This is a genomic window from Pseudacidovorax sp. NFM-22, assembly GCF_021401245.1.
Taxonomy (GTDB): domain Bacteria; phylum Pseudomonadota; class Gammaproteobacteria; order Burkholderiales; family Burkholderiaceae_C; genus Xenophilus.
This window is the reverse complement of the sequence record NZ_JACBFY010000005.1, coordinates 55,699-282,041: the sequence shown is the minus strand read 5'-3', so window position 1 is coordinate 282,041 and position 226,343 is coordinate 55,699. Positions and strand designations below refer to the sequence as shown.

Here is a 226,343-nt window from a genome sequence, read left to right as displayed (position 1 = left end):
CATCCAGCAGCTGGACGAACCCAAGGCACTGTACGAACGGCCGCGCAACCGCTTCGTCGCCGGCTTCATCGGCGAGACCAACTTCATCCCCGTCGGCGTGGGGCCGCTGCGCGGCGAGGCGGCCACGGTGCAGCTGCCGGGCGGCGCGCACCCCTGCGAGGTGGACGCGCAGGCGCTGGTCGGCCTGGGCGCCGCGGGCGGGCAGGGCGTGGCGGCGCTGCGGCCGGAGCAGATCGCGCTGGTGAATCCCGAAGACCCGTCGGCCCTGCGGGCCCGCGTGGCCGGCGTGATCTACAGCGGCTCCACCGTGCTGTGCATCGCCAACCTGGACGACGGCACCGAGCTGCGCGCGCGCCTGTCCGACCCCAGCCGCGTCAGCGTGCAGGCCGGCGACCAGGTCGGCCTGCGCTGGGCGCCCGAGGCGCTGCGCGTGTATGGCGACGAGGTGGCGGCAGCATGAGCGCCGTCGCCCCTTCGGTGGCCGCGGCCGCCCTGGCACCACCGTCGCCGCTGCGCCGCCTGTGGCTGGGCGGCCGGCAGCTCAGTGGCGGCTGGACGGCGCTGCTGCTCGCGCCCTTCTTCGCGCTGCTGCTGGTGGTCTTCGTCTATCCGCTGCTGAGCCTGCTGTCGCTGAGCGTGCTGGAGCCGCACCCGACGCTGGACAACTATGCGCGCGTGTTCGACAACCCCGTCTATCTGCGTGTGATGGTGCGCACCGGCTGGATCAGCCTGCTCACCACCGCGCTGGCGCTGGTGCTGGGCTTTCCCATCGCCTACATGATGACGCGCGTGAAAGGCGCGGTCGCCCTGCTGCTGACGGCCTGCGTGCTGCTGCCGCTGTGGTCCAGCGTGCTGGTGCGCACGGCGGCCTGGATCGTGCTGCTGCGCCGCGACGGCATCGTCAACAACGCCCTGCAGTGGCTGGGCCTGACCGGGGCGCCCATGAAGCTGCTCTACACCGAGGGCGCCGTGGTGCTGGCTATGGCCCATGTACTGCTGCCCTTCCTGATCCTGCCGATCTACTCGGCGCTCAAGAACATTCCCGACGACTACATGCGGGCGGCGGCCATGCTGGGCGCCAACCGCCGGCGCGCCTTCTTCGAGGTGCTGCTGCCCATGAGCCGGGCCGGCATCTGGAGCGGCTGCCTGATGGTCTTCCTCTCGGCGCTGGGCTTCTTCGTCACGCCCGCGCTGGTGGGCAGCCCGCAGGAGCTGATGATCGCCACGCTGGTGTCGCAGCAGGTGCGCGAGATGCTCGACTGGCCCTTCGCTGCCGCGCTGATCGGTGTGCTGATGGTGGTCGTCGCCAGCCTGACGATGGTCTTCAACAAGGCCGTGAGCTTCAACCGTCTGATGGGAGGCGGCGCATGACCGACACCCCGAGCGTCCCGCCGGCCCGCCGCAACCGGGCGCCCTTCGACCTGGGCAGCCTCTCGCTGCGCGTCTACGTGTGGCTGGTGGTGCTGTTCATCATGCTGCCCACGCTGATCATCGTGCCGATGTCCTTCAGCCCGGCGGACTACCTCGAGTTCCCGCCGCGCGGCTTCACGCTGCACTGGTACGAGGAGTTCTTCGCCGATCCCCAGTGGCAGCGCGCCGCCCTGTTGAGCCTGCGCGTGGCGGCGCTCACCATGGTCTGCTCGGTGGTGATCGGCACCATGGTGGCGTATGCCATCGTGCGCGGTGCCGCGCGCCTGCGTTCGGCCACGCAGCTCATGGTGATCGGCCCGGTGATCGCGCCGCACATCGCGGTAGCGGTGGCCTGTTACCTGTTCTACCAGCGCCTGGGCGTGGTGGGCACGATGACCGGCTTCGTGGCCGCGCACACCGTGCTGGCGCTGCCCTTCGTGGTCTTCACCGTCTCGGCGGCGCTGTCGCGCGTGGACCCCGACCTGGAGTCGGCCGCGATGAGCTGCGGCGCGAGCCGGTTGCGCGCCTTCTTCCTGGTGACGCTGCCGCTGATCGTGCCGGGCCTGCTGAGCGGGGCGCTGTTCGCGTTCATCATCTCCTTCGACGAACCGGTGGTGTCCTTCTTCGTCTCCAGCGTGCGCCAGCGCACGCTGCCGCGCCGGATGTTCGAGGACATCGAGCAGAACCTCACGCCGGTCATTCCCGCCATCGCGACGCTGCTGACCCTGCTGTCGATCGCGGTGCTCGTCGCCGCCGCGCTGCTGCGCGTGCTGGAGGCCCGGCGGCGCAGCCGCTGAGCGCCAGTCCTCTCTTTCTTTCCCTGGTCTTCACTCGCAAGGAGTTCGTGATGATGAATTGGCTCGATCCACGCAAGGGCGCCCGCGCGCTCGTCCTCGGCGGCGTTGCCCTGCTCGGTGCCGCCGGCGCCTCGGCGCAGGCCCTCGAGAAGGAACTGGTGATCGCCACCACCGGCGGTCTGATCGAGAAGGCGCTGGTGCAGTCCTTCTACACGCCCTTCTCCAAGGCCAAGGGCGTGGACGTGATCCCTGCCGCCATCGAGGTGCCCGACCAGTGGGCCAAGGTGCAGGCCATGTCGCGCAGCGGCGGCATGGAGTTCGACATCGTCACCGCCACGCCGCCCGACCTGGTGCAGAAGAAGGACCTGCTGCAGCCCATCGACTGCAGCAAGCTGCCCAGCGTGACGGCCAACGGCGTCAAGGGCGCCTGCACGCCCTATGGCGTGATGCGCACCGTGGGCGGCATGCAGATCGGCTACAACACCGACGTCTTCAAGGACGGCAAGGGCCCCCGGACCTGGGCCGACTTCTGGGACACCGCCAAATTCCCCGGCCCGCGCGGCCTGCCCGACACCGGCGACCGCGAATGGTGGGTGCCCGTGGCCGCCCTGCTGGCCGATGGCGTGGCGCCCGACAAGCTTTTCCCGCTCGACCTGGACCGCGCCTACAAGAAGCTCGACAAGCTGCGCCCCAGCATCGCCGTGTGGTGGAAGAGCGGCGACCAGCTCCAGCAGACCATGCGCAGCAAGGAGGTGGTCATGACCATGGGCTATTCGGGCCGCCTGATCTCGCTGATCAACGCCAAGGTGCCGCTGGCCGTGTCGTGGGACGGCGCCATCCGCGACGTGGGCTACATGGCCATTCCCAAGGGGGCGCCGCACCCCAAGGCCGCCATGGCCTACCTGGACTTCTTCTACAGCCTGCCGCCCGAGCAGCACGTGAAGTTCGTCGATGCCGTCAGCTACGACACCGGCAACGCCAAGACCGCCAACCTGTTCCCGCCCGAGCGCCGCGCCATGCTGGCGACCTCGGCCGAGAACTTCGACAAGCTGATCGTGGCCGACTACGAATGGATCGGCAACAACCGCCAGATGCTGCGCGACCGCTGGATCGCCTGGCTGGGCCGCTGAGTCGCAAGGCCGGGCAGGCGGTGCGCAGCGGCCCCGATACTCGCTGCGCCGCCGCCCCGGCGGCTCCCTTCGCAGCCCCACAGAGATGAACATGTCCACCCCTGGTCTCAACGTCGTCGGCCGAACCAACCTCGCCAGCCAGATCTACGAAAGCCTGCGCGAGAAGCTCATGTCCGCGGTCTTCCAGCCCGGGCAGCGGCTCAAGATCCGCGAACTGGCCAAGGAGATCGGCACCAGCGAGACGCCCGTGCGCGAGGCCCTGATCCAGCTGGTGCGCGACCGCGCCCTGGAGATGAAGGAAGGCTATTTCATCCGCGTGCGGCAGCTGAGCCTGGCCGAGTACCTGGAGTTGCGCGACATCCGGCTGGCGCTGGAACCGCTGGCCGCCGAGCGGGCCATCCCGCTGCTCGACGATGCCGCGATCCGGCAGCTGACCGAGTCGCACCGCCTGCTGATGCGGGCGGAAAAGACGCGCGACTACCGCGCCGCGCTGCAGCACAACTTCGACTTCCACTTCGGCATCTACCGCCGCTCTGGCATGCCGCAGCTCACCGAGTTGCTCGACCGCATCTGGGTGCAGGTGGGCCCGATGCTGAACTTTCTGTACCCGCACGGCCATCCCAGCTACGACGCCGAGCACCAGCACATGAACGTCCTCAAGGGCCTGCAGGCCCGCAACGTGGCCCTGGTCACGCAGGCCATCCGCGACGACCTGGTCGAGGGCGGACGCAATTTCGTGAAGGTGCTCACCGAGATCGACCACAACCCCGAGCGCGCGGCCGAACTGCTGGCGCTTCGCAACCAGCCGGCGCCGCCCGGCAAGACACCGCCCTGACCATGATGGACCACACCAGCGACCCCCAGGCCGCGCGCTATGTGCTGGACCCGAGCCGCACCGAGCTCGCCAGCGAGTTCCGCCGCAACATCCGAGGCCCCCACAGCGAAGAGCTGCGCAAGCTGCTGCACCGCATGCGCTGGGGCGCCTTTCCGGGTCGCTACCTGCTGCTGACGGTCGAGCCCGGCCGCCGCTGGGCGCTGGCGCAGATGCCCGACGAGCGCGGGCAGAAGGTGAAGGTCTTCCACGACGTGGTCTTCGAGTCGCTGGACGAGGCCGAGTGGCATGTCTTCAAGCTGCGCTGGCAGGCACTCGCCGGCACTGCGCTTGACATCGACTGAGCGCCCCCCGCGCACCGCATTCCATCACCATGACCTTCCCCATCGAGACCAACGCCTTCGTCGGCTATCCCGACCAACTCAGCGTGCGCGCGGGCGAGCGCATCCGCTTCCACCTCAGCAGCGCGCAGCAGACGCAGGCCGACGTGAAGTTCGTGCGCGTGCGCTGCGCCGATGCCGACGCCACCGGCCCGGGCATCAAGTACCAGGAGATGGCGTCGCCGCTCGACGGCCTGCATGCGGTGGCGCACCGCGAGGTGCCCTGCGGTTCCTTCCTGCATGTGCCGGAGGACGCGCGCCTGGCGCCCGACGGGGCCTTCACCTTCGGCGCCTACATCTGGCCCACGCGCCTGACCGACACGCCCCAGACCGTGGTGGCCCGCTGGTGCGACGACACCAGCCGCGGCTATGCACTGCAGGTGAGCCGCGCCGGCGTCGGCCTTCGCGTGGGAAGCGATGCGGGCAGCATCGTGTTGGGCACGGGTGTCGCGCTGGAGCAGCGGCGCTGGTACTGGGTGCAGGCCAGCCTGGACCCGGCCACCGGCGAGCTGCAGGTGCTGCAGATTCGCCTGGCCGAAGGCGCCCTGCCCGAGCAACGCCACGAGGCGCGTCGCACGGCCCCGGCCCCCTGGCAGGTCGACGCGCAGTGCGCGTTGACGGTCGGCGCGCACCTGCGCACCCGCACGGGCACCCTGTGCGCGGGCCACTACGACGGCAAGATCGAAGGTCCCCGTCTCGTGCTGGGCCGCATGGAGGCCGACGCGCTGCGCCGCTGCGACGAGGCGCCCCGGCCCGGCCAGGCCGATGCGCAGCTGGTGGCGTGCTGGGACTTCTCGCAGGGCATCGAGACGCTGGACGTGCCGGACATCTCGGCCAACCGCCTGCACGGCCGTTTGCACCAGCTGCCCTGTCGCGCCATGACGGGCGTGCGCTGGACGGGCGACGTGCACGACTGGCGCGCCGCGCCGCAGCAGTACGGCGCCATCCACTTCCACAGCGACGACATCTACGACTGCGAATGGCCGGCCACGCTGGCGCTGGACGTGCCGCGCAGTTGGAAGTCCGGCTTCTACGCCCTGCGCCTGCGCCCGCCGGGGCAGGGCGGCGCGCGCGCCGCGGACGATGCCGAGACCTTCATCACCTTCTTCATCACGCCCGCGGCCGATGCGGCGCGGGCACCCCTGGCGGTGCTGGCGGCCAGCATGACCTACATGGCCTATGCCAACAGTGCGCTGCGGCTGCATGCCGTGCACTTCGAGGTGCTGACCGAGCGGCTGCTGATGCTGACGGGCGACGACGTCTACCTGCAGGAGCATCCGGAGGTGGGTCAGTCCACCTACGACCACCACATCGACGGCAGCGGCCGGGCCTACAGCTCCTGGCTGCGGCCGGTGCTGAACATGCGCCCCCGCTCCACGCCCGGCAACCTCGCCATCGACAGCCACTTCCTGGACTGGCTGGAAGAGAAGGGCATCGACTACGACGTCATCACCGACGTCGAACTGGACCGCCAGGGGCCCGGCGCGCTGGCCGGCTACCGCACGCTCGCCACGCTGTCGCATCCCGAGTACTACAGCGAGGCCATGATGAACGGCATCATGGCCTTCCAGAACGCGGGTGGCCGCCACCTGGCCCTGGGCGCCAACGGCTTTTACTGGCGTTGTGCCTTCCATCCGCAGGCGCCCGCCGCGGTGGAAGTGCGCCGCGGCATGGCCGGCACCCGCACCTGGGAATCGCAACCCGGCGAGGTGCACCTGGCCGGCACCGGCGAGCCCGGGGCGCTGTGGCGCCACAGCGGCTTCGCGCCGCAGAAGCTGATCGGCGTGGGCTTCGCGGCCATGGTCTACGACCATGCCGGCTACTACCTGCTGACGCCCGATGCGGCCAACCCGCGTGTGGCCTTCGCGGTCGAGGGCATCGCGCCCAGCGAGCGCATCGGCGACTACGGCGTGCGCATCGGCGGGGCCGTGGGCATCGAGATCGACCGCTTCGACGTCGGCCTGGGCTCGCCGCCGCATGCGGTGATGCTGGCGACCTCGCACGGCCTGGGGCCGGGCGCGCTGCCCACGCCCGAGGAGTACCGCACCACGGTGCACGGCCTGGACGGCGAGCAGAACGCGCTGGTGCGGGCGGACATGGTGTTCTTCGAGACGGCCAACGGCGGTGCGGTCTTCGCGACGGGGTCGATCTCGTACGTGCTCTCGCTCAGCCACAACGGCTACGACAACAACATCAGCCGCATCACGGGCAATGTGCTGCAGCGCTTCCTGGACCCGGCGCCCTTCGAGGTGCCGGCATGAGTGCCCGCCCGGCCCTTGCTCAGGACAGCAGCGACGCGGGTGCCGCCGCCGCTCGCGCAGTGACGGCGTCGGGTGCCGATCCGCGCTGGCAGGCGGCAGGCCGGCTGGCCCTGCCCACCCACGAGCTGCGCGAGGTGGCCCGCCTGCTGCGCCGCCAGGTGGTGCAACTGGTGCGCCGCCATGGCCAGGGCTATGTGCAGCAGGGCCTGGGCGCGGCCGAGCTGTTCGCGAGCCTCTACTTCCACGAGGCGGCCATCGATCCGGCCGAGCCGCGCTGGCCGCGGCGCGACCGCTGCATCCTTTCCACCGCCCACAACTCGGCGCTCTTCCATGCGGCGCTGGCGCTGCGCGGGATGATTCCCGAGGCCGACCTGGCGGGCTACGTGGTGGACGGCTCCGCGCTGGAGATCAATGTTTCCGAGCGCTTGGGGCCCGTGGTCGAAGGCACCTTCGGCTCGCTGGGGCAGGGCGTCTCGGCCGCGGCCGGCATGGCGCTGGCCTCGCGGCTGTCGGGCGTGGACTGGCGGGTCAACGTCATCCTCGGCGACGGCGAACTCGAAGAGGGCCAGGTGTGGGAGGCCGCGATGTTCGCGGGCTCCCAGAAGCTGGGCAACCTGTGCGTGATCCTCGACCTGAACTGGATGCAGGTGGAGGGCCACACCGACCAGGTGCTGCGGCTCGCGCCCATCGCCGACAAGTGGCGGGCCTTCGGCTGGCAGGCCATCGAGGTCGACGGCCATGACCTGGATGCGCTGGTCGCGGCCTTCGGTCTGGCCCGCGCCAACCGGGCGCAGCCCACCATCCTGATCGCCACCACCGTGCCGGGCAAGGGCGTGCGTGCGCTGGAGGGGGTGATCAGCCACAACGCGAAGCTGCCTGCCGATCTGGCCGATGCGGCCCTGGCCGAACTGGAGGCCCGCCATGGGTGATGCCAACCTTTCCCCGTCGGCGCAGGCGGATGCCGTCGTGGTCGACGACTTCACGCAGGGCGGCGCGCATGCCGTCGCGCCGGCCGCAAGCGCCACGGCCACCAGTCCGGCCGCCGTGCCACGCTACTACGGCGAGACGCTGCTGGCCCTGGCGCGCGAGCGCGGCCACATCGTGGCGCTGTCGGCCGACCTGAGCAGCTCCACCGAGACCGACCTGTTCCGCGATGCGCTGCCCGAGCGCTTCATCAATGCCGGCATCGCCGAGGCCAACATGGTCGGCGTGGCGGGCGGACTGGCGCGCTGCGGCCTGCAGGCCTGGGTCCACACCTTCTGCGTCTTCGCCACGCGGCGGCCCTACGACCAGGTGGCCATGCAGGTGGCTTACCCGAAGGCGGACGTGAAGATCGTGGGCTTCCTGCCCGGGCTCGCCACCATCCTGGGCGTGAGCCATCAGGCCATCGACGACATCGCGCTGATGCGGGCCCTGCCGAACATGACGGTGATCGAGCCGGCCGGACCGGCCCAGGTGCCCGCCGCCGTCCGTGCGGCGGCCGACCACAAGGGACCCGTCTACCTGCGCCTGCTGCGCGCCAGCCAGGCCCTGCCTGCGGGCACGCCCTGGATGCCGTTGCGCATCGGCGAGATCCAGCCGCTGGAGGCCGCAGAGGGCGAGGTGCTGCTGATCGCCAGCGGCCTGATGGTCGAGGTGGCGCTGGCCGCCGCCGCGCGCCTGCGGGCCGGGGGGGTGGGCGTGGCCGTGGCCAACGCCCACACGCTCAAGCCCTTCGACGAGGACTTCGTGCGTGCGCAGGCCCGGCAGCGCCGGCTGATCGTGACGCTGGAGAACCATTCGGTGATCGGCGGGCTGGGCTCGGCCGTCGCCGAGGCGATGGCGGAGGCTGGCGGCGGCGCGCGCCTGCTGCGCCTGGGCGTGCGCGACCAGTTCGCGCAGGGCGCCTCGATGCCCTGGCTGTTCGAGCGCCATGGCCTCACGCCGCCGGCGGTGGCCGAGGCGGTGCGCCGTGCGCTGGCCGCAGGAGACGCGCGTTGAGCGCCGCCCTGCGCATCACCGGCCGCACCGGCATCCTGTTCATCCTGGCCGATCCGGTCGCGCATGTGGTCGGCTCGGACCGGCTCAACGCGCGCTTTGCAGCAGAGGGGCTGGACATGGCGGTGTCGCCGCTGCATGTGCAGCCGAAGGACCTGGCGACCGTCATCGGCACGCTGCGCCTGCTGCAGAACGTGCAGGGCTTCGGCGTGACCATTCCGCACAAGATCGCGGTGATGCCGCTGCTGGATGCGGTCACGCCGCGTGCGCGCCTGATCGGCGCGGTCAACTTCGTCCGCCGCGATCCCGACGGCCGCCTCACGGGCGACAACCTCGACGGTCAGGGCTTCGTGGACGGCCTGGCGGCCAGCGGCATCGGCCTGGCCGGCCGCCGCGTGCTGCAGCTGGGCGCGGGCGGTGCAGGCCGTGCGGTGGCCTTCGCCGTCGCCGAGGCGGGCGCGAGCGCGCTCGTCATCCACAACCGCACGGCGGCGCGCGCGCAGGCGCTGGCCGAGGCGGTGGGCGCGGCCTGGCCGGGCTGTGCGGCCGCGTCGGGGCCGGACGATCCGCGTGGATTCGACGTGGTGATCAACACCACCTCGATGGGCATGCACGAGGGCGATCCGCTGCCCATGGACGTCGGTCGGCTCGCCGCTTCCACCGATGTGGCCGAGATCATCATGACGCCCGCGCTCACGCCGCTGCTGGTGGCGGCGCAGGCCCGCGGCTGCCGGATCTCGCTCGGCACCTCGATGCTCGATGCGCAGTACGGCCTGGTGAAGCAGCTGCTGGGCATTCCGAGCTGAACCGGATGGGGTGGCGGCTCGATCGATGGGGTAACGACGACCGCAACTACCCCGATGCCATGCCGCGAGCGAGCGGGGCGCCGCTCGCGCCGAGCGCCTGGGCGGCCGTCAGACCCGCCCGCTGACCGGGATCGCCGCGCCGTGGATCGCGCGCGCCGCATCGGAGGCCAGGAAGGCGATCACCTCTGCCAGGGCCTGGGGCGTCACCCACCGGCCGAAGTCGGCCTCGGGCATGGACCGCCGGTTGTCCGGCGTGTCGATGATCGAGGGCAGCACGCAGTTGACCCGGATGCCCTGGTCCTTCAGTTCCGCCGACATCGATTCGGTCAGGCGGATCAGCGCGCTCTTGGACGCACTGTAGGCACCCATCTGCGCACCGCCGCGGGCGGCCGCGCCGGCGCCCACCGTCACGATCTGGCCGCCGCCCTGCGCGAGCAGCAGCGGCACGGTGGCCGCGGCCACGTGCAGCAGCGAGCGGGCGTTGAGGTCCATCAGGAGGTCCCAGGTCGCGGCGCTGGTCTCGTGCACCGCCTCGCCCATGCGGAAGCCGCCGGCGATGTGGCAGACCGTGTGCAGGCCGCCCATCTGCGCGGTGGCTTCGCCGATGCGCTGCACGACCTGCGTGCGGTCGGCGAGGTCGACCGTCACATGGCGCAGGTCCTCGCCATCGGGCAGCACGCCGCGGTGACGGTCCAGCAGGATGAGCCGCGCGCCCTGGTCGAGGAAGGCCTGCGCGACGGCGCGGCCCAGCTGGCCGGACGCGCCGGTGATCAGCACGATCTTCCGGGCGGGGGAGGGGGTCGTCATGGACTGGGGTTCCTTCAGGCCGCGCCCGCGTTGCGGCGCGCCGCGTGGTAGTGGCCGCGGCCGCGCGTGAGCACCGTGTCGCCGGGCAGCACGTCGCCCGGTTCATGCTCGGGCGCACCGGCCAGGCGCTGGTAGAGCGGCGCGAAGTCGATGCGGGCCAGCTCCAGCAGCTCGTCAAGGTGGCCCAGCACGAAGTAGGTTTCCTGGAAGTCGTCGATGCGGTAGTGCGTCTGCATCACGCGCGCCAGCTCGAAGCGGACGCGGTTGGGCGAGTCGGACTCGACCGCGAAGCGCGTCTCGCTGAAGGATGACGCGATGCCCGCGCCATAGATGCGCAGGCCGTCGCTCTGCTGCACCAGGCCGAACTCCACCGTGTACCAGTACACCCGGGCCAGCTTCTCCAGCATGCCCAGGCGGTTGGCCTTGAGGCCGCCTTCGCCGTAGGCCTGGATGTAGTCGGCGATCACCGGGTTCATCAGCATCGGCACGTGGCCGAACACGTCATGGAAGACGTCGGGCTCTTCCAGGTAGTCCAACTCGTGCGGCTTGCGGATGAACTGGCCGGCCGGAAAGCGGCGGTTGGCCAAGTGCTCGAAGAACACGTCGTCGGGCACCAGGCCTGGCACGGCCACCACCTCCCAGCCGGTGCGCTGGCGCAGCACCTTGGACATCTGTTCGAAGTCGGGAATCTGCTCGGGGCCGATGGGCAGGTCCTGCATGCCGCGGATGAATTCGTCGCAGGCGCGGCCGGGCAGCAGCCGGCTCTGGCGTTCGAAGAGCGTGCGCCACACGCCGTGCTCTTCGGCGGTGTAGCGGCCCCAGTCCTGGTCGATGGTCCAGTCGGGTCGGGCCGGGGCGTGGCCCGTCCCCGCCGCCAGGCCATGCTTGGCCGGCGCGGTGTTGGAGGTCTGCAGCATGGAGGGCTCCTAGGTGGAGGAGGCGGGGGCGCGTGCGCCCAGGGCGGTGGCCAGCCGGTCCATCAGGCCGGCCATCTCGATGTCCTTGGTCGACAGGCCGTTGGCATCGTGCGTGGTCAGGGTGACCTGCACGCGGTTGTAGACGTTGAACCACTCGGGATGGTGGTTCATGCGTTCCGCATGCAGGGCCACCTGGGCCATGAAGCCGAAGGCGGCCACGAAATCGGCGAAGACGAATTCGCGCACGATCAGGCCGCCGCGATCCGGCGCATGGCGCCAGTGCGGCAGCGCCTGGAGCTGCGCGGTCAATGCCTCGCCGTCGAGCCGGGCGGGCGCTGCGCTCACGCGGCTTCCTTCTCGGCGGCCTTGTCGTCCACCTTCAGCACGCCGCGGTTGATCTGGTCGCGCTCCAGCGACTCGAACAGGGCCTTGAAGTTGCCCTCGCCGAAGCCTTCGCGATAGTCGCCCTTGCGCTCGATGAATTCGAAGAAGACCGGGCCCAGCGTGGGCTCCGAGAAGATCTGCAGCAGCAGGCGCGGCTGGCCGCCTTCGGTGGTGCCGTCCAGCAGGATGCCGCGGGCCTGCAGTTCGCCCACGGGTTGGCCGTGACCGGGCAGGCGCTTGTCCAGGTTCTGGTAGTAGATGTCGTTGGGCGCCGTCAGCAGCGGCACGCCGGCCATCTGCAGCCGGTCGATGGACTCGAGCAGGTTGTCCGTGAGCAGGGCGATGTGCTGGATGCCTTCGCCGTTGAACTGCATCAGGAATTCCTCGATCTGGCCGCCGCCCTGGCGCGACTCCTCGTTCAGCGGAATGCGCACCAGGCCGTCCGGTGCGGTCATGGCCTTGGAGGTCAGGCCGGTGTACTCGCCGCTGATGTCGAAGTAGCGGATCTCGCGGAAGTTGAAGAGCTTGCTGTAGAAGTCCGCCCAGTAGCTCATGCGGCCGCGGTAGACGTTGTGCGTCAGGTGGTCCACCACCTGGAAGCCGTGGCCTTGCGGATGGCGCTCGACGCCGGGCAGGAATTCGAAGTCGATGTCGTAGATGGACTTGCCGTCCTCGTAGCGGTCGATCAGGTACAGCGGCGCGCCGCCGATGCCCTTGATGGCCGGCAGGCGCAGCTCCATGGGACCGGTGGCGATCTCGACGGGCTGGGCGCCCAGCTCCAGGGCGCGCTTGTAGGCGTGGTGCGAGTCCTTCACGCGGAAGGCGAGGCCGCAGGCCGAGGGGCCGTGCTCGGCGGCGAAGTAGGCGGCCGGGCTGCGCGGCTCGCGGTTGACGATGAAGTTGATGCCGCCCTGGCGGTAGAGCAGCACGTCCTTGGAGCGGTGCTTGGCCACCAGCGTGAAGCCCATCTTCTCGAACAGCGGCTCCAGGACATTCGGCGTGGGCGAGGCGAATTCGACGAATTCGAAGCCGCACAGGCCCATGGGGTTGTCGAAGAGGTCGGACATCGTTGGCTCCAGAGTCGTAGGGATGGTCGTAAAGGCTCTACTGTAGGCAGAGGGCCGCGCACATATCCTGCAACTTCTGGATCGAATTCGACGGGGATCAACGATATCCTGCGGATGTTGAGGTAGGGATGCGTGTCTGGAGCGTGATTGGCCCTTGTTGTGCAGGGAAAACGCTCAGGCGGCCAGGCCGCCTGCACGCGCCCGCGCCCGTCAGCCGCCGCGCGGGCGCCGCCCCGTGTCCGCCGCGTCCAGCCACTGGCGGGCCCGGATCAGCACGGGCTGGTCGACCATCTTGCCGTCCACGCGCACGGCGCTGCCGCCGCTGGCGTCCATGGCCTCGACCACGCGCCGGGCCCAGGCCTGTTCGGCCGGTGTGGGCGCCCAGGCGGCATGCACCGGCCCGACCTGCTTCGGATGGATGCACAGCCGGCCCCCGAAGCCCAGGGCGCGCGAGCGGCGGCTGTCGGCGTCCAGCACGGTGGCGTCGTCCAGCGCCGTACAGACGCCGTCCACGGGCGGCGGCAGGCCTGCCAGCCGCGAAGCCAGCACCAGCATGCTGCGGAAGGGCAGCAGGCCTTCCTCGCTCTCGATGCCGAGGTCGGCCTGGAAGTCGATGCTGCCGAAGGCCAGCCGCGCCACGCCCGGCGTGCGGGCGATCTCCTGGGCCAGGGCGATGCCACGGGCCGTCTCCACCAGGGCGAGCAGCGGGCAGTCGGCCGCCGTGGCCGCGGCGAGCAGGGCGGGCGGAAGCGCCTCGGCCTTGGGCACCATCAGCCCCGCCAGGCCCGGCCGGCCGATGAGCTGCAGGTCGCCCTCGAAGGCCGCCGTGTCGCAGGCATTGATGCGGACCCACACCGGTCGCTCGGCCGACAGCCAGGCGGCCACCGCTGCCCGGGCGGCATCCTTGTCCTGCGGCGCGACGGCGTCCTCCAGGTCGAGGATGACGGCGTCGGCATTGCTGTCCCAGGCCTTGGCGAAGCGCTCGGGCCGGTCGCCCGGCACGAAGAGGTAGCTGCGCGGCGGGCGGTGCAGGGCGACCATCAGATGGTGCGCCCGCCGCCCACCGGCGACGGCACGGACGGCAGGCGAGCGTGCGCTGCGCCCGTTCGCGGGCAGCCAATGAATCTCTGTCTCATGTCGGGCCTCCTCTGGTGCATGGAACGTCGTGCAATGTAGGCAGCGCGGCCACGGCCGTGAATTGGAAAGCGATCAACGCCGCCTTGCACGAACGGCAAGACAAGCCGGTGGGGCGGCAGAATCGGCCGCCATGCTCCCGGACATCGATTCCCTGGCCCTCTTCGTGCGCGCGGCCGAGCTGCGCAACCTCACCCGCGCGGCCGAGGCCAGCCACATCACGGTGCCGGCGGCCAGCCGCCGGCTCACGCAGCTGGAGCACCAGTTCAATGCCACGCTCTTCGCACGCCATTCGCGCGGCCTGCAGCTCACGCCGGCCGGCGAGCACCTGCTGCGCCTGGCGCGCAACGTGATCGCCGACGTCCAGCACATGCGCGCCGAGATGGTCAACTACGCGGCCGGCAACTTCGCGGTGCTGCGGGTGCACGGCAACACCTCGGCCATGTCGCAGTTCCTGCCCGGCGACGTGGCGCGCTTCCAGGGCGACCATGCCGGGGCGCGCATCGTGCTGGAGGAATGCTGGAGCGACGAGGCCGCCCGCCGCGTGCGCGCCGGCGAGGCCGACGTGGGCGTGGTGGTGGAAGGCTGCGACGTGTCGGGCCTGTGGGTGCGGCCCTACCGCAGCGACCGGCTGGCCGCCGTCACCCGCGAAGCCGATGCGCCGGTGGGCGAGACGGTGGCCTTCGCCGACCTGCTGGACCGCGACCTGGTGGGCCTGGAGGGCAGCAGCACGCTCACGCGCCTCATCACCGCCCAGGCCTCGGCGCAGAGCCGGCCGATGGCGCTGCGGGTGCAGGTGCGCAGCTTCGAGGCCGTGTGCCGCGCGGTGCAGGCCGGCCTGGGCGTCGGCATCCTGCCCCTGGCGGCGGCCGGCAGCTTCGCGCATGCGCTGCAGCTCAAGGTGCTGCCGCTCGCCGACGACTGGGCCGTGCGCCGCATGCAGCTGTGCACGCGCGCCCAGCCGGCCGCGCAGACGCCGCTGGACACGCTGCTGGCGCACCTGGAGGCCTGCGCGGCGGCGCCCCAGGAGCAGGGCGGCTGAGGGGGCCCGTGGGCGCGTGGGCACCTCAGCGGTCAACTGCGCGGGCTCACCCCGTTCTCGCTCTGCAGGGCCGGCACCCGCTCGAACGCCGACACCTTGTTGGTGCCCATGCAGCCGGCCAGATACCGGCTCGTCCCGCCTTTGGGGAAGGGCCGCCTTGCCTGCCCCGCAAGGCTGGATTTGCACGAAAGCAATTCCGGCGCAGGGCGGCGCGCTTCCAGAATCCAGCCCATGACGACCCATGCCCAAGCCCCGGACCCGACTTCCTCCCGCGCCGCCGACCGCCGGCCCGCCGGCCCGCTGGAGGGCGTCCTCGTGGTGGCCCTGGAACAGGCCGTGGCCGCGCCCTACTGCAGCAGCCGCCTCGCCGATGCCGGCGCCCGGGTCATCAAGATCGAACGCAGCGAGGGCGACTTCGCCCGCGGCTACGACCGCACCGTGGGCGGCGAATCGTCGTACTGGGTGTGGATCAACCGGGGCAAGGAATCCATCGCGCTCGACGTCAAGAAGGCCGACGACCTCGCGCTGCTGGAGCGCCTGCTCGCCCGCGCCGACGTGTTCATCCAGAACCTGGCGCCCGGCGCCACGGAGCGCCTGGGCATCGGCTCGGCCACGCTGCGCGAACGGCATCCGCGCCTCATCACCTGCGACATCACCGGCTACGGCGACGAGGGCGCGCTGCGCGAGCTCAAGGCCTACGACCTGCTGGTGCAGGCCGAGAGCGGCCTGGTGTCGGTGAGCGGTGCGCCGGGCGAATGGGGCCGCATCGGCGTGTCGTTGTGCGACATCACGGCGGGCACGAATGCGCTGATCGGCATCCAGCAGGCGCTGATGCAGCGCGAGCGCACCGGCGAGGGCGCGGCGGTGAAGGTGTCCCTCTTCGGCTCGGCCGCCGAGCTGATGAGCGTGCCCTACCTGCAGACCCGCTACGGCGGCAGCGCGCCCCAGCGCGTGGGCCTCAGGCATCCGACCATCGCGCCCTATGGTGCCTTCCGCTGTGCCGACGGCCGCGACATCGTGCTGTCGATCCAGAACGAGCGCGAGTGGGCCGACTTCTGCCGCACCGTGCTGCAGCGGCCCGAGCTGCTGCAGGACCCGCGCTGCGCCGGCAACGCGGTGCGCGTGGCCAACCGGGCCTATGTGGACGGCGCGGTGGCCGAGGTGTTCGCCGCCCAGACCAGCGAGGAGATGCGCCGGCGCCTGAGGCAGGCCCAGACGGCCTACGGCAGCATCAATTCGGTGGACGACCTGATCGCCCACCCCCAGCTGAAGACGCGGCCCATGGCCGTCAACGGCATGACGGCCCAGGTGCCCGCATCGCCCTGGTCGGTGCCGTGGGAGTCCGCCGAGTTCGCGCCTGCACCCGCACTGGACGCGCAGGGCAGTGCGATCCGCCGCGAGTTCGGGGACGCCGCTGCGACTGTGGACGCCTCGCCCGTCTCAGCCGGCGCCCGGGGCGCCATCGTCTGAACGGCGCGAAGGGCGCAGCCCCGGCGCGTCCTTGCCGGCGTCGAGCAACGCCTCGTAGTTGCGACGGAGGATGAGGCCGGCGTAGTAGACGTGCTCGCGCATCAGCTGCTCGGCACGCGCGGCGTCGCCGCCGATCACTGCTTCGCGGATGGGTGGGCAGTATCCTGCGCCCGGCATCACGCTCGGCCCGGCGCTGACCTTCGGCTGGCTGGCCGGCCAGCACCTGGCCCACACCCCCACTGCGGAGTCCCACGCATGAAGATCCTGTTCTCGCCCTTCTCCCCCTATGTGCGCAAGTGCCTGGTCACCGCGCACGAGCTCGGCCTGGAGGGGCAGATCCAGCTGCTGCCCTCCAACGCCCATCCCGTCCAGCGCGACCCCGCGATCATCAGCCACAACCCACTGGGCAAGGTGCCCACCTTCTTCACCGACGACGGTCAGGTGCTCTACGACAGCCGGGTGATCTGCGAATACCTGGACGTGCAGGCCGGTGGCCGCCTCATTCCCGCCTCGGGCGCGGCGCGCTGGACCACGCTCACGTTGCAGTCGCTGGGCGACGGCATGCTCGACGCGGCGCTGCTCGCCCGCTACGAGGACGTGGCCCGGCCCGAGGCCATCCGCTGGCCCGAATGGCGGGCCGCGCAGCTGGACAAGGTCGAGACCTCGCTGGCCCACCTGGATGCACAACCGGCCCTGCTCGCCGGTCGTGTGGACCTGGGGGCGCTCACCGTGGGCTGTGCGCTGTGGTACCTGGACCTGCGCTTTCCCGACCTTGGCTGGCGCGAGCGCCATGGCCCCACGGCCGCGTGGTACGAAGGTTTCCGGCAGCGGGCCAGCATGCAGGCGACCTGGGCGCTGTGAGGCGCAACGGACCCGTCCCGGGTCAGACCGTCGGCAGGCCCCGCCCGCTACAGTGACCGGATGCGACGGCACTTTCGACATGTCAACGGCACCCAGCGACTTTCCTATGGCGCCCTCGCCGGCCTGGCCGTGGCCGGCCTGTGCAGCGCGGGCGGCATGGCCGCGCGGCCGGCGGGCCTGCTCGGCTGGTGCGCGGCGGTGGCCGCCTACCTGGGCTGGGCGGCCTGGCAGGCGCGCATCTTCGACGCGGCGCAGGTCAAGGCCCGGGCCCGCTCGCTCGATCCGCCGGGGCCCATCATCCTGGCCATCGTCTCGGCGGCCATCGTCAGCAGCGTGATCGCCATCGGCCTGCTGCTGCAGCAGGTCAAGCAGCTCGGTGGCGTGGAGCGGGGCGCGCACATCGTGCTGGGCATGGTCGCGCTGGCCGGCTCGTGGCTGATGATCCACACCGTCTACGCCTTCCACTACGCGCACCGCTACTACCGCGACGACGGCACGCCCGACGAGGGCGGGCTGGACTTTCCGGGCAAGGCCGAGCCCGACTACGGCGACTTCATGTACTACGCCTTCGTGGTCGGCATGACCTCGCAGGTCTCCGACGTGCAGGTCACCACGCGCGAGATGCGGCGGCTGACGCTGCTGCACAGCGTGCTCTCCTTCGGCTTCAACATGGTGGTGCTGGCGCTGTCGATCAATGTGGCGGCGGGGGTGATCCAGTAGGGCCTGCGCCTGGACAATGGCAACTTCGAGAGGGCAAGCATGAAGTTGTTGTTGGCAGAGGACGAGGCGGCGCTGGCCGACTGGATGATGCGCGCGCTGACGCAGAGCGGCAGTTCGGTGGACTGGGTGGCCGACGGTCGTCTGGTCTCGCGCTCGCTGCGCGCCGAGCGCTACGACGCGCTGATCCTCGATCTGGGCCTGCCCGGACTGGACGGCGAGGACGTGCTGGCCAATCTGCGCGAGGACGACGAGGCACTGCCGGTACTGGTGCTCACGGCGCGGGACACGCTCGCACAGCGGGTGTCCACGCTGCGGGGAGGCGCCGACGACTTCATGGCCAAGCCCTTCGAGATCGAGGAGCTGGAGGCGCGACTGCTGGCGCTCGTGCGCCGGGCCCGCAGCCGCGAGCCGGCGCGGCCGGGCTGCGGCTCGCTCAGCTTCGATCCGGTCGGCAAGCGGTTTCAGCTGGGTGCGCAGCCCCTGACGCTCACACCGCGCGAGCACGCCCTGCTGGGTGTGCTGATCCGCGCACCGGGTCAGCCGGTGGGCAAGGCCGAGCTGATGCAGCAGGTGTTCCCTGGCGACGCCGAGGTCAACCCCGAAGCCGTGGAAGTGGTCATCCACCGGCTGCGCAAGCGCCTGCTCGGCAGCGATGTCCAGGTGACGACGATGCGCGGCCTGGGCTATGTGCTGGAGGCGGTCGGCCATGCGCCTTGATGCGCTGCACCGCACCAGCCTGCGCCGCACGTTGACCGTGGTTCTGATGGCGGGGGTGCTGGCCGGCAGCGTGCTGCAGGTGCTCGCCACCTGGCGCACCGCCGATGCGGCCGTGAATGCGGCGTTCGACCGCTCGCTGTACGGTGCCATCCGTGCCATCGATGCGAGCATCTCCACCGAGAGCGGCGGCATCGGCGTGGAGCTGCCCTATGTGCTGCTCGAGTTCTTCGAACTGACGGCCAGCGGTCCGGTCCACTACCGGGTGGCTACCGAGGATGGGCTGGTGGAGATCGGCAGCCCCGACATCCCGATGCCGGACGAGCCCACGGCGCTGCGCACCCCGCACTTCCAGACCGTGGACTATGTCGACGGCCCGGCGCGCGTGGGCACCTACGTGCGGCCGCTCGACGAGCCGGCGAGCGGCAACATCGTCATCCAGGTGGCCGAATCGCTGGCCTCGCGCGCAGAGTTCAGCCGGCAGTTCATCCTCCAGGCCGTCATCCGCGACGTGCTGCTGGCCGTGCTGGCGGCGGCCATGGCGGCGATGACCGTGAGCTGGTCGCTGCGGCCGCTCAAGCAACTGCGCGAAGGTGTGCAGGCCCGGCAGGCCGATGACCTTTCGCCCATCGACACGGCCCGGGTGCCGGTGGATGTGCTGCCCCTGGTGCAGGCGACCAACGACCACCTGGGCCGCTACCGCACGCTGCTGGCCACGCAGCGGCGCTTCCTCGACGATGCCTCGCACCAGCTGCGCACCCCGCTGACCACCTTGCTGACCCAGGCTGGCTATGCGCTGCGCGAGCCGGACGACCGGCGCGTGCGTGAAACCATGGAGGCCATGCGTGTGCAGCTGCGGACCATGATCCGGCGCGTCAACCAGCTGCTTGTGCTGGCACGCGCGGACACCTCGCCGCTGCAGTCCGAGCGCACCGACCTGGCGGGGCTGGCGGGCGAATTGGTGCGCAGGCTATGGCCCGTCGCACGCCGCAAAGCGGTGGACCTGGGGCTGGAGCACGAGGGTGCCCCGGTGATGGCGCTGGCACATGCGGGCCTGGTGCAGGAAGCGCTGTCCAACCTGGTCGACAACGCCCTGCGCCACACGCCGGCCGGCGGCAGCGTCACCGTGGGCGTTCGGGCCGAGGCGGGCGGATGCTGCATCGACGTGACCGACGATGGCCCGGGCATCCCCGAGGATGAACTGCCGCTCGTGACCCAGCGCTTCTTTCGCGCGAGCAATGCGCAGGGCGAGGGCACCGGCCTGGGCCTGGCCATCGTGCAGTCCATTGCGACGCGGCTGCACGGCCGCCTGGAACTGGCCCGCGCACCGGCGGGCGGGCTGCGGGCCAGCCTGTGGCTGCCCGCCGCGCCGCCCCGTGGCGATCAGGCCGCAGGTGCCTGATCGGGCGACGCGGCACGTTGCCGTTCGCGCTGCCGACGCAGGCGCAGCAGCGGTGGCACCACCAGCATCAGGGCAGCGCAGATCCACAGGCCCAGCGAGATGGGGCTTTCCACCAGGATGGCTGTGTCGCCCTGCGTGATCGACAGGGCGCGGCGCAGGTTCTGCTCCATCAGCGGCCCGAGCACGAATCCCAGGATCAGCGGTGCCATGGGCACGCCCTGCTTGCGCAGCAGGTAGCCGGCCACGCCGAGCACCGCCATCAGCACCAGGTCGAAGGTGGTGGCATGCACCGCATAGACGCCCACGGTGCTCACCGTCAGGATGGCGGGCACCAGCAGCCAGTTGGGCACCGACAAGAGCTTGGTGAACAGCCCCACCATCGGGATGTTGATGACCAGCAGGATCACGTTGGCCAGGAACAGCGAGGCGATGAAGCCCCACACCAGGTCCGGCTGCATGCTGAACAGGGCCGGTCCGGGCGTGATGTTGTAGAGCGCCAGCGCGCCCATCATCACGGCGGTGGTGCCCGAGCCGGGCACGCCGAGCGTCAGCATGGGCACGAAGGAGCCCGTGGCCGCGGAGTTGTTGGCTGCCTCCGGTGCCGCCACGCCGCGGATGTCGCCGTGGCCGAAGGTGCCTTCCTTGTCGAGGAGGCGCTTTTCCATGCTGTAGGTCATGGCGCTGGCCACCGTGGCGCCCGCGCCGGGCAGGATGCCCACCACGAAGCCCACCACGCTCGAGCGCAGTGTGCTCACCCAGGTGTACTTGACCTCGAACCAGTTGAAGAGCTTGCGGCCGGTCTGGCGCACCATGCCGCCGGTGCTGTGGTGGGCCTCCAGCATGAGCAGGATCTCGCTGATCGAGAACACGCCGATCACCACCACCACGAACTGAACGCCGTCTGACAGGTGCACGTCGCCGCCGGTGAAGCGGTAGATGCCCGAGTTGGAGTCCAGCCCCACGCAGGACAGCGCCAACCCCAGGATCGCGGCGATACCGGCCTTGACCGGCGCATCGCCCAGCAGGCCGGTGATGCAGGCAAAGGCGAAGCACATCAGCGCGAAGTACTCGGCCGGGCCGAAAGAGATGGCCCACCGCGCCAGCAGCGGGGCCAGCATCACGATGCCGGCGGTGGCGATCAGCGAGCCCACGAAGGAGCTCCACGCCGAGATCGACAGCGCCACGCCGCCCAGCCCTTTGCGGGCCATCGGGTAGCCGTCGAGCGCCGTCATGATCGCGCCCGCATCGCCCGGGATGTTCAGCAGGATCGACGAGATGCGCCCGCCATACTCGCAGCCGATGTACACGGCGGCCAGCAGGATCAGCGATGTCTCCGGCGGCAGCTTCATGGCGAAGGCCAGGGGCATCAGGATGGCGACGCCGTTGATCGGCCCCAGCCCGGGCAGCAGGCCGACCACGGTACCGATGAAGGCGCCCAGTGCCGCCGTGATCAGGTTGACCGGCGTGAAGGCCACGCCGAAGCCGCTGAGCAGGAAGTGCAGCGTCTCCATCAGAGGGCTCCCAGCACCGGCGCCAGCCAGCCCATCGGCAGCACCACATCGAGCAGCCGGTCGAACATGTAGAAGGCGCCCACCCCCAGCACTGCGCCGGCGGCCAGGCACTTCAGCGGCTTGCCGCCGAAGGCCATGCCCACGGGCACTGCCACCAGCGTGGTCGCCAGCGCAAAGCCCATCACCTCGAAGCACAGGGCATAGGCAAAGACAGCGCCCAGGACCACCGCCACCTGCTTCAGCGGCAGGCCGCGGTAGTCGGTCGCGTCGGGCGAGGGCTTGACGGCCAGCCACAGGCCTGCCACGGCCAGCAGGCCGGCCAGCAGCATCGGAAAGGCACGCGGGCCCACGGGTTCATAGGAGATGTCGGCCACGTAATGGCGTGCTGCGAGGGCCATGACGGCCGCCGCCAGCACGCACGCCACGCCAAGGATTCGGTCGGTCATGCGTCGGTCGCTCGTGCGCTGTGCGCGGTGTTCAATTCGCGACCTTCAGGCCGAAGTCCTCGACCAGCTTGCGGTACTGCGCCACCTGCTGCTTGACGTAGCCGTCGAGCTCGCTGCCCACGATGGCCAGCGGGAACAGGCCGCGCTCGTCGCGCAGCTTCTCGTAGGCGGGCGTGGCCATCATCTTCGAGAAGGTCTGGGCCCAGGTGTCGTAATCGGCCTGGCTCACCTTGGGGCCCAGGTAGAAGCCGCGCACGATGGGCCACTGGATGTCCGCGCCGGCCTCCTTCGCCGTGGGCACCTTGGCGAACTCGCCGGGCAGGCGCTTGTCGGACATGACGGCCAGCACGCGCACCTTGGTGCCGGCCTTGGCCTGCTGCAGTGTCTCGGCCGCATCGCCGGTGAACACATGGATGTGGCCGCCTTGCAGGGCCGTCATGGCTTCGCCGCCGCCCTCGAAGGCCACGAAGCGCATCTGCCGCGGGTTGACGCCTGCGGCCCGCGCCAGCAGCGCAGCCTTCATCCAGTCCTGGCTGCCGATGGTGCCGCCGGCACCGAGCACAACCTTGGCGGGGTCGGCCTTCATCGCGGCCATCACGTCCTGCAAGGTCTTGTAGGGCGAGTTCTCGGCCACCACCACGGCCCCGTAGTCGGTGCCGATGGCAGCGAGCCACTTCACGTCGTTCTCGGAATAGCGGCCGAACTTGCCTTGCGCGAGGTTGAGCAGCGAGCCGCCCGAGAAGGCCACGATGGTGTTGGCCGCATCGGGGCGCTGCGCGATGACGGTGTTGTAGGCCACCGCGCCGATGCCGCCTGGCATGTAGGTCACGCGCATCGGATCGGCGATGTACTTGCCGTCGAGCAGGCCGCTTTGCACCAGCTTGCAGGTCAGATCGAACCCGCCGCCCGGCTTGGCCGGCGCGATGCATTCGGTCTTGTCGAGGGGGCCGGCGAGCGCGGCCGTGGCGGCGGCCATGAGGACGAGGGACAGGGAAAGAGGACGCACAGGCATGAAAGGTCTCCAAAGGGTCTCGAGTCCCCTGACCTTATCGGCGCACGCCTTTCGTCCGGCTTTCAGCGGGATGCCGTAGAAACCCTGGCCCGCAGCAGTGGCGGAAAGCGGCCCACGGCGGTGGCGCCGTGGGCGAAGGTCACACGGACCATCACGTCGTCCGAAGGGTGCAGACGCACGCCCGCGAAGAAGAGCACGTTGTCGCCCTGTGGCTTGCCCGCATGACTCTTCTCCGTGCCGTTTCGACGCACGAGCAGCGTCGGCGTGCTGCCTGCCGTACGCACGCGCTCACCGTGGTCCTCGACGTAGAAGTGCAGGCCGTCGCGGCGCTGCACCAGCTCGAAGGAGGTCTCGCCGTCGTTCATCACCCCGCCATGCTTGGGCGGCCAGTCGCCGTGGGCGAAGGCCACCCATGGCGACGCGACCAGCAGCAGCGCACCAGCGCACCGCACGAGGGCGCGGCGCGACCTCAGTCGTACTTGCATTCCAGGGCGCCCGCGCGCGGGTTGGGGAACTGCTGGCCGGGGCCGGGGCCGGTGGCCGGCAGGCCGTAGGCGGCCTTCATCTTGTCGTTGGCCACCACCTTCACGCCGTCGCGGCCATAGGTCCAGGCGTCGAAATAATTGGTCGGATAGATCTGCGGGACCTCCACCGTCTTCAGGAACTCCTTCAGCTTGGGCTGGTCGTCCTCGCTGTAGGCATAGTGCATGCCGTAGGTCAGGCTGAAGGACTGCCCGCCCGCCGCACGCGAATTGAGGTGGTGCGGCATGAAGGTCTTCACCTCGAACTCCGGGATCACCGTGCGGGCCTGGTAGACCATGCGCGACTCGGGTCCCCCCTGCCACACGTCGAAGCTCTTGAGGCCCGCGGACTTGAGGGCATCCTTGAGGTTCTGCAGCGGCGAGCCGTAGGTGGTGGTGACGTTCTGGCCGTTCTCCACCGTCGTGACCACGCGCGGTGCCGTGAGGTCGGGGCCGCCTGCGCCGCTGTCGGAGACGAACCAGCTCAGCGTCTCGCCCGTTTTGATCCTGGTGGTGAAGAGGAAGCCGAAGGTCTCGGCGCCGCCGGTGCCATTGCTGAACTCGTCGCAGTCCACGCTGTGCACCCAGCGCACGGCCCGGATCTGGGTGAAGGCGTCGAGATCGATCACTTCGCCACCCTTGAGGCCCACGCATTGGTCGGCCGGGATGCCGTTGCTGCCCACCAGCGTGGCGCAGGCGGCTGGCGGTGCGTACACGCGCTTGCCCGTCTGCTTGGCCCATTCAGGCAGTTGCACGGAATGGTCGGGATGCACATGACCGAGCAGCACGACATCGACCGAGTTGCCGGCCACGCCGTCGGTCAGTGCCGTCAGGGCCTTGGTGACGGCGGCGGCATTGGCCGTGCGCCCGGCGTTCACGACTTCGCCGTCGAGCATCACGCCCTTGTCGCCGATCTGGTAGTGCCAGTTGGTGATGCCGAACCAGGTCATCCGTACATCGGCAGGTGCCTTGGCCAGCGGATCGACGGCCGGCGGCGGTGGCGTCGGCGTGCTGGGCTGTTCGGAAGAGGGGGGTGGGGGTGCCACGAGGCCCACGCTGGTCTGCTTGCTTCCGCCGCCGCATGCGGCCAGCAGCACCACGGCTGCGCAAATGCCCGTCAGGGCAAAGGTTCTGTTCATCTTGTCTCCAGAGGTGCGGGCGCCACGGTGGCCCGCGCGCAGCGACCATAGAAGGTCGCGCCTTTCAATTGGCTTTCAGTTCGTCCTGGGACCTGTACCGATGGAAAGCGGCTCCAGAGTGGGAACAATCGTGTGCTGCGCTTGGCCATTCCGAACCCATGACCTTTCCTCGCGTTGCCTGCCCACCGCTCGCGCATCTCCTGCGTCGCGTGCGGCTCGCATGCGCCATGCTTGTCGTTGCTGGCGTGCAGGCAGCATGGGCAGACGACGCGCCCGTCGTTCAGCTGGGCGGAACCGTGGTGCATGCCGACGCGACCCGCAGCCTGGCGCTCATGGCTGTGGGACCGTCGGGCTGGCAGTTGTATCGGGCCCGTTCCGCCGTCACGCCGGCGTGGACGATCGAAGCCGTGCGCGTCGATGAGGTGGTGCTGCGCACCGTCGAGGGTCGGCGCATCGTGGTGACCTTGAGCGCGACCCAGGCGTCGGCTGCCGTGCCTGGCGCGACGGTGTCGATGACGGGTCGCACGCCGCCGCTTGCTGCGACGGCTGTCGATCCCCTGGTGCAGACGCCCAGGCCGGCGCGGCCGGTGGCCGACCGCCTGCCGACGTCGCCGCAGCGGGCTGCGGCCTTGCGATCGATGCCTTCGGCCGCAACGATCCAGGCGGCGCAGCGCGAATTCGAGCTGCCGCCGAACGACTGAGCGGCGTTCGCTCGGCCCGCAGCATTCGCTTCTGCCGAGGCACTGAAGGTGCGCGGGCGATGCATGCATCGTCCGCGGCGATGCGAACCATCGCCAGATTCCATTGGTGCCGCCCCTGTCCGCACTCCTATGCTGAGCGCCGCTCATCACGGCCTCACACGCACCCTCTCCGCCAGGCGACTTCGGCGGTCCGAGTGCATGCCCAGGCCGTGGGTCGGCAGTGATCGACACCGCCGCCCATCGAAGCACGACGGCATGCGCCCAAGACGCTGATCGCAGAAGGAGACAAGACTGACCAAGACATCCGCCGCTGCCAGCCCGAGAGGCTGAACCACGACCCCTGCCGGCCTCCGGCCCGACGATCCGCCGCCTACCGCCCAGCACCCATGCGGTCCTGGTGGCGCAGCCGTGCGCGGTCGCCATCTTCAACAACCGAGACGATGTTCGAATACTTCCCCGACAACTACGCCTGGAGCCTGGCGGTAATGATGGCCGAAACCTGCGGTGGCGCCATCGGCGATATCGACGAAGCATGCAGGCCGCTGCGGCCCTACGCCTCTGTCAAAGGCGACGCCTCGTCCCTCGCATGGACGCAGAGTTGGCTGAAGGTGGCCGACCGCGTGTCGGCGCAGGCCGAAGTCGACCGGCGCGCCGGTCGCGCCTTCAGTGCAGGACGCAAGCTGCAGCGCGCCTGCACCTACTACATGATGGCCGAGCGGCAGATGCGCCACGCGGACCCCCAGCGCATGCCGGTCTACCACCGCATGCTCGACACCTTTGCGGGCTGGCAGGCCACGCTGGAGCAGCCCGTGGAGCGCTGTGCCGTGCCCTACGAAGGCAGCACACTGCCGGCACTGTTCGTGCGGGCAGGCGAGGGGCGAGGGCCCTGCATGGTGATGTTCGATGGCTTCGACATCATGAAGGAGACGATCTGCCTGATGCAGATCCACGAGGAGTTCCGCCGCCGAGGCATCTCGATGCTGATCGTGGACCATCCCGGCGTGGGCGAGGCGTTGCGCCTGCAGGGCCTGCTGGGCATGCCCGAGACCGAGCGCCCGGCGCGCGCCAGCCTGGAGTACCTGCTGGGCCGCAGCGACGTGGACCCGGCGCGCATCGGCATCATTGCACCGTCCGCGGGTGGCTATCACGCCGTGCGTTCCGCCGCGCTGGAGCCGCGCTTTGCCTGCTGCGTCGCCTGGACGGGGGTGTGGGACTGGGGCTCGCTCTTCGAGAAGCGCCTCAAGGGCCAGCTCGCACAGGCGGTGCACTTCCATCTGGAGCACGCCGAGTGGGTGTACGGGGCCAAGGGCGTCGAGGACGTCGTCGCGAAGATGGCGCCCATGCATCTCGGCGGCATCGCCGAGCGCATCCGCTGCCCGCTGCTCATCACGCACGGTGGCAATGACCGGCAGACGCCGGTGACCGAGGCGCATCAGGTCTACGCGGCCGCCGTCCACAGCGCGCGGCGCGAACTGCGGGTCTTCACCGCCGAAGAAGGCGGCTGCGAGCACTGCCATGTCGACAACCAGGCGCCTGCCACCGACTACATGGCGGATTGGGTGGCCGAGGTGCTGGGCGGACACACCGCGCCAGTTCGGTGATCGCCACGAGGAGACAAGCATGCCCCCATCGATCCCCCGCCGCCGCGTGCTGACCGCAGCCGCAGCCGGCGCCGCCTCGTTCGCCTTCGGGGCCTCGGCCCAGAGTGGCTATCCCGACCGGCCCATCAAGCTGATCGTGCCGTTCGCGCCCGGCGGCGCCACGGACATCACCGCCCGGATGGTGGCCGACCGCCTGCGCATCGAGCTGGGCCAGCCCGTGGTCATGGACAACCGGCCCGGCGCCACCGGCACCATTGGCACTCAGGCGGCGATGCGCTCGCCGGCCGACGGCTACACGCTGATGTTCACCACCTCGACCAACCAGGTGATCGCGCCGCTCTTGCTGGAGAAGCCACCCTACGACGGTGCGCGCGACTTCGCGCCGATCACGCTGCTGATTCACTATCTGGGCGTGTTGATGGTGAGCACCTCGGTGCCGGGCAAGACCCTGGCCGACTTCATGGCCTACGCCAAGCAGCGGCCCGGAAAGCTGAACTACGCATCTTCCGGCGTGGGCAGCACCAACCACCTGCTGGGCGAGCTGTTCAAGAGCCGTACCGGGCTCGATCTGGTGCACGTGCCCTACAAGGGCTCGGCCGCCGCGGTGCAGGCCTTGGCCGCCGACGAGGTGCAGATGTACTTCGACACCGTGCCCAACGCCCAGATCTGGATGAAACAAGGCAAGGTGAAGGTGCTGGCTCTGAGCAGCGACGCCCGCTCGAACCTGATGCCCGGTGTGCCCACGCTGGTGGAACTGGGGGTGCTGGACGCCGGCGCAGACTACTGGATGGGGCTGATGGCACCGCTGGGCACGCCCGCGCCCATCATCGCGCGCGTGCGCGAAGCGGCGGCCAAGGGGATGGCCTCGGCCGAGATGCAGCAGTTCGCGGCCAACGGGGGCGGCGAGATCAGCACCGGCACCCCCGAGCAGTTTGCGAAGCTGCTGGCCAGCGAGCAGCGGCGCTGGGGCGAGGTGATCCGCCGCAACAACATTCGCGCCGAGTGATGGCGCTGCTGCTGCATGCGGGGCCCGTGCCCCTGCCGGAGTTGCGCGCCGCGGTGCAGGCGCACTGCGGCGACGAACTGCCCGTGCGCATCTGGCCCGATGTCGGAGATGCGGCGGAGATCGAGTTCGCGCTGGTCTCGCGCATCCCGCACGGGGCGCTGCAGGGGCTACCCCGGCTTCGCCTGGTGGGCTCGCTGCATGCCGGTGTGGACCACCTGCTGCGCGAGGGCGGCATTCCCGCTGCGGTGCCGCTGACGCGGCCCGTGCCCCAGGCCGGCGACGTGCTGATGAACGAGTATGTGCTGACCCAGGTGCTGCAGCTGCACCGCGAGCTGCCAGCCTATGCGCTGGACCAGCGCGAGGGGCGGTGGCGCAAGCGCGCCCCGCTGCCCGTGCGCGAGCGCCGCGTTGGCTTCCTCGGCTTCGGCGCGATGGCGGCGCCTGCGGCACGCCTGTTGCGGCAGGTCGGCTTCGATGTGGCCGCGTGGGCGCGGCGGGCCAGGGCGGAGGACGGCATCCACGTCTTCGAAGGCGCTGCGGGGCTGCAGGCGTTGCTGGCCCGCTCGCAGATCCTGGTCAACCTGCTGCCGCTGACGCCCGACACGGAGAACCTGATCGACGCGCGCTTGCTGGCGCAACTGCCCAGGGGCGCATCGCTGTTGAACGTTGGCCGCGGCGAGCATGTGGTGGACGCCGACCTGCTGGCCGCGCTGGATGGCGGTCACTTGGCCACGGCGGTGCTGGATGTCTTCAGGCAGGAGCCTTTGCCGCCCGACAGCCCCTTCTGGCAGCACCCGCGCGTCGTCGTCACCCCGCATGCCTGTCGTCGCGTGGACATCGACGACGTGGTCGCGCAGTTTGCCCAGGAGGTTGCGCGCGTGCAGGCCGGCCTGCCACCACTGCGGGCCGTGGACCGCGCCGCCGGCTACTGACCCGGGTCGGTGCCGCGCGGCAGCCTCTCAGCCGCCCGTGCGGCTCCATCGGCGCAGGCCCAGTTCCGGCGCCAGCTTCTGGTACTTGTCCAGCTCCGCTTCCACGAATCGCTCCAGGGCCGGACCGGTGAGCGCAAAGGGATAGAGCGCATTGCGGGCCAGCAGCTGCGCATAGCCTGGCGCCTTCATCGCCTCCTCGAACGCGGCGGTCCAGGCGCGCACCGCAGGCTCCGGCACATCGGCGCTGAGGTACACGCCGCGCACGGTCGGCCAGACGATGTCGATGCCCTGTTCGCGCGCCGTGGGCACCCCCTGCAGCACGCCGCCCAGGCGCTGGGCCGAAAAGACGGCCAGGAAGCGCAGTGAAGCGCCGGCAGCCACGGCCTGGGCGGCTTCGGCGGCGTCGCCGCAGAACACGTCCACATGTCGCCCCTGCAGCGCATTCAGTGCATCGCCGCCGCCCTCGAAGGCCACGAAGCGCATGGTCTTGTGGTCGCTGCCGCTGGCCCTGACCAGCAGGGCGGCCTTCACCCAGTCCTGGCTGCCGACCGTGCCCCCGGCGCCGAAGGCCACGCGGCCGGGCTTCGCGCGCAGCGCCTCCACCAGGTCATGCAGTCGGCGATAGGGCGCGTCGCCGTGCACGGCGATCACGCCGTAGTCGGCGCCGAGCAACGCAAGCCATCGCACGGCCGAGACCGGGTGCGGGCCGAAGCGGCCCTGCGCGATGTTCAGCAGCGAGCCGCCGGAAAAGGCGACCAGCGTGCCCGGGCCGCCGATGCGCCCCGTGGCGATCTGGTCGAAGGCGAGGGCACCGATGCCGCCGGGCAGGAAGCGCTGGCCCAGCGCGGGGCGCTGGGGCCGCACCGCCTGCAGGGCGTCGCGCGCCAACGCGCAGGTCAGCGCGAAGCCACCGCCGGCCTTCGCCGGGATGACGCACTCGGCGGGCAGGGCGCTCGGGTCTGGGGCTGCAGCGGACGGGGCGGCCGCAGTGGCGGCAAGCGCCGTACCCGACGCGCCTGTGGGCAGCGTCAGGGCTGCGGCGGCGCGAAGCAGCAGCTGGCGGCGATCAGGCGAGCGGACCGTGGTGCGATGGCTCATGCGTGTCTCCTGTCGTTCTCGTTGCGTCGGCGCGGCGATCGCGCGGCCACCAGATCCCGGCGTGCAGGCCGGATGATGGCGCACGGTCCAGCAGCCGCAGTTCGCCGCGATGGCGCTGGGCGATGGAGCGCGCGATGGCCAGGCCCAGGCCGAAGCCGCCCGGCCGCGCGCCGCTGCCGCGCTGGAATCGCTGGCCCAGGCGCGCACGGTCCTCGGCATCCAGGCCGGGGCCGTTGTCCTCGACGGCCAGCCACCAGCCCTGCGCATCGCTGCCGGACAGCAGTGTCACCGTGCCGCCGTCGGGTGTGTAGGCCACGGCATTGGCCACCAGGTTGGCGAAGGCCTCGCGCAGCAGATGGCGGTCGCCGACGGCGACCGGGGCGCCCTCTTCGGGCTGGATGCCCAGGTCGATGCGCTTGCGGCGGGCGGTCGGCAGCCATTGCAGTGCGACCTCGCGCAGCAGTTCGCCGCTGTCGAAGAAGGCCGCCTCCACCGGCACCGTGTCGCTGCGGCCGAGGGCCAGCAACTGCTGCGCGCTGCGCGTGGCACTGGCGATTTCGGCTTCGAGGGCGGCGAGCGCGTCCTGCACCATGCCGGGGTCCTGCTCACGGCGCGCATAGTCCACCTGCATCTGCAGCGTGGTGAGATGGGTGCGCAGCTGGTGCGAGGCATCGTCCAGGAACTGGCGCTGCAGCGACACCAGCTCCTGCGTGCGCGCCATCTGCTGGTTGACCGCCGCCACCAGGGGACGGATCTCGGCGGGCAGGTTCTCCTGCGAGATGCGGTTCAGGTCGTCGGGCGCGCGCTCCTCGACCTCCTGCGCCAGCCGCGAGAGCGGCCGCAGCGCTGCCAACAGCGCGAAGGTGGTGCCGCCCAGCATCAGGAGCAGCACCAGCAGGTCGCGCAAGGCGGCACTGCGCACGAAGCGGGCGCTGAAGACCTCGCGCGACCGGGTGCTTTCGCCCACCTGGATCATCACGCGGCGCGCCGTGCTGCCGGCGGGCATGCGCTCCAGTTCGCGCTCATAGGCCGCCAGTCGCACCGGCTCGCCGAAGTACATCGCGTCGTAGAACACCGGCACGCCCATGGGCGGCGGGGTGCTTGGCTGCGGGAAGTCGGCGCTGCCCAGCTCGACCAGCCCGTCCGAGGTGGCGACGCGAAAGAACACCTGCCCGCTCGCCGTGAGCTCGAAGAACTCGAACATGGTGTAGGGCATCTCCAGCGAGAGCCCGCCGGAGGCGGTGGAGATGTTGGCGTCGATGGACTTCAGAGCGCCCAGCAGGGAGCGGTCATAGGCCGAATTGGCGGATTCCAGCGCATCGTGCCGGGTCATCCACAGCTCCAGCGCCGTCACCGCCGCAAGCCCCGGCAGAAGGAGCAGTGCCAGCCGCTGCCACAGACTGCTTCGCTGCAGCCAGCGGGCGACGCGCGGGCGCAGCCCCGGGCGCGCGGCTGCCGGCGGCTCAGTCCGGCTCGAGCACATAGCCCAGCCCGCGCAGGGTGACGATGCGCGCACCGCTGCCTTCCAGGCGCCTGCGCAGCCGGTAGACCAGCACCTCGACGGCCTCGGGGTGCACATCGTCCTGGTCCGAGAACACGCGGTCGACGATCTGCTGCTTGGACAGCGGCTCGCCCGTGCGCTGCGCCAGCGCCCGCAGCACGGCGGACTCGCGCGGCGACAGTGCCAGCACCTCGCCATGCAGCGTGAACTGCCGCCGTGTGCCGTCGTACACCAGCGGGCCGCAGGCGAAGCGCGGATGCTCCACGCCGCGGGCGCGGCGCACCAGCGCATGCAGCCGCGCTTCCAGCTCGGCAAGGGCGAAGGGCTTGGCGAGGAAGTCGTCGGCGCCTGCGTTCAGCGCTGCCACCTTCTCGTCCACCGAATCGCGCGCGGTGAGGATGAGCGCCGGGATGCGCTGGTCGCGCTCGCGCAGGCGCTGCAGCACGCGGTGGCCGTCCAGGCCGGGCAGGCCCAGGTCGAGCACCAGTGCGTCGTGGTCGCGCTGCTGCAGGGCGCGGTCGGCCAGGCGACCGTCGTCCACCCATTCGACCTGGATGCCCGAATGCTCCAGCGCCCGGCACAGCCAGGTGCCGAGGTTGTGTTCGTCTTCCGCCAGGAGGATGCGCATGGGGGCCGATGCTAGCTGCGGCCCGTGGCCGCGTCGGCAGCCGGCGGCGCCGGTCAGTCGGGCTTGATGTTGGCCCGCGCGATGACCTTCTGCCAGCGGGCCTGCTCGGCCGCGATGAACTGCGCGAACTGCTCCGGCGTGCCACCGACCACCTCGGCCGCATCGGCGCTCATGCGCTCCAGTGCGGGGGGCGACTTGGCCGCCTTCATGGTCTCGGCGGAGAGTTTGGCCAGGTGGGCCGGCGTCATCGAGGCCGGGGCCATCATGCCGTACCACTGCGTCATCTCGAAGCCCGGGAAGCCCTGCTCGGCCACCGTGGGCACGTCGGGCAGTTGCGGCAAGCGCCGCGTGGAGCCGGTGGCGATGCAGCGCAGCTTGCCCGACTTGATGAAGGGAATCACGGCCGCCGCGCCGATGGCCGAGGCCTCCAGCCGGCCGGCCATCAGGTCGGTGAGCATGGGGCCGGTGCCCTTGTAGGGCACGTGCAGCATGAAGATATCGGCGCTCATCTTCAGGTATTCCATGGCCAGGTGGCCGGCGCTGCCATTGCCGGCCGACCCATAGCTCAGGCGGCCCGGGCGGGTCTTGGCATAGGCGACGAACTCCTTGAGGTTCTTGGCCGGCACGTCCGGGTGGATCACGTACAGGCTGGGCACCTTGGCCAGCAGGCTGACGGGCTTGAAGTCCTTGTTGGGGTCGTAGGGCAGCTTGGCGAAGATGTACGGGTTGACCGCCAGCGTGCCGATGTGGCCCAGGATGATGGTGTGCTGGTCGTCGGCGCGGGCCACGTCCTGCATGGCGATGTTGCCGGCGGCGCCCGGCTTGTTGTCGACGTAGACGCTCTGGCCCAGCGTCTTGCCCAGTTCGGCCGCGGTGGATCGTGCCACGATCTCGGACGAGCCTCCCGGCGCGAAGGGCACCACGAAGCGCACCTGGCGCGTGGGCCAGTTGTCCTGCGCAAAGGCCAGGTGGGGCAGGGCGCCGGCGGCGACGGAGGCGGCCGCGCCCTGCAGCAGGCGGCGGCGGGTGGGCAGGGCGGGATGGGCGAGCGGATCGTGGGTCATGGCGTGTGTCTCCGATGGGGAAAGGCGGGCTCGGCGCCCCTGGGCCCACCGACGGGCGCAGCGACGGGGGCCGGGGCAGTGTGAACGCCTGGGGCGCGATGGTGCGCAAGACAAGCTGTCAAAAGGCTTTCAGTCGGGTGCGGGCGCTGCGTCCTGGATGTCGACAGCCGGGGTGCCGGCGGCCGTCTCCCGGGTCGACGATGATCGATGCCGTTGCCGGCGTGTCGCCGCCGGCCGCCGCACGCATTTCTGTGTTTCGAAGGAGTCTTGCATGTCCCTCAACGACCCGGCCATCGTGGCCGCCTTCGCGCCGCGCGGTGTCCTGCGCGCTTCCATCAACCTGGGCAACCCCATCCTCGCCAACCGCCACCCGGACACGGGCGAAGTGGGCGGCGTTTCGGTGGATCTGGCGCGGGCCTTTGCGCAGAAGCTGGGCGTGGGCATCGAACTGGTGGTGTTCGACGCCGCCGGCAAGTCGGTGGCCGCCGTCAAGGCCGAAGAGGCCGACATCGGCTTCTTCGCCATCGATCCGCTGCGCGGCGAGGGCATCCATTTCACCGCGCCCTATGTGCTGATCGAGGGCGCGTACCTGGTGCGCGATGCGTCGCCCCTGCAGTCCAACGACGAGGTGGACCGCGCCGGCACCCGCGTGATGGTGGGCAAGGGCAGCGCCTACGACCTGCACCTGACGCGCGAACTCAAGGCCGCCACCATCGAACGCGCGCCCACCTCGCCGGCCGTGGTCGACAGCTTCATCGCCGAAGGCGCCGACGTCGCGGCCGGCGTCAAGCAGCAGCTGCAGGCCGATGCCGCGCGCATCGGCGGCCTGCGCCTGCTGCCGGGCCGCTTCATGGTGATCCAGCAGGCCATGGGCACCCCCGCCAGCCGCGGCGAAGCCGCGGCCGCCGCACTGGCCGCCTTCGTGGAAGAGGCCAAGGCCAGCGGCTTCGTGGCCGAGGCGCTGGGGCGGCACGGGATCGAGGGGGCCTCGGTCGCGCCCGCGGCCTGACGGCCTTCGCCTGGGGCCGAGGGCATGGCCCAGGTGGCTGCAGACGCCTACTGCGCCTGCAGCATGCCCGCCAGCACGCGGTGCTTGGACTGCTCGATGTGGGCCATCATCCGCACCAGGGCGCCGGCGCGGTCACCCGCTGCCAGCGCATGCAGGAAGTCCAGGTGTTCGCGCATGGCGGGCACCACCTGCATGGGCCGCAGCGAGTCGGCGTCGTAGCGGATCAGCCGCACGTGCAGGCTGTTGACGCGGTAGATCTCCGACAGGATCTCGTTGCCGATGGCGTCGACCATCGTGTCGTGCAGGCCCCAGTCGACGGCCTGCGCATCCTTCTCCAGCGTGGCATCGGGCTCGGGCTGCAGGGCCCGTTGCAGGATCGCCTCGTGCTGCTCGATCAGCCGTGTCACCGTGGCCGGGCTGGCCGTGGCCGCGAAGTGCTGCACCGCCTCGCGCTCGACCATGGCACGCACCTGCCAGGCGTTGCGGATGAGCTTGAGGTCCACCGGCGCGATCTGCAACCCGCGCTTGGGCACCGTCTTGATGAGCCCGGCCGCCTCCAGCCGCGGCACCAGTTCCCGCACGGCCGCCAGCGGCATCTTCAGCAACTCCATCAGCTCGCGCTGCGAGACGAACTGCCCCGGCCGGATGCGCGCATCGATGATCTGCTGACGGAAGCCGTGGTAGGCCAGGGTGCGCTGTGCCACCGGCTCTCCGGCCGGTGAAGAGAGCGGGGGCGTGGCCGCGGAGCGGGCGGGGCGGGAAGAGGGACGGGCCGGAGCGGTGCTGCGCATGGGGGCATGGTACGTGGACTGGCACGGTCTGCGCCTGGGTGATCGCAGTTCGGGTTATCACTGACGTTCATCTAACATGTCAGTGCGCTTATAGTTGCATCACAGCGCGGCAGACAGGCGGCGCAGCGCGGCCGGCCCATCGCCGGCATCGACCTCGAACCTCTTTCCCTTTCACGGAACCACCATGGCTCTCCAGCTCCAGGGCGTCATCCCGCCCCTCGTCACCCCCTTCACCGCCGACGGCGACATCGACGAGGCCGCCTACCGGCAGGTCATCCGCTTCAACCTGTCCAAGGGCGTGCACGGCGTCTGCCCGGGCGGCAGCAGCGGCGAGGGCCACACGCTCACCGCCGAGGAGTTCCAGCGCCTGCTGGAGATCACGGTGGAAGAGGTGAACGGCGCCGTGCCCATCGTGGCCGGCATCATCGCCAACAGCACCCGCGAGGCGATCCGCCGCGCCAAGTCCATCGCGCACCTGCCCATCGCCGCGCTGCAGGTCACGCCGGTGCACTACCTCTTCAAGCCCGACGAAGAGGCCACCTTCCGCCACTTCAAGGCCCTGACCGAGGCCGTCGACATCCCGGTCGTCATCTACAACGTCGTGCCGTGGAACTACCTGAGCCCGGCGCAGATGATCCGCCTGATGAAGGAGCTGCCGGGCGTGCAGGGCATCAAGCAGAGCCAGGGCGACCTCAAGCTCATGGCCGACCTCGTGCTGGGCGTGCCCGAAGGCTGCAAGGTCTTCTCGGCCGTCGACGCGCTGCTGTACTCGTCCTTCGCGCTGGGCGCGCACGGCACCATCGCCGCCACGCCGGCCGCGTTGCCGGGCGTGTGCGTGAATCTCTGGAACACCGTGCAGGCCGGCGACCACGTCAAGGCACTGGAAATGCACCGGTCCATGCTCGCCTTCTGGAATGCCGTGGTGGCCGACAACCTGCCGGCCAACCTCAAGACCGCCATCGCGCTGCAGGGCTGCCCGACCGGCCTGCCGCGTGCGCCCATGCCGCCCACCACGCCGGAGCAGGAGGCCCGCATCCGCAAGGCCCTGGACGACGTGCTGCGCTTCGACGCCTGAGACGCGGCCATCCTTCCTCGAACAATGGAGACAACGCGCATGAAGATCCAACGCCGTGGCCTGCTCAAGGCCGGAACCCTCGCCGCACTGGGCGGCCCGCTGCTCGTGCCGGCCTGGGCGCAGGGTGGCGCCTTTCCCAACAAGCCGGTGACCATCGTCGTGCCCTTTCCGGCCGGCGGCAACACCGACATCGTGGCCCGCACCGTGGCCGTCGCCCTTGGCAAGGTGCTGGGCCAGTCGGTGGTGGTCGACAACCGCGGCGGCGGGGGCGGCTCCATCGGGGCCAACGTGGTGGCCCGCGCACAGCGGGACGGCTACACGTTGCTGCTGTGCGGTGCCGGCGTGGTCGTGACCGTGCCCGAGATGGTCAAGACGGCCTACAGCCGCAAGGACTTCGCGCCCATCGGGCTGGTCAACAAGAGCTCGATGGTGCTGCTGGCGCGCAAGAACGACCCGCGCTTCAAGACCTTCCAGGAATTCGTCGCCTATGCCCGCTCGGGCGAGGGCAAGGTCAATGCCGCGCATTCCGGCCCGGGCACGCCCAACCACCTCGCGCAGCTGCAGCTGGAGGCACTGCTGAAGGCCAAGTTCACTCCGGTGAGCTACAAGGGTTCCGGCCCTGCGCTGGTCGACCTGATCGGTGGCCAGGTGGACGTGCACTTCGACCAGGTCACCAGCTCGCTGCAGCACATCCGCGCCGGCACGCTTGAGCCGCTGGCCGTGCTCGGCCCCACGGAAGACCCGGCACTGCCCGGCGTCAAGACCGTGGCCGAGCTGGGCTTCGGCCAGATCGACGGCACCACCTATGTCGGCGTGCTGGGCCCGAGCGGCATGCCGCCGGCCTTGCAGGAACAGCTCGCGAAGGCACTCGCGCAGGCTGTGCAGGACCCCCAGACCGTGCGCAGCGCGCGCGAGCTGGGCAGCGTGGCCATCTCCAGCACGCCGCAGGAGTTCGGCCGCATCCTGGATGCCGAGTACACGCTGGCCAGCGCCGCCGCCAAAGACGGTCGCCTCAAGGTCGACTGACCTTACTGCGCGTCTCTCGGGGCGGCCGCGGGGCCGCCTCGTCTCTTTCGACTGCCTCTCCTCCTGTCATCTGCCGTGAAGAAGATCCTCAACAACCCCCAGCACTACGTCGACGAGATGCTCGACGGCCTGTGCCTGGCCCATCCCCAGCTGCAGCGCCAGGGCGACGACGGTCGCGTGATCGTGCGCAGCCGCGGCGCAGTGCCGGGCAAGGTGGGCATCGTCACCGGCGGCGGCTCGGGCCATCTGCCGGTGTTCCTCGGCTACGTGGGCGAGGGCCTGCTCGACGCCTGCGCGGTGGGCAACGTGTTCGCCGGCCCCCGCATGGACGACTGCATGGCCGCCATGCGCGCGGCCGATGGGGGTGCCGGCGTGCTGCAGCTCTATGGCAACTACGGTGGCGACCGCATGAACTTCGACATGGCGGCCGAGATGCTCGAACTCGAAGGCATGCCGGTCGCCTCGGTGCGCGTGGCCGACGACGTGGCCAGCGCGCCGGCCGAACAGCGCGACAAGCGGCGCGGCGTGGCGGGCCTGGTGTTCGTCTACAAGGCGGCCGGTGCCAAGGCAGCGGCCGGCGCATCGCTGGCCGAGGTCGCCGCGCTGGCACGCAAGGCAGCGGATGCCGTGCGCTCCGTCGGCGTGGCCCTGACGCCCTGCGTGGTGCCCGAGTCGGGCAAGGCCTCCTTCGAGATCGCCGACTCGGAGGTCGAGTTCGGCATGGGCATCCATGGCGAGCCGGGCATCTGGCGCGGACCGCTCAAGAGCGCCGACGCACTGGTGGACGAGATGCTGGACCACGTGCTGCCCGAACTGCAACTGGCGCGTGGCGACCGCGTCGCGCTGCTGGTCAACAGCCTGGGCGCGACGCCGCTGGAAGAGCTCTACATCCTCTACCGCCGCGCACGGCGGGTGCTGGACGAGCACGGCATCGTCATCACCCATCCGCTGGTGGGCCGCTATGCCACCTCCATGGAAATGGCCGGTGCCTCGCTCAGCGTGATGAAGCTGGACGACGAACTGGCCGGGCTGCTGGCCGCACCGGCCGACTGCCCCTTCTGGAGCGTGCGCTGATGCTCGACGCCGACACCCTGGCTGCCGCGCTGCCGGCGTGGTGCGCCGGCGTGCACCGCGCGGCGCCCGAGCTGAACGAACTCGACGGCCGCCTGGGCGATGCAGACCTGGGCGCCACGCTGGACAAGTGCGCCACGCTGGTCGAGCAGGCGCTGCCCGACATGGCCGGCGCGCCGCTGGACGCCATGCTGCGGCGCTGCGCGCAGGCCTGCGCCAAGGCATCGGGCTCGAGCTTCGGCACGCTGCTCACCGTGGCACTGATGACCGCCGCCAAACGATGCGCGGGCGTCGCCGCCCTCGACCGGCCTGCGCTGGCCGCCCTCCTGGGCGAGATCGGCGAGACCCTGGCCGCCCGCGGCGGTGCGAACCTGGGCGACAAGACCGTGCTCGACAGCCTGCACGCCGTTCGCCAGGCATTGGCCGAAGCGCCCGAGGGGACGCCCCTGCGCCCCGTGGCGTGCGCTGCAGCCCGGGCCGCGCTCGACAGCTTCCGCGACCGACCCAACCGGATCGGCCGCGCACGCATGTTCGCCGACAAGACCATCGGCATGGACGACCCCGGCATGGTCGCACTGTTGCGCATGGCCGAGGCGCTGTAGCGCCGACTGCAGGTCGGGCGCCGAGGCCCTGGCTGCACGCGTGCGTGAGATTTCACCTAGGATGCGGCCCCTCCACCCCGGCCGATTTCGGGCCGCAATCCGCGCATGACCTCCACCGACATCCAGCTCCTTGCCACCGCCCTCGTCAGCGTCATCGCGCTCGTCCTGCTGATCGTGACCCGGCCGCGGCTGCATCCGCTGCTGGCGCTGCTCGTGGTCTCCATCGGCGCCGGCCTGGCCACCGGCATGCCGCTGGACAAGCTGATGCAGGCCATCGTCGGCGGTGCCGGCAAGACGCTCGGCGCGGTCGGTCTGGTCGTGGCGCTGGGCGCGATGCTGGGCAAGCTGCTGGCGGACGCGGGCGTGACCGAGACGCTGGCCAACGCCATCCTCGACCGGGCCTCGCGCCGCATGCTGCCCTGGGCGATGGCCGGCGTGGCCTTCGTCATCGGGATCCCGATGTTCTTCGAGGTGGGTCTGGTGGTGCTGCTGCCGCTGATCTTTGGCGTCGCGCGCAAGCTGGAGGCGCAGCGCGAGGGCAGCGGCTCCGCCTACGTCTACGTGGGCGTGCCCGTGATCGCGGCGCTGGCGGCCATGCACGGCATGGTGCCGCCGCATCCGGGGCCGCTGACGGCCATCGCCACGCTCAAGACCAACGTGGGCGCGACCATGATCTACGGCTTCATCGCCGCGCTGCCGGCCATCGTGCTGGCAGGCCCGGTGTATGGCGCCTTCATCGCGCCGCGCATGACGGTGCGGCCCGACGAATCGCTGGTGGCGCAGTACGCGCCGGCCGCCGACGCGACGCAGGATGCGTCCAGGCGCCATCTGCCCAGCCTGGGACTGGGCGTGCTCACGGCCCTGGCGCCGGCGCTGCTCATGCTTGGCCATGCGGTGGGCGAGATCCTGCTGCCCAAGGGTTCGGCGCTGCTGCACGCGCTGGCCTTCCTCGGCCATCCCGTCACGGCGATGCTGCTGGGCGTGGTGTTGGCCATGGTGGCCCTGCGTCCAGGGGCACCGGAGCAGATGCGTGAAGCCCTGGGCAGCAGCCTCAAGCCGATCGCCAGTGTGCTGCTCATCATCGCCGGCGGCGGCGCCTTCCAGCAGGTGCTGACCGATGCGCGCGTGGGCGACGCCATCGTGCACATGAGCCAGCAGCTGGCCCTGTCGCCGCTGCTGCTGGGCTGGCTGATCTCGATGCTGCTGTCGGTGTCCACGGGCTCGGCCACGGTCGGCATCGTGGGTGCGGCCGGGCTGCTGGCGCCGCTCGGCGCAGCCGACCCGACGCTGAACCTGCCGCTGCTGGCCCTGTCGATCGGGTGCGGCTCGCTGTTCTTCAACTATGCCAACCATGCAGGCTTCTGGCTGGTGAAGGAATCCTTCGGCATGAGCATGGGCGAGGCGACCAAGACCATCTCGGTGGTGCAGTCCATCGTGGCCGTGGTGGGCCTCGTGATGGTGCTGCTGCTCAACCTGCTGCCGCCGCTGGGCTGATCGGCTCCGCCCGGGTCGACAGCGGGCCGCTGCTTCAGCCCGCGTCGCCCAGCCGGTCCACCATCCGCACCAGTTCGGCCAGCGAGGCCGCCTGCATCTTGCGCATGGCCTGGCCGCGCCGCACCTTCACCGTCACCTCGCTCAGCTGCAGCTGCCAGGCGATCTGCTTGTTGAGCTGCCCCTGCACCACGAGGCGCACCACGGCCTGCTCGCCCGGCGTCAGCAGGGCCCAGCGCTCGCGCAGGTCGGCGCCCGCGGCCTCCTGCGCCAGGCGTTCGCGGTCGCGGGCGATGCCCTGGTGGATGGCGTCCAGCAGGTCCTGCTCGCGGAAGGGCTTGGGCAGGAACTCGATGGCGCCGCCCTTCATGGCCTCCACCGCCATGGCCATGTCGCCGTGGCCGGTGATGAAGACCACGGGCAGGCCGAGGCCGGTGGCCCGCATCTGCCGCTGGAAGTCCAGGCCGCTCTGGCCCGGCATGCGGACGTCGAGCACCAGGCACGCCGGGGCCGGTTCGCGGGGATGCGCCAGGAAGTCGCGCGTCGCGCCGAAGCCGATGGCGCGCAGCCCGACCGAGGCGAGCAGGTCTTCCAGCGCGGCGCGCACCGAATGGTCGTCGTCGACCACATACACGATGGGTTCCGCGTCGGCGGGCGAGGTCGGCGGGGTCAAGGCAGCTTCTCCTGCGGGGCGGCGGGCAGGCTGAACCGGAACACCGCCCCCAGGCCGGCGGCGGGCTCGGCCCAGATGCGGCCGCCGTTGGCTTCGACGATGGTGCGGCTGATGCTCAGGCCGATGCCGATGCCCTGGGGCTTGGTGGTCCAGAAGGCGTCGAACAGGTGGGCCTGCACCTCCGGCGCCAGACCGATGCCCGAGTCGCGGATGGTGAAGACCACGGTGTCGCCCTCGCGGGCGGTGTCGATGTGCACCTCGCGCCGCGCGCCGGGCGCGGCGGGCATGGCGTCGAGCGCATTGAGCAGCAGGTTGCCGATGACCTGCTGCACCTGCACCGGATCGGCCCAGGCCGGCGGCAGGCCGGTGGCCAATGCCTGGTGCAGGTCGATGCCCTCTTCCTGCAGCCGGTCGTGCGACAGCGCCACGATCTCGCGCACGCTGGCGTTGAGGTCGAAGCGGCTGGCCTGGGGCGGTTCGCCCCGCGTGAGGCTGCGCACCCGGGCGATGACGCTGCTGGCCCGCTCGGCATCGGCCTGCATGCGCTGCAGGGCCTGGCGCGCCTTGTCGAGTTGCGGCGGTGCCTGCGCCAGCCAGCGCTGGGCGGCATTGCCGCTGGTCACGATGGCCGCCAGCGGCTGGTTCAACTCGTGCGCAATGGAGGTGGTCAGGCCCGACAGGTTCTGCGCCCGGGCGATGCGTTCCAGCCGGGCCTGCGCGGCCTGCGCCGCGGCCCGGGCGCGTTGCATGCGCAGCACCAGCCAGGTCACCATGGCGATGGCCGACACGCTCAGGCCCATGTTGATCAGGCCGGCGTGGTAGTGGCCGCGCGGCGTGAGCATGAAGCTCAGCACCGTCATCGCGATGCATGCCGTGCCCAGGGCGCGCAGCGCCCGCGGCTGGAGCGCCCGCTCGGCCGACAGCACCACCACCGCATAGAGCACCGCCGCCGCCACCTCGTAGTTGGTGAGCGTGTCCGCCACGAAGATGGCTGCCATCGCCACGGCCACGAGGGCGACGCGGAGGACGGAGCGGGTTCGGGCCAGGAGGAGCATGGTGCGGCGCGCAGCGGGGACCGCCATGCACGCCGGGAGAGCGGCACGCGGCCAGGCGGGATTGTGCGCGACGTGGCCAGGGTGGCGGCCGTCGCGCACCCGCACGGGCGCGCTCCGTTGCGACGGTGCCATGCTGCACACGGCGGCCTCCGCGGCGCAGGGGCCCGCCGCTGAGGCCGTGCGACCGCCGTCGGTCAGCTGCGGTTAGCGCGCGCTGCCTGCAGCGCGAGCTGCTCGTCGATCAACGACACCCAGGGATGCCGCGTCTTGAAGTCGTCCATGAGGCGCCGGTAGTTCTCGGGCGCCGTGGTCTCCGTCTTGATCATCGAGGCGGCGTGCACGCGGTACTCGGCGAGTGTCTGGGGCTCCCAGAGGCCGCGCTGGCCCTGCTCGGCGAGCCGGCACCAGAAGTCGTAGTCCTCCCAGCCGTGACGCACATGGTCGTAGCCGCCGACGATAGCCCAGGCTTCCTTGGCCACCAGGGCCATGGCGTCCACGTAGTTGCCCGCCACGAAGCGTTGCGGTTCGTAGCGCGCGTCGCTGATGGTGCGGCGCGAGGCGCCGAAGTGCTGGATGGTGGGATAGACAAAGGCCACGGCGTTCGTCCGCATGACCCCGAGCAGCGTTTCACAGCAGGTCGGCAGCAGCCGGTTGTCGGCGTCCAGCGGCAGCACGTAGGGTGTCCGTGCAAGTCCGAAGCCCACGTTGCGGGTCATGGCCAAGCCGCTGTTGACCGCGTTCCTCGCCACCACTGCACGGTTGAAGCGGTGGGCGTTCTCGCGGACCCAGGCCAGGGCCGTGTCCAGGGAGGCGTCCGTCGAGCAGTCGTCCACCACGATCAGGTCCAGCACCGCCAGGCTCTGGGCCTGCACCGACTCCAGCGCCTCGACGATGAATTGCGTGTAGTTGTACAGCGGGATGATCACCGAGATCTCGGCCACCTCTGGCTCCGCGGCCCAATGCTCGAAGAGCACGGTGGACGGCACGAGCGTGGGGCTGCGCCACGGCGTCGCGCGGATGCGCGCGTCCAGCGCGAAGCCCCGCGCGGCCTGGACGTCGCCACGCAGTTGATCGAGCACGCAACCGAAGCGCGCCGCGCGCTGCAGGGGACCGAACTGCGCCAGGGCGCTGAGATGCGCGGCGGCGGCGAGCCCGTCGCGCAGCGCCGGCTCGTCGACCAGCCGGGACAGGCAGCGGTACCAGTCGTCGCCGTCGGAGGCCAGCAGGCCGGTGGCCTCGTGCGAGATGGCGCGGCGGAAGGGGCCGGTGGGCGAGGCGATCGTGGGCACATGCAGCAATGCCGCCTCGAAGAACTTGAGTTCGCTCTTGGCTTCGCAGAAGGGGTTGCCGTACTCCAGCGGTGCGATGTTGATGTCGAAGCGCGCCATCTCCTGCGGCAGGGTCTCCAGCGTCTGGAAGGGCCGCCACTCGATGCGGTCCTCCAGTCCTTCCAGCGCCGGGAATTCCTCCACTTCGACCAGGCGCACGCCCGCCAGCGTCTGGAACAGGACCAGCCGGCAACGCGCGTTCTCGCGCAGCACGCGCGCAATCGCCTCGATGGCCAGGCCGAGGTCGCGCTGGTGGGTGCGTGAGCCACCGGCGTAGCCGATGCGGATCAGGTCGTCGCTGCGCGTGCTGCGCCACGCCTGCGCGCTGCGAAGCGAAAGCTCCAGCGTGCCGTGGTCGAAGCCATTGGGCACGACGTGGGTGCTCTTGCCGGCCCAGCGCATGTGGTAGGCCAGCTCCTGGGTGCTGGCCAGGCAGATGTCGGCGGCAAGCATCGCCCGGCGGATGTTGGCGAAATGCGCCCGGACATGCTCGGGCACATGGCCGTCCGAGCGGATGCCATCGATGAACTTGATCTGGGCGAGGTCCGGCTCGACCATGAGGTCGTCGATGTCGAACACGACCATCTTGCCCTGCGCGCGCATGCGGGCGACCGCCTCCTGCAATGCGGGTGTCCAGGGCGTGCGCCACAGCATCATCACATCGTGCTGGGCGGTCAGCGACAGCTTGTCCTGCAGCTGGTCCAGGCGCACCCACTCCGAGGGCACGCCATTCATCCGCGCCGCCTCCATGTACCGGGCCACGCGGTAGATGTGCCCGGGGGTGTCGGGTTCGCCGGACACGTAGAAGATGGAGAAGCGCTGGGTCGGCAGGGCGGGAAGGGCGGGCTCGCCGTGCGAGAGGCCGTGCACGGCGGCGTGGCGCCCTTCCTCGATGCCGTGCTCCATGTAGTGCAGCAGCGGATTGAGGCCCGCCGCTGCCACATCGGTGTAGTGGGCCAAGTAGGTGGCGGACGAGAACATGGGGCCCGGGTCGCGGCCCTCGAGCGCACCGTATCTCAGGTAGTGGTCCGCGGGGTCCAGCCCCGCTTCCGCGACATCGGGATAGGTGAGCAGGTACCAGGCGCGGTCGAAGTAGGGGGAGCGACGGATGGTCTCGGTCTCCCAGGTCTCGCCGATGGCGATCTTCCGGTTGCGCAGGCGCTTCGCAATGCGGCGAAGCCGTCCGGGCTCCGCAGCCTTGGGCTGCGCGGCGGGATCGGTCTGGACGTCGCGAAAGCGTTGCAGCAGCGCACGGGCGTGTTCGCCTTGTGCCTGGGCGCGCTCCTTCCAGGCGACGGCGATCTGCTGCTGCAGGCCTGCTTGGCGGTCCGCGCTTACCGCGCGCTCCTGCGCCTGGGCCAGTTCCGTGGTCAGCTGGGCCACCATGCGGCGCAGTTCCGCCACCCGGCGTCCCGCTTGCTGCTGCACTAGCTGCGTGGCGTGCGTGGTGGCCTCGGCGCGCTCGGCCCGAGCCTCGGACTGCGCGGCGCGTGCTCGGCCGCCTGGGCCTGCTGCGCCAGGGTCTCGATCTCGGCACTGCGCTGCGAGTCGGCCTCGATGGTGCTGCTTTCGGTCGCGGCGGACCGCTCGGCGCGCAGTTGCGCCAGCTCGGCCTCGGCCTGCACCTGCTGCGTCTGCACCGCTTGCAGGCGCTGATTCAGCTCGGCACTGCCCAGTTGCTCGCGGGTGGTCACGAACCACCGCGTGCCCAGGTGCGAGAAGCGGGTGCGCACGGCGTCCGCCTTGTCGGCCTCGAGCTTGCACAGGGCCTTGATCGCGGCCGGCGCGTTGCGGCCGACCGCCAGGACGCCCAGGCCGTGCCCGTGCAGGAACTCGAACGACGGGTACTGGCCGATCAGCTCGGCGAAGTAGCGGAACACCCCGAAGTCGCGGCTGCGGACGTTGGTGTCGTGGAACAGGACCACGGCCCGGTCGGACAGCTTGGGCAGCCAGGTCTCGAAGTCGTGGCGCACCGCTTCGTAGGTGTGGAAGCCATCGATGTGGAGCACGTCGACCGAGCCGTCGGCGAAATAGGGCAGGGCGTCGTCGAAGGTGGACTGCAGCAGCTCGGAGAAGGCGCTGAAGTGCTTGTCATGGAAATCGCGCAGCGCGTAGTAGACCTGGGGGTCGAAGTGCCCCGCGTGCTCGTCGCCCGCCCAGGTGTCCACCGCGTAGCAGCGTGTGCCTGTCTCCAGTCGGGCCACGGCCTCGCAGAAGGCGGCGTACGACACGCCGTTGTGCGTTCCCAGTTCCACCAGCGTGCGGGGCCTGCAGGCCGAGACCAGCCAGAAGGCGAAGGGGGTGTGGGTCCACCACGCGCTGGGCTTGCCCAGCAGATGGGGTGTCCAGAACAGCGGCGCCAGCGCCGGGTCCGTCAGGACGTCGAGCGAGCGGTCAAGGCTCGTGCACTCGACCGCAGGAAGATGAACGGGGGTGTCTTGCATGTATTGCCGCTCGGCGTGCGCCGAGGCCTCTCTTCAGATCGATGGCGTTCACTAGCGGGCGAGCTGCCACCGCGCCTCATAGGCGGCCAGCTGCGTGCCCGTGTACCAGTCCAGCCGCACGTTGGGGTTGTGGAACCGGTCTTCCGCGAAGCGGTCCGGCCACTTGGCGGTGATGTGTCCGAGCTCGCGCGCGGCGCGCTGCTGCTTTTCTTCGTTGGCGTGGTCGTGCCCGCGCGACACGCTTTCGAGATGCAGCAGGGTCGCGAAGGGCGTGCACACGTTGCGGTAGCCGGCGTCGGTGGCCTTGAGGCAGAGGTCGACGTCGTTGAACGCGATGGCCAGGTGCTTCTCGTCGAAGCCACCGAGCAGCTGGAAGACCTCGCGCCGGATGGCCAGGCAGGCGCCGGTGACTGCGAGGTAACCGCGGGCGCCGGCCAGTCGGCCGTCCGCGCCGGGCGCCATCGCATCGTCCGTGCGGGATACGTGCATGGCCAGCCGGTCGGGTTGGAGGATCACCCCGGCATGCTGCACGGTGCCATCGGCGTACAGTAGCTTGGCGCCGACGCAGCCGATGTCCGGTCGCACGGCCTGCGCCACCATCTCCTTGAGCCAGTCCGCGTCCAGGATCTCTGTGTCGTTGTTCAGGAACAGCAGAACCGCGCCGGTCGCCGCACGGGCGCCGAGGTTGTTGATGCGCGAGAAGTTGAAGGCGCCCGGCGTCTTCAGGATGCGCACGCGGGGGTCCTGGCGCAGCTGTGCGAACAGGGCATGGGTCTGGGGCTCGGTGCTGTCGTTGTCGAGCACCATGACTTCCAGATCGGGGTAGTCGGTGTGCCGAAGCAGGCTGTTCAGGCAGTTGGCGAGCAGATCTGCGCGGTCCCGCGTGGGCACCAGGATGCTGACGCGCGGCGCGGGCTGCGGCAACGGGCGGCGCACCCAGTTGACGACCGGGGCCAGGACCGAGGGGGCCACCTCGACGGGGGTGCCGCTCTGCATCGACGCCACCTGCTGGGCGGCCCGACGTGCCGCCGCGGCATAGGCGTCGATCGCGCGGGCCGTCGCGGCACTGTCCGGCGCGAGCGGGATGCGCCGATGGCACAGGACGGCAGGAATGTGCCGCACCCGCCAGGCCGGCAGCGGCAGGCCGATCCGACAGCCGAGTTCATAGCGCGAGGCCGGCCCGAACTCGGGGCGCAGCCCGCCACTGCGCAGCACTTCGGCGCGGCGGAACAGGCACAGCCCTTCCAGCAGATCGAAGCCCAACTGAGCCTCCGGATCCCAGCCCGGCTTGAAGCGCGGCCTGCAGCGCGTGCCGTCGGCGGCGATCCAGTCCTCGTCGGCGTAGACGATGTCGGTCTCGGGCCAGCGCGCGAGCGTCATCCGAAGGGCGGCCACGGCCGTGGGCGCAAGCTGGTCGCCCGCGCTGAGCAGGCCGACATGCTCCCCGCTGGCGTGGGCCAGTGCCAGCTGCTGCAGCGCCGGCACGGTGACATCGTCCTCGCTGGCGACGATGACACGCACCTTCAGCGACTGCGGCACCAGGGCCAGGACACCCGACATGGCCGCCCGGCGTGCGGGGCTGCAACTGAGCAGCACGTCGAAGTGCGAACACACCTGTGCGGCGAGCGACGACAGCGTCGCCCGCACCGCGCGATCATGCGTGTCGTCGGCGACGACGAAGGTGATGCCCGAGGAGGGAGGGAGCGCCGTCAGGGCAGCGCGCAGCGCTTCCCGTTCGGCATCGGCAGCTGATGATTCGCGCGCGATCCAGGCCCGGTAATCGGAGGTCGCGAAAGGTGAAAACGCACAGGCCGCCGACCAGTGCGCGCACCGGGCGGGGTCGAGAGACGAAACAACGGACAACGAAACTCCCCGAATTGGCCATGAACGCGCCACCCGTCGATCGCTGCGACAGCTGGTCCAAAGACCGCAACCTCACCTTTTGGCAGATTGCAATTCTTTAATGGCGTGAACATTGTTGAAATTTTATGACACCGTTCGCCACAAAATCTCCCCATTCGGTGTAGGACAGGACGCACCGGGGTGGCAGGGGCTGGCTCGTCCTGAAGGCGTGGAGGTGGGGCGTCGGGAGGCAGTGCGGCCCCTCAGTCCCGTCAGAACTCCGTGTGAAGCCGCACCGAGCCGATATGCACCGGCCCGCGGTCGGCGTTGTAACCAGGATGGCGGATGTGCTGCCAGTCGAGCGTCACCCAGAACGCCCGGGTCACCTGAATGGCGTAGAAGACCTCCACCACCGTTTCGGTGCCGTAGCGCAATGCGCCGTCGCCCAGGAAGGTGCCCATGCCGCCGGCCGCCAGGTAGTCGCGGCGTGCGTGCGAGAGGCCGTTCGCCGCGGCGGCCACGCCCACCGTGTCCTGACCCCGGCCCCAGGCGCTGCCGCGCAGCAGGGCGCCCGCGGAGAGCGAGCGGTCGATCTCGGTGAAGGCATAGGTCTCGGTGCCGCCGTCGGCCCGGCTCCAGCTGGCGAAGAGGCCCAGGTCGTCGCCCACGGCCTGCTCCAGGCCCAGGCCGATGCCGCGCTTGCTGCGGTCGCCGCCGCGCACGGCGTCGAGGCTGGGCGTGTCGCCCGTGGCCTGCGCCAGCGCCATCGCGTCCTGGAAGCTGGCCATGCGCGCCCGGTTGCGGAACACCAGCAGCCGCAGCTTGCCGGGCTGGCCGTCCAGTTGGTGGGCATGCTCCAGCTCGACCTGATCACCGTAGTGGCGCAGGAAGCGCGGATCCAGCGGCTGGCCGTTGGGCTCGTAGGGCTGGATGAAGCGGCCGGCGCGCAGGGCCCAGTCGTCGTGGTAGCGCTCCAGCACCGCGCCCCACGAGTAGCCGCGCCCGTCCGCCGCATAGTCGTAGGCGCCGTAGGTCATGAAGGACCAGTTGAGGAACTGGGTGCGCGGGTCGTGGGCATAGGCGTTGTTGTCGAACACGTCCAGCACCGACAGGTTGCCGGCGGTCAGCACCCAGCGGCGCCGGTCGGCGGTGCCGGCCAGCTGCGTGAGTCCGGCTGCCTGCACCTCCTCGCCGCCACCCTCGCCCCAGGTCTGGCGCAGGAAGAGCCGGGCGCGGTACAGACCCAGGTTGGGCGTGGCCGAGCGGGCCATCTCGCCATTGGTGAAGGCGCCCAGGCCCGTGAGGCCCGACAGCGGCACGCCCTGGGCGCCCTCGGCATTGAAATACAGCTCGCCGCCCCGCCAGGGCCGCATGCCGACCATGGCGGTGACGGTGAATGAATAGCTCAGCGCCCGCTCGGTGCCCAGGCTGTTGTTGCCGGAATAGGCGGCGGGGAAAGCGGCCTTGTCCTGCCAGACGTAGGTGGACTGGAAGGCGGCTGCCCATTCCTGCTCGGGTGTCGCGGCGGGCATCTCGACTGGCTCGGCCTTGGCGGCGCCGGCCAGCAGAAGGGCGACGGCAAGTGCGGTGTGCCGAGCCGGCTGCCTGCCGGATCTGAAACGGCGGGTGGCGTGGGTCTCGATGAGCAAGGGTGTCATTTCGTCGGTGCGGCTGAATTCAGACGCAGGTCCGCGACCAGGCGCGTGCGACGTGCGCGGGCCTGAAGCACGGCGTCGGCTTCGACCTCCCAGTCGTAGCCGGTGTGCCAGAGGCCGGCCACGGTGGCGATGTGCAGGAATCGCAGGTCGCCGGCTTGGCCGTCGAGGCTCACGGTGTGGGCGTGGCCGCCCTCCGCCTGCAGCCTGAATACATGCACGCCGGGCGGCACGCGCAGGCGCAGCGTGGTCGAGGGCAAGGTGTCGGCCAGCGGCTGGCCGTCCAGGGACACGGCCACGCGATGCGGGCCGTCGCTCCAGTTCTGGCGCACCACGTAGACGGTCAGGGCCTGGGGGTCGGGTGCGAAATGCCAGGCCTGCTGGGCCGTGTCGGCGTCGGGCAGCGGTCCTTCGAGGCAGGGCCCGTGGTGGCCATGTGCCAGCGGGTTGAGGAAGCAGTAGGCGCCGCCGGCCTGCACCTCGCGGCCGGGCAGGGCGGCGCAACCCGCCAGGCCGCACAGCGTGGCGAGCAGGGCGAGGCTGTGCGCGTGTGAAGCCTTCATGGTCTTGTCTCCGGATCGTGGATGCATGCGCCCGGGGCTGTTGCGGAGGGCGTTCCAGGCTGTGCGTTGCACCGCGGCGCCAGCCTATCGTGCCGAGCTGTCGGCCACCTGCCACCAGCCGCCGAGGGCCTGGTAGAGCGACACGCAGTCGCCGAGCCGGGCGGCGCGCGCCTGGGCGGTGGCCAGCACCGCCTGCTGGAGCGTCTGCTGCGCCAGGACCAGGTCGGCCTGGGCGGCCGCGCCCGCCTCGCGCTGGCGTTGCACGGCAGCCAGGCTGCGACGAGCGGCCGCCTCGGCCGCGGCGGTGGCGCGCAGCGTGTCGGCGTCGCTGACGATGGCCTGCAGCGTGTCGGCCGTGTTCTGGAAGGCCGTGAGCACGGTGCTGCGGTACTGCGCCTCGGCCTGCGCGTAGGCGGCCTGTGCGGCGCGCTGCTGGTGCAGCAGCGTCCCGCCGTGGAAGACCGGCTGGAGCAACGTGCCGCCGACGGACCAGAAGCCGCCGCCGCTGCGCAGCAGCTGCGACACGCCCAGCGCCGAGCTGCCCAGCGTGGCCGTGAGCGTGAGGTTGGGCAGGCGCGCCGCCGTGGCCACGCCCACCTGGGCGGCGGCCGCATGCAGCTGCGCCTCGGCGGCGCGGATGTCGGGCCGCTGCTGCACCAGCTGCGACGGCAGGCTCACCGGCAGCTCGGCCGGCAGTTGCAGCGCGCCCAACTCGAACTGCTGCGGCAGCGGATCGCCCGGAAGCCGGCCGGTGAGCACCGCCAGCCGGCTGCGCTGGGCCGCCAGCTGCTTCTGCAGCGGCGGCAGCGTGGCCTGGACCTGGGCCAGGGCACTCTCCTGGGCGGCGATGTCGGCGCCGCCGATCTGGCCGGCCGCATGCTGGCGGCGGGCGCCGTCGAGCAGGCGCGCGGCCAGCGCGACCAGCTGCTGCGTGGCGTCAATCTGCGCGCGCAGCGCGGCCTCCTGGATCGCGGTGCTCACCACGTTGGTGACCAGCGTGGTGCCCACCGCCTCGCGCTGCCAGCGCTGCACGTCCACCTGTGCGTCCTGCGCCTCCACGGCGCGGCGCGTGCCGCCGAAGACATCGGGCGCATAGCCGATGCTGAGCTGCGCCGTGTGCAGCGTGTAGCGGGTGATGTCGCCGTCGGCCAGCGGGCTGGAGAGGGCGCCGGAGGTCTTCTGGCGCGTGGGCGTGTAGCTCGCGTCCACCGTGGGCCAGAAGGCGCCGCGCTGGGCGAGGGCCGTCTCCTGCGCACTGCGCAACGCGGCCTCGGCGGCCTGCAGGTCGGGGCTGGCGGCCAGTGCGGCGTCGACCAATGCGTCGAGGCCGGGCGAGCCGAAGGCCTTCCACCATTGCGAGGCGACGCCCTGGCCCAGGGCGAAGCGCTGCGGCCCGCCGGCCGGGCCCTCGGCCTCGGCCGTGCGCGCGGGTAGGGGCGCCGCGGCCACGGAGGGCGTGGCGGGCGCGGCCGGCGCGTGGAAGTCCGGGCCGACGGCGCAGCCCTGCAGCAGGCCCAGCAGTGCCAGCAGCGGTACGGGAAGAAGAGGGCGGAGTCGGAGGGTCGTCACGGCTGGGCTTCCTGCGTCGGGATGTCGTGGGAGGCAGGCGCGACGGGCGAGGCACGCCGCCGCTCCAGCCGCGCTTCGATCAGGTGGTAGAGCGCCGGCAGCAGCGCCAGCGTGAGCACCGTCGCGCTGACCAGCCCGCCCACCACCACGGTGGCGAGCGGCCGCTGCACGTCGCTGCCCAGGCCGGTGGCCAGCATGGCGGGCGTGAGGCCCAGGGCGGCCACGGTGGCGGTGGTGAGCACCGGCCGCATGCGGCTGCGGGCGCCTTCCAGCACCGCCTCGCGCAGCGGCCGGCCTTCCTCGCTGCGCAGCCGGTTGATCTGCGACAGCATCAGCACGCCGTTGAGCACCGCCACGCCGAAGAGCGCGATGAAGCCGACGGCGCTGGAGACGTTGAGCGTCATGCCCCGCAGGTGCAGCGCCGCCAGCCCGCCCAGCATGGCCAGCGGCACCGCGGCCAGCACCAGCAGCGGCTGGCGCAGGTTGCCGAAGGCGCCGAAGAGCAGCAGGAACATCAGGCCCAGCGTCATCGGCAGGATCAGCGCCAGGCGGGCCTGGGCCCGCTCCAGGTTCTCGAACTGGCCGCCCCAGCGCAACTGCACATGCTTGTCGGCAGGCGTCACGTCGTGCGCGACGGCGGCCTGCGCGTCCTTCAGGAAGCCGGCCAGGTCGCGGCCGCGCACGTTCAGCCGCACGATGATGTTGCGCTCGGCCATCTCGCGCACGATGACGCTCTCACCGGCCACGGTGCTGAGGGTGGCCACGGAAGACAGCGGCACCCGCTCGCCCGTGGCCGACTTCAGCGTCAGGTTGCCGATGGCGTCGACGCTGGCGCGGGCCTTCTCGGGAAAGCGCACCGTCATGTCGTAGCTCTTCTCGCCGACGTAGAGCCGGCCGATGGGTGTGCCGCCCACGCCGGTGGCGACCAGGTCGGCCACCGCGGCGGCGTTGATGCCGTGGCGCGCGGCGGCGGCGCGGTCCAGCTCGATCTTGAGGTTGGGCAGCGGCGGCTCCACGTCCACCGCCACGTCGGCGGCGCCGGGCACGCGCCGCAGCGTCTCGGCCACGCGGTTGGCCACGTTGCGGATCTGGGCCAGGTCCTCGCCGAAGACCTTGACCGTGAGGTCGCCGTGGGCGCCAGAGAGCTTGTCCTGCACGCCGTCGATCATGGGCTGCATGAAGCCCACGCTGTAGCCCGGCATCTGCGCGAAGCGCTGCGCCATGCGGTCGATCAGCTCCTGCTTGCTCAGGCCCGACGTCCACTCCCGGTAGGGATGCAGGCCCACGCTGGCTTCGATGTGCGAGGGCGTCCAGTAGTCGGTGCCGTCGTCGTTGCGGCCGGTCTGCGTGACCACGTACGACACCTCCGGAAAGGCCAGCGTGGCGCGGCGCAGTTCGTCGGCCATGGCCGCGGCCTTGGCGAGGGTGATGCCCGGTGGCATCTGAACCTGCAGCCACAGCGAGCCTTCGTCGAGGTAGGGCAGGAAGTCATGGCCGGTGGTGGCGAATAGGCCCACCAGCGCCACCAGCGCCACGGCGCAGGCTGCGAGCACGCCGCGCGCGCGGCCCACCGTGCGTGCGAGGAAGCGCCCGTAGCGCAGCGCCAGCCATTCGAGCACCGGGTTGTGCACGATGCGCCGCGGCTTGCGCAGCGCCAGCCAGGCCAGGCCCGGAATGAGCGTCAGCGCCACCAGCAGCGCGCCCGCCAGCGCCGCGCCCACCGCATAGGCCATGGGCGAGAAGAGCTTGTATTCGATGCGCTGGAAGGCGAAGAGCGGCAGGTAGGCGCACACGATCACCACCATGCCGAAGAAGATCGGCCGCGCCACCTGCAGCGTGGCCTCGATGGCGTCGCTGGCGGTGAGTGGCCGGTCCTCGGCCTCCTCGCGCCGGCGCAGGATGTTCTCCACCAGCACCACCGCGCCGTCCACCAGGATGCCGAAGTCGATGGCGCCCAGCGACAGCAGGTTGGCCGGGATGTGGAACTGGTGCATGAAGATGAAGGCGATCAGCAGCGCCAGCGGAATGGTCAGCGCCACGATGGCCGCCGCGCGCGGACTGCCCAGAAAGAGCAGCAGCACCACCGCCACCAGCACCATGCCCTCCAGCAGCGTGGACGAGACCGTGTGCAGCGTGGCGTCGATCAGCGAGGTGCGGTCGAGGTAGGGCACCACCTTCACGTCCTTGGGCAGGAGGTGCTCGTTGAGGTCCTGCACCGCCTCGTGCACCGAGGCCAGGGCCGTAGACGGGTTGCGGTCCTTCAGCAGCAGCACGATGCCTTCGATCGTGTCGGGGTTGGCGTCCTTGCCCAGCACGCCGCGCCGCTCGACATTGCCATAGGCCAGCTTGCCCAGGTCCTTGACCAGCACGGGCACGCCGGCCTTGGTCTTGACCACCACGTTGCCCATGTCGTCCAGCGAGCGCAGCAGGCCCACGCCCCGCACCACGTAGCTCTGCTCGCCGCGGTCCACGATGCTGCCGCCGCCGGTGGCGTTGTTGTTGTTGAGCGCGTCCTTCACGTCCTGCAGCGACAGGTCGTACTGCTGCAGCCGGTCGGGGTCCAGCTCCAGCATGAACTGCGTGGTCAGCCCGCCGAAGTTGGCGACATCCACCACGTCGGTGGCCTTCTTCAGGCGCGGGATCACGGTCCAGAACTGCAGCTCCGACAGCTCGCGCAGGCTGCGCGTCTTCGATTCGAGCGTGTAGCGGTAGATCTCGCCGGTGGGCGAGGTGTAGGCATCCAGCCCCGGCGTGGCGCCGTAGGGCAGGGTGACCGCGTTGATGCGCTCCTGCAGGCGCTGGCGGGCGAAGTAGCCGTCGGTGCCGTCCTCGAAGACGACGGTGATCAGCGACAGCGCGAACAGGCTGCGCGAGCGCAGCACATGCATGCCGGGCGTGCCGAGCAGCGCGCGCTCCAGCGGCACGGTGATCTGCTGCTCCACCTCCTCGGCGCCCAGGCCGGGCACCTGCGTGACGATCTGGGAGCTGACATCGGCGATGTCCGGATAGGCCTCGATGGGCAGCTGCTTCCAGCTCCAGTACCCGTACAGCGCCACGAAGACGAACAGCAGCCAGGCGATGCCGCGCCGCCGGAAGGCGAGGGTGACGAGCTTCTCAATCATTGAGCAGCACTCCGCCCTGCACCACGATGCGCTCGCCGGCCTTCAGGCCCGAGACGACCTCGACCTTGTCATCGGCCGAGCGGCCCAGCACCACCAGACGCGATTCGTACTGGAAGGGCGCCTGCTCGACGAAGACGCGCGTGGCCAGCCCGCTCTGCAGCACGGCGGTGGCCGGGATCATCAGCGCCGGCCGCGCGGGCCCTTCCAGCGTGGCATGCGCATACATGCCGGGCTTGAACAGCCGCTCGCGGTTGTCGATGGCCACGCGCACGCGCACGGTGCGGGTGTCGGCGTCCACCAGGTCACCGATGTAGCGGGCCTTGCCTTCGAAGCTGCGGCCCGGATAGGCATCGAGCGCGATGTGCACCGCCTGGCCGACCGACAGGGCGGCGATGTCCTTCTCGGGCACGCTGGCTGCCAGCCAGACGGTGGAGAGGTCGGCCACCGTCATCAGCGAGGCCGTGGTGTCGTTCCAGTAGCCGCCCAGGGCCCCGCTCATGTCGACCACGCGGCCCGCGATGGGGGCGCGCAGCACGTACTCGCGGCGGGAAGCGGCATCCAGCGGTGCGCCCAGCTGCGCCAGGCGCTCGCGCGCGGCGCGGGCGTCGCTCTCCGCGGCGGTGAGTGTCTGGCGGGCGGCCTGCAGGTCCTTGGCGGCGGCGATGTCGGCCTGGTTGAGCGTCTGCTGGCGCTCGAAGTCCTGCTGCGCCTGCAGCAGCGCGGCCTGGGCCTTGGCGTCGTCCCGGTAGGCCGCGCCCAGGTCGGGCGAATCCAGCGTGACCAGCGGATCGCCCGCCTTCACTGCATCGCCCAGCTGGTGGTGCAGCCGCACGATGCGGCCGGCCAGCGGCGGCACGATCTTGACCAGGCGCTCGGGCGCGGCCTCGATGGCGCCGGGCGCTTCGAGCAGGGGGGCGAAGGGCTGCGGCGCCACCGCCGCCACGACCAGGGCCTGCCGCAGGGGCGAGCCTTCGGGCACGCGGATGAGGGTGTCCTGGTGCTGGTGCGCCCCATCGGAGGGCGTGGCCTGCATCTGGGCGTTGGGTGTGGAGCGGCCGGCATCGCAGCCGGCGAGCGTGGCCAGGCACAGCAGAAGGGCGAGGGCGGGGATCGGCTTCATGGGCGTCTTCCGGGCGGTGTGAGAGAACGACGGACGTGGCGCGGCCATCGCCCGCTGCGCGGCAGCGGGCGTCGCCAGGGTCAGGTCAGATGGATGTCAGCCGGACGCGCCCGGCAGGGCGTCGCCGCGTCGGCAGGGCGGGTCGTGCGTCGACGGCGGCGGGTGCGTGCCGCTGTCGTGCTGCCGCCATGGCCGGGCCGATGCGGCAATGGTCGCCGTGACGCGCCGCAGGCGCCAGCGCGCATTCGGTCGGTCAGGGATGCGGGAAGGATGGTGCCGCTATACCTTGGTATAGCGGCTGGACAGCGCAAGCCGCACCGTCGGCGGCGTGTGCAGGCCGTGGCGCGACGCGCGCCTCAGTGCGGCTCGGTCTCGTCGATGAATGATTCGAGCAGCTTCTTGAGCTGGCTCGTCTTGCGGGGGCCCAGCGCTTCTTCGATCTGGCTGTGGTGGGCATCCACGCTCTTGCGCAGGCGGGCGACGGTCTCCAGGCCGAGGTCGCTGATGTAGACCAGCACGCGCCGGCTGTCGGCCGGATCGGCCGCGCGCTGGACGAGGCCGCGGGCAACCAGCTTGTCGATGTTCTTGGTCAGCGCGGGATGGTTGAGCAGCACCGCCTCGGCCAGGTCGCCCATCGAGCGGCCCTGCTCGTCGGCGAGCACCTGCAGGATGCGCCAGTGCTCCTCGGTCACCTCTTCCGCGGCGATCGATTGCGCCAGGCCGATGCGCATGCGCCGGTTGGCGGAGGCCAGCAGATAGGCCAGGTACTGCGATATGTCTTTCTCAGGCATGGCTCACGTCGGCGCGTGGGGGAAGGGTTTCCGATGGTAGCGCGCAACCCTTGCCTTGGAAAGCATTGGCGCAGTTTTTGCGACGCTGTCCCTCCTGTTGCCAACTTGGTGCACTGTCCCGGAGTTCTCGATGTTCCCATCCTCAGGACCCGCCACGCCGCGCCTGCCCGCCGGTCGGCTGCAGCGCCCGCTGCTCGCGAGCCATGAACTCAACATCGCGCTGTGCGTGCCGCTCGGCGGCTTCGCGGGCATCTGGGCGCCGTCGGCGCTGGCCTGCGCCAAGCTGGCCGTCTCCGAACTCAACCGGGAGGCCGGGCTGGGCGGCCGGGCCTGCCGGCTGCTGACGGTCAACGCCGCGGACGACGCGGCCGACATCGAGGCCACGCTGACGGAGCTGGTCCAGGCCGGCGACATCGATGCCATCGTCGGCATGCACACCAGTGCCGTGCGCCACCGCATCCTGCGCGCCGTGGGCGGGCGCATCCCCATCGTCTACACGCCGCTGTATGAGGGCGGCGAGGCCAGCCCGGGCGTCTTCGCCATCGGCGAGACCGCCGAGCGGCAGCTGCGGCCGGCCATCCGCTGGCTGGGCGAGCGCAAGCGCCCGCGGCGCTGGTACGCGGTGGGCAACGACTATGTCTGGCCGCGGATGTCGCACCGCATCGCGCGCACCTGCATCGCCGAGACCGGCGCCGAACTGGTGGGCGAAAGCTACGTGCCCTTCGAGACGACCGACTTCTCGGCCGTGCTGGATGCCGTGCGCAAGGCCCGGGCCGACGCGGTGCTGGTGTCGCTGGTGGGGCAGGACTCCATCGAGTTCAATCGCGCCTTTGGCCGCGCAGGCCTGCACCGCCACATGCTGCGCCTGACCTGCGGCGCCGGCGAGAACGAGCTGCTGGGCTTCGGCGCCGACAACGCCGAGGAGTTCTATGCCGCCTGCGGCTACTTCGCCACGCTGGACACCGACGCCAACCTGGCGTTCAAGGCGCGCTACCGCGCCCACTTCGGCGAGCGCGCGCCCACGCTGAGCACCCATGGCCAGTCCACCTACGAGGGCATGCACTTCCTGGCCGCGCTGCTCGACCGCGGCGACTGCACCAGCCGCAGCCGCGCCACCAGCGTCGGCACCATCGCCTACCGCAGCGCCCGCGACGCCGCCTTCGAGGCCGGCGAACCGAGCGGTGTGCCCATCTATCTCGCGCGCGCCGAGGGCAATGCCTTCCGCGTGCTGACACGACTCTGACCGGGCTTCGGCATCGCTTTTTATTTTCCAACGCAAAGAAAATACTTGACCAGGAAAATATAAGTTCACAGAATCGATCCGTGAAACGCAGGGTGTCCGCTTGCTTCGGGCACCTCTTCTTCCCTCGTGACACGGAGTCCCTTCATGGCCATCAAGCGCCCCACCGTCGAGCAGCTGCAGGACGTCGCACTCAGCCTCGGCATCCATCTGTCCGATTCCCAGGCCGCCAGCTACAACGCGCTGCTGCAGTCCAACTTCGACGCCTACGACGCCGTGGACGCGATGCCCGACTACCAGCCGGCCGTCAGCTATGCCCGCACGCCCGGCTACTTTCCCTCGGCTGAGGAGAACCCGTACGGTGCCTGGTACGTGAAGACCACCATCCAGGGCAAGCCCGGCGGCAAGCTCGCCGGCAAGACGGTGGTGCTGAAGGACAACGTCTGCCTGGCCGGCGTGCCCATGATGAATGGCGCCTCCACGCTGGAGGGCTATGTGCCCAACGTCGACGCCACCGTCGTGACGCGGCTGCTGGATGCCGGCGCCACCATCGTGGGCAAGGCCAAGTGCGAGTACTTCTGCTTTTCGGGCGGCTCGCACACCAGCTCGCCCTCGCCGGTGCACAACCCCTGGCGCATGGGCTATTCGGCCGGCGGTTCGTCCTCGGGCAGCGCGGCGCTGGTTGCGGCCGGCGAGGTGGACATGGCCATCGGCGGCGATCAGGGCGGCTCCATCCGCATGCCGGCCTCCTACTGCGGCATCTACGGCATGAAGGCCACGCATGGCCTTGTGCCCTACACCGGCGTCATGCCCATCGAACTGACCATCGACCACACCGGCCCGATGACGGCGAACGTGACCGACAACGCGCTGATGCTCGAAGCGCTGGCGGGGCCGGACGGCCTCGACCCGCGCCAGCATGCCGGCCAGGGTCCCAAGCCCTACAGCGAGCTGATGAAGAAGGGTGCGCAGGGCCTGCGCATCGGCATCGTGACCGAAGGCTTCGGCTGGCCGCAGTCGGACGCGGCGGTCAATGAGAAGGTGCGCACCGCCGCCGAGGTGTTCACGCGCCTGGGGGCCACCGTGAGCGAGGTGTCGGTGCCGATGCACGCACTGGGCCCGGCCATCTGGCTGCCCATCGCGGCCGAGGGTGCGACGCAGCAGATGATGAAGGACAACGGGCACGGCTTCAACTGGAAGGGCCTGTACGTGACCAGCCTGGTGGACTTCCACGCCGGCTGGAAGCAGCGTGCCGACGAGTTGTCCGACACCCTGAAGATCACCATGGTGCTGGGCGAGTACTTCATCCAGCACTACCGCGGCCATTTCTATGCCAAGGCGCAGAACCTCAGCCGCAAGCTGACGGCGGCCTACGACGCCGCGCTCGCGGACTTCGACCTGCTGCTGATGCCAACGCTTCCGATCACGGCCACGCCCATCCCGGCGCCGGGTGCGTCGCTGGAAGAGGTGATCACGCGGGCCTTCGAGGTGCTGCCCAACACCTGCCCGTTCGACGTCACGGGGCACCCCGCCATGAGCATTCCCTGCGGCCTGGTCGACGGCCTGCCTGTCGGAATGATGCTCGTCGGCCGCAACTACGAGGAAGAGACCATCTACCGCGCCGCCTATGCCTTCGAGCAGGCCGGCGACTGGAAGAGCCTCTGAGCCATCCGAGCGAGGCGGCGCGCTGCGCCCGCCCCGGACCCCCGCGTTCCCGTTCCTTCATCCCTTCCACACACAACGACGGCCCGCGTCCGTCAGATCAACGAGGAGTGTTCCCATGGATCGTCGATCCTTCCTTCAAGGTTCCGCCACCGCCCTGGCCGGCACGGCGCTGCCGCTGCTGCCCATGGCTGCGATGGCGGCCGACGAGATCGTCGTCGGCAGCATCATCGACATGTCGGGCGGCCTCGACATCTACGGCAAGCCCATGGCGGACTGCATGACGCTGGCGGTGGAGGAGCAGAACGCGGCCGGCGGCCTGCTCGGCAAGAAGATCAAGCTGGTCACCTACGACCCGCAGTCCAACATGCAGCTGTATGCGCAGTTCGCGCAGCAGTCGGCCCTGCGCGACAAGTCCACGGTGGTGATGGGCGGCATCACCTCCGCCTCGCGCGAGGTGATCCGGCCGGTGCTCACCCGCAACAAGACGCTCTACTTCTACAACACGCAGTACGAAGGCGGCGTGTGCGACCGCAACACCTTCTGCACCGGCGTCACACCCGGCCAGACGGTGGCCAAGCTCATTCCCTACGCCATGAAGAAGTGGGGCAAGAAGGTCTACGTGGTGGCGGCCGACTACAACTACGGCCAGATCACCTCGCAGTGGGTCAAGAAGTTCGTGCAGGACAACGGCGGCTCCGTCGCCTCCATCGACTTCTTCCCGCTGGACGTGACCAACTTCGGCCCGACCATCTCGAAGATCGAGGCTGCCAAGCCCGACATGATCGTCTCGGCCCTGGTGGGCGGCGCGCACATCTCCTTCTACCGCCAGTGGGCGGCGGCGGGCCTGACCAAGAAGATCCCGCTGGCCTCGACCACCTTCGCCGGTGGCAACGAGCACATCGTGCTCTCGCCTGCGGAGACCGACGGCTTCCTGGTCTCGTACAACTACTTCCAGAACCTCGACACGCCGCAGAACAAGGCCTTCAAGGAGCGCTTCTACAAGCGCTTCGGCAGCGACTATCCCAACATCACCGAGCTGGCCATGGGCACCTACCAGGGCTTCAAGCTCTGGGCCGAGGCGGTGAAGAAGGCCGGCTCCATCGACCGCGAGAAGATGATCGCCGCGCTGGAGAGCGGCATCAGCATCGACGGGCCGAGCGGCAAGGTCACGGTCGATGCCCAGACCCATCACTGCGTGCTGAACGTGAGCATCGCCGAGGTGCGCAACAAGCAGCTCAACATCGTCGAGACCTTTCAGCAGCAGCCGCCGGTGGACACCAGCGCGGTGTGCAACCTGCAAAAGAACCCAAAGGACAACCAGCAGTACGTCATCAAGGCATGAATGAGCCCACCCCGTTTGGACTTCCTCACTTCGTGTGGAAGTCCAATCCCCCTCAAGGGGCGCACCCGGCGGCCGGGCAAAGCCCGTTCCGCGGGTGCACTGGCGTGGCCTGCTCCGCGCCCTTTCGATCAGAAAGGTGGCGCCGATTTCATCATGCCCTGCGCGTGGCGTGCAGTGCCTTGGAAAACTGAATTGGAACGAGCTGTACCGAGGAGTCAATCGACATGGATCTTGCGCTGATCGTGGTCATCCAGGTGCTGTATGCCGTGGCGGGCCTGGTGATCGTCTCGGCCGGGCTGGCCGTCATCTTCGGCATGATGAAGGTGATCAACCTGGCGCATGGCGAGTTCATGATGCTGGGGGCCTATGCGGTCATCCTGGCGCTCAAGCTGGGCATCAACCTCTGGGTCGCCATGCTGGTGGTGGCGCCCGTGGCGGTCGGTGCCATCGGCGTGGTGCTGGAGCGGCTGGTCATCCGGCGGCTCTATGGCCGCATGGTCGACACCATGCTGGCCACCTGGGGGCTGTCGCTGCTGCTGGTGGGCATCGTGACCTCCATCGCGGGCAACACCACGGCGGGCGTGTCGGCGCCGCTGGGCAGCTTCTCGGTGGGGGCCTACTCGGTCAGCGGCTACACGCTGGTCATCATCGCCGTGGCGGTGGTGGTGGCCTTGGCCATCCGCTGGGTGCTCACCCGTACCCAGTGGGGACTGATCGCGCGCGGCACCATGCAGAAGCCCGACATGGCCAATGCGCTCGGCATCAGTCCGAGCCGGGTGTATTCGGTCACCTTCGCCGTCGGCGCCGCACTGTCGGGGCTGGCGGGCGGGCTGCTGGCGCCACTTACGGGCGTGGTGCCGACCATGGGCGCGGCCTTCGTGGCCAAGGCCTTCATCACGGTGATCGGCGGCGGGCCCGCCATCCTCGCCGGGCTGCTGGGCGCCTCGTCGCTGTTCGGCGCCATCAACCAGCTCGCCACCTTCGCCACCACGCCCGTGCTGGGGGAGGTGGCGCTGCTCGTGGCCGCAATCGTGCTTCTGCGTGTGCTGCCGCAGGGCATCACCGGCCGTTTCTTCAAGGGGTCCCTGTGAACCGTTTCGCCAATTCGTGGGCGAGCGCCATCGTCTGCCTGGCCCTCGGGCTGCTGCTGATGCTGGGGCTGCCCGCCGTGATCGACGACTACACGCTGATCGAAGTCACCATCTACGTGGTCATGGCCATCCTCTCGGTGAGCCTGGCCTTCATCTGGGGCTATGGCGGCATCCTGTGCTTCGGGCAGGCGGCCTTCTTCGGCCTGGGCGCCTACACCTATGCCATCGCGGTGATGAACCTGGGCGACAGCACCTTGCCCTTCCTGCTCGCCATCGTGGTACCAGCGCTCTTTGCGGCGCTGCTGGGCTACGTGATCTTCTACGGCCGGCTGTCGGACGTGTACATGGGCGTGATCACGCTCACCGTGACGCTGATCCTGTTCAACCTGGTCAACTCGACGGCGGGCCCCGAATGGCGCATTGGCGATGCGCCGCTGGGCGGCTTCAACGGCATCCCGGCCATTCCCACGCTCAACTGGCCCGGGCTGAAGGACGAGGTGCTCACGCCCAGGGACCTGTTCTACCTGGCCTTCGCCTGCCTGCTGGTCGTCTATGTCGGCCTGCGTGCCCTGCTTGCCACGAAGGTGGGCCGGGTCATCGTCGCGGCCAAGGAGAACGAGCAGCGCGTGCTGCTGCTGGGCTACGACGCGCGGGCCTACAAGCTCTTCAGCTTCACGCTCGGGGGCGCCATCGCGGGGCTGGCGGGTTGCCTGTTCGCCAACTGGGGCGCCTTCACCAGCCCGACGATCTTCGGTCTCGCCCAGTCGGCGCAGATCATCATCTGGGTCATCGTCGGCGGACTCGGGACGCTGGTGGGCCCGGTGGTGGGCGCGGTCGCCATCCAGTGGCTGACCACGCAGATCGGCACCCAGCAGACGCTCAATGCCAACCTCGTGCTCGGCGGCATCCTGGTGGTCTTCGTGCTGCTGGTGCCCAGGGGCATCGTGCCCACGGCCGGGCAACTGATCGAGGCGGCATGGCGCAGGCTGCGGCGCCCGCGGCCTGCCGTGCCTGCTGCGACGCGGCCGTCGGCGGCCTCTGCCGCCGATGGTGTCGGTGCTTCCCCCCTGGCCCCCATGGAGCCCACGCGATGACGCCGTTGATCGAGACCCGCGACCTCAACGTGCGCTTCGGCGGCGTGCATGCGACGCGCGACGTGAACTTCACCCTGGCCGAGAACGAGCTGCGCTGCGTGATCGGTCCCAACGGTGCTGGCAAGAGCACCTTCTTCAAGCTGCTGACCGGACAGGTCAAGCCCACCTCGGGCCAGATCCTGTTCCGCGGCCAGGACATCTCGCGCATGCAGCCGCACGAGCCGGGGCGCCTGGGCATCGGCATCAAGACGCAGGTACCCAGCCTCTTCAACGGGCTGACGGTGTGGGAGAACGTCTGGCTGTCGGCCCGGCGGCTCAACAGCAGCATGCAGGCCGAGCGCATCACGCGCGAGACGCTGGAGCGCGTGGGCATGTCGGCCTACCGTGACGTGCAGGCCGGCCTGCTGGCGCACGGCCTGCGCCAGTGGGTGGAGATCGGCGTGGTGATCGCGGCTGATCCGCCGCTGATCCTGCTGGACGAGCCGGCCGCGGGCATGAGCGATGCCGAGGTGGCCCGCACGGCCGAACTGATCCTGGAGATCAACCGCCAGCATGCGCTGGTGGTGGTGGAACACGACATGAACTTCATCCGCATGATCGCGCGCAAGGTCACGGTACTGCACCAGGGCGCCGTGATCCGCGAGGACACGCCCGACCGGATCATGAGCGACCCGCTGATCCAGCAGATCTACCTGGGCAAGAAGCCCCACTGAGTGCGGAGACGGACCGATGCTCGAAGTCTCGAATCTGCATGCGGGGTACGGCGCCATCCCCGTGCTCAACGACGTTGCGCTGCACATCGCGGCCGGCGAGTCGGTGGGCATCCTGGGCCACAACGGCATGGGCAAGACCACGCTGCTCAAGACGCTGATGGGCGTGATCCGGCCCACGGCGGGCACGGTGCGCTTCGACGGCACCGACATCACGCGCCTGGCGCCCTTTGCCCGCGCGCGGCTGGGCATGGCCTATGTGCCGCAGGGGCGGGAGATCTTTCCCACGCTCAGCGCCCTGGACAACCTGCGCATGGGCCTGGTCAAGACCGGCGAGCGCAGCCTGGACACGGTCGAGGCGCTGCTGGAGCACTTCCCGCGCCTCAAGCGGCTGCTCGACCGGCCGGGCGGCTCGCTCTCCGGCGGCGAGCAGCAACTGCTGGCACTCGCGCGCGCCCTTGCGGGCAAGCCCACGCTGCTGCTGCTCGACGAGCCGACCGAGGGCATCCAGCCTTCGATCATCGAGGAGATCGCCGAGACGCTGGCCGCGCTGCGCGACCGCACGGGCCTGACCATCGTGCTGGTCGAGCAGAACCTCGAATTCATCGCCGCCGTGTCGCAGCGGGTGCTGGTGATCAAGCGCGGCCACATCGGCGGCGAAGTGCCGCGCGAGCACCTGGGCGATTTCGAAATCATGAGTCAGTACACAGGAGTCCATGGATGAGCAACCAAGAACTGCATTACCTCGGGCTGGTCGAAGTCGGCCAGCAGATCCAGCGCAAGGCGCTGTCGCCGGTGGAGGTCACCGAGGCCCAGCTCGCGCGGATCGCCGCGCAGGATGGCGCACTCCAAAGCTATGTGCGCGTGATGGCCGATCAGGCGCTCGCCGATGCACGGCAGGCCGAGGCCGAGATCGGCCGCGGCGAGATCCGCGGGCCGCTGCATGGCGTGCCGGTCGCCGTCAAGGACCTGTGCTGGACCGCCGGCGTGCCCACGGCCGCGGGCATGACGCTGTACCAGGACTTCGTGCCCAGCGAGGACGGCACGGCGGTGCGCAAGCTGCGTGAGGCCGGCGCCGTGATCCTGGGCAAGCTGCAGCTCACCGAGAGTGCATACGCCGATCACCATCCGACGGTGGTGCCGCCCGTCAATCCCTGGAACGCCGCCCATTGGTCGGGCGCCTCGTCCAGCGGCTCGGGCGTGGCCACGGCGGCGGGCCTGTGCTACGGCTCGCTGGGCACCGACACGGGTGGGTCGATCCGCTTCCCCTCGGCCGCCAACGGCCTCACGGGGCTCAAGCCCACCTGGGGTCGCGTCAGCCGCTACGGCGCCTTCGAGCTCGCCGCGACGCTGGACCACATCGGGCCGATGACCCGCAGCGCGGCCGACGCGGGCGCGATGCTGGGCGCGATCGCCGGGGCCGACCCGAAGGACCCGACCGCCAGCCTTGCGGCCGTGCCGGACTATCTGGCCGGCATGGAGCGCGGCCTGCAGGGCCTGCGCATCGGCATCGATGCGCGCTGGAACAGCGAGGGCGTCGACGAGGCCACCCGCCAGGTCATGGCGGGCGTGCTGGCCGCGGTGCGCGACCTGGGCGGCGAGCTGCGCGAGGTGGTCTTCCCCGATCCCACGCAGGCCATCGCCGACTGGTTTCCGCTGTGCGCCGTCGAGGCCGCCGTGGTGCACGAGTCCACCTATCCGGCGCGCAAGGACATGTACGGTCCCGCGCTCTCGGGCCTGCTCGACCTGGGCCATGCGCAGACGGGCACCGACTACCAGAAGATCGTGCTGCACCGGCACGACTTCAGCGGCAAGGTCCGCGCCCTGTTCCAGGACATCGACCTGCTGCTGGTGCCCGCCCAGGGCGTGGCCTCGCCCACGCTGGAGCGCATGCTGACCTTCGGCACCGACGCAGACCTGATGTCGGCCATGCTGCGCTACACCTGCCCCTTCGACATGACCGGCAGCCCGACGATCACGCTGCCCGGCGGCTTCACCGACGCGGGCACGCCCATCGCCTTCCAGTTCGTGGCGCGCCATTTCGACGAGGCGCTGCTGGTGCGCGCGGGCTGGGCCTACCAGCAGGTGACGGATTGGCACCGGAGGCATCCGGCGCTTTGAGCCGGGGCGGTATCGGGCGTGGCTTCGACGTCAGCGTGCCTGGTGTTTCGGCTTTGACTGATCAATTCGCAAGAAATTGAAGATCCGACGCGGTTGCGCGTCGGTGTTCGTGCTTGACGCGATCAACCGTCGTCGGTGTGGAATAAGTCCGCCTCGCTTTTGAAGGCGGCGCCCAGAATTCTTCGCTCAATGAATCAGGGAGCGACGCTGGGCAGGGATGTGCTTGCCCAGTGCTCGGGCGCACATGAACAAGAATTTCCACCGAGTCATCTTCAACGCCATGCGTGGCCAGCGCATGGTGGTTCAGGAAACGGCAACGAGCACCGGCAAGGGCCGCAACGGCGCTTCGGCTGGGACCGGTGAAGGGCAACGGCCCTGGGTGCTTCGCGGGGTGGTCGCGGCCCTCGCATTGATCGGCTGGCTGCCTGTGGTGCATGCCCAGATCGTGCCCAACCCTTTGGCACTGCCCTCGCAGCGTCCCCAGACATTGGTGGCGCCCAACGGGGTGCCCTTGGTCAACATCACCACGCCATCGGCCGGGGGCGTCAGCGTCAACCACTACAGCCAGTTCGATGTCGGTGCGCCGGGCGCCATCCTCAACAACAGCCGCACGCCTGTGCAGAGCCAGCTTGGCGGCTATATCCAGGGCAACCCCTGGCTCGCCACGGGGCCGGCGCGCGTCATCGTCAACCAGGTCGCCAGCAGCAACCCGAGCTACCTCAACGGCTACGTCGAAGTCGCTGGCCAGCGGGCCGAAGTCATCATTGCCAACCTGGCATTGCAGGGCAGCAGCATCGACGTCTCCCACAGCACCACCAGTGCCAGCAATGTGAGCCTGGCCGCCACCAGTGGCAACGTGGACACGAGCGCTGCCAAGGTGGTCACCCCCGGCACTCTCACGATCACGGCCGATGCCAACGCGGCCCAGTCGCTGGTCAATACGGGCGGCACCCTCAATGCGGGGCAACTGCAGATCAATGCCGCGAACATCAGCAACACCGTAGGCGGCCAGCTCGTGCAGACCGGCACGGCCGCCACGACGATTGCGGTGAGCGGCACCCTGGACAACAGCGGTAGCGTGATCGCCGCCAACAGCCAGGAGCGTGGGCAACAGCAGCCAGTCCAACAGTGGACTGAACGTAAGTCTGTGCATCCCGCCGTGGTGTGTGGGTTCGGTGGCTACCGTGAGCGGCAACGTGGCGGGCGCCAAGGCCAATGGGGTGACGATCAGCCCGAACACGCAATCGGGGCTGAAGGCGGGAGACGGCGGCTTCGACGTGAACGTGAAGGGGGACACGACCCTCAACGGTGGGGTGATCGAGAGCACCCAGGCAGCCATTGACAAGGGGCGCAACAGCTTCGAGACGGGAGGCACGCTCACGATTCGGGATCTGCAGAACGTGAGTCAGTCCAGTGGGAGCAGCTACAGCGCCAATGGCAGCCTGAGCCTGGGATACACGACCAAGGACGATCCGAATCCGACTTGGGATCCGAAGAAAGGTCAGTCGGCGGCGCCACCCGGAGGAAGCGCAGGCGTTGGAAGCACGAGCAGTTCCACCCAAAGCGTGACCAGAGCAGGTATCAGCGGAATCGCTGGCGACCAATCTGTACGCACAGGCGACAACTCCACCACGGGCACGCTGGTCAAGGACTGGAACACGCAGAACATCCTCAAGGATGTGCAGGCGCAAGCGGCGATTGCGCAGCAGTTCAATCAGACGGCGGCCAAGGCGATAGGAGACTACGCCGAGGCGAAGTACCAAAGTTTGAAAGACACGGATCCCGCCGAGGCTGCGAAATGGGCCGAGGGCGGGGAATATCGAGTGGCGCTGCATACGGCTGCAGGAGCTTTGAGCGGTGGGGTCGCGGGTGCGCTTGGCGCGGGTGCTAGCGCTGCATTGATGCCTCGCCTGGCAAATGCAATCGATGAAATGCATCTGTCGCTTCCCGTTGCGCAGGCGTTGGCAGCAGTGACTGCCACAGCCATTGGCGGTATTGCAGGAGGCACGACAGGAGCGACGAGTGCGTATAACGTTGAACTGAATAATCGACAACTCCACCCCTCAGAAACAAAGTGGATCGACGCTCATGCTGAGCAATTTGCTGCCGAGCAGGGAATTAGCCTCGATGAGGCAGAGAAGCGGTTGGCTGACCAAGCGTTTAGGCAGGTTCAGTTCGGCGCTCCCGGTGATGAGGACTCAGCAGCGAGGCAATTCCTACGGACCGCGGGACAACAGTTGTTGCCAGGTGATCCCAATGCTGCAGGCCAGAATGTCGGATACATGTTTGCAGCTACGCCCGCCCAAAAGGCGAATGCAAGAATGTATTTGGATGCGGTGATGTTCCCCGCATCAAGGAATAATTTATGATTAATGGTTATCCAAGCCAAGAAGAATTAAAAAATAGGATGGAACGCCAACTAAGTTGGCGACCCGGGAGCTTGCTGGTGAGTGCTATTTGGACGGGATACTTAGGAGCGCTATTTGAATGGGGCTTGATCGAATTGAAGGTATACAGTGAACTTATGAAGTTGGTGATATCGGAGGACGCAGAATTGGATTTCGTGGGCTATGAATTATTTTCTGATGAACCCGTGACCGAAGAGCAGAAGGAAGATGTTTTGAAAAACAAAATTGGTTTAAAAGGTCGGTGAGAGCTGCTATTTTTGTTTTTTCTTTAGTCGCAGATGTAAATCATGATCAACGGCCATCCGACAGAAGACGAACTGCGCAATCGTATTCTTCACCACTTCGAATGGCGCAACTCATCTGACGCTGTTGCTCTCATTTGGCGCGGCTATCTTGCTGGCCTGTCTGAATGGGGACTAATCGAGCAAGATTTTTACCAGCGACTTTGTTCGATCCTGCCTGAAGTAGGATACAAAGAAATCCATGAATTGTTCCTGGATGAGCCAATCTCAAGCGAGCGTGCGGAGGAATTAGACGATTATGTTGAAAATCTAATAAAAGAAATCCTGATTCGAAAAATAAAAAATTTCGAATACCTTTAATTAAAGGTAATTATTCAAGATATTTTATAGATTCCACTAGACTGGGACGTTGCCGAGATTTTGGAAGTGTTAGGGCTTTACGTGTTACACGAATTCAGGCGAATCTGACGTTTCGCTATGTGATAAAGAATGAGTCACTCATAACGGCACTCCTTTAAATCTCATGTTTAATAGAGGTGCTACTCAGGGATGAGGGAAATTGAAAGAACTGTCACGCTCGGCGGTGCTCATCTGCGCCGCCATTTCTTCGCTCGCCTTCGCGCAGCAATCACCCACCAGTCCTCAGTCGTTCAACGAGCAGCAGCGTCTGCAGGAGCGAGAACGGGCGCTTCGTGAGGCCAATGAACGGCGTGTGGATGAGCGGCTGAAGGCACCTGCTTCGGCTGTCGTCTCGCGCATTCCAGGGTCCGAATCCCCATGCTTTCGAATAGATCGTGTGGTGCTGGTCGGTGACGAGGCTGCTTCGTTCCAGTGGGCCGTTTCACCTTCTGTGCTGTCCGGGGCAACTGGGGACGATTCCCCGCTGGGACGCTGCCTCGGCACTGGTGGCGTCAATGCGGTTCTGTCGCGAGCCCAGGCAGAGGTTATTGCCCGCGGCTGGACGACAACCCGCGTCCTCGCTAGCCCGCAGGATCTCACCGGTGGCGTGCTCACCCTGACCCTTGTGCCCGGGCGCATCGCCGCGATCCGTCTGTCTTCGGACTCCACTGCGCCGTTGCTTGGGACTCGTGCCTTCCTGGCTTCAGCAATCCCACTTCGCCAAGGCGACCTGCTGAACCTGCGCGCCATCGAGCAGGGCCTGGAGAACCTCAAGCGCTCGCCCACGGCCGAAGCCGATATTCAGATCGAGCCTTCCACGGCGCCCGGTGCCAGCCCAGGCGAGAGCGATCTGGTGGTGAAGTACGTGCAAACCAAAAAGTGGCGTGTGGGCTTGAGCCTGGACGACAGCGGCACCGAGGCCACAGGGCGCTACCAGGCGGGTGTGACGGCGTCCCTGGACAACCGGTTCGGCCTCAACGACCTCTTCTACGTCAACGCCAACCACAACATCGGCCGGCGCTTCCTGAACGACGATGGCCTGGGCACAGAAGGGCAGACGGTTCATTACTCGCTGCCCTACGGCTGGTGGATGCTGGGCTTCACCGCCTCCAACAGCCAGTATTTCCAGACGGTGCAGGGCTACTCGCAGGACTACATCTACGCCGGCAAGACCAACAGTGCCGAGGTCAAGCTCTCGCGCATGGTCTGGCGTGACCAGCATCGAAAGACGCTGCTGAGCCTTCGCGGCTGGCGCAAGGAGTCGCGCAACTTCGTGGACGACGCCGAGCTGGACGTTCAGCACCGGGTGACGGGTGGCTGGGAGCTCGCTGTCAACCACAAGGAGTTCATCGGCGAAGCCACGCTGGAAGGAACCTTGGCCTACCGGCGCGGCACGGGCGCCTTCGGCGCCAAGCCAGCCCCCGAAGAAGCGTTCGACGAAGGCACCTCGCGCATGCGTCTCTACACGGCCGAAGTCAATGCCAACGTGCCCTTCAAGCTGGGCGATGAGAAGCTGCGCTACACGAGCCTGGTGCGGGCGCAGTGGAATCGCACGCCGCTGCTGCCGCAGGACCGCTTCTCCATCGGTGGGCGCTTCAGCGTGCGGGGCTTCGACGGTGAATCGAGCCTGATGGCTGAGCGGGGCTGGTTGGTACGCAACGACCTGGGCTGGGCACTGGGCCAGAGCGGGGCAGAGCTGTACCTGGGCGTGGACTATGGCCATGTGGGTGGTCCGAGCACGCGGTCCCTGCTGGGCAATCACCTGGCGGGCAGGGCGGTGGGGGTGCGTGGCGCCTGGCAGCAGGTGAACTACGACCTCTTCATCGGCGCGCCGCTGTGGAAGCCCGAGGGCTTCAGGACGGGGCGCTACACGGTGGGGTTCAGCACCAGCGTGAGCTTCTGACGAGATTGAAACAGGGAGAGAAGATGACGATGCGATCAACGGCTGCAGTGGCAGTTCTTTTCGGTGCGGCCTTGTCGGCCTGCGGGAGTCGGGGGCCTGCAGTCCCTGAGCCGCCTGAGCCTGTCGCCAATGCTTCCAATGCCGTCATCCTGCCGCCCGTGGGGTACGGCAAGACGGCGCAGGGGCTGCAACTCAGCAAGGCCGACGACAGGTGCGATGTGCCCGCCTCCCTCCATCAAGCCATCGAGGACCAGCTGGAGGCCCCCTACGAGTTCGCCGTGCCTTCGACGACGCCAGCAGTCGAGGGGGCACCGACGCTACGGCTGGAGATCACCGACCTGCTGGCCAATGCAGGCGGCATGTACGGCGGGCCGAAGATCGTGCAACTCCATGGCACGCTGGAGCGCCCCGGCAAGCCCGTCGCCCAGTTCACGGCCCAGCGGGAGATGTTCATCTACTTCGGTCTGCCTCGTTCCACCTGCAGCATGGTGGGCCAGGTGACCTATGCCTTGGGCACCGACATCGCCAAATGGCTCAGCAGGCCGATCGACGGCGCCCGTCTGGGTGACCGGCCTTGAATGGGCCACAGCGGCGGCTGAGCTTGCCGCTCGTCAGGCCCGTCACTCCTGGCGGTGGATCAGCCGACATCGCCGGGCACCCGGTGCTCCTCAATCCGCCGTCGCCCCCGTCTCCCGCACGATGCGGCCCAGCCGTGCCGTTTCGCTGCGGATCAGCTGGCCGAAGGCCTCGGGCGTGCCGGCCACTACCGGTGTGCCCAGCGCCTCCCAGGACTTGCGGAAGGCCGGGTCGGCAAAGATGTCCAGGAAGGTGGCATTGAGCCGCTGCACCGTGGCGGCGGGCGTGCCGCTGCGCACGGCGATGCCATGCCAGGCCGTCACCTCGAAGCCGGGCAGCCCCGCCTCGGCCATGGTCGGCACCTGCGGCAGCGCGGGGCTGCGCGTGGCCGAGGTGACGGCGATGGGCACCAGCTTGCCCGCCTGCAGGTGCTGCAGCGAGCTGGCCAGGATGTCGAACATCAGCGGCACCTGGCCGCCCAGCATGTCGTTGAGGGCCGGGCCGGCGCCGCGGTAGGGCACATGGGTGAGCGGCACCTTGGCCTCGCGGGCGAACAGCTCGCCAGCCAGGTGCTGGGGCGTGCCGCTGCCAGCCGAGGCGAAGTTCAGCGGCGCCTTCTGGCTGCCCGCGTAGGTGATGAATTCCTTCAGCGTGCGGGCCTTGACCGAGGGATGCACCTCCAGCACCAGCGGAAAGGCCGACAGCTGCACCACCGGCAGCAGGTCGTCCTGCGCGTTGAAGGGCATGGACTTGTAGAGCGCCGCATTGACGGCCATCGGCCCGCTGGCCGCGAGCAGCAGCGTCAGGCCATCGGCCGGGGCCTGCCGCGCCACGTAGGCGCTGCCCAGGTTGCCGCCCGCGCCGCCGCGGTTGTCGACGATGACGGTGGTGTTCAGGCGGCGCTGCAGCTGCGGCTGCAGCAGCCGGGCCATCAGGTCGGTGGGGCCGCCGGGCGGGTAGGGCACCACGATGCGCACGGGGCCCTTGGGGGCCTCCGCCTGGGCGAAGGCAAGAGAAGGGGCGAGCAGGCCGGCGGCCGCGCCCGCCAGCCATTGGCGGCGATCGATCATGGGGTTGTCTCCGGTTGTTGTGGGGAAGGGGGCGTGGCGTCAGCGCGGCCGGAAGCGCTCGCGGATCTGCGCCGCCGTGGCCAGCGGACGGCCCAGCGTGGCGGCGGCCTCGGCGGCCTGCGCCACCAGGGCGGTGTTGTCGGGCGCCAGGCGGCCGTCGCGCAGCCGCAGGTTGTTCTCGAAGCCCACCCGCGCATGGCCGCCGAAGGCCGCCGCGGCGGTGACGCAGGCCTGCTCGGTCGGGCCGAAGGCGCACACGGCCCAGGGCTCGGGGCCATCGCCGTGGGCGGCCAGGAAGGGCAGCAGGTCGCGCGGGTCGGAGGTCTGGCCTGCGCTGTAGCGGCCCAGCACGAAGAGCAGGAACCACGGCGCGTCGGGAATGGCGCCGGCCGCGCGCAGCGCCTGCCAGCGCGCCACGTCGGCCGCGTCGTAGAGGATCACCTGGACCATGGTGCCGCGCGCTGCCAGCTCGGCGAAGAAGGCGGCCAGGCCCGCCTCGCCTACGGCGGGCACGTCCACCTCGCGCAGGCCGATGGAGACGGCTTCGGGCTGCAGTTCGCGCACCATGGCGATCTGCTGCGGCGCCTGGTAGACGCGCGCCGCTTCGCTGGTCACCTGCAGCACCATCGCATCGCCCACGGCCTGGCGCACCACGCGCAGGGCTTCGCGGTAGCCCTCGACGTCCAGGCTGTGGCGGCCCTCGGCATCACGGATGTGCAGGTGGAGCATGGCGGCGCCGGCGTCCAGGCAGCGGCGGGCGGTATCGGCCAGGGCCTGGGGCGTGAGCGGCACGGCGGGATGGTCGCTGTGCTGCTTGTAGGCGCCGTTGGGCGCCACGGTGAGGATGAGGGGATCGGCGGTCACGTCGGGTTCCGGTCGGAGGAAGGGGCGCGGGCTGCACCCGGCAGCGGCGGCAGTTCGTCGGCCAGCAGGTGAAGGCCGGCGCGCAGCAGGCGGTCGTAGCGGGCCCGTTCGGCAGCGCGCTCGGCTTCGGGCCAGTCGCTGAAGCCGGCACCGGCCTTCATGCCCACCCGGCCGGCCTGCACCTGCCGCTGCAGCACCTGGGCGGGTTCGGCGTCGTTGCACAGGCTGGGGTAGATGGTGGTGGCGGCGGCGCAGTGCACGTCCAGACCGGCATGGTCGCGCTGCAGGATCGGCCCGGCCGCCAGGAAGCGGAAGCCGAAGCCGAAGCGCACCGCGGCATCGATGTCCTCGGCACTGGCCACGCCATCGTCCAGCAGCGCGAAGGCCTCGCGCGCCAGCGCATGCTGCAGCCGGTTGGCCAGGAAGCCCGGCCGGTCCTTGCGCACCAGCACGGGCACGCTGGCACAGCGGCGCATGGTCTGCACCAGGGCCTGGGCGGCGCCGGTGTCGCTGTCGGGGCCCATCACCACCTCCACCAGCGGCACCAGGTGCGCGGGCATGAAGAAGTGCAGGCCGAACATGCGCCCGCGCGTGGGCAGGCCCTCGGCGATGCGGCTGATGGGCAGGCCCGAGCTGTTGCTGGTCAGCAGGGCCGAGGGCGGCGCCAGCTCGACCAGCCGCGCGAAGAGCTGCTGCTTGGGCGCCAGCTGCTCGACGATGCATTCGACCACCAGGCCAACGTCGGCCCAGGCCACGTCCTCCAGCTGGTGGACGACGGTGACCGGTCCGGCATGAGCCATGCAGCCCGCGGCTTCGAGCTGGGCGCCGATGTAGGCCGGCAGGCGGGCCGCCTTGGCGGCATCGCGTTCCACCACGGTGACGGGCAGGCCGCCGCGGCTGAGCACCACGGCGACGTCGGCGCCCATGGTGCCGCCGCCGATCACGGCGGTGCCCGCGGGGCGGATGAGGGAAGGGGTCGTCATGGCGGCGCAGTCTAGGAAGATGGCACTGATCGGTCCAACGCTATTGGCCGATAGACTGATCGGCAACCATGATCAATCTGTCGCTGCGCGAACTGCAGGTCTTCATCGAACTGGCCGAGACGCTGAACTTCCGGCGCGCGGCGGCGCGGGTGCACCTGTCGCAGTCGGCCGTCTCGGGCGTGATCGGCCGGCTGGAGGAGACGCTGGGCGCGCGCCTGTTCGCCCGCAACACGCGCAGCGTGCAGCTCACCGATGCCGGGCAGGCGCTGCTGGCGCATGCGCGCATCCTGCGGGCCCAGGCCGAGACGGCCGCCAGCGCGGTGCGCGACGTGGTCGAGCTGCGCGAGGGCCGGGTGCGCATCGCGGCGCTGCCCTCGCTGGCGGCGACGGTGGTGCCGCCGGTGTTCGCGCGCTTCATGGCGGCGCACCCGGGCGTGCAGCTGGGCGTGGTCGATTCGCTGTCGGGCGCCTCCTTCGACCTGGTGCGCGCGGGCCAGGTCGACTTCGCCCTCACGGCCGAGAACCCGGCCTATGCCGACCTGGCCTACGAGACGCTGGCCAGCGATCCGCTGGTGCTGCTGCTGCCCGCGGACCATGCGCTGGCTGCGCGGCGCGGCCCGCTGCGCTGGGCCGAGGTGGCGGGCCTGCCGCACATCTCGATGCCCGCACCCACCAGCGTGCGGCAGTACGCCGAGGCGGCGCTGCTCTCATTGGGACAGCGCTTCGCGCCGCGTTTCGAGGTGGAGCACCTGGCCACCATCAATGCGATGGTGGCGGCCGGGCTGGGGGTGTCGGTGCTGCCCGCCCTGGCGGCGCAGGTGGCGCTGGGCGGGCCGGTGGTGCAGCGGCGGCTGACGGCGCCGGATGTGCAGCGGCCCATCGGCCAGGTGATGCGGCAGGAGCGGAGCCTGTCGACGGCGGCTTCTGCAGTGGCCGAAGCGTTGCGCGCCGAGCTGCTGCGCCAGCTGGGCCAGGCTGCTGCCGGCCCGCGCGCCCCGAAGCCGAAACGCGCGCCTCAGGCGCCGCGTGCGTAGGCGGCCAGCAGGGCCCGCACCTTTGCCTCGTCAAGCGGCCCGTCAGGGTGCCGCGCGCGAGTTGGGCGTCAGCGGCCTCGGTCGTGCGCAGCATCTCTGCCCGTGGCGGCTCTCCGGCGGCATGTCCCGGCGCTCGGCCTCTACGGGTCTGCGTCACTCATTCGACCGACGCAAAAAGTCGCTCAGTCCAGCCTGACGCCGGCACGCCGAATGACCGCGCCCCACTTGTCCCGTTCGGCAGCGGAGAAGCGTGCCATCTGGTCGGGCGTGCCAGGCATCGGCTCGACGCCCAGAGCCTGCAGGCGGGCGCGAACCTGCGTAGACCCCAGCGCGTTCTGCAAGGCATCGGCGAAGGCGGCCGTGGCCTCGGCCGGGGTACCGGTCGGCACGACCAGACCCTGCCACGCGTAGCCCTCGAAATCCTTGAGGCCCTGCTCGGCGAAGGTGGGCACCTCCGGCAACAGATCCAGGCGCCTGGCCGATGCGACGCCGATGATCTTCACCTTTTTGCCGGCAAGGAAGGGCAGCACGGTGGCGCTGTCGATCCACATGGCGGGGATCTGTCCTGCCAGCACGTCCTGCATGGCGGGCGCGGCGCCGCGGTAAGGCACGTGCTGCATCGCCAGGCTGGTCTGCTCGCGGAAGAGTTCGCCGACCAAGTGGTGCGGACTGCCAGGGCCGGCAGAGCCCCAGCTCACTGGATCCTTCTGCGCCTTGGTCCAGGCCGTGAACTGCTGCAGGTTGTCCGCCGGCACCTCACTGCCCACCACCAGGAACATGGGAAAGCGCACCAGCAGCCCGACCGGTTGGAACGCCTTCTGCGCGTCGTAGCTCAGCTTGCTGAAGAGAAAGGGGTTGGCGGCCAGCGTGGCGAAGTCAGCCGTGAAGAGGAGGTTGCCGAAGTCCTTCGACCGGGCCACGTAGTCGGCGGCGATGTTGGTGCCGGCGCCGGGCTTGTTGTTGATGACGATGGGGCGGTTGAGGGTGCGGCCCATGGCTTCGGCAATGGTGCGGGCCACCACGTCGGAGCCGCCTCCGGCGGCATAGCCCACCACCCATTCGACCGGCTTGCCCGTGCTCTGCGCCCAGGCCGGTGCACCAAGGACCGCCGCGGCGAGGCCGAGGAACTGCTTGCGATTGATCATGGTTTTGTCTCCGTTGTGTTGTCGTGAAAAAGGGGGCAGCACCACGGCATGGCCCGTCCGTGGCCGGCCATGGCCCCATGTGCCTGTCCGGCGCCCTTGAGGTCAGCGCGTGGAGGCGGATTCGCGGGCCCGCGCGAGCGCATCGCGCAGCACGTCGAGATCGCCGATGTGGTTGGCCAGCAGCAGCACCAGACGGGCGTTCAGCGCGTGGCTCTGGTCGAGCGGCAGGTCCTGGTGTGCGGCCAACAGTGCTTCGTAGAAGTCGTCGAAGCGGGCGATGTTCGGTTGCGTATTGAGCATGGCGGGTCTCCGGCCTCAGTCGCGCAGGCCAATGGCGAGGCGCAGTGCGGCGCGCACGGCCTCCAGCGATGGCTGACGCCAGCGCGCGCACACGTGCTGGTCGGGCCGCACGAGGTAGGCGGTGCCCGGCTGCGCATCGAGGCGGCGGGCGAGCACGCCCTGCGCGTCGATCAGCTCCTGCCCCAGGCAGCGCGCGGCCACCCCTGGCAGTTCGCGAACCCAATGCGGCGCCTCGCCGAAGACGAGCAGCGTGAAGTCCGGACCCAGGCTGCGCAGCAGCCAGGCCGGGTCGCCTTGGGGTGTCTGCAGGGGCGCATCGCACAGCGGCGCGCCGGGCACCATCGCACTGTCGAAGGCCTCGGCGTCGGGCGTGTTCAGCGGCGACGCCCGCAGCACGCAGGGCACGGACAGCCTTCCGCTGTTGACCAGCCGGCGGGCGAACTCGTGCGAGCGGGCGAGGGCCAGCACCTGGTCGCGGAAGAGCCGGCTGATCTCGCTCTTGGGCGTGATGAAGTCGGTGGCTCGGCTGGAGTGGAGGATGTTCTCGTCCGCCGCCGCCTCGCGCTCGCTGCCATAGGTGTCGATGAGCGTGGCGCTCGCCTGGCCGCGCATCACGTGGTCGAGCTTCCAGCCGAGGTTGTCCGCATCCTGCACGCCGCTGTTGGCGCCCCGCGCACCGAAGGGCGAGACGCCGTGGGCGCTGTCTCCGGCGAAGACGACCCGCCCATGCACGAAGCGCTCCATCCGCTGGCAGGCGAAGGTGTAGACGCTGGCCCATTCGAGGCTGAACTCGGCGTCGGGACCGAGCAGTGCACGCACGCGCGCGATGACCTTCTCGGGCTGGCGCTCCGCCTGCGGGTCGGCATCCCAGCCGAGCTGGAAGTCGATGCGCCAGACGTTGTCGGGCTCGCGGTGCAGCAGCACGCTCTGGTTGGGATGGAAGGGCGGGTCGAACCAGAACCAGCGCTCGGTCGGAAAGTCGGCCGTCATGCGCACATCGGCGATCAGGAAGCGATCGCGGAACACGCGGCCCTGGCTCTCCAGGCCCATCAGCTGCCGCGTCGGCGAGCGCGAGCCGTCGCAGGCGACGACCCAGTCTGCCTCGATGCGGTAGGGGCCGTCGGGCGTGTCCAGGGTCAAGGTGGCGCCATCCGGGCGGGGTGCGATGCCAGCGAGCGTGTTCTTCCAGCGGATCTCCAGCCCGGGCAGCTGCAGCGCGCGCTCCACCAGGTAGGCCTCGCAGTAGTACTGCTGCAGGTTGATGAAGGCGGGGCGCTCGTGGCCGTCCTCCGGCAGCAGGTTGAACTGGTAGAGCTGCTGGTCGCGCAGGAACACCTTGCCCAGGTTCCAGGACACGCCCTTGGCCACCATGGCGTCGCCGACGCCCAGCCGGTCCCAGATCTCCAGCGTGCGCTTGGCAAAGCACAGCGCACGCGAGCCCGTGGACAGCCGGTCGTCGTTGTCCACCACCAGCACGGGCTGGCCGCGCTGGGCCAGGTCGATGGCCAGCGTCAGCCCCACGGGGCCGGCGCCCACGATGACGACCGGGTGGCGCACGGGCGAGGGCGCCTCCTGGTCCGGCGAGCGCCGGTAGTCGAACTGGATGGCCTGCACCTGCTCGCCGGTGCCGCGAAAGCGATGGGGCGGGATGTCGGATGGCTTCATGGCCGATGTCTCCTGTCGTTCTTGTCTTCGCGGCGCGGCGATCGGGCGTGCACGTCGCCAGCCGGGGTGGGCGCAATGCACGCCCGTCGCGCTCTGTTCAGCCTTCGAGCGCCTCCCACATCTGACGGTCACGTTCTGCGGTCCAGATGCGCGGATCGGCATGCTGCGTGGCTTCGTCGTAGGCCCGTGTCACGTCGAAGGGCATGCAGTGGTTGAAGATGACCCAATGCCCGTACTTGGGCTGCAGCGTGGAGAAGCTGTGCTCGTAGGTGGCGCGCAGGTCCTTGCCGGCGGCGACGCCCTCCTGCACGCTGGCCCACAGGTCGCGGATGAAGTCGCGCGTGGACGCGAGGCCGGCCTGGACCCGCGCCTCTCCGAGCAGGGCCGGGCCGCGGCCCGGCACCAGCGCCTGCGGTTGAAGGGCGGCGATGTTGTCCAGCGTGGCCGGCCAGTCGCGGAAGTAGGCGTCGCCGGCATAGGGGGTGGCGTCGAACTCCACCAGGTCACCAGAAAGAAGCGTCTTCTCGCCGGGCAGCCAGACCACGGTGTCCCCTTTGGTGTGGCCGCGGCCCAGCTGCAGCAGCTGCACCTCGAGCTTGCCGAGCCACAGGCTCATGCGGCCGGTGAAGGTGATCGTGGGCCAGGTCATGCCCGCGGGCACCGATTCGACGTCGCGGAACAGGCGCGGGAAACGCCCGATCTCGCTGGCCTTGTCGGCCTCGCCGCGTTCGACGATCAGGTCGCGCGTGTCCTGGCTGGCGATCACCTGCTGCGCGCCGTAGGCCGAGGCGCCAAGGACGCGCACGGCGTGGTAATGCGTGAGCACCACATAGCGGATGGGCTTGTCGGTGACTTCGCGGATGCGGCGGATCACGTCCTGCGCCATCGCGGGCGTGGCCTGGGTGTCGGCCACCAGCACGGCGTCGTCGCCAATGATCACGCCGGTGTTGGGGTCGCCCTCGGCGGTGTAGGCCCAGGCGTGCTCCGAGAGCTGGGTGAAGCTGACCTTCTTTTCTTCGAGGTCGGCGGCGGATGCGAAGGTCTTGCTCATGGCTGTCTCCTTGAAAGGACTTTGAATTCGCAAAGGGCGAACGCATTTGTTGGAAAAGAATGTACGGTCGTCGTGTGCGTATGTCAAACTCGTTTGTTCCATGAGAACGAAGAAGCCGGCGGCTCCCGCCTCTGAAGAACAGCCCGACGCCAAGCTCCAGCGCGCGGTTCAGTCCGTCGAAGTTGGCGGGCGGCTGCTGCTGGCGCTTGCCGAGGGCGAAGGCGCCATGAACCTCAAAGACCTGGCCGCCTTGGCCGGACTCACGCCATCGCGTGCGCATCCGTACCTCGTCAGCTACGGACGACTGGGCCTCGTCGAGCAGGATGCAAGCGGGCGGTACGACCTGGGGCCGGCGGCCCTGAAGATCGGGCTGGCATGCCTTCAGCGGCTGGATCCGCTCAAGGCCGCGGAGCCGGCGGTCCTGCAGCTCGCGGCGCAGACGGGCCATGCTGTTGCGCTTTCGGTGTGGGGCAATTTCGGCCCGACTGTCGTTCGGCTCATCGAGGCCCGGCAGCCCCTGCATGTGGCGCTGCGGGTGGGCAGCGTGCTGTCCCTGTTCGACACTGCGACCGGGCGTGCATTCGCCTCAGCGATGCCGGACGACACGCTGCGGCAGGCCATTGCGGGCCCGTTGGGCAGGATGGATGCCACGGGGTTCGACGGACGGGAAGCGGCTCTGACGCGCATCCGCGAAGAGATGCGGCAACGTGGGGTGGTGCGTGCGGTGGGCAGCCCCATTCCCGGGGTGAATGCCTTTTCGGCCCCCGTGTTCGACATGCACGGCCAGCCGGTGCTCGCGATCACAGTGACGGATCACCAGGACCGCCTGTCCAGCGCTTGGGAAGACAGCGCGGCGCGCGCGGTGGCAGAGGTGGCGAGACAGCTGACGCGGCGGTTGTCGGGTCAGCTTTCCACTTGAAGCCGCGGCGGTGCCGGATGCCATGCGCAGCCGAGCTGCTGCGCCAGCTGGGCCAGGCTGCTGCTGGCCCGGGAAGCCGAAACGCGCCTCAGGCGCCGCGTGCGTAGGCGGCCAGCAGGGCCAGCACCTTTTCCTCGCCGCGCGGCGTGGCGGCCATCTGCGTCGGTGTCATGCCGCCCAGCAGCGGATGCGCCCGCTGGAGCCAGTCGATGGCGTCGCTGCCCAGCACGCTTTGGGCGCGCAGGTGCACAGCGTCCATCGGCGGGCGCGGCTGCGACTTGGGTGCCGTCACGAAGGGGGCGGGCTTGATGACCGAGTGCCGCGCGGGCTGTTCGACGGGCGGGGGTGCCGGCCGGGTTCGCGCCTGCAGGGCGTCGATGCCATCCTGCAGACCGAAACCGGCGGCGCCCAACTGCTGGGCGAAGTGGTCGACCAGGGCCTTGAGTTCGTCGACCCGCAATTGCCGCTGCTGGCGTTCGAGGTCGCGGCGCTCCTGGGTGAGGCGCGCGATTTCGGCTTCCAGTGCTTCGACGCTCGAGGCACGTGCTGTCATGGAGGAGTACGGGCGCCTCGGGGGCGCCTTGTTGTGAGGAGAAGCTGGCGAGTCTAAATGCCAGGCGACCGGCGTCGGCCCTGGCACTTGGCGACAGGGTGTGTCTCCCGGCGGCCTACAGGGTGCCACTGGGGCTGCCGACATGGGCGTGGCTGGACGCGCTTAACAGTGCCTTCATGGCTGCAAAAGGGCCCGTCCCGATTTCCGCAGCCATGCCTCAGGAGGTCGCCATGCACTTCGGCATTCCCACCCATTGCACCGCATTGCTGCGCGAGCGGGGCTCGCCGGTCCGATGGCGCAACGGTGTGCTGGCCGTTCTAGCCCTGGGCGTGAGCGCGGTGGCCTTGGCGCAGGCGCCAACGGTGCAATCGCCTCAGGCCGCCGCTGGCGACGCGGTTCGCATCCCGTTGTTCACGGCCGACCCGCGGCCCTCGCCCATGGGGACGCCAACGTCGGATCGGCCCGTGCGCCCAACACAGGAGGCACCGTTGTCCATGCGTGTCTCCGTGCAGACCGGCGCAAGCGCACCGCTGCGTCCTTCCCCCATCCGTCGTCCGGGCGTGGAAATGGCGGCGGTCCGCTGAGCGGCGCCGGTCGGCTCACTCCCAGCCACCGCCCAGCGCCATGAAGACGGCGACCTGCTCCTGCGCCACGCGCGTCTGCGCGGCGGCCAGGCTGGCCTCGGCACTGGCCAGCGAGCGCTGGGCGTCCAGCGTGTCCAGGTAGGCGCTGCGCCCGCCCACGTACAGGCGCTGTGCCTGACTGGCGACCTGCGCGCTGTCGTCGCGCGCCCGCTGGAGCGCCTCTACGCCGACCAGCTCCTGCCGGTAGGTGGAGAGGGCGGTCTCGGTTTCGCGCAGCGCTTGCAGCACGGTGCCGTCGAAGCTCGCCAGCGCCATCCGGGCCGAGGCCTTGGCCCCGGCGATGCGGGCGCGCGCGGCGCCGGTGTGGGGCAGGCTCCAGCGGATCAGCGGGCCGATGTTCCAGGCGAAGGTGTCCCGGCCCAGGAAGTCGTTGGCCGGACCGGACGAGCTGGCCGACAGGCCCAGCGACACCTTGGGATAGAGCTGGGCCGTGGCCACGCCGATGCGGGCCGTGGCGGCGGCCAGCTGCCGTTCGCTGCGCCGGATGTCGGGCCGGCGGCGCAGCAAGGCCGCGCCGTCGCCCACCGGCAGCGCGCCGGCCACCTGGGGCACGGTGGCGCATTGCTGCACCTCGGCCGGCAGCGCACCGGGCGTGCGGCCCAGCCAGGCGGCCAGCTGGTAGAGCGCGGCCTGGCGCTGCGCGCGCAGCGCAGGCGGGGCGGCCTGCAGCTGGGCCAGCAGCGCGCGCGAGCGGGCGAGGTCGGTGGCGCCCGCACGACCGGCGTCGTGCAGCCGCTGCACCACGGCCAGCTGTTCCTTCTGCAGGGCGACGGAGTGCTCGGCCACCTTCAGCTGCTGGCCGGTGGCGCAGGCGGTCGCATAGGCGCGCGCGGTACCGGCCGCGGCATTGACGCGGGCCAGGTCCACCGCGGCTGCGGCGGCCGCGGTGTCGGCGTGCGCCGCCTCGGCCGCGCGGCGCAGCTCGCCGACCACGTCGACCTGGTACGACAGGCCCGCGCCCAGGCTGTAGGCGAACTGGTCGGGCGGGCTGACACCGGGCGCCAGCTCCGACAGGCCCGAGACATGGCCGAAGGCCGGACCGCCGGACACCGACAGCTGCGGCTGCTCCTCGGCGCGCACCTGCGCCAGGGTGGCCTGCTGGCGTTCCAGGTTGGCGGCGGCCACGCGCAGGTCGGTGTTGTGCGCGAGCGCTTCCTGCACCAGCGTGTCGAGCGTCGGATCGCGGAACAGGTGCCACCAGCGTGCCGGCAACGGCTCGGCCGTGGCGGCGGCCTGGGCGCCCGGGGCCTGTGCTTCGCGGAAAGGCTGGGCCGCAGCTGGGTTTTGCACCGCGGCCTGTGGCGGCACCTGGTAGTCGGGGCCCACGGCCAAGCTGCCGCAGCCGGCCAGCAGCAGCGCACCCAGCAGGGCGGGTGCGCGTCGGCCGAAGGCGGCGGCCGTACGGTCGGGGCGCCGGGTCATGCCCGGCCCCCTTGGGCGCGATCGCCGTGGCCCGTCGTGGCCGGCCCGGCATGGCCCTGGTCCTGCGGGGCGGCCAGGGCGGCCCCGGCGTCGGCCGCAGGGGCGTGTTCGCGCGCGGGGGACGCCGTGCCGTGCGCCGCCGCGGCATCGCCCTGCGCCACCACCTCGACCAGCACGGTCTGGCCCGCCACCAGGCCCGTGGCGTCCGGCTGCGCGTCCAGCTGCACCCGCACCGGCACGCGCTGCGCCAGCCGCACCCAGTTGAAGGTGGGGTTGACGCTGGGCAGCAGGTTGGCGCCGGTGGAGCGGTCGCGGTCGGCGATGCCGGCGGCAATGCTCTGCACCCGGCCGGCCAGCGGCACGCGGCTGCCCATGGGCGTCACGCGCACCGCGTCGCCGGGGTGGATGCGGGCCAGCTTGGTCTCCTCGAAATAGCCTTCGACGTAGAAGGAGCCGCGGTCCACCACGGCCATGGCGCCGCGGCCGGCGGCGGCATAGGCACCGGTGCGCAGCTCCAGGTTGGTGACCCAGCCATCGACCGGCGCCCGCACCGTGGCGCGCTGCAGGTTGAGCTCGGCCGTGTGCAGCTCGACCTCGGCGCGTGCCAGGGTGGCGGCCGCAGCGTCCACCCGGGCGCGGGACTGCTCGCGCAGCTCGCGCGGCACCAGGTCGGACAGGCTGGCGTTGCGGGCGTCCTCGCGGCGGGCCTGCGCCAGGCTCACCTGCGCCGACTGCACGCCCACGCGCGCCTGCTGCACGGCGAGGGCAAAGCGCGCCGGGTCGATCTCGAACAGCACCTCGCCCGCCTTGACGGCCTGGTTGTCCTGCACGCGCACGGCACTCACCAGGCCCGACACGTCGGGCGCCACCTGCACGACGTTGGCGCGCACGCGGCCGTCGCGCGTCCAGGGCGCGAGTTCGTAGTGGTCCCACAGGCGCAGGCCAGCCCAGACGGCCAGGGCCACCATGCCCAGGGTCAGCAGCACCCGGGCGGACTGGGCCGCCAGCGCGCGGCTCCGTGTCGTCGTTGTCGTTGCAGTCGTTGTCATGAGAGGAATCCTTGGGCGGCCGTCAGTCGGCTCAGCAGGAAGAGGATCAGCACATAGAGCGCGGTGTCGAACAGGGCGGCATGCCAGACCCAGCGGTAGACGCCCAGGGCGCCGAGCAGGCGGCGCGCGCCCCAGCACAGGCCCCAGGCCACCACGGCCAGCACCAGCAGCCAGGGGACGTAGACGCCATAGAACGTGGCTTCGCCGGTCATGCGTGGGCCTCCTGGAGGGTTGAAGGCGCGGCCGGCCAGGGCCGCGTGGGATAGAGGTTGCGGCGCAGGCCGACGAGGGCGGCCAGCAGCTCGCGGCGCCCGTCGGTGGCATCGGCTGCCAGGTCTGGAGCGGGGGGCGGCGTGCCGGAACGCAGCAGCGCCTGCAGGCCTTCGTCGATGCGCCGGGCCAGGGCCGGGCGGTCCTGCGCGGCCTGGCCGGTGGTCAGGCCGGCGGGATGCTCGCGGAACAGCCGCGCCACCTGCGCCAGGATGTCCGGCCCCAGCCGGCCCGGCAGCAGCGCGGCATGGCGGCGCAGGGCATGCAGGTCGGTGCCGATTCGCAGGTCCACCAGCGCGTCGTCGGCATTCACGCCGTCCACCGTGCCGCCGGCCTGCGCGATGCGCGGCGCCAGCAGGCCGATGCGGTCGAGCACGCGTGCTGCATGCAGGCGGGCCTGCGCGTCGTCGGCCTGTCGCGGCAGGCGGCCCAGTTCGCGCCAGGTCATGCGCTGGATGCGGCGTGCGCCCCAGTCGGCGCTCACCGAACGCACCAGCGCCGTCACCACGGCCGCCGCGGCCACGCCCAGCACCTGGCCGATCATGGCGTTGACGAAGCTGGCGAAGTCGGCCTGGCCGGTGTCGTGCAGCGAGAGCGTTCCGATCACGCCCGACAGCAGCAGCGCCATCGCCTTCATGAAGGTGGCCGGCCGGCCCAGGTAGACGCCCAGCACCAGGAAGGCCGGGGCGCACACCAGGGCCAGCGTGGGCAGGTCCACCACCAGGGGCATCAGCACCAGCACGTACAGGGCCGCCAGCGGCAGCGACAGCAGCAGCACCTTCAGGAAGGCGTAGATCGAGGGCGCCGGGTCGTCCATGCCCGCGAAGAAGGAGCAGAAGACGGCCGCCATCATGGCCATCGCGGAGCCGCCGGGCCAGCCGGTGAAGATCCAGAAGGCGGAGCACAGGCAGATGGCCAGCGCCGCCGCCAGCGCGGACCAGGCGGCCATGCCCACGTCGCGGTGCAGCACGTCGCGCGCCGCCGGTGCGGCGCGGCCGGTGGTCGCAGGCAGCGGCACCGGGCGGCCGGCCAGGCCGGCGTCGATCTGCTGGCGCAACTGCACGCAGGCGGCCCAGGCGTCGATCAGGGCTTCCAGCCGCACGGCCAGGCCGGTGCGCAGGGCCAGCGTCCAGGCATCGGCCTGGGGCGTGGTGTCGCCCAGGCTCCGGGCGGTGGTGTGGAGTTCGGCCAAGGCGGTGTCGGACAGGGGCGTGGGCGCGCTGCCGGGCGCGGTGCGGCCGCTGTCGGCCAGGCGGGCGAGCACCTCGCCCACGGTGCGTTCCACATCGGCAGGCAGCCGGCCGTCGGCGTCGCGCAGGGCCTGCAGCCGGTCGTCCACGGCCGAGGCGAAGGGCGTGAGCGCCGCCACCTCGTGCTGCAGGGCCCGCACGGCGGACGCCGTCCACTTGAGGTGGCTGGTGTCGAAGGGCACATGCGTGGCCATCACGCGCAGTTGCGAGATGTCGCCGGCCAGCTTGCGGCGCGCGGCCTGCCGGCCGGCGGCGGCATTCGGCGCGGCCTGCACCATGCCGCGCAGCCAGGCGCCCGCATCGGCCAGCGTGCGGTCCATCAGCCCGACCAGCGTGGGCGCCATGCTCACCGGCCACACCAGGCTGTGCACCAGCGTGCCGCAGACGATGCCGATGGCGATCTCCTGCACCCGGGCCGAGGCCGTGTCGAACACGCCCAGCGGCGCGCCCACCGACGGAAAGCCGATCAGCGCCGCCGAATAGCCAGCCAGCATGAAGAGATAGGAGCGCGGCGTGCGGTCGAGCAGCGAGACGAACAGACACAGCGCCACCCACAGGGCCAGCGCCAGCGTGAGCAGCTCGGGCGCATCGACCAGGGCCGGCACCAGCAGCAGCGTGGCTGCGCAGCCCAGCAGCGTGCCGAGCAGGCGGAACACCGCCTTGGAGCGCACCGCGCCGGCCAGCGGATTGGCCACGATGTAGGTGGTCATCAGCGCCCAGAAGGGCCGGGGCAGGCCGGCCCAACTGGCCACGGTCATGGCCAGCATGGCCGCGGCGAAGCATTTCGCGGAAAAAAGCAGCTCGGCCGCGCTGAAGCGCGGCAATTGGCGGGGCAGGCGCATGTCAGGACTCTGAGGCGGCACCGCCGCGGTCGGCCTTGCCCAGGCGGGTCCAGAGCGTGCCGAACACGCGCAGGCAGGCGCGCACGTCCTCGGCGGGGATGTCCTGGAACAGCTCGGTGCGCAGGGCGTTGAGCGCTTCCTCGATGCGGGCCTGGATGGCGGCGCCCGCCTCGGTCAGGTGCAGCGTCCGGGCGCGGCGGTCGGTCGGGTCCTCGCGGCGCTCCACCAGGCCGGCGCCCACCAGCTGGTCGAGCGTGCGGATCAGCGTCGGGCCTTCGATGCCCAGCAGGTCGGCGACGACGCCCTGCCGGGTGCCGTCGCCCTGCCGGCCGATGGTCACCAGCGCCCAGCCGGCCGCCTGCGAGATGCCCAGGTGCGCCACCGCCCGGTCGGCTGCGGCGCGGTAGGCGCGCTGCAGCAGGCTGAGCGTGAAGGTGAGGTTGCGCAGCTCGGCGGGATCGGCGGCGGAAGCGGGGAGGGCGGCATCGGACATGCCCTCCAATATAGTTAGCTAGCTATCTATTTGCCGAAGAACAAGGGTTTACCCTTGATCATGAGGCGGTTTTCGCGCCGGGCTGGGCCGGCTTCGCGCAGGTCGGCATGGGGTGCCCTTCACTTCACCGCTGCTGCCCCCACTTGCGCACCGTCAGACGCTCCAGGGTGGCGAAGCCCAGCCCTTCCACCAGCAGCCCGATGATCACCACCAGCGCCAGGCCGGCGAACACGCGGTCGGTGTAGAGCTCGTTGCGGTTCTGGAAGATGTACCAGCCAAGCCCGCCCTTGCCCGAGCTGGCGCCGAACACCAGCTCCGCCGCGATCAGCGTGCGCCAGGCGAAGGCCCAGCCGATCTTCAGGCCCGAGAGGATCGCCGGCAACGCCGCCGGCACCAGGATCTGCAGCACATAGCGCAGGCCCCGCAGGCCGTAGTTGCGGCCCGCCATGCGCAGCGTCTCGGGCACGGCCTGGAAGCCGGCATAGGTGTTGAGCGCCAGCGGCCACAGCACCGAATGCACCAGCACGAAGATCAGGCTGCCCTGGCCCAGGCCGAACCACAGCAGCGCCAGCGGCAGCAGGGCGATGGCCGGCAGCGGGTTGAACATCGAGGTGAGCGTGCCCAGCAGGTCGCGGCCCAGCTGGGTGGAGACGGCCAGTGAGGTGAGCAGGAAGGCCAGGCCCACGCCCAGCGCGTAGCCCTGCACCAGCACGCCCAGCGAGATGGCGGTCTTGGCGATCAGTTCGCCGCTGGCCAGTCCCTCGACCAGCGCACGTGCCGTGGCGCTGGCCGTGGGCAGCAGCAGGTCGTTGTCCTGCCAGCGTGCCAGCAGCTCCCACAGCAGGGCCAGCGCCAGCAGGATCAGGCCCTTGCGCAGCCAGGCCTGACGCCACAGCCGGGTGGTCCAGGGCAGGGGCCGCTCGACGGCGCTGGCGGTGAAGGGTTCGAGTGCGTGTTCGTACTCGGGCCGCACGGGCGGCAGCGGGGGAAGGATGGCGCTCATTGCGGAGGGTCTCCGTCGGCGCCGTGCGGCGGCGCGTCGAACAGCAGGTGGTGGATGCGCTGCGCCGTGGCCTGGAACTCGGGGCTGCCCTGGCTGGCCAGGTCGAAGCCGTGGCTGTTGATCTCGGCCCGCATGCGGCCGGGGTGCGGCGACAGCAGCGCGATGCGGCTGCCCACCACCAGCGCCTCCTCGATGGAGTGCGTGACGAAGAGCAGGGTGAAGCGCAGCTCTTCCCACAGGGCCAGCAGTTCTTCCTGCATGCGGCGGCGCGTGAGCGCGTCCAGGGCAGCGAAGGGCTCGTCCATCAGCAGCACGCGCGGCTGCATGGCCAGGGCGCGGGCGATGGCCACCCGCTGCTTCATGCCGCCCGACAGCTGGTGCGGATGCACATCGGCGAAGCGGGCCAGGCCCACGCGGTCCAGCCAGTGCAGGGCGCGCTCCTCGGCCTCGCGGCGGCCCAGCGTGCGCGAGGCCAGCAGCGGGAACATCACGTTCTGCTTGACCGTCTTCCACGGCGGCAGCTGGTCGAATTCCTGGAACACGACGATGCGGTCCGGGCCGGGGCCCTGGATGCGTCGGCCGTCCAGGTGGATCTCGCCCTCGGCGGGCGGGATAAAACCGGCGATGGCCTTGAGCAGCGTGCTCTTGCCGCAGCCCGAGGGTCCCAGCAGCACGAAGCGCTCGGCCTGGTGCACGTCGAAGCTGACCCGGTGCGTGGCGCGCACCACATGCTCGGGCGTGCGGTACTCCAGGCTCACGCCCTGCACCTGGAGCAGGGCGGTGGCGGCGACGTCCGCGTGGACCGCGGGTGGTTCGGGCCGGCGTCGGGGCACGGGTGGGGCGGCAGCGGCCGGCGAAGGCGCGGCACGCAGGGTGGCTGTGGCAGCGGCGGTCATGGCAGAGGGGATGAGGGAAGGAGGGGGAACGGGGCGGTCGGGCAGGCGGAGGGCAGTGCTGGCGGCATCAACTGCCCGGCCGGCTCCAGGCTTCCTCGAAGAAGAAGTCCTTCCACGAGGCCGCCTGGTTGCGCAGCACGCCCAGCTTGAACAGCTCGTCGGCATAGACCTGGCTGCGCTGAGGCGAGACAGTGAAGTCGTTCTCCGGGTCCTGCACGATGCGGCGCACCAGGGCCGGGTCGAGCCGCGAGTTCTGCACGCGGATGAAGATGTCGGCCGCGGCGGCCTTGTCGGCCTTCACGATCTGCTCGGCCTCCACCAGCGCGTTGTAGAAGGCCTTGTAGACCAGGCGGTTCTCGTCGCGGTACTTCTGCGTGGTGTAGAGCACGTTGAAGGTGGCGGGCCCGCCCAGGATGTCGTAGCTGCTGATCACCTTGTGCACCGCCGGGTTGGCGGCCAGGGCCTGGTAGTAGAAGGGCGCGCTGGAGAAATGGGTGTTGATCTCCGAGCCGCCCTTGATGAGCGCCGCCGTCGCATCCGGATGCGGCAGGCTGACGGAGATGTCGTCCAGCCGCTTGAAGTTCTCGCGGCCAAAGAGGCGGGCGGCCTCGATCTGCAGCACGCGCGACTGGAAGCCCACGCCCGCCGCCGGCACCGCGATGCGGTCCTTGGGGCCGAGGTCCTTCAGCGTGCGCACCTGCGGGTTGTTGCTCAGCAGGTAGTTGGGCAACGCGCCGAGGGCGGCCACGGCCTTCACGTTCTGGCGACCGCGGGTGCGGTCCCACATCGTGAGCATGGGCGGCACGCCGGCCGAGACGATGTCCAGCGAGCCGGCCAGCAGCGCCTCGTTCATGGCCGTGGCGCCGGAGATCGACGACCACTCCACCTCGACCACCGGCACACCCAGTGCCTTGGCGTGCTTTTCGATCAGCTTGCGGTCGCGCACCACGTCCAGCAGCAGATAGCCGATGCCGAACTGCTGCGCGATGCGGATGCGGCCTTCGGCGCGGGCCGCCACGCCGCCCAGGCCCAGCGCCGCAGCGGCGCCGGCCTTGAGGAGGTCGCGTCGTTGGAGCACGGCCATGTCAGTTCGACTGGGCGTTGAGCACGTCGTCGAAGAAGTAGTCCTTCACCGACTGCGGCTGGTTCTTGATGGCGCCCACGCGGTGCATGAACTGACCCAGCGCCAGCGTGTTCTGCGGCTCGGTCTTGAACTGCACCTCGGGGTTCCTGATGATCTTCAGCAGCAGCGCGCGGTCGGTCTTGGCGCCACTGACCTTGAGGTAGATGTCGGCCGCCTGCTCGGGTTGGCGGCGGATGAACTGGGCCGCCTCGTCCAGCGCGGCGACGAAGGCCTTGTAGGTCTTGGGGTTCTCGCTTCTGAACTTCTCGGTGGCATAGAGCACCGTGGCCGACGACGGGCCGCCGAGCACGTCATAGGAATTGAGCACGATGCGGGCATTGGGGTTGCCGGCCAGCTCCTGCTCCTGAAAGGGCGGGTTGCCGAAGTGGCCCGTGATCTCGGTGCCGCCCTTGATGATGGCCGCGGCGGCATCCGGATGCGGCAGCGCGACGCTGATCCTGTCGAGCCGCGCAAAGTCCTTGTCGCCCCACAGCTTGGCCGAGGCCAGCTGCAGCACACGTGATTGCACCGACACGCCGACGGCCGGCAGCGCGATGCGGTCCTTGTCGGTGAAGTCGGCAATGGACTTCACGTTCGGATTGTTGGTGACCAGGTAATAGGGGAAGTTGCCCAGCGAGGCCACGCCCTTGACGTTCTGGCGCCCCTTCGTGCGATCCCACAGCGTGAAGAGCGGGCCGACGCCGGCGTCGGCAATGTCGATGCTGCCCGACAGCAGCGCGTCGTTGACGGCCGAGCCGCCCGACAGCTGCAGGAACTCGACCTTGGCGTCGATGCCGGCGGCCTTGGCGTGCTTCTCGATGAGCTTCTGCTCCTGCGCCACGTTCAGCAGCAGGTAGACGATGCCGAACTGCTGGGCGATGCGGATCTGGCCTTCGGCATGGGCGGCCAGCGAGGCGGTGGCCAGGCCGCCGGCGGTGAGCAGGGCGGCCAGGCGGCGGGTGATGGGTTTCATGGGCTTCCTCTCCGGGATGTGGCGGGCGCGGGACTTCTGCGGATGACGGACCTGTGGCCGTCTTCCCATCCTGTCGCCCGAGGGAGGCGGCCGCTGGGCCGCCGGGGGGTGATCAGAAGGGCCGGTCGCCCTCGATGGTGGTGCGGAACAGCTTGCGCGGCAGGTGGTCGGGCGTGCCGGCCGCCAGGTGCGTGACCGAGCGGTTGTCCCAGAACACCATGTCGTGCGGCTGCCATCGATGGCGGTACTGCAGCGCGGGCTGCGTGCTGTGCGCGAACAGCTCGGCCAGCAGGGCCTGGCTCTCGTCCTCGGGCAGGCCCACGATGCGGGTCGTGAAGTGCTCGCTGACGAAGAGCGCCTTGCGGCCCGTCTCGGGATGGGTGCGCACCACCGGATGCACCACGGGCTTGACCTCTTCCAGCTGCGCGGCCGTGAGGGCCGGGCGCCAGGGGCTGCGGGCGCGCAGTTCCTCGTACTTGGCCAGGTAGCTGTGCTCGGCCTGCGACGTGGAGACGCGGTCCTTCAGCGCCTCTGGCAGCGTCTCCCACGCGGCATGCTGGTCGGCGAAGAGCGTGTCGCCGCCTTCGGCCGGCAGTACCTGGGCATGCAGCAGTGAACCCAGGCTGGGCTTTTCCTTGTACGACAGGTCCGAATGCCAGAAGTGGCCCGCGTCGCCCAGGCCGATGGGCTCGCCCTTCTCCTTGATGTTGGAAACGATCAGCACCTCGGGATGGCCGGCGAGCTGGAACTTCTTCTGCACATGGATCTGCAGCGGCCCGAAGCGGCGGCTGAAGGCCACCTGCTGGGCCGGCGTGATGCGCTGGTCGCGGAAGACGAGCACGGGGTGCGCCAGGTGCGCGCGGCGGATGCGGTCGAAGTCGTCGGCGAGCAGCGGCCGGCCGAGGTCCAGGCCCACCACCTCGGCGGCAAAGCTGCCGGGCAGCGGGCGGATGTCGAAGTCCTGCAGCAGGGAATGGGCGTCGTCGAGAAGGGCGTGGGCGGTCATGGCGGGGCTGTCGGTGTCGGTGCCACCGGCGTGGTGGCGATGGACAGGACTCTAGGGACGCGCCTTCGAAGCAGGAACGACAGAGTTCTCGCTTGCTAACAAGGGAATCGTCTAAGGCGGAAAACGACTGTGCTTATGCGGCCAGCGAGCAAGGCCGTCGATGAGTGGAGCCGGCTCTTCGGCGCCACGCCGCCTTGCTCGCTTTGCGAATAAGGACCTGCGAACTGCGCGTTTCCCAAGCAGGTCTGGCGGCCCAAGAATCCGCATCCCTTTCCTGCTGCGAGCGCCTGTTCCGACATGACTTCCCTGCTTCCACTTTCCCGCCGTCGCCTGCTCCAGGTGGGCACTGCCGCTGCGGGCGGCGTGGCCCTCGCGGGCGCACCCGCCTTCGCCCAGCCCGCAACGCGCGCGCTGCGCATCGGCAACCAGAAGGGCATCCTCAGCCTGCTCAAGGCCCGTGGCACGCTGGAGCAGCGGCTGGCGCCGCTGGGCGTCAAGGTGAGCTGGACCGAGTTCACGGCCGGCCCGGTGCAGCTGGAAGCGCTCAACGTGGGCTCCATCGACTTCGGCGATGTGGGCGAGGCCCCTCCCATCTTTGCCCAGGCCGCCGGCGCACCGCTGGCCTATGTGGCGGCCACGGTGCCGCGGCCCGCGTCCGAGGCCGTGCTGGTGCCCAAGGATTCGCCCATCCGCAGCGTGGCCGACCTCAAGGGCAAACGCGTGGCCTACAACAAGGGCAGCAACGTCCACTACTTCCTGGTCAAGCTGCTCGAAAAGAACGGCCTGGCCTATGGCGACGTGCAGTCGGTCTTCCTGCCGCCGGCCGATGCGCGCGCGGCCTTCGAGAAGGGCTCCATCGACGCCTGGGTGATCTGGGACCCCTTCCTCGCTTCCGCCGAGAAGACGCTGGGCGGGCGCATCCTGGCCGACGCCACGGGCGTGGTGGGCAACCGCGCCTACTACTTCTCGTCGCTGCCCTATGCCGAGAAGAACCGCGACGTCACCCAGGTGCTGATCGAGGAGATCTCCCGCATCGACGCCTGGGGCGCCGCCAACCGCGATGCCTTCTCGGGCGAGCTGGCGGCCATCTGGGGCCTGCCCAAGCCGGTGGTGGACACCACCTTCGCGCGGGTGCAGTTCGGCACCGGGCCCATCACCCGCGCCATCCTGGCCGAGCAGCAGCAGATCGCCGACACGTTCTACGCGCTCAAGCTCATTCCGAAGCCGATCAAGGTGCTGGAGGCCGCGGCCTCGGGCCTGGCCTGAGCGGCGCCGGTTTCGTGCATCGCCTGCGATGAGCACACCTGCCCTTCATCTCCCTCTGCCGGCCCGGCCGGTGGCCGAGCCTTCGGCATGGCGCCAGCGGCTGAAGGCCGCGGCGCTTCGCCTGGCCGGCTGGCCCTTTCCGCTCGCGGTGCTGCTGCTCTGGTGGGTGGCGGCCGAGCGGGCCTGGGTGGCGCCGCAGGTGCTGCCGGCCCCGGCCGCGGTCTGGGCCACGCTGCTCGACCTGGTGCGCTCCGGCGAGCTCTGGCCGCACCTGGGCGTGAGCCTGGCCCGCGTGCTGGCCGGCTTTGCGGCCGGCACCGCCATCGGTCTGCCGCTGGGCGTGGCCATGGGTCTGTGGCCGCGCTTCAAGGACTACGTCCATCCCTTCTTCAAGGCCTTCAGCCAGATCCCCGTGCTGGGCTGGCTGCCGCTCTTGATGCTGCTGGTGGGCATCGACGAGACGCTCAAGGTGCTGCTCATCGCCAAGGCGGCGCTGGTGCCGGTGGCGCTCAACACCTTCAAGGGCATCGAGGGCGTGCCCACCCGCTACATCGAGGTGGCGCGCGTGCTGCGCTTCACGCGCTGGCAACTGCTCGCCAAGGTGGTGTTCCCGGCGGCCTTCGCGCCCATCTGGAACGGCATCCGCTACGGCTTCACCCATGCCTGGCTGGCGCTGGTGGTGGTGGAGCTGCTGGCCTCCAGCGAGGGCATCGGCTTCCTGATCGTCTATGGACGGCAGCTGTTCCAGCTCGACGTGGTGCTGGCGGCCGTGGTGGTGGTCGGTGCGGTGGGCTTTGCGCTCGACCGGCTGCTGGCGGCCGTCGAATCCCGGCTCACACGCTGGCGTCGCCCGGGGTTCTGAGCCATGACTCGATCGACCGACAAAGCCCCCGTTGGCGCACGCGCCGACCGCCATCCCGTACCGGCCGCGCTGCGCGGCTGGGTGCTGCCCCTGGGCCTGCTGCTGCTCTGGTGGGCGGCGGTGCAGTTCCGCTGGATCGATTCGCCCCTGCTGGTGTCGCCGCAGGCCGTGTGGCAGCGCGCGGTGGACTACACCGTCAGCGGCGAGCTGCGCGTGGCGCTGGGCGCCAGCCTGTGGCGCGACCTGGCCGGCTTTGCCATCGGCGCCGGTGGCGGGCTTGTCTTCGGGCTGCTGCTGGGCCTGTCGCGGCCGGCAGAGCGCGCGCTGGGCCCAAGCTTCCACACGCTCAAGCAGATCTCGCTGTTCGCCTGGATTCCGCTGATCTCCGTGTGGTTCGGGCTGGGCGATGCGGCCAAGGTCGCCTTCCTGTCGCTGGCCGCCTTCTTCCCGGTGGTGCTCAACACCTACGAAGGCATCCGCAGCGTGCCGCGCGAGCTGGTGGAGGTGGCGCGAGTGCTGCGCTTCACCCGCTGGCAGCTGCTGTGGCGCGTGGTGCTGCCGGGCGCGACGCCATCGATCTTCGCGGGCATCCACCTGGCGCTCATCTATGCGTGGCTGGCCACGCTGGGCGCCGAGTACCTGCTGGTCTCGGGCCAGGGCATCGGCAACACCATGATCGACGGCCGCGAGCATTTCAAGATGGACCTGGTGCTCTTCGGCGTGGTGGTGGTCGGGCTGGTCGGCTTCGCGCTGAACTGGATCGCCACCCGCATCGAGCGGCGCCTGCTCGCCTGGCGCGGGCAGTCCGTGGCGCGCTTCCAGTGATGGCGCCCATTTCATCCTTCTTCTTCGATCCGGGTTCCCCATGAGCCGTTCCGAAGCCGGCACGCTGGCCATCCGCCATCTCTCCAAGCAGTACGAGGTCGAGGGCCAGCCGCTGCCGGTGCTGCAGGACATCTCGCTGGACATCGCACCCGGCGAATTCGTCAGCATCGTCGGCACCAGCGGCTGCGGCAAGTCCACGCTGCTGCGGCTCATCGTGGGGCTGGAGGCGGGCTTCGACGGCCAGCTGCTGCTCGACGGAAAGCCCATCGCCGGCACCGGGCTGGAACGCGGCATCGTGTTCCAGGAACACCGGCTCTTCCCCTGGCTCACCGTGCAGGACAACGTGGCGCTGGGCCTGATCAACGCCCCGCTCACCGAGGCGCAGAAGGCCCGCCAGGTGGCCGACCACATCGCCCTGGTGGGCCTGCGCGGCTTCGAGCGGGCCTGGCCGCACCAGCTGTCGGGCGGCATGTCGCAGCGCGTGGCCATTGCGCGCGCGCTGGTCAGCCGGCCCGAGGTGCTGCTGCTGGACGAGCCTTTCGGCGCGCTCGACGCCATGACGCGCGCCCACCTGCAGCAGGAGCTGCAGCGCATCTGGCAGGCCGAGGGCATCACCACCGTGCTGGTCACGCACGACGTGGAAGAGGCCGTGTTCCTCGGCGACCGCGTGGTCGTGATGGCGCCGCGGCCCGGGCGCATCCAGCGCGTGGTGCCGGTGCCGCTGCCCCATCCGCGGCGCCGCGCCGACCTGGCCTTCGTGCAGATCAAGGATGCCGTGCTGGCCGAGTTCGCCGGTCCTGCCGAGGCCGTGGCGGAGGGCAAGGCCGCCGTCGCGGCCTGATTCGTTTCGTCAACAGGAGAGGTCCATGTCCGTCCAGAAATTTCCCGTCCGCATCGAGCCCGTCGACATCGCCGGGCGCTACCGCCACATCCGGCCGCAGCCGCAGCAGCCCAACTTCGCGGCGCGCATCGAGGGCGTGGACCTGACGCAGCCCATCGGCCCCGAGGTGCGGCGCGAGCTGCAGCAGGCGCTGCTGGACTTCGAGGTGCTGTTCTTCCCGGCCCAGCCGCTCACGCCCGAGCAGCATGTGGCACTGGCCGCCGTCTTCGGCGAGCTGGCGCCCGGCGCCTTCTTCCCGCGCAAGGACGGCCATCCCTTCGTCGAGGTGATCGAGTTCGACGAGAAGCGCCCGCCCGAGATCAACATCTGGCACAGCGACCTCAGCTGGCTGCCGCAGCCGCCCAACGGCACGGTCATCCAGATCACCGAGCTGCCGGCGCAGGGCGGCAATACGGCGTGGGCCAGCCTGAGCAAGGCCTTCGCGGCCCTGTCGCCCGGCCTGCAGGCCTACCTCGAAGGCCTGACCGCCACCCACACCTGGGAGATCAGCGGCTGGCGCCAGGCGCTGGAAAAGTACGCCGGCCTGCAGGGCGTGGCCGATGCGCTGCGCAAGTACCCGCCGGTGTCGCGGCCGGTGGTGCAGGTGCATCCCGAATCGGGCCGCAAGGTGCTGTTCGTCAACGAGAACTTCACCCAGCACATCGATGGCGTGCACTTCCGCGAGGGCCGCGGGCTGCTCGAGTTCCTGCGCGAATGGATCGTGCAGCCCGAGTTCGTCCATCAGCACAAGTGGGAGCCCCACGGCATCGCCGTGTGGGACAACCGCAGCACCCAGCACTACGCCCTGACCGACTACTGGCCGCATCGCCGGGTGACGCAGCGCGTGACCTTCAACGCCTTCGGCACCGCGCCCACCACGCAGACCACCCGCGCTGCGGTGGTCGACGAGGCCACGGCCACCGCCTGAGCCTTCGCGCCGCCCGGTCGGCAGGCGCTCGCGCCGCGTGCGGCCGGCGAGCGCCCTGTTCCGCATTCCCGACTCCTTCCTTCCTCCCATCCGCATGACCGCCGCATTCCTCCGTCGCCGCCCCTTCCTGGCCGCCGGTGCCTTCGCCCTCGCCGCCACGGCTTGGCCCCTCGCCCATGCCCAGAGTGGCGCAGCCCTGCCCAAGGTCATCCGCCTGGCCGCGCCCGAGCAGGGCAGCCAGGGCAAGTCCTTCGCCGGTGCCGGCCCCGTTTCGCTGGCCTATGCGGCCAAGGCAATCGAGGCCGAATTCGCCAAGGACGGCGTGCAGGTGGAGTGGAAGTTCTTCAAGGGTGCCGGCCCCGCCATCAACGAGGGCATCGCCACCGGCCAGCTCGACGTGGTGTTCCTGGGCGACCTGGCCGCCGTCATCGGCCGTGCCAGTGGCCTCAAGACCCGGCTGGTGGCCGCCTCCGGCCGCAGCGCCAACAGCTACCTGGCCACGGCGCTGGGCAGCAACATCCAGGGCTTCAAGGACCTCAAGGGCAAGCGGGTGGCCGTGCTGCGCGGCACCGCCTACCAGTTGCCCTTCGACCGGCTGCTCAAGGCCGAGGGCCTGACCGAGAAGGACGTGCGCTTCACCAACCTCGACTGGCCCACTTCCAAGGCGGCCCTGGTGAGCAAGGACATCGACGCCACCTTCGGTGGCTCGGACCTGCAGCTGCTCAAGCTGGCGGGCACGGCCGACATCCCGGTCAGCACCAAGGGCCGTGGCGACCTGTACGCCATCCATTCGACCGTGATCGCCACCGACGCCTTCGCCACCCAACATCCCGAGGCGCTGACCCGCATCGTCAAGGTGCTGGTGCAGCAGGCGCATGCCGCCAGCAGCGGTGCGATCGCGCGTGACGCGCTGTTCCAGCGCTTTGCCGACATCAGCGGGCTGCCGGTGCCGCTCTTCTCCAGCGAGTTCGAGGGCACCGACATCAAGGCCCGCTATTCGCCGCTGCTGGACGAAGGCTACGTGGCCCACTTCGACGACGTGATCGAAGGCGCGAAGGCCGCCGGCATCGTGCGCCAGAGCTTCGACCCCAAGACCTGGGCCGATGCGCGCTTCGTCAACCAGGCGCTCAAGGAGCTCAAGCTCGAAGGCTTCTGGACGCCGACCAGCGCCGCCAGTGCGCGTGCGGCCACCACCGCGTCCCGATGAGCCGCTCTGCGCCCAACATCCTCTTCATCCTGGCCGACGACCTGGGCTGGGCGGACCTCGGCGTCTATGGCGCCACCGACTTCGCCACGCCGCACCTGGACGCGCTGGCCGGCCAGGGCGTGCGTTTCACCCAGGCCTATGCCAACTCGGCGGTGTGCTCGGCGACACGCTTCGCGCTCATGACGGGCCGCTACCAGTACCGGCTGCGCGGCGGGCTCGAAGAGCCCATCGCCCGCAGCGGCCATGTGCATGGCCTGCCGCCGGAGCATCCCACGCTGCCCTCGCTGCTCAAGGCGCAGGGCTACGACACCGCGCTCATCGGCAAGTGGCACCTGGGCCACCCGCCGGCCTTCGGGCCGCTGAAGAGCGGCTACGACCGCTTCTTCGGCAACCTGGGCGGGGCGGTGGACTACTTCACCCACAAGCCCGGCGTCGGCGTTGCCGTGCCCACCGACCTGTGGGAAGGCGAGGTGCCGGTCGAGCGCGTGGGCTACTACACCCAGGTGCTGGCCGACGAGGCAGAGGCCCATGTGCGCGGCCGGGCCGGCCAGGCCCGGCCCTTCTTCCTGTCGCTGCACTTCACCGCGCCGCACTGGCCCTGGGAAGGGCCGGGCGACGAAGCGGTGTCGCGCGAGCTGCGCGACCTGTTCCACTACGACGGCGGCAGCCTGCGCAAGTACGGCGAGATCGTCGAAGCCCTGGACGCCGCCATCGGCCAGGTGCTGGCAGCGCTGGCGCAGACGGGGCAGGCGGAGAACACCGTGGTGGTCTTCACCAGCGACAACGGCGGCGAGCGCTTCTCCAAGACCTGGCCGCTGGTGGGCCAGAAGACCGAGCTGCTCGAAGGCGGCCTGCGTGTGCCCACGCTGCTGCGCTGGCCGGCCCGCATCGCGCCGCAGGTGCAGGACCAGGTGGCCATCACCGCCGACTGGCTGCCGACCTTGCTGGCCGCGGCGGGCGGTGCACCGCATGCCGACTATCCGAGCGACGGCGAGAACCTGCTGCCCGTGCTCGAAGGCCAGGCACCCGTGCATCCGCGCACGCTGTACTGGCGCTACAAGGCGCAGTCCCAGCGCGCCGTGCGCGACGGGGACTGGAAGTACCTCAAGATCAACGACAACGAGTTCCTCTTCGACGTGGCGGTCGACCCGCGCGAGCGCGCCAACCTGCGTGAGCGGCAGCCCGAGGTGTGCGCGCGGCTGCGTCAGCAGTGGGTGGACTGGAACGAGGGCTTCCTGCCGATCACCGACGAGGTGTTCACCCATGGCGTGACGCCCGACGTGCAGGCGGACCGCTACGTGCCGGAGCGGGCCACGCGGGCGCTGTGAGCCCACGGCCGGGGCTTCGCGGGGGCGCCCCGCCAGTCGCCCGAAGGCTACATGTGCCCTTCGCGCAGGTAGCGCGTGTGCCAGGAGAAGGCCTCGTCCAGCAGGTGCGGCGTGTGCTGGCCGGGGGCGTGCAGCGCGGCCCGGGCCACGTAGTCGCGCAGCGCCGGCCGGTAGTCCGGATGGGCGCAGCGCTCGATGATGCACTGCGCCCGCTGCCGCGGCGACAGGCCGCGCAGGTCGGCCAGGCCCTGCTCGGTCACGATGACCTGCACGTCGTGCTCGGTGTTGTCCACGTGGGAGGCGAAGGGCACGATGCAGGAGATGGCCCCGTCCTTGGCCACCGAGGGCGTGACGAAGATCGACAGGTAGGCGTTGCGCGCGAAGTCGCCCGAGCCGCCGATGCCGTTCATGATCGACGAGCCCATCACGTGCGTGGAGTTGACGTTGCCGTAGATGTCAGCCTCGATCATCGCGTTCATGGCGATGGTGCCCAGGCGGCGGATCACTTCGGGGTGGTTGCTGATCTCCTGCGGGCGCAGCACGATGCGGTCGCGGTAGGCCGCCGCGCCGGCATTGAAGCGCTCGGCCACGGGCTGGCTCAGCGACAGCGCCGTGGCCGAGGCCTGGGCCAGGGTGCCCTTGTCGAGCATGGCCAGCATGCCGTCCTGCAGCACCTCGGTATAGGCGGACATGCCTTCGAAAGGGCCTTCGTTCAGGCCCGCCAGCACGGCGTTGGCGACGTTGCCCACGCCCGACTGGATCGGCAGCAGCGTGCGCGCCGGTAGGCGGCCCTTGGCCACCTCGTGCTGCAGGAAGTCGATGATGTGCCCGGCGATGGCGCGCGACACGGCGTCGGGCGCCGCGAAGGCGGTGTTGCGGTCGGGCTGATGGGTCTCGACCACGGCGACCACCTTCGACAGGTCGCAGTGCAGGTAGGGCTCGCCGATGCGGTCGCCCGCGCCCACCAGCGGGATGGGCACGCGGTGGGGCGGCAGCCGGGTGCCGTAATACACGTCGTGCATGCCCTCGAAGCCATCGCTGAACCAGCTGTTGACTTCCAGGATGATGCGGTCGGCCTGGTCCAGCCAGGTCTTGTTGTTGCCGATGGAGGAGGACGGAATGAGGCGGCCGTCGGGCAGCACGCCCGCGACCTCGACCACGGCCGTGTCGATGCGGCCCAGGAAGCCGAACCAGGCCTGCGGCGCGACATGGCTCAGGTGCATGTCGGTGAAGTGCATGCGCCCGCTGTTGATGAGCTTGCGCAGCGTGGGGTCGGACTGGAAGGGCAGCCGCATCTCGATGCCATCGACCGCGGCCAGTGCGCCGTCCAGCTCGGGGCCGGTCGAGGCGCCGGTCCACAGGCCGATTCGGAAGGACTCGCCCCGCGCGTGGGCCTGGCCGATGCGGGCGGCCAGCGCCTGCGGAACAGCCTTGGGATAGCCGGCGCCGGTGAAGCCGCTCATGCCGATGTTGGCACCCGGCGGCACCAGGGCGGCGGCCTCGTCGGCCGAGACCACGCGCGAGGCGAGCAGGGGGTTGAGGATGCGGCCGGACGCGGGCATGGGACGGGACTCCAGGAAGGCTGAATGACGAACGCCGCACGGCGGCGTGGCCATGCGGCGGCAGAGGGGCAGGAGTCTAGCCCTCGGCCCCGGCGCGGGTGTCGGCCGGGACGTCCAGGCGCGCAGGGGGCGGCGTCAGAACGCCGGGATCAGCGCGCCCTTGAAGGTCGTCTCGATGAACCGCCGCACCTCGGCCGACTGGTAGGCCGCGACCAGCTTCTTGGCCCACGGCTTGTCCTTGTCGGCCCGGCGCACGGCGATCAGATTGGCATAGGGGCCCTGCGGCGATTCCTTGATGACCGCATCGCGCACGAAGGACAGGCCCGCCTTCTCGGCGTAGTCGTTGTTGATCGAGGCGATGGTCAGGTCGTCCAGCGAGCGCGGCAACTGCGCGGCGTCCAGCGGCACCAGCTTGAGCTTCCTGGGGTTGGCCGTCACGTCCAGTGGGGTGGCGGTGTTGTTCTTCACGGCCTCGGGCTTGAGCGTGAGCAGGCCGGCCGACTGCAGCAGCAGCAGCGCGCGGTTGCCGTTGGAGGGGTCGTTCTGGATGCCCACCGAGGCGCCCTCGGGCAGTTCCTGCGCCGACTTGACCTTGCGCGAGTAGAAGCCCAGCGGCGCCGTGATGGTCAGGCCGACGGGCACGATGTCGTAGCCGCGGGCCTTGATCTGGTTGTCCAGGAAGGGCTGGTGCTGGAAGGCGTTGGCGTCAAGATCGCCGGCGGCCAGTGCCGCGTTGGGCAGTTGGTAGTCGTTGAAGACCACGACCTGCACGTCGAGGCCGTCGCGGGCCGCGACCTTCTTGACCACCTCGAAGATCTTCTCGGCATTGCCGACCGAGATGCCGACCTTGATGGCCGCCTTGTCCTGGGCATGCGTGGCGGGCGCGAGGGTGGCGAGGGAGAACAGCGAGAGCGCGGCGATGGCGGCACGGCGGCGAAGGGAGAAAGGCATGAAGCAGCGAAGAGCAGAGTGTGCGAACACGGGGTCGCCACTGTGCGTTGCGCCTTACGCCGCGCCAACGAAGCAAAGCGCATGTCGATAGCCGCGCAGCGCATGGCGGCTGCCGGCTACTCGACGTCGATGCGCACCCCGCTGTCCACCAGCGCGCGCAGCTTGCGCGACTCCCCGTCCAGGAAGCTGGCGAACTGCTGCGGCGTGCCGGGGGACAGCTGCAGGCCCGTTTCGGCAATCGCGGCGCGTACCCCCGGATCGTCGAGCGCGCGCCGGATGTCGGCGTTGATCTTCAGCGTCAGCGCGTCGGGCACGCCCGAAGGCAGCAGCATGCCGTACCAGGTGGCATAGAGCAGGTCCACGCCCTGCTCGCGGAAGGTGGGCACGTCGGGCGCGGCCGGATGGCGCTGCGGCGCCGCGATGGCGATGGCGCGAAGCTGGCCCGCGCGGGCCAGCGGCATCGACGAGGTGCCGTCGAAGATGCCGTCCACCACGCCGGCGATGACGTCGTTCTTGGCCGGTGCCGCACCGCGGTAGGCCACGTGGGTGATGCGCGTGTTCAATGCCCTGGCGAACAGCTCCAGCGCAATGTGCGGACTCGACGCATTGCCCGACGACGCCAGGCGCAGGCGATCCGGCCCCGAGCGCGCAAGCGCCACCACGTCGGCCAGCGACTTCATCGACGAGCGCCCCGAGACGAACAGGATCAGTCCGTTCGCGCCGATCTTCACCAGCGGCTTCAACGCATCGGCCGCATAGGGCATGCTGCTTCGCAGGATGGGGTTGGACGTGTAGGCATAGGCGGTGAGCAGCAGCGTGTGCCCGTCCGCGGGCGCCTTGGCCACGTACTGGGTGCCGATCAGCGTGCCGCCCCCGCCCCGGTTCTCGACCAGCACGGGCTGGCCCCAGATGGCTGAGAGCCGGTTGGCGATCACGCGGGCATGCACATCGGTCGGTCCGCCGGCGGCATAGGGCACGACGAGGGTGACGGGGCGGCTCGGGAAGGGCGTCTGCGCATGCAGCAGTGCAGGCGCGGGCAGGAGCGCGGCGCCGCCCAGCGCGCGCAACAGGTCGCGTTTGTTCATGGCGCGCCAGTGTGGGCGCGCCCCGCAGCGGCGGCGCGCCGGCCGCCGAAAAGCAGCTTTGCGCGATCCGCCGCCTCAGAAGGTGTGAATGAATCCGGCGTGGCCGAGCGGGCTGCGAAAACGCGGCCAATCAAGGCGCAAAGCGCAGCCATAGCTCGGGCTATGGCGAGCATTTGCAACGCGGAGTGGGCGCGTTTTGGCAGGAAGAGCGGACATGACGGGTTCGTTCACGCCTCCTTAGCCCGCCGCCGTGCCCACCGACCAGTAGAAGGTGGGCCGGCTGCCGTTGAGCGCGTGGTCGCCGATGGCGCGGGCCTTGTAGATGGACGGGTTGTGCGAAGCCAGGGTGCGCGCATTGCGCCAGTGGCGGTCCAGCCGCAGGTCTTCGTTCAGCGCGCTGGCGCCGCCCACGTCGAACAGGCGTGTCGCCGCGTTGAGCACCGCTTCGGTGGTGGCCACCTGCGCATGGCTGGCGCGCAGTTCCACGTCCACCAGCAGCGACTCGGGCACCGGCTCGCCGCGACGGCGCAGGCGGTCGACATCGCCGAGGCCGCGCGCCACGTCCTGTGCGGCCAGGCGGCCGAGCCAGGCCGCGTTGGCCAACTGGCCCACCACCTGCTGCACCAGCGGATCCTCGCGCGGGGAGGCGGCACTGCCATGGCTGAAGCTGCGCCGGCGTGCCTGCACGAAGGCCGTGGCGTCGCGCACGATGGCCTGGGCGATCCCCGCCAGCGTGGCGATGTGCACCAGCTGGAAGACCGCCGTCTGCGACGTGGCGCCCTGCGCTGGAAACTGCAGCACCTGGTCGTCGGGCACTGGCACGCGATGCAGCCGGGTGGTGCCCGAGGCCGTGAGCCGCTGGCCGAAGCCGTGCCAGTCGTCGATGCGCTCCACGCCCGGCGTGTCGGTGCGAACCAGGGCCAGGGTGCGCCAGCCTTCGCGTGCTTCGGGGCCGTCGATGCGCGCCGTCACGCCCACCCAGTCGGCATACAGCGTGCCGGTGCTGTAGAACTTCTCGCCCTCCAGCAGCCAGCGTCCGTCCTCGCGGAACAGCCGGGTCTGCAGCCGGCCGAGCTGGCCGTCGCCGGCTTCGGTGGTGGCGTTGCCGAAGATGGCGCCGTCGGCCACCCGGCGCAGCCAGGGCGCCCGATGGCCTTCGTCGATCTCGGACAGCAGGCGTTCGACGAAGCCGAAGTGCGCCCGCAATGCCTGGACGAGGTTGGAGTCCGCGGCGCCCAGCTCGATCAGCAGATCGAACAGCTGCTCGGGGCTGGCACCCAGGCCGCCGTGCTCGCGCGGTACGCGCAGCGCGCCGAAGCCGGCCTGCCGAAGCGCATCGATGGCGTCGTGCGCGAGGCGGCGCTCGTGCTCGCGGCGCGGCGCGGCCTCGGCGATCTGTTGGAAGAGGGGGCGGAAGCGTTGCGCCAGGGACTCGGCGTCGGGGCGGTCTGAAGACATGGGAAGGCAGGCGGGTCGGCGCGGCCGCGAATGCGCGAGGCCCGTAGGCGGTGGCGTGCGGCGCATCCGTGCAGTGTGTAAAGCGTCGAAGCCTAGGTGGGGCGGCCTGCGCCGCCAACGACGTTTTTCGCGCTTGCTTGCTGTGGGCGCGCATAAGCGCGGCAGGCCGCGCCATTTCCTATAGCAGTAGCCGGCATGTTCCGTCCCTGCCACGGCGGCCCGCATGCACAGTGGGCACATGCAAAGACCTGCAAGCCAGAAATCCCCCGCCAGGCCAGCGCCAGGCGCAGCCGCGGACGCGGGCGCGTCGAAGACGTCGGCACGCACCAGCGCGCCAGAGCACACGGATATCGATCGCTTCGTGCGCGTGCGCGGCGCGCGCGAGCACAACCTTCGCGACGTCGACGTGGACATTCCGCGCGACGCCCTCGTGGTGTTCACGGGCATCTCCGGCTCGGGCAAGTCGTCACTGGCGTTCGGCACCCTCTTCGCCGAGTCTCAGCGGCGTTACCTCGACTCCGTGGCGCCGTACGCCCGGCGCCTGATCGACCAGGTGGGCGTGCCCGACGTCGACCGCATCGACGGCCTGCCGCCCGCCGTGGCGCTGCAGCAGTCGCGCGGCACGCCGGGCTCGCGCTCCACGGTCGGGAGCCTGACCACGCTGTCGAGCCTGCTGCGCCTGCTGTTTTCCCGCGCAGGGCATTACCCGGCCGACCAGCCCATGCTCTATGCCGAGGACTTCTCGCCCAACACGCCCCAGGGGGCCTGCCCGACCTGCCACGGCCTCGGCCGCGTCTTCGACGTCACCGAGGCGTCGATGGTGCCCGACCCGTCCTTGACGATCCGGGAGCGCGCCGTGGCCGCCTGGCCCACGGCCTGGCAGGGCCAGAACCTGCGCGACATCCTGGTCACGCTCGGCCATGACGTCGACACGCCCTGGCACCAGCTGCCGAAGAAGGTCCGCGACTGGATCCTGTTCACCGACGAGCAGCCCACGGTCCCGGTCTATGCCGGCTTCACGCCGGCCGAGACCCGCCAGGCGCTGCGTCGCAAGCTGGCGCCGAGCTACCAGGGCACCTTCACCAGCGCACGCCGTTACGTGCTCCACACCTACGCCACCAGCCAGAGCGAACTCATGAAGCGGCGCGTGTCGCGGTTCATGGTCGGCGGGTTGTGCCCGGCGTGTCAGGGCAAGCGCCTGAAAGCCGAGGCGCTGTCGGTGACCTTCGAAGGGCACGACATCGGCGAGGTCGCCGCCTTGCCGCTGGCGGCCGTGCACGACCTGTTGGACGCGGCGGCGCAAGGGCGGGCTGCGGCGACGACGCGCCCCTCGCAGACGCTCGGCGCGGCGCAGTCCCGCGCGGCGCGCGCTGCCCGGTCTGCAAGGGGCGAGGCGTCCCACGCCACGGCGCCCGACGTGCGCCGCACACCCGAAGGGTCGCAGGAGAAGCGCCTGGCCGCGCAACGGCTGGCCACGGAGATTCGCGAGCGCATCCAGACCCTGCTCGCGCTCTGCCTGGGCTACCTGACCATGGACCGGTCGACGCCGACGCTCTCGCCCGGCGAACTGCAGCGCCTGCGCCTCGGGGCGCAGATCCGCTCGAGCCTGTTCGGCGTGGTCTACGTGCTCGATGAGCCATCGGCCGGCCTGCACCCGGCCGACGGTGAAGCCTTGCTGGATGCGCTGGCGCAACTCCGGCGCAACGGCAATTCGGTGTTCGTGGTGGAGCACGATGTGGAGACGATGCGGCGCGCCGACTGGATCGTCGACGTCGGGCCCGGGGCCGGCAGCCGCGGTGGCGAAGTGCTCTACAGTGGACCGCCCGAGGGGCTCGCGGCCGTCGAGCGCTCAGTCACCGCGCGCTTTCTCCGCGCGGACCGGCATCCCCCGGTCGGTCGCGGCCGCTCGCCCACCCACTGGTTGGCGCTCGAAGGCATCCGCCGCAACAACCTGAGCGACCTCGACGTCCGCATTCCGCTCGGCGTGCTGTGTGCTGTCACCGGCCGGTCCGGCTCGGGCAAGTCCACGCTGGTCAGCCAGGCGCTGGCCGACCTGTTGGGCCAGCGGCTCGGCCAAGGCCCGGCGTCCGACGAGGACGTGCCGGAGGTCGGCGCCGAAGCCTGGGCCACGCCCATGGCGGGCCAGCTGGGCGCCGGCGCCGAGGCGGTGCGCCGGCTCGTGCAGGTGGACCAGAAGCCGATCGGTCGCACGCCCCGGTCGAACCTCGCGACCTACACCGGACTGTTCGACGCCGTCCGGCAGCTCTTCGCCTCGACGGCGTTGGCGCGTCGTCGGCGCTACGACGCGGGGCGCTTCTCCTTCAACGTCGCCAAGGGGCGTTGCGAGACGTGCGAGGGCGAGGGCTCGGTCAGCGTGGAACTGCTGTTCATGCCGAGCGTGTATGCGCCATGCCCCACCTGCCACGGCGCGCGCTACAACGCCGACACCCTGGCCGTCACCTGGAATGGCAAGAACATCGCGCAGGTGCTCGACCTCACGGTCGAGGAGGCACGGGTGCACTTCGAGGGGGAGCCCCGCATATCGGCACCGCTCCAACTGCTCGGGGAACTCGGGCTGGACTACCTGCGCCTGGGCCAGCCGGCGACCGAGCTGTCGGGCGGCGAGGCCCAGCGCATCAAGCTCGCCACCGAACTGCAGCGCGTGCCGCGTGGGGGCACCCTCTACATCCTGGACGAACCCACCACCGGCCTCCACCCGGCGGATGTCGAGCGGCTGATGGCGCCGTTGCAGAGGCTGGTGGACGCCGGCAACACGGTTCTGGTCGTCGAGCACGACATGCGTGTGGTGGCGGCGGCCGACTGGGTGATCGACATGGGGCCCGGCGCGGGCGCCGAAGGCGGACGCATCGTGGCGCAGGGCACGCCCGCGCAGGTCGCTGCCACCTCGTCGGAGAGCGCGACGGCCGTCTACCTGCGGCAGGCGCTCGCCGGGTAGGGCGGCGATCGACGGGCGCTTCGCCCTTCGGGCCGGAGAGACATCTGCGAGATCGCGACGGCGGGCGAAGTGCGCTGCTTCTGCCCGGCGCGAGGATGCTTCTGCGAAAGCCTTCGTTGGCCACTCGGTCGACGCTTTCAACAATCGCAGGCTTTGCGGCAGGCACCCCGTGGCTGCACGCGCTCTTTCCTTGCGGTGGCTTCCATGTCTTCTCCCCTTTCCTCCCCGACCCGGCGCCCCGGCGCATCCGTCTGGCGCGCGCTCGCCGGCGCCATGCTGCTGTCCGGCACGGCGGCTGCCCACGCCCAGGCGCCGCGCAGCGGCGGCGAGATCGCCTTCGGCGTCACCACCGACCCCATCTGCTTCAACCCGCACCGTTCGTCGCAGCAGAACTCCTACATCCTGATCCGCAACTACATCGACTCGCTGGTGGCCAAGGGGCAGGGCGGCAAGTTCCTGCCCTGGCTGGCGCGCGAATGGTCGGTGTCGGCCGATGGGCGCACCTACCGCTTCAAGCTCAAGCCGGGCATCGTGTTCCACGACGGCACGCCGCTCGATGCAGAGGCCGTCAAGTTCAACCTGGACTTCGTGCGCGACACGCGCAACACCAATGGCTCGGGCGAGCTGCTGCGGGCGGTGGAAGAGGTGCAGGTGCTGTCGCCCACCGAGGTGCAGCTCAAGCTGTCCCGGCCCGATTCGAGCCTGCTGGAGTCCATCGCGAGTGTGCGGCTGGGGCTGATCTCGCCCAAGTCGCTGCGCTCGGGCGACGGGCTGTGCGGCGGCGGCCCGGCCCTGGCCGGCAGCGGACCCTTCGTGTTCGAGAGCTACACGCGTGGCCAGTCGGCCACCTTCGTGCGCAACCCGCGCTACGACTGGGCGCCGGGCTATGCGGCGCACCAGGGGCCGGCCTACCTCGACAAGGTGACGGTGCGCTTCCTGCCCGAGTACGCGGTGCGCGCCGGTGCGCTCAAGTCGGGCCAGGTGGACGTGATCGAGGGCGTGCAGCCCACCGACATCGGCCTGTTCAAGGACCAGCCGGGCTTCCAGTTCCTGGTGGGGCCGGCCGGCGCGCAGACGGCCTTCACGCTCAACATCAACTACACCATCGCGCCGGCCACCGACGTGCGGGTGCGTCGCGCGCTGCGCGACGGGGCCGACATCGATGCGCTGGTCAAGAGCGTCTACCGCGGCACCTACCGCCGGGCCTGGTCCAACATCGGCCCGGACAACCACTTCTACAACGAGGCGCTGGAGGGCCGCTGGCGCTTCGATGCCAAGGCCGCCAACCGCGCGCTGGACGAGGCCGGCTGGACGGGCCGCGATGCCGAGGGCTTCCGCACCAGCAAGGAGGGGCAGCGCCTGGCCATCGAGGTCGGCTATCCGCAACCCTTCGTGCGCGACAACCGCGAGGTGCTGATCCAGGGCCTGCAGGCGCAGCTGCGCAAGAACGTGGGGCTGGACCTGCGCCTGCGCTTCATCACCGCCGGCGAATGGGCCCAGCAGCTGCAGAAGGGCACCTGGACCATCTATCCCAACACCTACCTGCCGGCCGATGCGGCGCAGGAGCTGCAGGGCAACATCGGTGACGGCGGCTTCATCCGCGCGGTGGCCGACAAGGGCGACAAGGTGCTGTTCGGCTACATCAACGACGCCCTGGCCGCCACCGACCCGGCGCAGAAGAAGAAGCTGGTGGACGAGGCCCAGCGTCACGCGGTGGACGAAGCCATCATCGTGCCGCTGTTCGCGGCCAACTACCAGCTGGCGGCCAAGAGCACGGTGCGCGGCCTCTCGTTCGAGACGCAGCTCGACTCGCCATCGAACTTCCACGACGTGTGGCTGGCCACCGCGCCCTGAGCCGATGACGGGCATGTGGCGCATCGTCTTCTCGCGTCTGGCCGCCGGCCTGCTGGTGGCCTGGGGCAGCACCACCGCCGCCTTCGTGGCGCTGCATGCGCTGCCGGGTGAGGTGCAGGACATCCTGGCGGGCGACCTGGACTATCCCGGCCTGCGCGAGGCCATCGCCGCCGAATGGGGGCTGGACCGCAGCATGGGCGCGCAGTACCTGGCCTTCCTGGGTCGCATCGCGCAGGGCGACTTCGGCACCTCCTATGCGCTGCGGCAGCCGGTGGCCGGGCTGGTGGCCTCGCAGGTCGGGCCGACCGTCGAGCTGGCGCTGGCGGCCGGGCTGATCGCGCTGGTGCTGGCCGTGCTGGTGGGCAGCCTCACGGCCGGGCCGGGGCGCCTGGGCCGTCGCGTGGCGGGTGCGCTGGAACTGACCTTCGCCTCCACGCCGGTGTTCTGGCTGGGCATCCTGCTGCTGATCGGCTTCTCGTTCACGCTGCCGTGGTTCCCGGTGTCGGGCGCGGAGGGCTGGCGTTCGCTGGTGCTACCGGCCCTGGCGCTGGCGCTGCCGACGGCGGGCCTGCTGGCCCAGGTGCTGCGCGAGGCCATGGACAAGGCGCTGGAGCAGCCCTTCGTGGTCACCGTGCGGGCCCGCGGCCTGGGCGAGGCGGCGGTGCGCCTGCGCCATGTGCTGCGGCATGCGGCGCTGCCGCTGCTCACGCTGGGCGGCTGGATCATCGGCGGGCTGCTGGGCGGCGCCGTGATCACCGAGAAGGTGTTCGGCCGGCCCGGCCTGGGCACCGTCACCCTCAACGCGGTGCTCAGCCACGACGTGCCGGTGGTCCTGGCCGTGGTGCTGCTGGCGGCCTTCGTCCATGTGGTGGCCTCCACGCTGCTGGACCTGCTGGCATTGCTCATCGATCCCCGTCTGGCGTCTTCCCCATGAGTGCGATTCCCGAACTTCTTCTGCCCGGCGCCGGCACGGATGCGCCGCGGCGTGCTGGCTGGCGGCTGCGCCGTCCCTCCGCCACGGCCGTGGCCGTGCTGCTGTCGGCCGCCTTCCTGGTGCTTCTTGCGGTGGCGGCACTGGCGCCGCGCTGGCTCACGCCGCACGATCCGCTGGAGGGCGACTTCCTGGCCGTGCTGCAGCCGCCGTCGGTCGAGCATCCCTTCGGCACCGACCGGCTCGGGCGCGACGTGCTGGCGCGCACCGTCCATGGCGCCCGCTACTCCCTGGCCATCGGCCTGGGCAGCACCGCGCTGGCCGTGGGCGTGGGCGTGCTGCTGGGCCTGCTGGCGGGTCAGCGCCATCGCCTCGCCAACGAGGGGCTGTCGCGCGTCTTCGACGTGATCTCCTCCTTTCCCGGCGTGCTGCTGGCCATGCTGGTGGTGGTCTTCCTGGGGCCGGGCCTGGCCAACATCGCCATCGCCGTGGGCATCGCCGGCATCCCCAAGTTCGGCCGCGTGGTGCGGGCGCAGACGCAGCTGGTACGCCGCGCCGACTACGTGACGCAGGCCGTCATCTACGGCCGCAGCCGCTGGCAGGTGTTCGTGGGCCACCTGCTGCCCAACGTGCTGGTGGCGGTGCCTGTCACCGCCACGGTGCATGTGGGCTCCGCCATCCTGGCCGCCTCGGGCCTGAGCTTCCTGGGCCTGGGCCCGCAGCCGCCCACGCCCGAATGGGGCGTGATGCTGGCCGAAAGCCGCGACGTGCTGCGCGTGGCTTGGTGGCCCGGGGTGTTCCCCGGCGTGGCGATCACGCTCACCGTGGTGGCCTTCACCGTGCTGGGGCAGGCGCTGCAGCGGCGCTTCGAGGGGCGGGGCGGTCGTCATGAGCGTTGAAGCACAGGCGGCAACACCGCTGGTGGACGTGCGCGGCCTGCAGGTGCGCTTTCCCGTCGCGGGCGGACTGCGCACCGTGGTCGAGGGGCTGGACCTGCGCATCGAGGCCGGCGAATGCGTGGCCCTGGTGGGCGAATCGGGCTCGGGCAAGAGCGTCACCGCCCGCGCCCTGATCGACCTGGCCGGCCCGGGCGCGCAGGTGCAGGCCGAGCGCTTCCTGATCGATGGTGCCGACGCGCGCGCCTTCGCCGCGGCCGACTGGCGCCGCCTGCGCGGCACCTTCGCGGGGCTGGTGATGCAGGACGCGCTGGTCTCGCTCGATCCGCTGCGGCCCATCGGCGCCGAGGTGGGCGAGGTGCTGACCCAGCACCGCCTGCTGCGCGGCCGCGCGGCCGTGCGCCGCCGGGTGATCGACACGCTGTCGCAGGTGGGCATGCCCGAGCCCGGAGAGCGCCTGCACCAGCATGCGCACGAGCTGTCCGGCGGGCTGCGCCAGCGCGCGCTGATCGCGGCCGCCATCGCCGCCGGGCCGCGCCTGATCATTGCCGACGAGCCCACCACCGCGCTGGACGCCGCGCTGCAGCAGCAGGTGATCGGCCTGCTGGCCGAACGCGTGCGTGCGAGCGGGGCGGGGCTGCTGCTGATCAGCCATGACCTGTCGGCGGTGGCCGGCATTGCCGACCGGATGATCGTGATGCGCGCCGGTCGTGTGGTGGAGTCTGGCCCGACCCCCGAGGTGCTGGCCTGGCCGCGCGAGGCCTACACCCGGCAGCTGATCGCCGCCGTGCCCTCGGCGTCCTCGCGCGGCAACCGGCTGGCCTCGGCCCGCTTCGTGCGCGACGAGGGCTCGGTGCCGCCGCGCGTGCGCATCGAGCGCGAGCCGCTGCCACCCCGGCAGCCGCCGGCCGGCGAACCGGTGCTGCGCGTGCAGGGCATCGGCAAGCGCTACCGGCGACGTGGCCTGCGGGCGCAGCCGGCTTTCGTGGCGCTGGCGGATGTGTCCTTCGAGGTGCGGGCCGGCGAGGTGCTGGGGCTGGTCGGTGCCTCGGGCTCCGGCAAGTCCACCTGTGCGCGCATCGTGCTCGGGCTGGACGAGCCCGACGCGGGCAATGTGCAGCTGCTGGGCCAGCCCTGGTCGGGCCGGCCCGAGCCTTCACGGCGCGCCCTGCGGCCCAAGCTGCAGTACATCCCGCAGGATCCGCTCAGCAGCTTCGATCCGCGCTACTGCGTGCGCGACGTGGTGACGCAGAACCTGCCCGGGCTGCGTGGCGAAGTGCGGGATGCCCGCGTGCGCGGGCTGCTGGCCCAGGTGGGCCTGGCCGCCGACTTGCTGGACCGCCTGCCGCGCACCCTCTCCGGCGGCCAGCGCCAGCGCCTGGCCATCGCCCGCGCGCTGGCGGCCGAGCCCCAGCTCATCGTGTGCGACGAGCCGGTTTCCGCGCTCGACGTCAGCATCCAGGCCCAGGTGATCGACCTGATCGGCGAACTGCAGTCGCGGCTCGGCACGGCGCTGTTGTTCATCTCGCACGACATCAACCTGGTGCGGCATGTGGCCGACCGCGTGGTGGTGCTGGACCAGGGCCGCGTGGTGGAGCAGGGGCCGGTGGACGAAGTGCTGGCGCGGCCGGCGCATGCGTACACGCGAAGCCTGCTGGCCGCGGTGCCGCCCGCGCTGGTGGGCTGAAGCGCCGTTCGACCGTCCGCAAAGGCGCGGGACGCACGCTGGTGCGCAAGAATCGGCGCCATGCAGCGCTTCACCATCTCCCTGGACGACGATCTCGCCAAAGAGTTCGACGCTTTCATCGCCGCCAAGGCCTATGCCAACCGTTCCGAGGCGGTGCGCGACCTGATCCGCGCGCGCCTCGGCGATGCGGTGCTGGCGGAGGCCGGAGCGCAGCGCCGCACCGCGCGTGCCCGTGTCGCCGCCTGCGTGGCCAACGTGAGCTATGTGTACGACCACCACGAGCAGACCGTCACCAGCCGCGTGCTCGACCTGCAGCATGACCACCATGATCTGGTCGTCACCAGTCTTCACACCCATCTGGACCATCACCATTGCATGGAGACCGCAGTGCTGAGGGGGCCGACAGCGGCCGTACAGGCGTTGGCCGAACAACTGGTGGCCCAGCGTGGCGTGCGGCACGGCAATATCCACCTGGTGCCGCTGGCGGCAGGTCAGGCCCACCGTCACGGCAAGCGCGACCAGGCGCCGCACCGGCACTTCAGCCCATTGACTTGAGCCGGCGTCACATACGTCCGATGGCGTATGGGGCGGCCGAAACGTATGAGGAACCGGCAATTCTTCATACATTTGCGCATGCTCAAGATTTCTCCGATTTCCGCTGCGCGTCTATCGCCCTGGATGGCCGCCGCCTGTAGCCTGCTCCATCCGCCGGCCCTGCAGGCCCAGACTGCCGAACAGGGCCATCTTCCCGAGATCGCGGTCAAGGGGCCGCGCGATGCCAGCATCGGCACGGCCGACAGCGCCAGCGAAGGTGCTGCCGAGCAGGCCTCCTTCCAGAGTCGGCCCAAGCTGCGCCCGGGCGACATCGTCGAGGCGGTGCCCGGCGTGGTGGCCACCCAGCATTCGGGCGACGGGAAGGCCAACCAGTACTTCCTGCGGGGCTTCAACCTGGACCACGGCACCGACTTCGCGGTGCGGGTGGCCGGCATGCCGGTCAACATGCCCACGCACGGCCACGGCCAGGGCTTTGCGGATCTCAACTTCCTGATTCCCGAGCTGGTCTCGGGCGTGCGCTATCGCAAGGGTCCGTACTTTGCCGACAGCGGCGACTTCTCCCTGGCCGGCAGCGCCAGCCTGGACTACGTCAGCGTGCTCGACCGGCCCTTCGCCGAACTGACGCTGGGGCAGAACGGCCTGCGGCGCCTGCTGGCCGCAGGCTCGCAGACGGTGGACGACCGGACCTGGCTGGGCGCTGTGGAACTGGAGGGCAATGACGGTCCCTGGCAGGTGCCCGAAGGCCTTCGAAAGGCCAATGCCGTGCTGCGCTATTCGCAGGGCTCCGCCAGCCGTGGCTTCAGCGTCACGGGCATGGCCTACCAGAGCCGATGGACATCGACGGACCAGATCCCTCAGCGGCTGGTGGACAGCGGCGAACTGTCGCGCTTCGGCAGCCTGAACCCTACCGATGGTGGGCGTACGCGCCGGCTGTCGTTGTCGGCCAACTGGTTCGACAAAGGGCCCGAGGGCGACACCGAACTGAGTGCCTACGCCATCGACTACCGCTTCGATCTGTTCTCCGACTTCACCTACTTCCTGGCCAACCCGGCGCAGGGCGACCAGTTCGAGCAGACCGACCGGCGCCGCATCTATGGCGTGCAGGCCGCGCACCGACGCGCGAACCGGATCGGTGGTCTGGACGGCGTGCTGAGCTTCGGCGCCGAATGGCGGGGCGATCGCATCGGCGAGGTGGGGCTCTATCCGACCCAGTTCCGCCAGCGGCTGGGCAGCGTTCGCAACGACAAGGTGGCCGAGGACCAAATCGCACTGCATGTCCAGCAGCTCGTCGAGTTCGGCGCGAACGTGCGTGGCTACGTGGGGATGCGCGGTACCTGGCTGGGCTACGACGTGCAGGGCCGCGAGCCGGTGTACGGCGCCCTCAACAGTGGGCGCGGCCATCAGTCGCTGCTGTCGCCCAAGGCCGGCCTGGCCTGGACCGTCGCGCCGGCCCACGAGCTCTACCTCAACGTCGGGCAGGGTTTCCACAGCAACGATGTGCGCGGCGCCACCATCCGGCTCGATCCGCAGACCGGCCTGCCGGCCGAGCGGGTGCCGGCGCTGGTCAAGGGCACCGGCTCGGAGCTGGGCTGGCGCTTCCAGCCCGACGACAGTCTGAGCGTCACGGCGGCGCTTTGGCAGCTGCAACTGGGCTCGGAGCTCGTGTATGTCGGCGATGCCGGCAGCACCGAGCCCGGGCGCGCCAGCAAGCGCCATGGCGTGGAAGCGACGCTGCGCTGGCGGATCGACAGCCGCTGGCGCGTGGAGGCCGACGCGGCCTGGTCCCGGGCCCGGTTCCGCGGCGCAGCGCCGGAAGGTGAGGGCAACTTCGTGGACAACGCCGTCGAGCGGGTGGCCGCCGCGGGCGTCATGTGGGAGCAGGGTCCATGGACAGCCACGCTGCGGCTGCGCTACATGGGCGGGCGGGCGCTGGACACGCTGGACAGCGTGCGATCCCGGTCGGTCGTGCTGCTCAACTTCGGCGGCAGCTATGCCGTCAACCGGCAGCTCACGCTGGGACTGCAGGTCTTCAACCTGGCGGGCAGGAAGGGCAACGACATCGAGTACTTCTATGCCTCGTGCACGGCGAGCGAGGTGCTGTCCGACCGCTGCGGCGGCGGCATCGCCGACCGCCACGTGCATCCGATGGAGCCGCGCAGCGTGCGGCTATCGGCCCGCTGGACCTTCTGACCGCATGTGCGAGCGCTGGACCCAGGCCAGGGGAATGATCGCCAGGGCCGTGAGCGCGGTGGCGAAGGTCGCCGCAACGATGCCGACCTGGTCGCCCAGCAGGCCGTACGCGATGGGCGACGCGGCCCCCGAGGCGATGGTGCCGGTGTAGAACACCGCGAAGGCGCGCTCGGTTCGATCGGGCGGCACCATGTCCGGCACGCTGCCGTAGAGCACCGACGAGGTGCCGTTGAGCATCAGCCCCAGCAGGGGCAGCAGGACCAGCGCTGGCCACAGGGGGCACAGCATCACGGCCACGATGCACACCGCGGTGCCACCTTCGGTGACGAGCACGGTGCCGGTCAGGCCGAGACGCTCGCCGAGCCAGCCGCAGAGGAACTTGCCCGCCGCGCCGCCGATGAACACCAGTGCCAGGGCGGTGCCGAGCATGGCCGGTGAGATGCCCTTCCTCTGCAGCAGGAAGGGCAGGAAGGTCAGCATGCCCATGCGCACGGCGGTGTCGAGCACGCCGATGGCCAGCAGAAGCCGGAAGCCCGTGTTCGATGCCGGAAGGCCGCGGCCGCGCTCCTGCGCATGCCCGGCCGGCGCAGGCCGCGCCTGTGACGGGAGCAGAAGTGCAATGGCAATGGCAACCAGCAGGCCTGCCCCGGCCACCGTCCACAGCGCATGTCGCCAGGGCATCCAGACCAGCAGGAAGGACATGGCGGCCGGCAGGGCGGCCTTGCCCAGATCGCCGGCGAAGTTGTAGATGCCCAGGGGACCACGGGCGCGCGCGCCGTACGCCTGGGAGACGGCGGCCGAAGCCAGGGGGTGCTGCGTGCTCGAACCGACGCCCGAGATCGCCAGCGCCACGCACAGGCCGAGCAGGCTGCCCGACAGGCCGGCGACCGCGTAGCCCAGGGCGGCAAGCAGCGTACCCAGTGCCAGCGTGGTGCGCCGTCCGATCCATTGCGACAGCCGCCCTGCCGAAAGCTGCAGGCTGGCCATCGTGCCACCGTAGACCGCACGCAGGACGGCCAGCGCGCCGTAGCCGAGACCGAACTCGCTCTGCCATAGCGGCAGCAGCACATAGATCAGGTCGGTGTAGCCGTCGTGCAGCGCATGGGCGACGCACGACACCCAGAGCACGCGCTTCGGCTGCGACAGGGTTCGCCGTCCTTCGGCCATGTCGGCGGGGAGGAGGCGATGTGTCGTCATGGGCTCGATGCTAAGTCCGCGTGGCCTGCCTCACCACAGACATAATCTCGCGCCTATGGGGAGAAAAAGTCCCTCTTCCGTTGAGATTGCCGAGCGCGCGCCGGGCCGTGGTCAAGTGCCGCCCCTCAACGCATTGCGCAGCTTTGAAGCGGTGGCCACGCACGGGAGCTTTGCGGCTGCGGCGGTGGCGCTCAACGTGACCCATTGGGCGGTCGGCAAGCAGATCCGCCTGCTGGAGCAATGGTTCGGCAAGCCCTTGTTCGAGCGCCGCGCGCGCGGTGTGCAGTTGACCGCAGAGGGCGCGACCCTGTTCGCCGATGTGGGCGCCGCTTTCGACCGGCTGGCGGCGGGCTCCGCCCGGCTGCGCAATCGCAGGCTCGCTGCGCATGTGTCTGGAACCGTCAAGGTCAATGCGCTGGTCAGCTTCGCGCTAAGCTGGCTGCTGCCGCGATTGCCCGCGTTCCAGCGGCGCTTTCCGGACGTCGACGTGCTGGTGTCGACCACCTCACGCAAGCTGCGCTATGTGGGCGATGCCTTCGACATCGGCGTGCGGTCCGGGCCTGAGCAGGGCGCCGGTCTGGTCTCGCTCAGGCTCATGGCGGACGAGCGGCTGCCGGCCTGCAGTCCGGCGCTGCTGCGTGACCATCCCATCGGCAGCGTGGAGGATCTTCGCCAGCACACCCTTCTGCACTCCGCCAGCACCCGGGGCGCCTGGGCGCAGTGGCTGCGCGAGGCCGGCGTGCCCCGGCTCCTGCCAGAGCGCCAGATGGAATTCGAGCATGTGTTCCTGCAGCAGGCCGCCGCGGTGGAAGGCCTGGGCGTGGCGCTGGTCTCCCTGCCTCTGGTCCAACGCGATCTTGCGGCCGGTCGGCTGGTGTGCCCACTGCGCGCAACGACCTGGCGTGCGCCCGACTACACCCTGGTGCTCAACGCCGAACGCGAAGCCGACGCCGCGGTTTCCGCACTGCGCGACTGGATGCTGGAGGCAGCGGCGCAGGAGCAAGGCCAGCCGGCCCCTGGCTGAAGGGGTGCGCGGCTGGGGCGCCCGTAGGGCTTAGCGGGGGGCGGGTGCGTACCAGCGCGCTCAGGCGGCCCGACGCGTCGCCTCCCGGCCGGCCGGCCGCGCCAGCCCCAGGTGCTCGCGCAGCGTCCGGCCCTCGTAGGCGGTGCGGAAGATGCCCCGGCGCTGCAGGATCGGCACCACGCCGTCCACGAAGTCCTGCAGACCGCCCGGCAGCTGGTCGGGCATCAGGTTGAAGCCATCGGCCGCACCAGCCTTGAACCAGTGCTCGATGTCGTCGGCGATCTGCTCGGGCGTGCCGACGATGACGCGGTGGCCGCCGCCGCCGGCCAGCTCGCGGATCAGCTCGCGCACCGTGAACTGCCCGCGTCGCGCATGCGCCAGCGTGGCGTGGAAGAAGGTGTGGTTGCCATTGCCGCTGCCCGGAAGACTCAGGTCGTCGGGCAGGCGCTCGTCCAGCTTCAGCCTGTCCACGGGCACGCCCAGCGTGCCGGCAAGGCGGGTAAGGCTGTAGTTCCAGGGGATCAGGTCCACCAGCTGGTCGCGCCGACGGCGGGCCTCGGCCTCGGTGCTGCCGATGATGGTGGTCAGGCCCGCCAGCACCTTCACCGCGTCGGGGCCGCGGCCCAGGGCCTCGGCACGCTGCTTGAGGCCGCGGGCGTAGTCCAGCGATTCCTCGAAGGACTGCGAGGCGCTGAACACGGCCTCGGCGTGGCGCGCGGCCAGTTCGCGGCCGTCGGCCGAGGCGCCGGCCTGCACCAGCACCGGCCGGCCTTGCGGCGAGCGCGGCAGGTTCAGCGGGCCCTGCACCGAGAAGAACTCGCCGCGGTGGCGCACCGGATGCACCTTTGCCAGGTCCACGAAGCGGCCGGCGGCCTTGTCGCCGATGAAGGCGTCGTCCTCCCAGCTGTCCCACAGGTCCTTCACCAGCTGGGTGAACTCGTCGGCGCGGCGGTAGCGCTGGGCATGGTCGGGGACGGCCTCCAGGCCGAAGTTGCGGGCCGAGGGCAGGTCGGCGGTGGTGACCACGTTCCAGCCCGCGCGGCCGCCGCTGACCAGGTCGAGCGAGGCGAAGCGGCGGGCGATGTTGTAGGGCTCGTTGTAGCTGGTGGAGGCGGTGCCGATCACACCCAGGTGGGTGGTGGCGGCGGCCACGGCGGTGAGCAGCACCGTGGGCTCAAGCGCGGTGATGGGGCGGAAGTCGATCTGGTCGACGATGGCCGCGTTGTCGGCCAGGAAGATCGCGTCGAGCTTCCCGGCTTCGGCGATGCGTGCGAGGCGCACGTAGTGGTGCACGTCGATGAAGGCGCCGGGCTCGCTTTCGGGCAGGCGCCAGGCCGAGGGCACGAAGCCGGAGTGCAGGGCGTTGATGTTGAGGTGCAGCTGGCGGGGACGGGGAGCGGTCATTGGAAGGTTCCAGGGGCGGGCGGCTGGCCCGAAAGAAAGTGGCGTCCGACGTTGCGGACCTTGTATTCGGCCGGGTTGTGCAGGGTGTGGATGCGCACGTTGCGCCAGAAACGGTCGAGCCCGGCGCCGCGGTCGGCGGCCAGCGGTCCGAGCGCTTCGATCAGGCCCGTGGCGGCCTGCAGCGCGACCTCGCCGGCCAGCACGTTGGCCGCGGCGATGGCGACGGCGGCCTCGCCGCGCTCCTCGGCCGTGAGGTGCACGCCGCGTGCGGTGGCGGCGTCCAGGGCGCGCAGGGCGCGGTCGGCCAGCGCGGTGGCGGCGCGGGTGCGGCTCCACAGCTCGCCCAGCAGGCGCTGCACGCCGGGGTCATGCTGCAGCCGGCGCGAGGCGGGCGCGTCCAGCAGCGTGTCGCGCGCCATGCGCACGGCGCCCTGCGCAATGCCGACGAAGACGTTGAGCAGCACGCTCTGCTGCAACAGCGGCGTGACGGTGCGCCAGGGCTCGGCCGGCGCGCGGGTCGGGTCCAGCGGGGCGGGCGGGCCAAGAACCTCGTCGGCATGCACGCGCACGCCATGGAAGCTGACCCGGCCGCTGCCGGTCTGGCGCTGGCCGATGCCATCCCAGTCGTCCTCGATCACCACGCCTTCGCGGCCGGCCTCGATGGCGGCGGTGCGGCGCTCGCCGGTGGCGGCGTCCTCCCAGGCGATGGAGAGCCAGTCGGCCACGTGCGAGCCCGAGGTGAAAGGCCGGAAGCCGTCGAGCACGAAGTGGTCACCCTCGCGGCGCCCGAACAGGCTCTTGGAGAAGCTGTTGGCCGTGTTGCCCCAGAACCATTGCGCCTGCGCGGAGCGGCGCCACAGCGGCTCGACCTGGGCCGGCACCTGGCGCAGCCCCAGGCCGAGCAGGCTGACGTAGTGGTAGCCATAGAGGTGGCCGACGGAGCTGTCCACCTGCGACAGCAGTCGCGTGATGCGCAGGGCGGTGGACCAGGGCTGGGCCTCGCCGCCCACGGCCGTGGGCAGCAGCAGGGCCAGCAGGCCTTCCTGGCGCAGCAGGGCGATCTGCGCCGAGGGCCGGCCGCCGGCGCGGTCGCGCTCGGCCGCGTCGCGGGCGAACAGCGGGCGCAGCGCGGCAGCGCGCGTGATGTAGGGGTTGGCGCTTTCGGGCTCGAACAGCGCGGGCGGTGCCTGTTCTTGCAAGGTGGGGTGGGGCAGGATGACGGCGCTCAAGGGAAGACCTCCGGCGTGGGCTGTGCGGCGCGCGCTCATGGCGATGGGGGCGCGAAGACGGCCGTGGGCGTGGCCGGCGTGGACAGGGGCACGGCGCCCCCCAGCAGCCAGCGGCCCAGGGCGCGCTGGCGTGCGTCGGTGCGCTGCGGCAGGCGCAGCGTGCGCGTGTCGCGCCAGAAACGGTCGTAGCCATTGGCCACCGTGGCCGAGCGTGCGCCCATCAGCTCGAAGATGCCGCTGCCGGCGGCGTCGGCCGCCTCGGCCGCCTCCAGATGGGCGGTGGCGATCTGCACCGCCAGCGCATCGCGGGTGGCGGCCTCCAGGTCGTCGCCCGCGGCCTGGGCCAGGTCGAAGGCCCGGCCGGCGCGGTCGGCCAGCTCGGTGGCCGCCTGCACGCGCAGCGCGAGTTCGCCGTAGCGGCGCTGGATCCACGGATCGTCCTCGTGGCGCTCGACGCCGGAATGGATCCAGGGCCGCGAGGCGGTGAGGGTGTAGGCGCGGCCTTCGTCCAGCGCACCCCAGGCGCTGCCGATGAAGACCTCCAGCTGGGCGGCCTGCTGCAGCAGGGCCGGCAGGTCGGCGCGCGGCGAGGTGGGACGGACCGCGGGGCCGAGCAGTTCGGGCTCGCCCAGCTGCACGGCCGAGAGGCGCAGGCTGCCGCCGCCGGCCTGGCGCAGGCCGAAGCCGTCGTCCAGCAGGGCTTCGCCGACGCCCGGATGGTCCAGCCGCAGGCTGGCCGTCACGCGCGGTCCGCGCACATCGGGCCAGCTCAGCAGCAGGCGGTCGGCGGCATGCAGGCCGGCCGTGGCATGCAGCTGGCCGTCGAGCAGCCAGCCCGCGCCGATGCGCCGGGCGCCCAGCGTGGGCAGGTCGGTGTCCAGCGGATGCGTCCACAGCCAGCGCTGCCGGGCCGTGGCGTCCAGCAGGGCCTGGGCCTGTGCGCTGCCGTGCACCGCCAGGCCCAGCACGGCCGCGATGTGATGGCCCAGCAGCAAGGCGACCGAGGCATCGGTGCGAGCCAGCTCACGCACGGCGCGCAGCAGGCTGGACACCGCGGCGCCCCCGCCGCCCTGATGCACGGGCACCAGGGCCGGCAGCAGGCCGCTGCCCTTGAGCAGTGCCTGCGCGGCCACGGGCCGGCCGCCGGCCTGGTCGCGCGTGGGCGCGTCCGCTTGCAGCGCCTGTCGCAACCCATGGGCGCGGGCCTGCCAGGTGTCGGCGCCCGGCTGGTCGAAGAAGGGGGGCGTGCTCACGGTGACGGCCTGGGTTCTGGCGCTCGACGGGTTGCTTTGGGTGGTGGCCAGGGTGCGGGCGGTCATTGGGCCGCGGTGAAGTAGTCGGGCAGCCGGTAGCCGGCCCACACCGGGTTGGCGCGGAAGAAGCGCTGGAACTCGGCCGAGCGGTAAGCCTCGGCGATGTCGCGGGCGAAGGCCGCGTTCTCGTTGCCGCGCTTGACGGCCACCACGTTCACGTAGGGCAGCGTCATGTCTTCGAGCTTGAGCGCCTCGGTGAGCTTCAACCCCGAGGCGACGGCGAAGTTGCCCTGCACGGCCGCCAGGTCGGCATCGGCCAGCGAGCGCGGCGCCTGGGCCGCGTCCAGCGGCACCAGCTTGAGCCGCTTGGGATTGGCGACGACATCGCGCTCGGAGACGCTGATCGGGTCCACGCCCGGCTTCAGCTGCACCCAGCCCAGCCCCGCCAGGATGTTGAGCGCGCGCGCTGCGTTGACCGGGTCAGCCGGCAGGGTGACCGTGGCGCCGTCGGGCACGTCGGCCAGCTTGCGGTGCTTCTGCGAATACAGCCCCATCGGCGGGGTGGGCACATGCACCACCGGCACCAGGTCGAAGCCCTGGCTCTTGTTGGTGGCCTGCAGGTAGAGCGTGTGCTGGAAGATGTTGGCGTCGATGTTGCCGCGCTGCACCGCGTCGTTGGGTTGCACGCCCTGGCTGAACTCGACATAGCGGATCTGGTAGCCCTTCTTTTCGAGCTGGGGCGCGATGCCCTTGGCGAAGGCGTCGCGGTAGGGGCCGGGCATGAAGCCCACGGCCAGTTCGGCCGCGTGCGCGGCGAAGGCCGCCAGGCCGAGGAGCGAGAGCACCGCAAGGCGGCGGGGACGGAAGGGGGAGGACATGGCGCGGATCGTCGGGAATGAGGCCTGGAGCAGCCCGGGAGGCGCACTGTGCGTGGCCGCCCGCCCGTCGCGAACGAAGCATTCCGCCATTGCTTAGCCGGGCGACGCATAACGGCGCGGCATGGGGTGCCGTGGCGTGCCAAGGATGTTTTTCGCATGAGCAACGCCGGATTCATTCGTTTGGTTTGGCAGCGGGTCGGCCCACAGTCGTGCTCTTCGCCATGCCGGGCCGTGCGGTGCTTCACCGTGCCGGCCCCTCTTGCCCGGACCCATGAGCCTTGCCCCTCCCAACGCTGCCGCCCCCGAACCCCTGATCCGGCTCGACGGCGTGCACAAGCAATTCGCGCTGCCCGATGGCCGCCGCTTCACCGCCGTGCAGCCGCTGCAGCTGGCCATCGGCCGCGGCGAGGTCTTCGGCCTGATCGGCAAGAGCGGCGCCGGCAAGTCCACGCTGCTGCGCCTCATCAACCTGCTGGAACGGCCTGATGGCGGCCGGGTGCTGGTCAACGGCCGCGACCTGACCCGCCTGTGGCGCCGCGAACTGCGCGAGACGCGCCAGTCCATCGGCATGATCTTCCAGCAGTTCAATCTGCTGCAGAACGCGACCGTGGCCGAGAACGTGGCCTTTCCGCTGCGCATCCACGGCCGCCATTCGCGCGCCGACATCGAGGCGCGGGTACAGGAATGCCTGGCCCTGGTCGGCCTGGGCGACAAGGCAGGCGCCTATCCGGCGCAGCTCTCGGGCGGGCAGAAGCAGCGCGTGGCCATCGCCCGTGCGCTGGCGCCGCGACCCGACGTGCTGCTGTGCGACGAGCCCACCTCGGCCCTCGACGCCGAGACCACGCGGGCCCTGCTGCACACGCTGCGCGAGATCAACGCACGCCTGGGCGTGACCATCGTCATCGTCACGCACGAACTGCCCGTGGTGCAGCAGCTGTGCCGCCGCGTCGCCGTGCTGGAGCAGGGCGCGCTGGTGGAGCAGTTCGACGTCGACCAGGTCGCGGCCGAGCCGCGCCTGAGCAGCCTGGGCCGCGAGCTGGCCGAACAGATGGCGCAGCGGCCCTGGTCGCCCCCGGCCGCGGCGTCTGCTGCCGCCGACGCCGCCACCGCCGCTGCGCCGGCGTCGGCGGCACGCCCATCGCCTGCGGCCGACGCTGCCACGGCGTCCCTCTCCATCGCCCGCCTCGCCCATGTCTGAGAACATCCTCGCCATCCTTCCCGAGCTCTGGACCGCCACGCAGCAGACCCTGCTGATGCTGGCCATCGGCCTCGGCGCGGCCCTGGTGCTGGGCGGCCCGCTGGGCGTGCTGCTCTTCCTGCTCGGTCCCGGCCAGTCGCTGGACCACCGGCCGGCCTACCTGGTGCTGAGCTGGGTGGTGAACACCGTGCGTTCCTTCCCCTTCATCATCCTGCTGGTGGCGCTGGTGCCCTTCACGCGGGTGATCGCGGGCACCTCCATCGGGCCGCTGGCCGCGGCCGTGCCGCTGTCGGTGGCGGCCATCCCGTATTTCGCGCGGCTGGTGGAGCAGAGCATCCGCGAGGTGCCGCGCGGCGTCATCGAGGCGGCCCATGCCATGGGCGCCTCCGAGCTGCAGATCGTGTGGCGCGTGCTGGTGCGCGAGGCCCGCTCGGGCCTGGTGCTGGCCCTCACCGTGCTGGCCGTGAGTTTCCTGTCGTACTCGGCCGTGGCCGGCGTGGTGGGTGGCGGCGGCATCGGCGACCTGGCCATCCGCTATGGCTACTACCGCTTCCAGACCGACGTGATGCTGCTGACCGTGGCCCTGCTCGTGGTGCTGGTGCAGATCATCCAGTTCGGTGGCAATGCCATCGCGCACCGGCTGGACAAGCGCTGAAGGCTTCCCTCCCTTCCTTCCTCTCCCCTCGGCCCTCTCCCATGTCCCTGTTCCGTCGTCACGTTCTCCTGGCCAGCCTGGCCGCTTCCTTGGCGCTGCCCGTGCTGGCGCAGCAGCCTGTCGCCAGCAAGAAGGGGCTGGTCATCGGCACCACCGCGGGCTCCAACATCGAGGTGCTGCGACGTGGCATCCAGCCGCAGCTCGAACAGAAGGGCTACAAGGTCAAGCTCGTCGAGTTCAGCGACTACGTGCAGCCCAACCATGCCCTGGCCCAGGGTTCGCTGGACGCCAACTACTTCCAGCACATCATCTATCTGAAGAACTTCGCCGAGAAGAACAAGCTGGACCTCGCGGACGTGGTGCAAGGCCCCATCGCGCCACTGGGCCTGTACTCGCGCAAGTTCAAGACCGTGGCCGAGGTGAAGGAGGGCGCGCGCATCGCCGTGCCCAACGACCCCACCAACCTGGCCCGTACCTTCGTCTTCCTGGAGCAGTACGGCCTGGTCAAGACCAAGGCCGGCGTCGACCCGCTCAAGGTGACCGAGAAGGACATCGCCGACAACCCCAAGAAGCTGCGCTTCGTGCCACTCGAAGCCGCCCAGCTGCCGCGTGCGCTGGACGACACCGACTTCTCGGTCATCAACGGCAACTTCGCCATCTCCTCCGGCCTCAAGCTCACCGATGCGGTGGCGCTGGAGAAGACGCCCGACTACTACCTGCTGGTGGCGGCCGTGCGCACGGCCGACAAGGGCGCGCCCTGGGTGGCCGACCTGCAGGCGGCCTTCCGGTCGCCCTTCTTCAAGCAGGTGCTGGACCGCGACTTCCCCGGCTACGCGCGGCCGGCCGCGCTGCAGTAGGGCGGCGCGGCGACGTCCACACAGGCGGCGGCATGGCGGTGCTGGTGCATTTCGACGCGCACGGTCGCTGGGGCGAGACCCTCGTGTGCGAGCACCGCATCGCCGACGCCCTGGCGGTCCTGGGCCTGCACAGCGGCCAGGTGCCGGTGCGTGAGGACGTGGGCGAAGGACTGGAGGCGGCCTGCGACGCCTATGCGGCCGAGCTCGCCGAACTGCGGCAGCGGCTCGACGTGCACAGCATGGACCGCCTCGTGCTGCGGCCCGGCCATCCGGGCTGGGCCCGGCTGCGCCGCGGCTTCCTGGCGGAGCACACCCACGGCGAGGCCGAGATCCGGCTCTTCCTGTCGGGCACCGGCCTGTTCCATGTTCGACATGCGCAGGGCTTCATCGGCCTGCTGTGCGAAGCCGGCGACTGGGTGAGCGTGCCGGCCGGCATGCCCCACGCATTCGACGGCGGCGAGCAGCCCGACTTCGATGCCTTGCGCCTCTTCGGTGGCACCGAAGGCTGGGTGGCCCGGCCCACCGGTGCCGGGCGCCTGCGCCTGCCCCTGCTCGACGACTTTGTCGAGCAGCTGCTCCGCCTCAATGGCCAGGCCCTCGACGAGCCGGAGTGAACACCGCCGTCCGTCCCGCCGTTCCTTCCGATCCGTCCGTTCCCTCATCCCCATGCCGAGTTCCCCTTCCCGCCAGCTGCACCTGGGTGCCTTCTTCTTCGGCGTCGGCCACCACCTGGCCGCATGGCGCGATCCGCGGGTGGATGCCGGCGCGGCCAGCCGCATCGCGTCCTTGACGCAGTGGGCACGCATCGCCGAGGACGCCAGGTTCGATGCCATCTTCTTCGCCGACAACGTGGGCCTGCCCGGCGGTCCCGACGACGTGCTGGCCCGCAACGCGCTCTGGTATCCGATGGAGCCCACGCTCACGCTGGCCGCACTGTCGCAGGCCACCACGCACATCGGCCTGGTGGCCACCGTCTCGTCCACCTACCTGCCGCCCTACCAGCTGGCGCGCAAGTTCGCCACGCTCGACCAGCTCAGCGGCGGCCGCAGCGGCTGGAACCTGGTCACGTCCGGCAGCGACTTCGAAGCCCGCAGCTTCGGCCTGACCCAGCAACTGCCGCATGCCGAGCGCTATGCGCGTGCCCGCGAGTACGTGCGCATCGTGCAGGGCCTGTGGGACACCTGGGAGGACGACGCCTTCGTCCACGACCGCGGCGCCAACCGCTTCTTCGATCCGGCGAAGCTGCACCGCGTGGACGTCGATGGCGCGCATTACCGGGTGCAGGGCGGCCTGCAGACGCCGCGCTCGCCCCAGGGACGACCGGTGGTGGTGCAGGCCGGCTCTTCCGACGATGGCCAGGACCTGGCGGCGGCGACCGCCGAGCTGGTGTTCACGGCCCAGCAGACGCCCGAGCAGGCCCAGGCCTTCTACCGCGGGCTGAAGGCGCGGCTTGCGGCCCATGGCCGCGCACCGGATTCGCTCAAGATCCTGCCCGGGCTGTCGCCCTTCGTCGGCCGCAGTGCGCAGGAGGCGCAGGAGAAGTTCGAGCAGCTGCAGTCGCTGATCGACCCGGTGCTGGGCGTCGGGCTGCTGTCCACCTTCCTGGGCAACGTCGACCTGTCGGCCTATCCGGTGGACGGTCCCTTCCCGCAGGACCTGCCCGTGACCGAAGGCTGGAAGAGCCGGCAGCAGCTCTTCGCCGACCTGGCCCGGCGCGAGGGCCTGAGCATCCGCCAGCTCTACGAGCGCGTGGCCGGCGCGCGGGGGCATTGGACCGTGGTGGGCACGCCCGAATCCATCGCCGACCAGATGGAGCACTGGTTCCACAACGAGGCCGCCGACGGCTTCAACATCCTGGCGCCGACGCTGCCGCACGGGCTGGAGGACTTCGCCCGGCTGGTGGTGCCCGAGCTGCAGCGCCGCGGGCTGTTCCGCCGCGAGTACGCCCACCGCACGCTGCGCGGGCACCTGGGGCTGGCGCGGCCGGCGCACCCGGCGGCGGGCGCCGCGTCGGCCGCCAGGGTGCGCGCCGTTGCATGAAGTGGGCGGCCCCGTCGTTCGACGCCAGCGGCCTGCAGGCTGGATGCAGGGCCGCCGGCAACGGGTAGGTCCCCGGGCAAGGAACCGCCATCCATGCCGGTTCAGCCGCGCCGGCCCCCACACAAGGACTCGTGCGCTCCCAGACAAGTGCCTTCGGGAGGCCGTTCCTAAACTGGTTTGACGCGGTGCAGCAAAGCCGGACATGGGGTCCGGCGGGCCGCCTCACCAGGAGTTCCCGTCCCATGAACAGCCCCCTCGTCGTCCCGGGCCAGCGCCCGTCCCGCCATGCCTGGCCGATGCGTCTGCGCCGCCTGCTGGCCACTGCCCTGGGCACCGTCGCCCTGGCGCTGGGTGCCGTCGGCGCGGCCCATGCCGAGGTCTTTCCCACGCCCAGCGAATGCGCGGCGCTGCAGGCCAAGTACCCGCAGTTCAAGGGCAAGACGCTGGTCAACGCCATCAATCCGCACACGCCCGGCTACGAGACCATCGACCCCAAGAACCCCGAGCGCTACATCGGCTTCGACATCGACCTGGGCGAGACGATCGGCGCCTGCCTGGGCTTCAAGATCAGCTACAAGCCCGTGACCTTCGCGGCGCTGCTCACCACCCTGCAGTCGGGCCAGGCCGACATCGTCATCTCCGACATCTACGCCACCGAGGAGCGTGCCAAGGCGGCCGACTTCATCACCTACTCCAAGGTGTTCGACGGCGTGCTGGTGGCCAAGGGCAATCCCAAGAAGATCACCGGCATCGACACCTCGCTGTGCGGCACCGTCGCGGCCGAGAACACGGGTTATGTGGAGGTGCCGCTGATCCAGGCCCTGGCCGCGCAGTGCAAGGCCGCCGGCAAGCCCGAGCCGCAGATCCAGCTCTACGACAACAACCAGAACTGCATCCAGGCCATCCTGGCCGGCCGCGCCGACACCTACATCAACGACGTCAACACGGTCGACAGCGCCGTCAAGGCCTACCCGGACAAGCTGGAGAAGGCCCTGGCCGTGACCATTCCGTACTCGGTGGGCATCGCCGTGCCCAAGGGCAAGACCGACTTCCGCGATGCCGTGATGGCCGCGCTGGTGGCGCTGCAGAAGTCCGGCGCGCACACCGAGATGCTCAAGAAGAACGGCCTGCCGGTCGAGAACCTCGAAGCCCCGCGCCTGGTCCTGGCCAAGTGAGATGACCTGGTCCCGGGCGGCCCCGGCCGCCCGGGAGTGACCCGATGGACCTGTTTCTTCATTACCTGACGATGCCCTACCTGCTGTGGGGCATCGGATTCACGCTCGCGGCAACAGGCATCGGCTTGGCCGGCGGTGCCCTGATCGGGCTGCTGCTGGCGGCGATGCAGCTCAGCCGGTTCCGCCCGCTGGCCGCCTTCGCCCGCGCCTATGCGGTGATCTTCCGCGGTACGCCGCTGATCCTGCAGATGGTGTTCTTCTACGACGCCCTGCCGCATGTGGGCATCCGCATGCCGGGCCTGGTGGCCGCCGGGCTGGCGCTGGCCTTCAACGAGGCCACCTTCATCGCCGAGATGGTGCGCTCTGGCGTGCTGGGCGTGGAGCGCGGCCAGGTGCTGGCCGGCCAGGCCCTGGGCCTGACGCCGCGCATGCTCATGCGCCGCATCATCGCGCCGCAGGCCCTGCGCGCCATGCTGCCGGCCATGGGCAACGAGGCGGTGAGCACGCTCAAGAACTCGTCGCTCGCCTCGGTCATCGCGGTGCAGGAGCTGACGCTGCGCAGCACGCAGCTGGCCTCGTCCACCTTCGACTTCTTCTCCGTCTTCTTCGCCTCGGGCCTGCTGTACCTGGTGCTGACCGGCGGCATCAGCCTGGTGCAGCTGTGCCTGGAGGCACGCTTCGACCTCGACCGGCAGGCCACGCTGCAGGGCCTGGCGCGCTGGCTGCCCTGGCGGCGCGCGCCGGTGCTCGCGGCCACGCCGGCCCCGGAGCTGTCAGTCGTGCATGACGATGAAAGTCCGCGCACGACCACCGGCGCCGCGGCCGCCTCGGACGCCGCCCGCGCCGAACGCGCAGCCGTCCTGGCCGAGGCGCCGACCGTGGTCCGCGTGAGTGGGCTCAGCAAGACCTACGGCGGGCAGACGGTCCTGGCCGACCTGGCGCTCGACGTGGCCGTTGGCGAGGTGGTGGCCCTGCTGGGCCCCAGCGGCTCGGGCAAGAGCACGCTGCTGCGCTGCATCAGCCACCTGGAGGACTGGGACGCCGGCCACATCGTGGTCGATGGCCAGCGCCTGGGCTACCAGGCCGGCGGCGAGCGCATGAGCCCGGCCGACCTGGCCCGCGAGCGGGCGCGGGTGGGCGTGGGCATGGTGTTCCAGCAGTTCAACCTGTTCGCGCATCTGTCGGCGCTCGAGAACATCGCCGGGCCGCTGCGCTGGGTGCATGGCTGGACGGCCGAGCGGGCCGAACGGCGGGCGCGCGAGCTGCTGGCACGCGTGGGCCTGTCGCACCGCGCCGATGCGCTGCCGCGGCACCTGTCGGGCGGCCAGCAGCAGCGCGTCGCCATCGCACGGGCCATCGCGCCCGGGCCGCGCGTGCTGCTGATGGACGAGCCCATCTCCGCGCTCGACCCGGCGCTGGTCAACGAGGTGCTGGAGGTGATCCGCGCCCTGGCGCAGGACGGCGGGCTGGCGCTGGTCATCTCCACGCACCAGCTGCACTTCGCGGCCGACGTGGCCGACCGCGTGGTCTTCCTGGCGGGCGGCCGCATCGTCGAGAGCGGGCCCGCGCGCGAGGTCCTCACCCGGCCGCAGCATCCGCAGACGGCCCGCTTCCTCAACGTGATGGCGGCCGAGCGCTGACCATCGATCCCCCTCCTTTCCTGCAGAACCGACGATGCATCACCTTCTCCGTGTCTCTCCCCAAACGGTGCACTGGGGTTACTTCAGCAAGGCCGTGGCGCCTGCGCTCACGGTGCGCTCGGGCGACCGCGTCACCATCGAGACGCTGACCCACCATGCCAACGACGACCACGAGCGCATGGTGGCCGGCGACCCGGGCGCCGAGTCGGTGTTCGCCTGGACCTGCGAGCACAAGGCCGTGCCGCGCCGTGGCGCCGGGCCCACCACCGGCCCCTTCACCTACGGCGAAGGCGAGGGCGTGGGTGTGCACCTGCTGACCGGGCCGGTGGTGGTGGAAGGCGCCGAGCCGGGCGACGTGCTGGAGGTGCGCATCCTCGACGTGATGCCGCGCCCCAGCTGCAACCATGCCTTCCTGGGCCGCAGCTTCGGCTCCAACGCGGCGGCCTCCTGGGGCTTCCAGTACCGCGACCTGATCGAGGAGCCCAAGCCGCGCGAGGTGATCACCATCTTCGAGCTGGACACCACCGCCGAGCCCACGGCACGCGCCGTCTACAACTACGTGTGGACGCCGCAGACCGACCCCGACGGCGTGGTGCATCCCACCATCGACTATCCCGGCGTGAAGGTGGACCCGGCCACGGTGCGCCGGCGCGAGGACATCCTGCGCAACGTGCAGGTGCCGGCCCGGCTGCACTTCGGCACCATGGGGCTGGCCCCGGCCGAGGCCGACTTCGTCAGCTCCATTCCGCCCAGCTACAGCGGCGGCAACATCGACGACTGGCGCGTGGGCAAGGGCGCGCGCATGTACTACCCCGTGGCAGTGGCCGGCGCCTACTTCTCGGTGGGCGACCCACACGCGGCCCAGGGCGACAGCGAACTCGGCGGCACGGCCATCGAATGCTCGCTGACGGGCGAGTTCGAGCTGGTGCTGCACAAGAAGGCCGACCTGCCCGGAACCCTGCTCGAAGGCCTGGACCATCCGCTGCTGGAGACCGACGAGCTGTGGTCGGTGTACGGCTTCACCTATGCCAACTACCTGGCGACGCTGGGCCCCGAGGGCCAGACCACGGTGGCGGAGACCGCCTCGCTCGACCCGGCCATGCGCGATGCCTTCCGCAAGCTGCGGCGCTTCCTGATGACGGTGCACAAGCTCAGCGAGGACGAGGCCATCGCCCTCATGTCCGTGGCGGCCGACTTCGGTGTGACGCAGGTGGTGGACGGCAACTGGGGCGTGCACGGGTCCATCCGCAAGTGCGTCTTCGGGCCGCGCTGAGCCCCCGCCCGGCGGCGGGGCGGCCGGGTCAGGGGCCGGAAGCGGCGCTGGCTCGGGCCTTCGCCAGCCGTTCCGCGAACAGGGCCTTGCGGATCACGGCATGGACGCCCCAGTTGCCGTCCACCACCTGCGTCACGCCGAAGTCCACGGCGACCGACATCAGCGAGATCGCCTCGTCCTCCGTCAGCCCCATGGCCGTCATGAGAAAGCGCCGCGTCTTGCGGAAGGCGTCGCGCATGGCCGGGTCGAGCGAGGACTTCTCGTACACCAGGCTGCGCGCCCGGTCGCCGAACTCCTGCAGGTAGTTGGGATGCGAGAAGCCGTGCAGCACCCATTCGTCGGCCGTCTCGACCAGCGGGTAGTCGATGTCGGCGTAGGGCTCATCGCGCAGGTCCTTGGCCTTGTGCAGGACGAGCTGGAACACGCCGGTCAGCGAGCATTCGATGGCGGTGCCGCACAGCTCGCTGTCGCCCTGCGAGGCATGCGGGTCGCCCACCGACAGCAGGCCGCCGTCCACCGCCACCCGCAGGTACACCGTGGCGCCCTTGGCGATGCGCCAGTTGTCGAGGTTGCCGCCGAAGGAGGAGGGCGGGATCGAATCCACCAGCCCCGTCTCGGCCGGCGCCAGCGCGATGACGCCGAAGTGCGGCCGCACCGGGATCTTCACGCCCTCCAGCACGCCGTGGTTCTCGACGATGGCGCTGCGGTCGATGGGCACGCCCGGATAGTCGATGGTGGTGTGCAGCACGCCGTGCGGATCGCGCTGCGGCGTCCAGCGGAAGTTGTAGACGGCATGGGCGCACATGCGCTCGGGGTGGCAGTCCACCTCGTAGATGGTGATGACCTCGCGCGGCTTGGGCTCCTCGATCAGGTCGTCGTAATGGAAGCCCCACCACGCGGCCGCATTGCTGCCGAAGGCGCGGCCCTCGTAGCGCGCATTGGCGGCCAGGCGCGGCGCCAGGTCGAGGATGCGCACCTCCAGCACGTCGCCCGGCTCGGCCCCCTGCACCGCCACGGGGCCGGTGCAGATGTGCACGCCGAAGCCTTCGCCATTGCCGCGGCCGTAGATCGAGGCGTCGGTGGGGCCGGCGCCGCGCCGGTCCACCGCCTTGTGCTCGCGCGTCCAGTGGAAGACGCGCTCGGCACCCGAGTCGCCCTTGATCATGCGCTCGTGGTCGTCGTAGGCATGCTGGGTCAGCGTCTCGATGGTCACGATGTCGCCCGAAGCCACGGTGAGCACCGGCGGGATGGTGCGGCTGAAGTAGCCCCAGTGGATGGTCTCGGGCGTGGCCGGCAGGTGGTGGTGGCGGCCGGTCGGCCCGGCTGCGGCGGAATGGGCCGGTGCCTGTACGCTGGCGTGGCCGGCGGTCGTGCCGCGCGGCGCATCGGCCTGCGGCTCGGGCCGGCCGCCGGATTCGAAATAGCCCGAGGGCCAGCCGCGCTGGATGCGCTTGCGCAGGCTCTGCTGGCTGGCCTCGTTGGCCTGCTGCCGGTACTGCCGTGGCGACATGCGGTAGCGGTCGCGGAAGGCATGGCTGAAATGGGCCGCGTCGTTGAAGCCCCAGCGGAAGCAGATGTCCGAGATCGACAGATGGCCGTACTGCCGGTTGGCCAGGTCGGCGCGGCAGCGCTCCAGCCGGCGCTGGCGCAGGTAGGTGGTGAAGGTCAGGCCCTGGCCTTCGAAGAGCTTCTGCACCAGGCGCTCGGAGACGCGCTCCTGCGCCGCCACGGCCGCCAGCGAGAGCGCGGAATCGCTCAGCGCCCCTTCGATGAACTGGCACACGCGCCGCAGCGTGGCGGCCTGGGTGCTACTGATGCCGGCGGGGGCATCGTCGGGCCGCGCGGCCATGCGGGCGGCGATGAGCTCGGACAGCGAATGCTCCAGCGGCGCGATGTCGTCGTCGCCCAGGCTGTCGAGGGCGTCCTCCAGCGCGCCCAGGGTGCCGGCCAGCAGGCGGCCCATGCCGCTGCGCCCGGGCAGGTGGCCCAGGGCCGTGCCCTGGGCGCCGCGCAGGCCGGCGGGGAAGGCGCGCGCAGGCAGCGAGACGTGGAACTGGCGGAAGTCCGTCTGGAACACCAGCTGCGCCGCGCTGCGCGTGGCGCCCCACACCACGTCGCCCGCGGCGAGGGCGAGGGCTGGCTGGCCGTCGCCGGGCTGCAGATGCGCCTGGCCGGCCTGCAGCAGCGCGATCCACACATGGCCCGCGTCGCCGTGCAGGGGCTCCAGCGTCTGCGGCGACGAAGCCACGCGCGCCAGGCCGACCCCGCGCGCCGTCCGTGCCGCGGCCAGCCGGCCATGCAGCGGCGCGGCCGAAGGCGTCTCGCAGGCGCGAAGCTGGTGCGGCTCGAGTGCGGCCCGCCACGCCTGCGGGCGCTGGTGCACCGGGTAGGACTCGGTCGTGAACTGTTCGAGCTGCAACGTCGGGATCCCTGCAAGGCAACGGGACCGCGTCGCAAGACACATGCCACGCACCCTGGCGCCGGCCTTCCACCGTGCGGGCACGCCATCCCTTCTCTTCCCTCTATCGACTCACTTTCAGGAGCCTGACCCATGAACCCCATCTTCCACATGATCAGCGGCGCACCGGACCCGGTCGCGCCCTTCAGCCACGCCGTCGAATGCGACGGCTGGGTCTTCGTGACGGGCCAGATGCCCTTCACCGGCACGGACCTGGACAGCGGCTATCCCGAGGGCATCGAGGCCCAGACCCATGCGGTGATGGCCAATCTGAAGACGGTGCTCGAAGGCTGCGGCCTGGGCCTGGCCCACGTGCTGTCGGCCCGCATCTTCCTGACCCACTTCGACGAGGACTACGCGCGCATGAACGAGGCCTACCGCAGCCACTTCCCGCCCCGCCGCCTGCCGGCGCGCACCTGCGTGGGCGTGACCGGGCTGGCCAGGGGCGCGCGGGTGGAGATCGACTTCGTGGCGCGGCGCTGAGGCGGGCAGGAGGCCCTCGCCGTCGCGGGTGCCCCTTGATCTGGCGCAGAACGATCCGCGGCCACGCGCGCATGATGGACCCGCCATCCGCCGCATATCCAAGCACGCTTTCCTTCGTAGGCCTGCGCGGTGTTGCGGTTTAGATTGGCTGCCAGGGTGCATGGCGCACCCGCCGGAATCTTCGGGGTCCCGCTGGCGAGCGGGCCGCGAATTCGCGGGGCCGACGAACGTCGGCTGTCTCCTTGGACCCGCCTCGTGCGGGTCTTTTTTTTGGCCGTGTCCGATTGCGCTGCCCGTTGCCCAGTGGCAGCGTGTTCGGCAATGACCATTCTTCTGACGGCGACGCCCTGCATCGGGCAATGCGAACTGAGCCCGGACAAGGCGCGATGCCTGGGATGCGGACGCCTTCGCTCCGAAATCAAGTCCTGGAAGTCCATGGCGCCGGAGCAGCGCCATGACGTGAACATCCGGCTGCTGGTCACCCAGGGCAAGAAGGTGCGCAAGCGCATCCTGCGCGAGGTGGCCAAGTCCGTCGGCAAGCGCCCATGAGCGACCGTGCGGACATGGCGGGTTCGCTCACACCGTCTCAAGGCGCCGGCCGCATGGCTGCGGTGGCGCATTCGCCGAAGTTCAACACGAGCGTCTGGCGCGGCGAGGCACGCAGCCACAGCAGGCCCAGGGCACGACGCGCGCGTGCCTGCGGCAGCGCGATGCGTGCCAGGGTCGGCTCGCGCATGAAGGGCGCGTCGATGTCCGGCACCATCGACACGCCCAGCCCGCGGGCCACCATCATGGCCACGGCCAGCAGCGAGTTCAGCTCGAAGCGCTCCCGGGGCGCGATGCCGGCATCGCGCAGGAACTGGTCCGCCAGCTTGCCGCCGCCCAGCGTCCGGTCGTAGCGGATCAAGGGCTCATCCCGCAGCAGCTGCATCGGGTCCTGCCCGGCAAGGGCGGCAGGCGCGAGCAGGACCAGCGGCTCCTCGCGTAGCGGCTGCCAGCAGAAGGTCTTGGCGAGGTCGAAGGCCGGCCGCAGCGTCAGGGCCAGGTCCACCGCGCCTTCGGCCACCATCTCGTACAGCTGGCTGGCCAGCCCCGCGCGGATCGACACCCGGGTGTGCGGATGGCGCTGCGTGAAAGCCTGCAGGATGTCGGGCAGCGCGCTGTGCAGCACGGTGGCCAGGGTGCCGACGCGCAGCTCGTGCTGCAGCGCTTGGCCATGCACCCAGGCACGCAGCTGGCCAGCGTCGCGCACCAGCGCTTCGGCCCGCTCGATGAGCCGGTCGCCCGCCTCGGTGGGGCGCACCGTGCGGCCGGCGCGCAGCAGCAGCGGCGTGCCCAGCTCCCGCTCCAGCACCCGCATCTGCTGCGCCACGGCCGTGGGGCTCAGGTCCAGCTGCCGCGCGGCCTCGGACATGGAGCCGTGGCGCGCGACCAGCAGGAAGGTGTTCAGGAAGGCGGTCTCCACTTCCAACATTATGTGTGGTGTGAAAGTCGTCATACTCAGTTTTTTCCTGGTTCCGAACCGCGCAGACTCTGGCCATCCCAAGAACGACCCCGGAGACCGCCATGCGCCCCATCCCTTCCTGCACCCGCCGCCAGTGGCTGGCCCTGTCTGCCCTGGCCGCTGCGCCGGCCTGGGCCCAGGAGGGCGGCCGGCCCGTGCGCATCGTGGTGCCCTTCGCGCCCGGTGGTGGCAACGACGTGCTGGCGCGGCAACTGGCCAATGGATTGAGCTCGACCTTCGGCCGCACCTGGCTGGTCGACAACAAGGCGGGCGCGGGCGGCAACATCGGCACCGAGGCCGTCGTGCGCGCGCCGGCCGACGGCACCACGCTGCTGCTGGGGCACACCGGCACGGTCTCCATCAACCCGGCGCTCTACAAGGGCCTCAAGTTCGATGTGCAGAAGGACCTGGCACCGGTGGCGATGTTCGCCAGTTCGGCGCTGATGCTGGTGGTGCCCGAGAGCTCGCCGGTGCGCACGGTGCCGCAGCTGGTGGAGGCGATCCGCCAGGCCAACGGCCAGTACGCCTTCGCCTCCAGCGGCTCCGGCACGGGCGGCCATCTCACGGCCGAGATGCTGGCCGATGCCCTGGGCGTGAAGATGAGCCACATCCCGTACAAGGGGACCAGCCCCGCCTTGACCGACCTGGTGGGCGGCCAGGTGCAGATGATGTTCAGCGTGATCCCGCCTGCGCAGACGCTGGTGGCCGGCGGCAAGCTGCGCGCCCTGGCGGTGACCAGCAGCCGGCGCCTGGCCCAGCTGCCCCAGGTGCCCACGTTGGCGGAATCGGGCATTGCGGCGCTGGCCGGCTTCGAGAGCACGCTCACCTATGGCCTGCTGGCGCCGCGCGCCACGCCGGCAGCGCAGGTGGCAGAGCTGGGCCGACAGATCCTGCAGGTGGCGGGCACGCCGGCCTTCCAGTCCAAGCTGGGCGTCGAAGGCGCCGAGCCGCTGCTCGGCGACGCCACCCGGTACGCCGCGCGCATCCAGCAGGAGTCGCGAAAGTGGGCCGCCGTGGTCCGCGCCTCGGGCGCGAGCATCTGACGGCCTTCATCGTACGCACCGGCCGCCCGTGAACGCCTTCGCCCATGCCCTCCTGCCCGCCGCGGCCCGCGGCCTGTTCGACGACGCGGCGCTGTGCCGCGCCATGCTCGACTTCGAGTCGGCCCTGGCCCGCGCCCAGGCCGAGGAGGGCCTGATCCCCGCCGACGCGGCCGAGGCGATTGCGGATGCCTGCGCCGGCCTCGTGCTGGACGCGCAGGCGCTCACCGATGCCGCCCGCCATGGCGGGGCCATGGCCGTGCCGCTGGTCGCCATGGTGACGCAGGCACTGCAGGCGCGGGGCGCGGGCGATGCCGCCCGCCACTTGCACAAGGGCGCGACCACGCAGGATGTGGTCGACACCGCGCAGGTGCTGATGACGCGCGCCGCGCTGGCGCCGCTGCTCGCGGCGCTGCAGGAGGCCATCGCGCTGCTGCGGCAGCAGGCGGCGGACCATGCGCGCACGCCCATGCTGGCCCGCACGCTGCTGCAGCCGGCCCAGGTGACCAGCTGGGGCCTCAAGTGCGCCGGCTGGCTGCTGCCGCTGCAGCGCAGCCATGCCCGCTTGCAGGCGCTGGCGGCGCAGGCCCTGGCGCTGCAGCTCGGGGGCGCCGTCGGCAACCGCTCGGCCATGGGCGAGGCAGGCGAGCGCGTCGCGGCCCGCATGGCGGCTCTGCTGGGCCTGGCGGCGCCGGTGGGCAGCTGGCACACGCAGCGCGACACCTGGCTGCGCCTGGGCCTGGAGGCGGCCGTGTTGGCGGGCTCGCTGGCCAAGATCGCCAAGGACCTGGCCCTGCTGTCGCAGGCCGAGGTGGACGAGGTGGCCGAGGGACCGGGCCCCGGCGATGCGGCCCAGGGCACGGCCCGCGGCGGCTCCAGCGCCATGCCGCACAAGCGCAACCCGGTCGCCTGCATGCAGGCCATCGCGGCCTGCGCGCCCGTGCCCGGCATCGCGGCCACGTTGCTGGCCACCATGGCGCAGGCGCATGAACGGGCGCTGGGCGAATGGCAGGCCGAGGTGGCCGTGTGGCCTCAGCTGTGGATCCAGGTCTTCGGTGCCACCAGCGCCATCCGCGACGCCCTGGCCGGCCTGCGGGTGAATGCGCCCCGCATGGCCGCCAACATCGGCCGTACGCAGGGCCTGGTGCATTCGGAGTCGCTCACGCAGGCGCTGGCCGAGGCGTTGGGTCCGCAGGCCGCGAGGGCGCGTATCCAGGCGCTGGGGCCGCAGGCGGTGGCCACGCAGACGCCCGTGCCAGACCTGCTGTGTGCGGACGCCAGCGTGCTGGCGCTGCCGCCCGAACGACGCGCGGCCTTGCAGGCGGCCCTGCATGCAGCCTGTGACCTGGACCGGGCCGTCGAGGCCTCGGCCCGGCAGTGCTGGCAGTGCCTGCGCGAGGACGGCGATCATCCCGCCGGCCTGCCCTGACCTTCCCGACACCCGGAACATCATGACCTCCCTGCTTTCCTACACGCTGCACGACGGCGGCAGCGGCCCGCTGCTGGTGCTCAGCCATGCCCTGGGCATGGACCGCGAGGCCTGGGCGCCCGTGCGCGCGCAACTGGGTCCGCAGGCCCGCATCCTGGCCTTCGACCATCCGGGCCACGGCGGCTCGCCGCCGCTGCAGGGCCCCGCCACCATGGACGCGCTGGTGGAGGCCGCCGCCGCCTTGCTGCGCGAGGTGGCGCACGAACCCGTGGTGTGGGTCGGCCTCTCGATGGGGGCCATGGTCGGCATGGGCCTGGCCATCCGCCATCCGTCGCTGCTGCGCGGCCTTGTGGTGGCCCACAGTGCCGCGCACTATCCCGATGCCGCACGCGCGCTCTGGGACGCCCGCATCGCCACCGTGCGCCGCGAGGGAATCGGCCCCATTGCCGACGCGGTGATGGGCCGCTACTTCCATGCCGACTTCCGTGCGGCCCGGCCCGAGGCCGTGGCGCAGGCCCGTTCCACGCTGCTGGCGACCTCGCCCGCCGGCTATGCGGCCTGCTGCGAGGCGGTGCGCGACGTGGACTGGCGCGAAGGGCTGCCGGCCATCGCCTGCCCCGTGCTGGTGATCGCCGGTGCGCGGGACGAAGGCACGCCGCTGGGCCTGTCGCAGGCCATCGCGCAGGCGGTCCCCGGGGCCGAGCTGGCCGTGCTGCCGCAGGCCTCGCACATCGGCGCCGTCGAGCAGCCCGAGGCCTTCGCGCGCCTGCTGCGCGCCTTCGTGCGTGATCGCTGCGCGCCCGGCCTTGCCGAGGCCGGCGAGGACGGCGCCGACGGCTACGCGCGCGGCCTGCAGCAGCGGCGCCGCGTGCTGGGCGATGCGTGGGTGGACCGATCGCTGGCCGGGCGCACCGCCTTCAACACCGAGTTCCAGGCGCTGATCACGCGCCATGCCTGGAACGACATCTGGGGCCGTCCGGCCCTGGGCGACCGCACGCGGCGCTTCATGGTGCTGTCGATGATGCTGGGCCTGCGCGCCTGGGACGAGTTCGCGCTGCATGTGCGCGCGGCGCTGGATGGGCAGGACGATTCGCGCCTCACACCCGACGAGATCAAGGAAGTGATCCTGATGGCCGCGATCTATTGCGGCGTGCCGGCCGCGAACCATGCGATGGGCATCGCAGGCGGCATCCTGAAGGAGCGCGGCCAGGCCTGAGACCGCGGCCGGCGACGTGCGCCGGGGCCAAGCCGATGCTGGCGGGGGTGGGCGTGCCCTGCGCGCACGCAGGCACGACTCAAGCGGCCAGGGGCCAGGGTTGGCGCTGCCCCGCGGCCTCTTCCAGGGCATCGGCCGCACCATCGCCCGGCGGCACCACGGCGGTGGCTTCGCCCGACTCGCCGCGCACCGCGGCCTCCACCACCTCGCGCGTCAGCGTCGGTGAAAAGGATTCGATGAAGGCATACACATAGCGCCGCAGATAGCTGCCCCGGCGAACGGCCAGCCGCGTGTGGTTGATGCCGAACAGGGCGCCGGCATCCACCGCGCGCAGGCCGGTGTCGCGCTCGGCCTCGAAGGCCACGCCGGCCACGATGCCCACGCCCATGCCCAACTGCACATAGGTCTTGATGACGTCCGCGTCCATGGCGGCCAGGGCGATGTCGGCCTGCACGCCCGCCTGGGCGAAGGCGTCGTCGATGCGCTGGCGGCCGGTGAAGCCGTTGTCGTAGGTGATGAGCGGATGCTTCGCCAGCGACTGCAGGCTGAGCGGCTCGGCCAGCACCGGATGGCCCGGCGGCGCGATCACGGCATGGGTCCAGCGGTAGCTGGGCAGGGCGGCCAGCTGCGGATAGTCGGCCAGCGCCTCGGTGGCGATGCCCACGTCGGCCTCACCCTCCAGCAGCATCTGCGCGATCTGCCGCGGGGAGCCCTGGTGGATGTGCAGCCGCACCGAGGGGAACTGGCGGCGGAAGTCCTGCACCGCCTCGGGCAGCGCGTAGCGCGCCTGCGAATGCGTGGCCGCGATGGACAGCAGGCCTTCGTTCTGGGTGGCGAACTCTTCGCCGGCCTTGCGCAGGTTGCCGCTCTCGATCAATAGCCGCTCGATGATGGGCAGCACATGGCCGCCGGGCTCGGTGAGGCCCGTCAGCCGCTTGCCGACGCGGATGAACAGCTCGATGCCCAGTTCCTGCTCCAGCTCGCGGATCTGCCGGCTCACGCCGGGCTGGGAGGTGTGCAGCACCTGGGCCACCTCGGTGAGGTTGAAGTTGCGTCGCACGGCCTCGCGGACCGAACGCAGTTGCTGGAAATTCATGGCGGCGGGGCCCTGTGGATGTGTTCTTCGCGCTCCTGATGCGGGTCAAGGCGCTGGGCCATCCATTGTGGAAAGAACGGGGCGCGGCACGAACGACCGAATCGTTGGTTCTTCATGAGCCAAACATCTGTGGCCGGTGCCTGCCTGCCCTGCGGCGGTGAGAGACCGGCGCGCCGGCCGGACGCGGGCCTAGCGACCCGGCCGTCGCCGGGCCCGGACGCCCGGGCCCTTCACGGGCGGTGGCAGCAGCCGCTCGCACAAAAAGTCCACCAGCGCGCGCACTTTGGGCGAGGGATGCTTGCTCGCCGGCCAGAGCACATGGAACACACCTTCGCGCGCCACATGGCCGTCCAGCACGGTCTGCAGCCGGCCGTCGGCCAGCAGCTCGCGCACGGAGAAGTCCGGCAGGTACGCGATGCCCAGGCCCTGCAGCGCGAAGCACAGCCGGGTCTCGATGTTGTTGCAGACCATGGAGACGGGCAGGGCCAGTTCGGCGTCGCCGGGCGCGCGCCGCAACGCCCAGGGCTCCAGCTTGCCGCTGGTGGGAAAGCGGTAGTGCAGGCAGCTGTGCTGCAGCAGGTCGACGGGCTTGCGGGGTGTGCCGCGCCGCGCCAAGTAGTCGGGGGAGGCGACCAGCAGCGACCGGAAGGCCCCCAGCCGGCGCGCCCGCAGGCGCGAGTCGGCCGGCTCGCCGGTGCGCACCACGGCGTCGAAGCCTTCCTCGATCACGTCCACCATCCGGTCGCTGAAGTCCAGGTCCAGCTCGATCTCGGGGTAGCTGCGCATGAAGTCGGCGAGCACCGGCAGCACCAGCGCGCTGACCAGCGGCAGGCTCACCCGCAGGCGGCCGCGCGGCGCGCTGCTGGACTGCGACAGCTCCAGCTGCGCCGCCTCGATCTCGGCCAGGATGCGCCGGCTGCGCTCCAGGAACACCGTGCCTTCCGAGGTCAGCGTGATGCTGCGCGTGCTGCGGTGGAACAGCCGCACGCCCAGCCGCTGCTCCAGCCGCGCGATGCTCTTGCCCACGGCGGAGGCGGACACGCCCAACTGGCGGCCGGCCGCCACGAAGCTGCGCGTCTCCGCCACCTGCACGAACACCACGAAGCCATTCAGGCTGTCCATCCTGCATCCTCCATTGCGGACACCGCGTTCCGCAGAGCCGGGAACTGTAGCCGTCTTTATCTCCAGTGCCGGGCTGCTTAAGGTCACGGGAACGGTCATCGATGAAAGGACGTTCCGTGACGACGCACACAGTTTTTCCCCGCGCGGGCGGCACACCCGCCCAGGTCGCCGCCCGCATCCGGGCCGCGGTCCGGCAGGCGCTGGACGCGCACCGCCTGGTCGGCGCCGTGGTGCTGGTGGCGCGCGATGGCGAGCCGATCCACCAGCAAGCCGCCGGCTGGGCGGACCGGGAGCGCGCCCGCCCCATGGCGCTCGACACCGTCTTCCGGCTGGCCTCGGCGAGCAAGCCCATCGTGTCGACCGCGGCGATGGTGCTGGTGGCGCAGGGCCGCCTGGACCTGGACGAGGACATCGCCCGCTGGTTGCCGGCATTCCGGCCGCTGGGGCCCGACGGCCGGCCTGCGCGCATCAGCGCGCGGCAACTGCTCAGCCACACGGCGGGGCTGGGCTACCGCTTTCTGGAGGCGGACGCGCAGGGCCCCTATGCACGGGCCGGCGTGTCCGACGGGCTGGATGCCAGCGGGATCGACCTGGCGGAGAACCTGCGCCGCATCGCCAGCGTGCCGCTGCTGTACGCCCCCGGTACGTCCTGGGGCTACTCGCTGGCGACCGACGTGCTGGGCGCGCTGATCGAGCGCGTGCACGGCGCGCCGCTGGACCAGGCCGTCCAGGAACTCGTGACCGGCCCCCTCGGCATGCACGACACCGGCTTCGTCGCACGCGATGCGCAGCGCGTGGCCACGGCCTATGTCAACGGCAGCTCGCAGCCGCACCCGCTGGCGGAAGGCGAGACGGTGTCGCCCTTCGAAGGCGCGGTCGGCATCGCCTTCAGCCCGGCGCGGATCTTCGACGCCCAGGCCTTCCCCTCGGGCGGCGCCGGCATGGCGGGCACGGCCGGCGACCTGCTGAGGTTGCTGGAAACACTGCGCCAGGGCGGCGGCCCGCTGCTGCCGGCGCGTTGGGTGGAAGAAATGGGGCGCGACCAGCTCACGGGCCCGGACCTGCCCACGGCGCCGGGCTTCGGCTTCGGCCTGGGCTTCTCGGTGCTGAGGGACGCGCGGCGCGCGGCCTCGCCCGAGACGGCGGGCACCTGGCGCTGGGGCGGTGCCTACGGCCATGCCTGGTTCGTGGACCGGGCGCAGGGCCTCAGCGTGGTGGCGCTCACCAACACGCTGTACGAGGGCATGTCGGGCCGCTTCGTCACGGACCTGCGCGATGCGGTCTATGGCGTCGGGGAGGCGGGGCGATGAGCGCCGCGCGGGCCGCGGACCGCCTGCCCGTGGCGGCGCTGCTGGCGCTGGCATCGGCGGCCTTCATCACCATCCTGACCGAAGCGCTGCCGGCCGGCCTGCTGCCGCAGATGGCCCGGGGCCTGGGCGTCTCCGAAGCGTGGGCCGGGCAGACCGTCACCGTCTACGCCGTGGGCTCCCTGGGGGCGGCGATTCCGCTCACCGCTGCCACCCGGGGCGTGCGCCGCCGTCCGCTGCTGCTGGCTGCGCTGGCGGGCTTCGTCGTCGCCAACACCGTCACGGCCTGGTCCGGCAGCCATGCCCTGACCCTGGTGGCCCGCTTCCTGGCCGGCGTGTGCGCGGGCCTGCTGTGGGCGCTGCTGGCCGGGCATGCGGCACGCATGGTGCCGGCGCACCAGAAGGGCCGCGCCATCGCCATCGCCATGGTCGGCACGCCGCTGGCGCTGTCGCTGGGCGTGCCGGCCGGCACCTTCCTCGGCGGCCTCGTGGGCTGGCGCGCCTGCTTCGGCCTGATGAGCCTGCTGGCCCTGGCGCTGATGCTTTGGGTGCGGCTGGGGGTGCCCGACTTCGCCGGCGAGGCGGCGGGCCGGCGGCTGCCCCTGCGGCAGGTGCTCCGGCTGGCCGGGGTGCGGCCGGTGCTGCTCATGGTGCTGAGCTTCGTGCTGGCGCACAACATCCTCTACACCTACATCGCGCCGCTGGCGGCCGCGGCGGGCCTCGCGGGACAGACGGACCGGGTGCTGCTGGTGTTCGGCGGCAGCGCGCTGCTGGGCATCTGGGTCGTCGGCGTGCTGATCGACCGCCATCTGCGGCCGCTGCTGCTGGGCAGCACGGTGGTGTTCGGCCTGGCCGCCGGGGCGCTTGCGATGGCGGGCGACCGGGCGCCGGTGCTGCAGGCGGCGGTGGTGGCATGGGGCCTGGCCTTCGGCGGCGCGGCGACCTTGTTCCAGACGGCACTGGCCCGCGCAGCCGGCGAGGCGGCGGACGTGGCGCAGTCCGTGCTGGTGACGGTGTGGAACACGGCCATCGCCGGGGGTGGCGTGGTCGGCGGCCTGCTGCTGGGCGGGCCAGGCGTGGGCGCATTGGCGCTGGCCGCGCTGGTGTTGCTGGCCGCAGGGCTGGCGGCGGGCCGCCTTGTCCAGAAAGCGGACAGCGGTACGTCCGACGTTCATGCAGGGTGCGCCCGGGCGGAAGGCTAAGTGCTTGATCCGGCATGCCGGCGCGGCTGGCATGCTTCTTGGACGGCAGCAGGGCATTCCGCACGAGCCCTTCTTCCCATCCCGCCATGCGACTCCCCGGCGCCATCGACCTCCGGAGCCTGCTGCGCTCGGCGCCCTTCGTCGCGCTGCTGGTGGTGGCCGGCCTGATGTCCTTCCGCTACCACCAGTTGCTGTTGTCGCAGCGCGGCTCCATCGAGCACACCTACCAGGTGCTGACCACGCTGGAATCGACGCTCGTGCATGCCATCGATGCCGAGACCGGCCAGCGCGGCTTCATCATCACCGGCGACGACCGCTACCTGGAGCCCTACGACCGCGCCCTGGCGCAGATCGCGCCGTTGGCCAACCGGCTGCGCGCGCTGGTCAGCGACAGCGCGGTGCAGCAGCGGCGCGTGGACCGGCTGGAATACCGGGTGGCCCTCAAGCTGGCCGAGCTGCACGCGACGGTTCAGGCCCGCCGCACCCAGGGCCTGGAGGCCGCCCGCGCCCTGGTGCTGCGCGACGAGGGCAAGCGCACCATGGACGACGTGCGCGCCGTCGTCGCCGAGATGCGCGCCGCCGAGTCCGAACTGCTCGACCAGCGCAACGCCCAGGCCCATGCCACCGAGCGCTGGCTGCTCGCCATCACGCTGGCCTGCACGGCGTTGTCGGTGCTGGCCCGGCTCGGGCTTGCGATGATCGCCCGCTTCCATGTTTCGCGCGCGTCGCTGCCGGCTGCTCCCGCTGCGCCGGCCACCTGCGCCCCCTGACCCTTCCATGCTGTCTTCCCACCTCACCATCTGGGCCATCGCCGCTGCCACCACGGCCGGCGTGCTGATCCGGCCCTTCAAGCTGCCCGAGGCCATCTGGGCCGTGGCCGGCGCGGCCCTTGTCGTCGTGCTCGGGCTGCTGCCGGCGCAGCAGGCGCTGGGCGCCGTGGCCAAGGGCAACGATGTCTACCTCTTCCTCATCGGCATGATGCTGCTGTCCGAGACGGCGCGGCGCGAGGGCCTGTTCGACTGGGTGGCCGGGCATGCCGTCAACATGGCGGGCGGCTCGCCGATGCGGCTGTTCACGCTGGTCTACGCCATCGGCGCGGTCATCACCGCCTTCCTCTCCAACGACGCCACGGCCGTGGTGCTGACGCCGGCGGTGTATGCGGCGGCGCGCAAGGCCTGCACGCCGGCGCTGCCGTACCTGTTCATCTGCGCCTTCATCGCCAATGCGGCGAGCTTCGTGCTGCCGATCTCCAACCCGGCCAACCTGGTGCTCTATGGCGCGCATGTGCCTTCGCTGTGGCCGTGGATCAAGAGCTTCGGCCTGCCCTCGTTGCTGGCCATCGGTGCCACCTACGTCTGTCTGCGCCTGGTCATGCGCAAGGAGCTGGCCGGCGCCTGCGAGCCGCGCGTGGAGGTCGAGCCCCTGCATGCCGGTGGTTGGACGGCGCTGGGCGCGCTGGTGGTCACGGCCGTCGTGCTGATGACGGTGTCCTTCAAGGGCATCGACCTGGGGCTGCCCACCGCCATCATGGGCGGGCTGACGGCGGCCGTGGTGCTGGTGCGCGACCGGGCCAACCCCTGGCCGCTGGTCAAGGACATCTCGTGGAGCGTGCTGCCCCTGGTGGCGGGCCTCTTCGTGCTGGTGGAGGCGCTGCGCCAGACGGGCGTGATCGCCACGCTGGCCCACTGGCTCATGGCCGGCGTGCAGGGCAGCGTCCACGGCGCTGCGGCCGTGGCCGGCTCGGTGCTGGCCGTGGGCGCCAACGTCGTCAACAACCTGCCGGCGGGCCTGCTGGCCAGCACGGTGCTGCAGCAGGCGAAGCCGCCGCAGGTGGTGATCGATGCCACGCTGATCGGCGTGGACCTGGGTCCCAACCTGTCGATCACCGGCTCGCTGGCCACCATCCTGTGGCTGGCCGCCATCCGCCGCGAGGGCGACGACGTGGGCTTCTGGCGCTTCCTGAAGGTGGGCGTTCTGGTCATGCCGCCCGCCCTCGTCCTGGCCATCGGGGCGCGGCTCCTGATCGGCTGATCCACGCACCTGGAGACACCCCGCCATGAATCCCTCGCCCACCCTCGCGGCTTCCGCGAATGCAGCAGACGAAGGTGGGGCGGGCGGGGACGAGCGCCGCGCCACACGCGCGCTGTGCGCGCTCAACTTCTTCATGGCCGACATGCAGGCCGGCATCGGGCCCTTCCTGGGCGTCTTCCTGCAGCAGCGCGGCTGGCAGCCGGGCGCCATCGGCTCGGTGATGACGGCCGGCGGCGTGGCCGGCATGCTCATGACGGTGCCGGCGGGCGCCTTCATCGACCACACGGCGCGCAAGCGCTGGGTGGTGGTGATCACCGGCATCTGCACGGTGCTGGCTTCCTTTCTGATTCTCTGGTCGCAGGCGGGGTGGGTGGTCACCGTGAGCCAGGTGGCGACGGCCATCGCCGGCGCGGCCATCGGGCCGGCGGTGGCGGGCATCACGCTGGGCGTGGTGCGCCAGCGTGGCTTCAATGCGCAGAACGGGCGCAACCAGGCCTGGAATCATGCGGGCAACATGGTGGGCGCGGCGCTGTCCGGCTGGCTGGGCTTTCGCTATGGCATGCCGGCCATCTTCTTCCTGGCGGCGCTGTTCGGCGTGTTCGCCATCGTCTCGGTGCTGACCATTCCGGAGCGGACCATCGACCACCGCGCCGCGCGAGGGCTCGAAGGGCCGCACGACGGCAAGGCGGCCGCGGCGGACGACAGCCAGGCCCAGGGCCTGCGCACGCTGCTGCAGAACCGGCCGCTCCTGATCCTGGCCGCGGCGCTGGCCTGCTTCCACCTGGGCAACGGCGCCATGCTGCCGCTGTACGGCCTGGCGGTGGTCGGCGCCGGCAAGGGCAACCCGGCCATGTTCACCGCGCTCACGGTGGTGGTGGCGCAGGCCGTCATGATCGTCACCGCCCTGGCCGCCATGCGGCTGTCGGCCACGCGCGGCTACTGGCTGGTGATGCTGGTCTCCTTCGCCTCGCTGCCACTGCGCGGCCTGATCGCCGGCAGCGTGATCGACAGCTGGGGCGTGTGGCCCGTGCAGGCGCTCGATGGCATCGGCGCCGGCCTGCAGAGCGTGGCCGTGCCCGGCCTGGTGGCCTGCCTGCTCGACGGCACCGGCCGCGTCAATGTCGGCCAGGGCGCGGTGATGACCGTGCAGGGCCTGGGCGCCAGCCTGTCGCCCGCCATCGGCGGCTGGCTGGCGCAGCTCTTCGGCTACCAGATCGCCTTCTATGTGCTGGGCGGCTTCGCGCTCGCGTCGCTGGCGCTGTGGATCGGCTTCGCCACGATGCTGCGGCCGGCCTGCGCGGGCGTGTGTGAACCGCGGGCCGGTCAGCCCGCCCTGGGCGTTGCTTCGTCATGAAAGACAGGTCCGCTTACCCGCCGTCCATCGCCTGGATCCACATCGGCGACCTGCACATGGACGAGGCCGACGGCTGGGCCGCCCGGCCGCGGCTGCAGGCCATCGTGGAAGAGCTCAACGCCCATGCGCGCGATGCCGACTTCGTCTACCTGCCCGGCGACAACGCCAACCATGCGACGCCCGCGCAGTACGCCGCCATCACCGAGGCGCTGGCGCCGCTCGCGCTGCCCTGGCGCGTGATCCCGGGCGACCACGATTTCGAAGGCGGCAGCCTGGCCGCCTACGAGGCCGCGTTTGCGCCGGCACAACGGCCGGAGCACGAGGTGATCGCCGGCCACCGCTGCATCTTTGTCGATGTGGTCGGCAGCGGTGCCGGCGGGCCGGACTTCCGGCTCAATTCGCACCACCGCCATCGCATCGCCCGCCAGCTGGCGCTGGCCGAGGCGGCGGGCGAGGTGCCGCTGGTGTTCATGCACTGCTATCCCGGCGACATGGCGGCCGATGGCGAGGCGCTGGCGCGGCTGCTGGCCGATGCCCGCGTGCCCTTCGTCGACACCGGCCACACGCACTACAACGAGCTGCTCAACGACGGCGCGGTGGTCTACGGGGCCACCCGCTCGACGGCGCAGATCGAGGAGGGCGGCGGCTTGCCGGGCTTCTCGGTGGTGTGCGTGCACGACGGCGTGCCGAGCTGGCGCTTCCGTCCGTTGGGCGCGGCATGGCCCCATGTGCAGATCGTGGCGCCCTGCGACCTGCGGCTGGTCACGCGGCCTTCGCAGGCCCGGCAGGTGCCGCGGCCGGGCAGGGTGCGTGTGGTGGCGCGGCGCTTCGGCGCGGCCCATGAACCCATGCTGGCCGCGCTGGACGATGCCGCCCCGCAGCCCATGTGGCCGGGCGCCCCGGGCTTCTGGGAGATCGACCTGCCGGTGGAGGCACCGGGCCTGCACCGCATCGACGTGAGCTGTGGCCGTGCGGCGGATTCCGTCGAGGTGCTGGTGCGCGCGGCCGACGGCGTGCCCCGGCGCGGACCGTTGGTCGCGCCGGGCCATGCCTGCCACGCGATCGGCGCCTGGCCGGTGGCGGGCATCGACGGCCTGCAGCTGGGGCCCAACCGCAACGGCGGCGATTGGTGAGGCGACGCCGCGGCGCCGCCTCGGGGATCGTCAGACCCCGTCGATGCGCACCAGCACCGCGTTGGCCGTGTAGCTCACGCTGACCTTGCCGAAGCCCTGCACCGTCACATTGCCGAAGCGGCCCTGGCGGCCGGCGGCCTGGACCACGGTGAGCGTGTCGCCCACCTTCGGCACGTAGCCGGTGGCAAAGCGCACGGCCAGGTCGCCGCCGGCGATCACGGCATTGCCGCCCACCTTCAGCAGGCCGGCACCGTTGGCGCCCGCCACCACGCTCAGCGTGCCGGCGGTCTGCGTGTAGCGGCCCGCCAGCGTCAGCGGTGCGGCGGCCACGGTGCTCTCCAGCGTGCCGCCCTTGATGAAGACGTCACCATTGCCCAGCGCGGTGGCGGAGTCGGCGCCCAGCAGTCCGGCGGCCAGCACCGTGCCGCCGGTGTAGCCATTGCTGCCCGACAGGCGCAGCGTGCCCGTGCCCGCCTTGGTCAGCTTGCCCGCACCGGCGATGTCGTTGCGCCAGCGGTCGATGGCGTTGAAGCCGCCCAGACTGGCGTCCATGGTCACGGCCACGTCGCCGTCGAAACGGCCGTAGCCGTCGGCGGCGGCGAAGAGGTTCAGCCGGCCCCAGCCTTCGCCGTCGTTGCCCAGCGGATAGCCCGAGTCGATGGCCGTGCTCTTGAGCACCACGCGGCGCTGGTCGGCGCTCAGGTAGGGCAGGCGCGTCTCCAGCAGCACCTCGGCGCCCTTGGGCACGGTGGCGGGCTGGCCGGCAGCGCCGGTGCGGTCCAGGCCGTAGGTCAGGCGCTGCAGGTAGGTCTTGCGCCAGGCGGCGCTGTCGCTGAAGCGGTCGAAGTCGGGCTGCGTGCTGTCCTGGGTGCGCGGCGTGTGCGCATAGGTGTTCAGGGCGTTGAAGTCGGCGCTGCCGCTCTGCGTGCGCAGCCAGGCCTGGGCCTGGTCATAGGCGGCCTTCTTCACGGCGGGCGTGTAGCTGGCCACGCTGGAGAGGTTGTAGGCCACCACGGCGGTGGCGTGCACGCGACCGCCCATCACGTCCAGCGGCGAATGCATGCCGGCCAGGATGCGGTTCTCGCCCATCTCCATCGCGCGGGCCACCAGTTCCTGGTAGCGCTGCGGCACCAGGTACGCCATGGCCAGCGTGTCGCGCCAGGCCTCGGCCGTGTGGCCGCTGGGGAAGCCGCCGTCGGTGGCCGGCGTGGTGCTCTTGGCCGATTCGAGCGCGGGCACGACCTTCACGTCGCCGCTCCAGCGCCAGGGGCGGGCGTACTTGTAGAAGCGCTTGGGCGGCTCGGTGGAGCCGGCGGCCAGGCCGTTGATGAAGTCCACGGCCAGGCCCATGTTGGCGTTGCCGCCCGAGGCGCCCACGCCCACGTTGTTGCCGCCGTCGTTCACCGCCGGGCTCAGGGCCGTGTAGGGGTCAACGGCCGTGATGGTGGTGGTCTGCTGCGTGCCGGCGCGCCAGGCGCTGGTGAGCGGGCCCATGCCATCGCTCACGCTGTAGCCCTTGCCGCGGCGGTCGTCCATGTAGGCCGCCAGGCCCTGGGCCGTGGTGCGCGCCTGCGTGGCGGTCTTGACGTAGTTGATGTTGGCGGCGTGGAGGGTGGCGTTCTTCACCGTGCCGTCGGTGCTGTCGCCGGGGACGCCGCTCCAGGTCGACGGGCTCACGGCCGGACAGCCATTGGCCGCGGCCAGGGTCACGCCCGCATCCACCATGAGCGAGCTGGGCGTCCAGATGTCCAGGAAGCCCTGCAGCACGCGCGCGCCGGCATTGGTGGCCAGGGTGACGTTGCAGGGGTTGTCGCGCTGGTTGGTGGCGCCGGTGTCCACATAGGCGACGGCGCTGGGGATGGGCGCGGTGTCTGCGCTGCCCAGGCCGGCGGGTTCGGCCGGAACGGTGACCGTCTCGGCGGCGGAGGTGCTGCCGTTGCCGGACGACGCGGCGCTCGTGCCGACGGGCGTGAAGCTGACATTGCTGCCGTTGCCCCCACCGCAGGCCATGAGGGCGGCGGCGCTGGCGACGGCGAGGACGAGGGTGCGAAGGCGCAGGTTCGGTACGGGGACCATGGGAATCTCGGGCGGGGACAAAGCCCGGGATTCTGGAAAGAGTTTGTGACAGTTCTACGGGCTTCGTGGGCGATGGCGCGAAACGCTCGGCGTCCGCTCGTGAGTCCCGCCGTCGGGTCGGTGGCCCAGCTCGGCGATCGGGCGCGGCTCCCTGTCTCGTCGCGGAAAAAGCTCCCACCGATTTCTGCTGGCCGCCACGCTGTGGGCCCGAGAAAAAAAGACGCCCGGACACCAAAGATGTTTTCGACGAAATACCAGCCAATTCCAATGATGCGTTTTTGCGAGCCCGGATCATGTGTGCCGCGCGGCGATCTGGATGCATTGACGCGTACCGATTCTTCCGCCGGCGCTTTCCCGATTTGAAAAGCATCTGGCCCTGCAAAAATCACCCGGAACCCTGGGCCGTGAATGTGTCATGGCGCGGAATACCGAATTATTTTTCGTGATTTTCTTGACCAAAAGCACGGGTTAACCCCGATTCGTGGTGAACGCACCAGTTCGTACATTCCGCCGTCGTGCAACGCGTGACGCGTTCGCGGCAAGCCTCTTCATTACCCATAACACCATCGAGGAGTACGACATGAAAGAAGAAACCATGGCCGTCGGCACAGCCGTCGCCGAGTCCAGGCGTGCGGTCCAGGGGGATGCGCCTCCGGCCCGCATGTCGCGCCGCTTCTTCGGGCAGATGCTTGCGTCGGCGAGCACCGCCACCGTGGTGACGGCATGCGGCGGCGGCGGGGGTGCCAACGTCGTGCTGAGTGCGCCGGCTGCCGGCACGGAGGGTCGCCCGAGCGACACGGGTGGCACCACGCCCCCGCCCGATACCGATGCCCTCGCCATCTCGCGGGGCAGTTTCGTGGCGGGAATTTCCCGGTATTTCGACTGGGTGCACTCCTCCGAATACAACGATCCCTACCGCCTGACCCAACCCACTTTTGCGGACGTGAAATTGGGTGTGACCGCGAATGCCAAGGAAATCGAGACGGCGCTGGAAGAAGGCATCGTCAGCAATGTGCTGGGCTTCTTCTATCCCGACCGCTCCATCACCCGCGAAGAGGCGGCCGAGATCTTCGTCAATGCGTTCAAGATTCCAGCCAGCAGCGGCAATGCCCTGGCGCGATTTTCCGACGCCGCGTCCATCACCAGCAGCCGGCGTGCCAGTGTGAATGCCATCGTGGCCGCAGGCTATATGTCGGGCAGCAGTGCGACGCTTTTCTCACCCGCTGCCGCACTCACCGCCGGCGAAGCCAAGACCATTCTGGCCAGCATCACCGCGAAGCTGGTGGCGCCGCCCCAGGTGATGTGCAAGTCCGGCACCACGGCGCCGCGCCGTTATGTTCGCATCAGCACGCCGACGCCGGACGCCAAGATCTATTACACCTATACATTCGACGGCAGTGAACCGGCCGATCCGCTGGTGTCGGGCATCGAATACGACTTCGAAAAGAACGGCGTTCTGCAATTCGTCAACCCGCTCACGTCGACCACCGACTTCCGCCTTTACCGGCTCAAGGCCGTCGCCAAGAAAGACGGCTTGGCCACAAGTGCCGTGCAGAACTTCACCTGGAACATCGTGCGGCCCAATGTGGGCGCATTCCAGGCCAAATTGATGCATCCGGGCACCGCCACCACGCCCACGGTGTGGAAGATCAACAATCCGGCGGAGTATTACCAGGCCTTCGTCTTCTACATCGAAGGCAGCGCGCGCGGCCTGGTCTTCGATGCCGGCGAATACGGCTACCAGAAAGCCAATCTCAAGACATTCATCGACAGCATTGCCACCAAGCCCTACGACATCATCGTTGGCCACAACCATCCGGACCACGCGGAACAGATCTACAACTTCACCAGCGCCGGAATCACGCTGTACGCCTCGGCCATCGAAAAAGCCGCATTCATGGCGTCCAGCCGAAGCGATTTCCGCGCAGCCGGTGCTGCGGCGACGGCGATCAATGACGGACAGGTGCTGGACTTGGGCAATGTCCAAATCACGGCCTACACCCAGCCGGGACACACCCATGGACTGATGACGGCCATCGTCAACCAGACCGGGTGGGTTTTCGGTTCGGACATGTGGGCCTGCAATCGCGCCTATACGGCGGACACGACGCAATACAACCTGGCCAAGGTGGACATCTTCCTGTCGCTGACCCAGCAATTGCTGGCCAATTACAGGAAGAGCAGTGCGCTTGGCATGGTGACCGAGGTGACCAACGCCCACCAGGACGTTTCGGTCGGCATGGAAGGTGTCAACAATTTCCTCAAGTGCTTCCAGCAGCTGATCGACCGGGGCGATGCGGCCACGGCACCGTCGATCCGCGGTGGCCGTTTCGGCAATCCGACGAGCCCGACCACCAAGAACTCGCGCATGAGCATGGTCGGTGACATGTGGCGCGACAAGAACTGGATGGCCATCGGCAACGCCCTGGGCACCGGCCTCGACAGCCCCGTCGACTACTTCACCGCGCCCACGACCGCCTACCCCTGCGGAGCGACGGTGAACTACAACGCGGCCGATGGCTTCAAGAAATATTCGGTGCTGAGCAACATCGAATTCACGGGCGGTTCCCTGGTCGGCGTCGATGTGTACTGGGCTGCGCCGGCCAATGGCGTGCCCAACAAGGTCCCCAACAAATTCGACCCCTGGACCTACGCCTATGTGGTGAATGTGCCCGCCGGCACCCGCAGCATCACGGTCCAGCCCACCGCCATGTCCAACAACATCGCTTCCATGAAGGTCAACGGCGTGGCCGTCGCCCAGGGCGCCAGCATCACCGTCGCCGTGGCGGCGGGCACGGTCATCGCCGTCGACCTCGTGTCGCCCGATGGAAGCACCACCAGCCACTATGCGTTCACGGTGGCGGTCGTCTAGGAGCGCCTTGGCCGCGATGGTGGGCGTGGCTGCACTGCTGGCCAGCGGAAATGCGGTCAGCGCGCTGGCCGCCCATTACCTGGGCAGCAGCCGCGATCGCAGCGAATTCCGCGTGTACCTGCACGGTGGCGAGTTCCTGGGTCGCAAAGGCACGGTCAACAGCCTCCGCGTCACCGTGCATTGGCTGCGCAGGGGTGGACGGATGCAGAGCCTGGAGGGGTGTGTCTACCGCTTCGATGACGCGGATCGCCGCCGGGACCGCATCGAATGCGACGTGGGCGCGGTGGGGCCGCTTGCCGGGGTGGCCTATGCCCGGGATCCGAGGCCCCTCTCGCCGGGCGCCGAGGACACGGCACCGATGGTGTGCGTGCGGCGCTGCGGGCCCCAGGTGCCAGCGAGGATGGAACTGGCGGAGGCGGACGAAGACAACGGCTGAGCCGAGCCGCGGGGCGGCTCGGCCTTGCGGTTCATCCTTGCGTCGGTGTCGTGCGGGTGGCGGGCGCTCCTGCCCCCCGCGGGCGCACCAGCATCACCGGCATCGCCGCGATGCGGGCGACCTGCTCGGCGTCGCTGCCCAGCAGCAGACGGTTGACGCCGCGGCGGCCATGGGTGCCCAGCACGATGAGGTCGCAGCCGGCCTGACTGGCCTGGTCTGCGATCAGCTGCGACACGCGTTCGCCCTGGCTTTCCAGCAGCACGGTCTCCGCCGTCACGCCCTGTGCTTCGAGCGTCTGCCGCGCGGCGTCCAGCAACGCCTGGCCGTTGCGCAGGAAGGTGGGCCGCACCTCCTGGATGTGCACCAGCGGGGGCTCGAAGCCCGTGACGTGGTCCATGGCGTCGACCACATGCAGCAGCACGACGGTGGCACCCGCCAGGCGCGCGAGCTGCGCGGCCTCGCCCAGCGCCAGCGCGGCGGTGGCGCTGCCATCGAGGGGAACCAGAAGGCGTTGGTACATGGAGAAGGTCCTCTTCCTTGGGTGTTCAGGGGGTCATGAGCGCCGCCGCGTGGCGCGCCGCGATCCATTCCTCGTTGGTGGGCTCCACGCCCACATCCACCCGGCTGGCCGCGCTGGCGATGCAGGGCCGGTCGGCCTGGTTGGCGGCGTCGTCCAGTTCCAGGCCCAGCCAGCCCAGCGCCGTGCACACGCGCGCGCGCAGCACGGCGTTGTGCTCGCCGATGCCGGCGGTGAAGACCAGCCGGTCCAGCCCGCCCAGCACGGCCACCAGCGCGCCGATCTCGCGCACGATGCGGCGCACGTAGAGCGCCAGCGCGGCCCGGGCGCGTTCGCCCTCGGGGCTGTCCTCGGCCTCGCGGGCCAGCAGCACGCGCGGATCGCCCGACAGGCCCGAGATGCCCAGCAGCCCCGACTGGTGGTAGAGCGCATGGCCCACCTGCTGCAGGCTCAGCTGCTCGATCTCCATCAGGTAGAGCACGGCGCCAGGGTCGAGTGCGCCCGTGCGCGTGCCCATCATCAGCCCGTCCAGCGCCGAGAAGCCCATGGTGGTGGCCACGCTGCGCAGGCCCTGCATGGCGCACAGGCTGGCGCCGCTGCCCAGGTGGGCGACGATGGTGCGGGCGGCCTCGGCCGGCGCCCGGCCATGGCGCTCGGCCAGGGCGATGGCGATGTATTCGTACGACAGGCCGTGGAAGCCGTAGCGCCGCAGTCCGCGCTCCCAGGCGTCCCACGACAGCGGCAGCATCCGCTCCACCGGCGGCAGCGTGTGGTGGAAGGCGGTGTCGAAGCAGGCCACCTGCGGCAGGGCCGGCCGCTCGGCCAGCAGGATCTCCATGGCCTCCAGCGCGAAGGGCTGGTGCAGCGGCGCGAGCGGGATGTAGCGGCGCAGCTCGGCCAGCACCTGCGCATCGACCCGCACCGGCGCGAAGTAGCGGCCGCCGCCATGCACCACGCGGTGCGCCACGGCGGCCAGCGGCCGGCCGGCCAGCCAGCGCAGCACCTCGTCGCGGATGCGGGCCAGGGCGTCGTGGTAGGGCTGCGTGGCCGACAGCGCCAGCGGCGTCACGGGCAGGTCGCTGGCGCCGATGTCGGGCGCCGGGCCGCCGATGTCCTGCACCTTGCCGTTCCAGGCCGGGCGCCGCGGCGGCTCGCCGTCGCCCGCGGCGAAGAGCGCGAACTTGATGCTGGACGAGCCGCAGTTGAGCACCAGGATGAAGGTGCCGCCGGTGGAGGTCGAGGCCATGGCGCTCATGGCGGCGTGGTGCGCCAGCGGTGGGCCAGCAGCACGGCGATGGCGCAGGAGGCGATGCGCGCGGCGCGGGTGTCGGCGCGGCTGGTCAGCACGATGGGCACGCGCGCGCCCATCACGATGCCGGCGCTGGCGGCGTCGCCCATGTATTCGAGCTGCTTGGCGAGCATGTTGCCGCTCTCCAGGTCGGGCACGACCAGCACGTCGGCCTGGCCCGCCACGGGCGAGTCGATGCCCTTGACGCGCGCCGCCGCCGCCGAGACCGCGTTGTCGAAGGCCAGCGGCCCGTCCAGCACGCCGCCGGTGATCTGGCCGCGCTCGGCCATCTTGCACAGCGCCGCCGCGTCCAGCGTGGCGGCCATGCGCGGGTTGACCGTCTCCACCGCCGCCAGCAGCGCCACCCGCGGCGTGGCCACGCCCACGGCCTGGGCCAGGGCGATGGCGTTGCGCACGATGTCGGCCTTCTCTTCCAGACCGGGCGCGATGTTGATGGCCGCATCGGTCACGATGAAGGGCCGGGGATAGGCAGGCGTCTGCATCAGGAAGCAGTGCGACAGGCGCCGGCCGGTGCGCAGGCCGGCGGCGGCGTCGAGCACGGCGGCCATCAGCTCGTCGGTGTGCAGGCTGCCCTTCATGAGCGCCTCCACCTCGCGCGTACCGGCCAGGGCCGCGGCCCGCGCGGCGGCGGCATGGCTGTGCGGCACGTCCTCGATGGCGATGCCGGCCAGGTCCAGCCCGGCGGCCTGCGCCGCGGCCTCGATCTTCGCGCGCGGGCCCACCAGCACGGGTTCGATCAGGCCGGCGGCGCGGGCATCGAGTGCGCCGCCCAGGCTCAGCGCGTCGCAGGGATGCACCACCGCCATGCGGATGGCGCCCAGCGGCCGCACATGGGCCAGCAGCCGCGGCAGGCCGTCGGCGGCGGCCAGCAGCCGCACCTCGGGCAGGGTGGTGGCGGGGCGCTCGATCTTCTCGGTGGGCGCGAGCACGGTGGCCTCGCCCTCGATCACGTCCTCGCCGGCCTGGTTGGTGCAGCGGCAGTCGAGGGTGAGGCGCTTCTTGGCCGCATCGCGCGTGGCCACGGTCACGCGGATGGTCAGCGTGTCGCCCACCCGCACCGGCCGCAGGAAGCGCAGCGTCTGCCCCAGGTACACGGTGCCGGGCCCGGGCAGCCGCGTGCCCAGCACGGCGGAGATCAGCGCGCCGCCCCACATGCCGTGCGCGATCACGCCATGGAAGCGGGTGGAGGCGGCGAATTCCGCATCCAGGTGCTGCGGATTGACGTCGCCCGACAGCACGGCGAAGAGCTGGATGTCCTGCGCGGTCAGGGTGCGTTGCAGGCTGGCGCTGTCGCCCACGGCGATCTCGTCGAAGGTGCGGTTGCGCACCAGCGCCAGGGGCGCCTCGGCCAGTTCCGGGGTGGACGTGCTCATGCGCCTTCCTTGGCGCGGCCCTGCGGGGCCAGGGCCTCGGCCGTGCTCTTCTGCCACTGCGCCCAGGCTTCGCGCAGGCCCTGGGCCAGCTCGGTCTGGGTGGCCAGGCCGCCCTGCACCAGCGTGCGCCAGGCTTCCAGGTTGCGCTGCGTGCCGCGCCAGATCAGGTCGGCGGGCCAGGCGCCCAGCGCCTGCCAGTCGCCGGTGTTGGCCACGTGGCCGACGTGCGACAGCGCCGCTTCCTCGGTGTCGGAGAGCAGCCGCAGCCGGCGCTCCCAGGCCTCGCGCCCGGCCTGCTGCAGCAGGGCGAAGGTGCGCAGGGCCAGCGCGGTGTTGGCCGTGGCCAGCGCCACGGCGGGTGGGGTGAGGGGGGCGTCATGCATGGAAATCTCCTTGCCGATGAAAAACACAAAGACGTTCAGGCCATCTGGCTGATGGTGCGCCGAAAACGCGAGAGCGCCATGACGAAGAGCACGAGTCCGATGACGAACAGCGCCACGAAGGACGGCCACACCACCGACAGGCCGGCGCCGCGGTACAGGATGGCCTGGCTCAGCTCCACGTAGTGGGTGTTGGGCGCGGCGAGCATCAGGTCCTGCACCAGCGCGGGCATGCTCTCGCGCGGGGTGACGGTGCCCGACAGCATCTGTAGCGGCAGCAGGGTGAGCATCAGCAGCAGCCCGAACTGCGGCATCGAGCGCGCCACGGTGGCCATGAAGATGCCCATGGCGGTGGTCGAGAACAGGTGCAGCGCCGTGCCCGCCAGGAAGAGCGGCACCGAGCCTTCGACCGGCACGCCCAGCAGCCCGCGCACCACGAACTGCAGCGAGGCCGCCGCGGCCACCAGCACCACCGCGCCCATGGACCACACCTTGGCCAGCATGATCTCGGTGGGCGTGACCGGCATCACCAGCAGGTGCTCGATGGTGCCGTGCTCGCGCTCGCGGATCAGCGCCGCGCCGGTGAGCACGATGGCCAGCATGGTCACGTTGTTGATGATCTGCATCAGCCCGCCGAACCAGGCCTTGTCCAGCGCCGGGTTGAAGCGCGCGCGCAGCGCCAGGTCCACGGGAAGGGTGGTGGTGGCGCGGTAGCGGCGCACGAAGTCGTTCACCTGCTCGGTCACGATCTGCTGCACGGCGCCGTTGCCCGAGAAGGCCTGGCTCATGCGCGTGGCATCGACGTTGAGCTGCACCTCGGCCCGCCGGCCCGCCAGCACGTCGCGCTGGAAGCCGGTGGGAATGACCAGTGCGAAGGTGTAGCGGCCGGCGTCCATGCCGGCGTCCATCTGCGCCGGGCCGATGGCCACGGGCGTCGAGAAGTAGGGCGGCTGGAAGGCCGAGACGATGCGCTGCGACAGCGGCGACTGGTCCTCGTCCACGATGGCGATGGGCGCGTTGTGCAGCGTCTCGGGGATGGCCGTGGCGCCGGTGTAGACCGCCACCGAGAAGGTGTAGACGATGAGCACCAGCATCGTCGGATCGCGCCACAGGCTCCACAGCTCCTTGACGCCCAGGCGCAGGATGTTGGCCAGGCGGCGCGCGATGGCGGTGCGGCGCCGGGTCGGTGTGGCGGTGGCGCGGGGCCCGGCCTGGGTGGCGCGGGCGGTGTCGTCCATGGCGGCTTCGTTCATGGCCTTCATGCCTCCTGCTTGCGCAACAGCGCGACCGACGCCAGCACGATCAACGGCGCCGCCACCAGCAGCGGCACGAAGGCCTGCTGCAGGTCGCCGAAGCCCAGCGCCTTGCTGAACACGCCGCGGCTGATGGTGAACATGTGCGTGGCCGGATAGATCTGCCCCACCCAGCGGCCCACGCCCTGCAGCGACGAGACCGGGTCCGTCAGCCCCGAGAACTGCGTGGACGGGATCAGCGTGCCGATCAGGGCGAAGAACATGGCCGCGATCTGGCTGCGGGTGACGGCCGAGGCCAGCAGCCCCATGCCGGTGGCGATGACGCTGAACAGCAGCGCCGCCACGGCCAGCGCGGCAAAGCTGCCGGTGAAGGGCACGCCGAACAGCGTGACCGCCAGCGCACACATCAGCAGGAAGTTCAGCATCGCCAGCAGCACGTAGGGCAGCTGCTTGCCCAGCAGGAACTCGGTGCGCGTGACCGGCGTGACGTAGAGGTTGACGATGGAGCCCAGCTCCTTCTCGCGCACCACCGCCAGGGCCGTGAGCATGGCCGGCAGCATCAGCAGCAGCATCGGGATGACGGCCGGCACCATGGCCGGCAGGCTGCGCACGTCGGGGTTGTAGCGGTAGCGCGACTGCACCTGCACGGCCGCTGCCGGCGCGGTGCCGGTGCGCGCGCGCACCTGCTCGGCCAGCCAGTACTGGTGGATGCCCTGAACATAGCCCTGCAGCGTGTCGCCCCGCACGGGCATGGCGCCGTCAATCCAGGCGCCCACCTGCACGTTGCGCCCGCGCAGCACGTCGCGGCCGAAGCCCGCCGGGATCTCGATGGCCAGCGAGATGTCGCCGCTGCGCAGCCGCCGGTCCATGTCGGCGTCGTCGCGCAGCGGCGGCTGCTCGGTGAAGTAGCGCGAGCCGGCCAGGTCCAGCGCATAGCTCTGGCTGAGCGTGCTCTGGTCGCGGTCGAGCACCGCATAGCGCAGGTTGTCCACGTCCATGTTGATGCCGTAGCCCATCACGATCATCAGCACCAGCGAGCCCAGCAGGGCCAGCGTGGCGCGCACCGGGTCGCGCTGCAGCTCCAGCGTCTCGCGCCACAGGTAGCTCCACAGGCGCTGCAGGCTGAAGGCGGCGGGGCGCGCGGGCGTCGCCGAAGGCGCAGCGACCGGGGCAGGCGCGGCCGGCGCCTCGTCCGCCGCGGCCTCGGGCGTGCCGCCCCCGGCGTCCACCAGGTAGCCGATGAAGGCCTCCTCCAGGCTGGCGGCGCCGCGGCGGGCCACCAGGGCCGCCGGTGCGTCGCTGTCGAGCACACGGCCGGCATGCATCATCGACATGCGGTCGCAGCGCTCGGCCTCGTTCATGAAGTGGGTGGAGATGAAGATGGTCACCTTGTCGCGGCGCGACAGGGTCACCAGCAGGCGCCAGAAGTTGTCGCGCGCGATCGGGTCCACGCCCGAGGTCGGCTCGTCCAGGATCAGCAGCTCGGGCCGGTGCACCATGGCCACGGCGAGCGACAGGCGCTGGCGCATGCCCAGCGGCAGGCGCTCGGGCAGGCTGTCCTGCACCTGCTGCAGGCCGAAGCGCTCCAGCATCTCCTGCACGCGCGCGCCCTGCTCGGCGGCGGGCACGTGGAAGAGCCGCGCATGCAGCACCAGGTTCTGCCGCACCGTCAGCTCGCCATAGAGCGAGAAGGCCTGCGACATGTAGCCCACGCGGCGGCGGGTGTCGATGTCGCGCGGGTCCACCTCGTTGCCGAACAGCCAGGCCCGGCCTTCGCCGGCGGGCAGCAGACCGGTGAGCATCTTCATGGTGGTGGACTTGCCGCAGCCGTTGCTGCCCAGGAAGCCGAAGATCTCGCCGCGGCGGATGCGCAGGCTCACGTGGTCCACCGCCGTGAAGTCGCCGAAACGCATGGTCAGGTCCCGGGCCTCGATGGCGATGTCGTCGTCGCCCGCGGCCAGCGGCGGGATCTGCACCGGCGCCCAGTCGCGCTTCTTCTCCTCGGGCAGCAGCTGGATGAAGGCCTGCTCCAGCGTGGACGTGCCGGTGCGCGCCAGCAGGGCCTGCGGCGTGCCGGTGGCCAGCACGCGGCCGTCGTCCATGGCCACCAGCCAGTCGAAGCGCTGGGCCTCGTCCATGTAGGCCGTGGCCACCATCACGCTCATCTGCGGGCGGCCCTGGCGGATGCGTGCGATGAGCGACCAGAACTGCGCGCGTGCCAGCGGATCGACGCCGGTGGTGGGCTCGTCCAGGATCAGCAGGTCGGGGTCGTGGATGAGCGCGCAGCACAGGCCCAGCTTCTGCTTCATGCCGCCCGAGAGCTTGCCCGCCGGCCGCGCCAGGAAGGGCTGCAGCCCGGTGCTGCGCGTGAGCTCGTCGATGCGGCGGCGCCGCTCGGGGCCGGCATGGCCGAACAAGCGGGCGAAGAACTGCAGGTTCTCCTCCACCGACAGGGTGGGGTAGAGGTTGCGGCCCAGTCCCTGCGGCATGTAGGCGATGCGCGGGCACACGGCCTGGCGGTGGCGGCGGTCGGCCATGTCGCCGCCGAGCACCTCCAGGCGGCCCTGCTGCAGCGCGCGGGCGCCGGCCACCAGCGACAGCAGGCTGGACTTGCCCACGCCGTCGGGCCCGATCAGCCCGACCATGCAGCCGGCGGGCACCTCCAGGTCCACGTCCTGCAGCGCATGGGTGGGGCCGTAGTCCAGGCGCAGCTTCTGCAGGCGGACGACGGGCGGGCGCGAATCGGTCATGGGCGGCTCAGCGCGAGGTCTTCACGGCCAGCTGGGCAGGCCATTCGGCCTGCGGGTCCAGCCGCACCCAAGCCACGCCGGGCAAGCCGGTCTTGACCTGTTCGAGGTGCTGCAGCAGCAGCGCCTTGTCGATGCTGGCCTTGACGCGGAACATGAGCTTCTGCCGCTCGCTGGCCGTCTCCACCGTCTTGGGCGTGAACTGGGCCGTGGCGTCGACGAAGCTGATGCGCGCCGGAATCACGAAGCCGGGCGCGGCGTCCAGCAGGATGCGCGCCTCGCTGCCCAGTGCGACGCGGCCGGCGGCGGCCTCGGGCAGGAAGAAGGTCATGTAGACGTCCGACAGGTCCACCAGGTTGAGCACCTTGCCGCCCGCACCCAGCACCTCGCCCGGCTGGGCCACGCGGAACTGCACGCGGCCGTCGCGCGGCGCGGTGAGCTGGCTGTCGGCGATGTCGGCCTCGATGCGCGTCAGCGTCGCCCGTGCCGCGCCCACGGCGGCGCGGGCGCCGGTGACCTGCGCGGCAGCGGCCTGCACCGCGGCCTGGCTGGCCTGGGCCTGCGCGCGGGCGGCGCCGAGGGCGGCCTGGGCATTGCGGGTGCGGGCGCGGTCGTCGTCGGTCTCCTGCATCGAGGCGGCGCCTTCCGTCGACAGCACCTCGGAGCGGCGGGCCCGGCGCTGGGCCGCGTCCAGCTCGCTTTCGCGCTGCACCACCAGCGCCAGCGCGGACTGCCGGTCGCTCTCGCGCATGGCCACCTGGGCCTCGGCGGCGGCCACGCCCGTCTCGGCCTGCTGCAGGCGGGCCTGGGCCTCGGCGCGCTGTGCGTTGAGCGATTCGACGTCCATGGTGGCCAGGGGCTGGCCGGCCTTCACGAAGGCACCCTCGTCGACCAGGATGTCGCGCACGCGGCCGGCCTGCTTGGTGGCCACGTCCACGTCGGTGGCCTCGATGCGGCCGTTGCCACTGGCGAAGCCGGGCCCGAAGCCCTTGTCGCGGCCGGCCTGCCAGTACCAGGCGCCGCCCGCGGCCAGCGCCAGGGCCAGGACGATGAGAAGGCGCTTTGTGCTCGTGAGCTTCATGGCCGTTCCCCCTGGTTTTGGGCGGTCGTCGCACCGCAGCCGGCCCGTCTGGCGATCCACTGCATGCGGCCGTGGAGCCGGAGCGGCTTCGCTCCCTCTCCCCTCGCGGGAGAGGGCCGGGGAGAGGGGGCGGCGGCAATGGCAAGGCGCACGCCCTCTTCGATGGACGCGCCCCCTCTCCCCACCCCCTCTCCCACAAGGGGAGAGGGGCTCAATACGGTGCTTCGGGCAAGTTGTTTCATTTCGGCGAGGGTGTGGAAGTGGAGGCAGCCGCCATCGGCGTGGCGGCCACGGTGTGGGCGCCGCCGCCCAGGGCGGCATAGAGCGAGACGCGGGCGGCGAGCAGCGCGCGCTGCGTCTGCACCCGTTGTTGCTGGGCCGAGAGCAGGTCGCGCTGCGCATCCAGCACTTCGAGGAAGGCGGCCGAGCCGGCGTCGTAGCGCAGCCGGGCCAGGCGGGCGCGTTCGGCCTGCGCGGCCAGCGCCTCCTTCTGGATGCCCAGCTGTTCGGCCAGCCACTGGCGGGCGGCCAGCGCATCGGTCACCTCGCGGAAGGCGCCCTGGATGGTCTTCTCGTAGTCGGCCACGGCGATGTCGCGCCGCACTTCGGACAGCTGCAGGTTGGCGCGCAGCCGGCCGGCGGTGAACAGCGGCAGCGACAGGCTGGGCGCGAAGGTCCAGGCGCGGCTGCCGGGTTCGAACAGCCCGTCGAGCGCCGCGCTGGCGGTGCCCAGGCTGGTGGTCAGCGTCAGCTGCGGAAAGAAGGCGGCCCGCGCCGCGCCGATGTTGGCGTTGGCCTGGCGTAGCCGGTGCTCGGCCGCGGCGATGTCGGGCCGCGCGGCCAGCATGGCCGAGGGCAGACCCGGGGCCACGTCGGCCACCATGGCATCGGTCAGTGGCACGTCGCGCGCCGGCGCGTCCACCGGGGCGCCGGTCAGCAGCGCCAGGGCGTTGACCTGCTGCGCGCGCTGCTGTTCGAGCTGGGCGCCCAGCGCCCGCGCCTGGGTGGCCAGGATGCGCACCTGCTCCAGCTCCAGCCGCGAGGACGCGCCCACCTCGAAGCGGCGGCTGAAGATGCGCAGCGATTCGTTGCGGCTGGCGATGGCCTCGCGGGCCAACGCCAGGCGCTCGTCGGTCTCGCGCAGGGCCAGCCAGCCCTGGGCCACCTGCGTCACCAGCGACAGCGTCAGGCCGCGGCGGGCCTCGTCGCTGGCCAGCCAGGCCTGCAGCGCGGCCTCGTCCAGGCTGCGCAGGCGGCCCCACAGGTCGAGCTCCCAGTCGGCCAGGCCCAGGCCGACCTGGTACTGGCTGGCGATGACGGACTTGCCGGTGACGTTGAGGTCGGCCGGCACGCGGCTGCGGCTGGCATCGGTGGCCAGGCCCACGCTGGGCAGCATGGCGGCCTGCTGGATGCCCCAGGCGGCGCGCGCCTCCTGCACATGCAGGGCGGCGGTGCGCAGGTCGCGGTTGTGGACCAGGGCCTGGGCGATGAGCGCCTGCAGTCCGGCATCGGGAAAGGCGTGCGGCCAGTCCAGGTCCGCCGCCGCCTCGGGCGCGGCCGCGACCGGGGGCGTGTCGGGAAAGCGGGCGGGCACCGGCGCCGAGGGCAGCGCCAGCGGCGGGATCAGCGGGGCGCAGCCGGCCGCGAGCGCCGCAGCCAGCAACAGGGGAGTGAGTGGGGCGAGGGGGCGTGCCATGGTCAGCCGAGCACGTGGTAGCCGCCGTCGACGTACAGCGTGCTGCCGGTGACGGCGCGCGCCGCATCGCTGACCAGGAAGGCGGCCATGGCGCCCACCTCCGCGATGTCGACGAGCCGGCGCAGCGGGGCGCGCCGGCGGGCATCGTCCAGCAGGCTCTCGAAGTTGGGGATGCCCGAGGCGGCCCGCGTGGCCAGCGGTCCCGGCGAGATGGCATTGACGCGGATGCCCTTGGGCCCGAGCTCGGTGGCCAGGTAGCGGGTGCTGCTCTCCAGCGCCGCCTTGACCGGGCCCATCACGCCGTAGTCGGGAATCACCTCCTCCGCGCCCACGTAGCTCATCGTCAGCAGGCTGCCGCCGCGGTGCATCAGCGGCTCGGCCAGGTGGGCCATGCGCACGAAGGAGTGGCAGGAGATGTCCATGGCGCGCGCGAAGCCTTCGCGCGAGCAGTCGGCCACGCGGCCGTGCAGGTCGGTCTTGGGCGCGAAGGCGATGGAGTGCAGCACGAAGTCCAGCCGACCCCATTGGCGGCCGATGGCGGCGAACACGGCTTCGAGCTGGCCGGGCTGCTCCACGTCCAGCGGCAGCGCGATGGAGGCGTGCACCTGCTGTGCCAGCGGCTCGACGAAGGGCTGGGCCTTGTCGTTGAACCAGGTCACGGCCAGCTCGGCCCCGGCGTCGTGGAAGGCCTGCGCGCAGCCCCAGGCGATGCTGTGCGCGTTGGCAATGCCCACCACCAGGCCCTTGCGGCCGCTCAAGGAATAGAGACTCGTCTGCATGTCAATGCTCCATGACGGGGCGCTGCACCCGCGTCTGATAAAGGCGCTGCGGTAGGGATCGAATGGCCGCGGAGCAGGCCATGCCAGGGCACCCGAGGAACTGGCTTTGCCAGGCCTCGGGGTGCGCCCCCCTCCAAGCCGAAGGCGCAAGTGAGGGGCTGAGGGCCGCGGCTCCGAGCCTGCTTGCGCAGGCTTGGACGTGCCCGAAGAGCAGCCGCCTCTGGCGGCCGCCCTGAGGCGCGAAGCGGCTTGGGGGGTGCTTCATATGCCTCAACGCTCCAGGACGTAGGTGCCGGGTGCATCGGCCAGGCCCGTGCCCATGCGCGGCGGCTTGACGGGTGCGCCCGAGCGCGCGGCCAGCCACTGCTGCCAGGCCGGCCACCACGAGCCCGCATGCGTCGGCGCGGCGGCCAGCCAGTCGTCGGGCGCGAGGTAGGGGCCATCGGCCGGCCGCGTCAGCAGCCGGTGGCTGCGCCGGCTGTCGGGCGAGGGCGGGTTGACGATGCCGGCGTTGTGGCCACCGGTGGTGAGGGCGAAGGTGATCTCCGCCGGGCAGAGGAAGTGCAGCTTGTGCACCGAGCGCCAGGGCGCCACATGGTCGGTGACCGTGCCCACCATGAAGGTGGGCAGGCGCAGGCTGCCCAGGCTGATCGGACGGCCGCCCACGGGAAAGCGGCCTTCGCTCAGGTCGTCGTCCAGGAAGAGCCGGCGCAGGTACTCGGAATGCATGCGTGCGGGCATGCGGGTGGCGTCGGCATTCCAGGCCATCAGCGCATTCATCGGCGCACGGTGGCCCAGCAGGTAATCGCCCACCATGCGCGACCACAGCAGGTCGTAGCTGCGCAGCATGCTGAAGGCGCCGGCCATCTGCTGGGCGGTGAGGTAGCCCTTCTGCCGCATCTGCGCCTCCAGCAGGCTGAGCTGGCTCTCGTCGATGAACAGGCCCAGCTCGCCGGGCTCGGAGAAGTCGGTCTGCGCCGCGAAATAGGTGGTGCTGGCCAGCCGGTCGTCGCCGTCGCGGGCCATGGCCGCGGCGCCGATGGCCAGCAGCGTGCCGCCCAGGCAGTAGCCGGCGGCATGCACCTTGCGGCGCGGGCACAGCGCCTGCACGGCGTCGAGCGCGGCATGCAGGCCGAGCTGCAGGTAGTCGTCCATGCCCCGGTCGCGCTCGGCCTCGCCGGGGTTCTTCCAGGAGATGCAGAACACCGTGTGGCCCTGCGACACCAGGTAGCGCACCAGCGATTCCTCGGGCGTGAGGTCGAGGATGTAGTACTTCATGATCCACGCCGGCACCAGCAGCACCGGCTCCGGGTGCACGGTGGGCGTGGCGGGTGCGTACTGGATCAGCTCGATCAGCGCATTGCGCAGCACCACCTTGCCGGGCGTGATGGCCACCTCGTGCCCGACGCGGAACTGCTCGGTGCCCGCCGGGGCAGCGCCGGACGCTTGTCGGCCCGCGTCTTCCATCCAGTTGTGCAGGCCGCGCAGCAGGTTGGCGCCGCCTTCGCGCAGCGTGGCCTCGATCACCTCGGGATTGGCCCAGGGCAGGTTGCCCGGCGAGAGCAGGTCCAGCCACTGCCGGGCGCTGAAGGCGACCAGGTCCTCGTGGTGCCGCTCCACGCCGAGCACGCCGTGCGTGGCCGCGTCCCACCACTGCTGGCTGGCCAGGAAGGCCTGCTGCCAGGCCTTGAAGGGCTCGTGCTGCCAGGCCGGGGCGCGGAAGCGCCGGTCGGGCGCGGCGAAGGCGTCGGGCGTGGCGGGCGCCCATTCCCGGGTCAGGGCCTGGGCCTGCTGCACCGCCAGCTGCGCCAGGGCCACCTGCTTGCCCGGCGAGGCGGCCAGGTGCGCGGCCCAGTCGAAGGCGGCCAGCAGCCCGGCCATGGGCGAGAGAGCGCCGGTGAGGCGGGCAGCGGTGGCCCGCGCCTGCATGTCGAGGGCGGCGGCCGCGGCATCGGCCGGCACGTCGGCGGTCGGCACGGGATTGGGAGAAGGGGCGGGCATGGCGGCTGGACCTGAAGGCGCCCGAGGGGGCGGGCGTGAGACGGTGCGGCGCCGGGTGGCACCGCCTGCGAAAAACTGTAGGAGCCGGCCCGTCCGCGCTCATTGATCCAGGTCAACGGATGCCTGTCTAACGACTCGCGAGTCGTTAGCGGGGCGGTGCATCCATAATCGCCGGCCGCCTCGCTGTCCGCACCCCCACGCACGCCCATGACCGCACCGACCGCCGACCCTCCGTATCCGACGTCTGACGAAGGCCTGCCCGGCGGCCGGCCTTCGCGCCAGCGCCTGCCGCCCCCCCTGCGCATGGCGCAGATCCTCGACGCGGCGCTGTCGGTGTTCCACGAGAAGGGCTTCGCGGCCTCGCGCATCGACGACATCGCGCTGCGGGCGGGCCTGTCCAAGGGCGGCGTGTATGCGCACTTCGACAGCAAGGAAGAGATCTTCGAGGCGCTGATCGACCGCTCGCTCACCATGCCGGCGGGCCTGGACGAGGCGGCCCTGGCGCCGGGCCAGACGGTCACCGTCGACCTGCTGGTGGAACGCGTGATCGACCCGGTGTACCGCCTGCTGGCGCGCCCCGAGACGGCCATGACGCTGCGCCTGGTGATGGCCGACGGCCGCCAGGTGCAGGGCCTGGTGGAGCGCTGGCAGCGCGCGGTGCTCGACCCCTTCGCCTCCGCCGTCGAGCGCCTGGTGCGCCGCGCCGTGCGCCAGGGCAGCCTGGGCCAGGGCGTGCTCACAGCCTCGCCCTGGCTGCTGATGGCACCCATCGCGCAGGTCGTGCTGTGGCAGCTGATGCACGGGCAGGGCGAGGGCGCGCCGGTCACGCTGGAGCAGCAGCGGCGCAGCCACATCGCGCTGCTGCGCGAGGCGCTGGCGCCATGAGGCGGCTGCTGATCGGGGCGGGCCGCGGCCTGCTCGTGCTGGTGCTCCTGGGCACGGGCCTGTGGTCGGCGCTGGCGCTGTACTACCGGCTGCCGTTGCCCGAAGGCGGGCGCATCGCGGCCGCGGCGGCCTGGGGCCTGGCCGCGCTTGGCGTCATCGGGCGGCCGTGGCGGCCCTTCCATGGCAAGGCGGTGGCGACCTATGCCCTGGCCTTCGCGCTGCTGCTGGTGTGGTGGGGCCGCATCGCGCCCTCCGACACGCGCGACTGGGCCGACGATGTGGCGCGGCACATCGAGCCCTCGGTGGCCGGCCCGGTCGTCACGCTGCGCAATGTGCGCAACTTCGACTGGCGCAGCGACGAGGACTACACCGTGCGCTGGGAGACGCGCCAGTACGACCTCGACCACCTGCGCAGCGTGGACATGGCGCTGTCGTACTGGATGGGGCCGGCCATCGCGCACACGCTGGTCTCCTTCGGCTTCGACGACGGCCAGGGCGGCACGCGCTACCTCGTGTTCTCGGTCGAGATCCGCAAGGAGCGTGGCGAATCCTTCTCGGCCGTGGCCGGCTTCTTCAAGCAGTTCGAGCTGGCCCTGGTGGCCGCCGACGAGCGCGATGTGCTGCGCGTGCGCACCAATATGCGCGGCGAGGACGTCTACCTCTACCGCGTCGCCATGCCGCCCGAGGCCATGCGCTCGCTCTTCCTGGCGTACCTGGACCAGTCGACCACGCTGGCGGCGCACCCGCGCTTCTATTCCACCCTCACGGCCAACTGCACCACCATCGTGTTCGACATGGCGCGGCGCATCGTGGGCGGCCTGCCGCTGGACTGGCGGCTGCTGGCCTCGGGCTACCTGCCGGAGTACCTGCAGTCCATCGACGGCCTGGCCGCCAAGGCGGACCTGGACACCCTGCGTGCCGCCGGCCGCATCACCGAGCGCGCGAAGGCGGCGGATGCCGATCCGCGGTTCTCGCAGGCCATCCGGCGCGGCATCCCGGGCATGGAGGCGGGGCGATGAGCGCTGACGTTTCTGCATGGCCTATCTGGCCGCTGCCGTTCGCATCGATGCGCGATGCGAAGGCCGCCGCGAAGCCTCGGCCCGGCCGCGGCCTGGGCGTTTGGCTGCTGCTCGCCGCAGCGCTGTTGATGTCGGGCTGCGCGGCGGTGTCGGTGTCCTCCGTCTCCCCGGCGCTCTACCTGGCCGAACGGCGCGGCGACGTGCTGACCACCGGCCACTTGAGCGGGGCGGCGCAGGAGGTCGCCCGCGTGGCCGGCATCGACGACTGTGGCGAGGCCCCCGACAGCTGCCGGCAGGCGCTGGCCCAGGCCGAGGGCATCACCGACGAGCAGCGGCTGTCGGCTCTGGCCGAGCTGTGGCTGCAGGCCGCGCTGGAGGCCGACCGGCCGCCGGCTGTCGCGCCGGAAGCGCCGGACGCTCAGCCGGCCGGGCAGGGCGGCGACGCCGACGCCACGGCAGTGGACGCCTGGCTGGAGACGGCCCGCCATGCCTGGGCCTACCTCTTCCTCACCCGCCGCAGCCCGGGCGACCGCGCCTTCGAGGACCGCCAGACCCAGGTGCGCGACTACTACAACTTCGCGGTGCAGCGGACCGTGACGCGGCTGTTCCACCGCTACGCGCGCGACGCCCGCGCACCCGGGGCCGGTCCGTCGACCGGCGACGCGGTCGAACTCGCCGTGGGCCGTTGGCAGCTGGCGGCGCGGCTCGAAAGCCCGAGCTTCGCCGGCGACATGCCCCTGCCGCAGGAACTGCTGCCGGCTTCGTCGTTGCGCTTCACCGGTCTGCGCAACACTTACCGGCGCGACGGCTTCGGCGCGCCGCTGGTGGCCGTGCTGCCGCCGGCCCAGGGCGATCCGGTCGATGCGCCCTTCACCACCATGCGCTACCCCGCCATCACGGCCTTGCTGACCTTCGAGGGCCGCACGCTGGCCGAGGTGCTGGGCAGCCATCGTGTGCAGGTGCGCCTGTACGACCCCTACCGCAGCGACCGCGTGGACCTGGCGGGCGTGCCCGCGCCGCTGGCGGCCAACTTCACGGCCGGCTACGGGCTGTGGCTGGCCCGCTCGGGCTTCGCGAAGCAGGCGCTGCGCACCTTGCTGGGCCTGTCGGACGGCATCGTGCAGCCGCAGGTACAACTGATGCAGCCCTACGACCCCGAGCGCGGCATCGTCGTCATGCTGCACGGCCTGGCCAGCAGTCCCGAGGCCTGGGTCAATGTGGCCAACGAGGTGCTGGGCGACGAGACGCTGCGCCAGCACTACCAGATCTGGCAGGTGTACTACCCCACCAACGCGCCGCTGGTGCTCAACCGCCGCAACATCGCGCTGGCGCTGCAGCAGACGCTGGCGCACTTCGACCCGCAGGGCACGGCACCGGCCTCGCGCCACATGGTGCTGGTGGGCCACAGCATGGGCGGCGTGCTGGCGCGGCTGCTGGTCTCGGACCCGGGTCGCGCGCTGTGGTCGGTGCTGCCCCAGGGGCCCGCCATGGCCGCCGCGCTGGCGGACGATCCCACGCTGCAGCGCGAGCTGGGCGACTACCTCGACTTCAAGCCCCTGCCGCAGGTGGACCGGGCCGTCTTCATCGCCGCGCCGCACCGCGGTACGCCCTTTGCCGAGACTGGCCTGGCCCGGCGCGTGGCCAACCTCGTCACCCTGCCGCTGGCCATGCTCGAACAGGTGAACGACCTGAGCCGCCGGCTGGCGCGGCTCCCGCCGATGCAGGAGAACGGCCTGCCGCTGCGCCTTCCCAACAGCATCGACAACCTGAGCGACCGCGATCCCTTCGTGCGGGCCGTGGCCGACCTGCCCATCAGCCCGAAGGTGCGCTATCACTCCATCATCGGGCGCGAGGACCCGGCGCAGCCGCTGGCCCGGTCCAGCGACGGCGTGGTGCCCTATGCCAGCGCCCACCTCGACGGTGCCGAATCCGAGCGCGTCATCACCTCGTGGCACAGCGTGCAGGAAACGCCGCAGGCCATGCTGGAGGTGCGGCGCATCCTGCGCGAGCAGTTGCGCAGCGAGGGCGCGGCCCGCTGAGGCGCCCCGTCCCGCGGGCCGGGGCGCCTTGCGGCGGCCGGCCCTGTCCCTGTCCGCCGCAGGCGCGTCAACAATAGGCACGGCGATGCACCGGGCGCCCGCACGCGGGGTGGCATCGAAGCAGGGGAGCAGAGGGTCGAGCCGACGAGGCGGGAGTCGAACCATGGCAGAGAACGAGGAAGTGCGCGAGGCGTCCTACCGGGCCATGCTGACCCAGGTCACAGTGGACAAGCTGGCGGACATGATCATCTGGCTGGACGAGCATGGCCGCTACGTGTTCGTGAATCCGGCCACCACACGGCTGCTGGGTTATTCCGCCGAAGAGCTGGCACAGATGCATGTGTGGGACGTGGATCCCCATTTCGACGAGGCCCGCTGGCGCGAACACTGGGCCGACGTGGTGGCGCGCAGGAGCTTCCGGCTGGAGACCGTCAACCGGTCGCGCGACGGCGTGGACATTCCCATCGAGGTCACGGTCAACCTGGTGGAGCACGAGGGCCGGCGCTTCAACTGCTCCATCGTGCGCGACATCACCGAGCGCAAGCGCTTCGAGGCCGAGCTGCGGGCGCTCAACGACCGCATCTACCGGCTGAGCGTGACCGACGCGCTCACGGGGCTTGCCAACCGGCGCCATTTCGACATCCAGCTGGACGCGGAAAGCCGTCGGCAGCGGCAATGGGCCCGGCCGCTGTCGCTGATCCTGGCCGATGTGGATGCTTTCAAGGCCTACAACGATGCCCACGGTCATGTGGAAGGCGACCTGGCGCTGCAGCGCGTGGCGGCGGCCCTCCAGGCCGCCGTTGCCGTGCCCGGTGCCACGGTCGCCCGCTATGGCGGCGAGGAATTCGCCTGCATCCTGCCCGGCACGTCGCACGCGCAGGCCCTCGCCGTGGCAGAGCATGCGCGCCTGGCCGTCGTGGCGCTGGGCATCGCCCATGCGCACTCGGACGTGGCCGCCCATGTCACGGCGAGCCTCGGCGTGCTCACCGTGGCGGGCGCCCAGCCGCACACGCCGGATGCGCTGCTGCGCCTGGCCGATGGTGCGCTCTATCGCGCCAAGCGCGAAGGCCGCAATCGGGTGGTGGGCGTGAACGTCGGCGGTGAACGCCAGATTGAAAATCACATCACTTAAAAGAAAGTGATGTGAATATTAAACTTACCCGTCATGACCCAGTCTGAGCAGATCCTTGAACTGGCCCGGCACCGGCGGGTGCTGCGGGCAGCGGATGTGCGCGAGCACGGCTGGTCGCCTCAACTGCTGATCCGACTGCACCAGTCAGGCAAGCTGCACCGCATCGCCCGGGGCCTGTATGGACTTGCCGATGCCGAAGCCACCGAATACCAGACGCTGATCGAAGTCTGCCAACGCGTCCCCAAGGGCGTGCTGTGCCTGCTGAGCGCACTGCAATTCCATGGAATCGGCACACAACTTCCACACGAAGTGTGGCTCGCCCTGCCTGAAGGAAGTCATGCCCCGGCGCCGGGCTATCCCACGCTTCGGATCGCGCGCCTGAGGGGCACCGCCTACAGCGAAGGCATCCAGACCCTGACCGAGCACGGCGCCCCCATCCGCGTGTACAGCGCCGCCAAGACGGTGACCGACTGCTTCAAGTTCCGCAACAAGATCGGGTTGGACGTGGCGCTGGAGGCGCTGAAGGAGGCCTGGCGCAGCCGCAAGGTCACCATGGCAGCGCTGAGCCACTTCGCCCGGATCAACCGGGTGGAACGTGTCATGCAGCCTTATCTGGAGGCCATGACGCAATGACCGGCAACCTCGCCGCCTCGATCCTGGCCCGACTGCTGGCCCTGGCCAAACAGCGCGGCGATGACTACAACCTGCTGCTGAACCGCTTCGGCACGGAGCGCCTGCTGGCTCGCGTCAGCGCCTCATCGCACGCAGACCGCTTTCTGCTCAAGGGCGCTCTGCTCTTCGCCCTTTGGTACGACACCCCGCACCGGCCAACCAAGGACGTCGACCTGCTGGGCTTCGGCGCCGACGATGAGGCACACCTGATCGCCGCCTTTCGCGACGTCGCCGTCATGGACCTGGGCGACGGCATCGTGTTCGATCCCGACTCCGTGAAGGCACACGCCATCCGCGAGGACAACACCTACGGCGGCACCCGCATCACCTTGATGGGACGGATCGGCTCCGCACGCTGCACGCTGCAGATCGACGTGGGCTTCGGGGACGCCGTGACGCCGGGGCCGCAGACGGTGGCCTACCCCACTTTGCTGGGCGACTTTCCAGCCCCGACGCTGCGGGTCTATCCGGTCTACACCGTGATCGCCGAGAAATACCAGGCCATGGTGATGCTGGGACAGGCGAACAGCCGCATGAAGGATTTCTTCGACCTGGCGGTGATCGCACGGCGCACCCAACTGGATGGCGCCACGCTTGCGGCAGCCATCGCCGCCACCTTTACCCGGCGCGAGACCGCGTTGCCTACCGAGCGGCCGTTGGCACTGACCAGGCAGTTCAGCGAAGGCGCCGCAAAGCTGCGTCAGTGGCAGGCCTTCCTGAACAAGAACCGCATCGCAGCAGCCGGCCTGGGTGACACCGTGGCGCTGCTGGATGACCTGCTGTGGCCACCGACTCAGGTCGCGGCCACTGGCAATCAGGCAACGGCGACTTGGCGCCCTGACTTACTTCGCTGGGTCTGACTGCCGCACCACGAAGCTGCTGCCGGTGCTCGAACTGCTGCAGGTGCGCGGGCGGCCGGCCCGGCGCTAGGCGGCCTGGGTCAGCACCTTCAGCACATCGGCGTACCAGGCGCAGTTGAGGCCGAGCGACTCGTCCTTGACGAGATCGCGGGTGCGCATGTCCATGCGCGTGGAGTGCACGCCGAGCAGCTGCCACGAGGCCAGCGAGGAACGCGGGCCCGCGTCGCTGCCCAGCCTTCGCCGGACCACCGGCGCGCCGCTGCTGCCGCGGTGCGTCCTCGCATCCGTCAGGAAGTAGCCCTTCTGCTGGAAGCGCACGCCGTAGCTGGAGGCGATCGAGGCGCTGCGGGCGACGGCCAGGTGATGGACCGTGTCGTGGAAGCCCAGCGGAAAGCCGATGACGGTCAGGTTGTCGCCCACGGCCACGTCCTCGCCGCCCGGCGAGAGGTGGGATTCGTCGAAGGTCTGCAGTTCCACGCCCTCCGGCAGCCGCGCGGTCTGGATCTCCAGGGTGGCGATGTCCACCGGCCCGCCGGTGTCGGCAGCCTGCCGCCACAGCGCGTGGCCCTTGTCGTAGAGGGGCATGGAGAAGGTGGCGTAGCGGGTCAGGTCCCTGGCGTCGGTGTGCAGCTCGATCTCGATGCGGTCGGGCGCATGGGCACTGGGCGCGTCGGACAGGACGTGGGCGTTGGTGACCAGGAACAGCCGGTCGTCGCGACGGAAGAAGAAGCCGCTGGCACCGGTCAGCAGCCGCGCGCCCGCGTAGGTGCTGATGTGCGTCGTCGTCAGCAGAATGGATTCGACGGGCTGGCGCGCATCCGGGCTGGCCGGGGGCGGCGCAGTCCCGCTGAGCACCGTCTGCGTCCTGGCGACGTCGCGTTCGAAGGCGGCCAGCACATGGTCCGACACGGGCGTGTTCAGGATGACCGTGCGCGCGGCTTCGGCATGGGCCTCGAAGGAGCGCACCAGGGTACCGTGTGCAGTCGAAGGAAGCGCTTCCAACAGTGCGGGAAGCAACGCGTCCAGCGCGATCAGGCTCCCTTTGAGTTCGCAGATGCGCTCGGTGGCCTCCTGCAGATTCTTCATGCGACGGTGCCTTCCAGAAACAGAAAAGCGCGGATGAACCGCGCTTGAAGGGCCAGGCCGTCTTGGGAGACCGGCCGGGCCATCGGGCCGTGCGACTTCAGCTCACGGCACGGATGTTGGAGGCCTGGGGGCCCTTGGCGCCCTCGACGACCTCGAACTGCACATGCTGGTTCTCGGTCAGGGTCTTGAAGCCGCCGCCCTGGATCTCACGGAAGTGGGCAAAGAGGTCCTTGCTGCCGTTGTCGGGGGCGATGAAGCCGAAGCCCTTGTCGTCGTTGAACCATTTCACGGTTCCGGTTTGCGTGGTCATGTCGATTTCCTTTCGGGATTGCCGGGAAGCGAAAGCACACCCGGTGAAGAGACGCCAAGAAAATCAACAAGGGAGATTCGACACAGCCGCGGGGCAAGCCCGGGAGAAGCGGAAAAGGACCGATGCAATGAAGGCCTTGCACATATCAACCGACCCATCGTACGCGCATAGGGCCCTGCGTGCCGCTTTTGCCAACTTATCTTTTCGGGCGCGTCGGCGCTCCGTGTCCGCGACATCCACACCCGCAGCGCCGCGACCGTGAATGCCGAGCGCAGCAGGGCCCGCAGGATCCGGAGGATGGCGCGCCGCTCAGCCCGGCAACGCAAAGCCCTTGTCGAAGGTGCCCGCCACCTGCAGCGGCGCCTTGATCAGCCCCACCCTGGCGCAGAAGTCGGCCGTGGCCTGCTGGTCGGCCACCACGCGTTCGTCGATGGGCACCCAGGCCTGCTGGCGGCGCTCGAACTGCAGGCGCGCGGCCTCGGGCGAGATGCCGATGATGCGGGCCAGCGTGGCCGAGTAGCTGCCCACGTTGCGGTTGGCCCATTGCTGCGCCTGGGCCACGCGCTGCAGGAAGTCCTGCAGTACCGGCCGCTTGGCAGCGATGGCCGCATCGGTGGCTGCCAGGTAGCTCAGGCCAGGCAGCAGGCCGCGGCCGCTGACCAGCACACGGGCATGGCCGGCGGTCTCGGCCATGGCGGTATAGGGCTCCCAGGTGGCCCAGGCATCGACCGAGCCCTGCGTGAGGGCCAGCTTGGCATCGGCCGGCGGCAGGAAGCGCAGGTTCACATCGCCGGGCTGCAGTCCCGCGGCGGTGATGGCCTTGAGCGTGACGAAGTGGCCGATGGAGCCGCGGTTGGTGGCCACGCTGCGGCCCTTGAGGTCGGCCGCGCCGCGCAGCGGCGAGTCGGGCCGCACCAGCACCGCGGTGCCATAGGCGTCGCTGCGGTTGGCGCCGATGGCCTTCACGCGCGTGCCGGCAGCCAGCGCAAAGATCAGCGGCGCATCGCCGATGGGGCCGGAGTCGACCGCCCCGGCGTTGAGCGCCTCGGCCAGCGGCGCGGCGGCCGGGAACTCGGACCACTGGATGTCATAGGCGAGGCCGTCGAGCGCACCGGCCGCTTCGAGCAGGGCGCGCAGGCCGCCCTTCTGGTCGCCGGCCTTGAGCACGGGGCGTGATTGGGCACGGGCGGCCAGGCTGGGCAGGGCCAGCCCGGCCGCGATGGCGGAGCTGCCGGCCAGGAAGCGGCGACGGTCGGTCAGGGGCAGGAAGGTGCGGGACATGGAGGTTCTCCTGGACAAGGGGATGGATGAAACAAGCGGCACGGCCGGGCCTGCGGCGGCGGCCTCAGTGCACGATGCCGCCCTTGACGTAGCGCACGGGCTCGGCGTCCATGCGGGCGATGAGGGCACCCAGGCCGTCGTTGCCGGGCGTTGCGCCAGCGGGCGATGCGGCCGCGGACAACGAGGACGCGAGCGAGGGAGACGACGACGGCGCTGCGCGGCATACCAAGTCGTCCTCCTGCCAGTCGGCGGCGCCGGGGGCCGACCGGGCGCGCAGCCAGCCCGCGCGGTCGACGATGAACTGGGTGCCGGCCAGCGCCGTGGCATCGGCCCCATGGCCCGCGATGAGGGCCAGGGCCTGCCAGGCGGCAGGGTCGGTGACCTGGCAATCCGCCCCGGCCGGCGCTGGAGAAGCCGCATCGGCGGCTGTCGGCGCGAGGGCGACGGTGACGACCCGCGGGTCGGGCGGCGGCGCGCCATCGCCCGCCGCCATCACGCGCAGGCGCTGTCCCCGCAGGTCGGTGCTGGCCACGCGCGCGGGCGCGCCCGGGCAGCGGATGGCAAAGGCAGGCAGCCGCACGGGCTGCAGCCATTGGCCGGTCTCGCGCAGCATCTGGCCGGCGGCCAGCGCCTTCATGGCGTCGATGAGCGCCCAGGCGTCGTCGGCCGACAGGCGGTCCGTGAAGGCGGGCATCGAGGCCTGGCCGCTGCGCGCATCGCGCATGCCGTGCAGCACATGCCAGAAGAGATCGCCATCGGCCCGCCGCCAGAGCAACGGACCGGCCAGGTTGGGCGGCCACACCGGTTGTTGCGCCGCCGATGGCCCCTGGCCGCGGCCGTCGGCGCCGTGGCAGTCCACGCACAGCTGCCGGTAGAGCTGGTGGCCGTGCAGGATGGCGCCAGCGTCGAAGCCGGTGGGCGGGACATGGAAGCTCGCCGGCGTGGCGGCCACGCGCACGGCCGCCCATTGCGGCCAGGGGGCCAGCACCGGCAGCAGGCCCGCCAGGGCGAGCAGCGGCAGGCGTCGCCGGCGCCAGGCCAGTCCCAGCACGGCGAGCAGCAGGGCCACGCTCAGCAGCCCCAGCGACACCGCCAACCGGCGTGCCTGGCCCAGGTCGAAGCGCAGCGTGTCGCCGGCCAGTCGCCAGGCCCACGGCCATGCGGGCTGGCCGTGCAGCGTCGGCACCAGGCCCAGGGCATGCAAGGCCTGCAGCAGTGCGGCCTGCGCCGACTGCAGGGCACCCAGCAGCCATTGCAGCCAGAGCACATCGGGCGTGTCGTTCATGGCAGGCCGCCGGTCGTCGCGCGATGGGACGTGGCGGACGGGTGAGCGTTACCAGCTGGCATCCAGGCCCAGGTGGCGCAGCGCCTCGTGCCGCAGCTCGGCCAGCCGCGGATGACCGCGGTGGCGCGGATAGGGCAGGTCGACCGACAGCTCGGCCACGATGCGCGCCGGCCGGTCGCTGAGCACCACCACGCGCTGGGCGAGGAAGAGCGCCTCTTCCACGTCGTGCGTGACCAGCAGCGCCGAGAAGCGGCTGCGCTGCCACAGCTGCAGCAGCTCGCCCTGCATCTGCAGCCGCGTGAGCGAGTCCAGCTTGCCCAGCGGCTCGTCCAGGATCAGCAGGCGCGGGTCGTTGACCAGAGCGCGGGCGAGTGCCACGCGCTGCGCCATGCCGCCCGAGAGCTGGTGCGGGAAGGCGTCGGCGAATTCGGTCAGGCCGACGCGCGCCAGCGCGTCGTCCACGCGGTGCGCCTGCTGGCGCAGCACGCCGCGGGCCTGCGGGCCGAGCGCGACGTTGTCGCGCACGCGCCGCCAGGGGAAGAGCGTCGGGTCCTGGAAGACGACGATGCGCGAGGGGTCGGGCCGGGCGATGGGCTGTCCGTCCTGCGCCAGCCAGCCGGTGGTGGCGGGCTCCAGCCCCGCGACCAGGCGCAGCAGCGTGGACTTGCCGCAGCCGCTGGGGCCGAGCAGGGCCACGAACTCGCCCGGCGCCACATGCAGGTCGATGCCGTCCAGCGCCTGCAGTCGCCCGCCGGGCACGTCGAACCAGTGGCTCACGCCGTCGATGTCGATGCGGGCGCCGCCCGCCGCGGCGGCGGCTGCGGGCGTTGCCGCGTCGGTGGCGTCGTCGTATTCGCGCAGCAGCGGGATCACCATTTGACCGTCCCCTTCTGCCACGAGAGCACGCGGTCGCGCACGGTGAACAGCAGCGTGATCAGGCCCGAGCAGAGCACGGCCATCACGATCAGCGCGGCGTACATGTTGGCGTAGGCGGCCCAGCCCTGGGCCCACTGCAGGTACCAGCCCAGGCCCGCCTTCACGCCCATCATCTCGGCCGTGACCAGCACCGAGAAGGACGCGCCCAGGCCCATGAACAGGCCGACGAAGACCTGCGGCAGCGCGGCCGGCACGGCCACGCGCAGCACCAGGAACCACTCGCCCGCCCCCAGCGTGCGCGCCACGTCGTAGTACTGGCGGTTGACCGCCGCCACGCCCGACCAGGCCAGCACCGCCACCGGGAAGAAGGTGGCCAGGCCGATCAGGAACACGGCCGCCGCATAGCTCGATGGCGCGAAGAAGAAGGCCAGCGGCAGCAGCGCCGAGGCCGGCACCGGCCCCAGGAAGCGCAGCACCGGATGCACCCAGTAGCCCGCCGTGCGCGACCAGCCGATCCACACGCCGGTGACGAAACCGGCGAGGGCGCCGAGCACGAAGCCGTGGGCCAGCAGCCGCACCGAATGCGCGGTGGACAGGCCCAGGCGCGGCCAGTCCTCCACCGCGACGTCGATCAGGCTCTGCGGCGGCGCGAAGAAGGGTGGCGGCAGCAGGCCCAGCTTGGCCGTGAGCACTTCCCACAGCGCCAGCAGCAGCGGCAGCGCGATCAGCCAGGCGCCCGCATGCACCAGCCGGGCACCGGGGCGCCCCGTGCGTGCGCGGCCCACCAGCGCGGGCACCAGCAGCAAGGCACCTGCGGCCAGCGCCGCGACGCCGAATTCGGTGGTGAAGGTCCAGTCGCTGAAGCCGGCCGGCTGGTTGGGCCAGGCCAGGGTCAGCGCGCCCAGGCCGAACCAGGCGAGGGCGGCGACGAGGCCGAGCGGCCAGAGGCGTGCGGTGCGTGCGGCGGACAGGTCGGATCTGCCGGGTGTCGCACTCTGTGTTGCGGCAGAGGCCGTGGTACTGGCCGGCGGTGCCGCTGAAGGCAGGGCGTCGAACGCAGGCCCGTCGGCCGGCGTCCAGCGCGAAAGAGCGGTGTCGAGAGTGGTCATGTGGGCGATGGATCGGTGGCGGTGCGCGCCGTGGCGCTGAAGAGGCTTTGCGCCCTCTCCCCTCGCGGGAGAGGGCTGGGGAGAGGGTGCTGCGGCGGCCGAACGAGCGGGTGGGTGTGCGAGGCCCCCCTCTCCCCAACCCCTCTCCCGCGAGGGGAGAGGGGCCCGGGCAGCCGTCGGATGGCCGCGTGCTCAGGACAGGACGTCGTAGGTCGCGGGCTCAGGCCAGGACGTCGTAGGCCACGTGATCGGCCAGCCGCTTCGGATCGGTGCTGCCCTTGAGCACGCCCACCGAGCGGAAGTCCCGCGCATAGAACTCGACCTCGTCGCGCAGGCTGCGCCCCGTCGGATGGTGACGGTGCGTCAGCGTGCCCAGCAGGGCCTGCAGGTCTTCCACCGGCACCTTGGGCGAGTACTTGGCGAAGAGCTTCGCCGACTCGTTGGGGTTGTCGGCCACGTAGTCGGAGGCCTGCACGATGGAGCGCACCAGCGCGGCCACGGTGGGCTTGTCCTTGCGCACCAGCTCGCCGCGGGCGCCCACGATGCAGCAGACCTTGTCCTTGTATTCGCCCGAGAGGTTGGTGGCCAGCTCGGTGTACTTGCCGGCGTTGCGCTTCTCGATCAGGTAGAGCGTGGGGTCGCCATCGGCAATGGCCTGGATCTCGCCCTTGTTGACGGCCACGTCCAGCAGGTCGGCCGGGTACTGGCGCCACTGCACGTCGCGGTCGGCGTCGATGCCGTTCTTCTTGAGCAGGATGGAGAAGAAGTTCTTGCCCGGGCTCGCGATGTCCGACACGCCGATGGTCTTGCCCTTGAGGTGCGCGAGCTGCGTGACGCCGGCGTCCTTGCTGCCCACCAGCCGCACGCAGCCGCCGTGGGAGCCGCCGACGATCTTGACGTCGAAGCCCGCTTCCAGCGGCTTGAGCCAGCGGTGGATCATGCCGACGGCCGCGTCGGCCTTGGCGGTGGCCAGCGATTCGAGCAGCTGGTCGGTGGATCCGGTGTAGTTGACCAGTTCCACCTGCAGGCCGTTCTTCTCGAAGAAGCCGCGCTCCTGCGCCACCACCACCGGCGAGAGGCAGAAGGCGTTGGCGTTCCAGGCGAAGGTGAGCTTGCGCGGCTGGGACCAGGCGCGCGATGCGAGCAGGCCGCCCGCGGCCACGACCGCGGCGGCACCGCCCGCGCGCAGAAGCTGGCGGCGCGAGGCCGCGGAGGAAGTCGGGAGGGTGGACATGGGGTGCATCAAGGAAGGAAGTGATTCGGCCCTCGCCGCGCGCCAGCCGGCGGGCCGGCAGCGGCGGCAAGGATGGCCAGGGTGGGTTCAGTCCAGCAGGTCGGGCTCGGCGGCCACCAGCGGCTGGTAGAGGCTCTCGAAGGCCTGCAGCGCGCCTTCGGGCCCGCCGATCTGCGCATGGGTGTGGCGGGCCGTGGCCTCGTCGATGGGCCTTGGCGTGCCGGCGGCTTCGGCCAGCAGTTGCGTGTGGCAGGCGTTGTCCAGCGCGATGTACCACCAGGCGGCGGCCTCGACCGAGCCGCCGGCAGTCAGGATGCCGTGGTTGCGCAGGATGGCGCCCTTGCCGAAGCCGCCGTCCGGCTTGGCCAGCGCCTCGGCGATGCGGGCGCCTTCGGACAGGTCGACCACCATGCCGGTGAAGTCGTCGAACAGCGCCACGTCGCCATGGAACACGCACGCGTCCTGCGTCAGCGGCAGCAGCGGCCGGCCCAGCGTGGAGAAGGCCTTGCCATAGGTCGAATGCGTGTGGGCAGCGGCCACCAGCTCCGGATGGCGTTCGTGGATGGCGGCATGGATGGCGAAGGCGGCCTTGTTCAGAGGCCGGTCGCCGATCACCGTCTCGCCGCGGCCGTTGACCAGCAGCAGGTCCGACACGCGGATGCGCGAGAAGTGCACGCCCAGCGGATTGACCCAGAAGTGATCCGGCAGCTCCGGGTCGCGCGCCGTGATGTGGCCGGCCAGGCCCAGGTCGAAGCCATGCCGCGCGAAGAGGCGGAAGGCGCCGGCCAGCCGCTCCTGGCGGTGGCGGCGTTCGGCCTCGACGCTGGTGCGCGCCGGGGGTGGGTCGAACAAGTAGCGCGCCTGCGGCTGGGCATGGAAGCGCGCGCGCAGCGCGCCGGCGGCGGGCTGCAGATGCCCGGGATGGACGGGGGCGTTCATGGCTTCAGGCCACCCGGCGTTGGCTTTGCGCGCGGCGGGCGGCGGCGCGCTCGGCCACCAGGGCGCGGGTGCGCGGGATCAGCTCGCGGCCGTAGTCCAGCGCGTCCTCCAGCGGATCGAAGCCGCGGATGAGGAAGGTGGTGATGCCCAGTTCCCAGTAGTCGAGCAGCGCCTCGGCCACCTGTTCGGGCGTGCCGACCAGGCCGGTGCTGTTGGAGCGGCCCCCGGTCTCCTGCGCGATGGACGTCCAAAGGCGCTTGTCCACGCGTGGGCCCTGATCGGCGGCTGCGAGCAGGCGGCGCGCGCCTTCGCTCTGCTGCGGGCCGCCGCGCGAATAGCCGGCCACCACGCGCAGGCGCCGCGTCTCTTCGAGGATGCGGTCGGCGCGGGCCCAGGCTGCGGCTTCGGTCTCGGCGAGCACGGGCCGGAAGGAGACCGAGAAGTTCACCTGCCGGCCATGGCGTGCGGCCTCGGCGCGCACGCGCGTGGTCAGCTCGCGGGCCTGGTCCAGCGACTCGCCCCACAGCGCGTACACGTCCGCATGCTTGCCGGCCACCTTCAGCGCCGCCTCGGAGGCGCCGCCGAAGTACACCGGCACATGGGGCAGGCCGTCCTGCGTCTGCAACGGCTTGACCTCGGAGAAGGCGTTCTCGGCCTGGTAGTGGTCGCCGTGGTGGTGGAAAGGCCGCTCGGCGGTCCACACCTTGCGCAGCACCTCCAGGTATTCGTCGGTGCGGGCATAGCGCTGGTCGTGGTTGAGCCAGTCGCCGTCGCGGCGCTGCTCTTCGTCCGAGCCGCCGGAGATGTAGTGCACGGCCAGGCGACCGCCGGTGTACTGGTCCAGCGTGGCGAACTGCCGCGCCGCCAGCGTGGGCGCGACGAAGCCGGGCCGGTGCGCCAGCATGAAGTGGATCCGCTCGGTCACGCTGGCTGCGTAGGCCACGGTGAGCGTGGCGTCGGGGCTGGTGGAGTGGTGCGGCACCAGGATGCGGTCGAAGCCGGCCTGTTCGTGCGCCTGCGCGAAGGCCCGGACGTAGTCGCGGTCGATGGCGGGACCGCGCGGCGCATGCGTCTCCGAGACCTTCTGGGTCTGGATCATGCCGATGAACTGGACCTGGTCGTCGGTGGGGGAATGGCTCATGGGTGGCTTTCTGGACGAGGGAAGAGGGGATGCGGCCTCAGGCCGCGGAAGGCGCGCCGGCACGCAGCGCGGCGTCGAAGCGCCGGTCCCACAGCGGGCGGACGTCGGCGGGGCCGTCCAGCACGCCCAGGCGCAGGAAGGTGTCCGCCACGTCCTGGTGGCTGCGCACGGCGGCATCGCTCACGCCCACCAGGGCGTAGTCGTCGCTGCGGCGGTTGAAGAGCTCGACGATGTCGCCGACGGGGATGCGCGTTTCGGCCGACTGCGTGCGCGCGTAAGCCAGGAAGTTGCCGTTGACCCAGGCATAGGCCCGCTGCAGCCGCTGCAGGAAGTCGGCGATGGCGGCGCGGCGGCGTGCGTCCTCCAGCGAGCGCGGGTTGGCATAGACCGGGAAGTTGCCCGACAGGTAGCCGACGCCGGTCTTGATCACCCGCGCGCCATGCTGCAGCCGCGCGATCTGGCCGTTGTAGCCATAGATGGCCCAGGCATCGAGATCGCCGCGGGCGAAGGCCGACAGGCCATCGGCCGGGCTCAGGTTGACGGCCTGGATGTCGTTGAACGACAGGCCGGCCTCGGCCAGCTGCTTGGCCAGGAAGTAGTGCGCCGTCGTGGCGCGCACATAGCCCACGCGTCTGCCCTTGAGGTCGGCGATGGACTGGATGGGTGCGTCCTTGCGGGCGACGGTGACCTGGTTGTTCAGGTCTTCATGGATGGCGGCCACCAGCTTGAGGTTGGCCTTCTGCCGCGCGGCGAAAACCGGCGGAATCTCGCTGCCGGAGCCCAGGTCCAGCGCATCGCCGTTGATGGCCTCGATGTGCAGCACGCCGTTGTTGAGCTCGCGCCAGTCGATGCGATAGGGCGCCTGCTGCAGTCCGGCGGCGTCGAGCAGGGCGCGCCAGTTGCCCTTGTAGGTGCCCACGCGCAGCGTGACGCCGGCGAGGTCGTGGCGGGTGGCGGCAAAGGCCGCGGCAGGCGCCAGGGCGGCGGCCTGCAGCAGGCGGCGGCGCGTGGTACGGAAGGTGGAGGTCGAAGATCGCGACATGGGCCGAACCGTATCGGCGCGCGGCCTTCGCGTGAACGTCGGATTCCGAGTTTGGATATGCGCAAACGATGGTTCCTGCGCGCGCGGAGCGCCGCCACAGTGCAGCCCCATGAGTGCATTGCCCCAGACCCTGTTCGCGTCCGCCTTCGAGGCGGCCGCCGATTCACCTGCGCTTGCCGAGGCCGCCGCGCGTATCGACGACGCCACGCTGGCCGCGCTGACGCGGCGCTTCGCCGCCACGGCGGCCGACCATGACCTGGCCGGCCGCTTCCCGCACGACAACTTCGAGGAACTGCAACGCCTGGGCCTCATCGGCCTGGTGGCGCCCACGGCCTGGGGCGGTGGCGGCGCCACGCTGGCCGAGGCGCGCCGCGTGATCGCCGCCGTGGCGGCCGGCGAGCCCGCCACCGCGCTGGTGCTGACCATGACCTACCTGCAGCACCAGGCGCTGCGCCACCCGGCCAGCCGCTGGCCGGCGCACCTGCGCGAAGCCGTGGCCCGCAGCGGCGTGCGCGAAGGTGCCCTGGCCAATGCGCTGCGCGTGGAACCGCAGCTGGGCTCGCCCGCGCGCGGTGGCCTCCCGGGCACCGTGGCACGCCGCGAAGGCAATGAGTGGGTGATCGACGGCCACAAGCTCTACACCACCGGCATCGAGCGGCTGTCGTGGCTGCTGGTGTGGGGCCGCACCGACGAGCCGCAGCCGCGCGTGGGCTTCTTCCTGGTGCCGGGCAAGGCGCCGGGCGTGCGCACCATCGCCAGCTGGAATCACCTGGGCTTGCGCGCCTCGGGCAGCCACGAGGCGGTGCTGGCGGGCGTGCGCATTCCGCTGGACCATGCGGTGGACATCCGCCCGCCTGCCCAATGGGCGCCAGCGGCCGCGACAGCCGCCGAGGCAGATGCCTTCGCCAGGCAGCAGGCCTGGATGGCCACGCTGCTCGGCAGCCTGTACGACGCGGTGGCCGGCGCGGCGCGCGACTGGCTGCTGGGCTTTCTGCAGTCGCGCGCGCCGGGCAGCCTGGGCGCGCCGCTGGCGACGCTGCCGCACGTGCAGGAGAAGGTCGGCGAGATCCAGGCCCTGCTGCACGGCAACCGCGTGCTGCTGGACGACCTGGCCGCGCGCACCGATGCCGGCCAGGCGCCCACGCCCGCCGATAGCGGCCTGGTCAAGCACACGGTCGGCACCCACGCCATCGCCGCGGTCGAACTGGCCCTGCAACTCAGCGGCAACCATGGCCTGTCGCGCCAGAACCCACTGGAGCGCCACCACCGCGACGTGCTATGCGCGCGCATCCACACACCGCAGAGCGATGCGGCGCTGGTCGCGGCCGGCCAGCAGGCCCTGGCGGTAGCGGCCCGGGCCGTCCCGGATCGACCCACGGCAGGCCCTGCGGCCACAATCCGCGCATGACCGGCATCACCCGCCTGCGCGACTTCGTCGTCGGCTTCCATCGCCTGCTCGACCAAAGCCCCGACGAGCCGCGCATCCTGCGCGAGGGTGGGGCGCTGCTGGCCCAACTGGTCGCGCACGACGACTGGCTGCCCGAGGCCTTCGCCCGCCCCGACCCCACCTACTACCAGCAGCACCTGCTGTATGCCGACGCCAGCGAGCGCTTCTCGGTCGTGAGCTTCGTCTGGGGCCCGGGCCAGGCCACGCCGGTGCACGACCACACCGTGTGGGGGCTGATCGGCATGCTGCGTGGCGCGGAGATCAGCCAGGGCTACGGCCCCGATGCCGATGGGCGCTGGCAGCCGCAGGGCGCGCCCGTGCACCTGCGGCCGGGCCAGGTCGAGGCGGTGTCGCCGCGTGTCGGCGACGTGCACCAGGTGCGCAATGCGCTGGCCGACCAGGTCTCGGTGAGCATCCATGTCTACGGCGCCAACATCGGTGCGGTGGCACGCCATACCTATCCGGCCGAAGGCGGGCGCAAGCGCTTCGTCTCCGGCTATTCCAATGCCGTCCTGCCCAACCTGTGGGACCGCAGCGCCGAGGTGCGGGCCCGTGCGGCCTGATCGCGCTGCGCGCCGGACGGCTTCTTCCTTTCTCTTCGCTTCATGACCCAGACCGCCCCTTCGTCTTCCTTGCCCGTGCTGGGCGTGGCCGCGGTGCGCCGGCACCTGCTGGACCGCCGCGAGATCGCACTGCTCGACCTGCGCGAGGAAGACCCCTATGCCCAGGCCCATCCGCTGTGGGCCGCCAACCTGCCGCTGTCGCGCATCGAGCTGGAGGCCTGGCGCCGCATCCCCCGGCGCGACACGCTGGTCGTGCTCTACGGCGAGCACGAGGGCGAAGACCTGGTGGCGCGCGGTGCCGCCGTGCTGGCGCGGCTGGGCTACACGAACGTGCATGCGCTCGACGGCGGACTCGATGGCTGGCGCGCGGCGGGTGGCGAGCTCTTCCGTGACGTCAACGTGCCCAGCAAGGCCTTCGGTGAGCTGGTGGAGCACGAGCGGCACACGCCCTCGCTGCCGGCCGAGGAGGTGCAGGCCCTGCTCGACGCCAAGGCCGACGTCGTGGTGCTGGACGCGCGCCGCTTCGACGAGTACCAGACCATGAGCATCCCCGGCGCCACCAGCGTGCCCGGTGCCGAGCTGGTGCTGCGCGCGCGGGCGCTGGCGCCCGATCCGGCTACGCGCGTCATCGTCAACTGCGCGGGCCGCACCCGCAGCATCATCGGCACGCAGTCGCTGGTGAATGCCGGCCTGCCCAATCCGGTGGCGGCTCTGCGCAACGGCACCATCGGCTGGCTGCTGGCCGGCCAGCAGCTGGACCACGGCGCGCAGCGCCGCGCGCCGGCGCAGGTCGATGCGGCGGTGGCCGCCCAGGCGCGGGCCGATGCCCAGGCCGTGGCGGCACGGGCGGGTGTGCGCCCATTGGCGCTGGCCGAGCTGCCCGCGCTGCTCGCCGACGCGGGTCGCACCACCTACCGGCTGGACGTGCGCACGCCCGAGGAATACGAGGCCGGCCACTTGCCGGGCTTTGCCAGCGCCCCTGGCGGCCAGCTGGTGCAGGAGACCGACCACCACGCCCCCGTGCGCGGCGCCCGCTTCGTGCTGGCCGACGACGACGGGGTGCGCGCCGCCATGACCGGCTCCTGGCTGGCGCAGATGGGCTGGGAGGTGTGGCGCATCGAGGGCGCCACGGCCGCCGACTTCCGCGAGACGGGCACGCCCGCGCCGGAACGGCCCGCGCCGCACCGCGAGGTCGAGCCCATCGCGCCCGCGGCCCTGGCCGCGCTGCTGCAGGCGGGCGATGTCGTGCTCATCGACGTGGGTGCCAGTGCCAATTACGTCAGGCGCCACATCCCGGGTGCCTGGTTCGCCGTCCGGGCCCAACTGGCCAAGGCCCTGGCGCGCTCCCTCCCGCCAGCGCGCCAGTACGTGCTGACCTGCGGCACCAGCCTGCTGGCCGCCCATGCAGCAGCCGACCTGCGGGCACTGCTCGACGCACAGGGGTGGGCCGATGTCCCGGTGCGCCTGTTGACCGGGGGCAATGCCGCCTGGTTTGCCGCCGGCCTGCCCGAGGAGGCCGGCGAGGCCCGCCTGGCCACGCCGCGGACCGACCGCTACCGCCGCCCCTATGAAGGCACCGACGCCCCGCGCGAGGCGATGCAGGGCTACCTGGACTGGGAATTCGGCCTGGTGGCCCAACTGGGCCGCGACGGGACGCATCACTTCGCCGTGATCTGAGCGTCTGCGTCGGGCGCGCCGCCCGGCAAAGGCCGGCGCGTGCTTGCCCGCGGCGGGCCCTGAACCGACCGCTCCCCCGGCACGTCTTGCGGTGTAGTCCGGAAGGCCGGCTTTCCTACGCCCTTTCTAGCGAAAGACTGACGACGCCTCGTGGGAGAGGGACTACCCTCCCATGTGCGGGGTGGCGTGGAGCCGCTCCGGGTGAACGGAGGGCGGACCCGCACGGCCGGGCCTGTAACGCAAGCGGCGGTTACAACGATGCAAAACGATGCGCCATTCCCGCAGTCCTGCGGGCTCGCCCACCGGGAGGTGGTGGCGGCGCCCTGCGCGGGCTGCCAGGCGATCCGGCCGCATTTGCTCCGCCTCCCATGACGGCCGCTGCCATGGTGTCCAGCTACGACCCGCTGATCGTTGCGGCATCGGTGGCGCTTTCCATCGTCGTCGTCTTTGTCGCACTCGACCTGGCGCAGCGCGTGCGCACGCGGGATGCCGTCACGGCCCGCACCTGGTGGGCCGGCGGCTCGCTGGTGATGGGCACCGGCGTCTGGGCCGTGCACTTCGTGGGCATGATGGCGCACAGCCTGTCCGTGCCCATCGGCTACAGCTATGGCTTCACCGGCCTGTCATGGCTGGCGGGCGTGCTCACCTCGGCGCTGACCCTGCTGCTGGCGCGTGCGCCCCGGCTCACCGCTGCGCGCCTCGTCCTGGGCTCGGCGCTCATGACCGTGGGCCTCGTCGGCATGCACCAGCTGGGCATGCTGTCGCTGCACATGGCGCCTCAGGTGCACTGGAACCTGCCCCTGCTCGGGGCTGCCTGCGCGCTCGTGTGGCTGACATCCATGGCCACCCTGTGGCTGTTCTTCCGCCGGGACGAGGTCGAGCGGCCGTGGGTGCGGCAGCTGGGCCTGGCGATCGGGCTGGGGCTGGCCATGATCTGTGCGCACTACCTCGGCATGGCGGCCGCAAGATACGAGGAAGGCAGCGTATGCCTGAGCGCCGACGAACTCGGCGGCGACGGGCTCGTGCTCATGGTGGTCGCTGCGACGGTGCTGATGCAGATGCTCACGCTGGTCACGGCAGTGCTCGATGCCCGGCTGCGGGGCCGCACGCGCGACCTCACCCATTCGCTGGAACAGGCCCATCATCAGTTGCAGGAAGCCAACGACGAGCTCGACCGCCGTGCCGTGCTGGACCCGCTCACGGGCCTGCCCAACCGGGCCTTCTTCGACGACTGCCTGGCCGTGGCGCGCACCGGTGCCGCACGCAAGCTGGCGGTGCTCTTCGTCGACCTGGACAGCTTCAAGCCGGTCAACGATTCCTTCGGCCATGCCTGCGGCGACAAGGTGCTGCGGGAGGTGGCCGAGCGCCTGCGCCGGGTGCTGCGCAACGGCGACACCGTGGCGCGCATCGGTGGCGACGAGTTCGTCGTGCTGATGGAGGACGTCACGCGCCAGGCCGACTGCAGCCTGGTGGCCTCACGCATCCTCGACGAACTGGGCCGGCCCTTCGGGGTGGGCGAACCGCCGGTGCAGATCTCGGCCTCCATCGGCGTGGCCCTGCACCCCGACCACGGCCGCAAGGCGGCGCTGGTGGCGCTGGCCGATGCCGCCATGCAGGCCGCCAAGCGGGCGGGCGGGCGGCAGTACGCTTTCTTCGAGCCGCACATGAGCACCAACGCGCACGAGCAGCTCAGCCTGCAGGCGGAGCTGCGCCAGGCGCTGGAGCGCGGCGAATTGGTGCTGCACTACCAGCCCAAGATCGACAGCCGCCGGCGCGAGCTGTCGGGCGTGGAGGCGCTGGTGCGCTGGAACCATCCGGTGCGCGGCACGCTGGGCCCCGGCGTCTTCATCCCGGTGGCCGAGCGCTTCGGCCTGATCGGCCAACTGGGCCAGTGGGTGATCGAGGAAGCCTGTCGCCAGATGAAGGAATGGGCCCGCGCCGGCCTGCCCATGCGCGTGGCCATCAACCTGTCGGCCCAGCAGCTGCACGAGCCCGACCTGGTCGAACGCATCGACGCGGCCCTGCGGCGCAACGGCGTCGCGGCGTCGCAGCTGCTGTGCGAGATCACCGAGACCGTGACCATGGAGGACGTGAACACCACGCAGGAGGTGTTCGGCCGCCTGGCGCGCATCGGCGTCTTCATCGCCATCGACGACTTCGGCACCGGCTATTCGAGCCTGAGCTACCTGCGGCGCCTGCCCGCGCGGCAGCTCAAGATCGACCGCAGCTTCATCAGCGACCTCGAGACCAGCGCCGACGCCCGTGCCGTGGTCGATGCCGTGGTGCGACTGGCCCAGGCCCTGGGCCTGCGCGTGGTGGCCGAAGGCGTCGAGACCGCCGGCCAGCGCGACATCCTGGTCGGCATGGGCTGCGACGAGCTGCAGGGCTTCTTCTTCGCGCGGCCGATGCCCGCCGACCAGCTGGTTCAGTGGAGTCGGCGCCGGCCGTCGCTGGCGGCTGGGTGAGCGCCTCGCGCCCGCGTTGCCCCGCCAGGCATGGCCCGTTTGCGCAAAGGTCGCCCGCCTGGGGCGGTATGGGTGGGGTGCCCGCGCTCTGCTCGGCTCGCAGCGACCTCAAATCATCGCCACACGCTGCCCCGGCGCAATGGTCGGCGGCGCCGCGTTGAGCGTCTCGATGGCGAAACCGGCGGCCGCCTTGTAGCGCGCCATGAAGGCCTCGCGTTCCTCGCGCGGCAGCACCTCGTCGATGTGGTCGAACACGCCGCCGCAGCGCTCGTCCACCAGCCCCAGCAGGCCGAACGGCCCGGCGCCGCGGTTGCGCAGCACCAGCGCCGAGATGTCCTTGCACAGCCTGTCGTCGTAGGCGCGCAGCGCCTGCGGTCCGACGCCATGGGCGATGAGCTGGGCACCCAGCACCCGCGCATCCACGATGGCCTGGCTGGCGCCGTTGGAGCCCACGGGGTACATCACGTGCGCCGCATCGCCCAGCAGCGCAACGCGGCCGTCGACCCAGGTGGGCACGGGGTCGCGGTCGATCATGGGGTACTCGAAGACGTCCTTGGCCCCGCGCAGCATGGCGGGCACGTCGATCCAGCTGTAGTTCCAGCCTTCGAAGTGGTGGATGAAGTCATCGAGCTGCACGCGCCGGTTCCAGTCGCCCTGCGGCCAGCCGCCCTGGTTGTCGACCGTGATCTCGGCGATCCAGTTGATGGTGGCCAGCCCCGTGGCCGGATCGGGCGGCGAGATGGGATAGAGCACCACCCGGTGCTTGAGCGAGCCCACGCCCACGAATGACGCGCCGGTGCGCACCGGCACGCCCGGCGTGGTGCCGCGCCACATGATGGCGCCGCCCCACTGGATGGGCGGCTGCGTGGGGTGCATCTGCGCGCGCACTGCCGAATGCAGGCCGTCGGCCGCGATCAGCAGCGAGCCTGCCACTTCCTCCCGCCTGCCGTCGCGCGTCTCGATCAGGGCCGTGACGCCATCGGCGTCCTGCCGATAACCGGTCACGCGCTGGCCCAGGCGCACGGCATCGTCGCCCAGCCGGGCGCGCACGGCATCGAACAGCAGCATCTGCAGCTGTCCGCGATGCACCGAGTACTGCGGCCAGCGGTAGCCGGCGGCCAGACCGCGCGGCTCGGCATAGACCTCGTTGCCGTTGCGGCCCACCAGCGCCCATTCGCGCGCCTGCAGGCCGATGGTGTCGAGCACATCGTTGCCGAAGCCCAGGTCGTGCAGCTCGCGAACGGCGTTGGGCTGCAGGTTGATGCCGACGCCCAGAGGCTGCAGCTCGGGCACCGTCTCGAAGACGATGCACGGCACGCCGATCTGATGGAGGGTGAGGGCGGTGGCCATGCCACCGATGCCGCCGCCGGCGATGAGGATGGGGCGGGGCGCGTGTTGAGGGGTGGGGTTGTCTCCGGGCATGGCGGGCGATTGTCCATGGCTTGCGCGGGCCCACTGGCAGGCTACAGTGGCCCGCTTTTCCTCATTCCTTGCGCACCCCTGGTGCCGCTCCGTGGCTCATGCCTCAAACCCCTGAAGGGGCCGCGCACCCGGCGACATCCCCCCTGCGGTCCCCTGCCCACTGGCTCGTTCCCGCCGCGCTTGCCGGCCTGATGCTGGCCTTGCAGGCCGGCGGCGAGCCGGTGTACCAAGCGTTGCGCTACGAGCGCGCGCGCGTGCTCGATGGACAGTCCTGGCGATTGCTGACGGCGCATGTGGTGCACCTGGGCTGGGCGCACTGCCTGATGAATGCCGGCGGCCTGGCGCTGTGTGCCGCGCTCGCGGCGGGCACCCGCAGCGGGCGTGCCTGGGCTGCCGTGATCGTTGCGCTGGCCTTCGGCGTGGGAGCCCTGCTGGTGGTCGCATCGCCCGGGGCCACGAACTACGCGGGCCTCTCGGGCGTGCTCTACGGCTTGTTCATCTGGGTGCTGGCGCCGCGTGCCTGGCAAGGCGATCGCTGGGCCTGGATCGGCCTGGTGGTGGTCGTCGCCCGCCTGGGCTGGCAACTCAGCCAACCTCGCGCAGACGCGCAGCCCTCGTGGATCGGCGGCGAGGTGATGGTCGAGGCGCACCTGTACGGCGCGCTCTGCGCACTGGCGCTCTGCCTGGGGCAGGCGGCGTGGAGCCGCCTGCGGCAGGCCTGGGCCTGACGGCGTCAGGTCCCGCGCCGGCGGCGAGCCACCCCCAGTGCGACGAGGCCGGCCAGCACCAGGGCGAGGTCACCCAGGTCCAGCGCACCCCCCTTCCTGCTGAACGGCGAGGCGATGGGCATCACGGGCTGCGTGGGCTCCGTGCTCGGCGGTGTCGTCGGCGTCGTCGGGGTGGTCGGCTCATCCTCCACCGCATAGGCGGCGACGTCGTAGGCATAGAGCTTGACGCTCGTGCCTTCCTTGGGGCTGTCCGCCTGCACGGCGACGAAGCCGCCGACGGAGCCCTGCCGCTGGCTGATGGCGTTGCCGGCGTCGCGGTTGGGCGTCTCGCCATCGACCACATCCTTCAGGACGTAATGCTGCTTGACGCCGTCCTTCTCGGTGTAGAGGAACATCTTCATCTCGCCGCTTTCCGGGTCGATGGGCGTGTTGAACCACACCGCCTGGTCCAGGCTCCTTTCGGCGATCTGCGAACCCTCCTGCCCGTTCGTCTGGCGCGTGATCAGCGAGTTCCGGCCCGCCACGACGGTGCCGGTCGCTCCGTTGCCCCGGAAGACGATCTGCGGATAGACGTTGGTGCCATGGATGAAGCTCTGCATGGTGTGCCCCTCCTGGCTCGCGTAGGGGCCTGCGGCAGGGCTCTTCGCCTCCTCGAAGACGAACTTGAGGTTGTCCTGCGACAGGGCCGGCTCGGTGTCGGGCGCATTCGCGCTGCGCGACGGCACGAGGATGTCGCCCCGCAGGGTGACCGGCGTGCGCGACAGCGACTCCGGCGAAGCCGCGGTGGCGGGCTTGGTCCTGTTGGTCAATGCCGCAGGCTGCATCTTCCCGTTGAAGTCGGACTCGCCAGACACCACCATGTAGGTCCGGCCGGGCTCGAATCGCGTGACGAGTCGCCAGGCCTTCTCCGTGGACGCGTCCTTCTGCAGTTTCAGGCCCGTCGGTCCGGCGATGGCGTCCTGCGGCGACAGGACGAGCGTGGTGCGCCCATGCTTGGGCACCGGCTTCGTTTCCACGACGCCGGATGCTCTCGCCATGCCGTCGCTGCCATAGGAGGTCTTGTACTGCCTGAACGGCGTCACGCCGTCACTGAAGCGGACGTCGGCATAGGACAGGGGGGCTTCCAGGGCGTTGTAGGCGTCCATCCAGCCGACGGTCATCTTGCCGAAGGACACGACGAAGGTCGCCGTGTTCTCCACCGCCGTGGTTGTCGGCGTGGGGCCCCGCGCCGTCACCGTCACATGGCACGGCTTGCCGGGGCTCACGGCGCAGTCGGGCGGGTTGAACTTCATGCTCTCGACGGCGAACCCCGCCGGCAGCGCGACGTTGGCCGGTGTGAACACGACGTTCTTCGTGCTGGCCGGCACGTTGATGTCGAGCATCGCCTGCGCGTTCTTGCCGCCCCAGGTCCGGGCCTTGAAGCTTTCCCCGCCGTAGCTGAAGGTCGCGGTGACCCCGTTGGGCGGCAGGCCCGCATCGATGAGGTATTGCTCGGGGTCGGTCGTGGCCCAGTACGCCTCCTTGGGCTGACCGACGGCGGACCACGGATAGCCGTTGGTGTGATAGCCCGGGTCCGTCATGCCCCACCAGGTCACGCGGTGCACGCCGCCCTTGTACTCGGGGTGACGCCCTCCGGGTCCGGCCGCGTACTCCTTCAGCAGGCTGAAGAGCTTCGCGTACTGGATGCCCTGTTCCTTGAACAGGGCGTCCATCTCGGGGCCATTCTGGATCCGCTGGCCCTTGTCCAGGCCCAGCGTGGGCGCGAGATCCAGCTCGGTCAGGTCGACATTCACCCCGGTCTCGAGGTAGGTCTTGATGGTGCGCTCGAAGGCGTCCATGTTGAGCCGCATGTCCCAGTGGCCCTGCGTGCCGATGACTTCGACCAGCGGCCTGGGCTTGCCCTTGGCGTCCAGGAGCACCCGTCCCTTGCCGGCGGCCGATTCGGCGGCGTAGCGTTCGTTGAACTCCTTGACCATCGATGCGATCGCCGTGGCCTTGGAGGCGCGCTCGTTGTCGTTGAAGTCGTTGTAGTTCAGGATGGCGGTCGTGTTCTGCCGCGCGTAGTAGAACGCGTCGTACATGTACTCCCAGCTCTTGCCGCCCTTGGCGTAGGCCTGGGCCCAGCGGGACGGCCGCTCCTCGGGGCTGTAGCCCGTGCGCAGGGCATTGCGCCAGTCGGCCGGGTTGTCGGGGTTGTCCTTGAATGCCTCGTTGACGACGTCCCAGGCGTAGGTCTTGAACGGATCCAGGTCGAAGTGGCCGGCCACGGTCCGGACGTAGTACTCCAGGTTGGTCTTTGCCGTGGTGTAGTCCCATGGCGTCTCCCATCCGCCCGTCGAGGTCAGGACGTTCGCGGCCGGCCACAGGGCCGACTGGTTGTGCCAGAGCAGCACATGCCCGTTGACCTTGATGCCGCGCGCATTGGCTGCGCTGATGTCGGCGTTGATGCCGGTCGTCAAGTTGGTGAGGAAGGTCGGGGTCGGATTGGTGCTCCCGCCGTTCCAGAACTCCGGCTTCATCGCGTTGCCCGGCGTCACCACGTTGAAGTGCTTCAGGGTCATGGCACCGGTGGAGTTTTCACCGGGGACCACGTTGGTCCCGAAGTAGCTCGCGCTCAGATTGGTGCTGCCGATCAGGAAGTAGTTCTTGTAGACGTCCTTGAGCGCCGGCCAGTTGGCGGGGTCGGTGGGTCGCTCGGCCGCCAGGGCGCCGTGGGTGGCCACCACGCCGGCCGCCAGGGCGACCAGGAGGCGCCTGGCGTCCAGTCTTCCGGCGCGGCTCCTCGTCCTCCCGGCGAGCCCGCCGGTTCGAGGCCGCCTGCTGGGCGGCCCGGCGTCAGGCGCCTTTGCGCCCGGCCGCGATGTGGCCGGACGGGATCCGATGGTCAGATGCATGCTTGTCTCCTTTGATTTGGGAGAGGAATCTCTCCCCTGTTGTCGATGCACTCAGCGCGTCAATAGAACCAGCGCAGCGGTGCCAGCACCAACTGCGGAAAGAGGACCAACAGGAACATCACCGCGAACTGCGTGGCCATGAAGGGCATCACGCCGCGGGTCACCTCGTCCATCTTCATGCGGCCCACCCCGGCCACCACGTTGAGGATCGTTCCCACGGGGGGTGTGACCAGGCCGATGGCGTTGTTAATGATGAAGAGCACCCCGAAGTAGATGGGGTCGATGCCGGCGGCCTTGATCAGCGGCATCAGGACCGGCGTCATGATGAGGATGGTTGGCGTCATGTCCATCGCCGTGCCCACCACCATGACCAGCACCATGATGGCGATCATCAGCAGCGTCTGGTTGCCCAGCAGCGGGCGCAGCAGTTCCACCACCTGTTGCGGCAGGTCGGCCACCGTGATGAGCCAGGCCGACACCATGGCAGCGGCCACCAGGAACATCACCACGGCCGTGGTGCGTGCCGCCGTGACGAAGATGTGGAAGAGCGCGCGCAGCGGCAGTTCGCGGTAGATCACGTTGCCCACGAAGAGCGCATAGACCGCGGCGACCACCGCCGCCTCGGTGGGTGTGAACACACCCATGCGCAGGCCCACGAGGATGAACACCGGCAGCATCAGCGCCCAGACCGACTCCCGCGCCGCGGCCCAGATTTCGGCGCGCGATTTGCGCGGCGGCAGCGCCAGCGTCTCCTTGCGGCCCAGCCACCACCAGGTGAGCGCGAGGCCGGTGCCGATCAGGATGCCGGGGACGATGCCGGCGATGAACAGCTTGCTGATCGACACGTTGGCCGTGACACCGAAGATGACGAAGCCGATGCTCGGCGGGATGATGGGGCCGATGACCCCGGCCGCGGCGATCAGGCCGCCCGACACCTCCTTCTTGTGCCCGGCCTTGATCATCATCGGCAGCAGCAGGGCCGTGAGCGCCGCGGCATCGGCCACTGCCGAGCCGGACAGCGCCGACAGCAGGCAGCCGGCGAGCACGACGACATAGCCGAGCCCGCCCTTGACGTGGCCGACCAGCGCGAGCGCGAAGTTGACGATGCGCTGCGACAGCCCGCCCACGTTCATGATCTCGCCGGCCAGCATGAAGAAGGGCACGGCCAGCAGCGGGAAGCTGTCGGCACCGTTGATGAAGTTCTGCGCCAGGATCTGGGCATCGAACAGGTCCAGGTGCCACATCAGCGCGACGCCGCTGGCGAGCAGCGCGTAGGCGATGGGGATGCCCAGCGCCATCGCTCCGACGAGGCTGGCGAGGAAGATGAAGACGGTCATGGTCGCTGTCCGCCGGCCTTGCTGCCGGAGTGAGGGGATTGGAAGAGGTCGTGGGCGGCGTCGTCGCGCGCAAGCTGGGCCTGCAGGGCCTCGAGCTCGGCCTGCTCTTCCGATTCCTTGACCATGACGAGCTCGCTCTCGCTGATGCGCCCGGTCAGCACCCGCGCCAGCTGCAGCAGGAGCAGCAGGCCGGCCAGGACCGAGAAGACCACACCCGAGGCGTAGAAGATGGCCACCGGGGCGCCCGTCACCGGCGCCTCCATGTCCAGGTTCAGCCGTGCCTGCACCCAGCTGCCGGTGAGGAACAGCCAAGTCACGTAGAGCATCAGCAGGTGCCCCAGCACCAGGCAGACCTTCTTGCCCGTGGCGCTGAGGCGCGAGACCAGCATGTCGGTGCCCAGGTGGGCCCCGTCGCGCAGCGCGACCACGGCGCCCAGGAAGCACAGCCAGACGAACAGCCAGCGCGACAGTTCCTCGCTCACCGCGATGCCGGAGTTGAGGACGTAGCGCAGGACCACGTTGCCGAACACCAGCACCACCATGAGGGCGAGCGCGGCGGCGATCAGGATGTCGATGGCGCGGCAGAAGCGCGCGATGGTGGTGTCGATCATGGGCAACTCCGGGCGGTGCTCGACGCGGCCATCACAGCCGTGCCCCTTGCAGCAGGCCGCGGTCGGCCAGGTTGCGGATCAGCGCGCGCAGGCCGAACTGCCAGGGCGGTGCCGCCTCGCAGTGCGTCACCCGGTTCTGCAGGCGGCCCAGCCAGTGGCTGTGGATGGTCACCACGTCACCGAGCTTGTGGGTGAAGCCGCCGCCGGGCTGGTCGCGGTCTTCGACCGGCGCGAACAGCGTGCCCAGGAACAGCATGAAGCCGTCCGGGTACTGGTGGCAGGCGGTCGTCTGGTGCACCAGCTCTTCAGGGTCGCGGCTGATGCTGGCCATGGTGTTGATGCCGCGCAGCAGGTAGCCGTCCTCGCCGCTCACCTCCAGGTGCACCGTCTCGCTGCGGAGCTGGTCCAGGCCGAAGCCCTCGTCGAAGAGGCGGATGAACGGGCCGATGGCGCAGGACGCGTTGTTGTCCTTGGCCTTGCCGAGCAACAGTGCGCTGCGGCCTTCGATGTCGCGCAGGTTGACGTCGTTGCCCAGCGCGGCCCCGACGATGGTGCCGCGGCTGTTGACGGCCAGCACCACCTCGGGCTCGGGGTTGTTCCAGGTCGACTCGGGGCGGATGCCGATGGCCTGGCCATGGCCCACCGACGCCAGCACGGGCGCCTTGGTGAAGACCTCCGCGTCCGGCCCGATGCCGACCTCCAGGTATTGCGACCACAGGTTCTTCTGCTGCAGCAGGCGCTTCAGCGCCTGCGCCTGGGCCGAGCCGGGGCGGATGTCGGACAGGTCGGTGCCGATCAAGGCCGTGACCTGGCCGCGCAGTGCCAGCGCGCGGCTGGCATCGCCGCCGGCCTGCTCCTCGATCACGCGCTCGATCATGCTGGCGGCGAAGGTCACGCCGGCGGCCTTGACCACCTGCAGGTCGCACGGCGCCAGCAGCCAGGGCAGGGCCGGGTCCCGGCCTTCGGCTTGGCTGTTGTCGAGCAGCGCCTCGACGCTGCACAGGTAGTCGCCGTCCGCCGAGCGCACCGCCCGTGCCGGATCGTCGCTTTCGAGCAGCGTGCTCATGGTGGCGAAGTGGCGGCTCAGGTCGAACACGCCGTCGGGGCGCAGGGCCACCACGGCCGGGCCGGCTGGCGTGCCGGCGCACCAGGCACGGGCCACGAGCGTGCCGGCCAGGCCATCCATCGGCAGCACGGGGTGCAGGGCAGGGCTGCGCTCCGGCAGGGCCGTCGTTGTCACAGTCATTCGGATTTCCTTGGGCGTGATCAATGGTTGTGGCGCGGCGTGCGCTCGGCGATGCGCCGGTACTTCAGGGCCATGTCCAGCGTGGCGCCGTCCACCAGCTGTCCGGTGTTTCGGCGGTACATCTCTTCCCAGGGGGACTGGCTCGGCGGCAACTGCGGCGCGGGCAACTCGTGCTGGCGCCGGGCGATCTCCTCGTCGGACACCAGGGCGTCGCAGCGGCGGGCATTGAGATCGACACGGATCACATCGCCGGTCCTGAGCCAGCGCAGGCCGCCGCCCACGGCGCTTTCGGGCGACACGTTCAGGATCGAGGGGCTGTCGGCCGTGCCGGACTGGCGTCCGTCGCCGAGGGTCGGCAGCGCCTGGATGCCGCGCTGGATCAGGGCATCGGGTGGCTGCATGTTGACCACCTCCGCCGAGCCCGGCCAGCCGATGGGGCCGGCGCCCCGCATCACCAGGATGCAGCCTTCGTCGATCTCGAGCGCCGGATCGTTGATGCGGGCGTGGTAGTCGTCGGCGCCATCGAAGACCACGGCGCGCGCCTCGAACACGTCCTCGTGGCCCGGCCGGCTCAGGTAACGCTCGCGGAAGCTGCGCGAGATGACCGAGGTCTTCATGATGCCGAAGTCGAAGAGATTGCCGCTCAGCACCAGGAAGCCCGCCTTGGCCATCAGCGGTGCGTCGAAGGGGCGGATGACTTCGCGATCCGTGCTTTCGCGGCCCTGGACGTTCTCGCCCACGGTCTTGCCCGTCACGCTGGCGCAGTCGCCATGCAGGCGGCCGGCCTGCTGCAGTTCCCACATGAGCGCCGGCACGCCGCCAGCGCGGAAGAAGCGCTCGCCCAGGAACCTGCCGGCGGGCTGCATGTCCAGCAGCAGCGGGAGGTCGTAGGCATGGTCCGTCCAGTCCTGCGGCCGCAACTCCACGCCGGCGTGGCGGGCCATGGCCATGATGTGCACCTGCGCATTGCTGGATCCGCCCGCGCAACTGACCACCGACAAGGCGTTGAGGAAGCTCTCGCGGCTGAGGATGCGCGAGGGCCGCAGGTCCTCGAAGGCCATGCCGACGATGCGGCGGCCCGTCTCGTAGGCCATCTGGCCGCGTTCGCGGTAGGGCGCCGGGATGGCGGCACAGCCCGGCAGCGCGAGACCGAGCGCCTCGGCGACGGCATTCATCGTGGACGCCGTCCCCATGGTGTTGCAGTGCCCCGCCGAGGGCGCACTGCTGCAGGCGCGCTGGAGGAACTCCTCCTCATCGATCTCGCCCGCCGCCAGTTGCCGGCGGCTGCGCCAGATCACCGTGCCCGAGCCCACCAGCTCGCCGCCATGCCAGCCGTCGAGCATGGGGCCGCCCGACAGCACGATGGCCGGGATGTCCACGGTGCTCGCGGCCATGATGCCCGCCGGCGTGGTCTTGTCGCAGCCGGTGGTCAGCACCACGGCGTCGATGGGATAGCCGTACAGGATCTCGACCAGGCCCAGGTAGGCCAGGTTGCGGTCGAGCGCGGCGGTGGGCCGGCGGCAGTTCTCGAAGATGGGGTGCACGGGGAACTCCATCGGAATGCCCCCCGCATCGCGGATGCCGTCGCGCACACGGCGCGCCAGGTCCAGGTGGATGCGGTTGCACGGCGACAGGTCGCTGCCCGTCTGCGCAATGCCGATGATGGGCCTGCCCGAACGCAGTTCGGCGGGTGTCAGTCCGTAGTTCATGAAGCGCTCCAGATAGAGCGCCGTCATGTCGGAGCGATGTGGGTCTGCAAACCATTCGCGCGAGCGAAAGCTGCGACCAGCTCTGTTGTCCATGGCTGTCGACGTCGGAAAGGGGAGGATCGAAGGAAGCGGCCGCATGGCCGCCTCCATCCCGCGGGGCAGACTTGCCCGAGGGACTTACTTGCTGTCCGTGGTGCTGCCGCGCACCTTGGCGAGTTCGCCGTTCATCTCGGCGGTGGTGTCCTCGCCGTATTCCTTGCTGAACTTGGCCAGCACCGGCTGCAGCTTGCTGCGCATCTTGGCCTGCTCGGCCGGGGGCAGTTCGGTGATCTGCATGCCGGCCTTCTTCAGGTCGGCCAGGGCCGTTTCGGAGAAGGCGCGGATCGTCTTGCGCTCATACAGCGTCGCTTCCTGCGCGGCGTCCTGCACGATCTTCTGCTCCTCCGGAGAGAGGCCGTCCCAGGTCTTCTTGGACATCAGCAGCACCCAGGCGCTGTACATATGCCGCGACAGCACCAGGTGCTTCTGCACTTCGTAGAACTTGCTGGCCAGGATGGTGGCCGGCGGGTTCTCCTGCCCATCGACGGCCGCCTGCTCCATTGCCGTGTACAGCTCCGTGAAGGGCATGGGCGTGGCATTGGCGCCCAGTGCGTTGAAGGTTTCGAGGAACAGCGGGCTCTGGATGACGCGCAGCTTCAGGCCGCTCAGGTCCTCGGCGCGCTGCACCGGCCGGCGCGAGTTGGTGACATGGCGGAAGCCGTTCTCCCAGAAGCCCAGGCCGATCAGGCCCTTCTCCGGCAGCTTGGCCAGCAGCTTCTGGCCGAAGGGACCGTCCAGCACCGCATCGGCTTCCTTCTCGTTGTTGAAGGTCATGGGCAGGTTCAGCACGCCGAAGGGCTTGACCAGCGACACCAGCGTGGAGCTGTCGGGGATCGTCATCTCCAGCGTGCCGCCGCGCAGGGCCGAGGTCATGCTGAGGTCGTTGCCCAGCGATCCGCTGGCGTAGACCCGCGCCGTCAGCTTGCCGCCGCTCTTGGCCGCCAGCCGGTCGGCGAAATGCTTGAGGGCCAGGGCCTGCGGATGGTCATCGCTGAGGCCGGTGCCGATCTTGAATACGTGCTCCTTGATCTGCGCAGCGGCGGAGCCGGCCAGTGCGGCCAGCAGCACAGTCGCCAGGCCCAGTGATCTGATCTTCATGATGTCTCCAGAATGGAATATGCAGGGGCGCGGCGACCTTGCCGCGATGCGCCGGCCCTCTGTGGAGCCGTACTCGACGCACCCGAAGGCTAGGTGACGGCCACCTGCCGGTCCACTGACTTTTTCGTTAGCATCCATTCCAAATGCTGATGAGTTCAGACTCGACTTCCGGTAAATCCACGCTGCTGGCGCAAGTCTCTCGTCTTCGTTTCCGGCATTTGCAGTTCCTCGACATTCTTGGCAAGACGCGCAATCTGCGGCTGACGGCCGAGCAGATGTACATCACCCAGCCGGCCGCCACAAAGGTGCTGGTGGACATCGAAGAGATGCTGGAGGCGCGCCTGTTCGATCGCCTGCCGCGCGGCATGCAGCCGAACGAACTGGGCCTGTTCACCCTGCGTTATGCGCATTCCGCGCTGGACGGCCACCGCAGGTTCGTGGACGAGTTCAGCACCCTGAAACAGGGCGGCCATGGCCATCTGACGATCGGCGCCATCTCGGGCTCCGCGGCACACCTGCTGATCGCGGCGGTGGCCGAGCTGCAGCGCCTGCGGCCACTGCTGGTGGTGAAGGTGCTCGAACAGAGCAGCGACCAGCTGATCGTGTGGCTGGCCGAACGCAAGATCGACGTGATGATCGGCCGCTTCACCGACGAGGCCCATCGCGACCAGTTCCGCTACGAGAACCTGAGCGGCGAGACGCTGGAGATCGCCGCAGGGGTGCACCATCCGTTGCGCGGACCGAATGCGCCCTCGCTCAGGGAGCTGTCGAACTGGCCGTGGATCCTCTATCCGCCCTCGACCGCACTGCGCAGGGTGTCGGACGACATCTTCAGCAGCACGGGCCTGTCGCTCACCTCGGGCATCGTCGAGACGCCGTCCTTCCTGTTCGCCCTGGAGTTGATGCAGAGCACCACGATGCTGTCGCTGCAGCCCGCCGCCCTGGTGGACAAGTACGTGCGGCGGGGGCTGCTCACGCGCATCGCGGCCGATCTCCCCAATCGGATGCCCGACTTCGGCCTGATCACGCTGCAGGGCGAGCCGCCCAGCACGGCGGTGCTGGCCTTCATGGACGTGATCCGCAACATGGCCAACCGACAGGCCGAGACGACGCCGGCCTCGGACCCGGACCGCACGGCGACTGACTGAGGCACGCCTCGCCAGCAGGTGGACGGGGGCTCGCCAGCCCCGGCACCTCCGCGCGCCGAAGTGGCCATTGCCGCCGAGTGCCGGGGTCCTTACGGTCCCGACACCGGCGCGCGCAGGCCGCCCACGATGAAGTCCACCAGCGCGGCTTCCATCGTCTGCAGGTCGTCGCGCGCGGCCTTCTTGCCGGCAAGCCGCTGCAGGCGCTGCGCCCGGCCGCGGTCGCTGAGCGACAGAACGACGGTACTGACCATCAGCATGTAGCGCAGGGCCATGAGGCCGGGCGGGACCTCCGGCAGCGCCTTGAGCAGGGCAGCTACGAACTTCTTGGCCATGGGATCGAAATGCTTGCCTACCACGCGCTCGGTCATGGGCGAGGGTGACAGGCGGTGCTTGAGGATCAGCTGGGCAAGCAGCCGGCCCTCGGTCGATGCCGCCGGTCCGACATAGGGGGCGACGAAGGCCCGCACGATCGCGCTCACCGCGGGCTTGCGCGCGGCCTGGGCCGCACCCGCCGTGATGGCTTCGAGCGCCATCACCCGCTGCGCATTGAGGCGCTCGGAGAGTTCGCCGAACACCGCTTCCGCCAGGGCTTCAGTGCTGCCGAAGTGGTAGTGCACCGCGGCGACATTCACGCCGGCATCGGCGGTCAATGCGCGCACCGGCACGCCATCGATGCCGTTCTGTGCGTACAGCTTGAGCGCCGAATCGATGATCTTCTGCCGCGTGATCCGGTCGGGCGGAAGGCTGCGGGGTGCTGCCATGGGCGTGGTCGTGGTGGTCTGGGGTGCCCCGTCAAGCCAGCGGATGCGGCGTGCAGGCCGCGGCGATTCTGCCTCAGCACCGCGTGCAGCCGGCGCAAGGGCCGTCATCGTCCGACGCGACCGACGTCGCAAAAACATTTGATTGAAACGGCCGTTTGAATCGCCTAGACTGGCGCGGCCGGCCGATGGCTGCGGGACCGGACCCACGCGCCGCAGGCGCCCAGAAGGAGACAAGCGATGTTGAACCGAAGAGAGGCCCTCGCCGGCCTGGCCGCCGGCCTGGCGGTGCCGATGACGCAGGCCGCGCCGACCCTGCCCGACATGCTGAGGATCGTGATGCCCTTCCCGGCAGGCGGCGCCCTCGACGGCATGACCCGCATCTTTGCGGACGGCTACCAGAAGGTCACGAGCCGGACCTGCCTCGTCGACAACAGGCCCGGCGCAGCCACCACCATCGGCGCGGCCGAGGTGTCGCGGGCCCGGCCCGACGGTTCCGTCGTGCTGTGGACCACCGGCGGACACCTGACCAATGGCGTGCTGATGAAGAAGCTGCCCTACCACCCCATCGATGGCTTCACGCCGCTGACGATGGTCTATTCCACCTACGGCTTTGCTCTGCTGCATCGGGCCGACGGCCCCTTCAACAGCGTGGCCGACTTCGTCGCCGCCGCCAAGAAGCAGCCGGGCCGATTCAGCTACGCCTCGGCGGGCAACGGCAACACGACGCACGTGGTGGGCGCGCTCTTCGCCAAACAGGCCGGCATCGAGCTCATCCATGTGCCCTACAAGGGCACGCCGCTCACGGACCTGATCAGCGGCGTGGTCGATGTGTCCTTCATCGCGCCGTCGTCGGTGATGCAGTACATCGAGGCGCGCAAGATCAAGGCGCTGGCCATCACCGGCGCGCAGCGCGCCGACACGCTGCCCAACGTGCCCACCTTTGCGGAGCTGGGCATGCCCGAGATCGACGTGCCCGCGTGGATCGGCATGCTCGCCCCGCCGCGGATGCCGCCCGACGTGCTCGCCGCGCTGTACGACGGCGTCGCCAGGACCCTGGCCGATGCCGAGTTCAAGTCGAAGATGGTGGCCTTCGGCAACCAGGTATCGGGCATGCCGCCGGAGCGCTTCAAGGCCTACCTGCAGCAGGAGTACGCGCGCTACCAGCGCATCCTTCCGCCGCTGGGCATCGAAATGGACGCCTGATGTTCAAGCGCATCGTGGACCTCTCCATCTATCTGGAGAACGACGTCATCTCCGATCCACCGGCCTTCGCGCCGCGGATCCATTACATGGACCACCAGCAGAGCTTCAGCCGGCTGTCGCAGTTCTTTCCGGGCCTCGAGCCCGGGGATCTGCCCGACGGCGAGGCCTGGGCCGTGGAGAAGGTCGAGCTCAGCACGCACAACGGCACGCACCTGGATGCGCCCTGGCATTTCGCGTCGACCATGAACCACGGCGAGCCCGCGATCACCATCGACCAGGTGCCGCTGGAATGGTGCATGCAGCCCGGCGTGAAGCTGGACTTCCGGCATTTCGAGGACGGCTACATCGTGCAGCCCGAGGACGTGCAGGCCGAGCTCGCCCGCATCGGCCACACGCTGCAGCCGCTGGAGATCGTGATGATCAACACCCGCGCGGGCAGCCGCTATGGCCAGCCCGACTTCGTGCAGGCCGGCTGCGGCATGGGCTATGCGGCCACCATGTACCTGCTGGAGCGGGGCATCCGCGTGACCGGCACCGATGCCTGGAGCTGGGACGCGCCTTTCCAGTACACCGCCGAGCGCTATCGGCGCGACGGCGATGCGGCCATCATCTGGGAAGGCCACAAGGCCGGCCGTGACATCGGCTACTGCCACCTCGAGAAGTTGCACAACCTCGAGGCCCTGCCGCCCGATGGCTTCTTCGTGTCCTGCTTTCCGGCCAAGGTCCGCGGCGGCTCGGCCGGCTGGACCCGCGCCGTGGCGCTGTTTCAGTAAGGAGATCGGTCCGCGATGATCGTCGAGAAGAATGTCAGCATCCGTCTGCAGGACGGCACCGAACTCAAGGCCAACGTGTTCCGTCCGGAGGGCGGGGCGCCGGTGCCCGTGCTCATGACGCATGGCCCCTATGGCAAGGACCTGCATTTCGAGGACGGCTTCAAGCCGCAGTGGGACGAGCTCAAGCGGCTCTATCCTGGCCTGGACACCGAAGGCAGCTCCGGCCGCCATCTGCGCTGGGAGGTGGCCGACCCGGAGCGCTGGGTGCCCTGGGGCTATGCCCTGGTGGTGGTGGACAGCCGCGGCGCAGGCGAATCGCCCGGCAAGCTCTGGGTCTGGTCGCCGCAGGAGACGCGCGACTATGCCGAGTGCATCGAATGGGCCGGCACGCAGCCCTGGTGCAGCGGCAAGGTGGGCCTGCTGGGCATCTCGTACTACGCCATGAATCAATGGCAGGTGGCGGCGCTGCGGCCGCCGCACCTGGCCGCCATCTGTCCGTGGGAAGGCGCCAGCGACCTGTACCGCGACGCCAGCCACCATGGCGGCATCTTCGGCAACTTCTTCTTCGAGTTCTGGTTCCCCAAGCAGATCCTGTCGGTGCAGAACGGCCATACGGCCAGCCCCTTCGTCGACCGCGAGACCGAGATGCAGATGACCGGTGAGCTACTCAGCCGCGAGCAGGTCGAGGCCAACCGCGTCGACGTGATCGAGGAGTTCCGTTCGCATCCCTTCGAGGACGACTGGTACCACGCCCGCACGGCGCGGCTGGCAGACATCGAGGTGCCGCTGCTGTCGGCCGGCAACTGGGGCGGCATGGGCCTGCACCTGCGGGGCAACGTCGAGGGCTTCCTGGGCGCCGGCTCGCGGCAGAAGTGGCTGCAGATGCACGGCGGCACGCACTGGGAGTCCTTCTACCTGCCGCAGTACGTGCAGATGCAGAAGCGCTTCTTCGACCACTTCCTCAAGGGCGAGGCCAACGGCTGGGACACGCAGCCGCCCGTGCTGCTGGAGGTGCGGCACCCCGACCACTTCGAGCCGAGGGCCGAGCACGAATGGCCGCTGGCCCGCACGCAATGGACGCCGCTGTACTTGGACGCTGAGGCGCTGACGCTGTCGGCCGACCCCGTGTCCACGGAATCGCAGACGACCTACCCGGCGCCGGGCCGCGGCGTGGAGTTCACCAGCGCGCCGATGGCCGTGGCCAGCGAGTTCACCGGGCCGGTGTCGCTGGTGCTGTGGGTGCGCGCCACCTCGACCGACATGGACCTGTTCGTGACCCTGCGCGCCTATGCGCCGGATGGCCAGGAGGTGCTGTTCCGCGGTGCGACCGATCCGCAGGTGCCCGTGGCCCAGGGCTGGCTGCGGGTGTCGCACCGCCGGACGGACCCGGCCCGGTCACGACCGGGCCGGCCGTTCCACACCCACACCGAGGGCGAGCCCATGGTGCCCGGCACCGACTACCGCGTGGAAGTGGAGATCTGGCCCACCTCCATCGTGCTGCCCGCGGGCTACCGGCTGGCCGTGCGCGTGGATGCGCAGGACTTCGAGCGGGAGGGCGCTACTGGGCCGCGTAAGGGATCGGGGCCCTTCCTGCACACGGATCGCAGCGACCGGCCGGCCTCGATCTTCCACGGGGAGAACACGCTGTTGACGGGCGGACGGTATGACTCGCATCTTCTGCTGCCGCTGGTGCCGGCGATGCGTCGAGCATCGGACGGGGCGGAAGACGTCGCGACAGCCGTGCGGCAAGGCTACGTAGGGCGCCACCCCGAAAGGCCCGACAGCATGGATGCGCTCGAAGCGGGCGCGCTTGATGACGTTCACGACGAAAACCAAGGGCGCATCAAGCTCGGGCTGCAGGGGCCCAGCCGGGCGGCGTACCGGCCGAGAAGCACCGCCTGATCGGCGCAGTCGCGTCCGTCCAACTTCTGGGGGTCAGTTCAAAGCCGCCGCGCGTAGTGGCTGGGTGGCTGCCCCACATGCCGCGCGAACGCCACGCTGAACGCGCTGGTCGAGCCGTAGCCGAGGTGTTCGGCGATCGCCGAGACGGACAGTTCGCCTCGCCGCAGCAATTCCTTCGCGAGTTCCATCCGCCAGGCGAGCAGGTACGCCATCGGTGCGACCCCAACCGTCCGCATGAATCGCTCGAAGAAGCCGGACCGCGACAGGGCTGCGATCCTGGCGAGCTGGCCGACCGACCAGCGTCGGTCCACATGGGCATGCATCTGCTTCAGCGCGGCCGCCAATCGCGCATCGCCCAGGCCGCGCAGGAGGCCGGGCGGGGCGCTTTCCGACGTGGTCGAGCGCATCGCCTCAACGAGCAGCATTTCGGCCAGCCGGGAGCGCATGAACGCGTTGCCCGGCTTTTCATCCAGGGTCTCCTCAGCGACCATCTGCACGAGTTGGGACAGCCGCAGCGAAGCGCGCACGTGCACCACTTGCGGCAGCAACGACACGAGCAGGCCCGGATCCGCGCAGTCGAAGATGAACGATCCGCCCACCGAGCGCATGTCGGGCGGGCCGGTCTGCTCGCCATAGCGCAGTTCCGGCCCATCCGGCACCTGGGTGGGGTCCAGGTGGACCGGTGGCACCGGGACGTCGCTCGACAAGGTGAAGGCCGGCGTCGTGGGAAGAAGCACGAAGTCGCCAGCGCTGAGCATCGTGGGCTCGTGTCCGTCCACGGCCAGCCTGCAGCCTCCCTCCAGCATCACGCAGAAGCTGGGCCGGCCGAACTCGGCATAGCGCACGGCCCAGTTGCCCCTGCCGCTGATCAGGTTGGCGAACACGGCCTCGGGACGAAGCAGCTGGACGATGTCGGAGAGTGGGTCACTCACATTGGATGATCGCTAAAGGAATGTGGACTTTCCGGTATCGGAAATCCGGGAGCTTTCCCTATCGTTGCATCCGAGTCAACACCCCACCTCGGAGCACGAAATGAAGACTGTATTGATCACCGGCTGTTCGTCCGGCTATGGCCTGGAAGCCGCCCGTCACTTCCTGGCCAAGGGCTGGAAGGTCATCGCCACCATGCGGACCCCCCGAGCGGACCTGTTCCCGGCCTCGGAGAGGCTGCGCATCCTGCCCTTGGATGTCACTCGGCCCGAGAGCATCGGCCCGGCCCTGGAGGCTGCGGGGCCCATCGATGCGCTCGTCAACAACGCGGGCATCGGTCTGTTCGGCGCATTCGAAGCCACGCCCATGTCCACGGTGCGCGAGGTTTTCGAGACCAACACCTTCGGCGTCATGGCGATGTGCCAGGCCGTGATCCCGCAGTTCCGCGAACGCGGTGCCGGCATGATCGTCAACGTCACGTCCAGCGCCACGCTGGCCCCGTTCCCGCTGGTGGCCGCCTACACGGCCAGCAAGACGGCCATCGAGGGCTTCACGGCGTCGCTGGCGCATGAGCTCAAGGCCGTGGGCGTGCGTGTCAAGCTCGTCGAGCCTGGCTACGGGCCTTCCACCAACTTCACCGCCAACGGCCACCAACGCATGCAGGGCCTGGTCACAAAGCCGTACGAGCCCTTCGCCCATGAAGTGTTCGCAGGATTCGGGCGGCTTTGCGCCGTGACCACTGCCACGGATGTCGCCCAAGGCATCTGGGACGCCGCCAACGACACGTCCGAGCGGCTGCATTTCCCGGCGGGTGCCGACGCCGTGGCGCTGGCGCGGGCGATCTGACAAGGTGGGGCCGCTGCCACGCGCTTCGGCTTCGCGCCCTCCCTTACTCGTTTTCCGCATGTCGACCTGAGAACTCAGTCGTTCGCGGCGCCACGGCCTCTGCCCAGAATCGGCGCCATCGACAGACATCCACAACGACCGACCCATGGCGCCGCGCCCGCAGCGGGTGCCGTGGTCCTGATGCCCATGCCCCCCGTTCTCCTCATCGCCGGCAGCCCTTCGGCGCCTTCCCGTTCCACCGCCTTGCTGCATGCCGTGACCGACCGGCTGGCGCAGCGCGACGTGGAGGCGCGGCTGCTGCAGGTGCGCGACCTGCCCGCCGCATCGCTGCTGGCGGCCGATGTGTCGGCACCGGCGATCGCACAGGCCGTGGCCGCGCTGGCCGACGCGCCGGCCATCGTGGTGGCCACGCCCGTCTACAAGGCCGCGTACAGCGGCCTGCTCAAGACCTTTCTGGACCTGCTGCCGCAGACGGCGCTCAAGGGCAAGACGGTGCTGCCGCTGGCCACGGGCGGCAGCCCGCATCACATGCTGGCGCTGGACTACGCGCTGCGGCCCGTGCTGCAGTCGCTGGGCGCCCGGCACATCCTGCCGGGGGTGTATGCCAGCGATGCGCAGGTGACGCTGGTGCCCGAAGGCGCCTACCACCTGCAGGAAGAGCTGGACGCCCGCCTGGCCGAGGCCGTGCAGACGCTGGCCGCCGAAGGGCTGAACCTGCCGACGCAGCGCGGCTTCGCGCCGGTGGCCTTCAGCAGCGTGCGATGTAGCGTCTGACGCCAACCGGGCGGCGCCGTCGCCGTCCTGCCTTCCTTCCCCTCCCATTGCTCTCGTGCGATGGCTGCCGCTGGCGGCCTGGGCCGTCGCACGCCTTTCAACGACGAGATCGCCATGAGCCTTCCTGCCCTGCGGCGCACCGACGCCGAGCCGATCCACCCCGTGTTGCAAGACCGCCATCGCGCGCTCTCGCAGACGGCACTTCGCATCATCGGCGTCACGGCGCTGGCCTGGGGCGTACGCCTGGCCGACGCACAGACGGCCCGTGCGCCCGCCGCGGGCCCCAAGCCCGGCGCGCTGAATGCATTCCAGCGCCTGCGCAGCGCTGCGGGTGCCGGCAAGCGCCGGCGCGTGCGGCTCGTGCCTGCGGCCTTGCTCGCGCATTCCTGGTGACGGGCGCCGCTTCGTCCGCCCTGTCTGCCAACGACCCATCACCGACATCCTCCCATGAGCCTGCAGCTGTTCTGGTTCCTTCCCACCCATGGCGACAGCCGCTACCTCGGCAGCACCGAGGGCGCCCGGCCGGTCGATCTCGCCTACCTGCAGCAGATCGCGGGTGCCGCCGATTCGCTCGGTTATGAAGGCGTGCTGATTCCCACCGGCCGTTCCTGCGAAGACCCGTGGGTGATCGCATCGAGCCTGATCGGCGCCACGCGCCGGCTCAAGTTCCTGGTCGCGGTGCGGCCGGGGCTGCACCAGCCCTCGCTGGCGGCGCGCATGGCGGCCACCTTCGACCGCCTGAGCGGCGGGCGGTTGCTGATCAACCTGGTGACGGGCGGTGATCGTGCCGAACTGGAGGCCGACGGCGTCTTCCTGGGCCATGCCGAGCGCTACGGGCAGTCGGCCGAGTTCATCCGCGTGTGGCGCGAGATCGTGGCACGCAGCCATCACGGCGAGGCGGTCGACTTCGACGGCCGCTACATCCAGGTCAAGGGCGCGCGGCTGGTGTTTCCGCCGGTGCAGCGGCCGCATCCGCCGGTGTGGTTCGGTGGCAGCTCCGAGGCGGCGCATGCGCTGGCGGCCGAGCAGGTCGAGCGCTACCTCAGCTGGGGCGAACCGCCCGCCGAGGTGGGGCGCAAGCTGGCCGATGTGCGGGCTCGGGCCGAGCGTGTCGGCCGCAAGGTCGAATTCGGCATCCGTCTGCATGTGATCGTGCGCGAGACCGAGGAAGAGGCCTGGCAGGCCGCCGATGCGCTCATCAGCCGCGTGGACGACGCCACCATCGCCAAGGCCCAGGAGGCACTGGGCCGCATGGATTCCGAAGGCCAGCGCCGCATGGCCGCGCTGCACCGCAAAGGCGCCAACCGCAGCCGCGAGGCGCTGGAGATCAGCCCGAACCTGTGGGCCGGCGTGGGCCTGGTGCGCAGCGGCGCCGGCACGGCGCTGGTGGGCAATCCGCAGCAGGTGGCCAAACGCATCCGCGAGTACGCGGCGCTGGGCATCGATGCCTTCATCTTCTCGGGCTATCCGCACCTGGAAGAGGCCTATCGCTTCGCCGAGCTGGTGTTTCCACTGCTGCCGCGTGCCGTGCAGCAGCGACTGGCCGGGCAGGACGGCCCGCTGGGCGAGGTGGTGGCCAATGTGGATGCGCCCTCGCGGCTGCGCGCCCAGGGTTGAGCAGGAAGGACGTCCATGACCCAACAAGCACAAGCATTGCCGGCCCCGGCCGCGCTCTCCCGCTCCGCCGAGACCGGCGGTCTTCGCAGCTTTCTGGTCGGGCTCGGTCAGCGGCTGCTGCCCTGGGCGGTGCCCGTGCTGCTCGTCGCGCTGTGGCAGGCGGGCTCGTCGCTGGGCTGGCTCTCGTCGCGCGTGCTGCCGGCGCCGGTGGACGTGCTGCGCGCCGCTTGGCAGCTCACCGTCTCGGGCGAGCTGTGGACCCATGTGAAGGTCAGTGCCGGCCGCGCGCTGGCGGGGCTCGCCGTGGGCGGCGGGCTGGGCCTGGCGCTGGGGCTGCTGACGGGCTCCGTGCGCTTCTTCGAGACGCTGCTGGACTCCACCATCCAGATGGTGCGCAACATCCCGGCGCTGGCGCTCATCCCGCTGGTGATCCTGTGGTTCGGCATCGACGAGTCGGCCAAGCTGTTCCTCATCAGCGTGGCGGTGTTCTTCCCGATCTACCTCAACACCTTCCACGGCATCCGCAACGTCGATCCGCAGCTGATCGAGATGGGCCGCACCTATGGCCTGTCGCGCTGGCAGCTGTACCGGCAGGTGATCCTGCCGGGGGCGCTGTCGTCCATCCTGGTGGGGCTGCGCTTTTCGCTGGGGCTGATGTGGGTGATCCTGATCGTGGCCGAGACCATCTCGGCGCAGGCGGGCATCGGCTACCTCACGATGAACGCGCGGGAGTTCCTGCAGACCGACGTGGTGCTGGTGGGCATCCTGCTCTATGCGCTGCTGGGCAAGCTGGCGGACCTGTTTGCACGCGGGCTGGAGCGGTGGTGGCTGCGCTGGCATCCCGGGTACCAACGATGACCGCCGACCGACTTGGAGTGACGACATGACCGCTGCCCCCTACATCCACCGCCGCACTGCACTCGGGCTGCTCGGCGCCCTGGCCGCAGGCCCCGCCTTGGCCCAAGGCACGCCGGCCCAGACCGTGCGCATCGGCTACCAGAAGTCCTCGACCCTGATCGCCGTGCTGCGGTTGCAGGGCACGCTGGAGCGGGCCTTCGCGCCGCTGGGGCTCAAGCCCAGCTGGCACGAGTTCACCAGCGGCCTGCCGCTGCTGGAGGCGCTCAACCTCGACAACGTGGACGTGAGCGCCGACGTGGCCGACACGGTGCCGGTGTTTGCCCAGGCTGCCGGCGCGCAGCTCACCTTCGTGGCGCAGGAGGCGCCGTCGCCCTCTGCCCAGGCCATCGTCGTCCGGCCCGATTCGCCACTGCGCACCCTGGCCGACCTGCGCGGCAAGCGCGTGGGCTTCGCCAAGGCGGCCGGCGTGCACTACCTGCTGCTGGCCGCACTGGCCAAGGCCGGCCTGGGCTTCAAGGACATCGAGCCGGCCTACCTCACGCCCGCCGACGGCCGCGCCGCCTTCGAGCGCGGCGCCATCGACGCCTGGGTGGTGTGGGACCCGTTCCTCTCCGCCGCGCAGATCCAGTCGGGCGCGCGGGTGCTGGCCGACGGCACGGGCCTGGCTTCGTACCAGCGCTATTACCTCGCCAGCACGCGCTTCGCCCGGGCGCGCCCCGAGGCCCTGTCGGTGCTCTACGCCGAGCTGGAGAAGACGGGCCGCTGGGTCAAGGCCCAGCCCAGGGACGCTGCGGCGCTGCTCGCGCCCTTCTGGGGCCTGGATGCCGCCGTGGTCGAGCAGGCCAACGGGCGCCGCAGCTACGCCGTGCGCACGGTGACGCGCGAGCGCCTGGCCGAGCAGCAGCGCATCGCCGATGCCTTCCTGGCCGAGAAGCTGCTGCCGCGGCGCGTCGATGCGCTGGATGTGGATCTGTTCAAACCGGGAGCCGCGTCGTGAGCGCTGTACTGAATCGGGAAGAGGCCGTGATCGCCCCGGCCGGCGTCGCACTGGACGCGCAAGGCCTGGGCAAGCGCTACGGCGAGCGCGAGGTGTTGCACCAGTTGCAGCTGCATGTGGCGCCGGGCGAGTTCGTCGCCATCGTCGGCCGCAGCGGCTGCGGCAAGAGCACGCTGCTGCGCCTGGTGGCGGGGCTGGAGTCGCTCAGTTCGGGCCAGCTCGGCATCGACGGCCGGCCGATCCGCGGACTGCATGACGACACCCGCATCATGTTCCAGGAGGCGCGGCTGCTGCCCTGGAAGCGCGTGCTCGACAACGTGACGCTGGGCCTGCCCGCCGGCGCGCACGAGCGGGGCCGCGAGGTGCTGGCCCAGGTGGGCCTGGCCGAGCGGGCCGACGAATGGCCGGCGCGCCTGTCGGGCGGCCAGCGCCAGCGCGTCGCGTTGGCGCGTGCGCTGGTGCACCACCCGCGGCTGTTGCTGCTCGACGAGCCGCTGGGTGCGCTCGACGCGCTCACGCGCATCGAGATGCACCGCCTGATCGAGCGCCTGTGGCAGCGCCACCGCTTCACCGCGCTGCTGGTCACGCACGACGTGCAGGAGGCCGTGGCCCTGGCCGACCGCGTGATCCTGATCGAGGACGGTCGCATCGCGCTGGACGTGCGTGTCGACCTGCCGCGCCCACGCGCCCAGGGCGAGGCCGCCTTCGCCGTGCTGGAGAAACGCATCCTCGACCGTGTGCTGCAGAAGCCCGCGGACGAGTCGCAGCCGCCCTCCGCGAACGACCCGCTGGCGCAGACGCCTGCCCACGCGCTGCGCTGGGCCGTGTAAGGCGGCCTGTGCCTGCCGCTCTCGCGACCTCCACCGTTCGGGCTGAGCCACCTCCACCGTTCGGGCTGAGCCTGTCGAAGCTCCTGCACCGCGCTTCGACAGGCTCAGCGTGAACGGGTGTTGACCCATCGAACGCGCCGATCTTTGCCCAGGGCGATTCGCTCGCCGTCCCCATCCCAAGGAGACCCACATGTCCCAGACCTGGAAATTCGAAACCCTGTCGGTCCACGCCGGCTACCGGCCCGATCCCACCACGCATGCCGTGGCGCCGCCCATCTACCAGACAGTGGCCTATGCCTTCGACTCGGCCCAGCACGGCGCCGACCTGTTCGACCTGAAGGTGCCGGGCAACATCTACACCCGCATCAACAACCCGACGCAGGACGTGCTGGAGCAGCGCGTGGCCGCGCTCGAAGGCGGCATCGCGGCCCTGGCCCTGGCCTCGGGCCAGGCGGCCGTCACTTATGCCATCCAGACCATCGCCGAGGCGGGCGACAACATCGTCAGCAGCACGGCGCTCTATGGCGGCACCTACAACCTGTTCGCCCACACGCTGCCGCAGTTCGGCATCACCACGCGCTTCGCGGACCACCGCGACCCGGGCAGCTTCGAGGCGCTGATCGACGAACGCACCAAGGCCGTCTTCGTCGAGTCGCTGGGCAACCCGGCCGGCAACGTCACGGACATCGCGGCGGTGGCCGCCATCGCCCACCGCCATGGCGTACCGCTGATCGTGGACAACACGGTGCCTTCGCCCTACCTCAGCCGGCCTATCGAACACGGCGCCGACATCGTGGTGCATTCGCTCACCAAGTACCTGGGCGGCCATGGCACCAGCATCGGCGGGGCCATCGTCGATTCGGGCAAGTTTCCGTGGGCCGAGCACAAGCAGCGATTCCGCCGCCTGAACGAGCCCGACCCGAGCTACCACGGCGTGGTCTACACCGAGGCGCTGGGCGCGGCGGCCTACATCGGCCGCGCGCGGGTGGTGCCGCTGCGCAACACGGGCGCGGCCATCTCGCCCTTCAACGCCTTCCAGATCCTGCAGGGCATCGAGACACTGGCGCTGCGGCTGGACCGCATCAGCAGCAATGCGCTGGCCGTGGCGCAGTACCTGAAGGCGCATCCTGCCGTGCAGTGGGTCAACTACGCGGCGCTGGAAGACCACCCCGACCACGCGCTGGCGCGCAAATACCTGGGTGGCCGCGCCAGCGGCGTGCTCACCTTCGGCATCCAGGGCGGCCGCGCGGGGGGCGAGCGCTTTCTCGATGCGCTGCAGCTCTTCACTCGCCTCGTCAACATCGGCGACGTGCGTTCGCTGGCCACGCATCCGGCCTCCACCACGCACCGCCAGCTCTCGCCCGAGGAGCTGGCCCGCGCCGGCGTCACCGAGGACACGGTGCGGCTGTCCATCGGCATCGAGCACATCGACGACCTGCGCGCCGACCTCGACCAGGCCCTTGCGGCGGCCGGCCGCTGAAGGCCTTCACTTCCTTTCTCCCTCCCTTTTCCTGTCACCCATCCACCAAGGAGCTTTCCATGTCCATCCAGGCCATCAACGTGCGCAACCAGTTCAAGGGCAAGGTCCGCGAGATCATCCGCGGCGACGTCGTCTCCGAAGTCGACGTCGAGACGCCCTGGGGCATCGTCACCTCCGTCATCACCACCCGCTCGGTCGACGAGCTGCAGCTGCGCGTCGGCTCGGACGTGGTGGCGCTGGTGAAGTCGACCGAGGTGTCGATCGCCAAGCTCTGATCGGCGCCGCAGCGCGCGACGGGCCGCTCACCCGCGCGGCGCCGCCTGCGCGCCGCCGGTGCGCCGACAGGCCGCACACCGGCCCCCTTCCGGGCCGCTACGGGTTCTGGCCGGAGGGCTGGGAGCCGTCCACGTCCCCCGGCCCCGGCGGCGCCTTGCGGCCGGTGAGCATGGCCTTCACCAGGTTCTCGCGGTGCGCGATGCTGGTGAAGACCACGCCACCCACATGCAGGGCGACGAGCGCGAGCAGCGTCCAGCCCAGCGCGGCATGCAGCCAGGCCAGCCAGCCGTAGCCCCAGAACAGGTCGGTGGTGTAGAGCCAGCCGCTCGCGCCCAGCAACCCGATGCAGCCCAGCAGCGCCAGCACCATCCAGCCACCCAGCGGGTTATGGCCGATGTACCGGGGCGCGGTGCCGCGCAGCACCTGGCGCGCATAGCCGAGCGTGTCGGACGGTGCCCGCACGAACTGCCCGAAGCGGGCATGGCCCCGACCGGCCAGGCCGATGGCACAGCGCAGCGCCGCCGCGCCCAGCGCGACGTAGCCGGCGACTTCATGCGCCGGGCCCAGGTCCTCGCGGAACACCCAGGCCACCGTGACCGAGCCGATCAGCCCCAGGTGCAGCAGCCGCACGCTGCGGCTCCACACGCGGGGCGGCGCGGCCTCACTTCTCTTCGACACGTTCCAGGGTCTTGGGGTCGAAGAAGGCCTCGATGCGCTTGCCCTGCGGGTCCTTGCCATAGACCTCGTAGCAGGTGGGCGTGACCTCCATCCGGCGCACGGTCCAGCCTTCCTTGATCAGCTTGGCCTGGAGCTCGGTGTGCGGCTTCCATTCGGCCTTGGGCGAGGCGGGGCATTGCACGTTGCCGTGGGCCAGCGCGGTACCGGCGGCGCAGAAGAGCAGGGCGGCAAGCAGGGGTCGGATCATGGTGGGTGCTTCTTGTTGGCAGGGGCAGGGAGTGCAGCGCCGGTGGCAGCTGCGCGGGGGCTCAGGTCTGCGCCCAGCGGCGCAGGAGGTTGTGGTAGACGCCGCTGAGCTGCACCAGCCGGCGGTCGGCGGCGGGCAGCTCGGCGCCGAGGCGCTGGATGGCCTGGTCCAGGTCGAACAGCAGCGCGCGGTCGGTGGGGTCGGCCACCAGGCTCTCGATCCAGAAGAAGGCCGCCAGGCGGGCGCCGCGTGTGACGGGCGTGACCCGGTGCAGGCTGGTGGAGGGGTACAGCACCAGGTCGCCCGCATCGAGCTTTACGGCCTGCACGCCCGAGGGGCCTTCGATCTCCAGCTCGCCACCGTCGTAGTCCTGCGCATCGGCCAGGAAGAGCGTGGCGGACAGGTCGGTGCGCAGGGCTTCGCCGGTGCCGGGCAGTTGCATCACCGCGCTGTCCACATGCGCGCCATAGGTGCCGCCGTCGGCATAGCGGTTGAAGCGCGGCGGAAAGATGCGCCGCGGCAGCGCAGCTGAGACGAAGAGCGGATGCGCGCCCGCGGCCTGCAGCACCTCGCGGCCCAGCGCCTGCGCCAGCGCCGAGCGCTCGTCGAGCTGCTCGTTGTGCTTGACCTCGCGCGCCAGGCTGCCGGCCGTGTCGGCCCCGGCGCGCCAGGGCTGCGCCTGCAACTGCCGCGCCATGTCGCGCGCGGTGTCGCGGGGAAGGATCTGGTCGATGGTGAGCAGCATGGGCAGCGGGGCCTCAGGGGATCGCGTGGAAGTCCGGCACGGCAAGCAGCCGGTCCGGGCCGATGTCGGCGATGCGGGCGCAGCCGGCCACGGCCATGCAGGCCTGGAGCTCTTCGCCCAGCAGGCGCAGCAGGTGGGCGACGCCCAGCGCGCCGGCCGCGGCCAATGCATAGAGCTGCAGGCGCCCGACCAGCACCGCGTTGGCGCCCAGGGCCAGCGCCTTGAACACATCGGCGCCGCTGCGGATGCCGCCGTCGAAGAACAGCGGGACGTGGGGGCCGACGGCTTCGCGGACGGCCGGCAGCAGCGACAGGCTGGGTGCGACGCCGTCGACGGTGCGCCCGCCGTGATTGGAGACGACGAGGCCGGCGCAGCCGGCGTCGGCCAGCGCGCGCGCGTCCGCCGGGTCGAGCACGCCCTTCACCCACACCGGCAGCGGCGTCGCACTGCGCAGCCAGGCGAGGTCCTCGGCGCGCGGCGCCAGCGCCATGGCGCCCTGGAAGATGCGGCTGGCCCCTTCGGGCACCGCCGGCGCCACTGCGGCGGAAGCGCCATGGGCCGGCACGCAGTCGGCCGGCATGCGGAAGCCCGCGCGCAGGGCCCGATGGCTGGCCAGTTGGATGCTGGCATCGAGCGTGAGGACGATGGCCCCGTAGCCGGCCGCTTCGGCGCGGCGTACCAGGGCCAGCGTGTCCTCGCGCCGCGGCTGCAGGTAGAGCTGGAACCAGGGCCGGGGGAGGGCGTCCTGGGGGGGCAGAAGCCGGGCCACGTCCTCCAGCGGCGTGGTGGCCAGCGTGCTCAGCAGCAGGGCCGTGTGGGTGGCGGCGGCGGCGCGGGCAGTCTCCAGCTCGCCGCGGGGATGCACCAGTTTCTGGAAGGCGACGGGCGCGAGGCCGATGGGCTGCGCCCAGTCCTCGGCCCCGATGCGCACCCGGGTGTGGCCGGCACGCAGGTCGCGCAGCACGCGCGGCACGCTGGACCAGCGGGCGAAGGCGGTGACGTTGGCCTGCGCCGTCCAGTCCTCGCCGCTGCCGCCGGCGATGTAGGCCAGCCGGTCCGCGGGAATGAACTGCCCGGCCAGCCGCTCGTAGTCACGCGCGGCGAGGATGCCGGGCGGGATCCGGTCGGACGGTGACTCGGTGGCGGACGGCGGGGTCGTGGACATCGGATTGAAAGCGCCAGGCTGAGCCCGGCATTGGAGCAGACGCCGCGGCCGGACGGGCCTGTGCCCGCCGGCCGCCCGGCCGTCAGAACTCGTAGTCGAAGGTCACGCGCACGGCCCGGCCATCCCCCTTGTAGAGGAAGGCGCCCGAGCGGTAGACCGCCGTGTAGTAGTCCTTGTCGGTGGCGTTCAGCACGTTCAGGCGGATGTCGGCGTGCTTGTTCAGCCGGTACGAGGCGAACAGGTCGTACACCGTGAAGCCGGGCACCGGCTGCGCGCACACGCCGTTGGTGTAGCCGGCACCGGTGTCGGGCTGGCCGCCGCAGCGCTTGCTCTCGTGGCGGGCCACGCCGCCGATGGACAGGTCCGGCGTCAGCTGGTACTTGGCCTGCAGCGTGGCGGCACGGTCGGCAAAGTTGGACAGCGGCAGGCCCACGTTGGTGGCCGTGGCCGAGGCCAGCACCTTCGACTTCATGAAGGTGGCGCCGGCCTGCACCGTGAGCTTGTCGGTCACGTTGCCCACCAGGCCGAACTCCACGCCCTGCACCCGGTTCTTGCCGGTGTTGAAGGTGCCGACGGCGTCATAGTTGGCACCTTCCATCACGTCCTTCTTGGTGGTGCGGAAGGCGGCGGCGGTGAACAGCAGCTTGTTGTTCAGCAGGTTCCACTTGGTGCCGATCTCCAGGTTCTCGGAGGTCTCGGGCTTGGCACCGGCGGCGCTGCCTTGGTAGATCACGAGGCCGCCATAGCCGGCGCTGGTGCCGGTGTCGGACTCGCCGCCGTTGATGTCCTGCGCCGTGCCGTAGCTGGCGTAGACCATGCCGGCCTCGCTCAGCTTGTACGACAGGCCCAGGTGGCCGTTCCACAGCGTGTCGGTGTAGCCGTAGTTGCCGGTCGCCAGGCCCGTGGAGGCGCTGGTGGTGAGCAGGCGGAAGTCGGTGTAGTCGGCGCGCAGGCCGCCGAAGGCCGTCAGGCGGTCGGTCAGGTCCACGGTGTCCATCACGCTCAGGCCGGTGGACTTGACGTGCCAATCGCGGGTGCGCGGCGTTCGGGTGTAGCTGCGGTTGGCCAGGTACTCGGCGCCGGGCACCGCATTGCCCAGGGGATCGGTGATGCACCAGGCGTTGTTCACGCGGCTGGTGGTGCTGTTGCGGCAGTTGTAGGCGCCGGCGTTGGTGACGTTGTAGCCGCCCGAGATCACCTGGTGGTCGGTGTACTCGAAGCTGAAGATGAACTCGTTCTTGCGGCCGGCGATCTCGGTGTCCCAGCGCAGGTTGCTCTGGTGGGCGAAGTAGGTGACGTCCTGCCAGCCGGTGTGGCCGTTGTCGATGGTGCCGGCCAGGTAGCCCTGGTTGCTGCCCAGCGGATAGACGGTGCGGCTGGAGGCGCCGGTGGTGGCGTAGGCGTTCTCGCTGCGGCCGTAGCGCGTCAGGCTGTTGAGCTTGAGGTTGTCGGCAAAGCGGTACTGCACGCGGGCGGTGACGGTGTCCACGTCCGACTGCAGGAAGTCGTTGGCCTGGGCGTAGAGCGGCACGTTCTTCGCCGGATAGCGGGCGGGGGCGGTGCCCACCAGGTAGCTGCCCAGGTCGGGGCGCTTGTCCTTGGCGCGCAGGCCGTAGTAGTCCAGCGTGACCGACAGGTCCTTGTTGACTTCCCACAGGCCCGACAGGGCCAGGCCGTCGCGGCGGCGGGTGGAGCCGTCGCGGTCTGGCACGCCCTCCTTGCCGGTCAGCACATTGGCGCGCAGCGCAAAGCTGTCGGTGAAGCCCTTGTTGAGGTCGGCGGTGACGCGGTGGTATTTGTCGGTGCCGGCACCGGCCGAGATCCGGTAGAAGTCGTAGTCCAGCGTGGCCTGCTTGGTGATGGCGTTGATCGCGCCACCGGCCGAGCCGCGGCCGGCGAAGCTGGAGTTGGGTCCCTTGGTGATCTCGACCTGCTCGATGGCGAAGCTCTCGCGCGTGGTCATCCCGGGGTCGCGCAGGCCGTCGACGAAGACGTCGCTGCGGGCTTCCTGGCCACGGATGATGTAGCGGTCGCCGAAGGCGTTGCCGTTCTCGCCGGTACCCAGCGTGATGCCGGGCTGAGCCGCCAGGATCTGCTTGAGGTCGGTGGCGCCGGAATCGTCGATGGCCGTCTTGGTCACCACCGAGATGGTCTGCGGCGTCTCGGCCAGCGGCCGGGTGTGGCGCGTGTCGCCCGAGGTGCGGGCCTTGTAGGGCACGCCACCTTCGGCATTGGGGTTGGGGTCGATGGCCTGTTCCTGCACCGTCACCGCTGGCAGGGCGGCGGCGGGCGGCTGGGCGGCGGTCTGGGCGAGGGCGCCCAGCGGCAGCAGGGCTGCGGTGGACAGGCTGGCGGCCAGGCCGTCGGCCATGCGCAGGCTCCGAGGCCGGCGCGTCGCGTTGTTGTTCATGGTTCTCCGCTCCGTGGGTTTGTAAGCGGACGCGATTCTCATTGGCAATCGTTCGCATTCCGCTCTGGGTCGGAGAACCTTCGGTTTCTGGCGGCTTGCTTTACATGCCGTTTACAAAAGGCGCGAATTTCTGTTGTGCAGCGGCGACAAGCGAAGGCTTTGTCGCCCTCCGGCGAGGGCCGGTCAGGCTTCTTTAGGTTGCGATCACGAAGAAAAAAGGGCCGCCAGGTGCTTCCACACCTGGCGGCCCCCTGCAAAAGCGCACCTGCTCCGTGTGCGTGGAGCAGGGTGGCAGCAACGTCACGCGACAGGAAAGGCTGCTTTCTCTGCCTGCCGCATGCACGCCGTGCCGCCCGTTTGTGGGTGGTCGGTCCCTCCTGCGCTTTCCTCCCTCGCCCGTCTCCGCGGAACCCAGGGAATCTAAGGGCCAGGCCAGGGTTGGGCCTGGGCCAAACGGATGAGGGGGTATCTCTGTTTCCCGGTGCTGTGCCTGGCGGCCGTCGCCTGGCGCCGCGACGCGGCAAGGGGCGCGTTGTCAGCGGCGCTGGCCGTCGGCGGCCCAGTCCTGCGCCACGCGGGTGGCGAGCGTACGCAGCGCGTCGCCCAGTTCCTCGGCCACCACGGCCACGGGAAGCGGCGTGGACAGGCTCACGTTGAGCACGTAGGCGGCGCCATCGGCCGATGGCAGGGGCGCCGCCAGCGCCACCACCTCCGGTTGCCAAGAAGCCGCGCAGAAGCCGCGGGTGCGCACTTGCTGCGCGGCGTCCTCGATCTCGTGCGACAGCGCCGGCCAGTGGTCGCCGCGCCGCTGCGCCACGGCGCGCAGGATGGCCTGGCGCCGCGCGGGGGGCGCCACGGCCAGGTAGGCGCGGCCGAGCGAGGTCAGCTCCATCGGCACGCGCTGGCCCGACACCACGTGCCGCAGCGCGACCCGCCGCGCATAGCGGATGGATTCGAGGTAGACCATCTCGTCGCCGTCCGGCGCGGCGAGGCCCACGTTGATGCGCCGCGATTCGGCCAGCGCGCGCATATGCGGGGCGGCCCCGGCCAGCACGCGCGAGCCGGCGCGCATGGCATGCGCCAGGCTCAGCACCGGGGGCGCCAGCCGGTAGGCGCGCGAGGTGGCTTCCCACTGCAACAGGCCGCAGCCGACCAGCGTCTGCGTCAGCCGGCTGACCGTGGCCTTGGGCAGGCCGGTGCGCTCGGCCAGCTCGCTGTTGCCCAGCAGTTCGGAGCCGGGCCGGAAGGCGCGCAGCAGCGCGATGCCCCGCTCCAGGGAGCGATTGGCCGGCGAGAGGCCGGGTTTGTCGGTCGGGGTTTCGGCGGTTCCAGGCATGGCGGCGGGCTCGCAGGCGAAGGGGCCAGGAGCTTAGAGCAATTCCACGCAATGGAACATGGGCCGCTCGCCGCCACCCGAACGGTCCTAGAGTCGCGCCACGGCCGGACGCTGCCCGCCAGTGCATCCGGCCACCAAGACCACCACGGAGACAGACCATGATCCAACGCCTTCTGCGCGCAGGGCGAGCCTGCCTTTTCGCCCTCGGCACCGTCGGCCTGGCGGGTGCCGCATCGGCCGCCTACCCCGACCATCCGATCCGCCTCGTCGTGCCCTTCTCGCCTGGCGGCGGCACCGACCTGATCGCCCGCACGCTGGGTCAGGAAATGGGCAAGGACCTGGGTCAGCCGGTCATCGTCGACAACAAGCCCGGCGCCGGCACGATGATCGGCACCGACAACGTGGCCAAGAGCGCGCCCGATGGCTACTCGGTGGTGGTCGCGTCCTTCGCGCATGCGGTCAACCCCGCGCTGCAGCCCAAGCTGCCCTATGGCAGCAACGCGGCCTTCGCGCCGGTCATGCTGATTGGCCGCGGCCCCAACGTGCTGGTGGTGCGGGCCGACAGCCCCCTCAAGTCGGTGGCCGACCTGGTCGCCGCGGCCAAGGCCCGGCCCGACAAGCTCAGCTATGCCTCGCAGGGCACCGGCACCTCGGCTCACCTGGCGGGCGAGATGCTCGCCAACCTGGCCGGGATCAAGCTGGTGCATGTGCCGTACAAGGGCGCCGGCCCGGCCCTCACCGACCTGCTGGGCGGCCAGGTGGACATGATGTTCGCCACGGCCGCCGCGGCGTCCGGCTTCGTCGACAGCGGCAAGCTGCGCGCGCTGGGCGTGACCACGCCCGAGCCCTCGCCGGCCTTCAAGGGGGTGCCCGCCATCGCCGCCACCGTGCCGGGCTACCAGATGGAAAGCTGGTATGGCCTGTATGTGCCCGCCGGCACGCCGCCGGCGGTCATCGAGCGCCTGGGCGCCGCCGCCCGCAAGGCGGTGCGCACGCCCGAGTTCGCCCGCAAGATCGAACACGAAGGCCTGGTGGTCAGCGGCGGCACGCCCGCCGAACTGGCCACCTACGTCCAGGCCGAAGAGGCCCGCTGGACGCGCATCGTCAAAGAGAACGGCATCAAGCCGGACTGAACCCAACCCAGCCCAAGCCGCCCCGCCCTGGAACCCCGCCATGACCTACGACTTCATCACCCTCTCGGTCGACAACGCCATCGCCACCCTCACGCTCAACCGGCCCGACAAGCGCAACGCCATGAGCGACGACATGCGCCGAGAGTTCGCGCATGCGCTCGAACACGTGGGTGCCGACAAGTCCATCCGCGCCCTGGTGCTGACCGGTGCCGGCAAGGGCTTCTGCGCCGGCGGCGACATCGCCGGCATGCAGCGGCGCATGAATGCGCCCACCGGCGAGGTCGGCTTCAACGGCTGGCACCGCCAACAGCGCGTGCACCAGGTGCAGGCCCTGCTGCACACCTGCCCCAAGCCGGTGATCGCGGCCGTCAATGGCGCCGCTTCGGGCCTGGGCGCGGACACGGCGCTGGCCTGCGACTTCATCATCGCCAGCGAATGGGCCAGCTTCACCTGGTCGTACATCCACCGCGGGATCATCCCGGACGGCGGCGGCATGTACTTCCTACCGCGTCGCGTGGGCCTGCCCAAGGCCAAGGAGCTGATCTTCACCGGCCGCCAGGTCAAGGTGGACGAAGCACTCGCACTGGGCATCGTCGACCGCAAGACCTCGGCCGAGACGCTGCTGGCCGACGCCCAGGCCTGGGCCGCCGAGCTGTCCACCGCCTCGTCCACGGCGCTGGCGCTGACCAAGTCCATCCTCGACCAGAGCTTCGAGCTGTCGGCGCACGACGTGTTCGCGCAGGGCAGCCAGGCGCAGGGCATCTGCTACACGAGCAGCGAGCACCGCGCCTCGGTCGAGGCCTTCCTGGCCAAGACGGCCTCCAAGGAGTGAGGCCGTGAGCGACGCCATCGCCAGACTCCTGTCGCCGCGCAGCGTGGCCGTGATCGGCGCCTCCGCCGATCCGAAGAAGACCTCGGGCCGGCCCGTGGCCTACCTGCGCAAACATGGCTTTGCCGGGCGCATCCTTCCGGTCAACCCCAAGGTGGCGCAGATCGACGACCTGGTCTGCTACCCCGACATCGCCTCGCTGCCCGAGGTGCCCGAAGTGGCCGTGGTGCTGCTGGGGGCCGAGCGCGCCCACCTGGCCGTGAAGGAACTGGCCGAGCGCGGCTGCGCCGCCGCCATCGTGCTGGCCAGCGGCTACACCGAGACGGGCGAGGAGGGCGCGCGGCGCCAGCAGCAGCTGGTGGAGGCCGCGGGGTCCATGCGCATCCTGGGGCCCAACACCATCGGCCTGGTCAACCTCACCGACGGCATCGTGCTCTCGCCCTCGGGCGCGCTGGAGATGGACCACTTTCCGGTCGGCGGCATCGGCGTCGTGTCGCAGAGCGGTGGCATCCTGGGCTCGCTGCTGTCGCGCGCCGCGGCGCGGGGCATCGGTTTGTCGAAGCTCATCGCCACCAGCAACGAGGTGGACCTGGAGCTGGCGGACTTCATCGAGCACCTGGCCGACGACCCGACCACGCGGGTCATCGCGCTCTATGTGGAGGCGGTGCGCAACCCGGCGCGCTTCCGCGCCGCCTGCCTGAAGGCGGCGCGCGCGGGCAAGCCGGTGGTGGCCTTCAAGATCGGCCGCTCCGAGGCCGGCGCGCGGGCTGCCGTCTCGCACACCGGCGCCATGGCCGGGGCCGACCGCATGTACGACGCGCTCTTCCGCCAGGTGGGCGTGATCCGCGCGCAGAGCTTCTCGGACCTGCTGGACATTCCGGCGGCGCTGGCCACCGGCCGGCGGCTGCGCGGCCGGCGCGTGGCCGTCCTCACCTCCACCGGGGGCGCGGGCACGCTGGTGTCGGACGACCTGGGCGTGGCGGGCTTCGAGACGCCTGCGCCCGACGCGCCCACCGCCGAGGCGCTGCGCGCCCTGCAGACCGGCAGCGAGGCCGTGCTGGACCGCAATCCCATCGACGTGACGCTGGCCGGCCTGCGGCCCGACCTGCTGCGCGGCGCCATCCGCGCGCTGCTGGCCAGCCCGAGCTACGACGCGCTGGTGATCATCGTCGGCAGCTCCAGCCTGGCCATGCCCGAGCTGCTGGCCGGCGCGATCCAGGACTGCCTGCCCGATTCCGACAAGCCGGTGATGGCCTATGTGAGCCCGCATGCGCCGGAGATCGGCGCGCTGCTGACGAGCCGCGGCGTGCCGGCCTTTGCGGCGGCCGAAAGCTGCACGGCCGCGCTGGCCGGCATGCTGCATGTCGCGGGCTTCGAGGCCCCGGCCGAGGAGACCGCCGCGCTGCCGGCCGTCGACACGGGCGAACTGCCCCATGGCTCGCTGGACGAGGCCGAGGCCAAGGCCGTCTTCGCCCGCTTCGGCGTGCCCTGCGCGGCCGAGCGCGTGGTGCGCAACGCCGCCGAGGCCGAGGCCGCCGCGCATGAACTGGGCTGGCGCGTGGTGCTCAAGATCCTCTCCTCGCAGATCACGCACAAGAGCGACGTCGGCGGCGTCGCAGTCGGCCTGGACGCGCAGACCATCGGCCCGCGCCTGGCGCAGATGGCCGCGGACGTCGAGGCCCGCGCGGGCGTACTGCCGCAGCGCTTCCTGGTGCAGCAGATGGTCGCTGGCGGCACCGAGCTGATCCTGGGCCTGCACCGCGACGCGCTGGGCACGGCCGTGCTGCTGGGCATGGGCGGCGTCACGGCCGAGCTGTTCCAGGACACGACGCTGCGCCTGCTGCCCGAGCAGGACGGCCGGCTCCTGCCGCTGGGCCGCGCCGACGCGCTGGCCATGGCCCGGTCGCTCAAGACCTGGCCGCTGCTGGACGGCTTCCGCGGCCGACCCAAGGCCGACGTGGCGGCCCTGGTGGATGCCATCGTGGCCTTCTCCGCGATGGCCGCACAGCTGGGCGATCGCATCGTCGAGGCCGAGATCAACCCGGTCTTCGTGCTGCCCGAGGGCCAGGGCGTGCGCGCGGCCGACGGCGTGCTGGTGCTGGTCTGAATGGACTGAAACGCCTCGTCAGACGCGCCGCCGTGCGCCCCTCTCCCCTCGCGGGAGAGGGGTTGGGGGAGAGGGGGGATGCACCACGCCACTGCCCATTGCGACCGTC

At 70.6% G+C, this 226,343-nt stretch carries 199 protein-coding genes and 1 pseudogene (1 of these 200 running past the window's edge); 105 read left to right on the top strand and 95 right to left on the bottom strand.

Annotated features, from left to right (window positions below):
- The 10 genes from L0984_RS18900 to L0984_RS18855 form a co-directional block, all read left to right on the top strand.
- Nucleotides 1-460 carry the 3' portion of an ABC transporter ATP-binding protein gene (locus L0984_RS18900; protein ID WP_234195353.1) on the top strand. Its footprint begins 683 nt before the window's first position, so the window shows 460 of its 1,143 coding nt (coding positions 684-1,143); its start codon lies off the left edge, out of view; its stop codon occupies nt 458-460.
- Nucleotides 457-1,371 carry an ABC transporter permease gene (locus tag L0984_RS18895; RefSeq protein WP_234195351.1) on the top strand — a complete coding sequence of 305 codons (915 nt, stop codon included), beginning with the start codon at nt 457-459 and terminating at the stop codon, nt 1,369-1,371. The genes L0984_RS18900 and L0984_RS18895 overlap by 4 nt, the downstream gene beginning before the upstream one ends.
- On the top strand, nt 1,368-2,207 hold the full coding sequence (locus tag L0984_RS18890; RefSeq protein ID WP_234195349.1) for an ABC transporter permease: 840 nt from the start codon (nt 1,368-1,370) through the stop codon (nt 2,205-2,207). The genes L0984_RS18895 and L0984_RS18890 overlap by 4 nt, the downstream gene beginning before the upstream one ends.
- Nucleotides 2,208-2,257: 50 nt before the next feature.
- On the top strand, nt 2,258-3,337 hold the full coding sequence (locus L0984_RS18885) for an ABC transporter substrate-binding protein (protein WP_234195346.1): 1,080 nt from the start codon (nt 2,258-2,260) through the stop codon (nt 3,335-3,337).
- 91 nt (nt 3,338-3,428) lie between these two features.
- Complete coding sequence (locus tag L0984_RS18880) at nt 3,429-4,172, top strand: GntR family transcriptional regulator (protein ID WP_234195344.1); 744 nt, start codon at nt 3,429-3,431, stop codon at nt 4,170-4,172.
- Nucleotides 4,173-4,174: 2 nt separating this feature from the next.
- Nucleotides 4,175-4,513: a DUF3137 domain-containing protein gene (locus L0984_RS18875; protein WP_234195342.1), complete on the top strand. Its 339-nt coding sequence runs from the start codon at nt 4,175-4,177 to the stop codon at nt 4,511-4,513.
- Nucleotides 4,514-4,542: 29 nt separating this feature from the next.
- Complete coding sequence (locus L0984_RS18870) at nt 4,543-6,810, top strand: N,N-dimethylformamidase beta subunit family domain-containing protein (protein ID WP_234195340.1); 2,268 nt, start codon at nt 4,543-4,545, stop codon at nt 6,808-6,810.
- Nucleotides 6,807-7,739 (top strand): transketolase, encoded by a 933-nt coding sequence (locus L0984_RS18865; RefSeq protein WP_234195338.1) that lies wholly within the window; start codon nt 6,807-6,809, stop codon nt 7,737-7,739. Before L0984_RS18870 ends, L0984_RS18865 begins: the two co-directional genes overlap by 4 nt.
- Nucleotides 7,732-8,790, top strand: coding sequence for a transketolase family protein (locus L0984_RS18860; protein ID WP_234195336.1), 1,059 nt, complete (start codon nt 7,732-7,734; stop codon nt 8,788-8,790). The genes L0984_RS18865 and L0984_RS18860 overlap by 8 nt, the downstream gene beginning before the upstream one ends.
- Nucleotides 8,787-9,593 (top strand): shikimate dehydrogenase family protein, encoded by an 807-nt coding sequence (locus tag L0984_RS18855; protein ID WP_234195334.1) that lies wholly within the window; start codon nt 8,787-8,789, stop codon nt 9,591-9,593. The genes L0984_RS18860 and L0984_RS18855 overlap by 4 nt, the downstream gene beginning before the upstream one ends.
- 108 nt (nt 9,594-9,701) lie before the next feature.
- Here the strand turns inward: L0984_RS18855 and L0984_RS18850 are convergent, their stop codons facing one another.
- The 5 genes from L0984_RS18850 to L0984_RS18830 form a co-directional block, all read right to left on the bottom strand.
- Entirely contained in the window at nt 9,702-10,400 is a 699-nt protein-coding gene (locus L0984_RS18850; RefSeq protein ID WP_234195331.1) for an SDR family oxidoreductase, read from the bottom strand.
- Between the two features lie 14 nt (nt 10,401-10,414).
- Nucleotides 10,415-11,317: a phenylalanine 4-monooxygenase gene (gene phhA / locus L0984_RS18845; RefSeq protein ID WP_234195330.1), complete on the bottom strand. Its 903-nt coding sequence runs from the start codon at nt 11,315-11,317 to the stop codon at nt 10,415-10,417.
- 9 nt (nt 11,318-11,326) lie between these two features.
- A complete protein-coding gene (locus tag L0984_RS18840; protein ID WP_370646076.1) occupies nt 11,327-11,662 on the bottom strand; it encodes a 4a-hydroxytetrahydrobiopterin dehydratase in 336 nt (111 codons plus the stop codon).
- Nucleotides 11,659-12,768, bottom strand: coding sequence for a 4-hydroxyphenylpyruvate dioxygenase (gene hppD / locus L0984_RS18835; protein ID WP_234195329.1), 1,110 nt, complete (start codon nt 12,766-12,768; stop codon nt 11,659-11,661). Before hppD ends, L0984_RS18840 begins: the two co-directional genes overlap by 4 nt.
- 210 nt (nt 12,769-12,978) lie before the next feature.
- Nucleotides 12,979-13,809, bottom strand: a complete 831-nt coding sequence (locus tag L0984_RS18830) for an HpcH/HpaI aldolase/citrate lyase family protein (RefSeq protein WP_234195328.1) — start codon at nt 13,807-13,809, stop codon at nt 12,979-12,981.
- Between the two features lie 226 nt (nt 13,810-14,035).
- Between L0984_RS18830 and L0984_RS18825 the strand changes: the two genes are divergently transcribed.
- Entirely contained in the window at nt 14,036-14,944 is a 909-nt protein-coding gene (locus L0984_RS18825) for a LysR family transcriptional regulator (RefSeq protein WP_234195327.1), read from the top strand.
- Between the two features lie 32 nt (nt 14,945-14,976).
- Here L0984_RS18825 and L0984_RS18820 read toward each other — a convergent pair whose 3' ends face one another.
- Nucleotides 14,977-15,177, bottom strand: coding sequence for a hypothetical protein (locus L0984_RS18820; RefSeq protein WP_234195326.1), 201 nt, complete (start codon nt 15,175-15,177; stop codon nt 14,977-14,979).
- Here L0984_RS18820 and L0984_RS18815 point away from each other — a divergent pair.
- The gene (locus tag L0984_RS18815) at nt 15,176-16,414 is read left to right on the top strand and encodes a CaiB/BaiF CoA transferase family protein (RefSeq protein WP_234195325.1); all 1,239 of its coding nucleotides are present in this window, start codon (nt 15,176-15,178) and stop codon (nt 16,412-16,414) included. The genes L0984_RS18820 and L0984_RS18815 overlap by 2 nt on opposite strands.
- On the opposite strand, the gene L0984_RS18810 is transcribed toward L0984_RS18815, so the two are convergent.
- Complete coding sequence (locus tag L0984_RS18810; RefSeq protein ID WP_234195323.1) at nt 16,385-16,591, bottom strand: hypothetical protein; 207 nt, start codon at nt 16,589-16,591, stop codon at nt 16,385-16,387. The two genes, L0984_RS18815 and L0984_RS18810, sit on opposite strands and share 30 nt — an antisense overlap.
- Before the next feature lie 78 nt (nt 16,592-16,669).
- On the opposite strand from L0984_RS18810, the gene L0984_RS18805 reads away from it, so the two are divergent.
- From L0984_RS18805 to L0984_RS18790, 4 genes are read left to right on the top strand one after another with little or no spacing between them, the layout of a single operon-like run.
- Complete coding sequence (locus tag L0984_RS18805; RefSeq protein ID WP_234195321.1) at nt 16,670-17,275, top strand: glutathione S-transferase; 606 nt, start codon at nt 16,670-16,672, stop codon at nt 17,273-17,275.
- 60 nt (nt 17,276-17,335) lie between these two features.
- Nucleotides 17,336-17,995 carry a DUF1345 domain-containing protein gene (locus L0984_RS18800; RefSeq protein WP_234195320.1) on the top strand — a complete coding sequence of 220 codons (660 nt, stop codon included), beginning with the start codon at nt 17,336-17,338 and terminating at the stop codon, nt 17,993-17,995.
- Between the two features lie 39 nt (nt 17,996-18,034).
- Nucleotides 18,035-18,712, top strand: coding sequence for a response regulator (locus L0984_RS18795; protein WP_234195318.1), 678 nt, complete (start codon nt 18,035-18,037; stop codon nt 18,710-18,712).
- On the top strand, nt 18,702-20,111 hold the full coding sequence (locus L0984_RS18790) for a sensor histidine kinase (RefSeq protein WP_234195316.1): 1,410 nt from the start codon (nt 18,702-18,704) through the stop codon (nt 20,109-20,111). The genes L0984_RS18795 and L0984_RS18790 overlap by 11 nt, the downstream gene beginning before the upstream one ends.
- On the opposite strand, the gene L0984_RS18785 is transcribed toward L0984_RS18790, so the two are convergent.
- From L0984_RS18785 to L0984_RS18765, 5 genes are all read right to left on the bottom strand, one after another.
- Entirely contained in the window at nt 20,093-21,625 is a 1,533-nt protein-coding gene (locus L0984_RS18785) for a tripartite tricarboxylate transporter permease (RefSeq protein WP_370646107.1), read from the bottom strand. The two genes, L0984_RS18790 and L0984_RS18785, sit on opposite strands and share 19 nt — an antisense overlap.
- Nucleotides 21,622-22,068 (bottom strand): tripartite tricarboxylate transporter TctB family protein, encoded by a 447-nt coding sequence (locus tag L0984_RS18780; protein ID WP_234195312.1) that lies wholly within the window; start codon nt 22,066-22,068, stop codon nt 21,622-21,624. The genes L0984_RS18785 and L0984_RS18780 overlap by 4 nt, the downstream gene beginning before the upstream one ends.
- A gap of 31 nt (nt 22,069-22,099) precedes the next feature.
- Nucleotides 22,100-23,080 (bottom strand): Bug family tripartite tricarboxylate transporter substrate binding protein, encoded by a 981-nt coding sequence (locus L0984_RS18775; RefSeq protein ID WP_370646075.1) that lies wholly within the window; start codon nt 23,078-23,080, stop codon nt 22,100-22,102.
- Between the two features lie 62 nt (nt 23,081-23,142).
- Nucleotides 23,143-23,565, bottom strand: a complete 423-nt coding sequence (locus L0984_RS18770; protein WP_234195310.1) for a hypothetical protein — start codon at nt 23,563-23,565, stop codon at nt 23,143-23,145.
- Nucleotides 23,550-24,740 (bottom strand): MBL fold metallo-hydrolase, encoded by a 1,191-nt coding sequence (locus L0984_RS18765; protein ID WP_234195308.1) that lies wholly within the window; start codon nt 24,738-24,740, stop codon nt 23,550-23,552. The genes L0984_RS18770 and L0984_RS18765 overlap by 16 nt, the downstream gene beginning before the upstream one ends.
- A 158-nt stretch (nt 24,741-24,898) precedes the next feature.
- Between L0984_RS18765 and L0984_RS18760 the strand changes: the two genes are divergently transcribed.
- From L0984_RS18760 to L0984_RS18745, 4 genes are all read left to right on the top strand, one after another.
- A complete protein-coding gene (locus tag L0984_RS18760) occupies nt 24,899-25,441 on the top strand; it encodes a hypothetical protein (RefSeq protein WP_234195306.1) in 543 nt (180 codons plus the stop codon).
- Nucleotides 25,442-25,881: 440 nt separating this feature from the next.
- Nucleotides 25,882-27,042 carry an alpha/beta hydrolase family protein gene (locus L0984_RS18755; RefSeq protein WP_234195305.1) on the top strand — a complete coding sequence of 387 codons (1,161 nt, stop codon included), beginning with the start codon at nt 25,882-25,884 and terminating at the stop codon, nt 27,040-27,042.
- A 19-nt stretch (nt 27,043-27,061) separates the two neighbouring features.
- Nucleotides 27,062-28,048 carry a Bug family tripartite tricarboxylate transporter substrate binding protein gene (locus L0984_RS18750; RefSeq protein ID WP_234195304.1) on the top strand — a complete coding sequence of 329 codons (987 nt, stop codon included), beginning with the start codon at nt 27,062-27,064 and terminating at the stop codon, nt 28,046-28,048.
- Nucleotides 28,048-28,980 (top strand): 2-hydroxyacid dehydrogenase, encoded by a 933-nt coding sequence (locus tag L0984_RS18745; RefSeq protein ID WP_234195303.1) that lies wholly within the window; start codon nt 28,048-28,050, stop codon nt 28,978-28,980. The genes L0984_RS18750 and L0984_RS18745 overlap by 1 nt, the downstream gene beginning before the upstream one ends.
- A gap of 27 nt (nt 28,981-29,007) precedes the next feature.
- Here the strand turns inward: L0984_RS18745 and L0984_RS18740 are convergent, their stop codons facing one another.
- From L0984_RS18740 to L0984_RS18725, 4 genes are read right to left on the bottom strand one after another with little or no spacing between them, the layout of a single operon-like run.
- On the bottom strand, nt 29,008-30,078 hold the full coding sequence (locus L0984_RS18740; protein ID WP_234195302.1) for a Bug family tripartite tricarboxylate transporter substrate binding protein: 1,071 nt from the start codon (nt 30,076-30,078) through the stop codon (nt 29,008-29,010).
- Nucleotides 30,047-31,561, bottom strand: a complete 1,515-nt coding sequence (locus tag L0984_RS18735) for a sensor histidine kinase (protein WP_255697494.1) — start codon at nt 31,559-31,561, stop codon at nt 30,047-30,049. Before L0984_RS18735 ends, L0984_RS18740 begins: the two co-directional genes overlap by 32 nt.
- Entirely contained in the window at nt 31,542-32,207 is a 666-nt protein-coding gene (locus L0984_RS18730; RefSeq protein WP_234195300.1) for a response regulator, read from the bottom strand. The genes L0984_RS18735 and L0984_RS18730 overlap by 20 nt, the downstream gene beginning before the upstream one ends.
- 53 nt (nt 32,208-32,260) lie before the next feature.
- Entirely contained in the window at nt 32,261-33,271 is a 1,011-nt protein-coding gene (locus tag L0984_RS18725) for a Bug family tripartite tricarboxylate transporter substrate binding protein (RefSeq protein ID WP_234195299.1), read from the bottom strand.
- 271 nt (nt 33,272-33,542) lie between these two features.
- On the opposite strand from L0984_RS18725, the gene L0984_RS18720 reads away from it, so the two are divergent.
- A complete protein-coding gene (locus L0984_RS18720) occupies nt 33,543-34,280 on the top strand; it encodes a transporter substrate-binding domain-containing protein (RefSeq protein ID WP_234195298.1) in 738 nt (245 codons plus the stop codon).
- A gap of 47 nt (nt 34,281-34,327) precedes the next feature.
- Here L0984_RS18720 and L0984_RS18715 read toward each other — a convergent pair whose 3' ends face one another.
- Nucleotides 34,328-34,984 carry a GntR family transcriptional regulator gene (locus tag L0984_RS18715; protein ID WP_234195297.1) on the bottom strand — a complete coding sequence of 219 codons (657 nt, stop codon included), beginning with the start codon at nt 34,982-34,984 and terminating at the stop codon, nt 34,328-34,330.
- A 271-nt stretch (nt 34,985-35,255) separates the two neighbouring features.
- Between L0984_RS18715 and L0984_RS18710 the strand changes: the two genes are divergently transcribed.
- The 5 genes from L0984_RS18710 to L0984_RS18690 all read left to right on the top strand — a co-directional run bounded on the left by L0984_RS18710 (nt 35,256) and on the right by L0984_RS18690 (nt 40,339).
- A complete protein-coding gene (locus L0984_RS18710; protein ID WP_234195296.1) occupies nt 35,256-36,146 on the top strand; it encodes a dihydrodipicolinate synthase family protein in 891 nt (296 codons plus the stop codon).
- A 39-nt stretch (nt 36,147-36,185) separates the two neighbouring features.
- Nucleotides 36,186-37,172 (top strand): Bug family tripartite tricarboxylate transporter substrate binding protein, encoded by a 987-nt coding sequence (locus L0984_RS18705; RefSeq protein WP_234195295.1) that lies wholly within the window; start codon nt 36,186-36,188, stop codon nt 37,170-37,172.
- Nucleotides 37,173-37,247: 75 nt separating this feature from the next.
- Nucleotides 37,248-38,246 carry a dihydroxyacetone kinase subunit DhaK gene (locus L0984_RS18700; RefSeq protein WP_234195294.1) on the top strand — a complete coding sequence of 333 codons (999 nt, stop codon included), beginning with the start codon at nt 37,248-37,250 and terminating at the stop codon, nt 38,244-38,246.
- Nucleotides 38,246-38,845, top strand: coding sequence for a DAK2 domain-containing protein (locus tag L0984_RS18695; RefSeq protein ID WP_234195293.1), 600 nt, complete (start codon nt 38,246-38,248; stop codon nt 38,843-38,845). The genes L0984_RS18700 and L0984_RS18695 overlap by 1 nt, the downstream gene beginning before the upstream one ends.
- A gap of 105 nt (nt 38,846-38,950) precedes the next feature.
- Nucleotides 38,951-40,339 (top strand): GntP family permease, encoded by a 1,389-nt coding sequence (locus tag L0984_RS18690; protein ID WP_234195292.1) that lies wholly within the window; start codon nt 38,951-38,953, stop codon nt 40,337-40,339.
- 34 nt (nt 40,340-40,373) lie between these two features.
- Here the strand turns inward: L0984_RS18690 and L0984_RS18685 are convergent, their stop codons facing one another.
- The 11 genes from L0984_RS18685 to L0984_RS18635 form a co-directional block, all read right to left on the bottom strand.
- Nucleotides 40,374-41,009, bottom strand: a complete 636-nt coding sequence (locus L0984_RS18685; protein WP_234195291.1) for a response regulator transcription factor — start codon at nt 41,007-41,009, stop codon at nt 40,374-40,376.
- Complete coding sequence (locus L0984_RS18680; RefSeq protein WP_234195289.1) at nt 41,006-42,064, bottom strand: sensor histidine kinase; 1,059 nt, start codon at nt 42,062-42,064, stop codon at nt 41,006-41,008. The genes L0984_RS18685 and L0984_RS18680 overlap by 4 nt, the downstream gene beginning before the upstream one ends.
- A gap of 194 nt (nt 42,065-42,258) precedes the next feature.
- Nucleotides 42,259-44,778, bottom strand: a complete 2,520-nt coding sequence (locus L0984_RS18675) for a glycosyltransferase (protein ID WP_234195288.1) — start codon at nt 44,776-44,778, stop codon at nt 42,259-42,261.
- A 41-nt stretch (nt 44,779-44,819) separates the two neighbouring features.
- Nucleotides 44,820-45,836 (bottom strand): class I SAM-dependent methyltransferase, encoded by a 1,017-nt coding sequence (locus L0984_RS18670; protein WP_234195287.1) that lies wholly within the window; start codon nt 45,834-45,836, stop codon nt 44,820-44,822.
- A 51-nt stretch (nt 45,837-45,887) separates the two neighbouring features.
- Complete coding sequence (locus tag L0984_RS18665) at nt 45,888-47,699, bottom strand: glycosyltransferase family 2 protein (RefSeq protein WP_234195286.1); 1,812 nt, start codon at nt 47,697-47,699, stop codon at nt 45,888-45,890.
- 251 nt (nt 47,700-47,950) lie between these two features.
- Entirely contained in the window at nt 47,951-49,336 is a 1,386-nt protein-coding gene (locus tag L0984_RS18660) for a carbohydrate porin (protein WP_370646073.1), read from the bottom strand.
- On the bottom strand, nt 49,333-49,896 hold the full coding sequence (locus L0984_RS18655; protein ID WP_234195284.1) for a hypothetical protein: 564 nt from the start codon (nt 49,894-49,896) through the stop codon (nt 49,333-49,335). Before L0984_RS18655 ends, L0984_RS18660 begins: the two co-directional genes overlap by 4 nt.
- 84 nt (nt 49,897-49,980) lie before the next feature.
- A complete protein-coding gene (locus tag L0984_RS18650; RefSeq protein ID WP_234195283.1) occupies nt 49,981-51,465 on the bottom strand; it encodes an efflux transporter outer membrane subunit in 1,485 nt (494 codons plus the stop codon).
- On the bottom strand, nt 51,462-54,587 hold the full coding sequence (locus tag L0984_RS18645) for an efflux RND transporter permease subunit (protein ID WP_234195282.1): 3,126 nt from the start codon (nt 54,585-54,587) through the stop codon (nt 51,462-51,464). The genes L0984_RS18650 and L0984_RS18645 overlap by 4 nt, the downstream gene beginning before the upstream one ends.
- Nucleotides 54,580-55,707, bottom strand: coding sequence for an efflux RND transporter periplasmic adaptor subunit (locus L0984_RS18640; protein WP_234195280.1), 1,128 nt, complete (start codon nt 55,705-55,707; stop codon nt 54,580-54,582). The genes L0984_RS18645 and L0984_RS18640 overlap by 8 nt, the downstream gene beginning before the upstream one ends.
- Before the next feature lie 356 nt (nt 55,708-56,063).
- On the bottom strand, nt 56,064-56,498 hold the full coding sequence (locus L0984_RS18635; RefSeq protein ID WP_234195278.1) for a MarR family winged helix-turn-helix transcriptional regulator: 435 nt from the start codon (nt 56,496-56,498) through the stop codon (nt 56,064-56,066).
- Nucleotides 56,499-56,628: 130 nt separating this feature from the next.
- On the opposite strand from L0984_RS18635, the gene L0984_RS18630 reads away from it, so the two are divergent.
- From L0984_RS18630 to L0984_RS18570, 13 genes are all read left to right on the top strand, one after another.
- Entirely contained in the window at nt 56,629-57,741 is a 1,113-nt protein-coding gene (locus L0984_RS18630; protein WP_234195277.1) for a substrate-binding domain-containing protein, read from the top strand.
- A 144-nt stretch (nt 57,742-57,885) separates the two neighbouring features.
- A complete protein-coding gene (locus L0984_RS18625) occupies nt 57,886-59,403 on the top strand; it encodes an amidase (RefSeq protein ID WP_234195276.1) in 1,518 nt (505 codons plus the stop codon).
- A gap of 115 nt (nt 59,404-59,518) precedes the next feature.
- Complete coding sequence (locus tag L0984_RS18620; RefSeq protein WP_234195275.1) at nt 59,519-60,745, top strand: urea ABC transporter substrate-binding protein; 1,227 nt, start codon at nt 59,519-59,521, stop codon at nt 60,743-60,745.
- Between the two features lie 224 nt (nt 60,746-60,969).
- Nucleotides 60,970-61,836 (top strand): ABC transporter permease subunit, encoded by an 867-nt coding sequence (locus L0984_RS18615; RefSeq protein WP_234195274.1) that lies wholly within the window; start codon nt 60,970-60,972, stop codon nt 61,834-61,836.
- The gene (locus L0984_RS18610) at nt 61,833-62,930 is read left to right on the top strand and encodes a branched-chain amino acid ABC transporter permease (protein WP_234195273.1); all 1,098 of its coding nucleotides are present in this window, start codon (nt 61,833-61,835) and stop codon (nt 62,928-62,930) included. Before L0984_RS18615 ends, L0984_RS18610 begins: the two co-directional genes overlap by 4 nt.
- On the top strand, nt 62,927-63,643 hold the full coding sequence (locus tag L0984_RS18605; RefSeq protein WP_234195272.1) for an ATP-binding cassette domain-containing protein: 717 nt from the start codon (nt 62,927-62,929) through the stop codon (nt 63,641-63,643). The genes L0984_RS18610 and L0984_RS18605 overlap by 4 nt, the downstream gene beginning before the upstream one ends.
- A gap of 16 nt (nt 63,644-63,659) precedes the next feature.
- Entirely contained in the window at nt 63,660-64,364 is a 705-nt protein-coding gene (locus tag L0984_RS18600) for an ABC transporter ATP-binding protein (RefSeq protein ID WP_234195271.1), read from the top strand.
- Complete coding sequence (locus tag L0984_RS18595) at nt 64,361-65,761, top strand: amidase (protein ID WP_234195270.1); 1,401 nt, start codon at nt 64,361-64,363, stop codon at nt 65,759-65,761. Before L0984_RS18600 ends, L0984_RS18595 begins: the two co-directional genes overlap by 4 nt.
- 244 nt (nt 65,762-66,005) lie before the next feature.
- Nucleotides 66,006-67,103 (top strand): two-partner secretion domain-containing protein, encoded by a 1,098-nt coding sequence (locus L0984_RS18590; RefSeq protein ID WP_234195269.1) that lies wholly within the window; start codon nt 66,006-66,008, stop codon nt 67,101-67,103.
- 1,023 nt (nt 67,104-68,126) lie between these two features.
- Nucleotides 68,127-68,414, top strand: coding sequence for a hypothetical protein (locus tag L0984_RS18585; protein ID WP_234195268.1), 288 nt, complete (start codon nt 68,127-68,129; stop codon nt 68,412-68,414).
- Nucleotides 68,415-68,456: 42 nt separating this feature from the next.
- Nucleotides 68,457-68,771, top strand: a complete 315-nt coding sequence (locus L0984_RS18580; protein WP_234195267.1) for a hypothetical protein — start codon at nt 68,457-68,459, stop codon at nt 68,769-68,771.
- A 208-nt stretch (nt 68,772-68,979) separates the two neighbouring features.
- Entirely contained in the window at nt 68,980-70,713 is a 1,734-nt protein-coding gene (locus L0984_RS18575) for a ShlB/FhaC/HecB family hemolysin secretion/activation protein (protein WP_370646104.1), read from the top strand.
- 218 nt (nt 70,714-70,931) lie between these two features.
- The gene (locus L0984_RS18570) at nt 70,932-71,291 is read left to right on the top strand and encodes a hypothetical protein (protein ID WP_234195265.1); all 360 of its coding nucleotides are present in this window, start codon (nt 70,932-70,934) and stop codon (nt 71,289-71,291) included.
- 90 nt (nt 71,292-71,381) lie between these two features.
- Here the strand turns inward: L0984_RS18570 and L0984_RS18565 are convergent, their stop codons facing one another.
- Genes L0984_RS18565 through L0984_RS18555 form a run of 3 tightly spaced genes read right to left on the bottom strand, consistent with a single transcriptional unit; the run spans nt 71,382 to nt 74,206 of the window.
- A complete protein-coding gene (locus tag L0984_RS18565) occupies nt 71,382-72,359 on the bottom strand; it encodes a tripartite tricarboxylate transporter substrate binding protein (RefSeq protein ID WP_234195264.1) in 978 nt (325 codons plus the stop codon).
- Between the two features lie 39 nt (nt 72,360-72,398).
- A complete protein-coding gene (locus tag L0984_RS18560; RefSeq protein ID WP_234195263.1) occupies nt 72,399-73,223 on the bottom strand; it encodes a 3-keto-5-aminohexanoate cleavage protein in 825 nt (274 codons plus the stop codon).
- Nucleotides 73,220-74,206, bottom strand: a complete 987-nt coding sequence (locus L0984_RS18555) for a 3-hydroxyacyl-CoA dehydrogenase family protein (protein ID WP_234195262.1) — start codon at nt 74,204-74,206, stop codon at nt 73,220-73,222. The genes L0984_RS18560 and L0984_RS18555 overlap by 4 nt, the downstream gene beginning before the upstream one ends.
- 68 nt (nt 74,207-74,274) lie before the next feature.
- Between L0984_RS18555 and L0984_RS18550 the strand changes: the two genes are divergently transcribed.
- Nucleotides 74,275-75,240 (top strand): LysR family transcriptional regulator, encoded by a 966-nt coding sequence (locus L0984_RS18550; RefSeq protein ID WP_234195261.1) that lies wholly within the window; start codon nt 74,275-74,277, stop codon nt 75,238-75,240.
- Between the two features lie 182 nt (nt 75,241-75,422).
- Here L0984_RS18550 and L0984_RS18545 read toward each other — a convergent pair whose 3' ends face one another.
- The 4 genes from L0984_RS18545 to L0984_RS18530 all read right to left on the bottom strand — a co-directional run bounded on the left by L0984_RS18545 (nt 75,423) and on the right by L0984_RS18530 (nt 79,401).
- Nucleotides 75,423-76,385 carry a Bug family tripartite tricarboxylate transporter substrate binding protein gene (locus tag L0984_RS18545; RefSeq protein WP_234195260.1) on the bottom strand — a complete coding sequence of 321 codons (963 nt, stop codon included), beginning with the start codon at nt 76,383-76,385 and terminating at the stop codon, nt 75,423-75,425.
- 102 nt (nt 76,386-76,487) lie between these two features.
- Nucleotides 76,488-76,685, bottom strand: coding sequence for a DUF2783 domain-containing protein (locus L0984_RS18540; protein WP_017761266.1), 198 nt, complete (start codon nt 76,683-76,685; stop codon nt 76,488-76,490).
- A gap of 15 nt (nt 76,686-76,700) precedes the next feature.
- Nucleotides 76,701-78,350, bottom strand: coding sequence for an FAD-dependent oxidoreductase (locus L0984_RS18535; RefSeq protein ID WP_234195259.1), 1,650 nt, complete (start codon nt 78,348-78,350; stop codon nt 76,701-76,703).
- A gap of 97 nt (nt 78,351-78,447) precedes the next feature.
- On the bottom strand, nt 78,448-79,401 hold the full coding sequence (locus tag L0984_RS18530) for an MBL fold metallo-hydrolase (RefSeq protein ID WP_234195258.1): 954 nt from the start codon (nt 79,399-79,401) through the stop codon (nt 78,448-78,450).
- A 100-nt stretch (nt 79,402-79,501) separates the two neighbouring features.
- Here L0984_RS18530 and L0984_RS18525 point away from each other — a divergent pair, with 100 nt between their 5' ends.
- Entirely contained in the window at nt 79,502-80,320 is an 819-nt protein-coding gene (locus tag L0984_RS18525; protein WP_234195256.1) for an IclR family transcriptional regulator, read from the top strand.
- 88 nt (nt 80,321-80,408) lie between these two features.
- Here L0984_RS18525 and L0984_RS18520 read toward each other — a convergent pair whose 3' ends face one another.
- Nucleotides 80,409-80,873 (bottom strand): antitoxin Xre/MbcA/ParS toxin-binding domain-containing protein, encoded by a 465-nt coding sequence (locus L0984_RS18520; RefSeq protein WP_234195255.1) that lies wholly within the window; start codon nt 80,871-80,873, stop codon nt 80,409-80,411.
- Nucleotides 80,874-81,103: 230 nt separating this feature from the next.
- Between L0984_RS18520 and L0984_RS18515 the strand changes: the two genes are divergently transcribed.
- A complete protein-coding gene (locus L0984_RS18515; protein WP_234195253.1) occupies nt 81,104-81,457 on the top strand; it encodes a hypothetical protein in 354 nt (117 codons plus the stop codon).
- Nucleotides 81,458-81,472: 15 nt separating this feature from the next.
- Here the strand turns inward: L0984_RS18515 and L0984_RS18510 are convergent, their stop codons facing one another.
- The 10 genes from L0984_RS18510 to L0984_RS18465 all read right to left on the bottom strand — a co-directional run bounded on the left by L0984_RS18510 (nt 81,473) and on the right by L0984_RS18465 (nt 91,844).
- Nucleotides 81,473-82,939 carry an efflux transporter outer membrane subunit gene (locus tag L0984_RS18510; protein ID WP_234195251.1) on the bottom strand — a complete coding sequence of 489 codons (1,467 nt, stop codon included), beginning with the start codon at nt 82,937-82,939 and terminating at the stop codon, nt 81,473-81,475.
- Nucleotides 82,936-83,988, bottom strand: a complete 1,053-nt coding sequence (locus L0984_RS18505; protein WP_234195250.1) for an efflux RND transporter periplasmic adaptor subunit — start codon at nt 83,986-83,988, stop codon at nt 82,936-82,938. Before L0984_RS18505 ends, L0984_RS18510 begins: the two co-directional genes overlap by 4 nt.
- Complete coding sequence (locus L0984_RS18500; protein ID WP_017759557.1) at nt 83,985-84,200, bottom strand: DUF1656 domain-containing protein; 216 nt, start codon at nt 84,198-84,200, stop codon at nt 83,985-83,987. The genes L0984_RS18505 and L0984_RS18500 overlap by 4 nt, the downstream gene beginning before the upstream one ends.
- A complete protein-coding gene (locus L0984_RS18495; protein WP_234195249.1) occupies nt 84,197-86,350 on the bottom strand; it encodes an FUSC family protein in 2,154 nt (717 codons plus the stop codon). The genes L0984_RS18500 and L0984_RS18495 overlap by 4 nt, the downstream gene beginning before the upstream one ends.
- 1 nt (nt 86,351) lies before the next feature.
- Nucleotides 86,352-86,843, bottom strand: a complete 492-nt coding sequence (locus L0984_RS18490) for a MarR family winged helix-turn-helix transcriptional regulator (RefSeq protein WP_234195248.1) — start codon at nt 86,841-86,843, stop codon at nt 86,352-86,354.
- Between the two features lie 124 nt (nt 86,844-86,967).
- The gene (locus tag L0984_RS18485) at nt 86,968-87,846 is read right to left on the bottom strand and encodes an ABC transporter permease (protein ID WP_234195247.1); all 879 of its coding nucleotides are present in this window, start codon (nt 87,844-87,846) and stop codon (nt 86,968-86,970) included.
- Nucleotides 87,843-88,742: an ABC transporter ATP-binding protein gene (locus L0984_RS18480; RefSeq protein ID WP_234195246.1), complete on the bottom strand. Its 900-nt coding sequence runs from the start codon at nt 88,740-88,742 to the stop codon at nt 87,843-87,845. The genes L0984_RS18485 and L0984_RS18480 overlap by 4 nt, the downstream gene beginning before the upstream one ends.
- A gap of 67 nt (nt 88,743-88,809) precedes the next feature.
- Nucleotides 88,810-89,826 carry an ABC transporter substrate-binding protein gene (locus tag L0984_RS18475; protein ID WP_234195245.1) on the bottom strand — a complete coding sequence of 339 codons (1,017 nt, stop codon included), beginning with the start codon at nt 89,824-89,826 and terminating at the stop codon, nt 88,810-88,812.
- Nucleotide 89,827: 1 nt separating this feature from the next.
- Nucleotides 89,828-90,838 (bottom strand): ABC transporter substrate-binding protein, encoded by a 1,011-nt coding sequence (locus tag L0984_RS18470; RefSeq protein ID WP_234195243.1) that lies wholly within the window; start codon nt 90,836-90,838, stop codon nt 89,828-89,830.
- A 112-nt stretch (nt 90,839-90,950) separates the two neighbouring features.
- Nucleotides 90,951-91,844, bottom strand: a complete 894-nt coding sequence (locus L0984_RS18465; protein WP_234195242.1) for a TauD/TfdA dioxygenase family protein — start codon at nt 91,842-91,844, stop codon at nt 90,951-90,953.
- A gap of 297 nt (nt 91,845-92,141) precedes the next feature.
- Here L0984_RS18465 and L0984_RS18460 point away from each other — a divergent pair, with 297 nt between their 5' ends.
- The 7 genes from L0984_RS18460 (at nt 92,142) to L0984_RS18430 (ending at nt 99,140) form a co-directional block, all read left to right on the top strand.
- The gene (locus L0984_RS18460) at nt 92,142-93,110 is read left to right on the top strand and encodes a sulfonate ABC transporter substrate-binding protein (RefSeq protein ID WP_234195240.1); all 969 of its coding nucleotides are present in this window, start codon (nt 92,142-92,144) and stop codon (nt 93,108-93,110) included.
- A gap of 28 nt (nt 93,111-93,138) precedes the next feature.
- A complete protein-coding gene (locus tag L0984_RS18455) occupies nt 93,139-93,972 on the top strand; it encodes an ABC transporter permease (RefSeq protein ID WP_234195238.1) in 834 nt (277 codons plus the stop codon).
- Nucleotides 93,973-93,975: 3 nt separating this feature from the next.
- Nucleotides 93,976-94,797: an ABC transporter permease gene (locus tag L0984_RS18450; protein WP_234195237.1), complete on the top strand. Its 822-nt coding sequence runs from the start codon at nt 93,976-93,978 to the stop codon at nt 94,795-94,797.
- A 40-nt stretch (nt 94,798-94,837) separates the two neighbouring features.
- Nucleotides 94,838-95,638 carry an ABC transporter ATP-binding protein gene (locus L0984_RS18445; RefSeq protein WP_234195236.1) on the top strand — a complete coding sequence of 267 codons (801 nt, stop codon included), beginning with the start codon at nt 94,838-94,840 and terminating at the stop codon, nt 95,636-95,638.
- Nucleotides 95,639-95,663: 25 nt separating this feature from the next.
- On the top strand, nt 95,664-96,605 hold the full coding sequence (locus tag L0984_RS18440; protein ID WP_234195235.1) for a TauD/TfdA dioxygenase family protein: 942 nt from the start codon (nt 95,664-95,666) through the stop codon (nt 96,603-96,605).
- Nucleotides 96,606-96,699: 94 nt separating this feature from the next.
- A complete protein-coding gene (locus L0984_RS18435) occupies nt 96,700-97,812 on the top strand; it encodes an ABC transporter substrate-binding protein (RefSeq protein WP_234195234.1) in 1,113 nt (370 codons plus the stop codon).
- The gene (locus L0984_RS18430; protein ID WP_234195233.1) at nt 97,809-99,140 is read left to right on the top strand and encodes a sulfatase family protein; all 1,332 of its coding nucleotides are present in this window, start codon (nt 97,809-97,811) and stop codon (nt 99,138-99,140) included. The genes L0984_RS18435 and L0984_RS18430 overlap by 4 nt, the downstream gene beginning before the upstream one ends.
- Nucleotides 99,141-99,187: 47 nt before the next feature.
- Here L0984_RS18430 and L0984_RS18425 read toward each other — a convergent pair whose 3' ends face one another.
- The 4 genes from L0984_RS18425 to L0984_RS18410 all read right to left on the bottom strand — a co-directional run bounded on the left by L0984_RS18425 (nt 99,188) and on the right by L0984_RS18410 (nt 104,196).
- Nucleotides 99,188-100,702, bottom strand: coding sequence for an acetyl-CoA hydrolase/transferase family protein (locus L0984_RS18425; RefSeq protein WP_234195232.1), 1,515 nt, complete (start codon nt 100,700-100,702; stop codon nt 99,188-99,190).
- Between the two features lie 135 nt (nt 100,703-100,837).
- Nucleotides 100,838-101,653, bottom strand: coding sequence for a MetQ/NlpA family ABC transporter substrate-binding protein (locus tag L0984_RS18420; protein WP_234195231.1), 816 nt, complete (start codon nt 101,651-101,653; stop codon nt 100,838-100,840).
- Between the two features lie 116 nt (nt 101,654-101,769).
- Nucleotides 101,770-102,738 carry a tripartite tricarboxylate transporter substrate binding protein gene (locus tag L0984_RS18415; protein WP_234195229.1) on the bottom strand — a complete coding sequence of 323 codons (969 nt, stop codon included), beginning with the start codon at nt 102,736-102,738 and terminating at the stop codon, nt 101,770-101,772.
- A 237-nt stretch (nt 102,739-102,975) separates the two neighbouring features.
- Entirely contained in the window at nt 102,976-104,196 is a 1,221-nt protein-coding gene (locus L0984_RS18410; protein ID WP_234195227.1) for an acyl-CoA dehydrogenase family protein, read from the bottom strand.
- Nucleotides 104,197-104,434: 238 nt separating this feature from the next.
- On the opposite strand from L0984_RS18410, the gene L0984_RS18405 reads away from it, so the two are divergent.
- The 7 genes from L0984_RS18405 to L0984_RS18375 all read left to right on the top strand — a co-directional run bounded on the left by L0984_RS18405 (nt 104,435) and on the right by L0984_RS18375 (nt 115,265).
- Nucleotides 104,435-107,152 (top strand): excinuclease ABC subunit UvrA, encoded by a 2,718-nt coding sequence (locus L0984_RS18405; protein WP_234195225.1) that lies wholly within the window; start codon nt 104,435-104,437, stop codon nt 107,150-107,152.
- A 204-nt stretch (nt 107,153-107,356) separates the two neighbouring features.
- The gene (locus L0984_RS18400) at nt 107,357-109,006 is read left to right on the top strand and encodes an ABC transporter substrate-binding protein (RefSeq protein ID WP_234195223.1); all 1,650 of its coding nucleotides are present in this window, start codon (nt 107,357-107,359) and stop codon (nt 109,004-109,006) included.
- 13 nt (nt 109,007-109,019) lie between these two features.
- Nucleotides 109,020-109,940 carry an ABC transporter permease gene (locus tag L0984_RS18395; RefSeq protein WP_234195221.1) on the top strand — a complete coding sequence of 307 codons (921 nt, stop codon included), beginning with the start codon at nt 109,020-109,022 and terminating at the stop codon, nt 109,938-109,940.
- The gene (locus L0984_RS18390) at nt 109,937-110,836 is read left to right on the top strand and encodes an ABC transporter permease (protein WP_234195220.1); all 900 of its coding nucleotides are present in this window, start codon (nt 109,937-109,939) and stop codon (nt 110,834-110,836) included. The genes L0984_RS18395 and L0984_RS18390 overlap by 4 nt, the downstream gene beginning before the upstream one ends.
- Nucleotides 110,826-112,520, top strand: a complete 1,695-nt coding sequence (gene nikE / locus L0984_RS18385; RefSeq protein WP_234195218.1) for a nickel ABC transporter ATP-binding protein NikE — start codon at nt 110,826-110,828, stop codon at nt 112,518-112,520. Before L0984_RS18390 ends, nikE begins: the two co-directional genes overlap by 11 nt.
- 60 nt (nt 112,521-112,580) lie before the next feature.
- A complete protein-coding gene (nikR, locus tag L0984_RS18380; RefSeq protein ID WP_234195217.1) occupies nt 112,581-113,075 on the top strand; it encodes a nickel-responsive transcriptional regulator NikR in 495 nt (164 codons plus the stop codon).
- Between the two features lie 123 nt (nt 113,076-113,198).
- Entirely contained in the window at nt 113,199-115,265 is a 2,067-nt protein-coding gene (locus L0984_RS18375; RefSeq protein WP_234195823.1) for a TonB-dependent receptor, read from the top strand.
- Here the strand turns inward: L0984_RS18375 and L0984_RS18370 are convergent.
- A complete protein-coding gene (locus L0984_RS18370; protein WP_234195821.1) occupies nt 115,242-116,432 on the bottom strand; it encodes an MFS transporter in 1,191 nt (396 codons plus the stop codon). The two genes, L0984_RS18375 and L0984_RS18370, sit on opposite strands and share 24 nt — an antisense overlap.
- Nucleotides 116,433-116,517: 85 nt before the next feature.
- Here L0984_RS18370 and L0984_RS18365 point away from each other — a divergent pair, with 85 nt between their 5' ends.
- Complete coding sequence (locus tag L0984_RS18365) at nt 116,518-117,486, top strand: LysR substrate-binding domain-containing protein (protein ID WP_234195819.1); 969 nt, start codon at nt 116,518-116,520, stop codon at nt 117,484-117,486.
- 60 nt (nt 117,487-117,546) lie between these two features.
- Here L0984_RS18365 and L0984_RS18360 read toward each other — a convergent pair whose 3' ends face one another.
- Genes L0984_RS18360 through L0984_RS18345 form a run of 4 tightly spaced genes read right to left on the bottom strand, consistent with a single transcriptional unit; the run spans nt 117,547 to nt 122,250 of the window.
- Entirely contained in the window at nt 117,547-118,890 is a 1,344-nt protein-coding gene (locus L0984_RS18360; protein WP_234195216.1) for an LLM class flavin-dependent oxidoreductase, read from the bottom strand.
- Nucleotides 118,887-120,119, bottom strand: a complete 1,233-nt coding sequence (locus tag L0984_RS18355) for an acyl-CoA dehydrogenase family protein (RefSeq protein ID WP_234195215.1) — start codon at nt 120,117-120,119, stop codon at nt 118,887-118,889. The genes L0984_RS18360 and L0984_RS18355 overlap by 4 nt, the downstream gene beginning before the upstream one ends.
- 35 nt (nt 120,120-120,154) lie before the next feature.
- Nucleotides 120,155-121,438 carry an acyl-CoA dehydrogenase family protein gene (locus L0984_RS18350; RefSeq protein ID WP_234195214.1) on the bottom strand — a complete coding sequence of 428 codons (1,284 nt, stop codon included), beginning with the start codon at nt 121,436-121,438 and terminating at the stop codon, nt 120,155-120,157.
- Nucleotides 121,435-122,250: a MetQ/NlpA family ABC transporter substrate-binding protein gene (locus tag L0984_RS18345; RefSeq protein WP_234195213.1), complete on the bottom strand. Its 816-nt coding sequence runs from the start codon at nt 122,248-122,250 to the stop codon at nt 121,435-121,437. The genes L0984_RS18350 and L0984_RS18345 overlap by 4 nt, the downstream gene beginning before the upstream one ends.
- Nucleotides 122,251-122,521: 271 nt before the next feature.
- Here L0984_RS18345 and L0984_RS18340 point away from each other — a divergent pair, with 271 nt between their 5' ends.
- The 8 genes and pseudogenes from L0984_RS18340 to L0984_RS18305 all read left to right on the top strand — a co-directional run.
- Entirely contained in the window at nt 122,522-123,448 is a 927-nt protein-coding gene (locus L0984_RS18340; RefSeq protein WP_234195211.1) for a methionine ABC transporter ATP-binding protein, read from the top strand.
- Nucleotides 123,441-124,103 (top strand): methionine ABC transporter permease, encoded by a 663-nt coding sequence (locus tag L0984_RS18335; protein ID WP_234195209.1) that lies wholly within the window; start codon nt 123,441-123,443, stop codon nt 124,101-124,103. Before L0984_RS18340 ends, L0984_RS18335 begins: the two co-directional genes overlap by 8 nt.
- 41 nt (nt 124,104-124,144) lie before the next feature.
- On the top strand, nt 124,145-124,960 hold the full coding sequence (locus L0984_RS18330) for a MetQ/NlpA family ABC transporter substrate-binding protein (RefSeq protein ID WP_234195208.1): 816 nt from the start codon (nt 124,145-124,147) through the stop codon (nt 124,958-124,960).
- 32 nt (nt 124,961-124,992) lie between these two features.
- Entirely contained in the window at nt 124,993-125,574 is a 582-nt protein-coding gene (locus tag L0984_RS18325) for an AraC family ligand binding domain-containing protein (RefSeq protein ID WP_234195207.1), read from the top strand.
- Nucleotides 125,575-125,626: 52 nt separating this feature from the next.
- Nucleotides 125,627-127,000: an LLM class flavin-dependent oxidoreductase gene (locus tag L0984_RS18320; protein WP_234195206.1), complete on the top strand. Its 1,374-nt coding sequence runs from the start codon at nt 125,627-125,629 to the stop codon at nt 126,998-127,000.
- Between the two features lie 242 nt (nt 127,001-127,242).
- Nucleotides 127,243-128,175, top strand: coding sequence for an ABC transporter substrate-binding protein (locus tag L0984_RS18315; RefSeq protein WP_234195205.1), 933 nt, complete (start codon nt 127,243-127,245; stop codon nt 128,173-128,175).
- A gap of 44 nt (nt 128,176-128,219) precedes the next feature.
- Nucleotides 128,220-129,815, top strand: a complete 1,596-nt coding sequence (locus L0984_RS18310; RefSeq protein WP_234195204.1) for an amino acid ABC transporter permease/ATP-binding protein — start codon at nt 128,220-128,222, stop codon at nt 129,813-129,815.
- 37 nt (nt 129,816-129,852) lie between these two features.
- A pseudogene (locus L0984_RS18305) lies at nt 129,853-131,088 on the top strand (acetamidase/formamidase family protein); the annotation flags it as partial.
- A 28-nt stretch (nt 131,089-131,116) separates the two neighbouring features.
- On the opposite strand, the gene L0984_RS18300 reads toward L0984_RS18305, so the two are convergent.
- Complete coding sequence (locus L0984_RS18300) at nt 131,117-133,507, bottom strand: acetamidase/formamidase family protein (RefSeq protein ID WP_234195202.1); 2,391 nt, start codon at nt 133,505-133,507, stop codon at nt 131,117-131,119.
- Between the two features lie 132 nt (nt 133,508-133,639).
- Between L0984_RS18300 and L0984_RS18295 the strand changes: the two genes are divergently transcribed.
- Both L0984_RS18295 and L0984_RS29825 read left to right on the top strand, forming a co-directional pair.
- Complete coding sequence (locus L0984_RS18295) at nt 133,640-134,029, top strand: RidA family protein (RefSeq protein WP_234195200.1); 390 nt, start codon at nt 133,640-133,642, stop codon at nt 134,027-134,029.
- A 321-nt stretch (nt 134,030-134,350) separates the two neighbouring features.
- Nucleotides 134,351-134,578 carry a DUF1289 domain-containing protein gene (locus L0984_RS29825; RefSeq protein WP_255697487.1) on the top strand — a complete coding sequence of 76 codons (228 nt, stop codon included), beginning with the start codon at nt 134,351-134,353 and terminating at the stop codon, nt 134,576-134,578.
- A gap of 37 nt (nt 134,579-134,615) precedes the next feature.
- On the opposite strand, the gene L0984_RS18290 is transcribed toward L0984_RS29825, so the two are convergent.
- Nucleotides 134,616-135,503: a LysR family transcriptional regulator gene (locus tag L0984_RS18290; protein WP_234195199.1), complete on the bottom strand. Its 888-nt coding sequence runs from the start codon at nt 135,501-135,503 to the stop codon at nt 134,616-134,618.
- A gap of 92 nt (nt 135,504-135,595) precedes the next feature.
- Here L0984_RS18290 and L0984_RS18285 point away from each other — a divergent pair, with 92 nt between their 5' ends.
- Genes L0984_RS18285 through pcaDC form a run of 3 tightly spaced genes read left to right on the top strand, consistent with a single transcriptional unit; the run spans nt 135,596 to nt 139,218 of the window.
- Nucleotides 135,596-136,576 (top strand): Bug family tripartite tricarboxylate transporter substrate binding protein, encoded by a 981-nt coding sequence (locus tag L0984_RS18285; RefSeq protein ID WP_234195197.1) that lies wholly within the window; start codon nt 135,596-135,598, stop codon nt 136,574-136,576.
- 28 nt (nt 136,577-136,604) lie between these two features.
- Nucleotides 136,605-138,002: a lyase family protein gene (locus L0984_RS18280; RefSeq protein WP_234195196.1), complete on the top strand. Its 1,398-nt coding sequence runs from the start codon at nt 136,605-136,607 to the stop codon at nt 138,000-138,002.
- Nucleotides 138,003-138,024: 22 nt separating this feature from the next.
- Nucleotides 138,025-139,218 (top strand): bifunctional 3-oxoadipate enol-lactonase/4-carboxymuconolactone decarboxylase PcaDC, encoded by a 1,194-nt coding sequence (gene pcaDC, locus L0984_RS18275; RefSeq protein WP_234195194.1) that lies wholly within the window; start codon nt 138,025-138,027, stop codon nt 139,216-139,218.
- A gap of 79 nt (nt 139,219-139,297) precedes the next feature.
- Here the strand turns inward: pcaDC and L0984_RS18270 are convergent, their stop codons facing one another.
- Both L0984_RS18270 and L0984_RS18265 read right to left on the bottom strand, forming a co-directional pair.
- Nucleotides 139,298-140,314 (bottom strand): CysB family HTH-type transcriptional regulator, encoded by a 1,017-nt coding sequence (locus L0984_RS18270; protein WP_234195193.1) that lies wholly within the window; start codon nt 140,312-140,314, stop codon nt 139,298-139,300.
- A 189-nt stretch (nt 140,315-140,503) separates the two neighbouring features.
- On the bottom strand, nt 140,504-141,436 hold the full coding sequence (locus L0984_RS18265) for a LysR family transcriptional regulator (protein ID WP_234195192.1): 933 nt from the start codon (nt 141,434-141,436) through the stop codon (nt 140,504-140,506).
- A gap of 101 nt (nt 141,437-141,537) precedes the next feature.
- Here L0984_RS18265 and L0984_RS18260 point away from each other — a divergent pair, with 101 nt between their 5' ends.
- The 6 genes from L0984_RS18260 to L0984_RS18235 all read left to right on the top strand — a co-directional run bounded on the left by L0984_RS18260 (nt 141,538) and on the right by L0984_RS18235 (nt 148,463).
- Nucleotides 141,538-142,746: a serine hydrolase domain-containing protein gene (locus tag L0984_RS18260; RefSeq protein ID WP_234195191.1), complete on the top strand. Its 1,209-nt coding sequence runs from the start codon at nt 141,538-141,540 to the stop codon at nt 142,744-142,746.
- Nucleotides 142,743-143,945 (top strand): MFS transporter, encoded by a 1,203-nt coding sequence (locus L0984_RS18255; protein ID WP_234195190.1) that lies wholly within the window; start codon nt 142,743-142,745, stop codon nt 143,943-143,945. The genes L0984_RS18260 and L0984_RS18255 overlap by 4 nt, the downstream gene beginning before the upstream one ends.
- 86 nt (nt 143,946-144,031) lie before the next feature.
- Nucleotides 144,032-144,715 (top strand): CHASE3 domain-containing protein, encoded by a 684-nt coding sequence (locus L0984_RS18250; protein WP_234195189.1) that lies wholly within the window; start codon nt 144,032-144,034, stop codon nt 144,713-144,715.
- A gap of 10 nt (nt 144,716-144,725) precedes the next feature.
- Entirely contained in the window at nt 144,726-145,976 is a 1,251-nt protein-coding gene (locus L0984_RS18245) for an arsenic transporter (protein ID WP_370646102.1), read from the top strand.
- 25 nt (nt 145,977-146,001) lie between these two features.
- Nucleotides 146,002-147,330, top strand: coding sequence for an MFS transporter (locus L0984_RS18240; RefSeq protein WP_370646067.1), 1,329 nt, complete (start codon nt 146,002-146,004; stop codon nt 147,328-147,330).
- A complete protein-coding gene (locus L0984_RS18235; RefSeq protein WP_234195187.1) occupies nt 147,327-148,463 on the top strand; it encodes a metallophosphoesterase family protein in 1,137 nt (378 codons plus the stop codon). Before L0984_RS18240 ends, L0984_RS18235 begins: the two co-directional genes overlap by 4 nt.
- A 30-nt stretch (nt 148,464-148,493) precedes the next feature.
- Here the strand turns inward: L0984_RS18235 and L0984_RS18230 are convergent, their stop codons facing one another.
- Nucleotides 148,494-150,539, bottom strand: coding sequence for an acid phosphatase (locus L0984_RS18230; RefSeq protein ID WP_234195186.1), 2,046 nt, complete (start codon nt 150,537-150,539; stop codon nt 148,494-148,496).
- A 580-nt stretch (nt 150,540-151,119) separates the two neighbouring features.
- Here L0984_RS18230 and L0984_RS18225 point away from each other — a divergent pair.
- On the top strand, nt 151,120-153,411 hold the full coding sequence (locus L0984_RS18225) for a cadherin-like beta sandwich domain-containing protein (RefSeq protein WP_234195184.1): 2,292 nt from the start codon (nt 151,120-151,122) through the stop codon (nt 153,409-153,411).
- 7 nt (nt 153,412-153,418) lie between these two features.
- Complete coding sequence (locus L0984_RS18220; protein WP_234195183.1) at nt 153,419-153,847, top strand: hypothetical protein; 429 nt, start codon at nt 153,419-153,421, stop codon at nt 153,845-153,847.
- Between the two features lie 31 nt (nt 153,848-153,878).
- On the opposite strand, the gene L0984_RS18215 is transcribed toward L0984_RS18220, so the two are convergent.
- From L0984_RS18215 to L0984_RS18170, 10 genes are all read right to left on the bottom strand, one after another.
- Nucleotides 153,879-154,367, bottom strand: a complete 489-nt coding sequence (locus tag L0984_RS18215; protein WP_234195182.1) for a universal stress protein — start codon at nt 154,365-154,367, stop codon at nt 153,879-153,881.
- Between the two features lie 25 nt (nt 154,368-154,392).
- Nucleotides 154,393-155,619, bottom strand: coding sequence for an acetate/propionate family kinase (locus tag L0984_RS18210; protein ID WP_234195181.1), 1,227 nt, complete (start codon nt 155,617-155,619; stop codon nt 154,393-154,395).
- Nucleotides 155,616-157,046: a bifunctional enoyl-CoA hydratase/phosphate acetyltransferase gene (locus L0984_RS18205; RefSeq protein ID WP_234195180.1), complete on the bottom strand. Its 1,431-nt coding sequence runs from the start codon at nt 157,044-157,046 to the stop codon at nt 155,616-155,618. Before L0984_RS18205 ends, L0984_RS18210 begins: the two co-directional genes overlap by 4 nt.
- Nucleotides 157,043-157,429 (bottom strand): hypothetical protein, encoded by a 387-nt coding sequence (locus L0984_RS18200; protein ID WP_234195179.1) that lies wholly within the window; start codon nt 157,427-157,429, stop codon nt 157,043-157,045. Before L0984_RS18200 ends, L0984_RS18205 begins: the two co-directional genes overlap by 4 nt.
- Before the next feature lie 35 nt (nt 157,430-157,464).
- The gene (locus L0984_RS18195; RefSeq protein ID WP_234195815.1) at nt 157,465-158,592 is read right to left on the bottom strand and encodes an ABC transporter permease; all 1,128 of its coding nucleotides are present in this window, start codon (nt 158,590-158,592) and stop codon (nt 157,465-157,467) included.
- Nucleotides 158,593-158,684: 92 nt separating this feature from the next.
- Nucleotides 158,685-161,429 (bottom strand): ribosome-associated ATPase/putative transporter RbbA, encoded by a 2,745-nt coding sequence (gene rbbA, locus L0984_RS18190; RefSeq protein WP_234195178.1) that lies wholly within the window; start codon nt 161,427-161,429, stop codon nt 158,685-158,687.
- 7 nt (nt 161,430-161,436) lie between these two features.
- Nucleotides 161,437-162,507, bottom strand: a complete 1,071-nt coding sequence (locus tag L0984_RS18185; RefSeq protein WP_234195177.1) for an HlyD family secretion protein — start codon at nt 162,505-162,507, stop codon at nt 161,437-161,439.
- A gap of 238 nt (nt 162,508-162,745) precedes the next feature.
- Nucleotides 162,746-164,203, bottom strand: a complete 1,458-nt coding sequence (locus L0984_RS18180; protein WP_234195176.1) for an efflux transporter outer membrane subunit — start codon at nt 164,201-164,203, stop codon at nt 162,746-162,748.
- Between the two features lie 2 nt (nt 164,204-164,205).
- A complete protein-coding gene (gene fabI, locus L0984_RS18175) occupies nt 164,206-164,982 on the bottom strand; it encodes an enoyl-ACP reductase FabI (protein ID WP_234195175.1) in 777 nt (258 codons plus the stop codon).
- A gap of 270 nt (nt 164,983-165,252) precedes the next feature.
- Entirely contained in the window at nt 165,253-166,983 is a 1,731-nt protein-coding gene (locus L0984_RS18170) for a PHA/PHB synthase family protein (protein ID WP_255697485.1), read from the bottom strand.
- A gap of 207 nt (nt 166,984-167,190) precedes the next feature.
- On the opposite strand from L0984_RS18170, the gene L0984_RS18165 reads away from it, so the two are divergent.
- The 6 genes from L0984_RS18165 to L0984_RS18140 all read left to right on the top strand — a co-directional run bounded on the left by L0984_RS18165 (nt 167,191) and on the right by L0984_RS18140 (nt 173,590).
- On the top strand, nt 167,191-167,868 hold the full coding sequence (locus tag L0984_RS18165; RefSeq protein WP_234195174.1) for a TetR/AcrR family transcriptional regulator: 678 nt from the start codon (nt 167,191-167,193) through the stop codon (nt 167,866-167,868).
- Nucleotides 167,865-168,887, top strand: coding sequence for an Lnb N-terminal periplasmic domain-containing protein (locus L0984_RS18160; protein ID WP_234195173.1), 1,023 nt, complete (start codon nt 167,865-167,867; stop codon nt 168,885-168,887). The genes L0984_RS18165 and L0984_RS18160 overlap by 4 nt, the downstream gene beginning before the upstream one ends.
- A 47-nt stretch (nt 168,888-168,934) precedes the next feature.
- Entirely contained in the window at nt 168,935-170,926 is a 1,992-nt protein-coding gene (locus L0984_RS18155) for an alpha/beta fold hydrolase (RefSeq protein ID WP_234195172.1), read from the top strand.
- A 163-nt stretch (nt 170,927-171,089) separates the two neighbouring features.
- Nucleotides 171,090-172,058: a GGDEF domain-containing protein gene (locus L0984_RS18150; protein WP_234195171.1), complete on the top strand. Its 969-nt coding sequence runs from the start codon at nt 171,090-171,092 to the stop codon at nt 172,056-172,058.
- 33 nt (nt 172,059-172,091) lie between these two features.
- Complete coding sequence (locus L0984_RS18145) at nt 172,092-172,691, top strand: type IV toxin-antitoxin system AbiEi family antitoxin domain-containing protein (protein ID WP_234195170.1); 600 nt, start codon at nt 172,092-172,094, stop codon at nt 172,689-172,691.
- Complete coding sequence (locus tag L0984_RS18140; protein WP_234195169.1) at nt 172,688-173,590, top strand: nucleotidyl transferase AbiEii/AbiGii toxin family protein; 903 nt, start codon at nt 172,688-172,690, stop codon at nt 173,588-173,590. Before L0984_RS18145 ends, L0984_RS18140 begins: the two co-directional genes overlap by 4 nt.
- A gap of 66 nt (nt 173,591-173,656) precedes the next feature.
- Here L0984_RS18140 and L0984_RS18135 read toward each other — a convergent pair whose 3' ends face one another.
- The 10 genes from L0984_RS18135 to L0984_RS18090 all read right to left on the bottom strand — a co-directional run bounded on the left by L0984_RS18135 (nt 173,657) and on the right by L0984_RS18090 (nt 183,893).
- Nucleotides 173,657-174,676 carry a S1 family peptidase gene (locus tag L0984_RS18135; RefSeq protein WP_234195168.1) on the bottom strand — a complete coding sequence of 340 codons (1,020 nt, stop codon included), beginning with the start codon at nt 174,674-174,676 and terminating at the stop codon, nt 173,657-173,659.
- Nucleotides 174,677-174,773: 97 nt separating this feature from the next.
- A complete protein-coding gene (gene cspE, locus L0984_RS18130) occupies nt 174,774-174,986 on the bottom strand; it encodes a transcription antiterminator/RNA stability regulator CspE (RefSeq protein WP_076506043.1) in 213 nt (70 codons plus the stop codon).
- 309 nt (nt 174,987-175,295) lie between these two features.
- Nucleotides 175,296-176,267: an ABC transporter substrate-binding protein gene (locus L0984_RS18125; protein WP_234195167.1), complete on the bottom strand. Its 972-nt coding sequence runs from the start codon at nt 176,265-176,267 to the stop codon at nt 175,296-175,298.
- A gap of 64 nt (nt 176,268-176,331) precedes the next feature.
- A complete protein-coding gene (locus tag L0984_RS18120) occupies nt 176,332-177,552 on the bottom strand; it encodes a c-type cytochrome (RefSeq protein WP_234195166.1) in 1,221 nt (406 codons plus the stop codon).
- 48 nt (nt 177,553-177,600) lie between these two features.
- Nucleotides 177,601-178,428, bottom strand: coding sequence for an ABC transporter ATP-binding protein (locus L0984_RS18115; protein WP_234195165.1), 828 nt, complete (start codon nt 178,426-178,428; stop codon nt 177,601-177,603).
- Nucleotides 178,422-179,537 carry an ABC transporter permease gene (locus tag L0984_RS18110; RefSeq protein ID WP_234195164.1) on the bottom strand — a complete coding sequence of 372 codons (1,116 nt, stop codon included), beginning with the start codon at nt 179,535-179,537 and terminating at the stop codon, nt 178,422-178,424. The genes L0984_RS18115 and L0984_RS18110 overlap by 7 nt, the downstream gene beginning before the upstream one ends.
- Nucleotides 179,538-179,757: 220 nt before the next feature.
- Nucleotides 179,758-180,771, bottom strand: coding sequence for an ABC transporter substrate-binding protein (locus L0984_RS18105; protein ID WP_234195163.1), 1,014 nt, complete (start codon nt 180,769-180,771; stop codon nt 179,758-179,760).
- An 87-nt stretch (nt 180,772-180,858) separates the two neighbouring features.
- The gene (locus L0984_RS18100) at nt 180,859-181,710 is read right to left on the bottom strand and encodes a class II aldolase/adducin family protein (protein WP_234195162.1); all 852 of its coding nucleotides are present in this window, start codon (nt 181,708-181,710) and stop codon (nt 180,859-180,861) included.
- A gap of 4 nt (nt 181,711-181,714) precedes the next feature.
- Nucleotides 181,715-182,851 (bottom strand): LLM class flavin-dependent oxidoreductase, encoded by a 1,137-nt coding sequence (locus tag L0984_RS18095; RefSeq protein WP_234195161.1) that lies wholly within the window; start codon nt 182,849-182,851, stop codon nt 181,715-181,717.
- A gap of 37 nt (nt 182,852-182,888) precedes the next feature.
- A complete protein-coding gene (locus tag L0984_RS18090; RefSeq protein WP_234195159.1) occupies nt 182,889-183,893 on the bottom strand; it encodes an ABC transporter substrate-binding protein in 1,005 nt (334 codons plus the stop codon).
- 109 nt (nt 183,894-184,002) lie between these two features.
- Here L0984_RS18090 and L0984_RS18085 point away from each other — a divergent pair, with 109 nt between their 5' ends.
- The 4 genes from L0984_RS18085 to L0984_RS18070 all read left to right on the top strand — a co-directional run bounded on the left by L0984_RS18085 (nt 184,003) and on the right by L0984_RS18070 (nt 190,045).
- Nucleotides 184,003-185,301, top strand: coding sequence for an acyl-CoA dehydrogenase family protein (locus tag L0984_RS18085; RefSeq protein WP_234195157.1), 1,299 nt, complete (start codon nt 184,003-184,005; stop codon nt 185,299-185,301).
- Nucleotides 185,298-185,903, top strand: coding sequence for a cysteine dioxygenase (locus tag L0984_RS18080; RefSeq protein ID WP_234195155.1), 606 nt, complete (start codon nt 185,298-185,300; stop codon nt 185,901-185,903). The genes L0984_RS18085 and L0984_RS18080 overlap by 4 nt, the downstream gene beginning before the upstream one ends.
- Before the next feature lie 42 nt (nt 185,904-185,945).
- Nucleotides 185,946-187,580, top strand: a complete 1,635-nt coding sequence (locus L0984_RS18075) for a rhodanese-like domain-containing protein (protein ID WP_234195153.1) — start codon at nt 185,946-185,948, stop codon at nt 187,578-187,580.
- A gap of 368 nt (nt 187,581-187,948) precedes the next feature.
- Nucleotides 187,949-190,045, top strand: coding sequence for a putative bifunctional diguanylate cyclase/phosphodiesterase (locus L0984_RS18070; protein WP_234195151.1), 2,097 nt, complete (start codon nt 187,949-187,951; stop codon nt 190,043-190,045).
- Between the two features lie 108 nt (nt 190,046-190,153).
- On the opposite strand, the gene L0984_RS18065 is transcribed toward L0984_RS18070, so the two are convergent.
- Nucleotides 190,154-191,467 carry a flavin-dependent oxidoreductase gene (locus tag L0984_RS18065; RefSeq protein WP_234195150.1) on the bottom strand — a complete coding sequence of 438 codons (1,314 nt, stop codon included), beginning with the start codon at nt 191,465-191,467 and terminating at the stop codon, nt 190,154-190,156.
- A 191-nt stretch (nt 191,468-191,658) separates the two neighbouring features.
- Here L0984_RS18065 and rrtA point away from each other — a divergent pair, with 191 nt between their 5' ends.
- Nucleotides 191,659-192,195 carry a rhombosortase gene (rrtA, locus tag L0984_RS18060; protein ID WP_234195149.1) on the top strand — a complete coding sequence of 179 codons (537 nt, stop codon included), beginning with the start codon at nt 191,659-191,661 and terminating at the stop codon, nt 192,193-192,195.
- Between the two features lie 5 nt (nt 192,196-192,200).
- On the opposite strand, the gene L0984_RS18055 is transcribed toward rrtA, so the two are convergent.
- The 6 genes from L0984_RS18055 to L0984_RS18030 form a co-directional block, all read right to left on the bottom strand.
- Nucleotides 192,201-194,921: an endo-1,4-beta-xylanase gene (locus tag L0984_RS18055; protein WP_234195148.1), complete on the bottom strand. Its 2,721-nt coding sequence runs from the start codon at nt 194,919-194,921 to the stop codon at nt 192,201-192,203.
- Between the two features lie 227 nt (nt 194,922-195,148).
- A complete protein-coding gene (locus L0984_RS18050; RefSeq protein WP_234195147.1) occupies nt 195,149-196,426 on the bottom strand; it encodes a TRAP transporter large permease subunit in 1,278 nt (425 codons plus the stop codon).
- The gene (locus tag L0984_RS18045; protein ID WP_234195146.1) at nt 196,423-197,037 is read right to left on the bottom strand and encodes a TRAP transporter small permease; all 615 of its coding nucleotides are present in this window, start codon (nt 197,035-197,037) and stop codon (nt 196,423-196,425) included. Before L0984_RS18045 ends, L0984_RS18050 begins: the two co-directional genes overlap by 4 nt.
- Before the next feature lie 31 nt (nt 197,038-197,068).
- On the bottom strand, nt 197,069-198,283 hold the full coding sequence (locus tag L0984_RS18040; protein ID WP_234195145.1) for a fumarylacetoacetate hydrolase family protein: 1,215 nt from the start codon (nt 198,281-198,283) through the stop codon (nt 197,069-197,071).
- A 20-nt stretch (nt 198,284-198,303) separates the two neighbouring features.
- Nucleotides 198,304-200,085, bottom strand: coding sequence for an IlvD/Edd family dehydratase (locus L0984_RS18035; protein WP_234195143.1), 1,782 nt, complete (start codon nt 200,083-200,085; stop codon nt 198,304-198,306).
- An 84-nt stretch (nt 200,086-200,169) separates the two neighbouring features.
- Entirely contained in the window at nt 200,170-201,189 is a 1,020-nt protein-coding gene (locus tag L0984_RS18030; protein ID WP_234195141.1) for a TRAP transporter substrate-binding protein, read from the bottom strand.
- A gap of 149 nt (nt 201,190-201,338) precedes the next feature.
- Between L0984_RS18030 and L0984_RS18025 the strand changes: the two genes are divergently transcribed.
- Nucleotides 201,339-202,337 (top strand): LysR family transcriptional regulator, encoded by a 999-nt coding sequence (locus tag L0984_RS18025; RefSeq protein WP_234195140.1) that lies wholly within the window; start codon nt 201,339-201,341, stop codon nt 202,335-202,337.
- Nucleotides 202,338-202,426: 89 nt separating this feature from the next.
- Here the strand turns inward: L0984_RS18025 and L0984_RS18020 are convergent, their stop codons facing one another.
- On the bottom strand, nt 202,427-203,098 hold the full coding sequence (locus tag L0984_RS18020; RefSeq protein WP_234195139.1) for a TetR/AcrR family transcriptional regulator: 672 nt from the start codon (nt 203,096-203,098) through the stop codon (nt 202,427-202,429).
- 237 nt (nt 203,099-203,335) lie between these two features.
- Between L0984_RS18020 and L0984_RS18015 the strand changes: the two genes are divergently transcribed.
- From L0984_RS18015 to L0984_RS18005, 3 genes are read left to right on the top strand one after another with little or no spacing between them, the layout of a single operon-like run.
- Complete coding sequence (locus tag L0984_RS18015; RefSeq protein WP_234195138.1) at nt 203,336-204,301, top strand: tripartite tricarboxylate transporter substrate binding protein; 966 nt, start codon at nt 203,336-203,338, stop codon at nt 204,299-204,301.
- Entirely contained in the window at nt 204,301-205,074 is a 774-nt protein-coding gene (locus tag L0984_RS18010; protein ID WP_234195137.1) for a cyclase family protein, read from the top strand. Before L0984_RS18015 ends, L0984_RS18010 begins: the two co-directional genes overlap by 1 nt.
- A 15-nt stretch (nt 205,075-205,089) precedes the next feature.
- Nucleotides 205,090-206,976, top strand: a complete 1,887-nt coding sequence (locus L0984_RS18005) for a CocE/NonD family hydrolase (RefSeq protein ID WP_234195136.1) — start codon at nt 205,090-205,092, stop codon at nt 206,974-206,976.
- A gap of 38 nt (nt 206,977-207,014) precedes the next feature.
- Here the strand turns inward: L0984_RS18005 and L0984_RS18000 are convergent, their stop codons facing one another.
- The gene (locus L0984_RS18000; protein ID WP_234195135.1) at nt 207,015-207,908 is read right to left on the bottom strand and encodes an AraC family transcriptional regulator; all 894 of its coding nucleotides are present in this window, start codon (nt 207,906-207,908) and stop codon (nt 207,015-207,017) included.
- 100 nt (nt 207,909-208,008) lie between these two features.
- On the opposite strand from L0984_RS18000, the gene L0984_RS17995 reads away from it, so the two are divergent.
- The 9 genes from L0984_RS17995 (at nt 208,009) to L0984_RS17955 (ending at nt 215,583) form a co-directional block, all read left to right on the top strand.
- Complete coding sequence (locus L0984_RS17995; RefSeq protein WP_234195133.1) at nt 208,009-208,752, top strand: SDR family oxidoreductase; 744 nt, start codon at nt 208,009-208,011, stop codon at nt 208,750-208,752.
- 186 nt (nt 208,753-208,938) lie between these two features.
- Nucleotides 208,939-209,526, top strand: coding sequence for an NADPH-dependent FMN reductase (ssuE, locus tag L0984_RS17990; RefSeq protein WP_234195131.1), 588 nt, complete (start codon nt 208,939-208,941; stop codon nt 209,524-209,526).
- A 114-nt stretch (nt 209,527-209,640) separates the two neighbouring features.
- Nucleotides 209,641-209,919 (top strand): hypothetical protein, encoded by a 279-nt coding sequence (locus tag L0984_RS17985; protein ID WP_234195130.1) that lies wholly within the window; start codon nt 209,641-209,643, stop codon nt 209,917-209,919.
- A gap of 60 nt (nt 209,920-209,979) precedes the next feature.
- Entirely contained in the window at nt 209,980-211,143 is a 1,164-nt protein-coding gene (ssuD, locus tag L0984_RS17980) for an FMNH2-dependent alkanesulfonate monooxygenase (protein WP_234195812.1), read from the top strand.
- Between the two features lie 15 nt (nt 211,144-211,158).
- Nucleotides 211,159-212,001, top strand: coding sequence for an aliphatic sulfonate ABC transporter permease SsuC (gene ssuC, locus L0984_RS17975; RefSeq protein ID WP_234195129.1), 843 nt, complete (start codon nt 211,159-211,161; stop codon nt 211,999-212,001).
- Between the two features lie 25 nt (nt 212,002-212,026).
- Nucleotides 212,027-212,998 carry an aliphatic sulfonate ABC transporter substrate-binding protein gene (locus L0984_RS17970; RefSeq protein WP_234195128.1) on the top strand — a complete coding sequence of 324 codons (972 nt, stop codon included), beginning with the start codon at nt 212,027-212,029 and terminating at the stop codon, nt 212,996-212,998.
- Nucleotides 212,995-213,828: an ATP-binding cassette domain-containing protein gene (locus L0984_RS17965; RefSeq protein ID WP_370646061.1), complete on the top strand. Its 834-nt coding sequence runs from the start codon at nt 212,995-212,997 to the stop codon at nt 213,826-213,828. The genes L0984_RS17970 and L0984_RS17965 overlap by 4 nt, the downstream gene beginning before the upstream one ends.
- Before the next feature lie 190 nt (nt 213,829-214,018).
- Complete coding sequence (locus L0984_RS17960) at nt 214,019-215,308, top strand: O-acetylhomoserine aminocarboxypropyltransferase/cysteine synthase family protein (RefSeq protein WP_234195127.1); 1,290 nt, start codon at nt 214,019-214,021, stop codon at nt 215,306-215,308.
- Nucleotides 215,309-215,367: 59 nt separating this feature from the next.
- A complete protein-coding gene (locus L0984_RS17955; protein WP_017757916.1) occupies nt 215,368-215,583 on the top strand; it encodes a TOBE domain-containing protein in 216 nt (71 codons plus the stop codon).
- A gap of 97 nt (nt 215,584-215,680) precedes the next feature.
- Here L0984_RS17955 and L0984_RS17950 read toward each other — a convergent pair whose 3' ends face one another.
- The 6 genes from L0984_RS17950 to L0984_RS17925 all read right to left on the bottom strand — a co-directional run bounded on the left by L0984_RS17950 (nt 215,681) and on the right by L0984_RS17925 (nt 222,165).
- Nucleotides 215,681-216,262 (bottom strand): cytochrome b/b6 domain-containing protein, encoded by a 582-nt coding sequence (locus tag L0984_RS17950; protein WP_234195126.1) that lies wholly within the window; start codon nt 216,260-216,262, stop codon nt 215,681-215,683.
- The gene (locus L0984_RS17945) at nt 216,246-216,509 is read right to left on the bottom strand and encodes a PepSY domain-containing protein (RefSeq protein WP_234195125.1); all 264 of its coding nucleotides are present in this window, start codon (nt 216,507-216,509) and stop codon (nt 216,246-216,248) included. The genes L0984_RS17950 and L0984_RS17945 overlap by 17 nt, the downstream gene beginning before the upstream one ends.
- 61 nt (nt 216,510-216,570) lie before the next feature.
- Entirely contained in the window at nt 216,571-217,254 is a 684-nt protein-coding gene (locus tag L0984_RS17940; RefSeq protein WP_234195124.1) for a Fe2+-dependent dioxygenase, read from the bottom strand.
- Nucleotides 217,255-217,267: 13 nt separating this feature from the next.
- Nucleotides 217,268-218,419, bottom strand: coding sequence for an alpha-hydroxy acid oxidase (locus L0984_RS17935; RefSeq protein ID WP_234195123.1), 1,152 nt, complete (start codon nt 218,417-218,419; stop codon nt 217,268-217,270).
- A gap of 82 nt (nt 218,420-218,501) precedes the next feature.
- Nucleotides 218,502-220,829: a TonB-dependent receptor gene (locus tag L0984_RS17930; RefSeq protein WP_234195122.1), complete on the bottom strand. Its 2,328-nt coding sequence runs from the start codon at nt 220,827-220,829 to the stop codon at nt 218,502-218,504.
- A 535-nt stretch (nt 220,830-221,364) separates the two neighbouring features.
- Complete coding sequence (locus L0984_RS17925) at nt 221,365-222,165, bottom strand: IclR family transcriptional regulator (protein WP_234195121.1); 801 nt, start codon at nt 222,163-222,165, stop codon at nt 221,365-221,367.
- A 158-nt stretch (nt 222,166-222,323) separates the two neighbouring features.
- On the opposite strand from L0984_RS17925, the gene L0984_RS17920 reads away from it, so the two are divergent.
- The 3 genes from L0984_RS17920 to L0984_RS17910 are packed head-to-tail and all read left to right on the top strand — an operon-like array spanning nt 222,324 to nt 226,234.
- A complete protein-coding gene (locus L0984_RS17920; protein ID WP_234195120.1) occupies nt 222,324-223,298 on the top strand; it encodes a tripartite tricarboxylate transporter substrate binding protein in 975 nt (324 codons plus the stop codon).
- Nucleotides 223,299-223,338: 40 nt separating this feature from the next.
- On the top strand, nt 223,339-224,130 hold the full coding sequence (locus L0984_RS17915; RefSeq protein ID WP_234195119.1) for an enoyl-CoA hydratase/isomerase family protein: 792 nt from the start codon (nt 223,339-223,341) through the stop codon (nt 224,128-224,130).
- A gap of 4 nt (nt 224,131-224,134) precedes the next feature.
- Nucleotides 224,135-226,234, top strand: coding sequence for an acetate--CoA ligase family protein (locus L0984_RS17910; RefSeq protein WP_234195118.1), 2,100 nt, complete (start codon nt 224,135-224,137; stop codon nt 226,232-226,234).
- Nucleotides 226,235-226,343 lie beyond the last annotated feature (109 nt).

Coding starts and splice junctions, on each gene's coding strand:
- L0984_RS18160 (WP_234195173.1), top strand. CDS start 167,865: ATGAGGCGGCTGCTGATCGGGGCGGGCCGCGGCCTGCTCGTGCTGGTG.
- L0984_RS18755 (WP_234195305.1), top strand. CDS start 25,882: ATGTTCGAATACTTCCCCGACAACTACGCCTGGAGCCTGGCGGTAATG.
- L0984_RS18335 (WP_234195209.1), top strand. CDS start 123,441: ATGTCTGAGAACATCCTCGCCATCCTTCCCGAGCTCTGGACCGCCACG.
- L0984_RS18405 (WP_234195225.1), top strand. CDS start 104,435: ATGCAAAGACCTGCAAGCCAGAAATCCCCCGCCAGGCCAGCGCCAGGC.
- L0984_RS18370 (WP_234195821.1), bottom strand. CDS start 116,432: ATGGCCGAAGGACGGCGAACCCTGTCGCAGCCGAAGCGCGTGCTCTGG.
- L0984_RS18875 (WP_234195342.1), top strand. CDS start 4,175: ATGATGGACCACACCAGCGACCCCCAGGCCGCGCGCTATGTGCTGGAC.
- hppD (WP_234195329.1), bottom strand. CDS start 12,768: ATGTCCGACCTCTTCGACAACCCCATGGGCCTGTGCGGCTTCGAATTC.
- cspE (WP_076506043.1), bottom strand. CDS start 174,986: ATGACCACGCAAACCGGAACCGTGAAATGGTTCAACGACGACAAGGGC.
- L0984_RS18635 (WP_234195278.1), bottom strand. CDS start 56,498: ATGCCTGAGAAAGACATATCGCAGTACCTGGCCTATCTGCTGGCCTCC.
- L0984_RS18200 (WP_234195179.1), bottom strand. CDS start 157,429: ATGCATGACGCCCCCCTCACCCCACCCGCCGTGGCGCTGGCCACGGCC.
- L0984_RS18730 (WP_234195300.1), bottom strand. CDS start 32,207: ATGCGCATCCTCCTGGCGGAAGACGAACACAACCTCGGCACCTGGCTG.
- L0984_RS18585 (WP_234195268.1), top strand. CDS start 68,127: ATGATTAATGGTTATCCAAGCCAAGAAGAATTAAAAAATAGGATGGAA.
- L0984_RS18495 (WP_234195249.1), bottom strand. CDS start 86,350: ATGCGCCTGCCCCGCCAATTGCCGCGCTTCAGCGCGGCCGAGCTGCTT.
- L0984_RS18775 (WP_370646075.1), bottom strand. CDS start 23,080: ATGCCTGTGCGTCCTCTTTCCCTGTCCCTCGTCCTCATGGCCGCCGCC.
- L0984_RS18505 (WP_234195250.1), bottom strand. CDS start 83,988: ATGACAACGACTGCAACGACAACGACGACACGGAGCCGCGCGCTGGCG.
- L0984_RS18565 (WP_234195264.1), bottom strand. CDS start 72,359: ATGATCGATCGCCGCCAATGGCTGGCGGGCGCGGCCGCCGGCCTGCTC.
- ssuC (WP_234195129.1), top strand. CDS start 211,159: ATGACCCAACAAGCACAAGCATTGCCGGCCCCGGCCGCGCTCTCCCGC.
- L0984_RS17940 (WP_234195124.1), bottom strand. CDS start 217,254: ATGCTGCTCACCATCGACCAGATCCTTCCCCGCGACACCGCGCGCGAC.
- L0984_RS18615 (WP_234195274.1), top strand. CDS start 60,970: ATGGATCTTGCGCTGATCGTGGTCATCCAGGTGCTGTATGCCGTGGCG.
- rbbA (WP_234195178.1), bottom strand. CDS start 161,429: ATGACCGATTCGCGCCCGCCCGTCGTCCGCCTGCAGAAGCTGCGCCTG.
- L0984_RS18805 (WP_234195321.1), top strand. CDS start 16,670: ATGAAGATCCTGTTCTCGCCCTTCTCCCCCTATGTGCGCAAGTGCCTG.
- L0984_RS18310 (WP_234195204.1), top strand. CDS start 128,220: ATGGACCTGTTTCTTCATTACCTGACGATGCCCTACCTGCTGTGGGGC.
- L0984_RS18410 (WP_234195227.1), bottom strand. CDS start 104,196: ATGTCTTCAGACCGCCCCGACGCCGAGTCCCTGGCGCAACGCTTCCGC.
- L0984_RS18215 (WP_234195182.1), bottom strand. CDS start 154,367: ATGTACCAACGCCTTCTGGTTCCCCTCGATGGCAGCGCCACCGCCGCG.
- L0984_RS18605 (WP_234195272.1), top strand. CDS start 62,927: ATGACGCCGTTGATCGAGACCCGCGACCTCAACGTGCGCTTCGGCGGC.
- L0984_RS18165 (WP_234195174.1), top strand. CDS start 167,191: ATGACCGCACCGACCGCCGACCCTCCGTATCCGACGTCTGACGAAGGC.
- L0984_RS18315 (WP_234195205.1), top strand. CDS start 127,243: ATGAACAGCCCCCTCGTCGTCCCGGGCCAGCGCCCGTCCCGCCATGCC.
- L0984_RS18030 (WP_234195141.1), bottom strand. CDS start 201,189: ATGAAGATCAGATCACTGGGCCTGGCGACTGTGCTGCTGGCCGCACTG.
- L0984_RS18850 (WP_234195331.1), bottom strand. CDS start 10,400: ATGACGACCCCCTCCCCCGCCCGGAAGATCGTGCTGATCACCGGCGCG.
- L0984_RS18090 (WP_234195159.1), bottom strand. CDS start 183,893: ATGTCGCGATCTTCGACCTCCACCTTCCGTACCACGCGCCGCCGCCTG.
- L0984_RS18265 (WP_234195192.1), bottom strand. CDS start 141,436: ATGGACAGCCTGAATGGCTTCGTGGTGTTCGTGCAGGTGGCGGAGACG.
- L0984_RS18770 (WP_234195310.1), bottom strand. CDS start 23,565: ATGCAAGTACGACTGAGGTCGCGCCGCGCCCTCGTGCGGTGCGCTGGT.
- L0984_RS29825 (WP_255697487.1), top strand. CDS start 134,351: ATGACCATTCTTCTGACGGCGACGCCCTGCATCGGGCAATGCGAACTG.
- L0984_RS18470 (WP_234195243.1), bottom strand. CDS start 90,838: ATGAAACCCATCACCCGCCGCCTGGCCGCCCTGCTCACCGCCGGCGGC.
- L0984_RS18690 (WP_234195292.1), top strand. CDS start 38,951: ATGACCTCCACCGACATCCAGCTCCTTGCCACCGCCCTCGTCAGCGTC.
- L0984_RS18390 (WP_234195220.1), top strand. CDS start 109,937: ATGAGTGCGATTCCCGAACTTCTTCTGCCCGGCGCCGGCACGGATGCG.
- L0984_RS18800 (WP_234195320.1), top strand. CDS start 17,336: ATGCGACGGCACTTTCGACATGTCAACGGCACCCAGCGACTTTCCTAT.
- L0984_RS18445 (WP_234195236.1), top strand. CDS start 94,838: ATGAGCCGTTCCGAAGCCGGCACGCTGGCCATCCGCCATCTCTCCAAG.
- L0984_RS18660 (WP_370646073.1), bottom strand. CDS start 49,336: ATGACACCCTTGCTCATCGAGACCCACGCCACCCGCCGTTTCAGATCC.
- L0984_RS17960 (WP_234195127.1), top strand. CDS start 214,019: ATGTCCCAGACCTGGAAATTCGAAACCCTGTCGGTCCACGCCGGCTAC.
- L0984_RS18205 (WP_234195180.1), bottom strand. CDS start 157,046: ATGAGCACGTCCACCCCGGAACTGGCCGAGGCGCCCCTGGCGCTGGTG.
- L0984_RS18135 (WP_234195168.1), bottom strand. CDS start 174,676: ATGAAGAATCTGCAGGAGGCCACCGAGCGCATCTGCGAACTCAAAGGG.
- L0984_RS18655 (WP_234195284.1), bottom strand. CDS start 49,896: ATGAAGGCTTCACACGCGCACAGCCTCGCCCTGCTCGCCACGCTGTGC.
- L0984_RS17955 (WP_017757916.1), top strand. CDS start 215,368: ATGTCCATCCAGGCCATCAACGTGCGCAACCAGTTCAAGGGCAAGGTC.
- L0984_RS18595 (WP_234195270.1), top strand. CDS start 64,361: ATGAGCAACCAAGAACTGCATTACCTCGGGCTGGTCGAAGTCGGCCAG.
- L0984_RS18795 (WP_234195318.1), top strand. CDS start 18,035: ATGAAGTTGTTGTTGGCAGAGGACGAGGCGGCGCTGGCCGACTGGATG.
- L0984_RS18320 (WP_234195206.1), top strand. CDS start 125,627: ATGCCGAGTTCCCCTTCCCGCCAGCTGCACCTGGGTGCCTTCTTCTTC.
- L0984_RS18520 (WP_234195255.1), bottom strand. CDS start 80,873: ATGACAGCACGTGCCTCGAGCGTCGAAGCACTGGAAGCCGAAATCGCG.
- L0984_RS18110 (WP_234195164.1), bottom strand. CDS start 179,537: ATGACCACTCTCGACACCGCTCTTTCGCGCTGGACGCCGGCCGACGGG.
- L0984_RS18360 (WP_234195216.1), bottom strand. CDS start 118,890: ATGACCGCTCCCCGTCCCCGCCAGCTGCACCTCAACATCAACGCCCTG.
- L0984_RS18150 (WP_234195171.1), top strand. CDS start 171,090: ATGGCAGAGAACGAGGAAGTGCGCGAGGCGTCCTACCGGGCCATGCTG.
- L0984_RS18100 (WP_234195162.1), bottom strand. CDS start 181,710: ATGAACGCCCCCGTCCATCCCGGGCATCTGCAGCCCGCCGCCGGCGCG.
- L0984_RS18455 (WP_234195238.1), top strand. CDS start 93,139: ATGAGCACACCTGCCCTTCATCTCCCTCTGCCGGCCCGGCCGGTGGCC.
- L0984_RS18045 (WP_234195146.1), bottom strand. CDS start 197,037: ATGATCGACACCACCATCGCGCGCTTCTGCCGCGCCATCGACATCCTG.
- L0984_RS18540 (WP_017761266.1), bottom strand. CDS start 76,685: ATGCTCAATACGCAACCGAACATCGCCCGCTTCGACGACTTCTACGAA.
- L0984_RS18810 (WP_234195323.1), bottom strand. CDS start 16,591: ATGCCGGGCGCAGGATACTGCCCACCCATCCGCGAAGCAGTGATCGGC.
- L0984_RS18545 (WP_234195260.1), bottom strand. CDS start 76,385: ATGATCAATCGCAAGCAGTTCCTCGGCCTCGCCGCGGCGGTCCTTGGT.
- L0984_RS18530 (WP_234195258.1), bottom strand. CDS start 79,401: ATGAGCAAGACCTTCGCATCCGCCGCCGACCTCGAAGAAAAGAAGGTC.
- L0984_RS18420 (WP_234195231.1), bottom strand. CDS start 101,653: ATGCCTTTCTCCCTTCGCCGCCGTGCCGCCATCGCCGCGCTCTCGCTG.
- L0984_RS18460 (WP_234195240.1), top strand. CDS start 92,142: ATGACTTCCCTGCTTCCACTTTCCCGCCGTCGCCTGCTCCAGGTGGGC.
- L0984_RS18895 (WP_234195351.1), top strand. CDS start 457: ATGAGCGCCGTCGCCCCTTCGGTGGCCGCGGCCGCCCTGGCACCACCG.
- L0984_RS18825 (WP_234195327.1), top strand. CDS start 14,036: ATGCTCCCGGACATCGATTCCCTGGCCCTCTTCGTGCGCGCGGCCGAG.
- L0984_RS18890 (WP_234195349.1), top strand. CDS start 1,368: ATGACCGACACCCCGAGCGTCCCGCCGGCCCGCCGCAACCGGGCGCCC.
- L0984_RS18435 (WP_234195234.1), top strand. CDS start 96,700: ATGACCGCCGCATTCCTCCGTCGCCGCCCCTTCCTGGCCGCCGGTGCC.
- L0984_RS18625 (WP_234195276.1), top strand. CDS start 57,886: ATGGCCATCAAGCGCCCCACCGTCGAGCAGCTGCAGGACGTCGCACTC.
- L0984_RS18290 (WP_234195199.1), bottom strand. CDS start 135,503: ATGTTGGAAGTGGAGACCGCCTTCCTGAACACCTTCCTGCTGGTCGCG.
- L0984_RS18765 (WP_234195308.1), bottom strand. CDS start 24,740: ATGAACAGAACCTTTGCCCTGACGGGCATTTGCGCAGCCGTGGTGCTG.
- L0984_RS18065 (WP_234195150.1), bottom strand. CDS start 191,467: ATGCCCGGAGACAACCCCACCCCTCAACACGCGCCCCGCCCCATCCTC.
- L0984_RS18085 (WP_234195157.1), top strand. CDS start 184,003: ATGAGTGCATTGCCCCAGACCCTGTTCGCGTCCGCCTTCGAGGCGGCC.
- L0984_RS18680 (WP_234195289.1), bottom strand. CDS start 42,064: ATGCTCCTCCTGGCCCGAACCCGCTCCGTCCTCCGCGTCGCCCTCGTG.
- L0984_RS18675 (WP_234195288.1), bottom strand. CDS start 44,778: ATGGTGGCCCAGCTGACCACGGAACTGGCCCAGGCGCAGGAGCGCGCG.
- L0984_RS18185 (WP_234195177.1), bottom strand. CDS start 162,507: ATGAAGCTCACGAGCACAAAGCGCCTTCTCATCGTCCTGGCCCTGGCG.
- L0984_RS18140 (WP_234195169.1), top strand. CDS start 172,688: ATGACCGGCAACCTCGCCGCCTCGATCCTGGCCCGACTGCTGGCCCTG.
- L0984_RS18285 (WP_234195197.1), top strand. CDS start 135,596: ATGCGCCCCATCCCTTCCTGCACCCGCCGCCAGTGGCTGGCCCTGTCT.
- L0984_RS18695 (WP_234195293.1), top strand. CDS start 38,246: ATGCTCGACGCCGACACCCTGGCTGCCGCGCTGCCGGCGTGGTGCGCC.
- L0984_RS18015 (WP_234195138.1), top strand. CDS start 203,336: ATGTTGAACCGAAGAGAGGCCCTCGCCGGCCTGGCCGCCGGCCTGGCG.
- L0984_RS18255 (WP_234195190.1), top strand. CDS start 142,743: ATGAGCGCCGCGCGGGCCGCGGACCGCCTGCCCGTGGCGGCGCTGCTG.
- L0984_RS17930 (WP_234195122.1), bottom strand. CDS start 220,829: ATGAACAACAACGCGACGCGCCGGCCTCGGAGCCTGCGCATGGCCGAC.
- L0984_RS18745 (WP_234195303.1), top strand. CDS start 28,048: ATGGCGCTGCTGCTGCATGCGGGGCCCGTGCCCCTGCCGGAGTTGCGC.
- L0984_RS18235 (WP_234195187.1), top strand. CDS start 147,327: ATGAAAGACAGGTCCGCTTACCCGCCGTCCATCGCCTGGATCCACATC.
- L0984_RS17925 (WP_234195121.1), bottom strand. CDS start 222,165: ATGCCTGGAACCGCCGAAACCCCGACCGACAAACCCGGCCTCTCGCCG.
- L0984_RS18620 (WP_234195275.1), top strand. CDS start 59,519: ATGGATCGTCGATCCTTCCTTCAAGGTTCCGCCACCGCCCTGGCCGGC.
- L0984_RS18120 (WP_234195166.1), bottom strand. CDS start 177,552: ATGAACGACACGCCCGATGTGCTCTGGCTGCAATGGCTGCTGGGTGCC.
- L0984_RS18050 (WP_234195147.1), bottom strand. CDS start 196,426: ATGACCGTCTTCATCTTCCTCGCCAGCCTCGTCGGAGCGATGGCGCTG.
- L0984_RS18070 (WP_234195151.1), top strand. CDS start 187,949: ATGACGGCCGCTGCCATGGTGTCCAGCTACGACCCGCTGATCGTTGCG.
- L0984_RS18710 (WP_234195296.1), top strand. CDS start 35,256: ATGGCTCTCCAGCTCCAGGGCGTCATCCCGCCCCTCGTCACCCCCTTC.
- L0984_RS18550 (WP_234195261.1), top strand. CDS start 74,275: ATGATCAATCTGTCGCTGCGCGAACTGCAGGTCTTCATCGAACTGGCC.
- L0984_RS18075 (WP_234195153.1), top strand. CDS start 185,946: ATGACCCAGACCGCCCCTTCGTCTTCCTTGCCCGTGCTGGGCGTGGCC.
- nikE (WP_234195218.1), top strand. CDS start 110,826: ATGAGCGTTGAAGCACAGGCGGCAACACCGCTGGTGGACGTGCGCGGC.
- L0984_RS18580 (WP_234195267.1), top strand. CDS start 68,457: ATGATCAACGGCCATCCGACAGAAGACGAACTGCGCAATCGTATTCTT.
- ssuE (WP_234195131.1), top strand. CDS start 208,939: ATGCCCCCCGTTCTCCTCATCGCCGGCAGCCCTTCGGCGCCTTCCCGT.
- L0984_RS18155 (WP_234195172.1), top strand. CDS start 168,935: ATGCGCGATGCGAAGGCCGCCGCGAAGCCTCGGCCCGGCCGCGGCCTG.
- L0984_RS18345 (WP_234195213.1), bottom strand. CDS start 122,250: ATGTCCTCCCCCTTCCGTCCCCGCCGCCTTGCGGTGCTCTCGCTCCTC.
- L0984_RS18815 (WP_234195325.1), top strand. CDS start 15,176: ATGACGACCCATGCCCAAGCCCCGGACCCGACTTCCTCCCGCGCCGCC.
- L0984_RS18020 (WP_234195139.1), bottom strand. CDS start 203,098: ATGGCAGCACCCCGCAGCCTTCCGCCCGACCGGATCACGCGGCAGAAG.
- L0984_RS18350 (WP_234195214.1), bottom strand. CDS start 121,438: ATGACCGCCCGCACCCTGGCCACCACCCAAAGCAACCCGTCGAGCGCC.
- L0984_RS18590 (WP_234195269.1), top strand. CDS start 66,006: ATGAACAAGAATTTCCACCGAGTCATCTTCAACGCCATGCGTGGCCAG.
- L0984_RS18440 (WP_234195235.1), top strand. CDS start 95,664: ATGTCCGTCCAGAAATTTCCCGTCCGCATCGAGCCCGTCGACATCGCC.
- L0984_RS18425 (WP_234195232.1), bottom strand. CDS start 100,702: ATGCCCGCGTCCGGCCGCATCCTCAACCCCCTGCTCGCCTCGCGCGTG.
- L0984_RS18270 (WP_234195193.1), bottom strand. CDS start 140,314: ATGAATTTCCAGCAACTGCGTTCGGTCCGCGAGGCCGTGCGACGCAAC.
- L0984_RS17985 (WP_234195130.1), top strand. CDS start 209,641: ATGAGCCTTCCTGCCCTGCGGCGCACCGACGCCGAGCCGATCCACCCC.
- L0984_RS17970 (WP_234195128.1), top strand. CDS start 212,027: ATGACCGCTGCCCCCTACATCCACCGCCGCACTGCACTCGGGCTGCTC.
- L0984_RS18555 (WP_234195262.1), bottom strand. CDS start 74,206: ATGACGACCCCTTCCCTCATCCGCCCCGCGGGCACCGCCGTGATCGGC.
- L0984_RS18865 (WP_234195338.1), top strand. CDS start 6,807: ATGAGTGCCCGCCCGGCCCTTGCTCAGGACAGCAGCGACGCGGGTGCC.
- L0984_RS18725 (WP_234195299.1), bottom strand. CDS start 33,271: ATGACCCACGATCCGCTCGCCCATCCCGCCCTGCCCACCCGCCGCCGC.
- L0984_RS18885 (WP_234195346.1), top strand. CDS start 2,258: ATGATGAATTGGCTCGATCCACGCAAGGGCGCCCGCGCGCTCGTCCTC.
- L0984_RS18720 (WP_234195298.1), top strand. CDS start 33,543: ATGTCCCTCAACGACCCGGCCATCGTGGCCGCCTTCGCGCCGCGCGGT.
- L0984_RS18080 (WP_234195155.1), top strand. CDS start 185,298: ATGACCGGCATCACCCGCCTGCGCGACTTCGTCGTCGGCTTCCATCGC.
- L0984_RS18025 (WP_234195140.1), top strand. CDS start 201,339: ATGAGTTCAGACTCGACTTCCGGTAAATCCACGCTGCTGGCGCAAGTC.
- L0984_RS18035 (WP_234195143.1), bottom strand. CDS start 200,085: ATGGACAACAGAGCTGGTCGCAGCTTTCGCTCGCGCGAATGGTTTGCA.
- L0984_RS18115 (WP_234195165.1), bottom strand. CDS start 178,428: ATGGTGATCCCGCTGCTGCGCGAATACGACGACGCCACCGACGCGGCA.
- L0984_RS18180 (WP_234195176.1), bottom strand. CDS start 164,203: ATGGCACGCCCCCTCGCCCCACTCACTCCCCTGTTGCTGGCTGCGGCG.
- L0984_RS18230 (WP_234195186.1), bottom strand. CDS start 150,539: ATGGTCCCCGTACCGAACCTGCGCCTTCGCACCCTCGTCCTCGCCGTC.
- L0984_RS17995 (WP_234195133.1), top strand. CDS start 208,009: ATGAAGACTGTATTGATCACCGGCTGTTCGTCCGGCTATGGCCTGGAA.
- L0984_RS18870 (WP_234195340.1), top strand. CDS start 4,543: ATGACCTTCCCCATCGAGACCAACGCCTTCGTCGGCTATCCCGACCAA.
- L0984_RS18735 (WP_255697494.1), bottom strand. CDS start 31,561: ATGTGCTCGAGCCGGACTGAGCCGCCGGCAGCCGCGCGCCCGGGGCTG.
- fabI (WP_234195175.1), bottom strand. CDS start 164,982: ATGCAGACGAGTCTCTATTCCTTGAGCGGCCGCAAGGGCCTGGTGGTG.
- L0984_RS18095 (WP_234195161.1), bottom strand. CDS start 182,851: ATGAGCCATTCCCCCACCGACGACCAGGTCCAGTTCATCGGCATGATC.
- L0984_RS18640 (WP_234195280.1), bottom strand. CDS start 55,707: ATGAAGCCGATCCCCGCCCTCGCCCTTCTGCTGTGCCTGGCCACGCTC.
- L0984_RS18325 (WP_234195207.1), top strand. CDS start 124,993: ATGGCGGTGCTGGTGCATTTCGACGCGCACGGTCGCTGGGGCGAGACC.
- L0984_RS18790 (WP_234195316.1), top strand. CDS start 18,702: ATGCGCCTTGATGCGCTGCACCGCACCAGCCTGCGCCGCACGTTGACC.
- L0984_RS18330 (WP_234195208.1), top strand. CDS start 124,145: ATGTCCCTGTTCCGTCGTCACGTTCTCCTGGCCAGCCTGGCCGCTTCC.
- L0984_RS18630 (WP_234195277.1), top strand. CDS start 56,629: ATGTTCCCATCCTCAGGACCCGCCACGCCGCGCCTGCCCGCCGGTCGG.
- L0984_RS18880 (WP_234195344.1), top strand. CDS start 3,429: ATGTCCACCCCTGGTCTCAACGTCGTCGGCCGAACCAACCTCGCCAGC.
- L0984_RS18400 (WP_234195223.1), top strand. CDS start 107,357: ATGTCTTCTCCCCTTTCCTCCCCGACCCGGCGCCCCGGCGCATCCGTC.
- L0984_RS18340 (WP_234195211.1), top strand. CDS start 122,522: ATGAGCCTTGCCCCTCCCAACGCTGCCGCCCCCGAACCCCTGATCCGG.
- pcaDC (WP_234195194.1), top strand. CDS start 138,025: ATGACCTCCCTGCTTTCCTACACGCTGCACGACGGCGGCAGCGGCCCG.
- L0984_RS18250 (WP_234195189.1), top strand. CDS start 144,032: ATGCGACTCCCCGGCGCCATCGACCTCCGGAGCCTGCTGCGCTCGGCG.
- L0984_RS18465 (WP_234195242.1), bottom strand. CDS start 91,844: ATGACCGCCCACGCCCTTCTCGACGACGCCCATTCCCTGCTGCAGGAC.
- L0984_RS18705 (WP_234195295.1), top strand. CDS start 36,186: ATGAAGATCCAACGCCGTGGCCTGCTCAAGGCCGGAACCCTCGCCGCA.
- L0984_RS18260 (WP_234195191.1), top strand. CDS start 141,538: ATGAAAGGACGTTCCGTGACGACGCACACAGTTTTTCCCCGCGCGGGC.
- L0984_RS18600 (WP_234195271.1), top strand. CDS start 63,660: ATGCTCGAAGTCTCGAATCTGCATGCGGGGTACGGCGCCATCCCCGTG.
- L0984_RS18820 (WP_234195326.1), bottom strand. CDS start 15,177: ATGGGCTGGATTCTGGAAGCGCGCCGCCCTGCGCCGGAATTGCTTTCG.
- L0984_RS18365 (WP_234195819.1), top strand. CDS start 116,518: ATGGGGAGAAAAAGTCCCTCTTCCGTTGAGATTGCCGAGCGCGCGCCG.
- L0984_RS18395 (WP_234195221.1), top strand. CDS start 109,020: ATGTGGCGCATCGTCTTCTCGCGTCTGGCCGCCGGCCTGCTGGTGGCC.
- L0984_RS18860 (WP_234195336.1), top strand. CDS start 7,732: ATGGGTGATGCCAACCTTTCCCCGTCGGCGCAGGCGGATGCCGTCGTG.
- L0984_RS18295 (WP_234195200.1), top strand. CDS start 133,640: ATGAACCCCATCTTCCACATGATCAGCGGCGCACCGGACCCGGTCGCG.
- L0984_RS18510 (WP_234195251.1), bottom strand. CDS start 82,939: ATGACCCGGCGCCCCGACCGTACGGCCGCCGCCTTCGGCCGACGCGCA.
- L0984_RS18430 (WP_234195233.1), top strand. CDS start 97,809: ATGAGCCGCTCTGCGCCCAACATCCTCTTCATCCTGGCCGACGACCTG.
- L0984_RS18475 (WP_234195245.1), bottom strand. CDS start 89,826: ATGGCCGTGCTCCAACGACGCGACCTCCTCAAGGCCGGCGCCGCTGCG.
- L0984_RS18375 (WP_234195823.1), top strand. CDS start 113,199: ATGGCCGCCGCCTGTAGCCTGCTCCATCCGCCGGCCCTGCAGGCCCAG.
- L0984_RS18500 (WP_017759557.1), bottom strand. CDS start 84,200: ATGACCGGCGAAGCCACGTTCTATGGCGTCTACGTCCCCTGGCTGCTG.
- L0984_RS18450 (WP_234195237.1), top strand. CDS start 93,976: ATGACTCGATCGACCGACAAAGCCCCCGTTGGCGCACGCGCCGACCGC.
- L0984_RS18225 (WP_234195184.1), top strand. CDS start 151,120: ATGAAAGAAGAAACCATGGCCGTCGGCACAGCCGTCGCCGAGTCCAGG.
- nikR (WP_234195217.1), top strand. CDS start 112,581: ATGCAGCGCTTCACCATCTCCCTGGACGACGATCTCGCCAAAGAGTTC.
- L0984_RS18670 (WP_234195287.1), bottom strand. CDS start 45,836: ATGCAAGACACCCCCGTTCATCTTCCTGCGGTCGAGTGCACGAGCCTT.
- L0984_RS18490 (WP_234195248.1), bottom strand. CDS start 86,843: ATGTCCGATGCCGCCCTCCCCGCTTCCGCCGCCGATCCCGCCGAGCTG.
- L0984_RS18005 (WP_234195136.1), top strand. CDS start 205,090: ATGATCGTCGAGAAGAATGTCAGCATCCGTCTGCAGGACGGCACCGAA.
- L0984_RS17945 (WP_234195125.1), bottom strand. CDS start 216,509: ATGATCCGACCCCTGCTTGCCGCCCTGCTCTTCTGCGCCGCCGGTACC.
- L0984_RS17935 (WP_234195123.1), bottom strand. CDS start 218,419: ATGTCCACGACCCCGCCGTCCGCCACCGAGTCACCGTCCGACCGGATC.
- L0984_RS18480 (WP_234195246.1), bottom strand. CDS start 88,742: ATGACCGCCGCTGCCACAGCCACCCTGCGTGCCGCGCCTTCGCCGGCC.
- L0984_RS18415 (WP_234195229.1), bottom strand. CDS start 102,738: ATGAACAAACGCGACCTGTTGCGCGCGCTGGGCGGCGCCGCGCTCCTG.
- L0984_RS18750 (WP_234195304.1), top strand. CDS start 27,062: ATGCCCCCATCGATCCCCCGCCGCCGCGTGCTGACCGCAGCCGCAGCC.
- L0984_RS18780 (WP_234195312.1), bottom strand. CDS start 22,068: ATGACCGACCGAATCCTTGGCGTGGCGTGCGTGCTGGCGGCGGCCGTC.
- L0984_RS18125 (WP_234195167.1), bottom strand. CDS start 176,267: ATGTCCCGCACCTTCCTGCCCCTGACCGACCGTCGCCGCTTCCTGGCC.
- L0984_RS18830 (WP_234195328.1), bottom strand. CDS start 13,809: ATGGTCGCCCTGCACCGCCCGCCGCGCAGCTACCTCTTCGTGCCGGGC.
- L0984_RS18210 (WP_234195181.1), bottom strand. CDS start 155,619: ATGAGCGCCATGGCCTCGACCTCCACCGGCGGCACCTTCATCCTGGTG.
- L0984_RS18105 (WP_234195163.1), bottom strand. CDS start 180,771: ATGTCCACCCTCCCGACTTCCTCCGCGGCCTCGCGCCGCCAGCTTCTG.
- L0984_RS18760 (WP_234195306.1), top strand. CDS start 24,899: ATGACCTTTCCTCGCGTTGCCTGCCCACCGCTCGCGCATCTCCTGCGT.
- L0984_RS18040 (WP_234195145.1), bottom strand. CDS start 198,283: ATGACTGTGACAACGACGGCCCTGCCGGAGCGCAGCCCTGCCCTGCAC.
- L0984_RS18240 (WP_370646067.1), top strand. CDS start 146,002: ATGAATCCCTCGCCCACCCTCGCGGCTTCCGCGAATGCAGCAGACGAA.
- rrtA (WP_234195149.1), top strand. CDS start 191,659: ATGCTGGCCTTGCAGGCCGGCGGCGAGCCGGTGTACCAAGCGTTGCGC.
- L0984_RS17920 (WP_234195120.1), top strand. CDS start 222,324: ATGATCCAACGCCTTCTGCGCGCAGGGCGAGCCTGCCTTTTCGCCCTC.
- L0984_RS18740 (WP_234195302.1), bottom strand. CDS start 30,078: ATGAGCCATCGCACCACGGTCCGCTCGCCTGATCGCCGCCAGCTGCTG.
- L0984_RS18525 (WP_234195256.1), top strand. CDS start 79,502: ATGAGAACGAAGAAGCCGGCGGCTCCCGCCTCTGAAGAACAGCCCGAC.
- L0984_RS18515 (WP_234195253.1), top strand. CDS start 81,104: ATGCACTTCGGCATTCCCACCCATTGCACCGCATTGCTGCGCGAGCGG.
- L0984_RS18485 (WP_234195247.1), bottom strand. CDS start 87,846: ATGAGCGCCATCCTTCCCCCGCTGCCGCCCGTGCGGCCCGAGTACGAA.
- L0984_RS17915 (WP_234195119.1), top strand. CDS start 223,339: ATGACCTACGACTTCATCACCCTCTCGGTCGACAACGCCATCGCCACC.
- L0984_RS18535 (WP_234195259.1), bottom strand. CDS start 78,350: ATGAAGCCATCCGACATCCCGCCCCATCGCTTTCGCGGCACCGGCGAG.
- L0984_RS18010 (WP_234195137.1), top strand. CDS start 204,301: ATGTTCAAGCGCATCGTGGACCTCTCCATCTATCTGGAGAACGACGTC.
- L0984_RS18145 (WP_234195170.1), top strand. CDS start 172,092: ATGACCCAGTCTGAGCAGATCCTTGAACTGGCCCGGCACCGGCGGGTG.
- L0984_RS18170 (WP_255697485.1), bottom strand. CDS start 166,983: ATGCCCGCCCCTTCTCCCAATCCCGTGCCGACCGCCGACGTGCCGGCC.
- L0984_RS18645 (WP_234195282.1), bottom strand. CDS start 54,587: ATGATTGAGAAGCTCGTCACCCTCGCCTTCCGGCGGCGCGGCATCGCC.
- phhA (WP_234195330.1), bottom strand. CDS start 11,317: ATGCTGCAGACCTCCAACACCGCGCCGGCCAAGCATGGCCTGGCGGCG.